Source organism: Moraxella nasicaprae (genome assembly GCF_025643275.1).
Classification (GTDB): Bacteria; Pseudomonadota; Gammaproteobacteria; order Pseudomonadales; family Moraxellaceae; genus Moraxella; species Moraxella nasicaprae.
Genome location: NZ_CP089977.1, coordinates 1,567,844 through 1,798,529 on the forward strand (window position 1 = coordinate 1,567,844; position 230,686 = coordinate 1,798,529).

A 230,686-nucleotide genomic window follows, 5' to 3' on the forward strand; every position below is an offset into this window, starting at 1 on the left:
TTGCCTTTTTCAGCACGTGAAAATCCTTCATAAGGACAAGAAATATAATCAAGTTTATGTTTATTTGGTGGTCGTTTGCAGGTATCGGCGTGGCTATTTTGTGAGAATAAAAAAGGTGGTAACATTGCTAAAAAATAGGAGAGTTTTTTAAGAAATGGAAATTTCATTTTGTTTCCTTGTGAAAAATATGGATTTATTATACCACCTTTCCCACCAAAATAAAATGGCAAAATCCTTGCGTTGATTGGCAATATTGCCTATTTTAGCATAAGGCAAAAACGCTTAAAATACGCACATCTTTGATTGTTTGGAATAAAAATGCTTAAAAAACTAACCCTAACCGCCCTTGCTTTATCAATGAGCGTTTCGGCTTTTGCCATTGACAGCTACTAGCATATCCGTAACGCCACCGCCAAGATTGAATATGCTGGGCAGACCTTTTTGGTTGATCCATTTTTTGCCAAAAAAGGCTCTATGGCAGGCTTTGAAGGCACATTTAACAGCCATTTACGCTCGCCTTTGGTGGAATTGCCAATGCCTGTGAGTGAGATTATCAAAGGCGTGGATGCCGTGATTGTTACCCACACCCACGAAGACCATTGGGACGAAACTGCCCAAAAAGCCATTCCAAAGCATTTGCCGATTTTTACCCAAAATGAAGACGATGCCAAACTGATTCGCTCACAAGGCTTTCAAAATGTACAAGTATTGCACGAAAAATTAACCTTTAATGGCGTAGAACTTCACAAAACAGGCGGCAGCCACGGCACGGAAGCGATGTACGCCAATCCAACCTTTGCCAAAATTTTGGGCGAGGCGATGGGTGTGGTCATCAAAAAAGACGGACACAAAACCGCCTATATCGTGGGCGATACGGTGTGGACGGCAGATGTGAATAAGGCTTTGCACAAATATCAGCCTGAATTTGTGGTAATGAACACAGGCTATGCTCGCATTAACGGCATTGCCGACAGCATTATTATGGGGACGGCAGATGTATTAAAGGCAAGCCAAATCGCCCCAAACGCCAAGCTCATCACCGTGCATATGGACACCACCAATCATAATGGAGTGAGTCGTGAAGATATGCGTAAATTTGTGATTGGCGAGAAACTTACCGATAAAGTCATCATTCCTGCTTACGGTCAAGTGATTGAATTAAAATAACTTTTAACCAAAACGGAGAAGATTATGAAAACCGCTCTTTTAATCATTGATGTACAAAACGAATACTTTACCTCAGCAGACGGCAAATTTGACCAATTTAATGTGGACAAAATCGCCCAAGAGATTGCCGATTATGCCCAAAAAGCAAGCGATAACGGACAGCTTGTCATCGGCGTTCAGCACCTGATGGCAGAGGATTATCCGTTATTTGCCAAAGGCTCGGCAGGGGCAGAGCTTCACTCGTCAATGGCAGGGATTTTGGCGGACAAGCCATTGGTACAAAAAGCCCACGCCGACAGTTTTTTAAACACCAATCTGCTTGAGATTTTAAAACAACACGGCATTGAACAAATTGACATCTGCGGGATTATGACTCAAAACTGCGTAACCCACACCGCACTATCGCCCTTTGCCAAAGATTATAAAATCCGTGTGTTATCCAACCTTTGCACCGCTCCGACTGAGTTAATCCACCAAATCGCCTTAGGGGCATTGGCAGATAGAGAGTGGATTGAGGTGGTCTAAATTTGATAACCATCAGCACCGTTTGTACATTGCAGGCGGTGTTTTTTATTAAAAAACACCTTTCATAAATTCTTAAAAACTCTATCCTTTCTGTATCATCTCTTTTTGCTTTGCCAGCACCTTATTTAACATCAGCAAAAAGGCGTGTTTCTCCTCATCATCAAGCACCGACAACGCCCCCATATTGATGTTTTGGGCGATGTGGGTGGCGGACGCTTGCAAGGCTTTGGCGTGGTCGGTCAAAAAAATCAAACGGCTTCTGGCATCTTTGGGGTTTTCACGCCGTTCAATCAGCCCGTCTCGCTCCATTCGTGCCAAAGTGTTGGCAATGGTGGCTTGGGCGACATCGGCAATCTCCACCAGTTCATTTTGGCTTAAACCGTCCGTTTCCCAAAGGCTTAACAAAATGGGAAATTGGGCAGGGCTAATCCCCAAAGGCTTTAAACCTTCGTGTAGCAAAATGGCAAATTGGCGGGCAATGTGGTTCATCAAATAGCCAGCAGATTGTAAGCGTTTCATAAAATCTCTTTATTTATCAAATGAGTAACAAAAAATTTTATCAACCTTAAAAATATAGCTTGCTATTTAAAAACATAGCGTGCTATACTGTTTTCAGTTTGATAGCTTTCTATCTATTTTAACAAATATCCCCCACAAGGAAAAGATGATGAACCGTGAAATGTTAAGAAAAATCCATTTAATCGCCAGTCGCACCGCTTTTTTGTGCATTTTTGGCTTTTGGACAAGTACGCTGATAAGCGAGCTGTTTTTGTCGCAAATGGCGGTGGTGGCGGTCAAAAATGCCATTAGTTATGGCGTATTTGTGCTGATTATCGCAATGGCACTGACTGGGGCGACTGGCTTTAAAATGGGCGGTAAAGCCAAACACCCAAACATCGTCGCCAAGAAAAAACGAATGCCGTTTATCGCTGTGAATGGTTTGCTGATTTTGCTGCCTTGTGCCTTTTATTTGTGCCACAAGGCGAATTTGGGGCAATTTGATGGCGTGTTTTATGGCATACAGGCGGTGGAACTTGTGGCAGGGTTTGTCAATTTGGTGCTGATGGGCTTGTCTATGAAAGACGGTATGAACATTAGAAAACCAAAACAATCTTAATTTTATTTTTTTAACCAACGGAGTTTTTTATGAAATCTTTAAAAAAATGTGTTGCCGTGATTGGCACTTTGGCAATGGCAGGGGTGCTTAGTGCCTGTCAAATGGCGGGCAAAAGCCCCCAAAATCCGCCCAATAGTGTGGTGCTGATTAACGCTTTTGAAGTGCCAAAAGGCAAAGAAGCCGAAGCGTTGGCATCTTGGCAAAAATCGGCAGATTTTTTGAAAGCCCAAGACGGCTACATCAGCACCCGTTTGCACCAAAACCTTGACCCCAATGGAAAATTTCATTTGGTAAATGTGGCGGTATGGCGTTCGGCAGAGGATTTTCGGCGAGCAACCGCCAAAATGCGTGAAACAATGCCTGACAATCAGGTAGAAGGCGTGAAATTTACGCCCAGCTTGTTTAGAGTGATTAGAAGTGATTGATTTTTAAAGTAAAACACCGCTTGGAGCAATTCAAGCGGTGTTTTTTTGTTGGTGTGATGAATCAAGGTGTTTGAGTGTTATTTTGTCATTGGGGTAGATAGTTTGATAAATCTATCACTTGACTGCAATAAAATTTAACCAAATCATGGTCATGGCTGACGATGAGTAAGGCACAACCATTGGCACGACATTGCTCGACCAATAAATCCATTGTCTGCTGCTGAGTGATGGGGTCGAGTCGTGAAGTGGACTCATCAGCAAATAGGAGCATGGGATTGAGCAGCAAAGCTCGCACGATGGCGAGGCGTTGCAATTCGCCACCAGAGACGCTGTCCGCCTTGCGGTCTAGCAGGTTGGCATCAAGTTTTAGAGCATTCATCAATGGCATCAGGCGACTTTTATCCACTTGGTGGCGATTCATCACATCATCAAACAAGGTGCGAAGTGGCAAATGTGCTGCAAAGGCGGTCGGTGGGTCTTGGTACAGTTTGAGCAGCTGTTCTCGTTTTGGTTGCTGATGCCAGATGATGTCGCCTGCTTTTGGTGTGATGAGTTTGCATAGCACATCGCCAAGCGTGCTTTTGCCAATACCACTTGCCCCAATGATACCAATAATGTCGCCAGCGTTAATTTGCAAGGATAGATTGTCAAATAACACTCTATCGCCATAAGAGACGGTCAGCTGATGAAGACTGACCAAAGGCGTGCTGGGGGTATGGGTTGCTTGGGAGGTGATTTTGGTGTGCCAGCGACTTGGTGCGGCATCAATGAGTGCTTGGGCGTATTCGGAGGCTGGCTTAGCCAGTAGGGTTTTGGCATCGCCTTGTTCTAATAGCTGACCTTTTTTCATGACCATGATGGTTGCGTTGGGCGTGTTGGATAGGGCGGTTGCCACTTCGATGTCATGCGTGATGGTCAGCAAAGTACCACCGTCCAACACAATCTGACGCAACAGATCAATGACGATTTGGCGGTTGTGATTATCCAGACCCTTAGTCGGCTCGTCAGCGATGAATATTTTGGCACCGCCAGCCATCGCCATGGCAAATGCACCACGCTGTGCCATGCCACCTGACAGTTGGTGCAGATAGTGCTGGTCAAAGTTGCTCAGTCCAAGCGTGTGTAGCAGGCGAGTAGTGTTGTCCTTGGCAAGATGTTTGGGTTGGTGAGCAACCAAATAATGGCTTTCAAACACTTGTCCAAACAAGGCCATCGTTGGGTCTAGGCTACGAGTGGGTTCTTGGGCGAGCATTGCCATCGTGCTACCCCATAGCGTTTGTAATTGTTTGGTGCTGGCGATTTTGTCCAAATAAAAAATCTTACCTTGGGCGTGCAGACCCTCTGGTAATGCTCCCATGATGGCTTGGGCAAGTAGGCTTTTACCAGAGCCTGTCTCTCCCAAGATGGTCAGGGCCTCTCCTTGATGTAGGGTTAGGCTGATGGGTTCGACCAGTGTTTGTCCCAAGTGTGTTTGGACGCAAAGCTGGTCTAGGCAGATGATGGGTGTGGTCATTTGGCTTGTCCTGATAATAATTGAAAGCTAAGCACCAATAGGCAAGTGGCAATGATTGGCTGTATAAAAATCAGCGGTGCTTCATAATAATGAGGAAATAGCTCGGTCATCATCAACCCAAGCTCAGCGGTTGGCGGACGAAGTCCTACATTGATAAAACCAAGCGTTGCCAATGCAAGCACTGCATTACCTGCACCATAAGCGGCAAGCGGCAGTAGCATTGGCAGGATTTTTGGTAGGTAGTGGCGTCTGATGCGATAAAGCAATCCAAAGTCCATCAAGTATGATGCTTCGACTTCTTTACTTTGGCTCAGGCTGAGTGAAATGGCTCGTGCCATCTTAAAAAATTCTACCCACATGACCAAAGCAATGCCCAAATACAACGCCCAAAATGAGTTTGGGGCGATGGCGGCAAATAACAAGATGAATAATAAGCCTGGCAATGCCATCACAATATCGCAAATAAGATTAAACACTTTGTCATACACGCCACCAAGGCTGGCAATGATGCCACATAATAATCCAAAAAACAGCGATACACTCACACTCATCAATGCCATGCCAAATGACAAACGAATGGCGGCAGCGATGCGAGAGAGCATATCTCGCCCAAAATGATCTGTGCCAAACCAATGAGTTTGATTGGGATTTTGTAGTAGGTTATTTAGATTTTGGGTGGCATTATCCATTGGATAATACCAAGGTTGCAAATAGGCAAAACCAACCAGAATAATCAAAATCAGCAGTCCAATACATTGAGTGCCAGACAAAGTGCGAAATCCAAGAAGATGTTTCATTGGTATTACCTATGTTCGATGCGTGGGTCAATCAAGGCGTTCATCATATCCACGCACAGATTGAGTAAAACAAACAGCACACCCATCACCAACGCTGTACCCTGAACAATGGGAATGTCTCTGGCGATGATGGCGTGCACTAAGGCATGCCCAGAACCAGGCCAAGCAAAGAGACTTTCGACAATCACCACGCCCTCAATGAGATAGATGAGCTGCACAGAATAATAGGCGATGATGGGAATGGCGACATTACGAAGCCCATGACGCCAAAAGGTCTGCCAGTTGGATAGACCTTTTAGCTTGGCGTACTGATAATACTCGGTATTGGCGATGGCAACCATGGCGTTGCGAGAGACTCTGACCGACACGACAATCAGACCGATTGCTAAGGTTAAGGCAGGCAAGATAAAGTGTTGCCAAGTGCCATAGCCTGCTGCTGGTAGCCATTTTAATTGTACCGAAAATAGCGTGATTAGCCCAATACCAATGATGAACACTGGCAGGCAGCGAATGATGACGCTTAGCAATAAGCTGATACGATCGCAAGCCCCGTTCGGCTTTTGGGCAAGCCATAGCCCTAGCGGTGGGGCGATGATGATGGCAATGGCAAGTGCCACTAAGGCAAGATTTAAAGTGTAGCCAAACTGATGAGAAATCTCAGTCCAGACCGCCTCACCACTGACCAAAGAATTACCTAGATTTAGTTGAAACAAATCAACAAACCAGTCAAGATAAGCCTGCCACCAAGAACCATCTAAGCCAAGCTCATGGCGTACCAGCTCGGCAGCAGCAGCGTTGGTTTGGTCATAGCCGTAGCGACTGGCGGCGATACGATACGCCATGTCGCCAGGTAGGCTGTAAGTCAGCACAAAGGTAAGCGTACCTACCGACCAAATGACCAAACCTAGCTGAATCAGGCGTTTGAGCAACATTTGTCCCATTGGGTATCACCATGATAATTCATTGAGTCGAAAACTACGCTCAAAAGCGTCTAATTGTAAACCGCTTAGTTTGTTATTGGCAGCGGCGTTTTGTTGATAGTACACCACAGGCGTGATGGGTTGTTCATCGTAGATGATTTGGGCGATTTGTTTTTGTAGCTCGCTGGTATTGCTTGCACCATCATTGATTTGATTTAGGGCATCATTAAGCGTTTGGTTGTGCCAATTCATCACACCCCAGTCGCTGCCATTAGGAGCAAAGTCCTCCATCAATGCACCCAACGGGTCGGGAATTAGACCGTAATTGCGAGCATAGAGTGCCATTTGTAGCGTGCCATTTTGGTGCGATGCTGGAATGTCTGAGAAGTTACCAATCGCCACCTCAACATCAATGCCCAGCTTGGCAAATTGAGCTTGTAAGGCGGTGGCAACAATCGGTAATTCTGGACGGTCAGAGAATGTTTTTAGGGTGAATGCGATAGTTTTACCGTCTTTACCAAGCAGTTTGCCGTTGCTATCTTTTTGATAACCTAACTTTGCCAATTCTTGTTGCAAAGCATCATAATCTGGCGTGCTATTTGGTGCATTGATTTGCCAATCAGTAAAAATCGGTGGCAAAATTTGATTTGCCATACCGCCATCGATTTTTAGCACTTGTTCGCTGATGCCTTGACGGTCGATGGCACGACTAAGGATTTGGCGGAACTTGACATCATCAAAAGGCGGCAATTTGGCATTAACCTTATATTGAATGGTGCGAGCGATGGATTTGCTGACAATGTTCAAATTTTGGTCAGCTTGCAGGCGTGACAGACTGGCAGCATCTAGGTTAAACACCAGATAGTCAGGTTTGCTTTGTGCCAGCAATGCACGAGACTCGCTGCGACTATTGGCAAGATAGGTGATGTGTTTGATGCTGGCTTTTTTGCCCCAGTAATTGTCAAACGCCTCTTGCTCAATCTTTTGAGGCGGTTCGATTTTGGTGACTTGATAAGCTCCTGTGCCAATCACTTTGACAACCTCTTCTTTATCATTATACGAGCTGGGTGCCAAGATGATGGCGGTAGCGTGTGCCAAAAATGCAGGAAAAGATAGGTTGGGCTTGGATAGGGTAAATTTGACTTGCTTATCGTCAATTGCTTGAATTTGATGGATATAAGCCTGCTGCAATGCAGAAGGTTTTTTTAGGGCGATGGTAAGGCTTTTGACCACCGCATCAGCCGTCAAGGGACTGCCATCATGAAACAGCACGCCATCACGCAATTTGACCGTCCATTCGGTCATTGTCGGGTTGCTTTGCCATTGGGTTGCCAGTCCTGCCGTCAGTTTGGCATCATCATCTGCATCAACCAATGTTTCAGCGATGTTTAGTCGTTGAAACACAAAACCAGAAGTGCTAGGGTCGTTATTGGTGATTTCCCAAGGGGTAACAATCGTCAATCCCTGCGATGATGTCGGGGTGTCGTTATTGGTCGTGGCAGACGAAGCGTCTGATTTTGGTCGGTTGAGCAATGTTACAAACAGACCGATAATGGCAATGATGACCACCAAAGGGGCAAATTTTTTCATAAAAGACAACCTTTTGTTTGGTAATTTTATAATATTATAACCAATTTTTTGGCAATGATTCATTTATTTTTTTGATATATGATAATATTATTTATTTTTTTAAATATACGAACCATCATTTTTGACATCACATTGTCCATTGTGACTGATGTTATGTTGGACAATGGGCGATGTTGATTGGGAAAATTAAATCCTAGTATTAAGCTAGGAATTGGCTATTTTTGTCAATATTTGCTATAATGCTGGGTAATTTTATCCATTGATTATAGAAGCCAAACTTATGACAAGCCAAATCAAAAAACCCGAACTTTTATGCCCTGCTGGTACCTTTAAAAATATGCAATACGCCTTTGCTTATGGGGCGGATGCTGTTTATGCTGGGCAAGCCAGATATTCTTTGCGTGTACGAAACAACGATTTTGACGAAGAGAATTTACGAAAAGGCATTGAATACGCCCATTCGCTTGGCAAGCAGTTTTATGTCGTGGTGAATATTCAAGCCCACAACGCCAAATTAAAAACCTTTATTGAAGACATTCGTCCTGTCATTGAAATGAAGCCCGATGCCCTGATTATGTCGGACGCTGGCATGATTATGATGGTGCGAGAGCATTTTCCAGAGCAGGTCATTCATTTATCCGTACAGGCGAACGCTGTAAACTGGGCAACGGTGAAATTTTGGAAACAAATGGGCGTGTCTCGTGTCATTGTTAGCCGTGAATTATCCTTAAAAGAAATTGAGCAGATTATTGCCGAAGTGCCTGATATGGAAATTGAAGTGTTTGTCCATGGGGCTTTGTGTATGGCGTATTCGGGGCGTTGTTTGTTATCGGGTTATATTAATAAACGAGACGCCAATCAAGGCACTTGTACCAATGCTTGCCGTTGGTCGTACAACACTTATAAAGCGGTAGAAAATGAAACAGGCGATATTGTCCCTGTAATGCAAAATAATAATCAAAACACAATTTCTAATGCCGAAATTTTTATTCCAAATCAAAATGAAAATAGCATTGCCAATGTTAATTTAAATCAGCCAACTGTCAATTTAAATGGCGATGTGATAATGGGCGATGATTATGTCCAAAAGCCGTCCGATGAAGTGGTGCTGATTGAAGAACAAGGTCGTAAGGGAGAACTTATGGCAATGTATGAAGATGAGCACGGCACTTATATTATGAATTCAAAAGATTTAAGGGCGGTGGAATTAGTCCCAGATTTAACAAAAATGGGCGTGCATTCCTTAAAAATTGAAGGACGCACCAAATCGCATTATTATGTCGCTCGCACCGCCCAAGTCTATCGCCGTGCCATTGATGACGCTTATGACGGCAAGCCATTTGACACAAGCTTGATTACCGCTTTGGACGGTCTTGCCAATCGTGGCTATACCGAAGGCTTTTTAAGACGGCATATTCATTCGGATTATCAAAATTATGAATACGGCTCATCAAAAACCGACCATCAGCAATTTGTGGCGGAAGTGGCGGAAATTAGCGATGACAAATTAACTTTGACCGTCAAAAATAAATTAAGCGTGGGCGATGAAATTGAAATTATGACCCCACAAGGCAATTTGATTTATACCCTTGATAAACTTTGGGACAAAAAAGGCAATGAAATAGAATCGGCACTCGGTTCTGGTTGGATTTGCCAAATTAATAATCCTTTTAAAGAAATGGACAAAGAAGTGTTAAAATTTGCCCTTGTGATGAAAAAGGTAGATGAGCCGATTTTTACTTGATGTATGAATAAAAGAAAAATTGCGGTACTTATTGATATCACTCAGATTGGTCACCGCCACATCCCCAGTATTTTAAAACAGGCTTGCCAATTTGGTGAGCCTATTACCGTTCGTGCCTATGGCGTATGGACGGCTGAAAATATCATTCCTTGGCACAAAGTCGCACAAGAATATGACATCGAACTGATTGATAACAGCATTGCAACCGACAAAGACACAACAGTGTTAACGCTAACCATCGATGCTTTGGAAGATTATTACAACCAAGTTGATGGATTCATTTTATGCATTCATCACCCAAAATACATACCGCTAATTGAATTTTTAAATAAAAAGCAAATTTTTCATCAAGTGGTTTGTGCTGAAAATAATATGGAAGCTCTTTCGGTTGCTACCAAAAATATCAAAAACATAGAAACAGATCTGGATAAAAAACCGATTGTAGATTACAATGTGTTATCACAAGCCATTGAGCAGTCTGCTGATGTATTAGGCTGGGCAGATGTAGACAAAATTATTAAAGTTTTAAAATTATCCATTCCTCATATTCGCCAAAAACAGATTGTAATAAGCTGCCAATCTTGTGCGGATTTTGAAGTGCACAAAACCAAGCAAAATGTTTGGATTCGAAAACAACACTCCCCCAAATCTATTGTTTATGACATTAATGCGATTATCCATATTCTGCAATGCATTAAATTACTTATAAAAATGGGTGAAATGCTATGGCTTGAAAATATAGCCACTCTACTAAGTTACTACCAATGCGTCCATCCACAAAATTATTCTTGCGAAAGCTATTTGGAATTATTATTGGAGTTGCCATTCTTAACGAAGCGAATTTCTGACGGCAAGATTATTTTTGAATACAAGAAATCAGCGAATTACCAGCAAACTTTTTCTGAGCTATTTTTAGCTGGGCAAACGGTACAGGTCTTGGAAATTGTGGATTTAAATAAGTTACCTAAAATCTCAGGTCTTAGAACCTTAGATGGCACCCATGGAAAGTGGCTAAGAGGGTTTGTACGGCAATTTATCATTCCTAGTACACAAAGAGCATCTTACGATATTTTATACCGAGCTTTGACTGAATACCCAGATATTGACAGTGCAGATTTTGGACATAGAAGATGGCTTGGTGTCTTTCAAAGTAGTCATTTATTTGATGTCGTTGAAAAAGAACAAATTTGGATTGGCTTGACAGATGATTAACACAGCCTCACAATACACGCCAAAATATAACAAAATCCATCACAAATCTATCAAATAAGAATAACCCTAAAAACACTTTTTTGTTATACTTGCCAAAAACTTCTTTGAGGATAAACCCATGAATCTTAAAAAATTCTCCACCCTAACGCTATGCATCATTCTAGCCCAAAGCCCTTTGGCTGCTACCGCCTTTACTCATGCACCTGCCCATAGCACCACCTCAGGGCTAAATTACCGCATTATCCAAGACAGTCATGGTAACAAACCCACACTCAATGACGAAGTAGAAATTCGTTTTACTTCTTATAACAGTAAAGGCGAGGTTTTGGAGGGTACATTAAACGGTGTGCCTGTGATTTTGCCCGTCAGCGAAATGTTCACAGGATTAAAAGAAAGCCTGCTTTTAATGCCTGCGGGTGCGACTTATGAATTTGACATTCCTGCTCATTTAGGCTACCAAGAAGAAGGCAAAAGCGGTAGGCAGGCCGCTAAATACCGCATTGAGCTGTTGCGTATCAATCCTTAATAGCCAACAAGCACATTGCGTCATTGTATTGGTTGTATTAATAATGGATACCTTAGAGCAGTTATTCACTCTAGAAAAACAAAACCCCAATGATGATACCTTATTATCACAAATCGCTTTTTATTATCTTTCCAACCCTGATGGCGATAAAGAGTTGGAATATTTTAAAAAGGCTTACCAAATCAATCCAAGCATTAAAAACACTCATAATTATGCCTTTTGGGCGTATTATGAATATGGGGAAGACACATTGGCTTTGAGTTTGTTTCAAGAATTGATAGATAAAAATCCTAAATCGTTTTATCCTTATATGGCGTATGCCAATCTTCTATTTAAGCCATCAGATTATAGCGATACTGCCAATCTGGATAAACTTAGAAATCATTTGGATTTGATAATTGAGCTGTACGAAAAGGCTTTGCAAAAATTTAACCATACCACCAAAAACCATCAATTGGCGTGGATTTATAATAATTTAGCTAATTTTTATTTGGTTAATAATAATTTTGAAAAAGCCAAAAATTATTATCAAATCGCCCTAACAAAACTCAACAATTATCTTAATGATATAAACAATAAACAAATAAAAGAAGCGTGTTGTTTTGTTTTAAAAAATCAATTAAAATTATACATCATTCTTGATGATTTGGAGAATGCCAAAAAGAATTTGGCGTTAATTCAACAATATGAAATTCTTGATAATTTAGACATTGCTTATTTATATACTTTGATAGGCGATTTTAAAACTGCTTACCAAACTCTGAATGGAGAATTTAATTTTCATTTTACTTGGGATTGGCTTTGTTATGCCATTTGGCAAACAGACAAAAAAGTTTGGAAAAATTATCTTAATGCATTGGTTGAAGAAAAGAAATCCATTATCAAAGAATATCAAGATGATTTGGAAAATTGCCAAGATGATGAAAAAGCCGATATTCAAGAAACCATTCAATCTCATCAAGAAGATTTGATTCAAATTAATAACTATTTTGATACACCGCCTACTCCAAAATTATCCGCCAAAGAACAATGTTTGGTAGATTTGCATTATTTCTACAAATGCTGGCTGTTTGGTTGCGAGCATTGTGGCAATTTAGCAGATGACAGTTAATTATGTAATTATGCTATAATAATTGAAATTTCCCCTTTTGGAGTAAAAAATGACCGCCCAAACCCGCATTAACGAAATCCAAGCCGTCTATAAAGAATGGCTTGCCCTCCACGAACGCCTAGAAACCGCCAAACAAGACTTAGCAAAAAGTGCCGAGCTGATGGGCAAATTGGAAGATTTTTATTTTGATGGCGAATGGCGTGAGCTGTACGAGAAGATTGAAAATGGCGAACAGTTTGATTTGACCACCGATGGCGAGTACAGCGTGATGAGCGAAGACACCATCTGGAACGCCATTCATGACCACGACAGTACGCTGTGGGATTTTATGCGGTTTTGCGTCAAGCACTTGGACAAAGCTGGCGAATAATGGCACTAAAAATCACCACCGAATGCATCAACTGCGATATTTGTGAGCCTGAATGTCCCAATGATGCCATTAGCTACGACCAAAAAGGGCAAAAAACCTATGTCATCAACCCAGACCTTTGTACCGAGTGTGTGGGTTTTTATGACGAGCCAACTTGCGATAAGGTTTGCCCCATTGATTGTATCATCAAGGACGAGACACGAATAGAAAGCCCTGATGACTTGCTTGCCAAATATAAGAAAATTTGGAATAAATAAAGCACCATCATTGATTGCCCATACGCTGGCAAGCACACCCCTGATGAGACTCATTGGGGGATTTTTTGTGCGTGAATGGTCCCAAATAGCAATAATTCTTGTTTATTTTTATAAATGCTAGAAATTATCATTTACATGCTTGAAAAATTTTGTTAAAATATTTCTCGTACCTTGCAGAATGTTCCCACTGTAAAGTTTCTTTGAAATTGATGAGGGGTTTATGGCAAGGTTTGTTTGTTATTTGCTAATTTTCCAAAACTGTTCAAAAACAGAGGTAATTATGAAAGGCTGTAAACAACTGCCATTGACTGCGGCTGTGCTTGGTGCATTATTCACCAGTGCTGCATTTGCTCAAACCACCGACACACAGACCGTGGATTTGGGTACGGAAGTGATTAGAATTGACCGTTTGGGTGCTAAGGTTAAGACCAATGTGGTTACGCTACAAGAAAAGGAAGAAAGCACAGCAACAGATTTGCGTGAACTGCTAAAAGATGAGCCAGCCATTGATTTTAGTGGTGGTAATGGCACTTCTCAGTATATCGCCATTCGTGGTATGGGTCAAAACTCAATCGATGTCAAAGTTGATAATGCTTATAGCGATACTCAAATTCTTTACCATCAAGGTCGCCATCAATTAGATCCTGCATTGGTTAAAATTGTCGAAGTGCAAAAAGGTGCTGGCGGTGCATCAGCAGGTATTGGTGCAACCAACGGTGCAATCATTGCTAAGACTGTTGATGCTCACGATCTGCTAAAAGGTTCGGACAAGAATTATGGAGTAAAAGTTGGTGCTGGTTATAGTAGCAACAAAGAAGTTTCAGGCTCTATCAGTGCGTTTGGTAAGACAGATAATTTTGACTTGTTGATTTCTGGCAACTATGTTGACCAAGATAATTATGAGGCAGGCAAAGGTGTTGAGCAAATCACCAGTGCAGCAGATGGTACTCGTGAATACATCAGCCCTGTTGATGGTAGTAAAACTGTACCATACAGTGCTTTGGAAAAAGTGAGCTACCTTGCTAAGGCAGGCGTGAACTTGGGCAACCATCGTTTTGTACTCAGCCACTTTAAGACCAATAACAAAGGTACTCGTAACATTCGTGAAGAGTTTAATGTTTTTGATGGTCAAGACCCACAATATCGTGAATTATCACTAGAAAATACCAATTTGGAATATTCAGCCAAAGATTTGGGCAAATTTGTTAGTGCGATTGATGCTAATGTGTACTTGATGAAAAATACTCGTGAGTCTGCAGATGATGCCAAGAGTGGTTATGCAGGTCGTTTCGCTGGTGATAACAAAACCTCCATTGAGACCAAAGGGGCGAACATCAACTTTGATAGCGAGCCTGTTGATGGCGTACTACTAAAAACTGGTGTCAATTATCGTCATCAAGAAGCATTCCCAAATAAACTAGAAGCAGGCTTGGTTAATCAAGAAAAAACTGACTTGGGTGTCTATGCCGAAGCGATTGGCGAGGTGGGTAATTTCACTTTGACAACTGGTGTCCGTTATGACCACTTCAAAATCACAGCAATGGACGGCAAGGAAGTGTCTGGCAGTTCTGTCAGCCCAAGTGTTGGCGTGATTTGGGAACCTGTTGCTGGTCTAAGCTTTAATGCAGTGCATAACCATGCCACTCGCAGTCCACGCCTATATGATGCCTTGACAGCACATGGTCGCCGTGCGGTAGTGTCTGTGGCGGATAATGCTACGGCTGAGCGTGCCAAGAATACTGAGATTGGCTTTAACTACAACAAAGGCGGTTTCTCGCTAAATGGTAGCTACTTCTGGCAACGCATTGACAATCTACTAAACAGTGCTCCAAATGGCAGACATGCTGAACTAAATGTCAATCAAAACCTAATCGGTAATGTTGGTCATGCTAAAAATAAAGGCTATGAAATCAATGCTGCCTATCGTGCTAATGGTGTAACCGTTCGTGCAGGCGTGGCAGAAAGCAAGCCTGAATATTATAGCGATCGCCCATTTAACAACCGTGAATATGGCAATCGAATCGGTCGCACCTATACCGCAGGTCTTGCCTATCGTTTTGCTCCTGTAAACCTAGAAGTAGGTGCAAACTATCGCCGTGTGGATAAGGTTACAGGCGAAAGTGCTTGGATGGAACATAAAGTCTCAAATCCTCGAGCTCGTGGCGACAACGATTTGAATCTAGTTAAATACGGCTATGATGTGGTTGATTTGTACGCCAACTATAAACCGTTGAACAATGATAAGCTAAACATTAACTTGGCTGTCAATAATGTGGCAGACAAATATTATATCCCACATACCGCTACTTCTGGTTTACCAGCAGCTGGTCGTGAATATCGTGTGGGTGTAAACTTCACTTACTAATCACGATATTAATGTTAAGAAAAACGCTCAGAATGATTCTGGGCGTTTTTTTTTGATTTTATCTTGCATGGATGATTGATTGGGTAGGGCTGACACTCAAAGATGATGCCAGTCAGCCAGCAGCGTGAATAAAAAGCAATGCAGACTCATAAAAAAAGACAGGCATACATACACCTGTCTTATTACTAAGCGAATTTAATCAGTGATTTTGAAACCAGGCGTTGGCACTTTTTTTGGCGGATTCGATTTCGCTAGATGATAGGTTAAGAGCAAGCTGGCTAACTTTGGCTTTGGCACGATGACGCACAGCATCATCAAGCATGCCATCACGAGTTGATAAATCATACCATTTATAAGCATCGACCAGTCGCTGCTGCTGCTCATCAATCATTGCCAATGCGTAGCTGGCACGGTTGTCGCCCAAATTGGCGGCTTTTTCTAGCCATGCACGACCCTGATTCATGTTGGCAGGCACGCCCTCGCCACGCAAGTACATGATGCCCAGATTAAGCTGAGCAGGGGCAATATTGCGTTCGGCAGCACGAGTGTACCAATAGATGGCTTTGTTGGCGTCTTTGGCAACACCTTGTCCTTTTTGTAGGCGTTTTGCTAGGAAAAATTGGGCGTGATGGTCGCCGTTTGATGCCTGATTGGTCAAAGTATTGATGTCCATCATATCAAAGTGAGCACCAGATTGGTGGCTTTGAGCGTGGGCAGTACCGATACCAAGCAAGCTGGTTAATAAAAAATATTTAAAAAATTTCATTTAATTTTTCCATATTAACAAAATTGCCAAACAATCACAAAAGGGTAACATCAGATGCCAAAAAACTCAATGGCAAAACCGTATCGCAAGCGTTACAAAATGTTAGCAAGAGCATCAATCATCTTTGGCGATACGATACACGGCCACATCCGCCAGCAGATTTGGTGAATATTTGACCAATCGTCCCATGAGCGAGCGAGGGTTGGTTGGATTGTCATTATCAAAGATGGCAATGGTGTCCAAAATGCGAATGTTGTTTTCATCGCACAGTCGTTCGAAATCTTTGAAAGTGCATAGATGAATATTTGGGGTGTTGTACCACTGATGAGGCAGGGTTTCACTCATTGGCATGATGCCTTTTAAGCCCAAATAAACACGGTTTTGCCAGTAGGCAAAATTTGGAAAAGTAACAATGCCTTCTTTGGCAACCCTAAGCATATCTAGCAGTAGCGTCTTAGGGTTTTTGACCGCTTGCAAGGCACGAGCCATCACAACAGTATCAAAACTGCCATCTGCAAAACGAGATAAGCCATCGTTTAGGTCTTGTTCGATGATGTTTAAGCCTTTGCCAATGGCTTCGTCAATCTTGCGTTCGTCAATCTCCAAGCCATATCCTGTGATGTTTAGGGTATTTTGTAGATGGGCAAGCAAAGTGCCATCACCACAGCCCAAATCCAGCACACGAGAGTTGGGGGTAATCCATTTTTCGACGAGCTGATGGTCAATATTATTCATAGATGATCCTTATTGGGCAATGGGGCTTGTAAAAAACCTTTGACCGCATTGACATAGCGAGGAATATCAAACAAAAACGAATCATGTCCATGTGGTGCGTCCACATTGACAAAACTGACAGGTTTTTGGTTGGCAATCAAGGCATCAACGATTTCAATGGAGCGTTCGGGACTAAATCGCCAATCGGTCGTGAAAGAGACGATGAGAAATTGGCATTGCGTGCGTTCAAGGGCGATTTTTAGAGCGGTTGCATCATCAAGACCATCATCGGCATAATCTCGTGATGGGTCAAAATAGTCAAGTGCCTTGGTCATCAAAAGATAAGTATTGGCATCAAAATTTTTGCTAAATCGTTCGCCTTGATAGCGTAGATAGCTTTCGACCTGAAATTCAACATCGTAGCCGTACATGAATTTGCCTGATTTTAAGTCTCGTCCAAATTTCTCTTTCATCGCCTCTTCGGTGATGTAGGTGATGTGTCCGACCATGCGAGCCAAAATCAAGCCCCGTCTAGGATAAGTGCCGTGCTGCAAGTACCAACCATCGTGAAAATCTGGGTCGGATAAAATCGATTGACGAGCCACTTCATTAAAAGCGATGTTTTGGGCAGATAATTTGGGTGTGCTGGCGATGATGACGGCTCGTGATAGGCGGTCTGGATAATCTACCGACCATTGCAACGCCTGCATACCGCCCATGGAGCCACCCACGATGGCGTGCCATTTTTTGATGCCCAGACGGTCAGAGAGCATCACTTGGGTATTGACCCAGTCTTTGATGGTGATGAGTGGAAAGTCCGCCCCCCAAATTTTGCCTGTATCAGGATTGATGCTGGTTGGGCCTGTTGAGCCGTGACATGAGCCGATATTATTTAGACAAACCACAAAAAATCGACTGGTGTCAATCGCTTTACCATTGCCAATCAAAGCGTCCCACCAACCTGCTTTGGTGTCGTCTGCTGAGTGATAGCCAGCAGCATGATGAGAGCCAGATAGGGCATGACAAATCAAAATGGCGTTGGATTTGTCTGCATTGAGTGTTCCGTAGGTTTCGATAACCAGCTCAAAAGATGGCAAGACTCGCTCGCATTCTAAGCGTAGTGGTGTCTGAAAATGTAAAGTCTGTGGCGTAACAATGCCCACCGATGATGGGTCTAAATGTGGTGCTGACACAGCATTCCCCTAGTGTGTTATTTTGGCGACCAGTAAAAGTTTGGCTTGGGTTGATTAAAGATGGTCAGGGCTGATGAATTTATCCAAAATTTGCCTGTTTTATCAGATGGATATTGTAGAGCGAAATGCCTTGATTATCAATGGTTTTGGTAATTTTTTTGGCGTCATCTGATGGATGTTCATCAAAGTTTTGGCAAAATGGTGGTGTATTTGCTGGATTTGGGTTGGTTGTTTGATGATATGTTTAGATAAATCAAGAAGTCAGTCAAATTTATCAGATTTTTATACAAAAAAATGCTAAACTAGATGAATTAAAACCATGATGACTGGTTGTCATATCACGAATTAAACAACCAACCGACTAACTGTTTGAAAACATTATGACCAAAAAAACTGCGATTTTATTGATTAATTTAGGCACGCCTGATGCACCCACACCACAAGCGGTCAAAGCCTACCTCAAAGAGTTTTTGAGCGATCAGCGAGTGATTGAAATTCCCAAGCTGATTTGGCAGGTGATTTTACGCTTATTTGTACTAACCACCAGACCCAAGCGAGTGGCTCATGCTTACCAGAGTGTGTGGACAGACGATGGTTCACCGTTGCTGGCGATTTTAAAAGCCCAAGCCCGCTCTTTGCAGGCACATTTGAGCACTCAGGGCGTTGATGTGCCTGTGTATCCTGCCACGACTTATGGCAATCCTTCCATCAAAAATGTCCTGACAGAACTGACCGCTCAGGGCTATGATAATTTTGTTTGCCTGCCACTGTATCCGCAGTATTCAGCGACTTCGACAGCAGCGGCATTTGATAAGATTGCCAAATTTGCGATGGCAAGTCGCAATATGCCGCAGATTCATTTTATCAAAGAGTATCATGACGACCCAATGTACATTGATGCTTTGGCTCAAAGTATTGAGCGTTATTGGCAGGAGCATGGACGAGCAGATAGATTGCTATTTAGCTTTCATGGCATTCCAAAACCATATGCAGATAAAGGCGACCCTTATCCAGAACAATGTCGTACGACAGCGGTGCTGGTGGCGGATAAGCTGGGCTTGATGGCTCATGAATGGGCGATTAGTTTTCAGTCTCGTTTTGGGGCACAAGAATGGCTAAAACCTTACACCGATGAGCTGCTGACCGAATGGGGGCAGGCTGGCGTGTCAGTACAAGTGGCAAGCCCTGCGTTTTCGGCTGATTGCTTGGAGACGCTTGAAGAATTGGCGGTTGAAAACCGAGACAATTTCTTGGAGGCTGGGGGCAAATCTTATGCTTATATTCCTGCATTAAATACCGATGAACTGCATATTGAATTGATGGCAAAACTGATTAAACCGCATTTGTTGTAATATTCACGTCATTCAGACACCGTTTGAGCAGTTTAAACGGTGTTTTTGTTTTTTAAAATGGGAAAAATAATTTTTCAGGTAGCCTGAAAAAACATATTTTCCATTTATAAAAACAAACTTCCAAAAAATCGCTATTCTATTATCAATTTTAAAATTTTATATTACGCTCATCGTCATCCATTCAATGAGCGTAATATGATGAAAACAATCCTAAAATCAACAGCCCTTGCGTTGGCGTTATCTTTATCTTTTGGCAATGTGGCAGCCGCCAAAACGCCCAATCAATCCATCATCAGCCAGCCAGCAAAAGATACCATCAGCCAAATCAAAACCCAAGACGGCTTAAATTTACATTTACAAAAAGACATTCCAAATACCAAGCCCAAAGCGGTGGTGGTGATTTCACACGGTTTGGCAAGCCATTCTGGGGTGTTTGGCGAGTTTGCCAAAACGATGAACCAAAACGACATTGCCGTCTATCGCTTTGACCATCGTGGACACGGCAAATCAGACGGACGAGACAGCATTCACATCAACAGCTATTTTGAAATGGTGGAAGATTTGCGGTTGGTGGTGCAAAAAGCCAAAGCCGAAAATCCCAATACGCCTGTTTTTGTGCTTGGACACAGTATGGGCGGACACATTTCGGCACTCTACGGCACCAAATATCCGCACGATGTGAACGGCTTTATTTTGGCGGCGGCGGTTTTGCGGTATAACCAGATGAATTTTGGGCATTTGCCACGACCTGAAGCCCCAGACAGCTTTGTCAATGGCTTTGAAGTCGCCCACAAAACGCTCAATTTGCCGATTCCTGATATGGGGGCAGGACTGTCGCTCCCGAACGACCCGTTAATGCTGGAAAAATTCTCGGTGTCTTTCCCCAACAGTTTTAAAGACGGCATCAAATATTTAAAAGACAATGACGATAAATTTGTCGCCCCTGTTTTGCTGGTTAGTGGTGATGCGGATTTGTATGTCGTGCCAAAAGATGCCATTGATTTTTATAATGAAACCAATTCGGTGGATAAAAGTTTGCGACTTTATCCCAATATTGGACATATGTTAATGCTGGATAATAATGGCAAAATGATTAGCCAAGATATTGTGAATTGGATTGGCGAGCGAGTGAAATAAATTGGCTAAAAGAAAACACCGTTTAATTTAAAATTAAGCGGTGTTTTTTATTGAAATTTTGCAAAATTAATTTTCAGACAGCCTTAAACATTCCCCCACTTGCCAGCCGATACGCCAAATCCGCCAAGTCATTTTCGCTTTTTGTATCGCTGTTTTCAAAATAACTTTGGGTCAAACGGCACAGTCCAGCACACAAAAATTCTATTGCATACGCTCGCTCGCTCTCACTTAAATGAGCCAAACTCTGACGACAAGACGACAAGCCGTCATACATCAGGCGGTAAAAAATCTGCATTAAACCATTACTCATCAGCATTTTGATTAACTCTTGATTGGCAAACACATATTTGGCATAGCCTGTACAGATTTCACGCAAATCCACCCAATCGTCATCAACAGGCTGATTGGCAAACGGGGCGTTTTGTAGCACATACAAAAGCAGGTTTTCTTTACTTTCAAACAGCTTATAAAAAGTTTGTCGTGATACGCCTGATTGTTCGCAAATCTCACTGATAGAAATATCGGCATAGGCTTTGTTTTTTAACAAAATTTGCATTGTTTCTAGCAGGGTCTGCTTGGATTTTAGGGCGGTGGGGTTGGTGCCTTGATACATTTTTTGTCTCAATTTAAAAAATAAGATTGACATTGTAAATCTTTTTTACAAAAATGGCAAATGGTATTGGGGATTTTTAAAGCAGAAAAGCTAAACACCGTTTAAAGTTGATTTTAAACGGTGTTTTTATCACAAAATCCATTATTTTTGATACGCCAAATACAGCGTTTTATTATCCGCCAAAATGCGATTTTCTTTTAACTTAAATTCAGCAAAATCCAAATTAAAATTCAAATTTTTATTTTCAAAAGCGGTATTTTGTGGACTTAATTCTAAAACAGGGGCGACAATTAAATGAATTTCATCAAGCAAGCCTTGATAGGCAAATGCCCCATTGATTAAACCGCCCCCAGCCAAAACAAGTCTTTGAATATTAAAATATTGGGCTAATTTCTCCAATGCCAAAGTCAAATCCAATTCTTTTTCGCCCACAATCAAATAGGACACGCCAATTTTTCGTAAATGAGCAAGATAGGCTTTGTCCGCTTGTTCGCTGACAAGGCTGATAATATGCCCTTTGGGGCGATTGCCATAGGGCAACACATTGTCTTTCCATAATACTTTGCCAAAGGGGTCAGCACTAATCGCAAAATGCGTGGCGTTGTGATTGGCAATAAAATCGCCTGAAAAATCATCATATTCGCTTGGTAAAACCACATCGCCGTCCGTGCAAGACTGCATTGTTACTCGTCCAGCCAGCCACGCATCTGCATTAAGTGATTGATAAATTTCATCATAATATTGAAAAAGTGTCGCAAAAATAGGGGCATTACCAAACTCGCCCGCAATTTTACCATTTAAAGAAGTGAGCATATGAGCCATTACATAAGGTTTCATTTTTTCGCCTAGTTGATTAGAAAATCTTATTTTATCAAATATTTAGTTTAAGAAATAGTCTTGTATTTTGTCAAAATTTGTGAGTAACAAAAAATCCTTGACATTGTAAATCTTTTCGCCTAAAATAGCAAAACATTGACATTGTCAATTTTTTAATGATTTGGAGCAAATTTATGACAATCAACAAAATTTTAGTACTGGGTGCAACAGGTTTACAAGGCTTTACCGCCACAAAAGAACTTATCAAACAAGGTTTTGCCGTGCGTGGTTTGACTTCATCAGGCAACAACCCCAAAGCTGATGAGCTTGCCAAATTGGGCGTAGAAATGGTGCAGGGCAATTTGTTTGATGCAGACAGCCTGTATCAGGCGATGAATGGCGTGGACGGCGTGCTGTACATTCCTGTCATTCCCAGCATTGATTTAATCCCTGAAATTCAAATCGCCTACAATGTGGTGCAATCTGCCGAGCGTGCTGGTGTGCAATATCTGATTCACACATCAGTGGCACGGGCGGGCAATCACAGTGAATACCACACTTGGGGTAAGGGAATGGACAGCACAATGCGGTCGTATTGGCTTGCCAAAGCAACGGCAAATGAATGGATTAAGGCAAGCGATATTCCCCATTGGACGATTTTAAAACCTGCTTATATGATGGAGGTGTTTTTAGCCCCCAAAGTCGCTGGAATGCACCCCTTATTAAGCGAGGGCAAAATCGTCTCGGCAACCCAAACCGACACCAAGATTGATATGATGAATGTAGAAGACCAAGCCAAACTCATCGCCAAAGCCTTTGCTGACTTTGCTTTGTTTGATAAACAAGAGATTGATTTGGCAGGCGATAGCGTCTCCTTTGGCGAAGTGGCGGATATTTTAAGCGAAATCACAGGCAAAAAAGTAGAAGCCGTTTATCAAACAGGCGATGAACTGCTCGCAAATGAGGTGTACAAAAATGCCTTACAAAAAGCCTTTAGAAACTTTGACCCCGCACTCATCGTCAAAGCCAATTTGGACAGCCAAGAATGGAACAACACCGATGGCTATCAGGTGGATATTGAGCAAGCCAATGCCTTTGGCGTGAAATTGTCGTCATTTCGAGAATGGGCAGAGCGACATAAAGATGAATTTGTGATTGGCTGATTTTTAACACCGTTTGAGCAATTCAAGCGGTGTTTTTGTTTTTAAAATGGGCAAAATAACCTTTTCAGGCAGCCTGAAAACCTATCCCCCAAGCCCCTGTAAAATCGGACATTCTGGCATATCATCGCCACGACAGGCATCACGCCACGCCCCAAGAGCAGTTTTCATTTCTTCCAATTCCTTGATTTTATTTGATAAAAATTCAATGTGCGTATTTGCCAACGCTTTGACTTCACAGCTTTTGCGGTGTGGATTATCTTGCAGTGCCAAAAGCTCGCCAATTTGGGCAAGCGAAAAGCCCACGCCCCTTGCTTTGGCGATGAATTTTAGGCGGATTAGTGTCTCATTATCATAAATGCGATAGCCTGATGATGTGCGTGAAGTGTTTGATAACAAACCCAACTTTTCATAATCACGGATTTGCTTGATGGATAGCCCTGTGGCTTTGGACGCTTGACCGATGTTCATTGTTGCTCCTTGTTTTGGCGTTTGTAAAAAATTGTCAATCCGCAAAAATAATCCTTGACCCTAACGCAAGGTTAGGTTTTATGATACGCTCATCAAAACAAAAAAGCAATGTTTTTAGTGGTTTAAAAACGGTTTTTGTTTTGATAATCAACCTTTAATTTGGAGAATTGTTATGAACGACATCATCAAAAACCCAAACGCCCACTGCGGTTGCCAATCTTGCACAGGGCAAAATTGCAATCCAAAATGCAACTGCCAAAATGGCGAGCTGTGCATTTGTCAAAACTGCACTTGTGGCGATTGTGATTGCAAGTAATTGATTAACTAAAAACATTGGGCGGACTTATGTTTGTCCAATGTTTGCCAAATCCCATTTTGATAATCAACCTTTAATTTGGAGAATTGTTATGAACGACATCATCAAAAACCCAAACGCCCACTGCGGTTGCCAATCTTGCACAGGGCAAAATTGCAATCCAAAATGCAACTGCCAAAATGGCGAGCCGTGCATTTGTCAAAACTGCACTTGTGGCGATTGTGATTGCAAGTAATTGATTAACTAAAAACATTGGGCGGACTTATGTTTGTCCAATGTTTGCCAAATCCCATTTTGACAAGGAGAATCCAATGACATTCATCAAAAACCGTGCCGTACATCTTGTCGCTGCCGCTGTTGTTTTGGCAACTTTAACCGCTTGTGCCGACGGCAAAAACGAAGTACCGACGCACTCGATGGTGGGCGACAATAACTACACCCAAAGCACTCACGACACCACAAACAACCACGCCAATATGAACCACTCTGCTATGGCGATGGACACTCAAAATGCTCCGCCCCATACCCAAGCCTATCTTGCAATGATGAACAAGATGGGCGATGAGATGAGCAAAGCGGGCAATCTTGCCGATGCTGATACCGCTTTTGCCAAAGGTATGATTCCGCACCATATCGGAGCAGTGGAAATGGCAAAAGTACAGCTTGAATATGGTAAAGATGAAACAATGCGAAAGCTTGCCCAAGCGATTATTGATGGACAACAAGCCGAAATTGACTTGATGAATGGCTGGCTGAATGGCAAAGACACGACCACCCAAAACGCCAACGCCCCACACGCCAAAGCCTATGCCTTGGACAATTCACACAGCGAAATGATGACGGCAATTTATGAGACCGACCCTGATGTCGCCTTTGCCAAAGCGATGATTCCCCACCACAAGGGAGCGGTTAATATGGCAAAAGTGCAATTAGAATACGGCAAAGATAAAGCAATGCAGGATTTGGCAAAGCAAATCATCAATGCCCAAGAGCCTGAAATTAAGCTGATGGAAGATTGGCTTAAAGGGCAAGGACGATGAACATTTGACTTAAATACGCCATTACCGCCTTTTTGGTGGTGATGGTGTCAGAAATCGCCAAACGAAGCGATAAATTGGATTCGCTCATCTCATCACTCCCAATAATGACAATGCTGGTTCTATTTTGGTTGTTTGTAGAAAATGCGTCCATTCAAAAAATTGGCAATCACGCTTATTATACTTTTTGGTATGTGCTGGGTAGTTTGCCGTTTTTTGTGATTTTTCCTTACCTTTTGCCCAAACTGGGTTTTGGCTTGGCGATGGGGGTGTCGGTTTTGGCAACGCTTGTGTTTTTTGGCGTGTATGCGTGGGGGCTTGGTAAGGTGGGGATTGTGCTGATTTAACAAAACACCGTTTGAGTTTGTTTTAAAAACAAAACAAGCGGTGTTTTTTATGAGAAATAATTTTCAGGCTGCCTGAAAAATATTCCGCTATTCTTTTTCTTTAATACCTTGAATAATCTGACACTTATCAACCGTTTTATTTTCACAACCCACAAATTGCATTAAAAAAGTTTTAACTTGTTGCAATTGTGTGATTTGTTCGTCCAAATATGCCAAATGTTGCTCGGCAAGTGCATTGACTTCATTGCATTGTTTGGTAGGCGTTTGTTGTAATTGCAACAGTGTTTTGATGTTATTTAAAGAAAAACCGATATTGCGACAGGCTTTGATAAAGCGTAATTGAGCAAGTGTTTGTTCGTCAAATACACGATAGCCATTTTGTTGGTGCGTGGGGCTGATTAAACCTTGTTTTTCATAATAACGAATGGTTTCCAAATGTACGCCTGTTTGTTCACTGGCTTGTTTTATTTTAAAAAATTTTGACATTTTGGCTTGACTCTGTAATGACTACGGAGTTTATAGTATAGCAAATTTCATCTTAAAACAGGAGCAAAAAAATGGCGTGCCAAAATTGTTGTGGTTCAAATCAGCCCATTCATCAATCGCCCAAGTACAAAAAAGCCTTGTGGATTGTCTTGATATTAAATTTATCAATGTTTTTTGTGGAAATTGTGATGGGGGTGAAATCGGGTTCAACTTCGCTGTTGTCGGACAGTTTGGATTTCTTGGGCGACAGTGCCAATTATTTAATAAGTTTGATTGTTTTGCCAATGGCGTTAAGTTACCGAGCCAAAGCATCTATGGTTAAGGGGCTAACGATGGGCGGTTTTGGTTTATTTATTTTAATGACGACCATTTATCGTGTGTTTTATGGGGAAATGCCCAGTTATTCTGAAATGAGCATTGTGGGATTTTTGGCGTTATGGGTCAATGTGTCGGCATTGTTGATATTATTAAAATTTCGTGATGGCGACAGCAATGTCCGCAGTGTGTGGGTGTGTTCCCGAAACGATGCGATTGGTAATGTGGCGGTAATTTTGGCGGGTATGGCAGTTTATTTTTTTCAATCAAAATATCCTGATTTAATTGTGGCGTTTGTTTTGGCATTTTTGGCATTACAAGCCAGTCAAGAAATCATCAAAAGGGCTTGGGCGGAATTAAAAGTCAGCTAATTTAAAACACCGTTTGGATTGATGTTCAAGCGGTGTTTTTATTTTAAAAACTTTCAGACAGCCTGAAAATAACATTTCTTTACAAAAAAAACTTGCATACAGTCTGAAAATTGACTATAATAGTTTCAAGGTCAATTTTCGGACTATTTTTATGACAACTTTTAACCATTCCCCCAATCTGTTGGAACAAATTGGCGATGTTTGCACGCAGGTCAATTTAAGTTATGCAGTTTTTGCCAAAAATCATCAGATGAACGCCAATGAACTTGCCATATTTTATACACTCTGGACGCAAGAACAAGCCACGCAAAAATACATTGCCGACAAATATCATCTTGCCAAACAAACCATTAACAGCTTGTGCAAACGCCTTGAAACGGACGGTTTCATCGCAAGCGATGTCAAAGAAAATAACAAACGAGAAAAAGTCATTTCTTTGACCGATAAAGGCAAAGCGTTTGCCCGCCCGATTATCGCCCCTTTATTAAGGCAGGAAGGGCAAGTGATTGATGAATTTGGCATTGAACGACTTGTATTTTTGCTCAATGAAATGAATGCGTTGCAAAAAATGCTGGCACAGCGTTTGGAAAATTAATTTTTAACTTTTTATTTTGGAGATTTTTATGCATTGGTCTGTTTTTTTGGCGATTGCCATTGTTTGCGAAGTATTTGGCTCTACGATGCTAAAATTATCACAAGGGTTTAGTAAGCCTTTGCCGAGTATTGGTTTTGTGCTGGGTTTTGGCTTGGCGTTTTATTTGCTGTCATTGGCGTTAAAAAGCATTCCTTTGGGAATGGCGTATGCGATTTGGTCTGGCGTGGGCTTGGTTTTGACGGCGATTGTGGGCGTGGTGGTGTTTGGCGAAAAGGTCGATTTTTGGGGAATTGCGAGCATTGGCTTGATTTTGGCAGGTGTGATAATGATGAATACGCTGTCCAAAATGGGTGGGCATTAAAAAAAACACCGCTTGGGGGAAAATTCAAGCGATAAAAATAAAGTCCTATCAACGTTATTAAGAGCGGACAGGACTTTTATGATCTTTATAATTTCTAGTATTAAGGGGTTGAAATAACAGCTTTAGGTGTGTTTTCTTTGGTGAAAATAAGCGGTAATAAGCAACATAGCATAAAGTATTGCCCCCATCAGCCATAACAGACCATCCCAATAAGCGACGCTATAACTATAAATAAAGGCAAATAAAAGGGGACCAATGATCCCGGTAATATTGGTTAGGCTCACCAGAGTACCTTGTAATTTCCCTTGCGCATTATCATCGACAGATTTTGATAAATAACCTTGTAATGCGGGTTGCCCCATACCTCCTGCCGCTAAGCAAATTAATGCTGGTAAGATGACCCAAACGTGGCCTATCCACGCTAATAATAAACAGCCCATCATATCAATAGACATACTGATCATAATGGTGGTTTTTTCGCCCCATTTTTGTGCCAATTTCCCAGCGACAATCGCCTGAAAGAAAATATGTAATACACCCAGAACCGCCAAAGACATACCGATAGAAGTTGTGTTCCAATCAAAACGATATTGTGTAAACAGCACCCAGATGGTGGCAGGAATTTGCCCGATAAGCTGGATAATAAAATAGGTTGCTAACCAAAAGTAGAGGCTTTTCTTAAAAAAAACAGTGACTGTATTTGAGGCAGTTTGGTTTTCAGGTGTCCTATTGGCAACAAGCGCTTCTCTTTTTTGTGTTTCTCGGAAAAAGAGCAAAGAGAGTATTAATAATATCGAGTGTGAAATAGCGGCAAAAATAAATGGCATATGAGCACTGATATCACCTAATAATCCCCCTAGCATTGGGCCGATAATAAGGCCAACACCAAAAGCACCACCTAAGAAACCAAAATAGCGAGTTCGATTTTTAGCGGGAGTCACATCACTCATCGCTGATGCACATACGGCACCTGTTGCGCCTGTGATCCCCGCAATGATGCGCCCAATATAGAGCATCCAAAGTGTGGTTGAGAATGCCATTAAAAGATAGTCGAGTGCCGCGCCTAAAAGGGAAAACAGCAAGATGGGTTTTCTGCCGTATTTATCAGACAGTCGTCCTAGAATAGGAGCAAAAATAACCTGCATGGTAGCATAGAGCGCTAATAGCACACCGTAATGGGTTGCCAGTGAATTTTCACTGACAAATTCATTTAATAGAGTAGGGAGTACTGGCATGATAAGCCCGATACCAATGGCATCTAATACGGTGATCAGCAGTATAATAATAATTGATTTATTCATTGAGATCCTAAAAATCTATCAGTGATAGAGTGGGTGTAATATATCTCTATCAGTGATAGATTGTCAAGGCTATTTTATTTTGAGGTAGGTAATGGCAAAGCTAGATAAAGAACAAGTTATTGATAATGCGTTGATTTTACTTAATGAAGTTGGTATTGAAGGATTAACAACGCGTAAGCTGGCGCAAAAAATAGGTGTGGAACAACCCACATTGTATTGGCATGTAAAAAATAAACGCGCTTTGTTAGATGCATTAGCAGAAACTATTTTGCAAAAGCACCATCATCATGTTTTGCCATTGCCGAATGAAACATGGCAGGACTTTTTGCGAAATAACGCGAAAAGCTTCCGCCAAGCCTTATTAATGTATCGTGATGGTGGCAAAATTCATGCGGGAACACGCCCCTCTGAAAGTCAATTTGAGACATCAGAACAGCAACTACAGTTTTTGTGTGATGCTGGGTTTAGTCTATCTCAAGCCGTGTATGCATTAAGCTCTATTGCGCATTTTACATTAGGCTCCGTACTGGAAACTCAAGAGCATCAAGAAAGCCAAAAAGAGCGTGAAAAAGTAGAGACGGATACTGTTGCCTATCCGCCATTATTAACCCAAGCCGTTGCAATTATGGATAGTGATAATGGTGATGCTGCATTTTTGTTTGTCCTTGATGTGATGATCTCTGGACTTGAAACAGTATTAAAGAGCGCTAAATAAATCTAAATTCGCTGACGCCCTTTTTGGCTAATTAGTTGCCCTTGTATGTCAGCGATACCAATGTGAGCAATACAACCTGCATTAAATTGTAAATAGTCATCTTCGATGCCATCAGAGAAAATTACGCCATTCTCTGGCATCAAAGATCCTAATTGCAGTGGTGAGTCAGGCTCAATAGTGCCAAAAGTCAGTGCAACACCTGTTGTTCTACTTGGAAATGGCTCTCTTACACTAAATTGTAGCTTTCGATCACTCCAGCTAAAGCCTTGTAATAGAGGGTGCGAAGCTTCTCCTGTAATTGCCATCGCACCAGCAAGAATAGATTGAAACCACCCCGTTGATCCCAATCCTGTTGATACAATAATGCCTGATGAAGATTGCACTTCTTCAGCGCCATTCCATTGCAAAATATACTGTGCGGAAGTGTGGCTTTTAGGGCCAATAAATAAGTCATTAACCGCTAATAAGGATTGACCATCATTGGTTGTTGCTTGTGCAAAAGTGACCGTTTTAAATGGCATTTTTTTATTAATGGGTTTAAAAACGGTTTTTGTTTTGATAATCAACCTTTAATTTGGAGAATTGTTATGAACGACATCATCAAAAACCCAAACGCCCACTGCGGTTGCCAATCTTGCACAGGGCAAAATTGCAATCCAAAATGCAACTGCCAAAATGGCGAGCCGTGCATTTGTCAAAACTGCACTTGTGGCGATTGTGATTGCAAGTAATTGATTAGCTAAAAACATTGGGCGGACTTATGTTTGCCCAATGTTTGCCAAATCCCATTTTGATAAGGAAAACTGTAATGAAAATGTTTAAAAACCGTGCCGTACAATTATCTGCCCTTGCCCTTATTTTGGCGACTTTGACCGCTTGTGGTAATGCCAAAAACGATATACCAACGCATTCTAATGCAGGCGATAGCAACTACACCCAAAGCACTCACGACACCACAAACAACCACGCCAATATGAACCACTCTGCTATGGCAATGGACACTCAAAATGCTCCGCCCCATACCCAAGCCTATCTTGCAATGATGAACAAGATGGGCGATGAGATGAGCAAAGCGGGCAATCTTGCCGATGCTGATACCGCTTTTGCCAAAGGTATGATTCCGCACCATATCGGAGCAGTGGAAATGGCAAAAGTACAGCTTGAATATGGTAAAGATGAAACAATGCGAAAGCTTGCCCAAGCGATTATTGATGGACAACAAGCCGAAATTGACTTGATGAATGGCTGGCTGAATGGCAAAGACACGACCACCCAAAACGCCAACGCCCCACACGCCAAAGCCTATGCCTTGGACAATTCACACAGCGAAATGATGACGGCAATTTATGAGACCGACCCTGATGTCGCCTTTGCCAAAGCGATGATTCCCCACCACAAGGGAGCGGTTAATATGGCAAAAGTGCAATTAGAATACGGCAAAGATAAAGCAATGCAGGATTTGGCAAAGCAAATCATCAATGCCCAAGAGCCTGAAATTAAGCTGATGCAAGACTGGCTAAAACAGTAGGGGCAATAAGGCAAAAGCACCGTTTTTAAAATAAAAGCGGTGTTTTTTATTGGCAAAATGATTTTCAGGCTGCCTGAAAAAAATATTCCCCACAAATATATTTTAAACAATTTAATTTTAAGCTAAAATAGTCGCACTTTTTCCAAACGAGTTTGCCCAATGTACGAACAATTACGCCTATCCAACCAAATCTGCTTTCCGCTTTATGCCATTGCCAAAGAAATCGTCCGCAAATATTCGCCCTTTTTGGACGAATTGGATTTGACCTATCCGCAATACTTGGTAATGCTGGTGCTGTGGGAATTTGGCGAGCAAAGCGTGGGCGAGATTGGCGACAAATTGCACCTTGATAGCGGTACTTTAACCCCACTTTTAAAACGCTTACAAAGCAAAGACTTAATCGCCCGAACAAGAAGTCAAACAGATGAACGCACCGTCATCATCACGCTGACCAATCAAGGGCGAGCGTTGGAACATCAGGCGGTCAATATCCCCAATCAAGTGGCGGATTGCTTAAATTTAACGGCTGATGAAGTGGCGGTCTTACAAAAAATTGCCATTCAGTTAAAGTAAAATGGCGTTTCCATTTTTGAAAATCAGCTTTCCAAAAATGAACATTGCACACAATTTAATTTTAAACTATAATAATTTCATCAATCAATCATCAAGCGGAGTAATCCAAAATGTTAGACTTTGAAACCACGGTTCGCACCCGTCAATCCATTCGCAAATTTTTGCCCACGCCAATGACCGAAAGCCAAATTCAAGCCATTTTGGCGGACGCTCAACACGCCCCGTCCGCGTGCAATACCCAGCCTTGGCTGGTACATATTGCGTCTGGCGAAACTTTGGAGCGTTTAAAGGCTCGTTTTCAAAAGACTTTTAACGCAGGTCGCAACGATGCCGATTTTGAGTTTAACCAAGAAAAATACAAGGGCGATTACGAACCGCGTTGGCGTAACCAATACAGCCACGTTTTCACCACTTGCTACGGCATTGCCCGCGAAGACAAAGCGGGTCGCCAAGTGGTCTATGACGACAACATCATCGGCTACGGGGCTCCGCATATGGCGTTTTTGTTTATGCCCGCGATTGACGGACACGATGTCAATATCGCCAGCGATGTCGGTATGTATTCGCAAACTTTTTTGCTGTCCTTGACGGCTCGTGGCTTTGGTGGCATTCCCCAGCTTGCCCTTGCGATGTTTGCCAATGATGTGCGTGAAGAATTGGGCATTTCGGACGATTACAAATTGTTGCACGGCATTGCCTTTGGCTATCCTGACTGGGACGCAATGCAAAACAAACACCATTTGGGGCGTGTGCCTGTGGCGGAGAGTGCCAAGTTACATTGGTAATAAGTGCATTGGTAATTTTATTTTAAAGAGAAAAATATGAACATTCAAAAACCAACCGTGCTTGTGCTGGGTGCGACAGGCACAATCGGCAAACAAGTCGTCAGAGAATTAGAAGCAAACGGAACGGTCAATGTCCGCATTCCTTCCCGCAATTTGGATACAGTCGCCAAACTGAAAAGTGAAGGTAAAGATGCGGTCTATCTGGATTTGGACAAACCGCAGACTTTCGCCCTTGCTTTGGCAGGTGTGGAGCGGGTGTTTCTGTTAACAGGCTATACGGTGGCAATGCTCGCCCAAAGCAAAACTTTGGTAGATGCCGCCAAAAAAGCAGGGGTTAAGCACATCGTCCATATCGGTATTTTTGCCGAATGGGATTGCACCAGCACGCATTTTACTTGGCATCAACTGATTGAAACCTACATTGAAGCCAGTGGCATTGCTTGGACACACATTCACCCCAATATGTTTATGGAAGCCATTACAGGGCTTTATATGCCAAAAAATTTGAGCTACACCACTTATTTTGATGACCGCCGAATTGGACTGGTCGCATCAAGCGATATTGCGGCAGTCAGTGCCAAAGTATTGATTGACGGACAAGACAAGCACGCAGGGCAAAATTATTGGTTAAGTGTAGAAAGTTATAATGGCAAAGAAATTGTGGCAATGATGAATGAAATCACAGGGTTAAATATCACATTGGAACACAAAAACCTTGATGATTTTCGTGCGATGATTGATGTGCCTGATTTTCCGATTGAAAGCCAGTACGCCCGTGCCAATATAGAATTTGTTACGCAAGTGCTGGATAACCGTTTGGGAAGTATCGGGGCAATTCGCAATGACATTCCTTATGTGCTTGGTCGTCCTGCCAAAACCTTGCGTGAACATTTGCTAGAACACAAAGATGCGATTATCCAATCGGCAACACAATCATAATTTTTAAAAGGCTTAACAATGAGCAATTTATTTACCCCTTTGACGCTAAATAATGGCGTAACAATCAAAAACCGCCTTGTGGTTGCCCCGATGACCCATTTGGGTTCCAATCCTGACGGCACGCTGGGCGAGCAAGAACGCACCTTTATTTCAAATCGTGGCGAAAATATGGGAATGTTTATCACGGCGGCGACTTTGGTGGCGGACAGTGGTAAGGCGTTTTTTGGTCAGCCGTCTGCCCTTGATGAGACGCATTTGGCAAGCCTAACAGAGACAGCAAAAATCCTTACAAATCAAGGCACAAAAGCCATTTTGCAAATTCATCACGGTGGCATTCACGCCATTAAAGATTTAAACGGCAAAGACAAAATTTCAGCCAGCCCACACGATGAAAGTGGCACACGAGAAGCAAGCGTAGCAGAAATTCACGAGTTAATTCAAGCATTTGCCAACGCAACCGATTTGGCAATCCGTGCAGGCTTTGACGGGGTAGAAATTCACGGGGCGAACGCCTATCTCATTCAACAATTTTTCTCACGCGAATTTAATCATCGCACCGATGAATGGGGCGGCAACCTTGAAAATCGCTTGCGTTTTCCTTTGGCGATTGTTGATGCGGTGTGTGCGGTGCGTGAAAAACACGGCAAATCCGACTTTATCATTGGCTATCGTTTTTCGCCCGAAGAGGCTGGCGACAAGGGTCTGACAATGGCAGATACCTTTGATTTAATTGATAATTTGGTGGATAAACCGCTCCAATATTTGCACATTTCGCTGTGGGATTTTTATAACAAAGCACGGCGTGGGGCAGATGAAACCAAAACCCGCATTGAGCAAATTCACGCTCGCATTGGCGGAAAATTGCCTTTGATTGGCGTGGGTAATTTGCTGACAGGCGAAGCGATTGAACAGGCGTTTGCCACAGGATTTTGTGAGTTGTTGGCACTTGGCAAGGCGGTAATGTTAAACCCAAACATCGCCACTTTGCTCCAAGAACAACGCTATGGCGACATTGAAAGTGAATTTGACCCTGAGCGCGCCGACCATTACGGCTATCCTGATTTGCTTTGGCAATATAATTGCGATGGCGGAAATTGGTTGCCCCCTGTCAAAGGCAAACCGCATACGCCTTTGAATGTGTGATAAATCATAAAATGCCGTTTGGGTTTTTAATTCAAGCGGTGTTTTTTACTTTTTGCTGCCCGCTATGCTTTTCAGGCAGCTTTGTAAAATCCCTATTATCATTTTTAATAATAAGCACTTATCAAAATAATCCATTTTTTATCATATCATCAATCTGTTACACTATTGGCGTATGAAATGAAGATATTAGGATAAACGATGTCCCACACCATTAAAACCCCCACACTTTCCGCCCTAAACCTTGCCCCAATGCGTCAAGGACAAACCGCCAAAGATGCCATTGACGCTATGGTGCGATTGGCTCAACATTTAGAAATACTTGATTTTAAACGATTTTGGATTGCCGAACACCACAATATGCCCCATTTGGCAAGTTCTGCCACACAAATTCTCATCGCCCACACGCTTTCACAAACACAAAAAATCCGTGTTGGTAGCGGTGGCGTAATGCTCCCCAACCACAGCCCTTTGCAAGTTGCCGAACAGTACGGCACGCTTAAAACCTTGTATGGCGACAGGGTGGATTTGGGGCTTGGGCGAGCCCCTGGCACCGACCCAATGACCGCCCTTGCCCTACGGAGAGGCAGGCGAGATGTGTCTGATGAATTTGCCAGCGACATCAGTGAACTGCAACGCTACTTTGGCGATGACAGCGTACAAGGGCAAGTCAAAGCCTATCCTGCGATGGGTTTAAATATGCCTTTGTATATTTTGGGGTCAAGCGTTGAGAGTGCGTATTTGGCAGGGCGACTTGGCTTGCCTTATGCCTTTGCTGCCCATTTTGCCCCTAGAATGCTGGATATGGCGGTAGAGATTTATCGCCAAGAATTTAAACCGTCTGCTGTGTTAGATGCCCCTTATATGATGGTCTGTGTCAATGCGGTGGTGGCGGATACAGACGATGAAGCCCACTTTTTGCAAACAAGCCTTCAACAGCTCTTTTGGGATTTGGTGCGTGGCACCTCTCGTGGCGTGTGTCCGCCTGTGCCTGATATGGACGCTTTGTGGTCGCCTAGCGAAAAACAGGCGGCAATGGCAATGCTGGCTGGCTCATTTGTGGGCGATAAGGCAAGTGTTAAACAACAACTAACCCATTTTCAAAATAAACTCAATGTTGATGAGCTGATTTTAACCAATTATATTTTTGATGAAGACAAACAGCATTATGCTTATCAGTTGTTTAAAGAAATGGTTGATGAGTTGTAAGTGAAATAAAACACCGCTTGTCAGCATGGATACAATCCAAACCGTCAAATCGGATTCATAAAAAAACCGCCCCAGCGATGGAGCGGTTTTTTGTGGTTTTAAATTAACCTAGTAGGCTTAATACCTGATTTAGTGTGGCACTTGGACGCATTGCTTGACTTGCTTTATCGAAGTCTGGTGCATAGTAACCACCGATGTCAGTTGCTACGCCTTGTGCTTGGTTTAGTTCTTCAACGATGGTGGTCTCGTTGTCGCTCAGAGCTTGTGCCACAGGGGCAAACTTGGCAGCAATCTGGCTGTCTTTGGTTTGCTTGGCAAGTTCTTGAGCCCAGTACAATGCCAAATAGAAATGACTACCACGGTTGTCCAGTTCGCCTACTTTGCGGCGTGGCGATTTGTCTGCCAGTAGTAGTTGCTCGGTGGCAATGTCTAATGTCTCTGCCAGCACTTGTGCTTTGGTGTTGCCTGTGGTTTGGGCAAGGTGTTCAAATGATACTGCCAATGCCAAAAACTCGCCCAAGCTGTCCCAACGCAAGTGGTTTTCTTCGTTGAATTGCTGTACATGTTTAGGTGCAGAACCGCCAGCACCAGTCTCAAACATACCGCCACCATTCATCAATGGTACGATGGATAGCATTTTGGCAGAAGTGCCAAGCTCCAAGATTGGGAATAGGTCGGTCAGATAATCACGCAACACATTGCCTGTAACAGAGATGGTGTTTTCACCAGCTTTTAGGCGTTGTAGCGAGAATTTGGTTGCTTCCACTGGCGATAGTACACGCAAATCCAAACCGCTGATGTCCATCTCGCCCAAGTATTGCTTGACTTTGGCAATCAAACTGGCGTCATGTGGGCGTTTCTCATCTAGCCAGAACACGGCTGGGGTGTTGCTTAGTCTGGCACGATTGACCGCCAATTTGACCCAGTCTTTGATTGGAGCGTCTTTGGTTTGGCACATACGCCAGATGTCGCCAGCTTCGACAGCGTGGCTAGTGATGAGCTGACCTGCTTGGTTGAACACTTCAACTTTACCATCGGCTTTGATTTCAAAAGTCTTGTCGTGCGAACCGTACTCTTCTGCTTTTTGAGCCATCAAGCCGACATTAGGTACGCTACCCATGGTGGTTGGGTCAAATGCACCATGTTCACGACAAAAATCAATCACTGCCTGATAAATGCCAGCGTAGCTACTGTCAGGAATGACCGCTTTGGTGTCTTGGGCATTGCCATTTTTGTCCCACATGCGACCAGAGTTACGAATCATGGCTGGCATAGAAGCATCGACAATCACATCGCTTGGTACATGTAGGTTGGTGATGCCTTTATCGCTATCAACCATCGCCATATCAGGACCGTTGGCATAAGCGTCATTGATGGCTTGCTCAACGCCAGCACGAGTGTCGGCATCAAGTTTGTCAAGATTAGATAGTAGGTTGCCAAAACCGTTATTCACATCAATACCAGCAGCGGCAAGTTTGTCGCCATATTGTTCAAACACAGGAGCAAAGAACGCCTTGACCGCATGACCAAAGATGATAGGGTCAGAGACTTTCATCATCGTGGCTTTCATGTGTAGTGAGAACAACACGCCTTTGTCTTTGGCATCTTGGATTTGTTCTTTTAGGAAAGCAACCAGAGCTTTTTTACTCATGACGGTGGTGTCGATGATTTCGCCTGCTTTTAGGGCAACTGGACTGCGAAGTTCTGACTTGTTGCCTGCTTTGTCTGTAAAGATGATAGAAACAGTGTCTGCATCAGCGGTGGTGTATGACTGCTCATTGTGGAAAAAGTCGCCGTGCGTCATTGTGGCAACATGAGATTTGCTGTCGGCTGTCCATGTACCCATGCTGTGTGGATATTTTTTGGCGAAGTTTTTCACGGCATTAGGGGCACGGCGGTCAGAGTTGCCTTCACGCAATACAGGATTGACCGCTGAACCTTTGATTTTGTCATAGCGACTTTGAATGCTGCGTTCTTCGTCTGTTTGTGGGTTGGTTGGGTAGTCAGGCAGGGCATAGCCTTTGGCTTGCAATTCTTTGATGGCTGCCAAAAGTTGTGGCACAGAAGCACTGATGTTAGGTAGTTTGATGATGTTGGCTTCTGGCTTGGTAACCAGTTGGGCAAGCTGGGCAAGAGCATCAGGAATGCGTTGTTCTTCGTTTAGGTATTCAGGGAATTGAGACAGGATACGACCCGCCAAAGAAATATCGCTGGTAACAAACTCGATGTCAGCAGTCTGACCAAATGCACGAATGATTGGCAACAAAGAATAGGTTGCTAATGCTGGTGCTTCGTCTGTATGGGTATAGACAATGGTAGATTTGCTCATAAAAACTCCTTATTGGTTTGTTTATAACTGTTTATAAATCATGATAAACTTGTGTATTATGCCACATTTTCCGTGTTTTGCCTACTCAATCAAAGGAATTGTCGGATAATTTATCATAAAAAATCATCAAATCATCATAAGAGATAATATTTACTATCCAATCCTTGATTTGTCTTGATGGGTGGTCGTCATCTGATGGGTGTTGAGCGATTGGTTGATTGCCAATTTTCATTGATTTGACCACACCAATCAATGCACTACGCCAAAAATCAAAACTCAAATCATTTATGGCAATGCCTATGGCTTTATCATAAATAGATAAAATACCCAATGAAAAATCAACCATGTCCATCAAAAATCCAAAGAAAATCTGTGTTATAATGCCACAAAAATCAACCCATGATGATAAACACGATGAAAGTATTAGGTTTGGAAACTTCCTGTGATGAGACAGGGCTTGCGATTTATGACAGCACGATGAATGACGGCAAGGGTGGCGTACTTGCCCAAGTGTTGTATAGCCAGATTGAGCTGCATGCCACTTATGGTGGTGTCGTGCCAGAGCTTGCCAGTAGAGATCATATCCGAAAACTTGTCCCACTATTAGATGAGCTGTTTGCCAAAGCACAGATTGATAAATCTGCCATTGATGCTGTTGCTTATACCAAAGGTCCAGGCTTGATTGGGGCATTGATGACGGGAGCGTTATTTGGTCGCACACTTGCCTATGCGTGGGGCGTACCAGCCATTGGTGTACATCACATGGAAGGACATCTGCTGGCTCCGATGATGACAGGCGATGAGGTGGCTTTTCCTTTTGTTTGTTTGCTGGTTTCTGGTGGGCATACGATGCTGGTGCGTGCTGATGGTGTCGGTCGGTACACGGTGCTGGGCGAGTCGATTGATGATGCAGCAGGCGAGTGTTTTGACAAAACTGCCAAGATGCTAGGCTTGCCTTATCCAGGAGGGCCTAATGTCGCCAAACTGGCAATGACGGGCAATCCTAAGGCTTATCAATTACCTCGACCAATGCTGGGCAAGGGATTGGATTTTTCGTTCAGCGGCATGAAGACGGCGGTGCATAATCTCATCAAAGACACGCCAAATGCAGACAATGATGAGAAAGTGCGAGCGGATATTGCAGCAAGTTTTGAGTACGCAATGGTGGATACTTTGGTCAAAAAATGCACCAAAGCCCTCACGCAAACCAACCTAAAACGCCTTGTCATTGCAGGAGGTGTGTCTGCCAATTTGCGTCTAAGAAGCACTCTTGAAACCGCCCTTGCCAAGATGGGGGCGAGTGTCTATTATGCTCCGCCAGAATTATGCACGGATAATGGTGCGATGATTGCTTATGCAGGTTTTTGCCGACTTCATGCAGGGCAGGGCGATGATTTGTCGGTGGCGTGTGTGCCTAGATGGGATATGCAGACATTACCTGTGGCAGAATTTGACTGATTTTTTAAAATCTTGACAGCCTAAAACCTAGTTATTGCAATGCCTGATGTGATATATTGAATTATTTTCAACTCTTTTGAAAAATATATCAATTTTACTCAAACACAATTTATGGTTTAATAAGTCATCTTTTCAAGGCAAGCAAACAAGGTGTTACCATGACCGCAGCATTTCAATGTCAAGTTCATACCCTAGATTTTGATGAAAATTATGAGCCAGCCAAAAGCACTCGTTTGACGACCAACTTTGCTAATTTGGCTCGTGGCGAAAACCGTAAGCAAAATTTGCAAAACACCATCAAAATGATTAACAATCGTTTTAATGATTTGGCGAATTGGGACAATCCAAATGCTGACCGCTATTCGGTCAAATTGGAAATCGTCTCTATTGATATTGATGTGGCGGGCGAGGGCGAATACTTCTCTGGTCTTGAATGGTTAAAAACATATATTATTGATAACAAAACGGGCAAGAAAATTGACGGTATTATCGGTAATAGTTTTTCATCATTTGTCCGTGATTATGATTTTAGTGTTTTGCTACTAGATTATAATAAAGATAAGCCAGAATTTACTGTGCCAAAAGGCTATGGCGATTTGCATGGTAAACTGTATAAATACTTGCTTGATTCACCAGAATATAAAGCTAGGGGTGAAAAACCACCTGTGCTTTGCCTAAGTGTGGCGACCACTCGTACCTATCATCGCACCACAAATATTCACCCAATTTTAGGCGTAGAATATGTACAAAATGACTATTCTTTGACCGATGAATATTTTGCTAAAATGGGCTTAAAAGTGCGTTATTTTATGCCACAAGGTTCGGTTGCTCCATATGCGTTTTATTATGATGAAACCGCAGATTTGCTTAATGATTATACCGCTTTGGAATTGATTGGTACTATTGCTACGATGGAAGCGTTCCAAAAAATTTATCGCCCAGAGATTTATAACGCCAATTCGGTGGCAGGTCAAACTTATAAAGGCAGTTTGACTTATGATGATTATTCACTGACCAAAGTCGATTATGACCGTGTGGAGCGTACAGAGCTTGCCATTAAACAGGGTAAATACACCGAAGAGCATTTTATCAAACCATATAAAGAAATTTTGGAAAATTGGCTTAACAATCAATAACCAGATATTCTTGTAAAATCACAAAATCAGCCGATGATGACGGTCGGCTGATTTAGATTTTTAGTTGTATGTTGATTTTTTATACTAGGACAAAACAATGAGCAAAATTTTACTTCCTACTTCTACTGCTGGTAGTTTACCCAAACCCTCTTGGCTTGCTGAACCTGAAAAATTATGGTCGCCTTGGAAATTTGAGGGCGAAGAGTTGTTGCAAGCAAAACAAGATGCCTTATTGGTATCGCTGGCTGAACAAGTTGCCGCAGGTATTGATATTGTCAGTGATGGCGAACAAACTCGTCAGCATTTTGTCACGACATTTATTGAACATTTAAATGGTGTGGATTTTAACAAAAGAGAAACCGTTCGCATTCGTAACCGTTATGATGCCTCCGTGCCAAGCGTAGTGGGCGATGTCTCTCGTCCCAAGTCTGTTTTTGTGGAAGATGCTAAGTTTTTACGAGCTCACACCGACAAGCTCATCAAATGGGCGTTGCCTGGTCCGATGACCATGATTGATACGTTGTATGATGGTCATTATAAAAGTCGTGAAAAACTGGCGTGGGAATTTGCTAAAATTTTGAATGAAGAAGCCAAAGAATTGGAAGCGGTAGGCGTGGATATTATCCAGTTTGATGAGCCAGCGTTTAATGTGTTTTTTGATGAGTTGAATGATTGGGGCATTGCTGCCTTAGAGCGAGCAGTAGAAGGCTTAAAATGCCAAACCGCAGTACATATCTGCTATGGCTATGGCATTAAGGCAAATACTGATTGGAAACAAACACTTGGCTCTGAATGGAGACAATATGAAGAGAGTTTCCCATTACTGCAAAAATCTAACATTGACATTATTTCATTAGAGTCCCAAAACTCCAAAGTACCGATGGATTTAATTGAGCTACTTCGTGGCAAAAAGGTAATGCTTGGGGCGATTGATGTGGCGACCAATCAAATTGAGACACCTGATGAAGTTGCAGATACCTTGCGTAAAGCTTTACAATTTGTTGAAGCAGAGAATCTATATCCTTGCACCAACTGTGGTATGGCACCATTGTCTCGCACGGTAGCTCGTGGTAAACTAAACGCCCTAAGTCAAGGGGCTGCGATTATTCGTGGTGAGCTTGGCGGTCAATAAGAGATTTATTCCCATGATGCCAATCTATGGTGTGATGGGAATGCCGTTTGACGACTTCATAGGAAGCACAAGCGGTTTTGATATGGTTATTAAAAAGATAAGAAAATAAAAATGGTATCTGTTACAGAGTTTAAAGATGCAATGGCACAGCTTGCCACAGCGGTGCATGTCGTGACCAGTGATGGCGAAAATGGACGATACGGTTTTACTGCCTCTGCGGTGTGTAGTGTTACTGATTCTCCGCCTACACTCCTTGTGTGCATGAATACAAACATTCGCTTTTATGATGAGTTTGTCAAAAATGGTGTGCTGATGGTGAATACCTTGACTGCCCAGCAGTCCGAACTATCTAACGCCTTTGCTTCACCACTCGCCAGTGAAGAACGCTTTGCCAAAGCAGAGTGGACAACTTTGGTGACAGGTTCGCCAATGTTAAAAAATGCTTTAATCAATTTTGATTGTAAAATTAGCGAAATTAAACAAGTGGGTACACATGGTATTTTAATTTGTGAGATTGTTGGTATTCATCAAGGCGATGATGATAAAGCACTTATCTACCATAATCGTGGCTATCATCAAGTCTGATGGCATAAAAAAAACCTGAATTTAGTTCAGGTTTTTTATGCTATTAGCCATCACCAGATTGTGTCATTGAGCAAATTTGCCATAAAACAAAATAAAGCTAGCCACTTAATGAAAACAGATGATGAGATTTTGATGAACAAAAAAATACGCAGCAAGGTGCGTCTTTGTCAAATACGATGATAAATCTTAATGACGAGTGGCTGGCAGGCTGTCTTTGCCCTCGATGCGAACCACTTGACCTTGATTATCAAAATAAATGCTTAGGTATTGAGCTGCATTTTTGATGTTGGCTTTTTTCTGGCGTTTGCCATCTGTGCCAGCGGTGTAGTCGTATAGATAATCCCAGCGATTTGGCGACAATGTATCACGCATGGCAGGACTGCCAAGTAGATACAATACTTGATTGGTGTTCATGCCAATTTGGACTTGATTGGCTTGTTGCACGCTCAGAGGCGTTCCTTGTGGCAAATCAATGGTGTAGACACGAAATAGATTACAGCCGCTTAGCAGTAGAATGCTTGCCAAAGCAGTGCTGGCAAATTTAAGCACGGTAGATGTTTGCATTGTTATTCCTAGGATACTATCGTTTGGTTCATCTTACCGATAAACTGCATAATATGCAAGCATTTTTGATGCTCAGGGTGTGTTTACGACCGATAAATAACCAAAATAAATCATATTGATTTCTTCAATGGTAGTTATTGATGAACTTTATCGTAATGATTTGCAACTATGGGTAGATTTTGGGCGGTAAGATTGTTAAAATGGCGTAATAAATAGAAAAACTGAAATATAGGGGTCGTTATGGCTTTTACTAATAAAGATTTACGCAAAGTTGGCTTAAAAGTTACTTTACCACGCATTAAGATTCTTGAACTATTAGAAAATTCTGAAAATCATCACATGAGTGCCGAAGATGTCTATCGTGCCTTGGCAGAGCAGGGCGAAGATGTTGGCTTGGCGACGGTGTATCGTGTTTTGACGCAGTTTGAGCAAGCAGGTATTGTAGAACGCCATAATTTTGAAAATAATCTTTCGATTTTTGAAATCGTTCAAGATGAGCATCACGACCATTTGGTGTGTGATGTTTGCGGTAAGATTGTCGAGTTTCACAATACCTTGATTGAAGATGAGCAGCGTCGTGTTGCTGAGCAAAATAACTTCAAACTATCTGGTCATTCTTTGGTGTTGTATGGCGTGTGCGACAGTCCAGAGTGCCAAAAAACAGACGAAAAATAAACCAATCCACAAAAAACCCAACTCTTCATCGAGTTGGGTTTTTTATTTTGCTAATACACCAAAAAATCATCTAGTGTAACTGCTCCAACACATCTTTGGCAACCGCTTGGCTGATTTTGCCTTGTGCCAGCAGATGTTTTAGACCATGCTCAAAGCTGCTCATGCCAAATGCCGCTCCCGTGCCAATCATTGATGGGATTTGGTGGGTTTTATGTTCACGAATAAGATTTTTGATGGCTGGCGTGGCAATCATAATCTCATGGATTGCCGTACGCTCTCCTTGTGTGTTTGGCAGTAGTTTTTGGGCGATGACCGCCTGTAAGCACTCAGATAGCATTGTGGCAATCAATGGCTTTTCTTGACTGTCAAATACATCGACCAAGCGGTCAATACTTTTGGCGGCAGAATTGGTGTGTAGCGTTGCCAGCACCAAATGCCCTGTTTCAGCGGCGGTCAGAGCAAGGCGAACGGTCTGAGCATCTCGCAATTCTCCCACCAAAATCACATCAGGGTCTTCTCGTAAAGCGGCTTTGAGTGCTAATTGAAAATCAAGCGTGTCTTTATACACTTCTCGCTGATTGACAAGTGAGCGTTTGGATTGATGAATGAACTCAATAGGGTCTTCAATCGTCAAAATGTGCGATGCTTGATGACGGTTGATGTGGTCAATCATCGCCGCCAGTGTGGTGGATTTGCCCGACCCTGTCGCTCCTGTTACTAAGATAAGCCCTTGTTTTTTCTGACATAATTGAGCAAAAATGGGCGGGGCGTTGAGGGATTCTAGCGTGGGTGGCTGATTGGCAATGCAGCGAAACACCGCTCCAGCCCCCAATCTGTGATGAAAGGCATTAACACGAAATCGTGCCACGCTATCTAGCTCAATAGCAAAGTCTAACTCCATGCGATGACACCATTGGTCATATTGTGCTTGACTCATGATGGATTGTAGCCATGCTCGCACGGTTGCATCGTCAGGCGGTGGTAAGGCAATGGGTGTCATCACGCCATGCAGTCGCATCATCATTGGCTGATGGGCAGATAGGTGCAAATCGGACGCACCTTGTAGGAGGGTTTGGCGAAGCAAATCGGTCAGGCTGGTTGCTGGATTCATCAAATGCGTCCCTGAAAATGGTTTTTATTTGGCGGATTGTGCTAAACTATATCTTGAAAACAGGTTTTTTGTAAAGTGATTTTTTTGGGGGAATGTGATGAATTTTGATGAGCAGATTTTACAGCAAAATTACCAAACTGTCGTCAATCAACTGACAACATACAATGAGCAGTACAACAAAAATACCGCCTTGCTTGCCGTCTCAAAAACCAAGCCTGCCACGATGATTGCCCATCTTGTCGGGTTGGGTCAGCAACATTTTGGCGAAAATTATCTGCAAGAAGCCTTAGAAAAAATGGCGACACTGCAAGAATTACCAATCACTTGGCATTATATTGGTAGCATTCAACGCAATAAAACCAAAGACATCGCCAAGCATTTTGACTGGGTGCATACGCTAGAACGAGAAATCATCGCCACTCGTCTTAATGAACAGCGAGCTGGTCTGCCGCCTTTGAATGTCTTGATTCAGGTGAATATCGATGATGAAGCAAGCAAGTCTGGCTGTCAGCCTGATGAGCTGCCCAAGCTGGTGTCGTATATTTTAACCTGCCCAAATTTGGCGTTACGGGGGCTGATGGTGATTCCCAGCAAAGCTGGTGGTGATGCTTTTGCCAGAACGCAGGCGTTGTTTGAGCAAATCAAACAAAGTCATAATCCACCGCATTGGGATAGTCTAAGCATGGGCATGAGTGGCGATATGCCGCTTGCGGTTGAGCATGGCTCAACGATGGTGCGAGTAGGGACGGCGATTTTTGGTGAGCGACATTATGCTTAATAAGGATTGATTTTCACCTAAGATGGTTGGTCAATGACTTGGAGGGGTAGATTATGATTATCAATATTGACAGACCACAAAAATCCATTCACCCTGTGCTAAATTTGGGGTTTCGTATCTTTTTCTTGGGTTCGGCAATATTTGCCATCATCACGATGCTGCTGTGGCATCTGGTGCTAAATGGTGTGCTAACCTTTCATGGAGCCAACCTAAATCCAGTTTATTGGCATGCTCATGAGATGATTTTTGGCTATGCGTTGGCGGTTATTGCAGGGTTTTTATTGACGGCGGTCAAGGCTTGGACTGGCGTACCGATGCCATCAAACTGGCGATTATTGGCAATTTTTATGCTGTGGGCATTGGCTAGAATCTGTTGGGCATTGTCGCCAGCATTGCCCAGTATGCAGATAGGGGCGATGACTGCTGATGTGCTATTTTGGCTGGCGGTCAGTGCGGTGGTGGTGCGTGCTGTACTCTTGGTTCGACAGACCAGACAGATGGGTATTGTTGCTAAGCTGTTATTACTGCTGGTTTGTCATTGCTTATTTGATGCAGGGGTTTGGCTTGGGCAAAGTCAATGGCAAAGTACAGCATTGTATTTGGCGTTATTCTTGGTCATTGGCGTGGTCTTTACCATTGGGCGAAGAGTGTTGCCATTTTTTATTGAAAAAGGCATTTTTGTCAATCAAGATGGTACGCCAAGCGGTATCGTGGTTAAATTACCCAATTCACTATGGCTAGACCGAGGTTCTTTGCTGGCTTTTTTGGGATTATCGTTGTCAGTTTTGCTACATCTTGATGCGTGGATTGTGAGTATTTTGGCAAGCTTGACTGCCATCATTCATGCCAAGCGATTGATGGGCTGGTATCATCGAGCCATTTGGCAAAAACCGCTACTTTGGTCGCTTTATGTGTCATTTTGGGTGATGGTGTTGTCGTTATTATTGATGGCGATATTGCCATGGCTTGGGCTAAATAGCAGCTTGGGATTGCACGCTTTGGCATTAAGCGGTATTGGCATGACAACCATTGCGATGATGGCTAGGGTGTCGCTTGGACATACAGGGCGTAATATCCATCAACCGCCCAAGCTGTTTGTTTGGCTGTTTGTCTTGATGATATTTTGTCTATTGTTGCGTGTTTTTGTGCCGATGTGGGCAGATGATTATGTGCGTGTGCTTGCCTATTCGCAGGCGTGCTGGGTGATGAGTTTTGCGTTGTTTTTGTGGGCATACACCAAAATGCTCATCAGCCCCAGAATTGATGGTATCATGGGATAGTGCGTCAAGATGATTTTATAGTCAATTCTATTCAAAACCAGACAAAGGTTTTTCGTTCGTGGTGAGCTTGTCGAACCATAACGGAAACCTGCCCCTTCGACAAGCTCAGGGCGAACGGTTTTGCTGTATAGTTTTGATACGAATTAAGTATAAAAATCAATTAACCGCTTGATGATGACAAAATAGGCGTGCAGGATACACACATGACCATAAAAAAGCCGTCAAAATCAGACAGCTTTTTTATTTAATCAACGCTTAGCCTTTAATCGACCAACCATTGACCAATGGATAACGGCGTTCACGACCAAAAGATTTTTTGGTGATTTTTGTGCCAATCGCCCCTTGACGGCGTTTGTATTCTGCCTTATCCACCATGCCTAGCACTTTTTCGACCACCGAAGGTTCAAACCCTACCGCCACAATGGCTTTATAGCCCAAATCTTCTTCGATGTACAAGCGTAAAATATTATCCAGTAGCTCATAATCAGGCAAGCTGTCTTGGTCTTTTTGGTCGGGACGAAGTTCTGCACTTGGTGGACGAGTGATGACTCGCTCTGGAATCACAGGCGTATCTTCTAGGCGATTGCGATAGTTTGCCAAACGGTACACATCAGTTTTGTACACATCTTTAAGAACATCAAAACCGCCAACCATATCGCCATACAGGGTGGCATAGCCAACCGCATTTTCTGATTTATTACCTGTTGAGATGACCATGTGTCCAAACTTGTTGGATAGTGCCATCAAAATCGTGCCTCTGGCTCTGGCTTGTAAATTTTCTTCGGTGACATCAGGCTGGCTATTGGCAAATAACGGAGCCAGTGATGAGCGAAGTCCTGCTACTGCATCATGAATTGGGCAGACAGTGTAAGAGACATTGAGGCGAGCTGCCTGAGCTTCGGCATCTTCTAGACTGATGCTTGAAGTGTATTCATAAGGCATCATCACGGCATAAACACGGTCAGAGCCTAAGGCATCAACGGCAATGCACAAAGACAAGGCACTATCAATACCACCTGATAAGCCTAAAATCACTCCTTTAAAGCCAGAACGATTGACATAATCACGCAACCCAACCACCAACGCTTGATACATTTCTGATTCCTCAGAAAGCATCAATGGTGCTTTGGCTTGACTGCTAAATTGCTTGCTTGGCACATCGTATTGAGCCATCATCAGCTGATTGAGAAATCTTGGGGCTTCATGGGCGATTTGTCCATCAGCCTGAACGATGAGAGAGCCGCCATCAAACACCACATCATCTTGAGCACCCACAGTATTGACATAGACGATGGGCAGCTGATGGGTGCTGGCCTGTTTTTCAAGCAGGGCTTTACGCTGAGCCTGTTTGCCAATTTCAAATGGTGACGCATTGATGACCACCACCAAGTCTGCCCCTTGTTCTTTTAGGGCTTTGATGGGGTGTTCATGCCAGATGTCTTCACAAATAAGCAGACCGATGGTCGCCCCTTTGTAGTCAAACAATACTTGATTGCGACCTTGTTTAAAATAGCGAACTTCATCAAAGATACCATAGTTGGGTAGGCACTGCTTGTGATAAAAGCCTTTTTGAACACCGCCTTGCAAAATGGCGGCTGAGTTAAAAGTACCATGCTGGTCAATGTGCGGATAACCTAAGATGGTAACAATGCCATCAATTTCGGCAAGTTTTGCCATGGCATCTTTGACTCGTTCGCCAAGTGTTGGACGCAATAACAAATCTTCTGGCGGATAACCGACCAAAGATAATTCTGGAAAAACGACAATATCCGCCCCACGATTTTTGGCATCAATGGCTAAGGCGTGCATTTTTTTGACATTGCCTGCAATATCCCCAACCCAAAAGTTGGTCTGAATTAGGGCAAAAGTGATTTTGCCCAAGTGTGTGTCCACGCTGTTTAGTGTGGTTGTGTCGCCTGTTGGCGTTGCTTTGGTTTTTGGCATTGTTGTAATCCTATTATTATACCGATTTAGGTATTATGAGAACATCATGTTCCATACAAAATGATGACACCCAAGTCATTTGTTGGGTGCTGGCAATAAAAATACTATTGACCTTCGATAGTATAGCATAAGCAGGGCGAATTTGTGGTATAGTAATGCCATGTTTCTTAAAAAGGTTGTAAAAAATCCATGTTTGCATTCATCATCAATGTGCTTATCATCTTGGTTGTGATGAAAGTGTTTTTTAAGTTTATGTACCCTAAGCCACCTAAGGCGTTTTTTCCCCAAGAGGGCGACGACACAACACTTCGCACCTGCCATCATTGCGGACATCAACTTGCCACTTATCGAGGCATTTTGGAAAGCGATGCTCAGACTGAGCGGTTTTTTTGTAATGACGAACATCGCTTGGCATATCATGAGCAGCACTCGCCTGACTAAACAAAAAAGACATCTTAATGATTAAGATGTCTTTTTTTTGGATTTAGAGCATGGTGCGAGCATCTCGATTGATTTTTTCAATCAGTGCATGGATTTGGCGTCTTTCTTCGGTCGCTGCCGACATTTGGGCTTGTAATGTTCGCACTTGGTCGTATAATTCTAGGCTGACCAGCACCAAAAACTCTTCATTGCTGGGGTTTTTGTTTTTGATTTCACGGCGTAAATCACGGATTTTTTGGTTAATATAATCTGCACCAGCTTCTAGGTTGGCAACTTCATTGACAGGACAAACCACTCGATGTGGCGTGCCAGCGATGCTGATGTCCACAGGACGATATTCATCGCTAGAACGGCTTGAAGCTGTCGTGGTTTGGGTAGGCTTGTTATTTGAGTGGTTGCGATTGTTTAGGGCATCTTCTAAGTTCATGATATATCCTTGATTAGCAATAAAGAATTATTTTTGATGGTCGATTTGTGACAACCAATCACGAATGATTTCAGCACGAGAAATCGCCAAAGCGTTCTTGTCTTTTAATTCTTGATTTTGTTTCAATAGATTTTGGTTGGCTTCGTATAATTCTTCAACTTGCTTTTGTAGGGCGTTGCGAGACTCTTCAAGCGATTTGTTTTGGATTTGTTGGTTGTGTAGGTCTTGATTGGCTTGATTAAGTTTACTTTGTAGGCCATCAACCAGCTGTGGCGTGGTGTCGTTGGCGATTTTTTGTTTAAGATTGGCAAGCTCTGTTGCGGTAACGGCATATTGTTTTTTCATTGCCAAAATGGTCTGTTCTAGGGCTTGAAGTTGGGCTAACATATACTTTTCCTAATAGATAAGCATTGGTGCGGCATTTGTCTGATGTCATCATGATGAATTTGTCAGCATTGACCGCAAAAGACTATTTAGTACGCTAATCTTATCACGGCTCATCATCTTGTCAAATATTTTTACAAAGTTTTTTGTATCTGTGGTGAATTTATCGCCAAAAAATGCGTGAATGCCCAAATGATTGATGATGTTTTTATCAAAACAAATCCAACTTTTTGTGGTAAAATAGCACGATTTACAATCATGTATCTAACAAGAATGGGTGAGATGTGAGTAGTGATTATTTATCTGGCTGGGACGATTGGCAGTCAGCATTTAGCGATTGGTCAGATGTGTCTATCAGTGAGTTGCACGGTATCATGACGGGTGTGATGACTTTGTGCAACGCCACCGATGTGGACGGCTGGCGAAGTTTGCTTGAAGAACTGAGCTTTGAAGTGCCTAATGATGATGCCCTAGAACTGCTTAGCGAGTATGCCGAAGATGTCAGCTTTGCCCTAAAAGATAAAGATGACGCTTATGGCTACGAACCGCTTGTGCCAGATGATGAGCATGAACTGTATGAACGAGTGCTGGCATTAAAAGACTGGGCTGGTGGATTCATCACAGGCATTGGTGTGTCTGGCATCAGCCTTAGTGCTGACGAGAACGAGCTGATTCGTACCTTGATGGAGATTGCCGCCATTCGATTGGACGATGAAGAGAATCTAGAAGGCGGCGAGGAGCTTTGGCTGGAATTGTTTGAATTTGCTCGCATGGTACCTGTGCATTTGGCGGTCAGAAAACGCAGCAATGTCAAGGAATTACCCATCATCAAAGGTCTATCGCCTGATGCTAAGACCGCCAAAGAATTGGCACAAGAAAAAACTGTGCCAGTCATTGATGCGATGGCAAAAAAACAATAATCACACGCCATGCAAGTCATTTTTTTACAGCCAGATGCTCTGCCTAGCCTGCCAAATCTTGCCTTGACCATTGGTAATTATGATGGTGTGCATCTTGGACATCAGGCGATGCTAGCTAGATTGGTTGATGGTGCTAAAACCCTAAATCTATCATCGGCTGTGATGGTTTTTGAGCCACAGCCACGAGAGTTTTTTTATCCAGATGATGCTCCTGCCAGATTGAGCAGTCTGTCCGAAAAAAGCAAATTGATTGCTAAATTAGGCGTGGATTATTTGTTGGTGGCAAGTTTTGATGAAGTATTTCGCTCATTATCAGCTGACGCATTTGTCCAGATTTTAAAGCAGTTAAATGTCCGCCAGTTGGTTTTGGGCGATGATTTTCGTTTTGGGCAAGGCAGGGTAGGCAATCATCAGTCATTAAGTGAGGCGGGTTTTGCGGTCGAAAATCTGTCCAGCGTCCTTGTCGATGGTTATAGGGTCAGCTCAACTTTGGTGCGTGAAGCATTAGCAAAGGGCGATTTGATGGCTGCCAAGACACTGCTGGGTAGGGATTATGCCATCACAGGACAGGTGGTGCATGGCGATAAAATTGGGCGAACGCTTGATTTTCCAACCGCCAACATCGCCCTAAATCGTCACAAGCCACCATTACACGGTGTGTTTGGGGCGGATATTTTGGCGTTTGATGAACAAGGTACAGCACTTTCTTGGGAAACATTGACAACCAAGCATGGGCAAGGTGTGTCAGGCGTGACGGCTGGCAGTCTGTTTGGGGCGGTCAATATTGGCACTCGTCCTTCGGTCTTGGGAGTTGATTGGCGATTGGAGGTGCACCTGCCACAGTTTGCTGGCGATTTGTACGGAGTGCATTTACAAGTGATTTTCTTGCATTATTTGCATGGCGAACGCCGATATGATGGTCTTAATGCCCTAAAATTGGGCATTCATCAAGATGTACAGCAGCTATTGGATTGGCGAGCCGCCCAATCGACTTGATTGATGAATAAAAAAATCCCATGATATTGGGATTTTTTATTGGCGGATTGCGTGATGAAGTGGTCGTGTTATTGATTTATCTTATCATCAATGATTGTTTAATCATCATGCCAGATGAATGGCGTCATTGCTATGGGACACAGTCATCATTGCATACATTAAACTGACTGGCATTGTTCATGCAGGCGAGCATTAAGCTCATCGACCGTCAGCGACCAAGCGGTGTCTGTGCCACATTCTTCGGTCAAAAAAGCTCGCTGTGCGGTCGTCCAAAATGCTGCCTCTTGTAAAATGGTGCTTGGTGCTAGTTGGTGTTTGGCAATGAATGCCTCAATGGATACTTCGTCATTATCCAGACCCAGCTGAGCAAAGAGTGCTGCCATGCTATAATCTAAATCGTACATCTGTTTTTCCTAAGTCATGCTTATGCCAAGCATATCAAAGTTTGCCCAAATCAGCAATAGTTAGACGATACACTTTGAGGCAAAAAAGTGGCAAGCACCATGCCAAACGCAATCACAAATCGTCAAAATCATGCTTTTGGCGGTTGGTATAAGCCAATCATCGCCTGAGCGATGACCAAGCATACCATCACCAAAAGGTAATGCCACACCCATAAAAATATCCCCAACCATCAGGGCTGGGGATATGTCTGACAAAGTCTGCTTATAGCAAGTGTGCAATCGCATCACGCTCTTCGGTCAGCTCTTTTAGAGTGATGTCGATACGCTCTTGGCTGAATGCATCGATTTCTAGACCCTGAACGATTTTGTATTCGCCATTTTCGGTGGTGACAGGGAAACCAAACACCACACCCTCTGGAATGCCATAAGAACCATCTGATGGTACGCCCATGGTTACCCATTCGCCATTTGAGCCCAATGCCCAATCACGCATGTGGTCGATGGCGGCATTGGCAGCAGAGGCGGCTGATGACAGACCACGAGCCTCAATGATGGCAGCCCCTCGCTTGCCAACGGTTGGTAGGAATACATTGGCATTCCACTCTTGGTCGTTAATCATCTCTTTGACTGATTCGCCATTGATGGTGGCAAAACGATAGTCAGCGTACATGGTTGGGCTGTGGTTGCCCCAAACGGTCAAGTTTTTGATGTCTTTGACGGCTTTGCTAGTTTTCTTAGCCACTTGGGTCAAGGCACGGTTGTGGTCAAGACGAAGCATGGCGGTGAAGTTTTTGGCTGGCAAATCAGGAGCAGACTTCATGGCGATATAAGCGTTGGTGTTGGCTGGGTTGCCTACAACCAAAACTTTCACATCACGGCTTGCCACATCATTTAGGGCTTTGCCTTGAACGGTGAAGATTTTGGCATTTTCTTGAAGTAGGTCAGCACGCTCCATGCCTGGTCCACGAGGACGAGCACCCACCAGTAGGGCGTAGTCAGCGTCTTTGAAAGCGACATTTGGGTCATCTGTGCCAATGACATCAACCAGCAGAGGGAATGCACAGTCATCTAGTTCCATGATGACGCCTTGCAGGGCTTTTTGGGCTGCTTCAACTGGGATTTCCAATAATTGCAAAATGACAGGCTGGTCCTTGCCAAGCATCTCGCCTGATGCGATACGAAATAGTAGGCTGTATCCGATTTGACCTGCGGCACCAGTGACCGCAACACGAACAGGTTGTTTCATCGTCAATCCTTATGTTTTGATAAATAAAAAATGATAAAAAATCTGTTGGATTTTATTTTGGCAAATCTTGTCAAAATCAAAATCGATTCTAGTTTAGCACTTTATATTCACAAAAACAAATGGTTAATGGGCAAAACGCCAAAAAATAAAAATCCAGCGGGTGTGATGCTGGATTTTTTGTGAGATTTAGTAGGGTCTAACAACACCCATACGCTGACTGATGGGGAGGTAATTACCCAGTAATGCCCCATAGATGGTGGCGTTTTCCATCACATGTTTGACATAGGCACGAGTCTCGCCATAGGGAATGGCTTCGACATACTGATCGGCACTGATGTTACCATAAGCAGGTAGCCATTTTTTGGCGGCATTAGGACCGGCATTATAGCCTGCGGTTGCAACGGCAATCTGCCCACCTGCACGATTGGCAAGGTCGTTTAGGAACCAAGTACCATAGCGAATGTTGGTGTCGGCATCGCCCATATTGCCTGTGCTTTCGCCCATACCACGAGCGATTTGGGTAGCAGTACCTGGAATGATTTGCATCAAGCCACTGGCGGCAGCACCCGAGCGAGCGGCTGGCTGAAAGCGACTTTCTTGACGCATGATGCCATACGCCCAGGCAGGGTCAATGCCAACATTGCGACTGTGTCTGATGACGCTGTCGCTGTATGGCATCGGGTGGGATAATGCTCCGTTTCGTAGGTTTGGCGTGTTTTCGATGGCATGAATACTGCGATGATAGTAGCCTTTGTCATGAGCCATCTTGGCGGCGTGTAGCACCAGTTGGGTGTTGCCTGTTTCTTTTGCCATACGCACCGCCCAGTTCCATTCACGATTGATGTGTTCTAGGCTGGCATTATTTTGCATGAGCAAAAATGCACGAGCAAAGTATGGATTTGCCATCACTTGTTGTTCTTGCTGGCTGCTCAGAGCGGGCAGGGTGTTGCCACCAATATCGTTTAAGGTTAGCTTTTGACCCAAGCGGTCTTTGGCAAGCAGACCATAATAGTCAATCTCTTTGGCAAGTGATGTATAAATGGTGCGAGCCTGTCCAGCCTTGCCAGTTTGCTCATAGGCACGAGCCAGCCAGTATTGCCAGATGTTTTCTTGTTGGGTAACAGCACTCATGGTTCCGATGGCGTTAATGACATCTTGCCATTGCCCAAAATGAATGGCGGCTTGGGCATAATCTTCGGATTCTTCGAAGTTAAAGGGTTCGCCTAAGCTGTTTTGGAACCAACTGATTGCATCACGACTAAATCCCTCATCGGTATTGACATTCATTCGCTTGACGGCAATGCTTCGCCATGCATAGCGACGAGCCATGTCAGAAATCAGATGATTTGGGCGGCGATTATCGATGGCGATGTCATGAGTTAGTTGATTGGCAGCCTCCCAATGTGAGCGATGAGCCAGCAAGCTGATGGCATAGACATACAGATATTGGTTGGTTGGGCTAAATGCTTCTGTCTGAAAGCGACTTAAAAACCCCTGAGGATTGTTGCGTACTTCTTGAAGTGTACCATAATTGATGTTTAAGCCCAGCTGATTGGACAAGCTGACAATATCGGCGGTTTTGTCGGTTGCAGGATTTTTGCTGGATAATTGGCGTTTGTCAATTCGCATCATGCGAATGAGCTGCTCGTGCTTATCGGTCTGATTGATGCGTGGGTTGTAGCTCATTTCGCTGGCAAGTTTATCACACAAAGACTGTTTAATCTGCGTATTTAGCCACACATTTGGTTTTTGGTATAAGGCTCTCATGGAATCGGCAGCACTTTGGTTATAGCCCAAAGCGATGGCACAAGCCTCTGAGGCATCGGCATTTTCGATGGAGTTGGCAACAGCTCGGACGCTGGCGTAGTCGCCCTCACGAGCCTTAGTCTCGGCATAGTCAGCAGCCAGTTTTTCGCTCATCACATTGCGTGGATATTGACGCACAAATTCATTGACCGCATCAGGACTTTGGCCAGATAGGTTGTAGTTCATTCGCCAGTAGGTAGGATACATACCAAAGAGTGTGCCTTGCATACTTTGTTCGTATTGACGCATGGTGTTGGGATTGTTTTTTTGGCGTTCGGCTTCCAAAAATTGGTACACGCTGCCATCATTGGCATTGGCAAGCGGCAGGGCGGTTAGGCTGGCAAGAGAGAGTGCCAAAAGGCGATGGGCTGGTTTTAACATCATCAATATACCTTATTTATCAAGAATTCTTGTCATTAGCGGGCGATAGCTTAACAAATTTACTTTACTTGGGTGTATAAAAGTTGTAACTGCTGAATTTTTTAATAATACAATTAAATTGATATTATCAAAATGCGATCAATGTGGTATTATATATCAATCATAATCAGGTTAATATGGATAGGAGAATGATTTGATGAATAAATGGCAATCATACATCTTGGCGATGGCATTGTTGGGTTTTGGTGTCGGTCAATCGCAGGCAGCGATATATTTGGGTCAAGATGCCTCTGGGCATGATTGGACTTTTTTGGAAAAACGCATCGTCAATAAAGGGCTTGGCTACAAGGAGAGTTGGGCATTTATTGAGAGAGGCAATGACAAGCGAAAGGTGCTGTATTCTTTTAATTGCAATCGTGCCAGCGTTGCTCAGCTTGCGGTTGATGACTATAAAGTGGCACGAGGGCGTGCTGACCGCCTGATTCATTCGTGGCGACCTGTCAGACCCAGTTATTATCAGATTGGTCAAGGCACTTTTGAGGCACAGATGTATTATATCGCCTGTTAAGCATCATCAAAACAAACACAAAATCTTGGCTGGGTTTTGTGTTTTTTGATGAGAATTGGTAGGTTGGCTGTGTGAAAATCTCCCATTTGCCAAATTTTATGCTAAAATAGTGCGTTTTAATTTGATTTCTTTGGAATTTGGAAAACCCCGTCATGAAAGTCGCTACGTTTAACCCAAAAGACCATCAAGCCATCAACAAGCCTGTGATGAATGCTGATGACTTGTCTGCCACAAAAACCGTAAAAAAAGTCTATATCGTTACCCAAGGCTGTCAGATGAATGAATATGATTCTGAAAAAATGGGCGATGTGTTGGGGCAATCGCACGGTATGGTCGTTACCAAAGACATCAATGAGGCTGATGTATTGCTGATGAATACTTGTTCCATTCGTGAAAAAGCCCAAGAAAAGGTGTTTAGTGAGCTTGGTCGTTGGCGTAAACTTAAAGAAAAAAACCCAGATTTGATTATTGGCGTAGGAGGTTGTGTTGCCTCCCAAGAGGGCGATAATATCCAAAAACGAGCCCCTTATGTGGACATGGTGTTTGGGCCTCAAACCCTGCACCGCTTGCCTGAGCTGTACGAAAATTCCCAAAAAGCCAAATCGGTCTTTGATGATAAAACCAAAACCAAAAATCGTATTGGCGTGGTTGATGTCTCCTTTCCTAGCATCGAAAAATTTGACTTCTTACCAGAACCAAAGGTAGAGGGCTATAAAGCGTTTGTTTCCATCATGGAAGGCTGTTCCAAATACTGCTCGTTTTGTGTCGTGCCTTATACCCGTGGCGAAGAGCTGTCTCGCCCCTTAGATGATGTGCTTGCTGAGATTGCTTCTTTGGCGGAGCAGGGCGTGCGTGAGATTAACCTTTTGGGACAAAATGTCAATGGCTATCGTGGCGAAAAAGATGATGGTAGTATTTGTCGTTTTAGCGAGCTTTTGCATTATGTTTCACACATTGATGGCATTGAACGCATTCGCTACACCACCAGTCACCCCCTAGAATTTACCGATGACATCATTGAGGCATATAAGACGCTACCAAAATTGGTGTCGCATTTGCACTTGCCTGTACAGTCTGGCTCAAACGCCATCTTGGCGGCAATGAAACGCAATCACACCATTGATGTTTATATCAATCAAATCAATAAGTTAAAGGCGATTCGTCCTGATTTGCATTTATCAAGCGATTTTATCATTGGCTTTCCAGGTGAGAGCGATGCAGACTTTGCTGATACGCTCAATCTTGCCAAAGAACTAGACTTTGACCATTCATACAGTTTTATCTACTCAAAACGCCCTGGTACGCCTGCTTCTGACTTGCCTGATGATGTAAGTTTGGACACCAAAAAAGCCCGTTTGGCAGAATTTCAAGAAGTCATCAAAAAATCCACCTTTGCCAAAACGGAGGCGATGGTCGGTCAGACGGTTAGGGTGCTGGTCGAAGAAAAAGCCGATCGCTATGAGGGGCATTTGCACGGTTCTGCGGACAATACTCGCTCGGTGGTTTTTGCAGGAGGCGAGGAGCTGTTGGGTAAATTTGTTCTGGTCAAGATTACTGCCGCCAAAAGCATGCATTTGGTGCTAGGTGAGCTGGTGTCGGTGCTTGATTGATTATTTTTATTCAAAAAAACTTTTAGTAAAACCGATGGTCAAACTGTCGGTTTTGCTATTTTTGGGATTTGGTGGTAGTATAACAATCATCATCAGCACCCAGATATTCATTTGTGTTTTGATGTCTTGATTTGATGATGTTTTATGTTTGATGATGTGATGTTTTAATGATGTTCAAAGGAATGAGACTGCCTTACTTGTTTCGCCAATCGTCTTTGCAGATTGGCATACATCTGACCAACACCGCTGCTTATGCGGTGGTGTTGGATAATGAGCAAGGCCATCCTTGTGTGCTGGATTATTGTTTGGTTGGGCGAGATAGTGAGCAGTCCGCCATAGCACAGCTGGCACGATTTTTTGACAAATATCAACAAGATAAACCAAGTGTCAATGTTTGTATTTTGCCAGAGGTAGTAGCAAGCAAAGAAATTCGATTACCAATATTAGCCAACGAAGATGAAATTTTGGCTCACATTTTGCTTGACGCTGAACAGTATATCGACATCCCCCTTCATGAGGCGGCGTTTGATTTTTTGGTATTGCCCAATCAGACTGATGGCAATGACCGACATCTAAACATCAAATTATTTACCGCTTACCAATCTGCCGTCGATCAGGCGGTGGCATTTTGTGCCAGTCTTGGGTTTGAGCCAATGACGGTCGAGCCTCAGATACAAAGCCTGCAACGAGCATTGGCATCAATGCTTGAACCACAAAAGCATTTTTTGGTGGTGGACATTGATGAAATGCAATCTTTGATTTATTTTGCTCATCAGCATCATCTTAACCATATCCAAACCTGCCCAATGGGTGCAGGAGTGATGTCATTGTTGAATCATCAAACTGACGATTTGGATAAAGCAGATGAGCGGGTCGGTCACAAAGTGTTTATCGAGCAGTCTTGGCAAGAGCCATCATCGCCGTCATTTGGCATTACTCGGATTGAGTTTGGCGAGCAATATGATGATGTGCAAGCACCTTTCACGCACCAATCTCCTCTTGTGCAGAATTTCAATGGACAGACCGATGAGGCGGTACTGGCACAGCAGCTGACACAAACCATCAAGCGGCTGCAAATCAATCAGGCTGATATGGCTGGTGTGATATTAACAGGGCTAAATGGTAATTTGCCTAATCTTGCCTCAATACTTACCCAAATGCTTGATATGCCAGTTGAATGGGCGACATCAAAGATACAGACAGCCAAAGCCACTGATGGCATGATGCCAGCATTGATGGTGGCGTATGGGCTGGCCTTAAAAAGTGATGATACTGCCATCAATTTTTTGCCTTGGCGAGAAAACAGACGATATCGCCAGCAACGCCAATTCGTGCGGTTGTTATGGTCGGTGGCGATATTTAGTCTGTTGTTGGTGCTGGCGGGCTGGGCGTTCTTATGGTTGCAGATTAGCCATCAGCAGAGTATCAATGATGTCATCAAACATCAGATTGATGAACAGGCACAAAAAATCAGCCAAATCGAACAAATCAAATCGTCATTGGGGCAGATTGATGAACAGCTTGGTGCGGTCAATGCCTTGCAAGACGCTAACATCGCTTTGCTTGATGAATGGCAGGAGTTGCCCACCTTATTGGGCGATGGGGTGTATTTGGTGTCGATTGATGGGGCAAAAACGGTGCAGATTGCTGGCGTGGCAAAACAGCTTACTTTGGTCGCAGATTTTGCTAGAAATTTGGAAAATACAGGACGCTATCAATCCGTGATGATTACACAAGTGGCAAATAATGAGCAAGGATTGGTGGATTTTGTCATCAGTGCAGATAGGGCGAATGCCGATGGAGCTAAGCTTGATGACTCAAAATAATCACTCGTCTTTTAGGAGCTTTTGGCAAGAACTTCATACGCTAGATAAGGACAATCTGGGACAGGCGTCGCCCATGGCTAAGGGGCTTGTTGTGCTGATGATGGTCATCATCATTGCGATGATTGCTCATCTTGTTATCATTAATCCTAGTAGGCAAAAACTGATGGCGTTGCAATCAACACAGCAGAGCCTGCTGACAGAGTACCAAGAAAAATATCTGATTGCTCGTAATTTGCCTGCATATCAAGAAAGACAGTTGCAACAAAACAACCGCTTGCAAGGTCAGATTTTGGCATTGCCACGCACCGCTCAGATGAGTTTGTTTGTGGAGCGTATCAATCAAGCGGCACAGGCTCATCAAGTGACGGTGCTAACCACCAGCATTCGCCCGATGCTGCAGCAGACTTATTATACCCAAAGACCTGTGCAAGTAACCACACAAGGCAGTTATCATCAGCTGGGTCGTTGGCTGCATGAATTGATGACAACCATACAGCCGCTTGGTATTGATGACCTTAAATTGACCGCCCAAGATGGTCGTCTAGTCAATATCAGCATCTTACTAAGCACTTATCAAGCACCCAAAGAGATTTCTTTGCCAACCAGTGATGAGGGTCAATAATGAAAATATGGCGATGTGGTTGGCTGTTGGCATTGTGTCTGGTGGCGTGTCAGGACGATGTTAATGATGTGGTCAAAGAGAAGCTAGACCCTATTCATGATTTGCCCAGCGAGCCTGACAGTTTGCCAATCCCAAAAAATCCGCCTGTATTGACAGGGTATCGACAGATGGGTAAAGACCCATTCGTCAATCCCTATCATCACGCAGTAACAACCAACACGCCAGCCCATCAAAACCAGTCATCTGACAAGTCGTCCGATGAAGTGGCGGTGCAGCACCCATCGGCTGATACAATTCGTTTGGAGGCAGATGTCAAACCTTGGGAGAATGTACCAAAAACAGCAGAATCATTGCCAAAATCAGACACCAAATCAAGCCAGTCGCCAGTCATCAAACAACCCAAGCCAGCACCTGCACGCAACAAAGAACCGCTGGAATATCAGTCATTAAGTCAGTTAAGCTATCGTGGCAGAGTGTTGGTCGATGGGCGTTGGGTAGCACTTGTATTCGACCAACATGGCTTGATGTATGAGCTTGTCATTGGTGGATATCTTGGACAAAATCAAGGTAAGCTCATCGCTATTGATGAACAAAAATTGAGCATTTTAGAGCGTGTTGATGGGCAAGAACGCACGGTTTATCTGCCTTTGGCACCTTAGATTTATAATAAGGATAAAGTGATGAAAAAATGGAACAATGGTCTTAGATTGGCTTTGTGCATAGGGCTGATGAGTTCATCATTGGCGGTACGGGCAAATGATTTGTCAGAACAACAGATGCCACAGATGACTTATCAAGGCAAGCCCATCACTTTGGAATTTCAAGAGATTCCTGTGCGAGCCGCCCTTGATGTGCTGGCAAGATTTAGCGGTCAAAATATCGTGGTTGATGACTCAGTATCGGGCAATATTACGCTACGCTTGACGAATGTGCCGTGGGATCAGGTGCTGGACATGATTGCCCAAAGTCAATCGCTTAGTATCATCAATCAAGATGGTATCATGTTCATCAGCTCAAAGACACTCCAATCGACAGGTGCGTTACAAACTCGTCATATCCGCCTAAAATATGCGATGGCAGAAGAGGTGCAGCGTCTGATTGCTGGCGAAAAAACTTATCATAGCCAGCATAAAAAGAACGATGTCGTCAGGGCTTATAATCGCCTTGTGCCAATCAGTAGCAATGTTGAAGACAAAACCATCATTGAAAGTGAGCGATTGGGACTGCTTTCTGAGCAAGGCACAGTCACGGTTGATAAGCGAACCAACACACTCATCATTCAAGATAACAGCAAACGACTTGATGGCATTGTTCAGCTTATCGAACAAATCGATATTCCAATGAAGCAGGTCATGATTGAGGCAAGAATCGTCTCTGCCCACGAGAATTTTGGTCGCCAGCTTGGGGTGAATTTTGGTGTGTCAGGGCAACATGGCAAGTGGCAATACGCCAGCTCAAATCGCTCTTTGTGGGCGATGCAAGGACAGCTTAATCCACAAGAATTAAGCGACCAAGACCGACTTAATGTCAATCTTGGCGTGACAAATGGCGTGGGAAAAATCGCCTTTGGCTTTTTAAACTTACCCAATGCGATATTGGATTTGGAATTGTCAGCCATGCAGGCAAATCAGCACGGAGAAATCATCTCAACCCCTAAGGTCTTGACCGCAGATAAGCAAACCGCACGCATTTCCTCAGGCGTACAGATTCCTTATCAGGAGGCGAGTGCCTCGGGAGCAACCAGCACTAGTTTTAAAGAGGCTTCTTTGGTGCTAGAAGCAACGCCAAACATCACCCCAGATGGTAAAATCGCCTTAAAATTAAACATTAAAAACGGTACACCCATCACCAACTTGGGTAATGTCGCCATTCAAGAAGATGCCATCGAAACCAATGTGCTGGTGTCTGATGGTCAGACTTTGGTGTTGGGCGGTATCTATCGACAAAATCGCAGCAATGGCGTGAATAAAGTGCCATTTTTGGGCGATGTGCCTGTGCTTGGTCGGTTGTTTCGTTCGGACAGTCGCAGTGATGATAAATCCGAACTGCTGATTTTTATCACGCCAACTTTGGTTGATGATGGCATTGATGCTCAAAAAAACTAGCAAGATGAGCCAAAAACTTGTATGATAGGGCAATTTTTAGTATTGAGGCGATGACATGCTTGAAGAAAATTCAGCACTAATCGAAAATGTATTGGTAGAAAAAAACGCCAGTATGCCAGCCAAAAATCTACCCGCCATCTATCTAGTTGGACCGATGGGTGCTGGCAAAACCACGATTGGCAAACTGCTTGCCAAGCATTTGGGGCGTGAGTTCGTTGATTGTGATTGGTATATTGCCAAGCAGACAGGGGCGGATATTCCGTGGATTTTTGAAAAAGAGGGCGAGGCAGGTTTTCGTGAACGAGAAACCAAAGCCATTAGTGAATTGACCGTGTTGCCAAACATCATCATGGCGACAGGTGGTGGTGCGGTGGGTAATGCCCAAAACCGCCAAATGCTCAAACAAGGTCTGGTGATTTATCTGGACGCCAGCGTAGAAACCCAGTTACTTCGCACCAAAAAAGACAAAAATCGCCCCTTGCTCCAATCAGGCAATCCACGCAAAGTGCTAGAAGAGCTGTATCAGATTCGAGACCCTTTGTATCGAGAAGTGGCAGACATCATCATACCTACAGGACGAGCTTATCCTAAGCAGATGATTGGCGATATTTTGGATATTTTAAATGATTATGCCAAAAAATCCTATTTTAGCCAAGAATAGCATGGATACGATGTCTAAGACGAGTTTATCAAACCAAGTAACCATCATATTAAGCGGAGTGTAGTCATGACCGCCAAGCCAGCTTTAATGGTCAAAACCCAAAGCCACGATTATCCGATTTTTATTCAGGCAAGCCCAACAAAAGCCGATTTGGTTAGCCAGATTGTGCCATACATTCGTGGTCATCAGGTGCTGATTGTCAGTAATGACACCATCGCTCCTTTGTATCTGGCAGACATGCAAGCAGGACTGATACAGGCAAATTTTGTCGTACAAACTTGTATTTTGCCAGATGGCGAGGCTTATAAGAACCAACAAAGCATCGACCATATTTATGATGTGCTGTTAGAGCATCATTTTGCCAGAGACTGCACCTTGATTGCTTTGGGGGGCGGTGTGATTGGCGACATGGTGGGTTTTGCAGCAGCCAGCTATATGCGTGGGGTGGATTTTATCCAAGTGCCAACCACCTTGTTGTCGCAGGTGGATTCTAGCGTTGGTGGCAAAACAGGCATCAATCATCGTCGTGGCAAAAATATGATTGGGGCATTTTGGCAGCCCAGATGTGTCTTGGCAGACATGACGACTTTTGCCACTTTGCCTAAGCGAGAATTTGCCGCAGGCATGGCAGAAGTCATCAAATACGCCTTGATTATGGATGCATCGTTTTTGGACTGGCTAGAAGAAAATCATGTTGCCATCAATGCCCAAGATGGCGAAATTTTGGCACAGATGGTACGCCAAAGTTGCCAGTTTAAGGCTCAAATTGTTGCCGAAGATGAGCGAGAGTCGGGCAGACGAGCTTTACTGAATTTTGGACACACTTTTGGTCATGTGATTGAGACGCATCAAGGCTATGGTGTGTGGCTGCATGGTGAAGCGGTGGCGGCTGGCATGGTGCAGGCAGCCATGATGTCACAGCAGTTGGGCTATATTGATGAAGATGATGTGGCTCGCATCAAAAAAGTGCTGGCATTGTTTCATTTGCCCACCCAGCCACCAGCCATCTTGCCTGATGAGGCGTTGGATTTGATGGGGCATGACAAAAAGGTTAAACAAGGACAAATTCGCTTGATTTTGCTCAAAAAAATCGGTCAAGCATTTGTTACCTCAGATTTTCAGATGAATGACTTACAAAAAGTATTATCAGCTTTTACCAATTCAATGGTATAATTTGGCTGAGTAAAAAATCAAAAAGGTTAATTATTATGTCGCAAAGTTTAGCGATGAGTGCTCAATATTTTCGCAGACAAGCCAAATATTGGTTCTTGGCTGCCATCATTATTGCCATCGTTTGGCTGGTTGTGTGGCTGACTTCTGCTGCACCCAGTTTGACAAACAAGGCAGGCGAAGAAGAGCAAGTGGCGGCGGCATTGCCAACTCGCATTGAACATTTTGTGGATTTGGCAAAAGAAGTGCGTCCGATTGATTTTTCGACAATCGTGCGTGATATGCGTAGCTATCCTGCCGAATTTAAGGATAAGCTGTATTATGAAAATATGGGCAATCGTTATACCATTGAATTGATGGATGTGCTTGAAAATGAAGTCATTGTTGATTATTTGGAAGGAGTGGTAGACCGTCAGCAATACGCTTATTTTCGCTATTTAGACAAAGAAAAAAGACCGCACTATGTATTGACCTATGGTAAGTTCCAAACGGTAGAAGAGGCACAACAAAACATCACGACAAATAATTTTGGTCTGCCACAAAGCCTAAAACCAAAGGTGGTCAAAGCGGCTGATTACCTAAAAATCATCGATAACTACATGCGTGCCGAAGGGATTGCCGATTTGGCAACCAATCAGCCACGCCGTATCATTCTTAATGCCACCAACAAAGAGATTCCTGTACAGGCAGCGACTCGTGCTGATGAGGATTTGGTGCGTCGTAGTTATGAAAGTCAGGCAAAAGTGCGTTCACAGCTTGCCAGACAACAAGAATACGCCAAGTATAATGAATTTGGTGGCTATGCCAGTCAGCCAGCTGAAAAGCAGATGGCAGCACCGGCACACTCTACACCAACACCAGCACCTAGTGAGCAAAGCACGCCGCTGACAGAAGCACCAGCGATGGCACCGACAGCCAAGCCAACTTCTGCACCTGTGCAGGATAATACACCAAAGCCTACTAATTTTGCCCCAACGCCAAAACCTGATGCCATGGCACCGACAGCCAAGCCAACGGCAGAGGCACAGAGCGTACCAGCGGAGGCAGGCGAGCAATAATCAGCTATGGCAAATTTGGATGCAAAACAGGTATTAGAAATGTTAAAGGTTGGCAATGAGCGATACATTGCCAACCTAAGTAGCACCAAGCCACTCATGATACCACCGCCAACTTTGGTGCGTGAGCAAAAACCTAATGCCATCATTTTGGGGTGCTCTGATGCTCGTGCGCCTGTGGAGTTGATTTTTGATCAGGGTTTGGGCGATTTATTTGTCATCAGGGTGGCGGGCAATGTGGTTGCTCCTAGTCAGATTGGCTCGGTAGAATTTGCTGCCGAAAAATTTGGCACTCGTTTGGTGGTGGTGCTTGGGCATTCGCATTGTGGTGCAGTGACAGCGTGCATAGAAGCATTGGTTAATCCTGATGCTTATTATTCGCCAAACTTACAATCCATCGTGGATCGCATTCGCCCAAGTGTGCTAAATTTACATGAAATCACCACCGCTGCTGGCGATGATGTGGATATGGACGAGTTGATTGACCGTTCCATTCGTGCCAATGTTAGTATGTCAGTCAGTCAGCTAAAACACGGCTCTCGCATCTTAGAGGACATGGTCAAATCAGGCGATTTGCTCATCATTGGTGCAGAGTATGATGTAGCGACTGGCAAAGTGGATTTTTTTGATTGATTTTTTAAAGAGTTTATGATGAGTATTAAACAACCAGCCAACGCCATTAGTGTTGAGGGCGTCAAAGACATTCCTGTACAATCTGAGGGTTTTGTATATAATCACACGATGTTACGCATCAAAGACCCTGTTAAGTCACTAGAATTTTATACTGGTGTGCTTGGCATGACTTTGTTGAAGCATCGTAGCTTTCCAGAAGCAAAATTTGATTTGTATTTTTTGGCACGCTTGACCGAAGAGGAGCGAAATGCACTACCAGCAGGCGATGAGCTAAAAGATTTTGTGTCTCGTCAGCGTAGTATTTTGGAATTGACACACAATCACGGCACAGAAAATGACGATGATTTTGCGTATCATAATGGCAATAGCGAACCAAGAGGGTTTGGGCATATTTGTTTTGCTGTACCTGATTTACAGCAGGCGGTGGCGTGGTTTGATGCCAATGGTGTGGTGTTTCAAAAACGCCCAGAAGAAGGCAGCATGAAAGACATCGCCTTTATTAAAGACCCTGATGGCTACTGGATTGAGATTATCGAACTAAACAATAATCGCTGAACAAAAAAGCACCAATTTGGTGCTTTTTTAAAAAATGGTGTACCTGACGGGAGTCGAACCCGTGGCCTTCAGCTTCGGAGGCTGACACTCTATCCAACTGAGCTACAGGTACAAAATCAATGATGGGGTAAAATTCTTGCAAATTTTATCAAGTTTTTGATAAAAAAACCACCACCAAAGTAAAAATAATCACTTTTTGTGAAAAACATTGCTAAAATTTTACACAAATGCGTATAAAGGCATGGCATTTTACCCCCTTTTTCCCTTATAATAGTAAGGTAAATAATTTCATCAGTCTAACCCATCAAAGCCTTGCTTGATTGGTTTGGATTTGATTTCCCCAGAGCGATTTGCTCAAGGTTATAAAACGAGATGATGACAATGAAAAAAGTTGCAATGTTATCCGCCAGCTTGTTGGCAATGTTTGCCATGGCGACCAGCCAAGCCCAAGAAGGTGCTAAACCTGCTGAACAAACCGAAGCGACTGCGACAGCTGAACAAGCAACCACAGATGCCAAACCTGCTGATAATGCAGAACAAGCAGAACAAGCCACCGAAGACGGTGAGGCTGCCCAAGCAGCACCAGCACCAAAAAAAGCAGAAGAGCCAATCCCGCAAGACTCTCCGCAAGTTGCTAAATTGGTGGCGATGTATCCAAAACTCATCGCTCGTATCGCCCCCTATGGCAAAGTATGTTTTGATGGCGAAGAGTGCGACATCAATATTACCGTCCTAGCTCCTGCGGTCGAAGGTCAGGCTCGTGATGGTGAAAGCCTGTACAAGGCGATTTGTTCAACTTGCCATGATGCAGGCTTGGTGGGTGCTCCTAAGTTTGGCGACAAAGGTGCTTGGGCACCACGCATTGCCAAAGGTAAAGCTACATTGTACAACAGTGCAACCAATGGCTTTAATGCGATGCCAGCTCGTGGTGGTGCGGACATTTCTGATGAAGAAGTTCAAAATGCTGTGAACTACATCATCGAAAAATCAAGCTAAGTTGATTTAATCGATTGAAACCAAACATACCCAAATCATCGTGTGTGATGGTTTGGGTGTTTTTGTTTTTTTTGTGCCTGACTTGAAATTTGGGTGCTAATCCACATTAAGAAAAGCAACCACACACCTTTTCATTACATCAAAAAATAAAAAAAGAGTAATATAATGACAGACAATGTGCCAGCCCTAAAAATCAGCGGCTTAACCAAAACTTATCACAATGGTTTTACTGCCTTAAAAGGGGTGGATTTAAGCGTGCCACAAGGTGGATTTTTTGCCTTGCTTGGTCCTAATGGTGCAGGCAAATCCACCACGATTGGCATCATCAGTTCTCTGTTTCGCCCCAGCTCTGGTACAGTTCAGATTTTTGGGGTGGATTTGTTTAAAGAGCCAGCCAAAGCCAAGACTTTTTTGGGTGTTGTTCCCCAAGAGTTTAATTTCATGCAGTTTGAAAATGTGCAGGATATTTTGGTAAATCAGGCGGGTTATTTTGGTATCAAAGCAAGCGATGCCAAGCCACGAGCTGAGAAATTGCTTAAAGCATTGGGTTTGTGGGACAAAAAAGATACTAAGGCTCGCATGCTTTCTGGCGGTATGAAACGCCGCTTGATGATTGCTCGTGCCTTGATGCACAAGCCTAAACTGCTGATTTTGGACGAGCCAACCGCAGGTGTGGATATTGAACTTCGCCGTTCGATGTGGGATTTTATGCAGACCATCAACCAAGAAGAAGGCACAACCATTATTTTGACCACACACTATCTAGAAGAGGCGGAGCAACTTTGCAAAAATATCGCCATTTTGGATAAAGGCGAGATTCGCATCAATACCGACATGAAGACCTTGCTGGCTAGCCTTGATGTGGAGAGTTTTGTGCTGGATTTATCCAAGCCCTTAGACAAACCTGTTGTGCTGGATAATGTGCTTAAATACAGTCAGCCAGATGAGCTAAGCCTTGAAATTACGCTCAAAAAAGGCGATAGTCTAAACGATGTCTTTGTTCAGCTGTCCAAACAAGGCGTGCAAATCGCCAGTATGCGAAATAAGACCAATCGCCTAGAAGAGCTGTTCATGAATTTGGTTGAGAATAATTTAAGCGATAAATTATCTGCTTAATCAAGTCATCAATCATCATGATTGCCTGAATAAAAAACTTGTTCATCATACAATAATAATCGATAGAATTTTATGACAAATCTTAGTAAACAGTGGGTTGCTTTTTGCACCATTTTGTTCAAAGAAATCAAACGCATTTTACGCATTTGGCCACAGACTTTATTACCACCTGTCATCACGATGACCTTGTATTTTGTGATTTTTGGTCAGATGATTGGTAGTCGAGTGGGGCAGATGGGCGGTGTGTCCTACATGCAGTTTATCGTGCCAGGTCTGATTATGATGGCGGTCATCACAAACAGCTATTCGAATGTGGTGTCGAGCTTTTTTAGCATGAAATTTCAAGGCAGTATTGAGGAGCTACTGGTATCGCCAGCGTCCAAGCACACCATTTTGCTTGGCTATGTGGCAGGCGGTGTGTTTCGTGGCTTGATGATTGCCTTGATTGTGTCTGTGGTGGCGTTGTTTTTTACCAAGTTGGGCGTGGCACATGTTGCTGTGATGTTATTGACCATTTTGGGGACTTCGGTGTTGTTTTCATTGGGTGGTTTTATCAATGCGATCTTTGCTCGTTCCTTTGATGACATCTCCATCATTCCAAGTTTTGTGCTGACACCGCTGACCTATCTGGGCGGGGTGTTTTATTCGATGGAAAATTTGTCAGGATTTTGGCAGACGCTATCGTTGCTCAACCCCATTGTCTATATGGTGAATGCGTTTCGCTATGGCATTTTGGGCTATTCTGATGTGAATGTTTGGTGGTCTTTGGCAGCGATTTTGGCGTTTTGTGTGATTTTTTATGGCATTTGCCATCGTTTATTGACCGATGGTTCAAAACTTCGTATCTAAATTTGGTGGATTATTAAGGATAACATTATGAGTATTCACGGTGTATTGGGCGAGACAACCAGCTATCCACAGCAGTATGACCCAAGTGTTTTGTTCGCCATCAGTCGCACTTTGGGGCGTGAAGCGGTGTATCAAGAGACGAATATTGATACCGAAGCATTGGCGGTCGGCGTGGATATTTGGCAAGCCTTTGAATTGTCTTGGTTAAATCCCAACGGCATTTCTCAGGTGGCGGTAGCCAGAATTTTGATACCAGCCAATTCGCCTAATATCGTTGAGTCAAAATCACTCAAACTGTACCTAAACAGCCTTAATTTTAGCACCTTTGCCCATCTGGACGAAGTGGCAAGCGTCATTCAAAAAGACCTATCAGACTGCATTGGGGCGATTGTCTCGGTGCAGATTGAGCCACTAAACTCATCAAGATTTGCCATCACAACGGCAATGGGCGAGTGCATTGATTTGGTGCTCAATGATTGTCAGGGTGTAACAATCAGTGATGATATTGACGCATCAATGCTGGCAGATGCCAAAACTGGCGTGAGTAAGACTTATCAATTTCATACCAATCTGCTAAGAAGCAACTGCCCTGTGACCAATCAGCCAGATTGGGGAACTTTGTCAGTATCCATCACGACAGACAAGCTGCTTGATTATGAGAAAATTTTGGCTTATGTGCTGACTTTTCGCAAACACAACGGCTTTCATGAGCAATGTGTAGAGCGGATTTTTGCCGATTTTTTGGTGCATTTTCAGCCTAGCCAAATGGCAGTCTGGGCAAATTATACCAGACGAGGTGGTATCGACATCAACCCAATTCGAGTACTCAACCAGACTTTGCCTGATTTTGGGCGTTTGGTTCGCCAGTAGTCATGCTGTCAAGAATAACAAAAACCCAAAGGCATTTAATGTTTTTGGGTTTTATTGTTTTTGGCGATAAATAAGAGATTACTCATTGATGGGTAGATGGCTGTAATGGGTTGATTTTTGGGCGATTTGGCAAAAAATCCTAAGATTTGATGAAATGATATGGATAAAAAAGATTTGCTTTTTTGAAAAATATGCTAAGATGGTAGTGATTTTATGTCATTAAATTGATTTGACCAGTCAGCTTGTCGTTATGGATAAGTTGTGTCTGGTTTGTTTTTTGTCTGCTTGGCGAATGGTTTGACCGTTGGCAGACTGATTTAGGTTTTAAGGATAATATCATGCAAAATAAAAAGTTCTTTGGACACCCAAGGCAACTTGGCAATCTGTTCCACATTGAGCTATGGGAACGCTTCTCGTATTATGGCATGCAGGCGATTTTGATGTTTTATATGTACTATGCCATCACTGATGGTGGCTTGGGCATGGATAAAGCAGTTGCTGGTGGTGTGATGGGGGCGTATAGCGGTAGTATTTATTTGGCAACCTTAGGTGGTGGCTGGGTGGCTGACCGTGTCTTAGGTCCAGAGCGGACGCTGTTTTATTCAGGCATCATCATCATGATTGGACATATTTTGTTGGCGATTGTACCAGGATTGCAAGGTCTGATTTTGGGTCTTGTTTTTGTTGCTATCGGTAGTGGCGGGGTAAAAGCACCTGTGAGTGCCATGGTGGGTTCTTTGTATGAAAATGATGAAAACAAGCATTTGCGTGATGCTGGCTTTTCGATTTTTTATGTGGCGATTAATATTGGTGCATTCTTTGGCCCGCTATTAACAGGTATTTTGCAAAGTCGTGTTGGCTTTCACTATGGTTTTGCGGCAGCAGCGGTGGGCATGGCGGTTGGTCTGACTCAGTACAGTTTTGGACGCAAAAGTCTGGGGCATAATACCGCACCAAACCCATTGACCGCCAGCGAAAAAAGTAAGGCCATCATGATTGGTCTGGCTGGCATTGCAGTCGTGGCTGGCATCATCAGTGCAGGTTTGGTGACGCTAGAAAACTTCAAAACGGTATTATTTTATACAGTCATTGCGATAGCGGCCATTTATTTTGTTCGTCTGCTAAGTGATAAGCGTATCGACAACACCAAACGTTCTCATATCGTGGCTTATATACCATTATTTGTGTGTATTTGCGTGTTTTGGTCGCTGTTTTTCCAAAACTACACCCTGCTTATTGTGTACTTTGAGTCCACAGTAGACCGTATGCTTGGTTCGTTTGAGTTTCCAGCAGCGTGGCAACCCTCAATGCAGAGCTTTTGGGTGATTGCATTGGCGGGCGTGATGTCGGCATTATGGGCAAAATTGGGCAAAAATGCACCATCAGCCCCTGTTAAATTTGCTTTATCACTCATCATTGCAGGCTTGGCATTCGTCTTTTTTGTGCCTTATGTCACATCTGGTAATCCGATGCCAATCTTGGTGTATATGCTGTCGCTTGGTGTTTTGACGGTGGCAGAATTGATGATTTCTCCGATTTCATTGTCTTTTGCAACCAAGATTGCACCTGATTTTTTTAGAACCCAAATGGTGGCATTAAACTTCTTGGGTCTGTCGATTGGCTTGACTTTGGGCGGTATCTTATTTGGTAATTTCTTTAACGAACAAAATACGCTGGATTATTATTATCTGATGATTAAGATGGGTATCGGTGCAGGTGTGCTGTTTTTAATCATCTCGCCAGTATTGAAAAAAATGCTACAAGGTGCAGAATAATCATCAGCCCAATCAACAAACCGACTGGTTCATCAGTCGGTTTTTTATCATTGGCAGCATCAGATTTATGGAAGGTATTGTTACTAATCTTGTTCGAGTGATGTAATGATGGGGCAATGATGCAAGCCATCGCCCAAACAACTGTCGTGCCAGACTTGCAGGGTGTTTTTCATGGTTTGCAGTTCGTTGATTTTGTCGGTCAATTCAGCGATGTGCAGGGCGGTAAGAGCCTTGACTTCGCAGTTTGTTCGATTGGGATTGCTTTGCAAATCAAGCAATGTACGAATCTGTGCCAGCGAAAACCCAACCGCCCGAGCATGAGCGATGAATTTAAGTCGCTTGATGTCGCCATCATCATAGCAGCGGTAGCCTGAGGCACTGCGAGCTGGGTGGTTGAGCAGTCCGATTTTTTCGTAATCTCGAATCTGTTTGCTGGACAGTCGAGTTAGTTTGGCGGCTTGACTGATGTTCATTGTGGGTTTGTTAAATGACATTAAAATTGCTTGACCTTGACATAAGGTTATGGTTTAGAATACTAAAAAAATAACCCATTGGCAAATTTTTTGCCATTTTTTAAGGAGAGTGTGATGTCAAATCAAACTGAAACAACCAGCCAATCTTGCACTTGTACTTGCAGCTGCTGCCAAGACCATAGCAAATGCGATCCAAATTGCAAATGCTCACAAGGCGAGCCGTGCATTTGTGGCAAATAAGCCTAAGAGAATTTAGAACCACTCAATCTAGGTTGGGTGGTTTTTTGTTGCGATATTGACTGGGCGTGATTTGATAGTAGCTTTTAAAGGCTTTACCAAAATGCGTCTCGGATAAAAAACCAGTGGATAGTGCGATGCTTAGAACAGAATCATTGCTTTGGGCAAGTAGCATTGCTGCTTTTTGCAGGCGGATTTTATGCACAAAAGCGTGTGGTGTCGCCTGCAAATGCTGATGAAACAGCCGAATCAACTGCGAGCGAGACAGATGAGCAAAGTCGCTCATTTGTTCAATTCGCCAATCTTGCTCAGGGTGTTGCATGATGGCGTTGATGAGCGGCTGCAATCTGGGTTCTTGATAGCCTTTGAGCGTGCCAAGCACTTGGGCATTTTTATCGGTCAGATATTGGCGTAGCATCATTGTCAAAAAGACAATGGATAAAGCATTGACGACCGATACGCTGGCAAGTGATGGCTGATTGGCTTCATGTTTTAGCAGGTCGATGAGCGTGCTAAGCGGGCTTTGTTCAATGTGTAAAATCAGCATTTCTGGCAAGCTGTACATCAACTCAGCGTGCCTATCATAATGGAAATGCAAACAAAATAATTCACAATCATGGTCGCTATCGCCGATTTGATTGATGACAAAACCGCCTTGATTGCTAAATTTTTGGGTGTTTGTTGATGGCGGTTGTTCGGTATGGCTATACAGACAATGCGTTGGCGTGCGTGGGAATAGGGCAATATCGCCTTCATTAAGCAGCCAAGTTTCATCGCCGTGCGTCAATTTTGCCATGCCTTTGGTAACGATATGGGCGACAGCTTGGGCATCTTGGGCGGTGTTGTCTAATTGCCAGTTGCCATGTAATTGGCATTTGATGTTTACGCCACCGGTGATTTGGGCGAAATTGAGTAATTTATCTAGAATGTCCATCGTGATTGCATCGTCAGGGATTTGAGATAATTGTACTGTAATTTGGAACGATTTGATAGGATTTACCCAAAAAAATACGCTATTATACTCATATCCTTTTTACTTTTTAGGAGTTTATTATGTCATTTGCAGATTGGAAACACATCAGTCGCCACACCAAACAATCTTTTGGTAAGCTTGGCAAAACTCATCCAAAAATGCTAGAAGCCTATGCCACGCTTGACCAAGCGGCAGCAGCAGAAAGCCTAGATGCCAAAACTCGTGAGCTGATTGCCATCGCAGTTTCTATCACCACTCGCTGTGAAAGCTGTATCGCTGTGCATACCGAAAAAGCATTGGCAGCTGGTGCAACCGAGAGTGAAATCGCTGGTGCGTTGGCAACAGCCATCTCTTTGAATGCAGGTGCAGCTTATGCGTATGCTTTGCGTGCCTTAGAATCTGTGGAAGCTCATCAAGGCTAAGAAGGGGGTAGATGATGAAAAAATCTGTTCTTGCAATAACGGGATTGATTTTGCCAGTTGCGGTGTTGGCGTGCAGTCAGCCAAAATCTGAGGTCACAGCACAAACTTCGGCAGATACCCAAGTGCAACCTGCTACTGCTGAGCACGCCAAGGGTCTTTGGATTGATGTGCGAAGTGCTGAGGAGTATAGCGAAGGTCATCTAAGCAATGCCATCAACATTGCTCATACGCAAATTGGCGAACAAATCGCCTCAGTCGCCCCTAATAAAGACGAGCCGATTCATCTGTATTGCCGTTCTGGTCGTCGTGCCGAAGCTGCTTTGCAGACGCTAAAATCAATGGGTTATACCAATGTTACCAATCATGGTGCTTATGATGATTTGGTGAAGCAAGGTCTAAAATAACCTTTTATGCCTCATTCATCCAAAAAAATCCCAATACAGTTGATGGTATTGGGATTTTTTGTGTCGGTTTAATTAAAACTCATAAGTCAGCGACAAGGCATAGTTACGACCAGGAGCGGTATAACGAGCAAAGCCGTATCCATCTGCATCAACCATGTTATTGACATTGGCGTTGCTAAACATTCTTAGGCTTTCCCAAGGAATGTATTTGACATTGGTCAGATTATAAACACCTGCATTGAGGGTTAATTGTTTATCTTTGCCAAATTTACGGCTGCCATACACATCAACCAAGATGGCGTTTTTGCTACGATTGGCGTGTTTGTAGGTATCGACATATTCAGCATAACCTGTGCGAGTGCGTTCGGTTTTTGTCCAAGCACCGCTTTCATCTTGGGTGTAGCCATCATATGAACAATAATACTCATAACCCACATAAGGGCAATTAACAGTCTTAATGTCATAAGTTGGGGCAACTTCCAGCGTTTTGGTGTCTTTGGCTTTTTTACGCATCAGACCACGCACACGAGTGTGCAACTGCCAATCTTGATTTGGCGACACATAATCTGCCCCTAGGATAAAGCTGCTTGGTGTGGCCGCCAGCGTATTGATTTTAAAAGTGCCATCATGGTCGCTTTCAACAGTCGCACTGTCTTTGGCGATATGATAATCAGCCGTCAGATTGAGCTTGCCATCAAGATTTAGCTTATCAGAAATATCGCTTTTGATGCCCAGTTTAAAGCCATACACTTTGGCTTTGTCCAAATTGGTGGACTGTAAGCAGGTGGCACGACCATTACAACCGCCCGTTTCTCCTTCCCAAAACTTGGTGTGAATGAAGTTCTTGTAATTGGATAGATAGCCAGATGCGGTCAGCGAAGTGTTGGCGGCAGGCTTAAATTCAAATTCAAGTTCTTGGTTGAGCGAGGTTTCTGGTTTTAGGGCGTAATTTGGCACTTCAAGCACGCCTAAACCCTGAAAATTGCGATAAATCTGTGTGCCAGTCGGGGCAAGAAAACCTGTGCCAATCTTATAACGAGTGGTTAGCTTTTCGGGAATGAGCTGATAATTTAGCATACCACTCCAACTGGTGTGGCTAAATTTTGTTTTGTTTAGATGGTCGCCTGCTCGATAAGCATCACAAAATCCACCTAAGGCATTGTTGGTTACGCAGGTCTGATGGATACGAGCATTTTCGTCAGCACCAAAGACATCGTTTTGAAAGTATGGTGTGTATTTAAAGTTATCATAACGAATACCCAGCAAGGCTTGCAAGCGATTACCAAAAGAGATTTGGTCGCTGATGGCAATGTGATGGCTGTTCTTTTTGACATCGACGAACGGGTGGTTTAGATAGTTGAGTGAACCATCTTCTTTTAGGACGCTGGCTGATGTGGTGCGATCAGCCTTGATTGCAGATGCAGTTAAAGACAGACGGTGTTCGCCAGCACGACTCAATTCAAAAGGCGAGCTTTGTAGATTAAGTTGGTATTGGTTGGTTTCGGTTTTGGTAGGGCGATATTCACGATAATCAAAAGTGACCTCATCACCACTCCAAGAGCGGTCATAAATCCAAGTGTCCGCCAAGCCTGTCACATCACTTCTGGTGTAGCCCAAAGTTGCTTCGTGCAGCCAAGCGTTGTCTGGTTGATAGCGGTAATTGATGCCGTAGCTTTCAAGCTCCTCTTTGTCTTTGGCACGGCGTGGATCGACACTGGTGCGACTACCGAAGCTGGCGTTAATATCGGTATTCATGTGCGTGCGTTGTCTTTGATACAGCCCGTGCAATCCCAAGCGATGACGCTCATTAACATGATAATAAAACTTACCAAGCAGGGCATCACGATTAAAAGACATTGGGTTTGGGTACAGCAGTGATTTTAGTCGTCCTGGCATGTCTTCGGCAGAAAAAGTATAACCAACGGACAGTTGGTCGCCATCAAAGCGACGCATGGCGTGGTTTTTGGTTTCATTGCCTTCTTTGTGAGTGTAGGTGAGCAAGGCTTCTACTTGCTCGTTGGCAAAAGCAAGACCTGCACTGATGGATTTTTCACTGTTTTTGCTGGCATAGCCAGTTTTGACATAGCCACCAAAGTTCTCGTGATGATTGATGAGGTCTCTTGGTTCTTTGGTTTGATAAGAGATAGAACCGCCAACTGCACCAGAGCCTGTCAATACGCTATCAGCACCAGCAGCGATACGCACGCCACGCATCATGTCAAGGTCTGGATTAAAACGCCCTTCATACATATAACCATAAGGCGAAAAAATCTCGTTAATCTCAACTTCGGGCAATCCCACGCCATCGATGTTCATCGCCACACGGTTGCCGTCCACACCACGAATGGCAAAGCCTTTATTGCCATAACGACCCACTTCCGCCACATCAACTTCGGTGTGATAACGCACCAAATCGTGAGCGTCTTGGGCATTTTGTTCTGATAATTGTTCTGCGGTTAAGGTGCTTTCGCCAACTTTTTTGTTTAAAGTTTTATTGATGATGATTTTTTGTGTGCCTAAATCGGTTTCTTGAACGCTGGCTGTATCATCAGCGTGAGCATGCAGTGCCATCAATATTGATAGAGTTAGCATTGAATATTTAGCTAAATGTGTGGATTGTGCCATAACGATTCCTTGATAAGTCATCTTTGGTATATTGCTAAAAAGTTACAAAATAGTAAGAATCTTGTTAGATGAGCGGATTATATTATAAAAAATTTTTTATGTAAATAATAATTGCTATCATTTTTGTTTGTTTTCTTATGAGTGTTAGTTTCTTGGTAAAATTGTGATACAATGCCAAATCATTTTTCCAAAATCATCAATCAAGACCAACGCATAATGAACATACAGACACTGTGGCGACATACACCCATCACTTTGATTTTATTGATAATTTTTGTATTATCGGCAGTCATTCAATGGATTTTTGGGGTCAGTATTGACAATCCAAGCAATCGGGATTTGGTGCGTTTTGGGGCAAATTTTTTACCGCTTTCTTTGACCTATGAACCATGGCGACTCATCAGCAGTGGCTTTTTGCACATTGGTATCATTCATCTGTTGTTCAATAGTTTTGCGATGTATTATTTTGGGCAAGCAGGCGAGCTGATTTTTGGTCGATGGCAATTTTTGCTGATATTTTTATGGTCAGTGATTGGTGGTAGTTGTTTGACATTATTGGTGACTTGGTGGCAAATACAGGCAGGCGGGCAAGCGATTGTGAGTGCAGGAGCGTCTGGTGGCATCATGGGGCTTGGTATGGCGATATTGATGGCGGCTTGGCTAAAAACTTGGCAAGCAAGATACATCAGCATCAAACATCTGGCGATGGTGATGGGGCTAAACCTAGTGATGGGATTTGCGGTTGATGGTGTGGATAATGCAGGACATATAGGCGGTCTTTTGGTCGGCGGCTTGCTTGGTGTGGCGTTTGCATTACAACATAAAAAGCACAATGAGCAGCGTGGATTGCCATATTTTTGGGCAGTATCATTGGTGCTGTTGATGGTGTTTACAGGATTTTGGTGGGTGTTGCAAGGCGAGATGATGGTATTGCTATCTTAGTTTATCCATGCAGGTGCTGTGGCTATTGCATTTTTTAATGGGGGTATTAAAAAATTTCAATAACGCTTGGCGTCTTTTTAAAAATAACTTCTGCTATAATGCCTGTCAAGATTTGTCAATCTTTGGATAAAATCTGAACAGATTTATCACATGATTTAGGGCAAGTCATCAGTAATATATTAGCATAACTGCGTCATCAGGGACTAAGAGCCTTTGGCTTGGGATTTCTGGTGGCGTTTTTTATTGGCTTTCTGTGCATAGGGGGTCTTGGTGTGATTACAGAATATTTGGTCGATATTTCTCGGTTGCAGTTTGCTGTTACGGCATTGTTTCATTTTTTATTTGTGCCTTTGACGCTTGGCATGACTTGGCTGTTGGTCATCATGGAGGCGGTTTATCTGACCACAGGTAAGCAGATTTGGAAAGATATGACCCGTTTTTGGGGTAAGTTATTTGGCATCAACTTTGTACTTGGTGTCACAACAGGCATCACGATGGAGTTTCAGTTTGGGACAAACTGGGCGTATTATTCACATTATGTGGGCGATATTTTTGGTGCACCGCTTGCCATTGAGGGATTGATGGCGTTCTTTTTGGAATCAACGATGGTGGGGCTGTTTTTCTTTGGCTGGGATAAGATGTCTCGCTTGCAGCATTTTGTTACGACTGTCTTGATGGCGTTGGGTACAAGTTTGTCAGCCTTGTGGATTTTGGTGGCAAATGGCTGGATGCAAAACCCTGTGGGAGCGGAGTTCAACTACCAAACCATGCGTATGGAGATGGTGAGTTTTGCACAGATTTTCTTTAATCCTGATGCTCAAAATAAATTCGTCCACACAGTATCAGCAGGCTATGTGACAGGTGCATCATTTGTGCTTGGCGTGTCAGCATGGTATCTGCTAAAAAATCGTGATGTGGCGTTTGCCAAACGCAGTTTTCATGTGGCGGCGGCGTTTGGATTTGCAGCGATTTGTAGCACGATTGTTTTGGGTGATGAGTCGGGTTACTCTATCGGACACGCCCAGCAGACCAAATTGGCAGCCATTGAGGCGATGTGGGAAACAGAGCCTGCCCCAGCCAGTTTTAACATTATTGCTGGTATTAACGAACAAGAGCAAAAAAACGACTGGGTGGTGCATATCCCTTATGCGATGGGTATTATCGGTACTCGCTCGCTGGATAAGGAAATTTTGGGCATTCATGACATCAAAAAAATCAATGAAGCTCGTATCAAAAATGGTATGACTGCCGTCAGTCTGCTGGATAAAATGCGTGCAGATAAGGCAGCAGGTATTGAGCCATCAACACAGACGATTGCCCAATTTGAACAAGTCAAAGAGGACTTGGGTTTTGGTTTGTTGCTAAAAAAATACACAGACGATATGAGTCAGGTAACACCGCAAATGATTGCTCAGGCGGTTGATGATAGCATTCCTGGTGTTACGCCAATGTTTTGGACATTTCGTGTGATGGTGGGCATGGGAATGTTGATGCTGACCTTATATGCTTTATGTTTATTCTTTGTGCTAAAAGGCAATTTTGCTCATAAAAAATGGCTTTTAAGATTTGCTCTCATGATGATTCCCGCTCCATGGATTGCCATTGAGGCAGGGTGGTTTGTGGCTGAATATGGTCGTCAGCCATGGACGGTTTATGGGGTGTTACCAACCCATCTGTCGGTATCCAATATTGATGTAAATCAAGTGTTATGGTCTCTGGCGGGTTTTGTGGCATTTTATACGATTTTGTTCATCATTGAGATGACGCTGATGATTAAATATGTGCGTCTAGGCCCAGCCAGTCTTGGCACAGGCAGATATGATGGCGAACAAAAAACCGCACTCATCAATGCAGATGTGAGCAACTAAGGGGCGTTAGATGTTATTTGATTATGAAGTTTTAAAGCTGATTTGGTGGGCTTTGGTCGGAATTTTGTTGGTGGGTTTTGCCATCATGGGTGGGCAGGATATGGGCATTTGCTCGCTGTTGCCATTTGTGGGCAAAGATGACACCGAAAGACGAGTCATCATCAATACCATTGGGGCACATTGGGAAGGTAATCAGGTTTGGTTCATTACCGCAGGTGGGGCGATTTTTGCCGCTTTTCCTTTGATTTATGCCACAGCATTTAGCGGATTTTATTGGGCATTGATGGCGGCATTGTGGGCGATGTTCTTTAAGCCTGTGGGTTTTAAATATCGCAGCATGATAAAAAATGACGCTTGGCGAAATGCGTGGGATTGGCTGCTATTTGTCGGTTCTGTCGTGCCTGCCGTGATTTTTGGTGTGGCATTTGGCAACTTACTGCTTGGTGTGCCGTTTGGGTTTGATGAGTATTTGGTTTCTCGCTATACAGGCAGTTTTTGGGAATTATTAAGTCCGTTTGCTTTATTGTGCGGTTTGGTCAGTTTTTGTATGATTGCCGTGCAGGGCGGTACATTCTTGGCACATCGCACTTTGGACGATATTCAACACAGAGCCATCAAACTAAGTCAGTTGTTTGCCGTATTGTTTGTGGCATTGTTTGTGCTGGCTGGGTTTTGGATAGTCAATCTGGACGGTTATCGTTTGCTGACGGCATTGGACGGTAATGCGATTTTGACACCGCTGGATAAGCAGGTCATGCTGGCAAAGGGTGCTTGGCTGGATAATTATCATGCCACACCACTGTTGTGGATTTTGCCAGTTTTGGGCGTGACTGGGGCGATTTTGACCATGATTTTATTGCAATATCGTCAGACGCTGTTGGCTTTTTTGGCATCAAGTTTGGCGATTTTGGGTACGGTGACGACCGCAGGCGTGGCAATGTTTCCTTTTATGATGCCATCATCTAGCCACCCAAATATGAGTTTGACGCTGTATGATAGTGTATCATCGCACTTAACTTTGATGATTATGTTGTTTGTGGTGGTATTTTTATTGCCTATGGTGGTGACTTATACCAGCTGGGGCTATGCGGTAATGCGTGGTAAAGTGACCAAAGCATACATTCAAGAAAATGAGAAATCACTGTACTAATCATCAAGACATTGGAGAATATGATGTGGTATTTTGCGTGGATATTAGGCTTGGGATTTGCCGTGCTTTTGGCGATTTTGAGTGCGGTTTGGGCGGAGTTTGAAGACGATCGCAATCGTGCTTTTGGTCAAGATGAGCAATCTTAATCATCAATCCTAGAATTGATAAAAACACCCAGACTGATGAGTTTGGGTGTTTTTTTGTAAGAATTGGGCAAGAAAAATAACCAAAAATAATCATTGTTTGGACGATTGTTTTTGATAAAATATGCCATTTGGATAATCAATTAAGAATAATCATCATGAAAAAAACAGCATTGGCTATACTGACCGCCTTAACCATGGCGGGTGGTGTTTATGGTGTGCCAGCACAGGCAACCAGCTTGTCGTCTTTATTTGGACAAAATCCTGCCCAAAAATTTCTGCCTGTCCATCAGGCATTTGGAGTGACTTTGGAGCAGTCTGGCGATGTACTGACTGCACGATTTAAAGTGACGCCAGAGCATTATATTTATAAAGATAAATTATCTCTAAAATTACCTGAGGGCGTATCCGCAGGCGAGTGGCAATTTGACCAAAATGCCAGCTGGGTTGAAGACCCAAGTTTTGGGCGTGTGGCGGTTTTTGAGAAAGATTTTACTGCCAGCATTCGCCTAAATAGCAAACAAAATATCAGCGAGCAGGCATCACTTCGTTGGCAAGGCTGTGCCAAGGCGGGACTGTGTTATCCGCCAGAAAACACCACCGTTGGGCTAAATCTGACCGCTCAATCTGCCAATGCTGCAAGCGACAAAGCCAAAACGGACAAAAAAGCCGTTCAGACAGACAAAGCGGAGAAAGGCACAAAGGCTGATAAAGGTACATCAAGCGATAAAGCAGAAAGCACTGCCACAACCAACCAAGCCAATCAAACCGCTGCACAGGCATCTGGCAAGCAATCATCAAAAGCGGTTGATTTTATCCCTGCCAAGCAAGATGAGCAAGCCGAGCAATCTGCCTCCAAGACAGACAATCAATCAGCCAGCGATGACAAACAGCAGTCATCTGCGGTAGATGCGTCTGAAAATACAAATGCTGATGACGCTTCTACCACCAATCCAAGCGATATAACCAAGCAAACATCAGATGGCACGCCTGTTGCCAATGCGGTTGATATGAATGCGACTGGTGGCTATCCGCTCAATCATGCGTTGCCAGCAATGGAGAGCCATCAGACCAATCCAATCTTGATGGTGGGGTTGTTATTTTTGGCTGGTTTGTTGCTTGCATTCACACCGTGTATCTATCCAATGGTGCCGATTGTTGCCAATATTGTTGCACAAGGCGATAAACAGCAAAGTGCTAAGCGTGGTTTTGCACTATCAGCCGCTTATGGCGTGGGTGTTGCGACCGCTTACGGGGTGCTGGGTGCAGCGATTGCGTGGTTTGGTCAGGCATTGGGTATTGCTGGTTGGTTCCAAAGACCTGCTGTATTGATTGGTGCAGCAGCATTATTTGTGCTATTTGCCCTGATGATGGCAGGCTGGGTGGAGATTCGTTTGCCTGCCAAGATTAGCCACGCCTTGCAGTCAAAATCTCAGGCGGCTGATGATAAGCTGGGCAGTTTGTCGGGCAGTTTTTTAGCAGGTGCTTTATCTGCTTTGGTGGTATCGCCTTGCGTATCAGCACCGATGGCAGGTGCATTGACCGCAGTATCAGTCAGCGGTAATGTGATTTTTGGTTTCTTGGCGTTATTTGCACTAGGGCTTGGCATGTCTGTACCTTTGATGATGATGGGGGCAGCACAGGGCAGATTTATGCCCAAAGCAGGTGCTTGGATGGTCAAGGTTCGAGAATTTGGTGCGTTACTATTGCTGGGTGTGGCACTGCTTTTGGTGGAGCGAGTTTTGCTATCGCCTGCAATGCTTGTGCTGTGGGCGGTATGGTTTGCGGTTGTGGCGATTTGGCTATACAAAATTGGCAAACCGATGTTCAAGCTACTGGCGATTTTGCCAGCAATTTGGGCAGGTTGTTTGCTTTATGGGGCAAGTCAAGGGTCTAGCAATGCATGGCAGCCACTCAAATCTACTGAAAAAACCCAACATCAACAAGCCTATCCTGACATTCATGCTACTTCATTAGCACAGCTTGATGTGGTGCTGGCAAGCCGAGAAAAAGCGCTGGTCGATGTGACCGCTGAGTGGTGTGTCGAATGTCGTATCATGGAGCGAACTTTATTCACCAACCGTCCTGCGGCATTGGCAGACTATCAGGTGGTCAAGCTGGACATCACTGAGACAACAGAAGACAGTCGTGCCATCTTGGCTCGCTATCAGTTGTTTGGACCACCTGCATTGCTGATTTATCAACAAGGCACATTAAAGCAAGTCTTGCTTGGCGAAACCAAACGAGAGGATTTTGAGCAAGCACTTAGCCAGCCTTGATGACCAACAAAAAACCACGCAATATTGGCGTGGTTTTTTTCATGTTGATGATGTGTTTTTGATTCAAAATCAAATGGCTGTATTTTTAAGCAGGGCTGGGAGTGTGTTTTTTTGTGCGTACCTGATGTTAATTTGGGTTGATTGAAATTAATACCCTCATCTTTTTTGGGTGCAAAAGACTGACAATGTTTATCCATCTTAGCATCATTGCCACGAACTGATGATTTTTGTTTTGGTCGGACTGGTTAATAAGCGAAGCGATAAAATATCCCAAGACAGACTTACCATCAAACCAAACCGCCAAAACAATCAATTTTCAATCAGATGAATCTTATCATCATGATTTGTCAGAAGATGATATCCGCCAAAAGATAAGTCAATATATCTGACTTGTATAACAGCCAAAAAATAAACCCCAATGATAGGGGTTTATTGTTGGTGTAACGCCATTATTTTTGGTTGTTGATTTTTTCTTCCCAGAAAGTGGCGTTTTTGATGCCCAGTTTGACGGGGTCAAAAGTATAATTTTTGATGCCAGCTTTTTGTTGGGCTTCGTAGTCTCTTAGGGCGATGATGGCAGGTTTTGCCATAAAGAAAATCACCAAGATACCCACGATATTTAGCCAAGCTGTCAAGCCAACCCCCACATCGCCCATATTCCAGATATAGCCTGCACTATTGACCGCACCATAAGAGACGGCAAACATGAGGATGAGTTTGATGACAAAGCCTGCCAATTTTGAACCTTTGGTCAGGTATGCCATATTTACCTCGGCTATGTAGTAATAAGCCATAATGGTTGTGAATGAGAAGAAGAACACCGCAACCGCCACAAAGATATTACCAAAATTACCAAATAGGCTAGACACTGCCATCTGGGTAAAGGCTGGTGTACTAATGGCAGTGGCAGCATCAACATTTTGGACGATGAATTGACCATCTGGCAGTGTGCCTTGAATGTTGTACATGCCAGTCATCAAAATCATAAAGGCGGTTGCCGAGCAAACAAAGAGTGTATCAATATACACCGAAAAAGCCTGTACGATGCCTTGCTGAGCAGGGTGAGCAACCTCTGCGGCAGCAGCGTGATGAGGACCTGTACCTTGACCTGCTTCATTAGAATAGACACCACGCTTGACACCCCAGCCGATGGCAGCACCCAAACCTGCTTGGGCGGTAAACGCATCGCCAACGATAAGACCGATGACTTCTGGCAGTTTGGTGATGTTAAACAAAATGATGAGTAACGCCATCAAAATATAGCCTAACGCCATGAATGGCACGATAAATTCTGCCACACGAGCGATACGCTTAACACCGCCAAAGATGATGAGACCCAAAATCAAGACAATGGCAAGCGTCATCATCAGGGTGTTCATGCCAACATGACCAAATGAAGTGGCAACCATATTGCCTTCGCCAATCACGCCCGTCACTGCTTTGACCACGCCATTGGCTTGTACACCGGGCAAAAATAGACCGCAAGAAATGACGAACGAAATGGCAACGATAAAGCCATAAAACTTACCAAAAGCACCGCCAAAAAAGCGTTCAAAGTAGTAGGCAGGACCGCCACGATATTGACCATTGTCATTGATTTTGTAGATTTGGGCAAGGGTTGATTCGATGTAAGCGGTCGATGCACCTAAAAATGCCACAACCCACATCCAAAATACCGCACCTGGACCACCAAATCCGATGGCAGCGGCAACACCAGCAATATTACCCATACCAACACGACCTGACACCGAGATGGCAAGTGCTTGAAATGAGCTGATGCCTTCTGGCGAATCATTACGGTCAAACAGCAGACGAATCATTTCCTTAAAATGACGCACCTGCATTAAACGAGTGAGGATTGAATAAAATAAACCAGCAGCCAAGCACAGATAAATCAGTGCAGGGCTCCAAATAATTCCATTAAGTGTATCGATGATACTTTCCATTTGGGTATCTCCGTGATAAGTGTGATAATAACGATAAAATCCATTGTCCGCCACACAAGCGGTATTTCCATGATTGCTGTTGCCCAACCATTGAATAATGATAGACACAAGTTTTTATTCTTGCAATTTGCCACAAAACTGCAACAAAAGCCAGCAAAAATTACAATTTTTTGTAAAAAGTTACAATTTATAGATAATGTTTATTATTTTTTGAATTTGTTCATCGGTTTTTGTATTTTACCCATGCAATGACCGCTTGCCATAAAATGCTTTTTGTCATATTTTGTAATTGATGATTGAAAAAAGAGTATAAATTGAGTATTGTTAAGCGATGGACAATCCTAGTGATTGTGCGTCATGATAAAGTGAAGAATGTGGGAATTAAGATGAAAAAATCAGCATTATTTTTGACATTGTTGGTGGGTAGCTTGACCTTGTCTGGTTGTGGCTATAATACCTTGCAAGCCCAAGACGAACAAACCAACGCTGCATGGTCGGAGGTGGTAAACCAATACCAACGCCGTGCTGACCTTGTACCAAACCTTGTGGCGACGGTTGAGCGATATGCCAAGCATGAGCAGGCGGTATTTACCGAAGTGGCAGACGCTCGCTCCAAAGTGGGCAGTGTGCAAATCACACCTGAGACACTCAACGACCCAAATGCCATGGCTCAGTATCAAGCCGCTCAAAGCCAGATGACCTCAGCGTTATCTCGTTTGATGATGGTGTCAGAACGCTATCCAGAGCTAAAAGCAGATGGCATGTTCCAAGAGTTGCAAGCTCAGCTTGAAGGCACTGAAAACCGTATTACTGTTGCTCGCAATCGCTACATCGAAGATGTCAAAACTTATAATGTGACTGTGCGTCAGTTCCCTACCAACCTAACAGCGATGGTGTTTGGGCTAAGCACTAAGCCAAATTTTAGTGTTGAGAACGAAAAGGCAATCTCAACAGCACCAGCGGTTAATTTTGGCAATCAAGCCTCGCCAGATAGCAAGCCTACCACTCAATCTGGTCAATGATTGACGGATTGTAGATTAAGGCTGTCAAAATGAGACAAGCATTTACTCGATTTGCCAGATACGCCAAAGTGATGCTAGGGTCGGTCGCCCTATCGCTTGTGATGAATGCACAGGCGAGCGGTGTGGCGACTACCGACAATAAGGCTGTTGCCATTGCTCAGCAAAGCGTGTCAGATGGACAAGTTGTGCCACTATCACAAATGATGAGTGAAATGCACGATGATGAAAGAGGCAATCAACAAAAACAGTCCACAGCTCCACCCGCATCACAAGCACCAGCTGTCAGTCATGATAAGCTGATTTTAAATGAGCCTGTGGTTGATGCCGCTAGGATTCTGACCACTCCTCAAAAGCAATATCTTGCCAGTCAGCTACGCACAATTTATGATGATAAATTGGCACAGGCAGCATTGGTCATCATACCCAGCACGAATGGCATGCCAATTTTTGATTATGCCATGCAAATTGCCAATCGCTGGCAGTTGGGTAATGCCGACACCGACAATGGACTATTGATTGTGGTGGCAGTCAATGACCGCAAGGTGCATATCTTGACTGGCTATGGCTTGGAAGGTGTCTTGCCTGATGCGATTGTCAAGCGAATTATTCGTGAACAAATCACGCCATCATTTCGTCAGGGCGATTACGCTCAGGGTCTGTCAGCAGCGATTGCCAGTGTGGACGAACGCCTCAGAGCCGACCCTGTCATTTTACAGCAAGCTGACGCCGCTCAGATGAATGATGCCCAAGACACCAATCAAGATGAGATGGGCGTGGTGGAATTATTCATCATTTCATTGGTTGTTGGCGGTTTGTTGCGAGTGTTTTTTGGTCGCTTGATTGGTTCTGGGGCGGGTGTTTTGGTCTTTGTGGGTAATGCCTTATCTCTAGGTCTTGGCTTGTTTGTCATCATACCTGTTGCTGTTATTTTGTTTTTCCTAATCGCTGCTGGTAGCATGATTGGCATGATGCCAAGCGGTGGCGGGTTTAGCACTGGCGGTGGTGGGTTTGGCGGTGGTCGCTCAGGAGGCGGATTTGGTTCTGGCGGTTTTGGCGGCGGTGGCGGTAGTTTTGGCGGTGGTGGTGCAGGAGGTTCTTGGTAATGCAAACAATCGTATCACAACCAAGTGTGGCAAGATGGTTTCGCCAATGGTGTTTTGTACCAATATTACATCATCGCTGGCTAACCAAAGCCGTCAAAGCTCATCTGACCCAAAAAGTCAGCCAAGCTGAACAGGGGCATCGTGGCGAGATTTGTGTCATCATCGAAAATCATTTGCCCATGACAACCGCCTATCGCCAAGACTGCCGAGAACGGGCGTTGGCATTGTTCGCCAGTCAGCGGGTGTGGGACACTGCTGACAACACAGGCGTGCTGATTTATATGAATTTATGCGAACATGATTTGCAAATCATCGCCGATCGTGGCATCAACCAAAAAATTCAACCAGAACATTGGCAGGCATTGTGCCATCATGCCATTGCTCAGATTCAGGCAAAAAGACCGCAACAAGCCATTGAATACTTGATTGATGAGATTGGTCATTTGTTGCGAGAACATTATCCTGATGATGACTTGCATGGTAATGAACTGCCTGATTCATTGGTGCATTTGCGATGATTTTGGCAAATAAATTCTTGCAAGTATATAGATATTTTGGTAGAATATCGACCTATTTTGTATCCTTGTCGTGTTCGTTATCAAGTGCTATCAAGGGATAGCCACGACACACAGGTCTATTGGAGAACTGAACAATGTACGCAGTTATTAAAAGTGGTGGCAAACAACACCGTGTTAGCGTTGGCGAAACTTTGAAAGTTGAGCTACTAAAAGCTGAAAAAGGTGAAACCCTAAAAATCGAAGAAGTATTGATGGTTGTCAATGGTTCTGACATTAAAATCGGTGAGCCGCTGGTTGCTGGTGCAAGTGTAGAAGCCGAAGTTGTTGAGCATGGTCGTGGCAAAAAGGTGCGTATCGTTAAGCATCGTCGCCGTAAGCACTACCACAAAGAGCAAGGTCATCGTCAATGGTACACCGAGCTTAAAATCAAAGCCATCAACGCTTAATTTTTCTACATTTATTTTTAATGCGATGGCAATAGCCCAGAGCATTCACAGGAGATATTCTCATGGCACACAAAAAAGCCGCAGGTTCTACTCGTAACGGTCGTGATTCAAACCCAAAAATGCTTGGCGTAAAAGTATTTGGCGGTCAAGATGTTGTTGCTGGTAACATCATCGTTCGTCAGCGTGGCACAGAGTTTCACGCTGGTGAAGGCGTAGGCATGGGTCGCGACCACACGCTATTTGCCTTGACCGAAGGCGTGGTTAAATTTGAGACCAAAGGTCAATTTAACCGTCGCTATGTATCAGTTTTGGCGAAATAATCTCGCTGACTGATTGATACAGTCTTAGACCTATTATGGAATATCCATGATGGGTCTTTTTTATTTTTAAGCGTGATGTGCGGTTTGTAATATTTTTTGATGGCAGATTGCAGGTTTATTTGTTTGGCATGGCATTCATCTACGGATAAACCATAAAATTAGGCCAAGACATTGGATAATGTTTCTATTGCGTTTGCAATCACTTTGGCGACAGGGCTTGCAACCGTTTTGGGTAGTGCATTGGTTTTTTCAAAAAACGCCCCTACGCACTTTGTCGTTCGGTTTGGCATTTGTGGTGGGGTGATGGTTTTTGTGTCTTTGACAAAGATTTTCAATAAATCGATTGAAAATTTTTGGCAAAGTCAGTTCATTTGGCTTGGCGTGGGTAGTGATTGCTTTTTTGGTGGGATTGGTGGGTGGTTGTGTTGGATTGATTGATTCCCAATCCGTACGAAACCTTAGATGTTCAAGACCCAAGATTTCACGACCAAAAGCAAAGTTACCTAAAACGCATTAGGCTAATGTCAGTTTTTGCAATTACGGCACATAATTTTCCTAAGGGTTTGGCGACCTTTTTTGCGACAGTCGAAAACCCAACCATTGGATTGCCATTGGTATTGGCAATCGCTGTATATAATATTCCAGAGGGTATCTTGATTGCAGCACCGATTTATTTTGCCACCCAAAATAAGAAATTGACGGTATTTGCTTGTTTGATTTCAGGATTGGCAGAACCGTTGAGGGCATTGATTGGCTATTTTTTGCTTAAATCATTGTTATCACCTGAAACTTTTGGCTGGGTGTTTGGTATTATCGCAGGCATCATGGTGTTTTGGCGTTGGACGAATTATTACCAGCAGCCAAACGCTATGCTGATGGGCATGAGACGGTTTATGGTTTGGTAGGTGGTATGGCGGTGATGGCATCAGTTTGGTGTTAGTTACTGCATAGATTTGCTGTATTCGTACATTAACCATCAGCCGTAGCCAGTCCTTGCAAACCTTACAAAAACTGCCAGTAACGGCATAGTTATCCACCCTATGTTCATCAGTTAAAAACCAACTACTATCTTTGGGAGTGAGGGTATGGGTATTTTGATGAATGATATTTTGCATTGGTTTTAAATTGGGGCGATACAGGCACACTAAAAGCCAATGGTAAAACCAAAGGGGTAATGGGCATCAGTCATATCATTGAAGCCAGAATGCGTAAAGATGGTATGAGCTATGATGGGGTGGTGTCTATGCTGACAGATAAGATTGTGCCTGCGATTGCACAGGGACGTGTTTTTGATATACAGGTATCACATAATGGTAATGAAACCAGCAAGCTGACTTATGATGGTCATTTTGTAGTATTAAGAAAAGCCAAAGGTAGTAATGCTTGGATTATCACAGCGTATGATTTGTTTGAAGGTGGTCGTGGTAAGGTAGATGGCAAAACCACGCCTACTGAACATCAGTCCTATTCCTCTCGTGCTGATGCAGGAGCTCCAAACAAATCTAGTGTACCATCTACTGACACTAACAGCAACCAAAAATACGCCACAAGGAGCATGAAGTAAACTTAATCAAGCGTCAGGGAAATAATAGCTGGGTCATTACAGCGTATGAGCCGTATCAAGGGTCAGATGATGGCAGTAGTGTAGGTGGATATACATCTACCCCTACGCATACCAACCCTACAATTACTCGTGATGATATGGGAGCATCTGACGAAACCAGTGTACCATCTGCCGACACTCAGGACAACCAAAAAATACGCTACTCTGTACGGCATACGGTAGAACAGGAGCTGGATAGACCACTAACGAAGTGTTTGATTCTTTGATTGATGAGCGTATTGATGAGGCTTACGCCAAATAAAAACCCTGCCAAGCGACAGGGTTTTTATTTGGGTTATTTTTGCACCCATTGACGAATTTTTTCTCGTTCTTCTTCTGAGGCATTGAGCCAAAGTTGCATAAATCCATCAAGGCTATTTGATTTGACCTGAGCTGGCACGCTGGCAGAGGTTTGAGCAGGAATTGCCGCTGGAATTGTGGTAGAGGTTTGGCTGATACCAGCAAGGGCTTGCTGATTGGCGATGACTGCTTTGTTATTTCGACCAAAAATACCGCCCAAAGTCTGACCAAGACCTGCCAATAATCCTGCTCTGTTTTCGGTGCTGTTTTCCTGAGCGATGATTTTGCCGTTTTGTACGACAGCAAGGCTTGGCGATTTGATGTATTCCTGAGCGGCTACATAGTTATTTGGTTGATTTGGCATCACAAGCTGATAGGTTTGATTATCCGCCAAATCAACGGTCAGGGTAATACTGTCTGATTTTAGGTAGTCGTGTTCTTGGTTTCGCAAGTCAAACAAGCGGTCATAGCGTGCCGTGATGACATGGCGACCAGCATCAAGAGTAAACTGTTTTTGTAGCGGTTGCAGTAAGCCTTGTTTGATTTCTTTGCCATTGATGGCGATGACTTTGATGTGATTATCCACATCAAGTTGCACCTGAGCAAAGGCGTGATGGCTCAGCAGGGCTGCTGCTGCGATGGCGATGATTTTTTTCATGATAATCCTTAAAATCGGTGGAGATTGCCTAGCAAAATAGCACTTTTTGGCAGGCTTGGCAAGAATTTTTTGATGATGCCATCAAGATTTTATCAGGGATTTTTATTTCATTGGGGTTTTGTTGTGATGTTGGATTGTTGGTGTATCACAAAGCCATACTAAAAATCAAACAACTAAGCAGAGTAAATTTTGGCGATGATTGAAAAAAGTATGCCATAAAGATAACTTGCTTGCGACAAAAACTTGGGGTAAGCGAATAACTTGACTTGGCATACTTTTTCAAGCATTGCCAGTTAGTTTTGGTCTGGTTGCAACTTTGTCAATTTTGTCAATCACTTACATCACTTAAAATGATGGGCTGTGCATACCATCTGTTTGACCGTGATTGGTCAATTCTAATAAAAAGGTCTGCTTATCAATCAGCTCTTTGGTTTCGTTGATGGTTTTTTTGGGAATTTGTTTTTTGAGCAAGGTTAATTTTGGTACGATGGCTGTGATGACGGCGATGATGTCGCCTGCATTGCGTGGACCTTTGAGTAATAGATGTTGATAAATCTCATCTGGCAGGCGTAGATTTTTGTGCTTTAAGATGGTGCTAAGCAGTTTGTCTCTGTCTTGCTCATGGTCAAACACAGGGATTTCTAGCAGTGGACTTAGTGACAGACGGGTTATCAAATCAGGCAGTCCGATAGCCAGTTCTTGGGCGGGATTGTCTGCTAAGAATAGCATTTGTTTTTGTTGTTCACGCACTTTATTGATTAAATCAAACAGTCCTGTTTGCCATTCATAGCTATGGCGTATGTATTGCAAATCATCAATGATGACCAAATCAAACATATCCAGCCCAACCAAAGCATCAGCATTGGGGTCTTGATGAATGAGGTCTTTTAGGGATAGACTGATGGCGGTTTGGCGTGTCTGCTGGGTATAGCTGTGATAAATGGCTGTCGCCAGATGAGTCTTGCCAGCACCATAGTCACCCACGATGAACAACTCTTTGAGTTCGCCAGCCATCAGTTTGGCAACCGCTTCGTTGATGGCAGAAAAACCATCAAAACGAAAATCAGCCAAGCTAATTTCGTGGCGGATATGAATGTCTAGCAAATCTTGATATGCAGTCATTGTATGGTTTTTCTCATCTAATCAACTATCGATTATATATATCATAGTCTGTGTTTATCATCAAGCAAAAATCATCAAAGTTGCCATTTGTTTTGATAATAACTGCTATTTTGGTAGGCGTGGTAAGCATGCTCAAACAAAACTTTCAGCACAGCCGAGACGGGTAAAGCAATGAGCATACCAACAAAGCCGAACAAAGACGCACCTGCCAGCACTGAGAAAATGACCCAAAGTGGCGACAGACCGATTTTATTGCCCAATAAAAATGGTTGTAAGACATAAGATTCAATCACTTGCCCAACCATGAACGCCCCAAAGATAAGCCCTAGATACACCCAATCTAAGCCAAATTGGAATACGCCAGCCAGCAAAGCAGCGATGATGCCCAGTCCAAACCCCAAGTATGGCACAAAGCTGGCAATGCCTGCACTGATGCCAATGATAAGCCCAAGTTTTAATCCAATCAATTCAAGCTGAATGGCGTAAATCGCTCCAAGTAGCAACATCACCAATAGCTGACCTTTGGCAAAACTCATCAATGCCTCATCACAATCTTTGGCGATTTGGCAGACTGTATGGGTGTAGGCTTGTGGCACGGCATTTTTCCAAGTATCTAAGCGTGCTTGCCAGCCAATCAAAAAATAAAAAATCAAAATCGGCACCATCACCACCAAACCAAAACCGTTGGCAAAGCTCATGCCAGAGGCTAGGGCAGTTTTTAAAAAACCTTGTGCGTCAGCAAATTGATAATTTTCTTGCAGATAGTTGATGATGGTGTTAGACAAGATGTCTGTGTCTAGGGCAAAAAGCTCACTGCCTGTGTACTTGGACAGCCAAGGGCTTGCAACATTATTATACCAAGCAACCCCAGCAGGTAATGATTGCCATAATAGCAACATCTGCTCCCATAATTTTGGTGCCAGCCAGACAAATAAAGCAATGATGAATAATAGACTACTAATATAGACAGTCAAAATCGCTCCAATGCGTGGCATCAGCTTGCTGAGACGAACGACTAAGGGGTTTAAAAAATAAGCCAAAATAAATGATGCAGCGAACGGTGCAATCACTGATTTCATCAAAAATAATGTGTATAGAAATAAACAGAGTGCTACTAATATCAACAATCTGCGAAAAAATGGGTCGATGGTGACTCTGGGCATTGTCTTGATTTCAATAAAAATAAGATAAATAGAGTTATTTTAATTATTTTGAGTGCTTTTTTCAATGAAAAATGATGAAATTTTATTACAAGAAATGATGAAATTGATTAATTTTTTAAAAACACTTTGGGTAAAAATTTGTTATAATTAGGTTTGTCATTTGTTTCTAGGATTGGTTACCAAAAAGGGTGTTATATGAGCGGTCAAATTTCTTTAAGTTATAAAGATGCAGGCGTAGATATTGATGCTGGCGAAGCGTTGGTGTCTCGTATTAAATCGGTGGCAAAAGCAACCAGTCGTCCAGAGGTGTTGGGCGGTTTGGGTGGATTTGGTGCATTGTGCCGTATTCCACAGGGTTATAAATCGCCATTGTTGGTTTCAGGCACAGATGGTGTTGGCACAAAGCTAAAACTTGCCCTACAACTAAATCGTCACGAGACCATTGGTCAGGATTTGGTGGCGATGTGTGTGAATGACTTGTTGGTGTGTGGTGCAGAGCCATTGTTTTTCTTGGATTATTATGCCACAGGCAAACTTGATGTCGATACGGCAGCAACAGTGATTGCAGGGATTGGCGAGGGCTGTCAGCTTGCTAATTGTGCATTGATTGGTGGCGAGACTGCTGAGATGCCTGGTATGTATCAGGACGAAGATTACGACTTGGCAGGTTTTTGTGTGGGCGTGGTTGAAGAAGATGAGGTCATCACAGGGGCTAATGTTCAAGAAGGCGATGTGTTGATTGCTTTGGCATCTAGTGGCGTGCATTCAAACGGCTATTCTTTGGTCAGAAAAGTCCTTGAAGTGACGGGTGTTGATGTGAATGCACATATGCTGGCAAATCAGTCCCTTGCTGATGCCTTGATGACACCGACACGCATCTATGTTAAGTCAGTCAATGCACTACAAAAAAGTCTTGGCAATGCCAATATTCACGCAATGGCACACATCACAGGTGGTGGTCTGACCGAAAATCTACCACGAGTATTGCCTAAGCAGCTGGCAGCACAGATTGACACACAAAGCTGGCAGTTGCCAGAGCTATTTCAATGGCTGCAACAGGGCGGCAATATCCAAACCATGGAAATGTATCGCACCTTTAACTGTGGCGTAGGGTTTGTACTGGTTGTGCCACAAGATAAGGCAGAGCAAGCAATGAGTGAGCTGAGTGCTCATGGCGAGACAGTCTGGCAGATTGGGCGGATTGTTCAGCGTACAGCGGGTGCGGTCGAGTATGTCTAATCCGCTAAAAATCGCTGTTCTGGTCTCAGGCAGTGGTTCAAATCTACAAGTGATGATTGATGGCATGCAAGCTGGTCGATTACCGATTCAGATTGTAGGTGTGATTAGTAATAACGCTGATGCTTATGCCAACACTCGCACAATGCAGGCTGGGATTGAGCTGGCGTTATTGTCGCACACCCAAAGTGGCAAGCGTATGAGCATTGCCACTTTCGAAAAACACGCTTTGGCACAGATTCAAGATTGGTCGCCTGATTTGGTGGTGTTGGCTGGTTTTATGCGGGTATTATCTGCTGATTTTATCGCATCTGTACCATGTCCTATCATCAATCTGCACCCATCACTACTGCCACATTATAAAGGATTAAACACACACGCCCGAGTACTGGCATCTGGCGAGCGGTATCATGGATGTAGCGTGCATTTGGTTACTGCCCAATTGGACGCAGGCAAGGTATTGACCCAAGCCAATCTTGCCACTCATGCAGGCGAGACGGCTGACCGGCTTGCCAAACGAGTGCAAAGATTGGAGCATCAGCTGGTACCATTGACACTGACCATGATGGCATCAGGATTGATTGATGCGGCTAATACATCAAATAGCCAGATTGATTTACCATTAAGACTGTGGTTTGACTAAAAATAAAAAAGCTGTCTAAATTAAGACAGCTTTTTTATTTTTTTGGAAAATTAGTGATTTTCTTTGGCGTGGTTTAGGGTGTATTTGGGAATTTCCACAACCAAATCTTCGCCAGCCACGATGCACTGACATGATAGGCGAGAGTCTGGCTCCAAGCCCCATGCACGGTCAAGCAAATCGCCTTCGATGTCGTCCATCTCTTCTAGGCTATCAAAGCCTTGACGAATGATGACATGGCAAGTGGTGCAGGCTTTTGACATATCGCAGGCATGCTCAATTTTGATGCCATGCTGATGCAGACCTTCTAGCAGGTTATCGCCTTCTTTTAGCTCAACGGTTGCTCCTTCGGGGCAAATTTCGTGATGGGGTAATACAGTTACGGTTGTCATAATGTGTTCTCTTTATTTTGGCTGTTAGCTAGTTTTGCCAATCGCTGGTGCGTGTGCCAGCAAGGGCATTTTTGACATTATTATCCATGATGATGCTGGCAAACTCATCGCTGGCGGGCTTTAATTCCACCAAAGCAGCATCAATGTGGGCTTTATCGTTTTGGGTTAAGGTTGTCTTGACAGCATCCATTTTGGCAATCAGGTTGCTTTTTTGGTCGTCACTAAGTAAAGCAGCAAACTCATTGAGGGCGGATTCTAAGGCGATAAGTTCTCGCTCTGCTTCTACCTTGGTTTCAATCAGCATACGAGCCAGTTTGTCTTCTTGGGCGTGAGCAAAGCCTGCCATCAACAGTTGTTCTTGCTGCTCAGGACTAAGACCATAGCTTGGACTGACTTCAATTTGACTGCTGACACCTGTGGTGGTTTCTTTGGCGGATACGGTCAGTTGCCCGTTGGCATCGATACTAAATGTTACCTCAATGCGTGCCAAACCTGCTTTCATGGCGGGAATACCATACAGCTCAAAGCGTCCAAGACTGCGACAATCTGCCACCGTGTCTCGCTCGCCTTGTACGATATGCACCACCATGCCCGTTTGACCATCTTGGTGTGTGGTAAAAGTTTGGCGACGAGCCACAGGAATGGGCGTGTTGCGAGGTATGATGACTTCAACCAAGCCGCCCATGGTTTCAAGACCCAAAGATAAAGGTGTGACATCAAGCAGAAGCAAGCCGTCATCTTTTTTATTGACCAGTTGGTCGGCAGCAATGCTTGCCCCTAAGGCAACGACTTCATCAGGATTGATATTGCAAAGCGGTTCTTTGGCAAAATGTTTGGCAACCGCTTCACGAATCACAGGCATGCGAGTTGAACCACCCACCAAAATGATGTCATTTAGATTGGATTTGTCCAGCTTAGCATCAAGCAGCACTTGTTCACAACTTTGCAGGGTTCTGCGAATGACAGGCTCAATGATTTGGGCAAGAGTATCATGATTAAGCGTGATATTTAGTGTTTGATTAGCGATGCTTAGCTCAACATCTACGGATGTTACTTTGCTTAGTTGCTGCTTATATTGTTTGGCAAGTTTGGCAAGTTTGGCTTTTTGAGTATTATCAATATCAGCAGGGTTGAGCTTGGCGGATTTGATGAACCAATTGGCAATCAAACGGTCAATATCATCACCCCCTAGGGCACTGTTACCGCCAGTGCTAAGCACCTCAAACACACCATCGGTCAGACGCAGTAGTGATACATCAAAAGTACCACCGCCTAAATCATAAATCAAATAAGTACCATGTGTGGTCGCTTTATCCAAGCCATAAGCAATGGCGGCGGCGGTCGGCTCATTAAGCAGACGAAGTACATGAAGACCTGCGGCACGAGCAGCGTCTTTGGTGGCAGTGCGTTGAGCCTCATCAAAATAGGCAGGCACGGTAATGACCGCCCCTTGAATGCTGTCTGCTGGTAGAGCGGCTTCGGCATGGCGTTTTAGGCGTGCCAAGATGTGTGCAGAAGTTTCTACTGGGGACTTTTCGCCTTGCGAGGTGATGAATGCAGGCATGGTTTGTTCATCGCCAGCCAAGTCATAAGGGTGTGAAAATTTGATGTCTGATTTGGCACGACCCATGAAGCGTTTGGCAGAAATGATGGTGTTCTTGTTGTCGTCAGCAAATGCCAATGCCTCATAACCAACCAAGGCAGTATCGCTTTGATTGCCGTAATAAACCACCGATGGTAATAAAGCACCATCTTTAAATGGCAAAATATCAGCACGACCTGAACGCACCACACCAACCAAGGAATGTGTCGTTCCTAAGTCGATACCGAGTGCGTAGCGATGCTCGTGGGGGTTTTTACTTTGATTGGGTTCGCTGATTTGTAATAAAGACATAATTTTTCTGACCAAATTGGCAATTAAAAATCAAAATTATAGCACAAAAATGATTGGGTATTGCCCAAAATTAGACATACAAATCGTCATCGCCATCATTGCTGGCAAGACTTTGGCTATTTTTGGCGTGAATGTCTTGCTGTAATTTGCTCAAAAATTGCAGTTTTTTGGCGTCATCTTTGGTAGCTTGCCAATGTTGCTGAGCGTAATGATTGGCAAACATCTTAGCTTGTTCATCGATTCGTTGTTGCACATCATTGATTAAGGCATTTAGGGCTGATGATTCTTGCAGTTCGTCAAGCGAAATCCGCAATTCCATCATCTCGTCCAAAAAGTCCCAATCGCTGATGGATTGGTTTAAGTCCAAAGCCTGACCTGATAATTCTAGCAAATAAGCCGCCCGAGTATCATCTTGATACAATGTATCGTAAGCGTGGTTAATCAGCTCTGCTTGCTTTTGGGCATGGGCACTAACATCATCTTGGCGATCTGGATGGTGCTGTTTTTGTAATTCTAATAATCTGTCTTTTAGAATTTTTTTATCAATTTCAAATTGAACTGGTAAACCAAATAAGGCAAAAAAATGATTATCCATCATACCACCATCATACTGTAAAAGATTCGCCACAACCGCATTCGCCTGTTTGGTTTGGGTTGGTGAATTTAAATCCAGAGTTTAGACCTTCGGTCACATAGTCCATTTGCAGACCATTGAGATATACAAGGCTTTTTGGGTCCACAAAGACCGCCACATCATGACTGACAAATTTTTCGTCAATGTCGTTAATTTCATCAACAAATTCAAGAACATAAGCCAATCCAGAGCAGCCAGCCGTTCGTACACCCACTCGGATTCCTTCGCCATTGCCACGATTTTCTAAAAAGGCTTTTACATGCTCGGCAGCACGAGGGGTAAGGCTAATCATACAAACTCCTGATGATTGATGGTGATAATGGTGGGTTAGTCAAGCTAAGACTGCCTGACTAACCAGAGCTGGACTTAGGCTTGTGCCTTAGATTGATAATCTTCGATGGCAGCCTTGATGGCGTCCTCAGCAAGTACAGAGCAGTGTACTTTGACAGGTGGTAGAGCAAGCTCTTCGGCGATGTCTTTGTTTTTGATGGCGGCGGCTTGGTCTAGGGTTTTGCCTTTTAGCCATTCGGTCACCAGCGAGCTTGATGCAATCGCAGAACCACAACCATAGGTTTTAAACTTCGCATCTTCGATGATGCCATCATCGCTAACTTGGATTTGCAAACGCATTACATCACCACAAGCAGGTGCACCCACCATACCTGTACCGACATTTTTGGCGTTTTTGTCTAGGTTGCCCACATTGCGTGGATTTTCATAATGGTCAATAACTTTATCTGAATATGCCATAATAATATCTCTTATTTAATGCACCAAATACACTTGCGATGGCTGGTATTTGGTGGTTTGGGAAAAATTTAATAAAAATTAGTGTTCTTGCCATTCAACAGTAGATAGGTCAATACCTTCTTTGAACATGTCCCATAGTGGCGATAGTTCACGCAGTTTATTGACCGCATCATGAATTTGAGACAATACATGGTCAATGTCTGCTTCGGTGGTGTAGCGACCGATACTAAAACGAATCGATGAATGAGCCAGCTCATCAGGACGACCGATGGCACGCAGTACATACGATGGTTCTAGGGTTGCTGAGGTGCATGCAGAACCTGAGGAAACCGCTAGGTCTTTTAGGCTCATCATCAGGCTTTCGCCTTCTACAAAGTTAAAGCTGACATTGAGCACATTAGGAATGCCGTGTTCTAGGCTGCCGTTTAGATAAACTTCCTCAATGTCTTGCAGACCAGCCCACAGCTTATCACGCAGGGCTTTTACATGAGCATGGTCTTCCTCAAAACGCTGTGCCGATAGAGCGAATGCTTCGCCCATGCCAACGATTTGGTGTGTTGCCAAAGTACCAGAACGCATGCCACGCTCGTGACCACCGCCGTGTTGTTCTGCTTTTAGACGGACACGAGGCTTGCGACTGACATACAAGGCACCGATGCCTTTTGGGCCATAGATTTTGTGAGCAGAAAAACTCATCAAATCTACTTTTAGGTCGCTTAGGTTGATTTTGATTTTACCAACTGCTTGGGCAGCGTCCACATGGAACAGCACGCCTTTGGCACGAGTAATCTCGCCAATGGCTTTAATGTCAGTGATTGTACCAAGCTCGTTGTTTACCGCCATTAGACTGACCAAGATGGTGTCTTCACGCAATGCAGCTTCTACTTGGGCTGGGGTGATGAGACCTGTACCAGCTTCTGGTTCTAGATAAGTGATTTCAAAGCCTTCTTGTTCTAGCTGACGACAAGTATCCAAAATCGCTTTATGCTCAATCTGAGAAGTGATGATGTGCTTGCCACGACCTTCGTAGAAGTGTGCCACGCCTTTTAGGGCTAGGTTGTCTGATTCGGTTGCACCACTGGTGAAGACGATTTCTCGTGGGTCAGCACCGACAGTTTCGGCGATTTGGATACGAGCAGTTTCGACAGCTTCTTCTGCTTGCCAGCCAAAACCGTGCGAGCGAGAAGCTGGGTTACCAAAAGTGCCATCAAAGGTTAGATATTGTACCATTTTGTCAGCCACTTCTTTGGCGACAGGTGTGGTAGCAGCGTAGTCAAGATAGATTAAAGATGTTTGGCTCATGCTAAATTTCCAACTAGGTTGATTGTTGTGATGTGTGAATTGTCTTTTTTGTGTTCAAAAGCCTTGCGTTCCTGTTGGTCGGCAATGGTTTGAGTGTGCTTGGTTTGTAATAATTGGGCAAGCGTCACATTTTTCAAGTAGGCTTCGATATGCACAGACAGATTGTGCCACAGGTCGTGTGTCAGACACATTGAACCATCTTGGCAATCGCCTTTGCCTCCGCATTGCATGGCATTGACGCTCTCATCAACGGCTGTAATAATGCTCATGATATCAATCTCATCGAGCGGTTTGGCAAGATGATAACCACCAGACGCCCCCCGTGTGCTATTGACCAAGCCTTTTTTGCGAAGTTTGGAGAATAGCTGTTCTAAATAGGAAATGGAGATGGATTGGCGTTTTGCAATATCAGATAAAGATACAGCCCCTTGATGGCGATTTTCTTGAACTGCCAAGTCCAGCAGTGCGGTAACGGCGTACCGTCCACGAGTTGTTAAACGCATGCGATTATTTTCCAAAAAAATTGCCTAGTTTTTTGTCAAAACTTGGGTAATGTAATAAAAACCATGATGGCTTATGATGACGATTATTATAATAAAATCCGAGTAAATAAGTCAAGATTAAATCCCTGATAAAACCATCAATAAAATCAATCTTTGCGATTGTATTTTTTAACAAATCATTCGGTGGCGATAAGAAGAAAAAAACTCCCTGCATTGGCTAGACAAATCAGGGAGTGTGGATAATGAAGATTAAGAAAATTTAGGCAACAAAATGCCAAATAATCGAAATGATGGCAATCAAAGTGCTGACAATAAAACCACCCAAAAAAGTCTTTTGCTTGCTTTGTAGTTCTGCCATCTGGGTGTTTAGACGGCGATTATCAGCGACTAATTGGTCGATTTTTTTGGTTTGTTCGCTGATTTTGGCTTTGTATTCAGACAGTTTTTCGCTTTTTTGTTCGGGTGTGGGGGCAGGTTTTGGACTGCCTTTGAGCTTGTGAATGATGTTTTGGATAGCCCCACCAATGCCCACACGCACCAAAAATGCCTTGACTTGCTCGACATCGTCTTGCTGACCACGAATTTGCAGGGCGTTGATGGTTGCCTCACTGTGATTTATCAAGGCATTGATGAGTTGAAAGCTGTATGCGTTAATCATCACATCAGGATTTTGTTTGTTGGCAGGTAGGGTATCGTCCAATAAAATCCCACGATAACTAAAAGTGGCATAAATTTTGGTATGAGGCAGATAGGTGCGAATGCAGACCACTTTGCCTGTCTCGGCAAGTGGATAGGCGAGCTGACGCAATTTGGGGTCAAATCGCAACATCAGCGTGATGGCAGATTCTAAAAATACAAGTAAGACATTAAGCACGCCACGAGAAATGACACCGCCTTCATCGGCTGGTGTTGGGGTTGTTTGGCGGTCTTGTGTCATGGTCATCATTCCTTAAAACAGCAAAATCTGATTGATTTATTGATAAAATCACCATCATACTGCAAAGAGCAACAGAAAAACAGGGGCAATGATAAAATTTTACATAAAAAAACAAATTCTTGGACAAGGTCGCCAGCAAGACCGACACGCAAGCATCAAAAAAGCAATCAGTGGGCGTTTGTTGGGTTATTTTTGGAGTTTTGGTGGTAAAAAACCAAAATTTGTATCAAAAAGCGTAATTTTTTGCATTTTTATGCAGAAAATTTGATTTTTTTGCTTGTAAAAGATTGTTTATCATCTTACAATGCACTCAGCAGAGTTTGCAAACTCTAAGTTTTCATTTTAGCAACGATTATTGTGAGGAATTTTTTATGAATAAGGCAGAATTGATTGACAGCATTGCTCAAAAATCAGGTCTAACCAAAGAGCAAGCTGGCAAAGCACTAAACGGCTTCGTTGAAAGCGTACAAGAAGCATTGCAAAGAAATGACAGCGTTGTGTTGGTTGGTTTTGGTACTTTCTCAGTTAAAGAGCGTGCTGCTCGTACAGGTCGCAACCCAAAAACTCTTGAAGAGATTCAAATTCCTGCCAGCCGTGCCGCAGGCTTTAAAGCTGGTAAAGCTCTAAAAGACGCATTGAACTAATTTGTCTTTTGATGAATGAATGCCCGACCCTATGGTTGGGTATTTTTTTTGGGTAAATTTTGCTAAATTGGGCGATTTTTGTATAAAAATTACCAATAAGTATAAAAAGAGTTTTGAGTATTGGGTAAAATTAGCGTATCATAGTAAGGTTTTAATCATCATTGATTGCATTTGCTGTGCAAGATGAGTTTTATTTGAGCAAATAGATAGATAAGAAGTTTTTTCTATGGAAAAGATGCGTAATTTTTTGCAAAGTTGGGTTGGTAAAGCCTTGCTGGTCGGCACTTTGATTCCGATGGCTTTTTTGGGTGTGCAAAGCACCTTTGGTGGAGCAAGAATCCAGCCTGATGAGCTGATTAAGATTGGCGATAGAACGGTGGAGCTAAATGCGTTTCAGGCGGAGGTCAATGCCGAACGCAACGCCTTGCTTGAACAGGGTGTTGATGCCAGCTTGATTAACGAAAAAGCATTGTCTGATGCGGTGCTAAAACGCATGACCGATCGTGCCTTGCTTGAAAATCAAGCGTCTGTTTTGGGCATGACGGTCTCTGATGCGATGATTACTCAGATGCTTCAAGGTTATGAAGTGTTTCAAGAGGACGGTCAGTTTTCTAATGATAAATTCGCCGCTTATCTACAACAAAATGGCATGGGTAAAGATGCCTTGTTTGCCATGGAGCGACTGCGTCTTAGCCTAAGACAGCTTATCAATGGCATTGCGGGCACAGCCATTTATCCAAATTCACAAGTGTCTCATTTGCTTGATTTGCAGCTAGAAGCTCGTGAGGTGTGGGTACATCGTTATCGTTGGCAGGATTATGTGGCACAGGTGCAGATTTCTGATGATGCCATCAAGACCTATTTTGAAGCAAACAAGGACAAGATGGTCAAGCCTGCAACGGTTGATTTAAGCTATATTGAGCTAAGTGAAGCTACCATCAAAACTGACTTGCCAACCGATGAAGAAGTGCGAGCACAATACACCTCTTATCTAAAAGAAAAAGGTCTCAATGATGGGCGAGAGTTGGCTCACATTTTGCTGACAGGCGATGATGCCGCTGCCAAAGCTGCTGATATTAAGAAAAAGCTGGATTTGGGTGCGTCATTTGAACAGCTTGCCAAAGAGTATTCCCAAGACCCAAGCAAGGAGTCTGGCGGTGTGATTGGGGCGTTCAATCCAGCCGTGTATGGCGATAAGGCTGCCGATGTTGAAAAGGCATTGCTTGGTTTGACAACAGGGCAAATTAGCCAGCCTGTACAGTCGAATTTTGGCTATCATATTTTTAAGGTTACCAAAACCGATGCCAATGCACCATCTTTTGATGATTTAAAAGATGAACTAATCAATCGTGCTGCAACACACAAACGCCTATCTGCTTTGAGTGAATTGACCGCCAAAGTCAATGATATGGCGACAGACAGCATGGGTGTGGCGGATATTGCCAAAGAGATTGGGGTTGAGGTGATGGAAATCAAAGATTATCCACAGACCCAAAACCAAACCGCATTGGCACAGCCAGCCGTGATTGCTGCTGCCTTTGATGAATTTACCATTCAAGACCAAGCGGTCAGCCCAAATTTGACTTTGGGCGATAAGACAGTTTGGGTTCAGCCAAAAAATCATCAACCAGCTCGTCCTTTAACTTTTGAAGAGGCAAAAGAACAGATTCGCCAGACGCTTGCCAAAGAAGAGGCGGTCAAACTTGCCCTAAAAGCTGCCCAAGAGGCGGTGGCGTTGGCAAAAACACAAGGCGTCAGCAAACTATTGACACCAGCAACCAACATGGGCATGAGTACTCGTGCTAATCCAAAATTAAGCAGTCAAGAATCATCAAGTTTGTTCTTGACTCAGTCTGGCGAAGAGTATGATGTCTGGGCGGTGCAAAGCGATGAAGGTGCAAGTTTGATGGTGGGTGGCAAAGTGGATAAAGCCACCGAAAGCCAGCTTGATGCTGCCAGCAGATTGCGTGCGGCGTCTGTATTGCGTGAAAATGTGGGTTCTGATCAGCTTGAAGACTATCTACAATACCTGCGTGATACTAATGAAATCATCACCAATGAAGATGCTCTAAAAGCACAATCCCACTAAGCATTCGCCAACAAAAAACCGCCAGTCTTGATTGGCGGTTTTTTTGATGATTGATACAAATCAATGTATTTAGTGTCTAAAATGACGCATGCCAGTAAATACCATGGCGATGCCGTGTTCATCAGCAGCAGCGATGACTTCTTCGTCACGCATTGAGCCACCTGGTTGAATAATGCACTTAATGCCAGCAGCGGCAGCGTTGTCAATACCATCACGAAATGGAAAGAAAGCGTCCGATGCCATGACCGCACCTTCAACCACCAGTCCTGCATGCTCTGCCTTGATGGCGGCAATGCGGGCTGAATTAACACGACTCATCTGACCTGCACCAATGCCGATGGTTTGGCGATTTTTGGCATAGACGATGGCGTTGGATTTGACATATTTTGCCACTTTCCAAGCAAAAATCAAATCGTCAAGCTCTTGCTCGCTTGGTGCAAGTTTGGTCACAACTTTTAGGTCGGATTTGTCAATCATGCCCAAATCTTGGTCTTGTACCAAAAGACCGCCATTGACTCGCTTGTAGTCAAATTGAGTGGCTCTTTCATTGATTGCAGGTAATTCGCCACAGACCAATACTCGCACATTTTTCTTGGCGGCAGTGATGTCTAGCACGCCATCAGCGATGCTTGGTGCGATGATGACTTCCACAAATTGACGGTCAATGATGGTTTGGGCGGTTTTACAATCTAGCTCACGGTTAAAGGCGATGATACCCCCAAAGGCAGACTCTGGGTCGGTCTGATAAGCCAATTCATAAGCGTCCAAAATACCGTCCAGCGAGACCGCCACACCACAAGGATTGGCGTGTTTGACGATGACGCAAGCAGGCTTGGCAAAGGATTTGACGCATTCCAAAGCGGCATCAGTGTCAGCAATGTTATTATAAGACAGTTCTTTGCCTTGTAGCTGAGTTGCGGTTGCAACTGAGGCTTCTTTGGCGTTTTTTTCGACATAAAAGGCGGCTGTTTGATGAGGGTTTTCGCCATAACGAAGCTCTTGTGCCTTGTCAAACTGCACATTAAAGGTGCGTGCAAAAGCGGTTTTAGCAGTAGCGTCATCGCTGATGTTTTCGCCAGTTTGCAGCAGTCTTGCCCCCAAGAAATTGGCAATCATGCCATCATAGGCGGCGGTATGTTCAAAGGCTTTAACCGCCAAGTCAAAGCGAGTAGCATCAGTAAGTTTGCCATGTTGCTGCAATTCATGAAGCACTCGTTCGTAGTCGCTAGGATTGGTGATGATACCAACATGGGCATGGTTTTTGGCGGCAGAACGCACCATAGCAGGGCCGCCAATGTCGATATTTTCGATGGCGTCGCTCATGATGACATTGGGATTGGCAACGGTTTGGGCGAATGGATATAGATTGACCGCCACAATATCAATGCGGTCGATGCCGTGTTCATTCATGATGGCGTCATCAATGCCACGACGACCCAAGATACCGCCGTGAATTTTGGGGTGTAGGGTCTTGACACGACCGTCCATCATCTCGCTAAACCCAGTATGTGCCGATACTTCAATGGCATCAACCCCAGCTTCGGTCAGTAGTTTAAAAGTACCGCCTGTGGACAAAATGCGAAATCCTTGTTGCGTTAAGCCCTGAGCAAACTGAACAATCCCTGTCTTGTCAGACACAGAAAGCAAGGCGAAATTTTGTGAACTCATGGTATCATTCCAATATGAAAATTCAAAAACAAAGTGATTGCAAGTTCATTGATGACTGTTTTGCTTTAATAAAAAGCATTGCAATCCGTCAATCAACTGCACAAAAGATGATACCAGTTATTCGATATTTTATAAAGTAAAAATGATGATTTTTTCTCCAAATTTTTATCAAGAGATTTGTTGGTGCTTGATTGATGGTTGGTGAAGATGATGTTAAATGGATTGGTACTTTTGATGATGAATGAAAGGTTTGGGTTTGCTCATCATTAGATAAAAGATAATTGATGGCTTGGTGCTGACTTGGGGAAAATCAATGCGGCGATATAGGTGGACGGGTGTATTTAACAAAAAAGTATCATGGGGAAATAAAAAAACCGCCCAATCAAATGAAGCGGTTTGATGATATTATAGTAAGCCATAGGTTTTTAGCTTGGTACGCAGTGTGCCACGATTTAGCCCAAGCAGTTGGGCGGTTTTGGACTGATTGCCACGAGTGTGTTTGAGTGTTGCAATCAATAAAGGTCGCTCCATCTCCGCCAAAAAGATGTCGTACATATTGTTGATTTCTTCGCCATCTAAGGCCTCAAAATAGCGATGAACCGCATGTTCAACATGAGTGTGTAGCGGAGTAGGTTCGTTAAGCGTTGTTTGATTTACAGTATTCATCGGGTTTTATCTTATCAAAGGCAACATTTTGCTGTGCTTGGGTGATGGTTTGTCAATTTTGAAATAATCTGATGATTGTTCTTGGTTTATCTCAAAATCCATACCAATCCACCTAATGACAGCTCCCAAAAATTGTGCAAATGGTATCAAAGATGACCAAGTCTTGCTATGGCGTTTGTGTTATGGTGTGTAGCTTGTTTGTAAAAAAAGCAACCATCTTGGTTGGATGATTGCTTGGTATGGTGGATTGGCGGGTTTATTTTTTGTGTCCACTGAGACGATGCCAATGACTATCTTCGGCATTGTCATAGGCAAAAGCAGGGTCTAACTCAAAATGTGGCTCATAAGCCTGAACCACTTCATCGGTCTGAGAGCGAATCAATCCAGCCAGTACGATAGAGCCATTTGGTTTGAGCAGCTCAGCAAAGTAAGGAGCAAAACCAATCAAAGGCTTGGCAAGAATATTGGCGGTGATGGTGTCGGCAAGTTGTGGATTGTCTTTGCGATGGGCGATGAATTCATCAGGCAAAAAGACTTTGAGGCGGTCGCTTACTTGGTTGAGTTTGGCGTTTTGGGTGGTGGCAAGGATTGCCTGTGGGTCGATGTCCACCGCCAGCACTTCTTTTGCTCCCAATAGCAGGGCAGCAACCGCCAAGATGCCAGAACCGCAGCCGTAGTCAATCACCAACTTATCGGTCAAATCCTGCTGTGATAGCCAGTCTAAGCACAGGCGTGTGGTGGCATGATAGCCTGTACCAAAGGCAAGACCAGGGTCTAGGATAAGATTGATGGCGTCAGGTTCTGGTGCGTCTAGCCACTCTGGCACAATCCATAGATTGCCAGCACATTTGATGGGTTTATAATGACTCATCCATTCACGAGTCCAGTCTTTGTCTTCAAGACTGCTTAGCCAAAAACGACTGGCATTAACTTCGCTGGCGATGTCGCTAATCAGATTTTCAAAATTGGTGTGAGCAAAAGTATCATCGCTGTTGGTGTCAAAAATCGCCGTCATCACCACTTCTGACCACAAAGGTTCTTCGCCTGGCATGGGCTCAAACAAGGGTTCATCGCCAGCATCTTCTAATAAAATTGATACCGCACCCACTTCATAAAATAGGGCTTCGGCAAGTTCGACAGCAGATTGTGGACATTGTAGGTGTAGCTGTTGCCAAGACATAAACATTCCTTAAAAATTAATTTGGTTGATGAAGTATCTTTGCATTAAGATGGGCATTGATTCATCGTCATCACGGTGCATTATAGCAAATTATCCACTCATCGCCTATGAATATTTGGACTAATAGGTGCTTTGAGTGTCTTCTTGCCATTGAATGATTGGTGGTTCGGCTTGCACATCGGGCATTGATGGCTCATCATCTAAGGTTGGGTATTGCTCCTCGTCCAGAGATTGTGTCTCATGCCATCTGTCATCATTGCCCCATTCATCTGTTGGTTCTGCTGGCAGATATAGAGTGTTTTGCTGGATAATCATACTGGCACATTCATCAATACCTAATTGGTCTGCTTCGCCCATGATGGGTAGCCAGCTGGCATTAGGGCAGTCTTGATGAGAAAGCTGTCCAGAGTAGCGATTGACCCATTGCCAAGTGATGCCTTGTGGTATGGGTAGATTGACAGGGCTTAGGCTAAGTCGTCTCATGTAGTCCGCCCAGATGGGTAATGCACCTGTACCGCCAGTCAGACCAATGGGTTTGTTATCATCTCGTCCAATCCAAACAATGCTGACATAATTATCACTATACCCCGCAAACCAAGCATCTTTATAATCATTGGTTGTGCCTGTTTTGCCCGCCAGACCAAGCGTACCGTCAAATCCTGCACCTTTGGCAGTGCCTGACAGCATTACTTCTTGCAGGGCACGATTGAGTAGATAGACCGCTTGTGGTGATGCACGAAATCCTTGTGGATTTTGGTTTCTTTGAGCGATGTTGCCTTGTTCATCAATCACTCGGGTGACGCTATGAATGGGGGCGTATGCACCACCATTGGCAAAAATTTGATACATACCCAGCATTTGTAAGGGCGACAGATTGACTGCTCCTAGCATGGTGGCTGGATATTGGGGGATTTGGCTGGTGATGCCTAAGGTACCAAGCTGATTGATGAATGCTTCCATGCCAAATTCAAGACCAACATTGACCGCTGCTTGATTATAAGAATTTGCCAACGCATCGATGAGTGGTACATTGCCATGCGAACGACCACCGTAGTTTTGAGGTGTCCAAGTATTTTGCCCAATTTGATAAGTGATGGATTCGTCACTGACGGTGCTGGTCAGCTGATAGCGACCTGATTGTAGGGCGGTCAGATAGATGGCAGGTTTTAGTAATGAACCAACTTGTCTTTTGGCATCGATGGCTCGGTTAAAACCTGTAAAGTCATCTCCACCGCCAATTAAGGCAAGCAGTTCGCCTGTTTTTGGATTGGCACTAATCAAGGCGGCTTGTAATGGCTTGGTGGCGGCATTTTGCTGACGCAGGGCGGTCAGCTGCTTTTTGATGGATTGTTCGGCGGCTCGCTGGGCGATAGGGTCAAGCGTTGAAATGATTCGCAGACCACGAGTTTGTAAATCTTCGTCCTTGTAATACAGTTTTAGCTCTCGTTGTACCATGTCCAAAAAATCAGGAAAAGGAAATTTGGCAATCGATGGCACTTTGACCACCGAAAGCGGTTTGGCGATGGCGGCATCATAGGCGGCTTGGCTAATCTTGCCTGTGATGAGCATATTATGCAAAACGGTGTTGCGTCTTTGTAATGCTCGCTCTGGGTGCTTGCGAGGATTGTAGTAACTTGGGCCTTTGGCGATACCAACCAGCAAAGCGTGCTGTTCTAGGCTTAGTTCGTTTAGGGGTTTGTTAAAATAAAATTGGGCAGCAATACCAAAGCCATTAACTGAGCGATTGCCATTTTGCCCCAGATTGATTTCGTTCAGATAAGCCAGCAGAATCTCTTCTTTGGTGTAGTGCATTTCTAGCAGTAGTGCCATCATGACTTCATTGGCTTTACGGCTAAATGTGCGTTCAGAATTTAGATAGAAATTTTTGATGAGCTGCTGTGTGATGGTTGAGCCACCCTGCATGGATTTGCCACTGATATTGGCAAGCAAGGCACGACCGATGCCACGCAACGAAACGCCATGATGCTCATAAAAGGCACGGTCTTCGGTGGCGATGAGTGCGTCCGTCAGCTGCTGGGGAATCTGCGTCTTGTCAATCAGTTGGCGGTCTTCGTTATTGGCAGGGTAGATACCGCCAATATTGATGGGTTCAAGGCGTAGCATACCTTGCCCATTGGGTTTGGTGGTGCGAAGACTTGTGATTTTACCATCGGCAAAGCTGATTTGTATGACTTGATTGTCGTCTTTTTCGCCATTGCCATAATCAAAGCCGCGAGTATGAATGGTGTAACTTTGATTGTTTTTTTGGTAAGTGCCTGTTTGATGAAGATTACCTTTTTGATAGCCTAGTAGGCGTAACCATTCATCAAGTTGGGCAGGCGAGAGTGGACTGTCTGGCGTAATGGTCAAAGGCTTAGAATACAGTGTTGCTGGAATGTCCCATTTGCGATTCTCAAACTTATTGACAATGATGCTATTGAGCGTCATGGCATATATCGCTAAGGCAATCATGGCAACGATGAATGCGATGAGCAAAATTAGACTGATGATAAAACCTTGCTGAGAACTGGGACGCTGATTCATAAAAAAACCTACAAACAAAATCCTCATTACTATGAATGAAATTCACTCATTTTGCAAGGGGTAAAATTGTGAAAAAACCTTGCTTGATGATGAATGAATATTGGGCAATGCTTACTGAATTTTCCCAAAAAAATCATCGTAGGCTTGTGTTATAATAAGTCAAATTCATCATAATAACAAAACCATGAACCAAGCCAATTCTCCTGATTTTGACCAAATTGAACAAAGTTTGGTATTACCCCCAGAAGGCAGCTGTTTTCACTGTGGTGAGATTTTACCAAAACAGCCGTTTTTTACGATGATTTTTGACAAACCCAGAGCCATGTGCTGTCTAGGTTGCCAGCTTGCCGCCCAAAGCATCGTGGAGGCTGGATTATCTCAGTATTATTTAGACCGCCGTGAAATCAGTCCAACCGCCAGCTTGCCTGACGCCATCAATTTTACCGCTTATGACCATGATGACATTAAGGCACAGTTTGTCTATGCCGAAAGTGGTGGTAGTACCGCAGAATTATCGGTATTAAATCTAAAATGTGCTGCTTGTACTTGGCTGATTGAAAGTAGATTGCGTGCCTTGTCAGGTGTCAAGTCTTGTCAGGTCAATCTAACTCAACAACGAATGCGAGTTAATTGGGACGAAAGCGTCTTGCCCATCAGTGAAATCTTAAAAGCGGTGCATTCGGTCGGTTATGATGCCAAGCCGTATCGTCAAGATACCCATGAGGCAATGCTCAAACGCCAAAACAAACAAATGCTCATTCGTTTAGGCATTGCTGCACTTGGTGCCATGCAAGCGATGATGTTCTCCATTGGTATGTACTTTGGGGCGTACAGCGGTATGCTGACTGAGCATCGGGACTTTTTGCGATATGTGTCATTATTTGTGAGTATTCCTGTATTTTTTTATTCAGGTGTGCCATTTTTTATGTCGGCATATCATGCCATTCGTGCCAAGCAGGTCAATATGGATGTGCCTGTGTCCATTGCTTTGGTCACGACTTTTGTGGCAAGTCTATACGCCACACTGCTTGGGGCTGGCGAGACTTATTTTGATTCGGTGGCGATGTTCATTTTTTTCTTGCTGGCGGGACGATACATTGAACAAAATGCTCGCCTAAAAGCATCTAATATGGCAACCGATTTGGTGGTGATTGAGCCAATTTTGGTCAAAAAAATCACGCACGCCCATGAGCTGATTGACAGCATTGAACAAAATACACTAGATACCACACAATTACAGCAATTTTGGCAACGCTGGCAACAAACACATCAATCCGATGGCGATGAGCTCAAACTGACCAATCATCGACTTGATGATACTGACAAAATCCTTGCCCAAAGTGTCAAAGTGGGCGATGTGGTGTTCATTGAGGCAGGCTCTCAGATTGTTGCTGATGGCGTGCTACTCTCAAAAACCGCCACCGTCTCCCAAAGTCTATTGACAGGCGAAAGCGATTTGATTGTCAAATCGTTTGGCGATACGATGGTCGGTGGTTCACAAAATGACAGTCAGCCCTTCATCATGCTCATCACCAAAGAAGTGGACGACAGCCAAATCGCCTTGATTGACCGCTTGATGAATCGTGCCATGAGTGAAAAACCCAAAATCGCCCAAGATGCCGACAAAATGGCCAGATGGTTTGTGGCAAGAGTGCTTGTGTTGTCGCTTTTGGTGTTTGCGGTGTGGTTTTTTGTGGATAAAAGCCAAGCACTTTGGGCGACGGTGGCGGTATTGGTGGCAACCTGTCCTTGTGCATTGTCGCTTGCCACGCCAATTGCATTGACGGTGGCAACCAATCGCTTGGCAAGTTTTGGCTTTTTAAGCACTCGTGGACATACCATTCAGACATTATCCGAGGTTGGCTATGTGGCTTTTGATAAGACAGGTACGCTGACGATGGGGCAGGCAAATTTGCTTGCCACAATAACCAATCACATTGATGAAAAACAAGCATTAAGCATCGCTGCTGCTTTGGAGATTGGGAGCAAGCACCCTGTGGCACGGGCGATTTTGACCGCAGCTCATGGTCTTCATCTGCCAGCCAGCAGTGAAATTTTGCATCATGTTGCAGGCGGGATTGAGGGCTTGATTGATGGTGTTTGGTATCGCATTGGGCATGATAAATTTGTCTTAGATGGCAAAGAGAATCAAACGCTGGTGGAGGATTTGGCGACATATCAAGCCAATATGTCGGTGGTGCTGTCTGCCAGCATAGATGGTGTTTGGCAGGTGTTGGCACGATTTTATTTTAATGACCCTGTGCGTTCAGATGCCAAAATGATGATTGATGCACTAAAACAACAAAACATCACGCCCATCATGCTGACAGGCGACCCTAATCCCAACGCCTTGCAGGTTGCCAAGAACTTGGGTATTGATGAAGTGCATTATAGGCTTAGTCCAGAGGATAAAGTCAATCACATCAAACGCTTGCAGCAAGATGGTCATACCGTCATGATGGTGGGCGATGGCATCAATGACGCTCCTGTCTTGGCGGCTGCTAATGTATCCACCTCCATTGCAGGTGCGGCGGATTTGGCTCAGGTATCTAGTGATAGTATCTTGCTTGGCGGTCAGTTGTTGCCCATTAAGCAGGCTTTGCATGTTGCCAGCATTACCCAAAAAATCATTCGCCAAAATTTAAGATGGGCATTGATTTATAATACTGCGGTGTTGATTCCAGCGGCATTTGGCTATGTGCCACCTTGGCTGGCAGCGATTGGTATGTCGCTATCTAGTTTGCTTGTGGTGCTCAATGCCATGCGAATCAAGAGAAGCTAGTTTTTGCTTTACTATGAATGATGAGTTGTGTATAATACGCCAAAGTTTCTTTTCGGGCTCATAGCTCAGTGGTTAGAGCAGGGGACTCATAATCCCTTGGTCGCAGGTTCAAGTCCTGCTGGGCCTACCATATACCAATTTAAGGGCGTTCGTGCTGGTTCACGAACGCCCTTAATCGTTAGGAATTGTAAGGGGTTGTGTGTTTATGGCGGTTCGTATTAAACCGTACAAAACCGCTTGATTTGGGGGTATATTTGGGGATATATTAGTGAGCAATAAAAATATAACCCTAAAAAGGCTTGAAACTATGGCATTATCTGACTTAGCACTAAAACGCTTGAAAGCTGACCCAAACCAACCAATGAACAAAATTAAAAGGGTTAGCGATGGAAACGGCTTACAAGCGTGGGTAAGGCATACAGGAACTATATCATGGGGCGTGGTTTATCGCTGGAACGGACAAAAGCAAGAGATGACCATAGGTAAATACCCCTATATGAGCCTATCAATGGCAAGAGCTGAAAATATCCGCATTAGAGAACTTTTAGCACAAGGGATAAACCCAAAAGACGAAAGAAAACAAGCCAAAGACAAGCAAAAACAACGCACTAGCTTTGATTATTTTGCTAATCTATGGCTTGACAGTCAAAAAAACCAACTACAACCCAAAACATTTTTAAGAGAGCAAAACCAGTATTTGTATCATATTAAGCCCATCATAGGGGACATGGACATTCAACAGATAACCATTGGCGATATTATGCAAATTAGCGACAAATTGACGCTACAAGGCAAATTAGACACCGCCAAGCGGTGCGTTAGGCGTATTGGGGCAATTTATGATTTTAATATCGTCAAGGGCAACACACCGCCAAATATTACAAATCCAGTACCTCGTGGCATTGGTGCATTTGTAGGCAAGCACACCAAAGAAAAACGACCACGCATTAAAATTACAGAATTACCCAAACTGCTTGCCGATATTGACGCTGACAGCATGGAAACAATGACCCATCACGCCTTTTATGTGATGTGTTATACCTTTGTACGAACCGCAGAACTGTTTAAAATGCGATGGGCTGAAATTGATTTTATTAACAATCTTTGGCACATTCCAGCCGAAAGAATGAAAATGAAACGCCCTCATATTGTACCGCTTGCCCCACAAGTGGTAGAAATTTTACAAACCATCAAAAGCTATGGATTTGGTACAGAATATGTGTTTTATAGCCGTCATACAAAAACTGGCACACTATCAGAAAACGCACTAACGCAAGTCTTGCACCGAATGGGCTATAAAGGGCGTATGACAGGACACGGATTTAGAGGCTTGGCAAGTACCGCACTCAACCAAATGCAATACCCCCATAAAGCGATTGAGTTACAACTTGCCCACGCTGACGGTAACGAAGTGGAAAAAGCCTACAATGAAGCTGACCAGTTGCCCATACGCATTGAAATGATGAATGATTGGGCGAATATTGTTGATGAAATCAAGCAAGGCAACTTTGACACCTACAATAGACGCACGACAACCGACCTAAGCACCGCAGGAATTGAAAAACTGTTTAAATCACTAGGTAAGACAAACAGCGAAATCACAACAGAACTAAGCATTAAACGCCTACAATAATCAACAAAACAAAATAAGCCCTAATAAAGGGCTTTTTTAATATTTGATAATTATATATATAATAATTTATATATATTTATTATTATATATATAATTATTATTATTTATTTTTATTTACTATTTTTTATTGTTTGGTACTTTCCAGAGCCATTTTTTGAGAATAATAATCATTCTCATTTTTTAAATTTTTTTTGACCCCTCCCAGAAAATCGACCAAATTATGAAAAAAATGCCAAAAAATACCCCTGTAATATAGTGTTTTCAATGACTGCAAAACTTGGTCATTGACGACCAAATGAAAAATTGAAAATCATAATCTAAGCCAGTATTTTCAATGCCTGCAAAACTTGGTCGCCAAAAACCAAATTAACCAAATTATGAATTAAAAACGGCTATTTTTGGTTGTTTTTTATACAAATAATAGATTTTATTATTATTTTTACTGATTTTGATTAAGTTTTTAAATATATGAAAAATGAAATAATGGGAAAAATCTTAGTAAAATTTGGTTTTACTATAAAAATTATCAATTTTAATTGTTTAGAAATAAATAATAATCAGACTACACCAACAAAGACACCTACACCAGCACCCCAAGCGGTACAATCACACCAGCCAAGCCCACAAGCACCGCCAAACGCCCACAGAACGCCAAATAACAGCGATTGATGGGCAATGGACAGCAAGGCAAGCCATCAGAGTAGGACAAGCCCAAACACACCAGCCCAAACACCATTAAACGCCCCAAAACCACCCAAAAAACCACGCCAGCACCAATTCAATGCTTAATTTAGTTAGCATTAGATTTGTATTGTCTAATTAGTTTATGGTAATCTAATACAAGCTACAACAACCCACCATAGGAAAAATATGCAGGACATTTGGCACTACCCACGCACTACCCTAGCTGAGCAGGTTTTGGGACTGTTTAATAGCGGACTATCCCACGCCTTAACTTTTTTTGCTCCACGCAGAAAGGGTAAAACCGAATTTTTATTAAAAGACATTACCCCACTTGCCAAAGAGCAAGATTATCAAGTGTTTTATTTTAGCTTTTTGGATAATGCCAACGCCCAAAAGCGTTTTATTTATGAGTTAAACGCTTTTGCAAAGGGCAAGATAGCCAAAACCCTAAGCCATCTATCTAGCATAGAGATACAAGGCATTAAGGTAGAAATGGCACAAATGGGCAATGATGATTTATTGCACGCCCTAAGCACACTAGCCAATCAAAATAAACCAACCTTGCTACTGCTTGACGAAATACAAGCATTAGCAGGGGCAAGCCATTACCCTATCATAGCCAGCCTTAGAACCGCCCTAGACACAAACAAAGATAAAATCAAAGTGATTTTTACAGGTTCAAGCCGTGAAAACTTACGGCTAATGTTTTCATCAAGTACCGCCCCATTTTTTCATTATGGACAAAATTTAACTTTCCCTGATTTGGATAAAGCATTTACCGACCATTTGGCAGGGGTGTTTTATCACACCACCAAAAGAGATTTGAACAATGATGAGTTATGGCAAGCCTTTAATGATATGAACAAAAGCCCACAGATGGCAAGGGCTTTAATTGAAAAAATGGCGTTAAATCCATTGCTTACCCTAGCCACCGCCAAACAAGAATTATTATCCGACACAGGGGCAAATGATGTTTATTTGTCAAGCTATCAATCCCTAACCGCCTTACAACAGCACCTATTAACGCACATTGCCACAGGGCAAAGCGAACCATACAGCACCACCACCAAAGAGCAGTTAAGCGAACTATTGGGGCTAAGTATTACCACGCCAGCCATTCAATCGGCTATCCGCTCCCTATCTAATAAGGGATTGTTATTTAGGCTGGATAATGGTGTGTATGAAATTGATGACCCCTTTTTTAAAGATTGGCTATTAAATCAATAAAACCCCTTGCCATAGGGTTGTTACCATTGACACCTAAGCCCCATTACTACCTATGTTTTGGGGTTTTGCTTTTATGTAGATAAATAAGCAAGCCAAATCACACACCAACACCAGCCCAAACACCATTAAACGCCCCAAAACCAGCCCATAAGCCACGCCAGCATAGCGAAAAGTAGGCTTATTTTTTAATGATGGTGCTAAAAAACGATTTTTTTTTTAAAAAATTTCAAAGTTTTTTGCAACCAGCAAATCTAAATATCTAGGTATGAATAAACATTTGATTTTAAATACTTTTTTTATTTTTTCCCTTGCTTATGATGAAACATGGGTATAAAAAACCCACCAAAAACCCTCTTTTTTTCGACTTCCTACCCACAAAAATAACGCTACCACCCACCATAGGGCTTTTGGTTATCATACACGACAACAAAAGTAAGCCGTATTTATTCACACCAAGACGGCATACTAAAAAACTTTGGATTAAAACCTGAGGAATGCAAACGATGACAAAACCACAAGAACACGCATTGTAAGGGGTTGCGTGTTTATGGTGGTTTGTATTAAACCGTATAAAACCGCTTGATTGGGAATTGTATCGAAGATTATATTCGTAAGAGACAAAATACAATTTCGCAAGAAAATAAATTTCTACATCCATCAAGCTTAGTGGTATCAGAGATTTTATTTGTTTGTGGGTGCTTGTGCAGAAATATACGAGTGGCTTGCTGAGGTGTATGGATTTGTTTAGAGATTAAACAATGTTATGATACAACAAAAAAGCCAATCAAATCAATGACTGGCTTCTTGTGAAATATGGGGTGAATGACGGGACTTGAACCCGCGACAACTGGAATCACAATCCAGGGCTCTACCAACTGAGCTACATCCACCATAATAAAATATAAGCAGGCAAATGGCGCGCCTGGCAGGATTCGAACCTGCGACCACCTGCTTAGAAGGCAGATGCTCTATCCAACTGAGCTACAGGCGCTCTAGTGGTACTGTTAGGTTGGTACTAACAAAAAAAGCCTAAAAGGCTCTTTTAAAAAATTGGTCGGAGTGGAGGGATTCGAACCCCCGACCCTCTGGTCCCAAACCAGATGCGCTACCAAGCTGCGCTACACTCCGATTTTTTCAATCAACGCTGTTTTTTTATTGCTTAACTGCGTCGTTGTGGTGCGTATGATACAGTCAGACGGTCAGTATGTCAACATCTATTTTTGAAAAAAATAAATAAAGTTTATAAGTTATTGATTTATATATATTTTTTATGAAAATTTTTTTTGCAGGGTTATGCGTCAAACCAAGTGAGCGTTTGGCATAACCCAGCTTATCCATCATCAAATAGATGTTGTTGGCAATGTCATTCACCAGTTTCACTGATGATGTTCATGCCACAAGCGATGGCACCACGAGTTCCGCCTGTCAAATGAATGATGTTGCGACTTGGGTCAAGTGATTCGAGTAGTTGCACCGCCTTTTCGGCTTTGGTACCACCACCGCACAGCACATAAATGTCGCCTTCGGTATTATCCAGCAGTTCTTTGCTTAGACCATTTAGGGGTTGGTTCTGGGCATATTCAATATGACCTGCTTGATAATTTTCTAAATCTCTGACATCCCAAATGGTGTGAGTGTCATTTGGTTGAAAATTTTCAATGGCAAGCTGTTTAATCATAAAAAACTCCAATGACTAAGTGGTTGAAAAAATAAATAACGGATTTATTGTGGCACAAACCCAATCGGCATGACAAGATGGCTGATGGATGTTTTTTTGTTAATGACAAACCAAGAATGATGAATGCGGTGTGATGTGCATGGATATTTGATATATATTTTTATAAAAATAATCATAAAAATCAAATGGTTACATAAAAATTTATCAAAAAATCAAAAAATTGCTTGCCAAAAATAAATATTAGGCTATAATAGCGTCCATCAAATGCAATGATGCTTTGAACCAAACATTTGGGGTCGTGGCGAAATTGGTAGACGCACTGGATTTAGGTTCCAGCGGGGCGACCCGTGAGAGTTCGAGTCTCTCCGACCCCACCATTATTAGAAAAAACCAGCTTTTGTAGGCTGGTTTTTTTTGTGCTAAAATTTTCTATTTTCCCTCCTTAACACTCTTCATTTGGCGATATTTAAACAAGGTTAGGCGTTTTTTTAACGACTTTCATTGGCATCGTTCTATTTTTATAAAAATAATGACTGCTGGGTCATTTTATTTGCCTTGTACATCGTGGATAATTGGCTTATTTTATTCATCATCGGCTTGTTTGATGATTGATTGGTAATATTGTTTAACCCATTGATTTATAAGGAAATAAATATGTCTCTCATTTATACTGCACCCCTTGATGAAATGCGTTTTACGCTAAAAGAAGTGTTTCATGCTGCACAATTTTGGGCAACAACACCCAAACTTGACCATATGGACATGGATACGGTGGAAATGATTTTGGAGGAAATGGCTCATTTTGCCACAAAGGTGTTACTGCCACTCAATCAGTCAGGCGATGCACAAGGGGCAAGATATTTGGGCGATGGTCAGGTGGCTGTGCCTGATGGTTTTCAAGAGGCGTTTCGGCAGTATGCACAGGCGGGTTGGATTGGGCTTGGTGGCGATGTTGCCTATGGCGGTCAGGGCATGCCAAAGATGGTAACGATGCTGACCGAAGAGATGCTTTTTACCACCAATCAGTCCTTTGCCTTATATCCAAACTTAACCATTGGTGCAAGCATTTGCTTGCTTGCCGCTGCCAGCGATGAGCAAAAACAGCGATATTTACATAAGCTGTATGCAGGCGAATGGACAGGAACAATGTGCTTGACAGAGGCTCATGCAGGGACGGATTTGGGCATGATTAAGACCAAAGCCACACCCAATGATGATGGTAGCTACACTATTACAGGCACTAAGATTTTTATCACAGGCGGTGAGCATGATTTGAGTGAGAATATCATTCATCTGGTGCTTGCCAAAACACCCAATGCACCTGCTGGTTCTAAGGGGATTTCATTGTTTATTGTGCCAAAATTTTTGGTGAACGATGATGGTTCTTTGGGCAGACGAAATGGCGTGCAGGCAGGCTCTATTGAACACAAGATGGGGATTAAGGCATCAGCCACTTGCGTGATGAATTTTGATGGGGCGATAGGTTTTTTGGTGGGTGAAGAAAATGCAGGACTTGCTGCCATGTTTGTGATGATGAATTATGAGCGAGTGACCATGGGCTTGCAGGGGCTTGGAGCAAGTGTCTTGGCTTATCAAAATGCCACCGCCTACGCCCAAGACCGCCTACAAGGACGCCATGACACTGGTGTAGCCAATCCTCAAAAAAATGCCGACCCTATTGTTGGTTTTGCTGATGTTCGCAGAATGCTGCTTAATGCCAAAGCCAATAGTGTAGCGGCTCGCACTTTTGCGATGTATGTGGCAAAGCATTTAGACATTGCTAAGTTTGGTCAGCAAATAGAGGAGCGGCAGCGTGCATCAGCAAAGGTGGCATTATTAACCCCTGTTTGTAAGGCTTTTTTGACAGATAAGGCTTTTGAGGCGGTGGTGGAGTGTCAGCAGGTATTTGGCGGGCATGGATATGTGACCGAATGGGGTATGGAGCAGATTGTTCGTGATACTCGTATTGCTCAGATTTATGAGGGGACAAATGGCATTCAGGCATTGGATTTGCTTGGACGAAAAGTGGTCAAAGATGGTGGGGTGTCGATGATGGCATTTTTGGACGAAATCCAAGAGGATTGTCAGCGTGCCAAACACCAGCATGGCATCGTAACAGCCTTAATGAAAGCGGTACAAGAGGTGCGTGCATTGACGCAGCATTTGTGTGATGTGGTCAAGCAAGATAAACACGCCATCAATGCCAGTGCGGTCAATTATCTGCATACGGTGGGCTATTTATGCTATGCCTATATGTATTTATTGGTGGTTGATGCCAGTCATCATAAAGAAGGCGAGTTTTATGACAGCAGACGAGCGTTGGCAGATTATTTTGTGGCACAGCAATTACCCAGATTATTTTGCCATGCACAGATGGCACGGGTAGATTCTGCCACCATGATGACATTTGATTCGTCATTTTTTGTTTGATAAAACATCACACCCAAAAGCATTGTTTAGAGGGTCTAAATGTGATGATTTTTTGATACAAAATTACTTTCAAATTTACCAACAATTATTTGGCAAATGAGCATATCTGTGTTAAATTGTCTGCCATATTTGCAAATGGTGTATTGATTGCTGATGGATTTTTTGGACAAAAAGCGGTTTGATTAACCACAAACAGCGACTTGACCAACTTGGCAAATCAATACACCTTTTTGTTTTTTTATATTTGGTGGAGTGCAAGCGTGTCTTTTCAAACAGCAGAATTGCAACATATTTTACAACACATTGTGATGCTCAAAGAGCTACCAGAGCCTGAATCGCTCAAACGGTTGGTTGATTTTTTGCGTGTCGATGTAGAAGATGTCGAGGGTGCGAACGAACGCATTGATGTGTTGATTAACATGCTAAAAAATAATCCTGACTACGGAGAGGGTTTGGCGGCATTTATTTTGCGTCTTATCTTTCAATACCGCCAAATTCCGCTATACACAGATACAGGTATTGCCTCAGATGAGACCTTTTCAAACAGCGTCTTTCGTTTGATTGGGCATCGATTTTTGCCATTATTGCCAAATGAAGAATTGGTGGTAGAGCTTGCCAATTTTATTTTTAGCAAAAAAAGCGATTGGCGTTGGCTTGCCAATATCCAAGAGGAAAAATGGGACGAGCTGGTCAATCTGGTGCAGGTCAATCCTTGTGATTTGGGCTTGGTTGCTCCCATCAAAAACAACATTCTAAATGCGATTGTGATTCTATCTTATCGTATCAGTGGCATGGGATTGCATGCTGAGTTGATGGAGTTTTATCCAGAGCTGCTTAACCATTCAGCGTCATTTGTCGCCCAAAATCAAGAAGCGATTTTGTTTGTCAATCAGTATCGTGCCTTGCATCAGTTGGACGATTTGACCGATACAATGCCTGAGCAAGACATTGACCCAGCACCGCTACTGGTGATGCTTGAACAATGTGAAGAGATTGTGATTAGTGTGCGAAAGCGAGTGTACAAAACAGGCATTTCGATTCGCATGACCAATCTGCTGGTGCGTTTGGAGCAAAGCATTCATCGAATGCAGATTTTGATTGAACTGATTACCGACAAGGACCAAAATCGAGATAAGGCGGTGGTTGAATTGATGACCCAAGTGGTCAAAGCTGCTAAGACTCGCTATACTTTTGCTTCTTTGATTGAGAATAATACCAAGCTACTTTCTCGCAAAATCACCGAAAATTCTGGGCGTGTGGGTGAGCATTATATCGGCACGGATAGGGCAGCGTATTGGCGTATGTATCGCAAGGCGGCGATTGGCGGACTGTTTATTGGTTTTATGGCAACGCTCAAAACGCTGGCATATCATCTGGCATTAGCACCGATTGGCAGGGCTTTTGTGAACAGTATGATTTATGGTTTGGGCTTTGTGTTTATCCATATCGCCAAAGGAACGGTGGCAACCAAGCAGCCTGCGATGACGGCAGCGGCGATTGCCTCGACCATTTCTGATGGTTCTGGCAAAAAAGCCAAACAGCTATCTAAACTTGCTGAATTGATTGTGGATATTTTTCGTACCCAATTCATTGCCATTTTGGGCAATATTTCGGTGGCGATGCCTGTGGCATTCTTGATTGCCTATACTTGGGGCTATCTACATGATACGCCAATGATTGATGGCAAGATGGCGGCACATTTGTTGCATGATTTACACCCATTGGCTTCTTTGTCTTTGCCACACGCAGCGATTGCTGGGGTATTTTTGTTTTTTTCAGGGTTGATTGCTGGCTATTATGACAACTTAGCGGCCTACAATCATATTGGCGAACGCATTCGCAGACATGCTTTGCTTGCCAAGATTTTGCCGACTCGTTGGCAGGAGCGACTGGGCGGTTTTGTCGAAGCAAATCTGGGGGCAATCATGGGCAACTTTATTTTTGGTTGTTTTTTGGGTAGTACCGCCACACTGGGTTATATGCTGGGTCTGCCTTTGGACATTCGCCATATTGCCTTTGCGTCGGCAAACTTTGTACATGGTGTCTATTATCTATCGCCCAGCGATTTGGATTGGCAAGTCATCAGTATCTCATTCATCGGTGTAATTTTGATTGGCTTGGTCAATTTATTGGTGAGTTTTTCGCTGGCATTGATGGTGGCATTACGCTCCAAAGAGGTCAAAATTTTTGAATGGAAAAAACTAAACAGCATGGTGTTTGGTCATTTTTTGACTCGCCCTTGGGACTTTTTTTGGCCACGCAAAGAATCGGTCAGTTATGCCAAAATCACCACCGATGGTGAGATGATTTTTGAGGAGCAGTCAGAAACCAAAGAGACCAGATTCTTTTCTGATGCCATCATTCGTCGATTGGGCTTTAAGCCAAAAGTAGAGCCAGAACCTACCGAGCCAGTGGTTGAGGATAAAGGGGAGTTTTCTGATATTCAGGTGGAAGAGCCGCAAAATGTCAATCCCTTGCCTAAGCCTGCCAACCCACCAAAACTGCCAAAATAAGACCACATGGTCAGATGATAAAAAAACCGTCAAAGATTGACGGTTTTTTTTGTTGATTGGGTAGGGTGGCTGATGACATCTGTATGATGTGACTGATGAGCCTGTCAATCGGCATGAGTAAAGATAAAAAAACACCGCCAATATGGACGGTGTTTTTTTGGTCATTACCAACGCACAGGACTGATGTGTGGGTCAGCCACTTTTAGGTTTTCATAAGTGCCTTTGACAAAGATGTCAGGATTGACGGTATTGATGTTGGTGTGACCGCAGAATGCCATGGTGATGTCGCATTCTTTATAGATGATTTCTAAGGCACGACGCACGCCATCTTCGCCATACGCACCCAAGCCATACAAGAATGAACGACCAATCATCGTGCCTTTTGCACCCAAAGCGATGGCTTTTAGGACATCTTGACCTGAGCGAATACCGCTATCTAGCCAGATTTCACAGTTTGAGTTTTCTGCTTGTACTGCTTGTACGCAGTCAGATAGAGCAGCGATAGAGCTTGGTGCACCATCAAGCTGACGACCACCATGATTGGAGATGACCATCGCATCTGCCCCTGATTTGGCTGCCAAAATCGCATCTTCTGGCTCCATGATGCCTTTGATGATGAGTGGACCGCCCCATAGGTCTTTAATGCGAGCCACATCGTCCCAGTTTAGGCTTGGGTCAAACTGTTCTGATGTCCATGATGATAGGCTTGACAAATCACCCACGCCCTCAGCATGTCCGACAATATTGCGGAAAGTGTGGCGTTTTGTGCCAAGCATATTAAAGCACCATTCTGGCTTGGTCATCAGGTTTAGGATATTTTTTAGGGTTGGCTTTGGTGGTGCAGACAGACCGTTTTTGATGTCTTTATGGCGTTGTCCTAAGACCTGCAAATCTGCCGTCAAAATCAATGCTGAACAGTTGGCATCTTTGGCACGGCGGATTAGATTTTCCATGAACTTTTTGTCTTTCATGACATACAGCTGGAACCAAAAGGGCTTGCTGGTATTCTCAGCCACATCTTCGATGGAGCAGATGCTCATCGTTGATAAAGAAAAGGGAATGCCAAATTTTTCGGCAGCACGAGCAGCGTGAATCTCGCCATCTGCCCACATCATGCCTGTAAAACCTGTTGGAGCGATTGCCACAGGCATATGCACATCTTGACCAATCATCTTAGTGGCAAGCGAGCGACCTTCCATATCAACCAGTACACGCTGGCGTAGCTTGATGCGGTCAAAGTCGGTTTCGTTATTACGATAAGTGGTCTGTGTCCAAGAACCGCTATCTACATAGTCATAAAACATGCGAGGAACTTTACGCTCAGCAATGCGGCGTAAGTCTTCAATCTCGGTAATTTTGCTTAGGTCAGCCATAGAGTATCTCTTTTGTTGTTGTGAGTTTTTGTTTGATAAAAATCAATGCAAACTGGTATATTTTACAACTTTTTTACCCAAAACAGAATAGCGATGAGGCTTGTTTTTTGTGGTTTTTTGGATTATTTTGCCTATTTGTCAAGGCGTTGATGGTTTTTTGTTCAGGCTAATGGAGTGGGTAAATAAAAAATAGGCTTGGATTGACCAAGCCTATTTTGGGTGTGTTAGAGCTATTAGGCTTTTGCACCTGTTTTGCTCATCACGGTTAGGAAGAGAATTGGCCAGATGACTGCACCAACCCACCATACTGGGTTAAAGATGATTGCCATGCCAATCAGACCTGCTTGGATTGCGTAATAGGTCATGGCAATGATGGTCTTACGAATAATCAGACCCTCTTTATTGACCATACCAACCACCGCACAGGCAGCCACGACATTATGCACGCTAATCATGTTACCTGCTGCACCACCAACGGCTTGCAAGGCAACCACATAGGCAGCCAAATGATTGTCAAGACCAATTTGCAGAGCAGTACTCCATTGGAAGTTGGCAAACATCATGTTTGATACAGTGTTCGAACCTGCGATGAATGCACCTAACGCACCAATCCAAGCGGCAAATAGTGGCCAAGCACTTTCAAATAAATCGGCAGCACTGTGTGCCAATACCTGTGGCATTGCCAATAGCTGTGTGGCAGCTTCTGGGGCAGATGCTGAGTTGATGAATACTTGCACCATTGGCACAGAAAACAGTAGGGCGGGAGCAGCAGCCAACATGGTTTTGCCAGAGGCTTTCCAGCTTTCTTTGACGCTATCGCCTTTCATGGCAAAGATGAAGATGCACACGATAGATACCAATAGTAGTACCGTGCCTGGCGAATACAGTAGCTGAGTTTTGCTGGTGATTTTAGTACCGAACAAATCGCTAAATACAATGACGGCATGATTATTTAGCCAGTCTTTTAGCGGAGCGATGGTACGAGTGGCAACCAAAATAGCAATCACTAATAGATAAGGCGAGAATGCTTTTAGCAATGAGAAATTTGCTTTGGTTTCACTGTTGGCATCTGGTGGTGGTAAAGTGCCCAACCAGTCCTGCTCCCACTTGTCTCGTGCAGCAAAATCAAAGGTTTCTTTTGGTGTCAAAAAGCCTGCTTTGGCAGCTGGCACGACAATCGCCAGACCAACAACCGCACCTAAGAGCGATGGCAGCTCTGGACCGACCAATTTGGCAGTCAGTGCATACGGAATGGTAAAAGCAAGACCTGCAAAGATGGCAAATGGTGCTGCTTTTAGACCTTCGGTAAATGAGCGTTTTTCGCCAAAGAATCGAGTTAGGAAACCGCACAAAATTAGTGGAATCAAAGTACCGATGATGGCGTGAATCACACCAACATTACCGCCGATTTGGATTAGGTAGTCAGACAGTTGCATTGGTGCAATGGCAGAATGAACGGTTTCGTTATCCAAGCCTGTTTTGACACCCAGTAGAATCGGAGTGCCGACCGCACCATAAGAAACTGGCGTAGATTGGATAACAAGCATTGCCATGACCGATGCCATCGCAGGAAAGCCCAGTGCCAGTAGCAAAGGTGCACCAACGGCTGATGGTGTACCCCAACCTGTCGAACCTTCGATAAGGCAGCCAAACAGCCATGCCACAATAATCATCTGCACACGACGGTCAGGCGAAATGTCCATAAAGCCTTGACGAATGACATTGATAGCACCGCTTGCTTTTAGGGTATTTAGTAGTAGTACAGCAGTAAAAACAATGAACAAAACATTGATGGCGGTCAGTACGCCATTGGTGGTGGCAGCAGCAATTTGGTTAAATGGGGCTTGCCAAACAAACAGTGCCAATAAGGCGGTAACGACATACGCCACGCTCATGGCGATTTTTGCAGGTAGTCGCATCACGACCAATAATGCGAATACGACTATGATTGGCATCAATGCCAAAAAAGTATGCATAAACGCTCCTTAGAATATATTTGTATAAGAAAAGACAGTTTGCTTATCAATAATTATTGTTAAAATTATTTGCCAGTCAAAACAGCCTAAAAAATAAAAAAACACAACAAAATCTCATCTGCCTTTGGCAAGATGAGTGTTGTGTCCGTCCTGATTGTTAAAATCATCACAATTTTACAACCTTGATTGACAAAAAGAAATACTTTTTAATTATGATAATATTTGATATATTGTGGTTATTTATCGGATTTAACGATATAATCATCAAAATTTAACCAAAAATCCCATCTTGGTATGTGATTTAGTTTCTTTTGACTAAAAATCATACAAATTTTATGATGGCTTGTGAGTTGATAAAAGTTTGATGATGTCCAGCACTCCAAAAGGATAGCAAAGTAGTTGCATGGGCGTAACCAAGATGGGAATAAGCGTCCCAAGTGTGTCAATCAGTCTTGGGTCGTGACTGTCTGCTAAGTCTAGTTTGATGATGGTGGGTGGGTGTGGTGCGGTGTGGCTGGCGGTGTGTATCGTGTGCCAAGCGGTGTCGCAAAGATGACAGCCGTCTGTACCGATGAGTAGCCAGTCTGATGATGAGTGCGGTGCTGATAAAGCGTGCATCAAATATTGACGAACATCATCAAAACCCTGATGTTGTCGAGTCAGAGCGAAACGGTCTTGGGAGAGTTTGGCAAGTTGGGTAAGGGGCGATGGCGTTTGAGTGGGCATATCAAAAATAAAACTATACAAAAATCATGGGATTGGGTATGATACTTGGGGTTATCAATTGGAGTTATTGTAGCGTGTTTCGGTTGATTTTTAAATGGGTGCTTGCACCGTTTTTGGTGCTGTTCTTGGGTTTTCATGTATTGGTGGCGGTACTGCTGGCGGTGTGGAGTGTCATGCCTGTGCAGCAGACGGCATTTATGCTAAGCCATCGCTTACACGGTGGTAGCATCAGCCATCAATGGGTGGATTATCAGCACATTGCCAAATCAGCCAAACAAGCAAGCATTGCCAGCGAAGATGCCAAATTTGCCAGCCATCATGGTTTTGATTTTCAAAGCATTCAAGCCGCCAAGCAAGCCAATGAAGCAGCAGGGGCGGTGTCGGTGGGTGGCTCGACCATCAGTCAGCAGCTTGCCAAAAATCTATTTTTGACCTCGCATCGCTCCTACATTCGTAAGGGCGAAGAGGCCATTATTACGGTGATGATGGAGCAGTTTTGGTCAAAAAAACGCATTTTGGAGGTGTATCTAAATGTCGTGGAATTTGGCGAGGGCATTTATGGCATTGAGATGGCGGCTCAGCATTATTTTGGTAAATCTGCCGCCAAACTTAGTCGTGAAGAATCGGCACTACTCATCAGTCTGCTGCCCAATCCCAAATACTATGGCAAAAATCTACACGCAAAACGCCTAAGAAATAAACAAAAAATCATTTTAAGGCGTATGAACACGGCTGTTTTGCCAGCCAATCCATCATAATTTAAGTTGCAGTACAACAAAAAGGATAGCTCATGACCACACAGATTGTCGCCCTAAACCAGCATCACCAAGCCAACCATCAAGCAATGATTGAGCTTGAAGAATTGTTTGACGAAACAGGGGCTTATACGCCAAACTGCTACATCAATCGAGATTTGTCCAGTCTAAGATTTCAGCTACGAGTGCTTGCTCAGGCGACCAATCCTAGATTTCCCTTATTAGAAAGAATGTTTTTTTTGACGATTTTTTCGTCAAATCTGGACGAATTTTTTGAGATTCGAGTGGCAGGTCTCATCAAAAAATTCAAACAGCAAAACGATGCCGCCACAGGCATTGATGGCAGACGACCCAGCGATGTTTTGCAACGCATCAGCACCATTGCTCATCGTGCTGTTGATGAGCAATATCGTATCTTAAATGAAGACATCTTGCCAGAGCTTGCCAAGCATGACATTCGTTATTTGCGGCGTGGCGAGCTAAGCGATGCTCAAAGAGCGTGGATGAAAGAGTATTTTTTCACCCAAGTCATGCCTGTATTAACCCCCATCAGCATTGACCCCGCTCACCCATTTCCACGACTGGTCAATAAGTCGCTAAATTTTATTGTCAGTCTTGAAGGCAAAGACGCTTTTGGGCGAGACATTAACCTTGCCATCGTACCAGCCCCTCGCTCATTACCAAGAATCATTCGTTTACCAGATGAATTGACGGATGGCAAGGAACATCATGTGATGCTTTCTGCGGTGATTCACGAACATGTGGGCGAGCTGTTTTTGGGCATGCAGGTAAAAGGCTGCTATCAGTTTCGCCTGACTCGTAATGCTGATTTGACGGTGGCGGACGATGTGGATGACATTGCCAAAGCCTTGGTGGGCGAGCTGGATAATCGCCGCTTTGGTCATGAGGTCAGATTGGAAGTGACGACCAATTGCCCAGAGGAAATCAGCGAATTTTTGCTCAAACAGTTTGATTTGGATAAAAATCAGCTATATCGTGTCAATGGTCCTGTTAATTTGACCAGATTTTTGACCGACTTTGACCGTGAAGGATTGCACTTTGCTCCCTTTACGCCCAACATACCTAAGGCATTTCGCCATGCAGAAAATGATGATGAGTCAATGTTTTCGGTCATTGGTAAACAAGATGTGTTGATTCATCACCCGTTTCATTCATTTGCCCCTGTGGTGAATCTGCTTAGACAAGCCGCCAAAGACCCCAATGTGCTTGCCATCAAGCAAACCTTATATCGTTCTGGTACAAATTCAGAAATTGTCAAAGCTCTTGCCGAAGCTGCTCGTAATGGCAAAGAAGTGACGGCTGTCATTGAGCTTAGAGCCAGATTTGATGAGGCATCAAACATTGCGGTGGCAAATTTATTACAAGAAGCTGGTGCGGTGGTGGTGTATGGAATTGTGGGTTATAAGACTCATGCTAAGATGATGCTCATCGTCCGCCGTGAGATGGGTCAGATTCGCCGTTATGTACATCTTGGCACGGGTAATTATCATGCTGGCAATGCTAAGGCGTACACCGATTATGGACTGTTTACCGCCAATCAAGAACTGTGCGAAGACATTGCAGGGGTGTTCCAGCAATTAACAGGCATGGGCAGACCATTGCCGTCCAAGCATATTTTGCACGCACCATTTACGCTACATCAGCAGCTCATGCGGTATATTGATGATGAGATTGCTCATGCCAAAGCGGGCAAAAAAGGCAGGATTATCCTAAAATTTAATGCCTTAACCGAACGCAAAATCATCAATAAGCTGTATGAAGCAAGCAGTGCTGGCGTGCAGATTGATTTGATTATTCGCTCGATTTGTTGTCTGCGTCCACAGGTTAAGGGCTTATCCGAGAACATTCGGGTGCGTTCGGTGGTTGGGCGTTTTTTGGAGCATACCCGTGTGTATTATTTTGGCAATGATGTTGAAAATGGCGGTCAAGAAAGACTGTATTGTGCCAGTGCGGATTTGATGGATAGAAATTTGCTACACCGTGTGGAGGTGGCGTTTCCGATTTTGGATAAAAAATTATTCAAAAAAATCTATGAAGATGGATTGATGAATTATCTAAGCGATGATTTGCAGGCGTGGACATTGGACGGTGAGGGCAGATGGCATCCTGTGGCACAAGATTTGACATCAGGACATGATGCGCAGGCATATCTGTTGGAGAAGATTTGCCCATGATTTGCCCTTGTTCTGATACAAACATGCCGACAACTTACCAAATGTGCTGCCAGCCCTACCATGAGGGTAAGCCTACACATACCGCTGAGGCATTGATGCGTTCAAGATATAGTGCTTTTGTGTTAAAAGACATTGAATATATCATCAAGACCACCGTGCCAGCACAGGCGGTTTTGTTGGATAGACAAGCCTTGCAAGCATGGGCTGAGCAAATGGACTGGCAATCCTTATCCATCAAAAGCCACACACCAAAGATTGGCAAACGCCACGCCCAAGTGCATTTTTTGGCGTATTATCGTCAAGATGATGGTGTGTTGGGTTGCCATGATGAACGCTCAGCATTTGTGCAGGTGGCAGATGAAACGGGTGTATTGCGGTGGTATTTTTTAGACCCAACTGTACCAATCGCCATGAGCAATAAAGAGCCTTGTTTGTGCGGTTCTGGCGATAAGTTTAAAGCGTGCTGTGGCAAGTTTTTGTATTGATGTTTGTTGAGATTGGATTTATGTGACCATCTTAGACGATGTGTTGATTTGCTTTAATTTTGCCAACAAATGCGGTAAAATGGTATGTTTTTTCGTTTAAACTGTGTGGACTTATGAAATTTATTGTCAAGTTGTTTCCTGAAATTATGATGAAAAGCCAGTCGGTTCGTAAGCGTTTCATCAAGGTTTTAACAGGGAATATCCATCTGATTTTGACACGCATTGATGAATCGGTCAAAGTGATTCGTCATTGGGATTTTATTGAAGTTCGCACCAAAGATGAAAGCAAAGTGCAGGCGATTTGCGAGCAGCTTGGGCGGATTTCTGGCATTCATCATTTTTTGGAAGTTGAAGAAAGCGATTATACCGACATACACGACATTTTTGAGCAGACGCTAGCACGATACCGTGATGAGCTGATTGACAAGACTTTTTGTGTGCGTGTCAAGCGTCGTGGCAAGCATGATTTTAGTTCGCTAGATGTGATGCAATATGTGGGCGGTGGACTTAATCAGCACATCGAGAGTGCCAAAGTAAAACTAACTGACCCTGATGTCACGGTACGCATTGAGATTGACCAAGATAAGATGCTGCTCATCAAGGCAAGACATGAGGGGATTGGCGGTTTTCCGATGAGCACCCAAGAAGATGTGCTTTCCTTGATTTCTGGCGGTTTTGATTCGAGCGTGTCTAGCTATTTGTTCATGCGTCGTGGCAGTCGTGTGCATTATTGTTTTTTTAATCTGGGTGGTCAAGAACATGAGTTGGGCGTGAAGCAGATGGCTTATCATCTGTGGCAACGCTACGGCTCATCGCATAAAGTGCGTTTTGTCAAGGTAGATTTTGAGCCTGTGGTGGCTGAGATTTTGACCAAGATTGACGATGGGCAAATGGGCGTGGTGCTAAAACGAATGATGGTGCGAGCTGCCAGCCAGATTGCCTCTCGCATGAATGTTGAGGCGATTGTGACGGGCGAGGCGTTGGGTCAGGTATCTAGTCAGACCTTAACCAACCTTCATATCATTGATAAAGCGTCATCATGCTTGGTATTAAGACCTCTTATCACGCACGATAAGGAGCAAATCGTCAATCTCACCAGACAAATTGGCACCATGCAAATCGCCCAATCCATGCCTGAGTTTTGTGGCGTGATTTCAAAATCGCCCACAGTCAAGGCGGTTGAAAGTAAGATTTTGGCAACCGAAGAGCATTTTGATTTTGCGATATTGCAGCACGCCATTGATACAGCTGTGGTTGAAGACATTCGCAAGATGACAATGCCAGAGCAAATCGTGATGCCTGACATTGTTCATCATATTGGCGATGATGATGTGGTGTTGGATATTCGTTCGCCGATGGAGGTGGACGAGTCTCCGCTATCCATCGCTGGCGTGCTTGAATTGCCATTTTATCAACTTGCTAAGCGATTTGGTGAGCTTGACCAAAATAAAACCTATCTTTTGTATTGCCAGCAGGGTGTGATGAGTCGTATGCAAGCAGCACAGCTCATTGCTCAGGGGTTTGACAATGTTAAGGTATTGCAATTGGACAAGACTGTCTAATCATTTAGCTAATTTTATTATTTTTTATTTAATAAAGAGTCATCAATGAATCAACTTGAACTCATCAAAAATTCTATCAAATCTATTCCTAACTGCCCGAAAGTAGGGGTAACATTTCGTGATATTACCTCACTTTTGGAAAATCCAGCAGCATTTCAAGCAACCGTTGATGCCATTGTTGCTCAATACCAAGATAAAGGCATTACCAAGATTGTCGGTACAGAGTCTCGTGGCTTTATCTTTGGAGCTCCTGTGGCATTGGCATTGGGTGTGCCATTTGTGCTGGTGCGTAAACCAAACAAACTGCCCCGAGCCACCATCGCCCAGTCTTATTCCCTAGAATATGGCGAAGATACACTAGAAATCCATACCGATGCCATCGGTGCTGATGATAATGTACTCATCATTGATGATTTGCTTGCCACAGGTGGTACGGTAGATGCGACAGTCAAGCTCATTCGCCGTCTGGGCGGGCAGGTGTCGCACGCTGCTTTTGTGATTTGGCTTGATGGCTTGGGTGGCGATGAGCGACTAAAAGCAGTAGGAGTGGAGCCATGCTCTTTGGTTGTTTTTAAAGAGTAATAAAACAACCAAGTGTTTATCCATCAACACCTTGTCTATTGATAAGGTGTTGATTTTTTAAATATATACTAATAAAATTTAAAATATATAGTCAATTCTATTCAAAACCAGACAAAGGTTTTTCGTTCATGGTGAGCTTGTCGAACCATAACGGAAACCCGCCCTTCGATAATTCGACAAGCTCATTACTAGGGCGAACGGTTTTGCTGTATAGTTTTGATATGAATTAAGTATATATCATGCCATCTTGGTGTGGTTGCTGATTTATCAGCCTTTAAATCCTGCTTATGTTGGTGCTTATCAACAAAGAGCAAGCGTGTGTTACTGATATACTATCATATGCCAAAAATCTTTCAAAACTGACACAGGCTCAAACAAATCAATATTTTAAAAATAAAGTAAAATTCTAGCTGGGTACTTACTTTATTGCTAATCATAATATGAAGTTTGGCTTTTCCATCCTCAAAAAAAGGACAATCTAATGAAATTAAACAGTATGTTTTTATGTTGGTGTGTGATGGTTGGTGTTGCATCGCAAGTTAGCCATGCCAAGCCCACAGACGATGAGATATATGCCTACACGGCGGTTTACGGATATCTTAAAGAAGTTGCTACATCAGATGAGCTAAAAAATTATCCAGAGGCGGTAAGCCAAGCCGTTGCCGATGCCATAGCAGGTAAACCAAGCCGTTATTCTGATAAACAAATACTCATTGCGATGGCAAATATTGAACAACAAAGACAACAAAAACAGCTTGAAAAAATCAATCAGAACCGTATCAAAGGCAAACAATTTTTAACCCAAAATGCCCAACAAGCAGGCGTTATCACCACAAAATCAGGCTTGCAATATAAAATCATCAAACAAGGCAACGGTAAAAAACCTAAGGCAAATTCGGTGGTAACATTTCATTATGAAGGCAGAACAATAGACGGCGAAATGTTTGATAGTTCTTATGTTCGTTCTCCAATGCAAGCACAGCTTGGCAAAGACTTAATTCAAGGACTTAGCGAGGGTCTGCAATATATTCGGGCAGGCGGAGAAATAGAGTTGTATATTCCTGATGATTTGGCATATGCCCAAATGGCTACCCCACTGTTTGATGGTGGTGAAACCTTGATTTTCAAAGTAAAATTACTGGAAGTTAAGTAAGGCAACGGTAAATCATTTTGCCCTAATATGCTTGGTTTTGATATTTGGGGCGTGGTTTTATGTTATGATGTGGATTATCAAAAGCAAATTTGAGTTAAGGAGTGCTAATGAAACTTACACGCATTTTATCCACCATCGCTTTGGCGTGCAGTTTAGCCATTTCTGCCCCTGCACTGGCAGACGATTTTGATACAGCCGTGCAATATGCCAACCAACAAAATTATACCCAAGCCTTCCCTATCTTTAAACGCTTGGCAGAGCAGGGTGATGCAAAGGCTCAAAATAACTTGGGTGCGATGTATCGCAATGGATATGGCGTAGAACAAGACTACGCCCAAGCGGTGAGCTGGTATCGTAAGTCGGCTGAACAAGGATTTGCGATTGCTCAATATAATTTGGGTGTCATGTATGAGCAGGGACAAGGCGTTGAGCGAGACTACGCCCAAGCGGTGAGCTGGTTTCGCAGGTCGGCTGAACAAGGATATGCAATGGCTCAATATAATTTGGGTGTGATGTATGAAAGAGGATATGGCGTAAAACAAGACTACGCCCAAGCGGTGAGCTGGTATCGTAAGTCAGCTGAACAAGGGGATGCAAAGGCTCAAAATAACTTGGGTGCGATGTATCGCAATGGATATGGCGTAGAACAAGACTACGCCCAAGCGGTGAGCTGGTATCGTAAAGCGACTGAACAAGGGGATGTAGATGCTCAATACAATTTGGGTGTGATGTATCGCAATGGATATGGCGTAAAACAAGACTACGCCCAAGCGGTGAGCTGGTATCGTAAAGCAGCTGAGCAGGGTCTTGCAGATGCTCAAAATAATTTGGGCTATATGTATAGTAATGGATATGGCGTTCGCCAAAGCCATAGCGAGGCGATGGTATGGTATAAAAAAGCCTATGCACAAGGTGGGGCAAAAGCCGCCTATAACATTGCTGTGCGGTATGCTAATGGTGAGGGCGTGCGTCAAAATAAAAAAGAAGCCAAAGAATGGTATGGCAAAGCCTGCGATTTGGGTGATCAAGCAGGCTGTGATGAGTATAGAGAGCTGAATCAGCAGGGCTACTGATGTGGCGTGTCTTGATGAGATAAGTTTTACAAAAGGCGGTCTATACCGCCTTTGCTTTGATAAATAAGATGATTGATGGTGTATACTAAACGAACCTAAAAACTGGTACAAAAACCGTTCGCCCCAAGCTTGCCTGTGGGTGAGTTTCCGTTATGGTTCGACAAACTCACCACAAACGAAAAACCATAACAATTTTGAAGTTTGGCTAGTATAGATGATTAAAAGCAAATTTGAGTTAAGGAGTGCTAATGAAACTTACACGAATTTTATCCACCGTCGCTTTGGTGTGCAGTCTAGTCATTTCTGCCCCTGCGATGGCAGATGATTTTGATACAGCCGTGCAATATTTTAAACAGCAAAATTATCCCCAAGCCTTCCCTATCTTTAAACGCTTGGCAGAGCAGGGCAATGCAAAGGCTCAATACAATTTGGGTGTGATGTATCGCAATGGATATGGCGTAAAACAAGACTACGCCCAAGCGGTGAGCTGGTATCGTAAAGCAGCTGAGCAGGGTCTTGCAGATGCTCAAAATAATTTGGGCTATATGTATAGTAATGGATATGGCGTTCGCCAAAGCCATAGCGAGGCGATGGTATGGTATAAAAAAGCCTATGCACAAGGTGGGGCAAAAGCCGCCTATAACATTGCTGTGCGGTATGCTAATGGTGAGGGCGTGCGTCAAAATAAAAAAGAAGCCAAAGAATGGTATGGCAAAGCCTGCGATTTGGGTGATCAAGCAGGCTGTGATGAGTATAGAGAGCTGAATCAGCAGGGCTACTGATGTGGCGTGTCTTGATGAGATAAGTTTTACAAAAGGCGGTCTATACCGCCTTTGCTTTGATAAATAAGATGATTGATGGTGTAGATTAAGCAATCGCATAATCAATAATCACAGGTGCATGGTCGGAAAACCACTCATCTTTATACACCCACGCCCCCACTGTTCTATCTTTCCAATCGGGCGAACAGGCATGATAGTCAATCCGCCAACCCACATTCTTGGCACGGGCTTGTCCACGATTTGACCACCAAGAATACACATCGGCTTCCTTACGCACCACACGAAAGGTATCCACATAGCCTAATTCATCATAAATATGGTCGAGCCATGCTCGCTCATGTGGCAAACAGCCAGAGGCTTTTTGGTTGCCAGACCAGTTTTTGATGTCGATTTTTTTATGTACGATATTGTAGTCGCCACACACGATGACGGATTTATTGTCATCTCGCCAGCGTTTTAAAATCGCTTTATATTCTTCTAAAAATAAATCCTTGCGTGCTTGTGCGTCTTCACCAGATGAACCAGATGGTAAATATAGTGATGAAATAAAAGCAGGTTCGCTAACGCCAAATTCGGTTAAATCAAATTCAGCCGTGATAAATCGCCCTTGTGTATCAGCCAGCTCAAAGCCCAAGCCTGTCGTGATATTTTTAATGGGTAATCGGCTATAAATCGCTGTGCCTGCATAGCCTGCCTTTTGAGCAGGGAATAAATGGGCATACCAGCCTTCGGGTTTAAATTTGTCCGTCCATTGCTCGTGAGTCAGACGGGTTTCTTGCATACAGACCACATCTGCTTCGGTTGTCGCCAGCCAATTAAAAAAACCTTTCTTCTCGGCAGCACGCAAGCCATTCACATTGATAGAAATCACTCGTAGAATATGTCTGTCGCCATGTACCGATTTGGCTGGAATGATGTCGTTGGTGATGGCGATGAGCTTGGTGTTATCTGCCTTTGGAGCGTTGCCGATGGCGGTTTTGGCGATGGTTTTTGGTTTGATGGGTTTGGCTTGGTCGTCATGAGTATCCATGATAGGCATAGCGATTGGTTTTTTGTTTAAGATGGATTTTGGTTTGTTGATTTTGGTATTCATAATGATAAGATTGATGATAAAAATGGTTCAACTGTGTACAATAAAAAATCAATGATTGACAATCAAGCCAATAAAATCAGTCACTCATCTTGCATGAGCCAAAGGCTTGAAAGTAGCGTTTGGTTTGTTTTTTGTTGTAAATGGTTTGTTAGCATACTGCCATGAGTGCCTAAAATCATCATAATCATGACGATGCTTACAAAGATGGCTTGATATTTTGACGACTGGTGGGCGACTATGATGGTGGTGTTTGCCATACAATCATTCGCCCAAAATCATGACAAAAAAATCTTTGCCATCAATCAGTTGGCAATATGTTCATCCAGTAGCGTCTCTTCGCTTGATTTCCAGTTATACGCTCCGTATAGTAGCATTTGCATTTGGCGAGTGCAACGATGAATCATTTCTTTTTTGCGTTGTTCTAGTTCGCTTTTGCTCATTTTGGGTTCATCGTCATCAAAATTTGGTGTATAAGTCAAATCCAACCAATCAATAATCCATGAAAATGATAGATTGACGCTGGTTTCGGCAAGCAAATAGCGGTCGTAGGCATTGATGTGTTCAAAGGCAGGCTGCAATGCCAAATCTTCACTCATGACTTTGGCAAAGGTGGTGATTTGCTCTTTGATGGCGTGGCGGACAGCTTCTGAGCCACCAAAGCGTTCGCTGGCGATGAACTGCCAGTAATGAGGCTGGGCGTTAACCGCCTTAAAAAATAATTGCACGCTCTTGGCAATTTGGCGGTCAAAGCTGCGTTTATGCCCAAGCTGGATATGCTCTCGCAATACTGCTAATGCACTACCCAATTCATCTTCTACCAATGCCTTGCCCAGACTTTCCATGTCATCAAAATGACGATAAAAAGCCGTTGGTACTACACCCACTTCACGAGTCACTTGTCGTAAACTGATGGAGCTATAACCCTGTCCGCTCATGCACAAATCAAGCACGGCATTAAAAAAGGCTTGGCGAGTTTGGCGTTTTTTTTGTTCTCGATTGGTGGATTTGGCATCAATGCTCATGATAATACTCAAAAAGTTAGTGAATGGTTGTATATTATCTATAAAAAGAAAATCTCTTGCAAGTCAAAAGCAAAAGTTTTTTTGTGGTTTTGCTTTTTCATTGTTGGCTAATGAGAGCTGGCAAAAAAAATCCACCTGCTAATGACAGGTGGATTGTATGGATTATTGTTTGACACAGTCAAGCAGGGTGCTTTGATCGGCTGCCAATACTTTGACCTTATTGCCATCGATACTTAGACTCATTGGTTTGTTATCGCCTTGAATACCATTATTGGTGGTGTATAGATTGGCATTGTTTGGGTCTTGGTTTAGGTCGTACTGAATGTCATCATGGGTTAGATGGGCTTCCATTTCGCCTTCGTGATTATGAATGGCAATGCGGATAGTTTTGTCAGCACATTGGTAAGCATCGCCATCGTCATGATGATGGTCATGACCGTGATGTTCGTGGTCGTGTCCATGCTCGTGCTTATGTTCGTCATCATGCTCATGGTCGTGATGCTCGTCTTTGTCATCATGATGCTCATTTTTATCATCATGGTTATGGTCATGATGTTCATGTTTGTCAGCGTCCGCAGTTTTGGCGACACTGCTTGATGTCGTACCTCCATCTTGGGCAGGTTTATCGCAAGCAGTCAGGGTAAAACTTGCCAATAGGGCGGCAATCAGTAGCTTGGTATTTAGTTTCATGTTGGTTCCTTATTTTGGATAATAAGAAATATTGTAACAACATTCCCCAAAAATCGCAACTAGCGACCGCCATTGGTTTGATAAAATGCGTCCACTTCCATCTTTTGACCGTTTGGTAATTCGCAAATATTGACTTGCCTGCCGTTTACGGTAGTAGGATTGACAAAGCCTTTTTGTTTTAAACAAAATTCGGTGGCAGGGGTGGAGATGCCCACCATTTGTACGCTTTGCGGTTCAAAGTGGACGGAGCAAGCGGATAGGGCAAAGGCTGTCAAGATAATCAGTGAATTTTTCATAAATACCTGTTGGAATGATTTGGATAAACCAATCACATTAGATTGGTTCATATCTTACTGTTTGATATTACATAAAAATTCTTAAAAAAACAGGGGTAAAAACTTACCCCTATTGATTGTGTTTATACATTAAATCTAAAATGCATCACATCGCCATCTTGGACGATGTAGGTTTTGCCCTCCAAGCGGTTTTTGCCAGCTGCCGCCGCCCCTTTTTCTCCGCCATATTCTATAAAATCATCAAAGGCAATCACTTCGGCACGGATAAAGCCTCGTTCAAAGTCGGTATGAATGACCCCTGCCGCCTCTGGGGCGGTCGCTCCGACTGGCACTGTCCACGCACGCACTTCTTTGACCCCTGCGGTAAAATAGGTTTGCATTTTTAGAAGTTCATAACCTGCCCGAATCACACGGTCAAGCCCTGCCTCGCTCATTCCCATACCCTCCAAAAATTCTGCCTTTTCGTCCTCGTCCAGCTGAGCAATCTCGGCTTCTATTTGGTTACAAAGGGGGACGACAATGGCGTTGTCCGATTTGGCAAATTCACGCACCGCATCCAAATGAGGGTTATTTTCAAAGCCATCTTCTGCCACATTGGCGATATACATCACAGGTTTTAGGGTGATTAGCCCATAGGATTTGATGAGCTTTTTCTCATCGTCATCAAGATTTGCCATACGGGCAGGCTTGCCGTCTGCCAAAAACGGCTCAATTTTTTGAAAGACATCAAGCATTGCTTTGGCGTCTTTGTCGCCACCTTTGGCTTTTTTGCTGTTATTGGTAATGGCACGAGTAACCGCCTCTAAGTCCGCCAAGGCAAGCTCGGTATTGATGGTCTCAATGTCGGACAAGGGATTGACTCGTCCGTCCACATGAATGACATTGTCATCATCAAAGCAGCGTACCACATGAGCGATGGCGTCCGTCTCACGGATATTGGCAAGAAATTGGTTGCCCATACCCTCGCCTTTGCTTGCCCCAGCGACAAGCCCTGCAATATCGACAAATTCCATACTGGTGGGAATCACTCGCTCAGGCTTTACGATGTCGGCAAGTTGCTTTAATCTTGGGTCTGGCACAGGGACAATGCCCGTGTTAGGGTCTTTGGTACAAAAGGGGAAGTTTTCGGCGGCGATGCCTGCTTTGGTCAAAGCATTAAATAGGGTGGATTTGCCCACATTGGGAAGTCCAACAATGCCACAATTAAAGCCCATAATCGTATCTCTTTTTGATAAAAATTTGCCGTATTTTAACAAATTTTAGCCAAAAAAGCCAATGTTAATAAGCCTTGATTTGTCTTTGATAAATTCCTTGATATAAAATAATACTCACCATACACAATAGACTGGTTAATATAAAATAAGCCATATCATTATAATAACTAAGCATAAATCCACCCAACATTGGACCTGCTGAATGTCCAAGCTGACTTAAACTCCCTGCACCAAAATAACTGCCCCTAAGTTCTGGTTTTGCCAATTGGTCAATGTTAATATTGATGGTTGGAAATAAAATGGTTTCGCCAACACTTAATATAAAAAAGACAATGCCCCACGCCCATAAATTTTGCCTATCAATCATCATAAAAAGAAATTGGGGAATTAGCATTAGAAAAATGCCAATTTGAGCCCGTCTGCCAATGGCAAAGTTTTCTAATAATTTTAATAAAGGAAATTGCAAAATAACGACCGTTGCACAATTAACCACACCCAATAACACAATCAATTGTACGGCTTTATCGGCAAGCGATAGGGTCATTATTTGTGGTAGTGTGCTATTAAACTGCGAATAGACAATCAATAATAAAAAATTGGCAAGCAATAAATACAAAAACAGCGTATCATTTTTTATAATAGTAATCACATTGGATAAGTCTGGCAATTGTCCTGTTTGTGTATTGTTTGGTGGCGATACCAATTTAAAAATCCAAAGCAGATAAAAGACATAAGCCAAACAAGTGGCAATAAAAAGCCCATTGGGATTTTTTAGTCCAAGCCATAACCCCATCAAGGCTCCAATCGCCCCTGCAACATTGATTAAAAAGTAGCGAATATTTAAGGCAAATTCACGCACCTTTTTATCACTAAGACTATCACTAATGGTTGCTTTGGTACTAACTTCTAAGGCTGGCGAACCAATACCCATCAACGCCATCACAATAAAAAAATGCCAAAAATTATTGGCAAAAATTAAGATTAAAAAACTACTTGCCAATATGAAACAGCCAATCAGCATTAGCAATTTTCTGCCAAATTTATCGGATAAATACCCAACATACAATCCCAAAAAAGAGGATAATCCTGCCGATACACCCAAAATAATACCAACATCAATGGGCGAAATGCCAGCCTTGCCATTTAAAATCGCAATCAAAAACGGCCACGACATAAAGTAGGTGGTTTTTACCAAAAAAGTACCAATGAGCATTGCCCAGATGGTTTGATTAAAATGAGTGAGGACGGATTGGTTCATGAGTGAGATTTTTGCTTGGGGGCTGGCGATTTTTCATTCTATTACATGAATGCTTGAAAATCAATCAAATGATATGATGATTCTTTTGCTCTAAAATTCATCAAAAAAATTCAAAAAAATGCATGACAAGCCATGAAATTTTGGTTAAGATGGTATGCACTGTTATTTTCTAATCAAAACAAGGAGTGTTGTATGAAATTATCCTTTTTGTCAGGTGCGATGGCACTATCATTGGCTGGTGTATTGATGAGTGGTTTGGTGTTTGCCAAAGACAGTCAGACTGATAAGCCTGAACATTCGTCCGCCAAACTTTTAAAGCAAACCAGCACCGAAGAAATCCTAAAAAATGCCCCACAAGATGCTTGGCAGAGCATTCCTCAATCAAAGTTGGTTTATATCACGCTTAGCGATGGTAAGCAGATTATTTTTGAGCTGGCAGATGAGTTTGCTCCTGCTCACGCCCAAAGAATTCGCACCCTTGCCAAGCAAAATTTTTGGGACAATGCGTCTGTTTATCGAGTGCAGGACAATTATGTGGCACAATTTGGCTGGTTTGATTTTGCCAATGATAAAGACGGCAAAGAACTGCCTGACAATGCCAAAGACAAGTTGCCCGTAGAAATCAGTCGTCCTGTGAATCAGGTGAAGTTTGTGGCATTGCCAGACATTGACCCTTATGCAGATAAGACAGGTTTTGTGGGCAATTTTGCTGCCAGCGTCAAAGACGGTCAGGCGTTTGCTTTGCATTGCTATGGGGCGATTGGTGTATCTCGTAATGTGGGCGTGGATAGTGGCACGACTGCTGATTTGTATGCGGTCATCGGTCAGCCTGCTCGTCATCTTGACCGTCAAATTGTGGTGGTGGGCAAGGTGCTACAAGGTATCGAGCATCTAAGCAGCTTAAAGCGTGGCGATGGCGTGATGGGTTTTTATACCGACCCTGCCAAAGATGGTACAGCCATCAAGCACATTCGCACAGGCGATATGCTCCCAAGCAATGAGCAGGTAGATTTTGAGGTGTTACGTTCTGATTCAAGCACTTTTATGCAGCTTATCGAGGCTCGCCGTCATCGCACCAATGAATGGTTTGTTGCACCACTGCCTACTCATATTGACCCTTGCTATTTGTCGCCACAGATGAAAGTTCACAAAAAAGACGAATCAAACTCCTAGTCATCAGATATAAGAAGAACACCAGATGGATTGGCAATGAAATAATTTGCCATTTCGTCTGTGAAAAAAGATGCAAAAATAAATAGCACTTGTTATAATACTGGGGTGTTTTACATCAAATTGTAAAAGCATCATTTTTATTCACTTAGCATATTTTTTAAGGAAAATATCATGGCTATCGAACGCACTTTATCTATCATCAAGCCAGACGCAGTTGGCAAAAACCACATCGGCGACATCATCGCTCGCTTTGAAAAAGCTGGTCTAAAACCAGTTGCTATGAAATACAAGCACCTAACCCAAGCAGAAGCAGAAGGCTTTTATGCAGAGCATAAAGAGCGTGGCTTCTTTGCTGACCTAGTGGCATTCATGACCTCAGGCCCTGTGGTGGTGTCAGTTCTAGAAGGCGAAAATGCTGTATTGGCACATCGTGACATCTTGGGTGCTACCAACCCACAAGAAGCAGCTGCTGGTACGATTCGCGCCGACTTTGCAGTAAGCATCGATGAGAACGCTGCTCACGGCTCTGACAGCACCACTTCTGCTGAGCGTGAAATCGCTTACTTCTTTGGTGCAGATGAGATTTTCCCACGCACTCGTTAATTGGTGCTGGCAAAATTGATTTTTGCATTAAAAAAGCGACTACTGCTCGGTAGTCGCTTTTGTTTTTTTTAACACCATCATAAGGAAGTGTATGATGATTTATCCTGCCAAACTCAAACAAGGCGACCACATTCGTGTGCTTAGCCCATCATCGTCTATCGATAGTATTGGTGGATTTGATGCTAATTTGACTGCCAAAGATAGGCTTGAAAAATTAGGCTTTATGGTGTCTTTTTCAAGCAACTATCATGCTCATGATTTGTTTAATTCTGCCAGCATTGAAGACAGGGTGGCGGATTTGCATGAGGCATTTGCCGACAGCTCAGTCAAGGCGATATTGGCAACCATTGGCGGTTTTAATTGCAATGAGCTGCTGCCCTATCTGGACTATGAGCTTATCAGGCAAAATCCAAAAATCATCTGTGGTTACTCAGACACCACCGCATTGTTGCATGCCATCACGACTAAGGCAGGGGTGGCGACTTATATGGGGGCAAGCTATTCGTCATTTAAAATGAATGAATTACAAGAATATCAGACGATGGCATGGCTTAATGCAATGACTCAAAATCGCTACCAACTGACACCATCGACACAGTGGTCGAGCGATGCGTGGTTTTTGCCCAATGTAGAGCGTCAATTTTACCCAACCAACTGACGTGTATATACAGCAGGGCGTGCGTCTGGGCGAGTGATTGGTGGCAATTTGTGTACTTTTGGGCTACTTAACGGCACACCTTTTGCTCCCAAAGTGGATGAGATGGCTGGCGGTTATGTGCTATTTTTGGAGGCGGCAGAAGGCCATGATAGATACGACATCTTGCGTCAGATGACTGCCGTCTTGCAAAATTATCCAAATCCTAAGGCACTGCTACTGGGTAGATTTCCAAAAGAATGCCAAATCGATGATGAGACCTTGTATTTTATCTTGGATAAATATCCGATATTAAAGCAAATTCCTGTGATGACTGACCTTGATTTTGCTCATACCCAGCCTTTGTTTACGCTAACCATTGGGGCGATGGCACACATTGATACCGATACGATGAGTATTTGGATTGATGAATGTTAGTTTTTTATGACTTTCATACAAAAATTTAGTATAATAAGCCATTTTATTGCTATTTTTGATAATTTGTATGACCAGCGTCCAAAAAATCCCTGTTATCGCCGCTTCTTGCCCAACCGATGATGGCAAGCAAGACCAATTTGCCAATAAAATCAACCTATTAGGAATGTCCAAAGGGCAGTTGGAAACCTTTTTTGAGTCTTTGGGTGAAAAAAAGTTTCGTGCCGTGCAGGTGATGAAATGGATTTATCAGTTTGGCGTAACCGACTTTTATCAGATGAGTAATTTATCCAAAAAATTGCAAGCCATCTTAGATGATAAGGCGTGCGTTGTGCCACCTAAGGTTAAGTTTAAGCAGTTTAGTGAAGATGGCACACGAAAATGGGTCTTTGAAGTCGCTGGTGGTTCGCTGGTTGAAACGGTGCTAATTCCTGCCGAAGATAGCAAAGAATTTGGACGAAAAACCTTGTGTATCAGTTCGCAAGTGGGCTGTGCCTTGGACTGTTCATTTTGTAGTACAGGTAAACAAGGCTTTGAACGAGACTTAACACCTGCTGAGATTATCGGTCAGCTGTGGGTTGCCAATGCTTCCTATAATGAAGGGGTGTCGCCTAATGATTATAAAAATATGGTCACCAATGTGGTGATGATGGGCATGGGCGAGCCACTGTTAAATTATGAGCCTGTCGTTGCCAGTATGAGCCTAATGCTTGATGACAATGCTTATGGACTATCCAAACGCCGTGTTACGCTTTCTACTTCGGGTATTGTGCCAAAAATGTATGATTTGGCAAAAGACATTGATGTGGCGCTTGCCATTAGTCTGCACGCCCCCAATGACGAGCTTCGCAATGAGCTTGTGCCGATTAACAAAAAATATCCATTGGCGGATTTGATAAGAGCTGCCAAGGCCTATGTGTATGATGAAAATCCACGCCACAAAAAGCATATTACCATTGAATATGTCATGCTAAATGGGGTCAATGATACGGACGAACACGCTTATCAATTGGTTCATTTATTAAAAGATTTGCCAAGCAAGATTAACCTAATCCCCTTTAACCCTTTTCCGCACGCTCCTTACCAGCGGTCTAGCAACAATCGTATTCACGCCTTTTCTAATATTTTAAACAATGCAGGCTTTGTTTGTACCGTACGCCAAACAAGAGGCGATGACATTGATGCTGCTTGTGGGCAACTGGTGGGGCAGGTGGCAGATAGAACCAGACGAGCGGCTAAATGGCAACAGAGCGTGGCAAAACGCCAACAAAATCAGCCGTCTTGATTTGCCAAAGTGTGTAAAGGTTGCTAGAATGAGATGGTCTTTTGTTGGTAAAAAAATACTCAGCATCACTCCGGGATTACTGGCGATGAGCTTGATGTGTGCTTGTCAGTCCACATCAAACCAACCCAGACACATCATGACTGATAATCACAGCAATCTGGCTGAAACCTACACCAAGCTGGCTTGGGAATATTTACAAATCGGTCGAATCGATGATGCCAAAAGACAGCTTGATTTAGCAATCAAGGTAAATGCTCGCCACGCACCCGCTCATCGCATTTTGGCACAGGTATATCAGGCAACAGGCGAGCCTAAGCATGCACAGCTTGCCAAAAGCCATTATCAACAAGCACTGTCTTTGGATAATAAGGACATGCAGACACATTATGATTATGGTGTGTATTTGACAGCTTGGCAGGACTATGTGTCGGCACTCACGCATTTTGAGCAGGCGGCAGGCGAGATTGGTTTTGATGGGCGACTGGCAGCGATTGAGAATATTGCCTATATCCGCAATATTTTGTGGGAGCGGCAGCCAACTAAGGCAAATCTGGATTTGGCAGTGCTGGCATTTGACCGAGCGATTAAGGCAGGTAGCTTAAATGCAGACTTATTAAGTCAGGCTTTGTATTTAAATATACAAAAAGATAAATACACTCAAAATAACCCAAATGAATAGCGGCAATAAAAGTAAGATTTGCCATATTGTAATATTGATTGTTGGAAAATAATATGTCCCATCACACCCCCATTACTCGCCGTCCCACTCGTAAAATTATGGTGGGCAATGTCGCCATTGGTGGCGATGCTCCCATTAGCGTGCAGTCAATGACCAATACCGACACTTGCGATGTGGCGGCAACGGTCGCCCAAATACAACGCTGTGTGGACGCAGGGGCGGATTTGATGCGTGTTTCTACCCCCACGATGGACAGTGTACAGGCGTTTGGGCAAATTCGTAAACAGGTCAATATTCCGCTCATTGCTGATATTCATTTTGATTATAAAATCGCTTTGGCGGTGGCAGAGGTTGGGGCGGACTGCTTGCGTATCAATCCAGGCAATATCGGCAATGAGCAAAAAGTCAAAGAGGTCATCGCCTGTGCTAAACATCACGGCTTGCCGATTCGTATTGGGGTCAATGCAGGCTCACTAGAAAAAGATTTACAAAAAAAATATGGCGAGCCGACAGGCGAGGCGATGTTAGAATCCGCCATGCGTCATATTGATATCTTAGACCGCCACGACTTTCACGATTATAAAATTTCGGTCAAGGCATCTAATGTCTTTTTGACAATGGACGCTTATCGGCTCATTTCAGCACAGGTGGATTGCCCACTTCATCTAGGCGTTACCGAAGCTGGCGTGTATCGTACTGGTACGGTAAAAAGTGCGATTGCACTTGGTGGGCTTTTGCTTGAAGGCATTGGCGATACAATGCGGATTTCGCTGGCGGCCCAGCCAGAAGAAGAGATTAAAATTGGCTTTGATATTTTAAAGTCGCTTGGTATTCGCTCTAATGGCGTGAATTTTATTGCTTGCCCGTCTTGTAGCCGTCAAGAGTTTAATGTCATTAAGGTGATGACTGAATTAGAGGCACGATTAGAGGACATTCGTGAGCCGATGGATGTGTCGGTGATTGGCTGTAAAGTCAATGGACCGGGCGAGGCAAAGGAGGCGGATATTGGTGTGGTGGGGGCAAGCCCTAATTCACTGGTGTATAAAAATGGCGATAAAAGTCATCTGATTGACACCAATAAATTGGTGGACGAAATTGAGGCAATGGTACGAGAAAAAGCCAAAGCATTGGCAGAGAAAAGGGCGAATGAGATTTTAAGGGTATCGCAATAAGGGTGGATTTTGTGGAAAATCCATCAAGATGAAGAGCGACAAACACCCATAAGGATAGCGATGTAATGAAATTTACAAAAATGATTGCAATGACCACGATTGCTGGCTTAATGCTACAAGGCTGTGCGACCAGTTATCTAAACAGTAAAACGAGAGGTTCGGTCGAATCAGTTGAGCGTGATAATGTGCGTTATATGCTCAGTTATGTGTCGGCAAACGGTGTGCAAGATTCAAACTATATGGTCATTTTGGGCGATAAATATACTTATGAACTCGATGACAGAAATGCTGGCGGTAGAAAATTACAAGATCTCAATAAAATCGGTCAAGTGCTGGATTTAAAGGCGTTTAAACCCAAACCAATTCGTTTTAAATTGGAAGATTCGTTTGGTGGAAGGATTGTGCCAGTCCATTATGTGTTCTTTGAATTCTCTTATGACAAACAGGGTCAACCATTAAACGCAGGCGAAAAAGAATTTTTGAACCGTTATTGCTACACACATTTGCCCAATCCGTACGGCAATTGCGAAATGAAATTTGAAATGAAAATGTACGCAAAAAGTACGATTCCCAATGCCAAATTACAGCCAGTCAAAGGCAATTATCCAATTGAAATCGTGAGTTATCACGATAATAAAGTTGCACGAACCGCATTAAAACCATTTGCTTTCGTCGCTGATGTGATTACCGCACCGATTCAGCTTGCGGCTGGGGCGTTGTTTATGGGCAGTATTGCAGTTGGTTGTGGTACAGGAGATGGTTGCCAATAATTTGATTTTGGTCTGACCCTTTTGGAATTGTGATGATGAATATGCAAAAAATTGTCTTAGCCTTAGGAATGGTAACGGCTCTGTATGGCTGTTCATCAAACACGCAAAATAGTCCATCAACCCAAGATATGCCAAAAGACGATGTGAATACACAAGCCATTATTAAACAGCGAAATCCTTATTTTTCTTGGGATTTAAAAGCTGGTGGTGCTGAAGATGCACCAGCCTTTTTAGGGCGTGTGGTGATGGAAAATCGCTGTTTATTGATTAAACATGATGATGGTCGATATTCAATTCCTGTATTTCCTGATAGTATCACGAGTTGGAATGAGCAAAAGCAAATTTTAACGGTATATGATGATGAATATCGTCTAGGCGATTATATTTTTAGCAATTATCTGCGTCATGAACCTTATTCAACGCAAAAACAACATCAATTTATCAAACAAGCCGATGCACAATGTTTACAAGAAGGGAGAAATATTGTCTATTTAGGGACGATGTTTAGTAAAAAGCTCGCTGTACCACAAGGCAATTATTTTGCTTATCCATTTGAAGATAAAGGGTTGCCAGAAATTCAACCTGCGAGTATGACTAAATTGGAAAATAAAAACGGCTGTTTGGGATTAAATGATGAGTATTTAATCGTTTTTCCAAGTGGTGTTACGCATTGGGACGATAACAAACAAGCGTTAATCATTCGTGGATATGAATTTAAGGTGGGAGATGTTATTTTTTCAAATGGGTTTGATGAAGTGGTCTATGATGAAAATCAGCCTTTTGAATTTGCACAAATTGCTCAACCTTATTGTCTAAAAGATGGTATGACTTTGCGTGTATTAAGAACGCAAATTAAAAAATTAAGTACCGATGAAATGAAACGCTTTGCTCCATATTTATTGGGTAAATAGTTTGATATACTAAAATGAATGTAATATAGGATTTAAAAATGAGTAAACTTACCGCCATTCGTGGCTTTAATGATATTTTGCCCACCGAAACCGCCAAGTGGCGTGCGGTGGAAACGATTTTAACCCAAGTGCTTGATGGCTACGGATATAGTCAGATTCGCCTACCTCTGGTGGAGGAGACTGAGCTGTTTGCTCGTGGCGTGGGCGAGGCGACCGACATTGTCGAAAAAGAGATGTTTGGCGTGGTGCATGGCAATCAAAATACAGGCAAGGACGAGAGTGAAAAGTCGTTCACACTACGCCCAGAGGGGACAGCAGGGTGCGTGCGTGCGGTCATCGAGCATAATTTGACACGAGGCGATACGCCAAAATTGTGGTATATCGGTCCGATGTTCCGCTACGAACGCCCACAAAAAGGTCGTTATCGTCAGTTCACCCAGCTTGGGGTGGAAAGTTTTGGTAGTGCCTTGCCTGATGCTGATGCCGAGCTGATTGCGATGACAGCTCGTATGTGGCAAGCATTGGGCATTGACCATGAGGTTAAATTGCAACTAAATACTTTGGGTGAGGCACATGAACGCTTGGCATATCGTCAGGCTTTGGTGTCATATCTGATTGCACACAAAGACCAGCTAGATGCCGATAGCCAGCGAAGACTGGATACCAATCCGCTACGAATTTTGGATTCCAAAGATGTCAAGACCCAAGAAATCTTGGCAAATGCACCAAAACTAAATGAATTTTTGGGCGAAGAGACTTTGACGCATTTTCAAACCGTGCAGGATTATTTGACGGCATTGGGCATTTCATTTGAAATCAATGATAAGCTGGTGCGTGGTCTTGATTATTACAATAAAACCGTCTTTGAATGGGTGACTGATAAACTTGGCTCGCAAGCAACCGTGTGTGGCGGTGGTCGTTATGACGGTTTGGTGGGTATTTTAAAGGGCGATGCTGATAAATCCGAACCTGCGGTGGGCTTTGCCATGGGTCTAGAACGCCTCATGTTGTTGATTGAAGCGGTCAATCCAATGCAGGCACAGGCTGAATGCGATGTGTTTGTGGTTGCTCACCCAGAATGCTATTTGCACGGTTTGCAATATGCTGATAAACTGCGTCAGCACCGCCCAACTTTGAGAGTAAAAATGGCATCAGCAGCCAGCCTAAAAGCTCAAATGAAAAAGGCGGATAAATCAGGTGCATCGCATACCATCATCATCGCTCATGATGAGGTGGCAAATCGTGTAGTTACACTAAAAACAATGGCAACAGGCGAGCAGGCAACCGTGCCAGCCGATGATTTTGATAAGATTAGCTAATTATTTGGATAAGATAATGACAACTCAAACCGATAATCAAAACGCAGATAAACAGTCAATGATGGCATTAAAAAAACATGGTAATACCATCTTGACGATTGTATTGGTGGTGCTGGCGGCTTATTTTGGCTGGCAATACTATCAAAATCATTATGCCAAAATTGATACCGTGGCGGCTGATGCTTATACAAACATCAGTAATACCAATGAGCAGTTGATAATGACTGCCCAAAATTCACAGCTGGACGAAGCTGCCAAAAAGAAACTTGTCGATGAAGAAAACAAGCTGTTTGCCCAAATCGATGATTTGGTGGCAAAGCATGGCGATACTACCTATGCGTGGCAAGGGTTGATGATGAAAGCTCGTCATCAGGTGGATAATAATGACCTAAAAGGAGCGATTGCTTCACTTCAAGAAGCCAGCAAGATTGAGCTTGATGATGGCTTGACGGCAATGACTAAGATTCGTCTGGCTCGTGTGATGCTGGCTGATGGCGATACAGAGAGTGCATTTGCAACCGCCAATGAAGCATTGCCACAGGCGTTCGAGGCATCTCGTCAAGAGCTTTTGGGCGATATTTATCTTGCCAAAAACGAAGTGGATAACGCCAAAAAAGCCTATACATCAGCTTGGGAAGCCTTGCGAGCTCGTCAAGAAAACCGTGCAGTGCTTAGCCTAAAATTACAATCTTTGGGCGTGGTCGTTCAGCCGATTGAACCACCTGCTGCTGTGGTGGCGACTGTCAATACTGCCACAACTGATGCAGCACAAGCCACAGATGAGGCAACTAAGCAGCCTGCTGATGGTCAAGCAGATACAAAAACCCCACAAACAAGCAATCAATAATCAGACATTTGCCATTACAATGATGATGTATCATCAACATAAAAAGGATATCGTATGAATAAGCGTTTTGCAATGACCGCATTAGCAGGTGTGCTTGGTGCAATGATGTTGGCAGGTTGTGGCACAAAAGCCATCAAGCCAGATGATAGAAAACCAGCCAAATTGATTCCGATTTCAGCACCGATGACAGTGCTAACCCCTGTGTTTAGCACCAAGTTGGAGCAGGGTGGTTCAATCATTAAGCGTGGTAAGCATCACGGTAAAGATGTGGTGGATTTGCAAATTGCCCCAACTGCTGACGGATTGATTGCAGCCAGTCGTGGCGGTTCGGTTACTCGTTTTGTGGGTAATTCGCCTGCTTGGTCGGTCAATCTAAAACAGCCCATCACCAGTGCTGCCGCTATCGGTGGCGATGAATTGGTGGTTGTGGGTGCTCGTTCAGGCAATATCATTGCTTTGAATGCCAAGACAGGCGAGACGCTTTGGCAAACCGCTTTGCCATCAGCCAGTCTTGCTCCTGCATTGATTACTGGCAATCGAGTGATTGTCTCAACCAACAGCAATGTGGTTTATGGACTTGATGCCAGCAATGGTGCGATTGCTTGGCAGTATTCAATCCAAGCCCCAACAGTCACGGTGCGTGGCATGGCAAAACCTTGGCAATTAGATGCTCGCACGGCATTGGTTGGTGGTGCTGATGGTCGTGTTCACGCTTTGGATATTGCAAGTGGCACCCCTGTTTGGATGGGGCGTGTTGGTCTAGCGTCAGGCACTGGCGATGTGGCAAAACTGCGTGATGTCGATGGCGTACCAACCATGGCAGGCGATATTCTGTATGTAGCAAGCTATGGCGGTCAGTTGATGGGTTTTGACATGAGACAGGGTCAGCCGATTTTTGCCAGCAAACTTGCCAGTACAGGTTCAGTGGCAGCATTGGGTTCTTTGGTGATTGGGGCTAATATTGATGGCGAGGTCATTGGTTTTAACCGTTTGACAGGCGAGCAAGTTTGGCAAAATGACGAACTAAAATTTCGTGGTCTGACCAATGCAGTCACAGTCGGTCAATATGTGGCGATTGGCGATAAAGATGGTGTGATTCATCTGTTTGATGAAACGGGCAAAATCGTTAGTCGCTTGAACACTAAGCAGCCTTTGACCAGTTTGCAAGTGCATCAAAATCGCCTATACGCCCAAAGTACCAATGGCGTGGCGAATGTTTGGCAATTTTAATCAGCCAACCTGACAAAAAATTCCTTTGTCGTTCAATGAATGGCAAAGGATTTGCTGTTTTTTTATTGATTATCCATCTGCCCCAAAAATTTTGAGAGTATTATCATGAGTGTAAAGCCTGTCGTTGCCTTGATTGGTCGTCCCAATGTTGGCAAATCCACTTTATTTAACCAGCTGACCAAGTCCCGACAAGCATTGGTGGCGGATTTGGCTGGTTTGACACGAGATCGTCAATATGGCGATGCTACTTACGAAAATAAGTCTTTCATCGTGGTTGATACAGGTGGTATTGGCGAGATGGACGATGGGCGTGGCAATATTGATGATTATATGGCGACGCAGTCTTATACTGCCATTCATGAAGCGGACATCATTGTTTTTGTGGTTGATGCTCGTGTGGGTATGATTGGGGCGGATAGTGAAATCGCCAAATTTTTGCACACTTTGGGTAAGCCTGTCTATCTGGTGGCAAACAAAATGGACGGTGTGCATGAGGCGGCGTCGGCAGAATTTTTTGCGTTGGGATTTGGCGAACCATTTCCGATGGCAGCAAGTCATGGCAAGGGTGTGAATAATTTACTGGAAGTTTTGACCGACAAGATGTCAGAAGATGACAGCGAGGAGCTGGATAATGATGCCCTAAAACTTGCCATCATTGGCAGACCTAATGTGGGCAAATCAACTTTGGTCAATCGCTTGCTTGGCGAAGAGCGTGTGGTGGTGTTTGATATGCCTGGCACGACAAGGGATAGTATCTACATTCCTTTTGAGCGAGAGGAGCGTCAGTATGTGCTGATTGACACCGCAGGCGTGCGTCGTCGTGGCCGCATTGATGAAAAAGTAGAAAAGTTCTCTGTTGTCAAAACTTTGCAAGCCATCAAAGATGCGAATGTGGTCGTGGTGGTGATTGATGCCAAAGAGGGTATTGTCGATCAGGATTTGCACATGCTTGGCTATGCACTGGACGCAGGTCGTGCCATTGTGGTGGCGATTAACAAATGGGACGGTCTAACCCAAGAACAAAAAGACATTGTCAAGATTGAGATTGACCGTCGTTTTAATTTTGTGCCATGGGTAAAGATTCATCTGATTTCTGCCTTGTATGGCAATGGCGTGGGCAACTTATACCCTTCTATTCATAAGGCGTATGATGCGTCAATGTTTAAAGTTTCTACCAGTCGCCTGACTAGAATCTTAGAAGATGCGGTGGTCAATCACCCACCGCCCATGGTTGGTGGTCGCCGAATCAAACTAAGATATGCTCATCTAGGTGGGCATAATCCACCTGTGATTGTCATCCATGGTAATCAGACGCAAGCACTGCCCAAAAGCTATCAAAGATATTTGGAAAACATTTATCGTGATGTGTTTAAACTTGAAGGTACGCCTTTGCATGTCGAGTTTAAGCAAAATGCCAACCCTTATGAAGGTAAAAAGAATCCAAAAGTCAAAAATAAAGCCAAAGCAATGCGAGATAAAAAACGCATTGCTCAGTTCAAAAAACGAGAGAAAAAGCGTTAAAAGTGGCTTGATGGCTTTTTGGTGATTTTAAGCAAAGCGGCATTTACCATGTCATGGTTGATGTCGTTTTTATTTTGATGAGAAAAAATAATGAGTCTAAAAAATTTATTAAAACAAGCCAAACAATCCCCATCATCACCAAGCGGACGCAATTTGGTTGCATTAAATCCATTGCTAAAAAAGGGCGGTGTGCATGATGCAGATGATACCAAAGCCCGTCATAAAAAATCTCGACAAGCATCAAAATTAACCCTAAAACGCCAAGATTGGGCGTGATGTTGACAGATTTAAATTTTGCATTAAGGTTGGTGTAGCAGGCGTGATGACCGCATTATGGCTGAACGCCTGCTGATGGATTTTGTCGCACCAAACTACGAATGGGCTCAAAACTTCGACGATGTTCTGGCAGAACGCCGTGCGTCAATATCGCCTCCTTGTGCTTGGCAGTGCCATATCCTTTATGGCTGTGCAGTCCATAATCTGGATATTGGTGAGCATAATGCTCCATTTGTCTGTCTCGATGTACCTTTGCCAAAATACTGGCACAAGCAACACTGCTATGTATGGCATCGCCCTTAATGAGTGTGCGAATGTCAAATTGAGCAAATGGTGCCAACAGTGTTGGGCTGGCATCGCCATCAACAAAAATTTTGGTATCAGTCATGCTGGGCTGATGATGAACAAGTAGGGTACTGATGGCAAGACTCATGCCAAGCAAAGTTGCTTGACGAATATTGATGGCGTCAATCACGCTGACAGGCACATCGACCAGTACGGCTGAATGACAATCAGACAAGATGGCATCGTACAGCTTTTCTCGGCGTTTGGCGGTGAGTTTTTTACTGTCATTTAATAAGGCAAACAAACCATCGGATAAGTTAATCTCGTCAAAATACCCTGTCAGTTCATCGGGCATGATGACCGCCCCAATGCTCACATGCCCAAATAATGAGCCACGCCCAACTTCATCAACACCAATGCAAATGGTGCCACTTGGTGGGGTGTTGTGCGTTTGGTGTATGGTGCATTGATTTTGATGATGAGTTAAATCCATCATGAGTGATGACCTGTCATGTTTTGTTGAAAAAATTGCAACACGGTTGCCGCAGGATTATGATGACTGTCTTGACGCAATTTTTGGCAAGTGCTGGCAAGTTTGTCGGTTTGTTTTGTTGGGTTATCCAAAATTGTGTTGATGTGCCAAGCAATATTGTCACCATTGGCTTGCTGTTGAATCAGTTCTGGCACAATCGGCTCGCCAATTTGTTCGTTGGATAGGATATTTGGCAAGCTGACATAAGGGATTTTAATCAATTTTTTGGCAAGCACATAGCTAAGCGTGTTTAGTTTATACACCACCACCATTGGGCGTTCCAGTAGCAGCGTTTCAAGCGTTGCCGTGCCTGACGCTAAGACCACAGCGTCTGATGCGTTCATCGCCTGCTGACTGATTGACAATGTATCAGCACTGCCGTAGATGATGTGGATTTTTGGCAATAGAGTGGGACTTTGTTCATCAATCATCGTTTGTACAAGCTGGGCGTGTTCTTGGCTGACGACAGGCAACACAAAATCAGTCTGCCCATCGTCCAGCTGCTGCATCGCCTGTATTAAAATGGGTAAAATGGCGGTAATTTCAGAGCGACGAGACCCTGCCATCATGCACAACAGCTTGTCTTGAATCTGTGCCAATGTTGGAAAATTATCACGATGTTTACTGATAAATTCTTGACGAATGTGTGGTAAATCCCTACTGTCTTTATGTAGTTTTTCTAATAAATGATGACCGACACACACGGCAGGGTGCTGATGTTTTTGATAGACACTCAATTCAAAAGGAAACAGACAAAGCACCAAATCGCAGGACATCTTGATGTTATGAATGCGGTTTTCTCGCCATGCCCACACTGACGGGCTGACATATTGCACACGAAAGATTCCTTGATTTTGCAAGGCTTTACCAAGTCTAAGATTAAAATCTGGGGCGTCAATACCCACAAAGATATCGATTTTTTGGCGGGCAAATTGTGCTAAAATCTCTTTTTTTGCCCCAAATAAATCAGGCAAATGCTTAATGACTTCCACCAGTCCCATCACTGATAAGCGATTCATGTCAATGATAGAGTGCAGTCCTGCCTGCATCATCTGTGTGCCACCCACGCCCACCCATCGGATATTTGGGTATAGAGCGTTCATTTTGTGCATAAAGTCAGCACCCAAAGCATCGCCTGATACCTCGCCTGCCACAATGCCAATCGTTAGTTGTTTTGCCATGTTATTGACCAAGTTGTTATTTGTTGTCATTGTAAGGTTTTTGACACTAGCTTGCAAATGGCTTTTGTATATTTGGTGCAATCATGATGAAATTGACCCATCAACATGATTGAATAAACATGGGCTGGATTTGGGGCGTGATTTAATCAAGCAAGTTGGTATTTTGACGAGCTGATGGACTGGAATGCACTCGCCATCGAGCGAAACAGTCCAGACTAGCCAATAAAAAGTCCCGCCAGATGGTGGGGTTTTTTATTAAAAGAGACCAAGAATACTGACAATGAGAGCAAAACCGCCAAACACCAAGATGGCAAGTACAACAAGCGTAAAAAAGATGATGACCAGATTGCCAAAAAGTCCAAGAGAACGGTTTTGGCGTGGTTGGTTATTGCATTTTTGTAATTTTCTCATCTCGTCTGCTTCAAACTGTTTGCGAAAAATTTCAGTTTCTTGCATTCGTTTTTGATGTTCTATTCTGTCGGCGTCTAGTTGTCTTTGTAATTTTTCGGTATTTTTTCGAATTTCAGGAAGTTTAGAGATATACGAGTCAATGCTTTCATCAGCTTCGATTGACTGCCAATATTCTTGGCGTTCTCTAACTGTTTTACAATCCGAGAATAATTTTAAATTTGACGACATTTTACGCTCCGGTGAATGTGTTTTTATTTTAAAGGATAGGTATTTAAAATGTCAAATCTTTCATTAAATGTCAGCTTAAAATTAAGTGATGAATTAACTGCCAAGTTAGAAAAAGCCGTACAACCAGCAAAAGAACTGGCTGATAAGTTTTCCGATTTAAAGGAGCAAGCAGAGCAACTTAAAGTACCAAATTTAAATACAAACTCGCTGGATAAATTTCAACATGAAGTTCAGAGTGTGATTGAAAAAACACAAGATTTACATAAAAAAATACACCAATTAGGCACAGTTAAAGAAAAACTTGGCAAGATGAATGATTTGCTGACAAAAAACGGTACGGGAGGGGCAAAACTGTCCGAAGCTCAGAAAAAATCAGTGCCGACATCAAAAAAACCGAAGTCGCTATCGTCGCCCAACAAAGCACACCATCTAGGCATCAATCATGTCCATTGTTTCCACTTACTTTTTGCTGAATTTACGGGATAAAATGTTGTATAGTTGAATGTTTTTTATTTGATTCTGCCATAAAAAAACCGCCCTATTAAGGCGGTATCAAGATTGAAATTAAGACAATAAAAAAGCCAAATATTTTACGCAAAAAAGCATAAAATACTTGGCTTTTATTATACACTAGTGTATAATATACACAACTTGGCAAGAATGGCAGTTCTTGACTAAGGAAGCCCCCAACAAGATGTTGGGATTTTATCAACCAACAAGGAGAACGACAATGCGTAACATTGTGAAAATCGCCATTATCGTTTTGCTTTGCCTGCTTTTAAAATCAAGCGGCAACTAATAAGCAAACAAGCTGGTTCAAGGAAGAGCCAGCCCCTTGTTACCTGATACTTTAACCCATTTTTCAAGGAAAATCAAGATGCCATCAATGACGCAAGCTCAACATAAAGCAAAAAGCTCATACCGTGCCAAATCACTTAAAAACATGAGTTTGCAATTTAGCCAGCACGACAAAGAAGCCTATGAGGCATTATGCCAGCTTGAAGCGGTGTACGGCTCGGCAAGTGGGGCAATTAAACAGGCATTGATTGCACACGCCAAACAGTTGCAAAACTAAACAAGCCCTGCCGCCACAAATCCGCCAAAACGACCCTCATTGTTTCTAAGCCGACAATGGGCAAATAGCCCTGAGCATTTGTCCTGTGTGGGGTCGGTGGTGGGTTTGCCATCTTGTGTATAGCGTTTTGTGCCTGTATAGCCGCATTCTTCGCCACGATAACGCCCACACACCGCCCAATGGCAGTAAGCAGTGATGTTTCGCACAGGGATTTTTAAGCTCTCAAAGTCGGTGGGGTTGGATAGCTCAAACTGTACAATGCCTTGTGGGTCATCGGCTGTTTTTTGCTCGATGTACCAGATTTGCTCTTTAAAATTCTGGGCATCATTACTGGTTAGGTACTGAGCCAGCGTCTGCGTTACGGTCAGTTTCGCTCCTGCAAAGTCATCAAATCGTTGGCATAGGGCGGATATTGCCCCTTGTATGCCGTGCCTGCTATGCTGGTTATCCATTTGATAGATGAACGATTGTAGCCGGTGGCTTTGTGGATGTTGTGGCTAAAATGCACCGTATCAGCACCCAGAACAATATTGATGCGTAAAGACATTACTGACTCCAATAAAAAAGCACTCTAATGAGTGCTTTTAATCTAAATTACTTTTGGCGATGGTGTGTTAATAAGGTGCTTTTTTTAGCATGGTTTTTGCAAACTTGACACTTGATTCTATCACCACCCACCTGCCGTCATCAAAAAGTAGCACCAGCGGTACTCGGCGTTTGCTTCTGGCAAATAAGGATAAACCGCTTAGCAATAAAGTTGCCAAGCCATTACCTGATGCAAAAGCAATGACTGTGGATAAGCCTGAAACAGTATGCACGGCATTAAGTTCACTATTAAGACTGTCGTACTGTGTATCTGTTAATACATTTGCCGCAACCAGCCTATCGTCAGCGATGACCTCCGTTTTTTTAGCCCCCAGCGGCAAAAGAACAAACCGCCCAAAGCTATAATGCAAGTCCTTACTGCTATCAAAATGCTCTGAATGTAAAATTTTTGCTTGCATATTAAAAATCCTTACTAAGAACTGCATCGAATGTTGCTGCCAAACAGACTGTTTGCAAAACCAAAAATCAAGAAAGTCTCTCGTGACAGGCTAAGCCAAACTTGGTCAAGTGATGATGGTATATAACAATATTAGCACATCACATCCTCAGTAGATAAAAAGTCATCAGATGCCATGATACATCAGCCATGAGAAAGTGTCAAAACATCACTTAAATAGCGGTTTGGGATTATCTTTTCATTCGGCTTTCTGTCTGGCTATCCAAGTCTATACTGTCTTTTTGTGCTAAAATTAGCAGATTCTTGGTAGGGCGGAAAACCTTGCTTACCGATACGAATTTCGGCATAATTAGCGACTGATACCGTCTTTATTTTTGCGTGTGCGAATGCCACCCATTTTGATGACCTTTGATGATAATTTTACGCAAATTTTCCGTAAAAACTACAAAAATAATCAAAAACCCGCTAAAATCATCCAAAGTAATTTAAAATCGAAACCTTATAAAAGGCTTATATATCAATGCTTTCCCTACAAAATCATTTAAAATCAAATACTAAAAGAATATCCATTACCCCCATGATTGATTGGATATTTGATTTATAAAATATTTTATAAATCAATAACTTATTTTATTTTAAAATAAAATTTCCGCAAATTTTCCACAAAAAATAACCCCAACTAAGCATTTTGCCTAGTTGGGGTTAATGGTGTTATGCCAATTTAGGCATTTTCATACGCCCGAGCGAGCTTATTATGATAATCAAACTTGGCATAAGCCACGCCATTATACACTTTGGCAATCGCTTGCCAGTCTTTGCGTTTCATCGCACCGCCAAGCCCTGCCGACTTTAAAAAGCCAATCGTTGCTTGCAATTGGGCTTTTTCGCTGTCATACATGGCATTGATAAAGCCTTGTAAGTTGTCAAATCCTGCCAGCTTGTGATTAAAGACCATAATCTGCCCCAGTCCCCACGAACACGCCTTTAACGCACATTCACGCACTTTGGCTTGCAAATTTTCGTCCGCATCTGGTCGCACCTTTAACAATAAATCTTGGGCATTTTGCAATCTTTGATGTTGAATGTTCTCGCCCCCTCGTTGACTGGCAGCACCTGTGTTGGGAATTTCAGGTTTTGGCATCAAAAATGCCACGGCAAGCGACACGTCCACAGAGATAGCCACCACCGCCAAAAGCGGTAAGGCGGCAGATGGATAGGTCACCAAATAAAACCGCCCAGTTAGGCGGTTTAGATGGTCAATATCAGCATCAGACTTGGGCGTAACATCGCACGCACTGTCCCACTTGTCATGATACAGATAGGTGTTAAGCGGTAAGCCTTTAGGGTAGATTCTTTGGACGATTTCAAAAAGATTATCGCCAACAAAATCTGTCTGCTTGTCAGGCTCAAAGGCGTTATTGATGACGGTTACAATCAAGCTCATAATAGATAATCCTACCGTGTTGTAATTGGGCGATGTGGGGCGGTGTGGCGTGTTGTCCGCTCTCGGTTAAGTGGTGTATCAAGCCATCTTGGTAGATGCCAATATGCACCTGTGCTCCGTGCATGACCGCCCATGTGCCATCGGTGGGCGTATCGGTGGGGTAAAAGGCGGATAGGGCGGAGGGATTGACACGCCTATTCGCCTTATCTGTCAAAAGCTCGCCAACCAATAAGCGTGGGTTGCTACCTGTCAATCTTTCATAAAAATCACAGGCGAAGTGTAGGCAGTTGTAGGTTTTGTCGTTGTATGTCATATTTTATCCAATAAAAAACCCACCAACAAGGGTGGGTTTATTTTGTTAATATTAACTGCAGGGTTTAATCACCCTAAAGATGGCGATGGGTGTAATGCCATAACTGCTAGAAGCTCGACCCATCATTTCTTTTAAAGAGGCTGCCATCGCAAATAATGAATTACGCCACTCACTATCAGTAGGGATGGTTTCATCGTCATTAGGGATGGCGTCAAGTACACCTAAAACATAGTACTTACCATGCATCAAACTTCCATGTTTTAGGTTAATATCATGTGGATTACCAACCATCTCATCACGATTTAATGTCATCCATACAGAGCAGCCATCAACAAATAATGTTGCTTCTAGTGCATAAGGTATGGCTTTAATCAAATCAATTAAATTCTTGTTCTCGTTATTGGCTTGCTGGATTTTCTTGCTTCTGCCTTTAAGAGGTAGCCGATGATCAATTTGGCTGAGAGACTCCTGAATCAAAACAGGCCCTATCATATCTTTTATGGTGTTAACATCAGTAATGCTGAGCTTGCCTTGTATTAATACTAACTTTCCTGCCGAATGCTCGGATAGTTCTCTTTCAATAAACCCCAATTCATCAAGTTTATCAATCATCTCTCGAGGCATGGTAGGGATGGCATCATATAGCTTTTCATTAGCCCTCAGCTCAGATGAGCCATAAGCGTGCTTGCCATTAAAAGTAGAGGGGATGCCTAAGCTTCCCTCAGTATGCCTAGTATGATTGCTGTTATTATTCTCTTTGATGCTGGTCAAAGAACCAAATCCAGTTAATTGAGCATAAAAAGATTTGATTTTCGTATTATCCAAATACAAAAAGTCAAAGATTGATTCTATGTTTTGTGATTCTTGCACCATTATTTAAATTCTCTTGCACTTTCTTTCTTTCTTCATTGTATCTTTTGGCTTCTTGATGCATCAATCTACCCAATGTATCAAAAGCGGACTCAATCCTTTTTGCGGCATTTTGAGTTGATGGTGTATGATATGCTGTGTGATTATGCATAACTCTACCCCTCCTTTTGGGTCAATAAAAGCCAAGCAAAACGACAAATTTCACTTGACTTGTTGTAGAATATTGATGTTCACGGTAGTGCATGAACCAGCATAAAAATGAAAGAATTTCAAGCTAAAACTGACTTGTTAAGGTATATTAGCATATCCACATTCTATTTTAAACCCCATGTTGAACAAATAATACGCACGGTTACAAAATTATTCTGTCAGCTCAATAGCAAAAAAGCCAAATAATCACAACAATTTTATACAAAATTGCAATAATTACTTGACTTTTAGTGTAGTATTTACTATAATATGCTTATCAAGACAAGGTGCTGCAACACCAAGTCTTGATAGGTTACCCGCCACCGACCTGCTTGAGTGGTGGCGACCTTAGGAGATAAGACAATGAAAGCAGTCGTAAAGCTAATCATCATTGTTATCCTGCTACTACTAAGCAACAACGCTTACTAACGGCAGGTAGCCTGTAAAGGCTGGGGCGGTGGGCAAGCACACCGCTTCACTCCTAAAACTTGTGATTATCTTACCAAGAATGTAAGGATTTGTCAAATGCCTAAGATTGTCAAAACGCCCAAAACCAAAGCTCAAATCCAAGCCGATTCTGATGCCAAGCGTGGCGTCAAGGTGGCAAGTTATAAATTTCCTGTAGAGTTTATTGACGAGCTTGCCAGCTTGTCCGAGCAGACAGGGCTTTCACGCTCTGCTATTATTATGGCAGCGGTACAGCTTTGGGCAAACTCACAAAAATCCCCTTAAAGTCGGATAATCCGCCAAAGTGTATTTAATGCCCGTAGAAGTCTTATTGACCTCTTTGGCTTTGCAAGTAAATACCGCTCCTTGTCTTTGAGGGGTGTTGTCGGTGATTTCCAGCCCCAATGCAGACACGATGGGCGAGGATAAATCACTGCTTAGATACACCCGATAATTGACCGTGGGGCGTGTGGTGGCGTGTTTACCATTTCTTAGTCGGTCAATCTCATAAGGCATGACATCGCCTACATCGCCAATGCCGATGGTAAATGACTGCTCCAAGCTATCCGTTGATGATGACGGCTTGATGGTCAAGGGCAGATACTCATAATTGTAGTAAGTGCCGTTTTCGTGCCTTACACGCACGCCATCGGTATGATTTCGCACAAAGCGATACGCACGGCTAAAGCTGGGGTGCGTAATCTCAATACACTCCAAGCGAACATCATCATGCCGACCAACGAGCCAGTAGTATTTTTCTGCATCTGTTGCCATTAAGTTCTCCGAATTTTGGGCAAGTCTGCATTCACGAGCTTTTCAAGCTGATTAAAATACGCATCTTGTTCTTCTCTTTTCATCGAATAAAGCAGGGCGATGAGTTCGTCTTGACCGACATTGACAGGGCGTGGCTTGACAACAAGCGTTAATTTGGCAGTAAAAATCTGGTTGCCCAGCGTGCTGACATTGATTTGTTCATCTGTGTAACGGCACTCATACCAGTGGTGGTCAATGTCATCTAAGAGCAGATACGCCATAAACGCACGCCCAGCGTTGGCACGCAAAAAAGAGAGCATATACTGCCACATTGGCCGAGTGCATTTATAGGTTACTGACAGATGATGTACCACGCCTACCTGTGAGCGTCTTTGGCGTGGCATTCCTGCCTGTGTTTGAGTGCTGACCACGCCAGTACTTAGGGCAAAGCCATAGCCAGAGCGATGCGGCTTTAACATGAACTTAGGCAAATCACTCATAGCTTACGCTCCAAATTGTAGTTGTTTTTTAGTGCTTTGTTAAAGCCACTGTAAGGGTCATTGACCTGCTGAGGCAGTTGGCGTGCCAGCTCTTGACCGACAATGATGCGAATGTCGCCATTACTGTCGGTGGTCTGCTGTACTTTCTCGCCCGTGTGATTGTGGATAATCACATTGATAGCTTTGCCATTACCCATACTTGCCAATTTATCATCTAAGGCTTTGGCGGTGTGCTTAGGTAGCACTCGTTCGCCTTTTTCTAAGTTCCAAGTGCCTGATTTTGGCACGGACATGATACCGTCATGGGCTTGACCGACAACAGGATTTTTGACCGCTCGAATATTGCTGATGATACTGGCTGTTTGTGCTGCAACACTTGCCATTGCTCCAATGTTCATCGGGAATGGGTTGGCAGCGGCAAAGGCAATCGCTTGCTGGATTGCCATGATTGAGCGGGCGATTGCGACACCTTTTTCGACGGCAAACATCGCACGATAGACTTTGGACTGCTCACCAAACATGGACTTGGTCGCACCAGCCAGACCACTTGCGATGCCTTCTGCTGAGCTTAATGTTAGCTCACGCTTGGCGGCTTCATGGGCGGCTTTTAGGTCGTATTCCTGTTTGTCGTAGTCAGCATTGATGTCTAGCTGAGCTTGACGAGCTTGGCGGATAATGTCTAGCTGTTCTTGATACTGTTTATCAAGACTTGCCATGCCCGAGATGCCACTTGCCAACGCATTACCAGCACCTTCCAACCCTGTACCGCTAAATGTTGGCAAAGTGAACGCTTTGCCTGCCTTAAGTCCTTCTTGCAGCTTACCAAACTTATCAGCAATCATGCCTTGATTTTCGATATCTAGCAGGGCTTGCTGTTGCTCTGGACTCATGCCTGACTGTGATAACTGCCATTTCTTCTCAGCAAGTGGGTCGCTTGCATTTTTAAGCATATACAGCTTTTTGGCAAGCTCAAGCTGAGCTTCGGCTTGCTTGGTTTCAAATAGCTTAAGCTGGGCTTGCTCCACCAAGCCGTCTTTGAGTGTTTGCGTGATGTGCAGATACTCTTTTTCGGTGGCGAGCTTGTGCTTGAGTAGGTCAATCTCATTCTTGCCGATTGCTGACCGCTCGTTAATGACCTTTTTAATATCATTTTCGACAAATTGGCGATTGGCAAGGGCGATATTGGCGTTCTTATAAGTGTCAAACACTTCACGGGTAATGGCAAGATACTTATCCGTGTTTTCGTACTCCCACTCCATAATCTCAATGTTTGACTTGCCGACTAGGGCGATATCTTGCTTGAGTTTACGCAAGTTGTCGATCATGCTGAGTATGCCACCCAGTCGTTGCTCTTCTTCTTTGAGTGCCAGTAATTGAGCGGTGTCCTGACCTTGATACTTGCCAAAGGCGATATCAGTGGTCAGCTCGGCAAAGGGATTGCCCGCAATTTTTTGCTGAGTAATAAAGATTGAGCGTGACAGTGACTCCATCTCAGATTCGACAGCTTTTTTGGTGTTTTCGGCCATCTTTTTGGCTTCATCAGCTGCCATTGGTGCTTTGTAGGCGATGCCAATCGCCATACCTTCCGACACCCATTCACCAATCTGTTTCATGACTCGAGAAGGGGAGTTGATGTCGAAAAAGCTCGTCACGGCATTCTTCATGCGACTTGCCATCTCACGCACTTTTGCCACAGCACCTTCGATTTTGCTGCTGATACCGTTAATCAAACCTTGCACGATTTCAGTGCCCGCTTGACGCAGTCGTCCGCCAATGCTAGTGATGGCACTGACCATCTGACCCATGGCGTTGCGAGCGATACCGCCAAGCTGTGACAGACCGCTTTGGATAGCGGTTTTGACGCCGTTAATATCGCCACGCACCAATGCCTTGATGGCGTTAAATATAGTCGATACAACGGTTTTTACGGCGTTAAAGCCTGCATTAAAGATAATCGCAAAGCCTGTCACACCGGCTGTCAATACTGCCTTGGCACCATTGATACCTGCTGATACGGCTGCTTTTACACCGTTCCAGACACTTTGAGCCACACTTACCAAGCCATTCCAAGCACTTGAAAAAAAGCTTGCAACGCTTGTGATAATTGGCTTAATGGCATTGATGGCAGACGCTACAGCAGATTTGACGCTGTTCCAGACGCTTGTTGCGACTGACACAATGCCTTGCCAAGCTGACGATACCGCTGATGACAAGCCTTGCCATACCGCCACCACAGCACTAAATGCCGTCTTGGCAACAGCGGTGATGCCAGCCCATGCAGTACTTGCAATGGTTGCAATACCACTAAAGATACTGCCAATGTTCGCCACCATCTCTTGCACGGGTGCTGGCATACCGCTAAGCCAACCAAAGAATGCTTGCTTAACGCCATCAATGGCGGTACTGACAGCGGACTTTACACTTTCCCAAATACCGCCAAACCACTCACCAATACCACTCCACACGCCTTGAATCCATTGCCATGCTTGGCTTGCATACTCAGGAATGGCATTCCACACTTCTATCGCTTTGGCTTTGACCATATCCCAGTTGTTATACAGCCAAACGCCTGCCACAACAAGGGCAGCAATCGCCGCAACCACCGCCACAACAGGCAAACTAATCGCACCGATGGCCGTGCCCACAAGTCCTGCAATGGCAGTCAAACCACCGAGTGCCGTTGTGACAAGCGGCACAGCCAAGCCAATTGCACCCAGTGCCGTGCCAAGCACAAGCACACCACCGACAATGCCTGTGATGGCAGTGACCATCGTCGGATTTTCTTGGGCGAATTGCTTGATGCCATTGATGACTGGCAATAATGCTTCTGCCAATGCACCAAGTGCAGGCAAAAACGCATCGCCGATGGCGGCTTTGGCGTTTTGCGTAGCGTTCTTAAACATCTCCATTTTGGCAGCAGATGTATCGTTGATATTTGCCGCTTCTTGGCTCATTGAGCCTGCGTATTTTGACGCATCGCCCATCGCCTGCAAATGCTTACCGAGTGTATCAGTGCCGTTAATCAGCTGTGAGATGACAGCGATAGACTCACTGCCAAAGATATCGTTAATTGTAGCGGCTTGTGCTTCTTCGGGTAGCTTTTTGATGGCTTCAAAGACTTTGTTAATCGTGCCAATGCTGTCTGTCTGCATACCTTTGGCAATCTCGGTATAAGACAAGCCAAGGTCGTCAAATGCGGCTTTGGCAGATTTTGACAGACTTTCGCCCTTGACCAATTGCAGCATCATGTTTTTTAGACCAGTGGCTGCCACATCTGGCTCAACTGATGTCAAGCTTGCCGCCATTGCTGCGATTTGGTCAGCTGATACGCCGGCAATCTCACCAAGCGGACCGATACGCTGTACCACTTCCATGATTTTGGCGGCAGCGTTGGGTGAGTTGTTGCCAAGATAGTTAATTTTGTCCGCCAGTGTTTCAACTTCTGCCTGCGACATTTTAAAAGCAGTACGCATTTCTGCCATTGCCTGCCCCGCTTCTTCGGCAGTAATGTCAAATGCCGTGCCCATTTTTGCAGCAGCTTCGGTGAATTTGACGATTTCGTTAGCGGCAATGCCTGACTGACCAGCTGCAGCAGCGATTTTGGCAAGTCCATCAAAGGCAATAGGCACTCGAGTGGATAACTCTTCGAGCTCAGCACGCATCTGTTTGATGCCGTCTGGTGACTCAAAATTAACCACTTTTTTGACCTCAGCCATTGCTGATTCAAATTTCATTGCTTCATCGGTGGTCGCCTTAATACCTGCACCGATTGCCACCAAACCGACAGCAGACGCTGCACCGATGGCTTGCATGGCATCAAATGCACCTTGATGGCGTTTTTGAAAACTCTCCATTTTGGCGTGGATTTTGTCCGTTTGCTTGGCAAAGGCATTGAGTCCATCTTGAGCTTTTCGCAAGCCACGATCAAATGCCGTCGTGGTCGCTTCAAGCACAATTTGTAATTTTGATACGGTTGACATTCTGACAGCTCATAAAAAAGCCCCTGCGATTGCAAGGGCTTGTGTTTGGGGTGGGTTATTTGGCAGGGAAGGGGTAGTTGCGATACACCGTCAATCTGCCTTGTGGTTTATTGATTTCGATGGCGGCGGTCGACAGCTTCATAGCACCTTTGCCAGCTTTGGCATAAATGAAAAAATGTTCGGCGGTTTTGAGTTCATCATAATCATAAACAGTCAAATCATGTACAATTGGCTTTAATTCGCCATTAGCGACACGATAAGCAATCACGGTACCAGTATTGACACTCATTTCAGATAGCTTTTCACCTGCTTTTAGCGGTGGCGTGTAATTAAATGGGCCATAAAATTCCATACTCTCAAGATTAAAGCTGACACTATAAGAATAAGGATCCATTTTAAGATTTGGATACATATAGCCACTTTGATTTAGCAAAGGGATTTCAGGATTTTTGCCGTTTAAATGTTCAAGAATCTTGTCAAAATCGTTCGCTTTGATTTCGATACGGTCTTTGGTGCTGTTAATGCTGACACCGTCTTGGCTGTATTTATAGATCGTGCTATCAAATGTGCCACTTTGGGCAGGTTTGGGAAATTCGGCTGTCTTTTTCCAATTTGTGTACAATACCAAATGATCATTATATGCATCAAACTGATAGTTTAAATCTAATAATGGCTTGGACCAGTCAGTGCGAGATGGTCCATTACCATATGGCGATTTTAATGATGAAATCAAACTATTGATACTGTCATCTATATCGGTCGTGATGGCGGTAACGGTGCTGCCGGCATAGGCTGACGCTGTCAATGATGCCAGTAATGCAAAAATAACTTGTCGTTTCACAATAGGACTCCTTTTTTAAGGTAGCCCTATTGTATCCAATCAATCGTTGTGTCGCAATGATTTTGAGTTGAACATCGCGATCATCGCCGCTACTTCAGCTTTTGCTTCAGCTTTGGCTTTTTCGGCTTGAATACGCTCACGCTCTTCATTGGTCATTGGATTTGGGTCAAACAAGATAAAATCATCAATTGATTTATCTTTATCGCCAGCTTGCAGGTAGGCAAGCATGGCAAAATTGGCATCGGTGCGATAACCGCCAATCGGGTCAATGGCATCATACGCTTGCCATTCGGTCAGCTCCTCCACCGTAAGCACTCGTTCAAGCTCGCCCACCGTCTTACCCAGATGGGCGGCAAGTTTAAACAAAAAACGGCGGTCAGCATCGGCAATTAGTTTTTTTTGGCATCTTCCACATTAAAGCCGTTCGCCTCACTGATGGCACTCGCTAGTTTGGCAAGCTGATCGGCACTCATTTTGCCAAGCTCGCTCACTTCTTTATCGCTAAATAGGCGTTTGCCATCTTCATCACACAGCGAAAATGCGACCATGTGCAAAGTGGCATTCACACCATCATCTTGTAGCTTGGCAAGCTCTGATTGTTCTTTGACGGTCAGTTTTTTAATCAAAACTTCACCAAAGCCATCAATGGTGGTGTTGGTTGGTTTTTCGCCACCGATGATGGCAAGCAGGTCTTGTTTGGTTAATGCGGTCATAATTTTTCCTTTTTTTTAAAACAAAAGCCCATCAATAGGATGGGCTTGGGTAGTAAGTTGATTTAGACGGTCAATTCTTTTTTGACATCGCCTGTGATGGTGATTTTGCCTTTTTTGCGAAGTTTCTTTTTGGTGTCTTCGCCGTCGGTGGTTAGCTCAGCAATCATGCCTTTAAACTCACGACTCTCTGCGGGTGCTTCCACGAATTTATACTGAAAATACAGCTCTTTACCAGTATCAAAGCCTGTCTGTAACAGCTGATGTGTCTCGTCATCAGGCAGTAGTACATATTCAAACTCAATCTCGGACTCTTCTTTAAAATCTACGGCCGCTTTGACTGTACGGCGGTCATCGGTGGCGGTGATGTCGTCTAGCACTTTGGCTTCGTTGGGCGGTGCTGCCTTGGTTAGACGGTTCACTTTTTTAAAAGTGCCTGATTCGCCCGTTTCAGACACCCACAGCTGATAAAAGCTGTCTTTGGTATTTTCTGCTGACATTTTTTGCTCCTGTCAGTTGGTTGTGATAAAATGGTGGATAAGTCTAACGACTGTCTTTAAATTTCTACTATTGTAGATTGCTGACATATTATCCTCCTGTCAGTTGGTTAGTAGTAAAAAAATTAAGCTGGCAAAGTCTGCCAAAATTCATATTCAATCAGCCCACGCCACAGCCCATCATCGTGGTGGTAAGTCGTTCCGCCATAGATGGACGGAGTAATACTATCCAATCGTTTGACCACATCAGCAGATAAGCTGATGGTATCATCATAATTTTTGGTATAAACATCAATCTGTACACGCACCCACTCATGACCTGTGATGCCATCTAGGGTATTGTCTGGCAGGTTTGAGATGATACTGTACACAAGATAGGGTGGGGGCGATTTTTCAGTTTCGGGGACAAAGAGCGGATAGCACCGCCCACCCACCAAATCAGATAAAAGGCTGTAAATGCGTTCACTGGCGGTCATGACTTAATGCTCCCATCTTAAAGGCTGATTGACAAAATATAACCTAAAACTTATAATAAATAAAAAACAACGAGATCGCCCATGTGGAATGTTATCTATAGCCCCAATTTTAGTAGTTGGCTACAAAGCCTTGATGACGACGAGCAAGACAGTGTCTATCATGGCATTGACTTGCTAGAGCAATTAGGTCCGCACTTAGGCAGACCTAATGCCGACACCATCAAAGGTAGCCAGCTTAGTAATCTAAAAGAGCTACGCATTCAGCATGATGGCAAGCCATACCGTGCTTTTTATGTCTTTGACCCCATCCGTCAAGCCGTCATGCTGTGCGGTGGCGATAAGACAGGCGATAAGCGTTTTTATAAAAAGATGATACCGCTTGCCGAGTCCATCTATGCTGACTATTTACAGGAGAATGACCTATGAAAAAGTACACCACACACCGTGAGATGATGGCAAGCCTTGACCCTGCTCGCCGTGCCCGTATCGAAGAGCGTACCAAAAACGCCTTGATTGCTATTCGCCTAGCCGAGCTTCGTAAAGACGCCAACCTGTCTCAAAAAGAGCTGGCGGATAAAATCGGTGTCTCACAATCTGCCATCTCGCAGCTAGAAAACAGCGACAATGTCATCCAACTTGACACGCTGACCAAATATGTCAATGCCCTAGGTGGCAAGCTGCATCTGTCGGTAGAGCTGCCAAGCGGGCAGGCGGTACAGTTGAGCTGAGTTTTTTGATTGGGAAATAAAAAACCGCCCATCGTCAGATAAGCGGTTACATAGTTTTGGATTATGGGAAAATGATAGCGAGAACTATCCTATTTTGTCAAGGGTCAGTTGATTAGCCTTATAGCCCCAAAATTCGTGCTTTTTGAGCAACAAATTCATCATCGGTCAAAATACCTTTTTCTTTTAGTATTGCCAAGCATTCCAACTGCACAATAATTTCATCATCTTTTGCCGAGGCTTGCCTTGTTTCTTGCGGTGTCTCGCTCGGTTTTTCTTGTTTGGCGTCACCTGAAATTTTGGAGCGTACATATTCGGCAAAAATACGCACAAAATTTTTGTCCACATTGCCAATCTCTGCACGGTTGCCCGATGCAAAAATTGTCAATTTACCAAGCAGTATCCCAGTTTCGTATTGGATAGATGAAATGCTTTTAAGTGGAAAATCCTCCACTTTTAAGCTAATCAAGCCTTTATGAACAAAAATTAGACGAGAATTGGTACAAACTAGAATTCCATTACCGTTTTTGTAAAGCCCTTGTATTGCCATTTCGGGCAATTCGTTTTCCCAAAGGATATTTGGTAATTCTTTAATTTCTTTTTTGCCTAAAAATTAATACCCAAATCTTTGTTCTCTAAGGCTTTCTCAACTTCTTCTAGTGATGGCATTTTAAATACTCCTACAAAAAAAGTAACCATCATCATACACAATCAGCAACAAAATAGCAATGATTAGCCCATAATTTTATCAATCCGCTCCCCCAATTTCTGGGCAAAGCGGCTTTCGGCATTACTTACATTGCCATCAAAAGCAGGGCGAATAAAGGGGATTGGCGGTCGCCCCCTTGCTCCATACTCTTCATGAAAGATGTAATAATAAGCATTTTGGCGGCTTTTGCGGCTGCCTTGAATTGCAACATAGATGGCGATTGCCGCACCGTCAATATTGGCAGAGTCGCCCTTTGTTAGTCTGCGACGCTTGATATTGGTTTTGATTACACCCGTTAAAAAAGGGGCGTTGTTCTTAGCCTGTTGCCACATCGGTGTACTGGCGAACATCAAGGACGAATACAGCACACCGCCTGCGTCTTTGTTGCCGATTTCGTCTCGTAAGCGGTGTAGTTTGGCGTTCAGCTCGCTAAGTCCTTCAATTTTCATTGCTGACTGCCTTTAACATTAAGGTCAAATATTCCTTGCCACTCCCATTATCCGCCATCGGCTCGCCCACGATTTCATACATTCGCCCACCATATTGCACTCGCATTGTGCCATCAATATCATTACGATAACGGATTTTTGCCCGTGCCGTGATTTGGCTGTCTTGGGTTTGTCCTGCAATAATATCTTTGACCGATAAGGGCGTAAACTGCCCCCAAAGCGTCAAAATATGTAGCCAATGCCCTGTTTGTACCGCTCCTGTGGCGGTGCGTTTGGTAACGGGCTGGTAGAGTTTTAGGCGGTGGCGAAGTGGCGTGGCTTTCATGACTGTCTCTTAGTTTCTAAAAAGTGGGGGTGCGATAAGGGCTTAGTAATTGACGAACGGGGGCGGGTAAAAAGTTGCCAAATTCTGCCCCATTCTCGCTGTTTCTATTGTCATCAAGATAGCCTACCATGAGTAAGGTGGCGGTTTTTAGGCTTGGTAACATCTCATCGTTAATCTCGTCTGTGATGTAGTTTTTAACGGCATTTTCAGCAGTTTGCAGATAAATTGCCAAGATTGTGTCGTTACTGTCATCGTCATAACGCAGATGGTGTTTGACTTCATCAAGCGTGGCAAACTCTGTCATTTTTTATCCCCTTTATCCAAAACTGCTCGTATTCTAAGGCGTGGCTTGACCGTCTTTTGTGGTTCAGTTTTTGGTGCATTGCCAAAAGGATTGTCGCTGTTATCTCGTTTTGCCAACGCTGATAGGCTATAATTTTGCTGCTGCATCAGCGGAGACTCGCCACCGACCACAGGCGGTAGTCCAAGCATGGCACGGGCTTCATTGGGGCTAAAAATACCGCTTAGTGTGCCTTCTTTTAAGTACATAATTTGGCTGGTGCTATCCATACGGATAAGGGGGGATAAATCCGCCTCACATTCCACGCCTTCTTCAAGGTCAAGATGCTCATCAAGCAGGTTCTCAATCGCCTCGATGTAGTGTTGCAAACAGTCCGAATAATAAATCTCGTTCAAATCGGAAACTTTTTGACCTGCCTTTGCCTCACCCATACCGACTTTAAACGCTGGCACATGAAACACCGAGCAGACCGTTTCACTACTCATTTTTAGCTGTTCGATGGCTTGGGTGTCTGACGCACTCATGGCAATCGGCTCATATTTTGCCCCAGAGCCAAGCACGGCAATGCCACCACGATTGACACCGCTATAATTAGCTTGCCAATTTGCTTTGACTTCATCGGCTTTGCTTTGACTGATGTCGGTGGGGACGGATAAAATCCCAGATGGGCGAGAATTGTTACCAAACAGCGTGCGAGATTGGTTTTGGATTGACAGTCCAAGCCCCACGCTCAAATGACACGCCGTCAATGGCGAAAGACCCACAAGTGGGTGGTAAAAACAGTTAAAGCGGTCGTGAATGATTTCGCTCGCTGGCACGGTGGTTTCGGTCAGTCCAAAAAGTTTATCCGTGCTAATCTGATAAAAAACTTCGCCATCGTTGGACACAAGCACCTTAACACGGTCAGGATTTAGCACCCATAGCTGATAGACATCGCTGAAAATGTCTCGTTGTTTCAAGATATACGCATTGCCACGCAGTAATTTACTGCTTACCCAATTTTCAATAAACTGTTGCCAAGTTTGGTGCTTGTTCGGACGGTGCAGGATTGCTTGGCTACGAGATTTGGCAGGCAAAAGCACGCCATCTTGTACCGACTTTGTGCGAATGCGGAGCTTGCCAATGTCGGTGCTAATCAAGCTCACACAGGCAAAAACAGCGTGAAAATGTGTCAAATCCGTGCGTTTGAGTTCGTCATTTTTTTGCCACGCCCCCATATAAGGTTCGCCCACAATGGGTAGCCAACCATTACCGCCATTTGAAATTGGGGTCAGCGATTTTTTCTTGAATAAATCAAACAGTTTCATGCAAACCTGCCATCAGCTTAATTCCAATTCTGCCGTTTTGTTAGTTTTTGCTTTGGACGGCTTAGGCTTTTTGTCCGCCACCGCTTCGGCAATGCCAAGCGTAATCAACACCTTTGCTTGGTCATCTGGCACTTCATGAATTTCGCCCATCGCTCCAAGCGGTGCGTCTTTTAGGTATTTGATTTGCATTTTTAACCCCTTAATTAGCTATTTTTGTTGTGAATAAGCTCTTTATCCACAACAAAAACAGCCCATTTTTGGACTGTTTTTTAAGTTTGGTTTAGGACTTAGTCTGTGTATTTGATGAAGCCGACCGCCTTGGCATGGCGTTTTTTCCAGCGGATAAAGCGTTCGGCACGGATTGCCGTTAGGTTGTTTTGGAACAGATTGACCAGATTTGGCGTGCGTTCATCACCTAAGTTGATGGTTGCTTCGTTCGACACCGAGAAATCCACACCGCCATCGTCGGCAAGCAGGATTTGGCTTGGGACAATCAGTACGATTTTATCGCCTAAGCTGCCAGAAGTATGCACAGGCAAGCCCTTAAATGAACGATTGCCCGTCAAGCTCATGCCTTCAAAATAGGTGCGACCAAGTGCATCACGCATACCGCTAATTTGCATCGCACGAGTTTCGCTCATGCCCCATACCGCCCCTTCTAGGCTAATGCCAGCGTCCACCAGCTCCTTGATAAGTGCATTGGTATCCGCATCAATCTTGTCAGCGGTCGCCCCTGTGGCGTTGATAGCCACCACACCGTTTAGCACCGATGCTGGTGATTCTGCGGCTTCTGCCTTGTCAGGGTCAAAAAATTGCTCATCAATGAACTGGGCAACAGTTGCCACCAAGTCATCACGCACCATCTGGTCAGCTTTTGGATTACTAAAACGAATCAGCTCATCAGACAGCAGTACAATGCCTGCGATTTTGGCGTGTCCTAGCGTCATTGAGCCAAATTGTGGGTTGCCAACTGGCTTCATTTTGCCTTCGCCCACCCAGCCAACCGAGCCACTGGCGGTCTGCATGGGGATTTTCACATTAAATGGCACTTGTCGCATTTGAGCGGCGATTTTATCCACCACGGTTTTTTGACGCACAAGGTCAATAAATTCGCCTGTCAAATTGGTATAATCAATGAGTTCTTTGCCAAAATTGGCATCGGTGGTCGTACCAGCCACCGCCTTTTGTGTCGCAGCATTGATGACGTTTTCTGGGGCGTTCCAGCCTTGCAGCACTTCACGGGTGGTAATGCCGCCTTTGGATTTGGTGGCAATGGCAGAGGCTTTGACCAGTAGGGCAAATCCTGTGCCTTTGGGCAGGTTGGATTCTACTTGCACGCTTTTGGTCTCTTTGGGGATAGTTTCGCCTTCGGCACTTGCTTTGGCTTGTTCTGGGTTTTCGCCACCAATTTCGGTAGGATTTGGGGCGGTTTCTACTGATTTAATGAGCTTTTGTAAGCGTTCAGCATTTTTTTCAAGGCGTGCGATGTCGTCTTCTAACGCCTTAATTTGGGTCTCTTCATCATCATTGGGTGTGCGACCGCTTTTGACAGCTTTTGTCAAAATCTCGCCCATTTCTTTGCGTTTGGCTTCAATGGTGGCTTTGATTTGAGCCAGTTGTTGTGCATAAGTCATAATAACGATACTCCGCTTTTATTAGGTAAAATTAAAGCAACCGAGCCATCTGACTGGTTGCTTTTTTGAGTTTGGGTGGGTGGTGGCTGGATTGGGTTAATCGGTGGATTTGGGGTTGGTTGCAGCGGCAGATTAAATGCGTCTTTGATTTGCTTGACGCTAGTAATAACCGCATCGGCATTAGCTGGGACGGTTACGACCGACAGCTCATACCATTCCCATTCCTTGATGTGTAAGCCCCACGAGCTTTCCAAATAATTGTATTCTTTGATTTTAAAGCCAACGGATAGGCATTTGACAAGCCCGCTTTTGATAGATTGCCACGCCTCATCGATACGGTCTTTTAATTTACCATCATCAGCGATTTTGGCAATCTTGGCGACAATCTCAATACCTTTGTCTGTTACCGTTGCCGAAATCACTTCGCCAATCGGTTGATTATGATTGTGCTGCCACAGTAGCGGAATGGGTAGGGCAAATTTTGCCCCCAACGGCTCTAAAATGTCATCGTCCCTATCGGTACTGGGTGTGGTGGCAATGCCTGTAATAAGGCGTTCATCGTCCGTGTCGGTTACGGATTTGATTTGTAGGGTTGAGTAGGCTTTGGTCATAATTTTTTCCAATAAAAAACCGCCCTATGTAGGCGGTTGGTTTTTGGTCTTTTTGGTTATTTTTGCTTTCGTTTGGTATGGTAAGTTGTCCGCAGTCCATCAATATGCTCAAACAAATCATCAGAAATCGGCTGGTGCATCGCATCTAGGATAAAGTCCACACCTTCACGCCGTGCCAGTTTGGCGGCAGGGACAAAATCGGCATCACCTGCAATCAGTACAATGCGATTGGCTTGCATTTTTAGGGCAACAGTCGCAATATCCACACCAATCCGCATATCTACGCCTTTTTGCATAATGTCAATGGTAAAATCATCATCCGTTAAATCACCCCATGCTTTCTTGTCTTTTAGGAGTTCGGATAGTACACGGGGTTTTAGTCGCCAGCCATTGCTATAATCAGATAATCTACCCAATCTCAGAGCAAATTTACGCTTTTGAATCAGCTCTTTATGCAGTTCTCTGCGAAACACCGCTTCGTCTGATTTTGATAAATCCAGGGCTGTACGAGTCTTGGGGCGGTGCATTTTCTTTTCAAGAGGAGGGCAATCATAAAAGAAAACACGGTACAAATCGTCTGTTTGTGTGCTTTGATTGCGTAGTTTTAGATGTTCTAATGCCATACCCATTGCGACATCTGCCATCTTTTTGGCATTATAATGGTCGGTCTCTGGCAAATAATGGCGTAAGCGTTTGACAAAAAATGCTCCATCAATAAAAACAGCAGTTGTCATACAATTTCCTTTAATTAACAAAAAAGCCCAAAGGATCGGCTCTTTGAATATGTACATCAAAGGCGTACTGCTAGGGGCTAGATGTGTGTAATTATATTTACAACAACACCTTTTGTCAAGCCAATATCAAAAATAAATCCCCAGATCATCAGCCGACTTTGGCGGAGCGGGGTTTTGGCTCATCAAGGCAACAGCGTTTAGCATTGCAATGACGGGGTCAATCTTGCCATTGCCACTTTCTGATTTGCTCATCATCACGCCAGAACCTGACAGCTTGACCCTTGCATTGCCCACGCACCACGCCATTAACGGCTGGCTTGCGTGGGTTAGGTCACCGCTTGCGATTTTGCGTTCGCACACTTTTTGGTATCCGCCAAGGCGGTAGCCTTGCGACACACCTGTGATTTTACCTTCTTTGGGAATGCCAATGCTTTCAAGGGCGATGACAATATCGTCCGCCCCAGCAGGGTCAAGTCCAATGCGGTCAAGTTTACCGCTGTCATAGATACGCTTGGCAATATCGGCAAACTCCGCCACATCATCGCCCACATTTTCCACGATGACAAGGTCGCCATCTTTTTCAAAATCACGATAACGAGGCTCGTCTTGTTTGCGTCGCTCTAAGGCAATCGGGTGGCACCACGCTTTGACCCAGACCCACCATTGCTTAACCTCGTGGCGGATATTATTGTCATCTGTGTAGATGTATTTTGGCGTAGGCAATCGCCCCACGACAGCACAGCCCAAAAGGTCATCAAGACCGCCACCATCTCCGCCCATTGTGATGACCTCACTTTTTTCAATCAGCTCATCAAGCGTAAACGCTCGTCCTGCCTTTTCCCAAAACTCTGCTCCTGCCCAGCGATTTGCTCGTAGGCTAATGCCAATGGGAATGTTGAGATGCTTGGCTAGGGCGGTTTGTAGCGTGTTTTTGTCGTGCGATTCTTTTGCTTTTCGCAAAATATCGGCAAGCTCATCAACGCCAACGCTCGCCCCAAGATTGGGGTTGGTAATGTACCAATTTTCAGGCTTGATATACTCGCCAGACTCGATGTAGCTTTGGGGAAACTCGAACAGTACAGGCAAAAATCTTGGGTCGTCAATCTTGCCATCTCGCACCGCTCGGGCGTAGTCCAGTTTTTCTTTAAACACCCCTGCGGGTGGCTCATCTGACATGGTGGTTAGCCAAATCACAAAGCCCTCATGAATGAAAGTTCCCAATTTTTTGACTTTGTATATCGGTTTTATTATTTGCTTTACTTGTGGTATATGGGGTTGGCAAGCAACAAATGGGTGGATTAGTTACTTCTTGATGGGCAACGCCATAGCTCTGTTTGCGATTCATTTAATCATGGCGATTTATTATATTGGAGCGAATAAATGAAACCACTTACCCCCAAAATCTCCACCCAAGACTATCTATTTTTGCAGTTTGGGAAATTGGTGGTAGAACTTCGTGAAGTATGCCAAATTTATTATCCGCATTTAAGTCATACTGCGATGAACCGCACGGCAAGCGAACAAGGCTTTGCTTTTCCTTGCTTTCGCCTTGCCGATAGCCAAAAATCGCCGTATTTTGTCCATTTGTCCGACTTGGCGACCGCCCTTGACAAAGCAAAGAATGCGGTCAAGTCTAACCATTCAAAACTTCACGCATAACCTCATCAAAAGTGGGCGTGTTTGCCCGCTTATGTACCGACACATACTTTTGTAAACTCCCCCAACTTCTGTGCAGACTGACCGACTGGATTTGGGGGATTGTCATTCCAGTTTCGGCAAGTCGTGTACAGGCTTCGTGCCGTAAGTCGTGAAAATGCAAATCATCAATGCCAAGTAAATGACAGGCTTCTGTGAATAATTTACTTATTATCTTATGGCTTTCTGCCACCAAATAAGTGTCATTGGCGGTATGCTGTTTTAAAAGCTCAATGATTTGCCTTGCTTCTGGCAATACTGTAAATTTTTGATGGTTGCCAGCACTTCCTTTGGGGTTTTTGACATCTCGCACCACAAACACATCGCCCAAATCGTCCGCCAGTTCTAGGCGGGTAATTTCGGCTTGCCGTCTGCCCGACAATAAGGCAAACCACATAATCAGGTGCATTGCCACACCGCCATTTTGCCATTTTTGATCAAAATGGGCAGTTAATTTAATCAACTCATCACTCGTTGGCAAGCGGTCTCGTTTATTGCTTGGTGCGACATTGCGAGTCTTTTTAAGCTGTTTTAAAGCTCGTTTTAGGGCGTTCATATCCAATTCCACCCCCCCACATAATTTCTGCGTGGTCTAGCACGCCAAAAAGGTAAGTAAATTCCGCCCCAAGCGTGGCAGGGGTGGTGGGGTCAAGGGCAAGCGACTTTACGCCAGTTTTACGCAGATTGGCGTGGTCGGTGATGTCAAGGGGACTAATGGCGGTCAAAGGCAACTTGCTAATGGGAAATTTTTGCAAAAGCCTTAGGGCGTGCATTTTTGAGCGCCCAAAGCCTGCCCCAAGCTCGCTAATATAACGGTCAATTGCATCGCTAACCGTCAAATCATCGCTGATGCCTTTTGCCCCAAACAAGAGTTTTGGATTGTCTTTTAATTCTTGTTCTCGCTTGGCTATCCACGCCTGAGCGAGTTTTTTTGTGCCAAAATTGGCAGATTCTCGGTAGGGCGGAAAACCTTGCTTACCGATACGAATTTCGGCATAATAACGACTGATACCGTCTTTATTTTTGCGTGTGCGAATGCTACCCATTTTGATGACCTTTGATGATAATTTTACGCAAATTTTCCGTAAAAACTACAAAAATAATCAAAAACCCGCTAAAATCATCCAAAGTAATTTAAAATCGAAACCTTATAAAAGGCTTATATATCAATGCTTTCCCTACAAAATCATTTAAAATCAAATACTAAAAGAATATCGGTTGCTCCGATGATTGACTGGACAAGCAGTCATTATCGTACCTTTGCACGGCTGTTTAATCCTAACATTTATCTTTATACCGAGATGATTAGCACGGGGGCGATTTTAAAGGGAGATACCGCTCATCATTTGCGTTTTTTTGATAATGAACCGCCTCTTGTGCTACAACTTGGCGGAAGTAATCCTACCGAGCTTGCTCAATGTGCCAAACTTGGGCAAGACTACGGTTATACTGAAATTAACCTAAATGTCGGTTGCCCCTCCGACCGTGTCCAGTTTAATAAAATTGGGGCGTGCTTGATGGCAGAAGCTTCCCTTGTGGCGGACTGTGTCAAGGCGATGAAAGATAATTGCGATTTGCCTGTTACCGTCAAGCACAGGATTGGCATTGATAATTTTGACAGTTATGAATTTATGCGTGATTTTGTGGGGACGGTGGCAGAGACTGGTTGTACGCATTTTATTGTTCACGCTAGGATTGCGATTTTAAACGGCTTATCGCCCAAAGAAAACCGTGAAATTCCGCCCCTGCGTTATGATGATGTTTATCGTTTAAAACAAGAATTTCCAGAGCTTTTTATAGAAATCAATGGTGGCATTAAAACCCTTGATGAAATCAAAACGCACCTAAATTTCGTAGACGGCGTGATGATTGGGCGAGAGTTTTATCACAATCCAATGCTGTTGGGGCAATGCAATGAACTTTGGGGTAGGCAAGCACCCACCCATCAAGAAATTTTTGATAAACTTTTGATTTTATTAGAAAATTTTGAAAAAACGGGCGTGCCATTGACACTTGTGATGAGGCACTATTTGGGGCTATTTCAAGGTTTGGCAGGCTCTCGCAAATGGCGACAGGCATTAAGTGGGCAAAAATCTTTAAGCCTATCACAAATTGAGCAAGCAGGGCGAGCGGTACTTGCTCAAAATGCAGGCTGATGCTTTTTGTATTGTCTGATTAAGTATATGTCCACAGCACCCATGCCAGCACCCAAGTGTTATTGATGGCGTGCAAAATGATGGGCAAAATGAGTGAATTGGCATAATGGCGAGCTGCACCAAATACCCATGATAACATCAGCACCAACCCCATTTCGATGGGCTGGTATTGCAGATGAATGATGGCAAACAAAAAGCCGTTGAAGAGTATCATCAACCAAGGGCGATATCCCAACAGGCGTTCGCCGATTTGCCATAACAATCCACGAAAAATCAGCTCCTCATAAATGGGTACAGCCACGCCAACCGCCAGCCATAAAAGCCAGCTTGGCGTATTAAATAAAAATGGCAATATAAAATCGTGCGATGTCAAAGAAAAATACTGCCCAATCATCTGGCTAATGACCCCAACCATCAGCAGTAGTGCCAAAAATACCATCAAAAGTTTTGGCGAAAATTTTTGTAATGCCAAATATTGTTTGGTGTTACGACCTGTTTGATTAAGCCAGAACAAAGTGAGTGCCAGCAGACTACCTGCCGTACCCATCAGCGTTAGGCACAGCAGTACGCCACCACTAAATAAGCCTTGGGTAAGATGTTGTAATCCGATTGCCCAAATACTCTGCACAAACAACATGAATATGGGTAGCATGATGAGTGCAACATAGTATTTGGCACGCATTGATGATGTCGTCATGGTGTTATCTGACTGGCGATGGCTTGTAAAATCTGTGTGGCACAGGCATCAGGATATTCTAAGGGAAACAGATGTGAACCTGCCACAGTTTGAATATGTAGCCCATCTTTGGTCAGTGTGCGATATGAACCCATCTGACTAAAATGACTGTCTGCACCAACAATCATCTGCACAGGGCGAGCGGGACGAATGGATTTTAGCCAGTATAATGATGGAATGGTGCGAAAAATGGCCACTTCTGTCATTTTTGGTATGGTTAAAGTTGCCGTGCCGTCTGCTTGTGTTGTCAAACCGTATTTAATATAATTGGCAAAACATCGTTCATCAAATTTGGCGAATAATGGTTTTGATTTAAGGGCTTGATAAGCAATCTCTTTGCTGGCAAAATGCTCTTTGCGGTATTTGGATTTTTTGGCAGGCGAAAGTTTATCAATCAGATGGTGTGGTTTATCCAGCCAGCGAGCCATTGGTTTGTCCAGCCACTTGGCAAGCTCATAAATCAAGCTGTTTTTATCGGTTAAGATTGAAGGGTCGAGTAGCACTGCCTGACTAATGGGCTTGGGATTGGCAATCAAAGACTGCAAAGAAGTTACCGCACCAACCGAATGACCAACCACAACCACTGTTGGTACTTGATGTTTATCGCAAGCGTCCAAAATGCCATCTGCAACCTGACGAGTCAAACTTTGCCAATGATTATCCACAGGATAATTGGGGTGCGTACCCAGATAAGAGAGTGTCTCGATGGTAAAATGATGAGCAAGCGTATCTAAGATTGGCTGATAACATTCATTGACAAAGCCATTGGCATGAGCAAAATGCAGCACAGGTTTGCCTGTCATGGCGGATTTTGGCAACTTGGCAAAAACTTGGTAATGATTCATAATAAGCACCTATTAAGTAGTGTTTTAGCATAACCAATTTTGGTGATTTTTACCAGCGGTATTGTCAGATGCTTGCATCGGTTTTATTCAAATAATGTGCGAAATTTGTACGAAGTTTTACGCTTGGTAACACAATAACAACAAAGGATTGTGCTATAATTTGGTGATGAATTTGACTGTTTAGTCGTTGATTTATAAGGAAAATTTTTATGAGTTATTTTGGTACTGATGGCATTCGTGGGCAGTTTGGCACTTTTCCTATTACTCCTGATTTTTTATTGCGTCTTGGTTTTGGTGCAGGGCGTGTTTTGGTGGCAAACAACACTCACAAAAAACGCCCAAGCGTCTTGATTGGTAAGGACACTCGTCTATCAGGCTATGTGATTGAGGCGGCATTGCAAGCAGGGTTTAATGCTGCTGGTGTTGATGTGTATATGCTTGGACCATTGCCAACACCTGCGATTGCTCATTTGGTTAAGAGCTTTCATGCGGACATGGGCGTGGTTATCTCAGCATCGCATAATCCTTATCAGGATAATGGCGTGAAGTTTTTCTCACACGAAGGCAAAAAAATCTCCGATGAGCTACAAGACGCCATCAATGTTGAGCTAGATGCATTGGTGGGCGATACCGATGCCAGACTGTCCCGATTGCAAGGCATTAAGGCTGATTCTATTGGTAAAAATCATCGTGTTGCCGATGCCAAAGGTCGTTACATTGAATATTGCAAAGGCAGTTTCCCATACCATTATGATTTATCCGACCTAAAAATCGTGGTTGATTGTGCCAACGGTGCAGGATATAGCGTTGCTCCACGAGTGCTAAGAGAGCTGGGTGCAGAAGTCATTGCCATTCACAATACCCCAGATGGCATCAACATCAATGATAACTGTGGCTCAACACACCCAGAAGTCTTACAAGCTGCCGTCAAAGAACATGGTGCAACGGTGGGTCTTGCCCTAGATGGCGATGGCGACCGCATCATCATGTGCGATGAGTATGGCAATATTGTCGATGGCGATGGTATTTTGTATGTGCTTGCCAAACATCTACGACCTGCTGGCGTGGTAGGGACTTTGATGAGTAATGTGGCATTGGAGCTGGCATTGGCAGAGCAGGGCATTGGTTTTCATCGTGCCAAAGTGGGCGACCGCTATGTGATGCAAGACCTTGAAGCACATGGCTGGACGATTGGTGGTGAACCGTCAGGGCATATTTTGTGCCTAGATAAGAGTCGCACAGGCGATGCAATTGTGGCGGCATTACAGGTATTGTCTTGCATGGCAGAAACTGGCAAAAAACTTAGCGAGCTGACCGCAGGCTATACACCATTTCCACAGACGCTCATCAATGTGCGTCTTGGTCAGATGAGCGACCCTTATGCCAATGATGAGCTGACTGCCTTGTTTGATAAAGCTGAACAAGAGTTGTCTGGTCAGGGTAGATTGCTGATTCGCAAATCAGGTACAGAGCCTGTCATTCGTGTGATGATTGAGCATCAAGATGCCGATACTGCCAAGCGTATCGCCAGCGAACTTGCCTCTCATATTGAGCGAGTATTGGGCTAAGTCCAGTTAGTCCGACCCGACAAAAAATCCAGATGAATGCTAAGGCAACGCTGGATTTTTTTGTGCTAAGTACATCATTGAGCGAGGAATCATTGCTGGCAAATGGTTTGGTCATCATGATGGCATTGGATTGATTTTGCTGGATAATTCGCCCATCTTATCTACCCCAAGATGAGCTGATAAACAGTAAGAAAAGCGGTTTGATTGCCATCATTGGTCATGTTTGCTGACACTGTGCTTTTTTAATCCATTGCTAAAAATTCATCATATTTTGCTTGATTTTGATGTATAATTAGCCAGCAATGATTTTTTTTGATGACATTGACAATCAGAGGTGTAAGATGGATTTGACAGACGCACGACTTTCTTATGAAAAGCATGTTTTGCCTGATGAGGGCTTACCAGCCACGCCATTTGACCTATTTCGTACTTGGTTTGATGAAGCGATGGTACAGCAGTTACCAGAGCCGTACACAATGAGTCTTGCTACCTGTGGGGCGGATAATCGTCCAAGTGTTCGTATTGTCTTGATGCGTGAATTGACCGCTCAGGGCGTGGTGTTTTATACCAATTATGACAGTGCCAAAGGACAGGCGATTGATGAAAATCCTTATGGCGAAGCATTGTTTTTTTGGCAAGGATTGGAGCGACAAGTACGACTAAGCGGTCGCATTGTCAAGATTGACGCTCAAAAATCTGCTGATTATTTTGCCAAACGCCCCATTGAAAGTCAGCTTGGTGCGTGGGTCAGTCAGCCCCAAAGTGGCGTGATTGCCAATCGTGCCGTGATGGAGCAACGCTATGATGAGCTTGCCAAGCAGTTTGGTCAGAGTGTGCCTTATCCAGAGTTTTGGGGTGGGTATGAACTAATCATCGATAAGGCGGAGTTTTGGCAAGGGCGGGCGGGGCGAATGCATGACCGCATCGTGTATCAGGCTGACAATCACGGCTGGCAGATTAGTCGATTGCTACCTTGATGTCTTGATGGCGGTGTTGTTGTCTGTTTTGTCATTATTTGTTACAATTTTGGCAAATATTACCCAAAAAATCGCCAAGACCTAGATTTAGCAACAAATCTGTGTGATGATTTGCATTTATCCTATGGATTGCAACATAAAAAACTGGCACAATACGCTCATATCCCACGCAGATATTGAAAATTTGACCAAGCATTACTTTCATTATCCGCTTTTTTAATGATGCAATCATCGTGGAGAAATTATGAAAAATACAACAATCCGTGCATTGGCGTTCAATGCTATTACCGCCATCACTGCTGTGGCAGCAATCAGTACACCATCTTTGATGGCAGTCGCTGCTCAATCGATGACTGCCGCCAGTCAAGATGACGCTGCCAAAAACCTAAATCGACTATTGACCAACACCAAATCCATGTCAGCAAGTTTTAGCCAAACAACCAAAGCTGGCAAAAAGACCACCAATTTTTCTGGTGTGATGAGTGTGCAACGCCAAAATCAATTTCGCTGGGAAACCAAACAGCCAGCCGAGCAGTTGATTGTTGCCAATGGTAGTACGCTATGGGTCTATGACAAAGATTTGCAACAAGTGACCAAGCAGTCAGTCAGCAACCAAGTGGGCGATACCCCAGCCTTGCTACTGTCTGGTAATCCTGCTCAAATCAGCCAAAACTTTAATATCAGTCAGCCTAATGCTGCCAAAAATTACTATGTCCTGACGCCAAAATCAGCCAATGCAAATTTTAAGAGCTTGACGCTAAGTTTCAATGGCGGTCGCCCTGTGATGATGGTGCTAAATGACAACATCGGTCAAGAAACAGTGATTCGTTTTAGCAATATCACGATGAATAAACGCATTGCCGCCAGTCAATTTGACTTTAAGCCACCTGCGGGCGTAGACATCATCAACCAATAAGACAAACTGTGGCTTGATAACCAAAATCCCATCATGATTTGATGGGATTTTTTTGTGAGGTGTTTTTTTGTAAACTGATGCGTTCAAAAATAATTTGTAAAAAATATCTTACCGAGTGCTGTGTTTTTGTAAATTGTGTTATAATAGTAGGGTTTTATAAAAGATAACAATCACAAGAGGTGATTATGTTAGCCAATTGGTCAGCGATTGCATTTTTGCTAGCCGCCGCAGGGCTTGTGGTATTTATGTTGGTTGTGCCACGCTTATTAGGCGGGCGTTCGTCAGGTTCTCAAAAGCAGGAAACTTTTGAGGCTGGTGTCGTATCCGCAGGTTCGGCACGCATTAGATTGTCTGCCAAGTTTTATCTGGTGGCGATTTTTTTTGTTATTTTTGATTTAGAAGCCTTATTCTTATATGCGTATTCGGTCAGTGTTCGTGAGGTGAGCTGGGTTGGATTTGCTGCCGCTGCCACCTTTATTGCCATCTTGTTTGTCGGTCTGGTCTATGAGATGAGATTGGGAGCGATGAATTGGGCACCTGCTGATAAACGCAAGAAAAAACCACGCATTTACACCAAACCAGAGGGATTTGATTTAGCCAGCATTACCGCCTTTAATGGTATTGATGAACTTCATTCTGACCCCACAGGCAAGGTTCCCGCTCAATCATCAGGTCGCATCAATGTCTCTAATGACATTGAAAAAAACAAAGCACACATGGCAAATATTGACCACATCAATAGCACAGGTCGTGTTACCACCCAAGATTTTAACCAAAAAACCTAAAAAAAGCGTTGCAGCTTGCCTGTGGCGTTTTTTCATTTTTATAAAAAAATCAAAAAGTGTAATTTAATAGCCAGATTTATCGAGCGATTTTGACAAACATCGGTTCTGTATTATGAAATATACCCTAACCAAAGCCAATCCAGAAGCAAATCAATACCCTAAGCAATCCAAAGAGTTGATTGATGACATTACCCAAGCTGAGATTGATAAGAATGTCTTTATGGGTAAATTGTCCGATTTGACGCATGGTCTTGCCAACTGGGGACGCAAAAACTCATTGTGGCCGTTCAACTTTGGCACATCGTGCTGCTATGTGGAATATGCCACAACTTTGACAGGCGTTCACGACTTGTCAAGATTTGGGGCAGAGGTCATTCGTGCCAGCCCTCGCCAAGCTGATGTGATGATTGTCGCTGGTACTTGTTTTGTCAAGATGGCACCTGTGATTTTGCGTCTATATGAGCAAATGCTAGAACCCAAATGGGTCATCTCGATGGGGGCGTGTGCCAACTCTGGCGGTATGTACGACATTTATTCGGTGGTGCAGGGTGTGGATAAAATCCTACCTGTTGATGTCTATATTCCAGGCTGTCCACCTCGCCCTGAGGCGGTCATTCAGGCATTGATGTTGCTACAAAATTCCATCACGCACGAACGCCGTCCTTTGGGCATTCATCTAAATGAGCAGGGCATCATTCAGCCTGTGATGACGCCAGAACGAGACCGAAAAAATGCCGACCGTATCGCTACTGTTAATTTGCGTAGCCAAGATGATGCGTTTTAGGTATTAAATGTGTTTTTAGGATAACATTGTAGATTTGCAACAACAGATAGGCAATCAGACAATCAGCTGCCAGTGAATATATAAAACAAGTTGTCATTATGAGTATTAACCACATTCACGATTTTGAGATTTTAAACGAGCTTAATGCTCATTTTACAAATTTGACCGTCCAAGAGACGGCGGACGGCATTCCCACTGTTTGGGTGGATAAAGGGCAGGTGCTTGACGTTTTGCTGTATTTACGCAAATTGCCTAAGCCCTTTGTAATGCTGGTAGATTTATCCGCCATTGATGAGCGTTTGCGTCAGCATCGTTATGGTTTGCCAAAAAGTGATTTTACCGTATTTTATCACTTAATGAGCTTGGAGCGAAATTCTGACATTCGTATCAAGGTTGCGTTGGCAGAAGGCGAAAGCATTCCATCAGCGACCAAGATTTATCCAAATGCCAACTGGTACGAAAGGGAAGTGTGGGATATGTTCGGTGTGGTGTTTGACGGACACCCGCATTTGACACGCATTTTATTGCCCAAATATTGGGAGGGACACCCACTTCGTAAAGAATACCACGCACGAGCGACTGAGTTTACCCCTTATTTTCTTAATACCGCCAAACAGCAGTTTGAACAAGAAAATCTGCGTTTTGTGCCAGAAGAATGGGGCATGAAACGAAGTGGGCGAGATGAGGACTTTATGTTCCTAAACATCGGGCCTAACCACCCATCTGCTCATGGGGCGTTTCGCTTGGTGTTGCAGCTTGATGGCGAGGAGATTGTCGATTGTATTCCTGACATTGGCTACCATCATCGTGGGGCGGAGAAGATGGCAGAACGCCAAACTTGGCACTCGTTCATTCCTTATACTGACCGCATTGACTATCTGGGCGGAGTGATGAATGAATTGCCCTATATTATGGCGGTTGAAAAACTGGCTGGCATCACAGTACCACCACGAGCCCAAACGATTCGTGTGATGATGAGTGAATTTTTCCGCATTACCAACAACCTTTTGTATTGGGGAACATTCATTCAAGACGCTGGCGGTATGACCCCTGTGTTTTATATGTTTGCCGACCGTCAAAAGGCGTATGATGTCATCGAGGCGGTGACAGGCTATCGTATGCACCCAGCATGGTTTAGGATTGGTGGTACAGCTCATGATTTGCCAAATGGCTGGCAAAAACTGGTCAGAGATTTCTTGGATTGGATGCCAAAACGCCTTGATGAATACTTTAAGGCAAGTATGACCAACAGCGTGCTAAAAGGACGCACCCAAAATGTCGCCCAATACGATGCCAAACAAGCGTTGGCTTGGGGGGTGACTGGTGCAGGTCTGCGTGCTACTGGTGTTGAGTTTGACTTGCGTAAAGCTCGTCCTTATATGGGCTACGAAAACTTTGACTTTGAAGTGCCTGTGTTCTATAACGGCGATGCTTATGACAGATGCTTGGTGAAGATTGAAGAAATTCGCCAATCTCTGCGTATCATTGAGCAATGTTTAAACAATATGCCATCAGGAGCCTATAAAGCCGAACATCCACTGGCTGTACCACCACCCAAAGATCGCACTTTGCAAGACATTGAGACTTTGATTAACCACTTTGTTTCTGTGTCTTGGGGTCCTGTCATGCCAGCTGGCGAGAGTGCCTGTATGGTCGAGGGCGTAAAAGGATTGAACAGCTATTATGTCACTTCTGACAATTCAACCATGAGTTATCGCACCCGTATTCGCACGCCAACCTTTGCTCATTTGCAGCAGATGCCGTCCGTGATTAACGGCTCTTTGGTGCCTGATGCGATTATTTATCTTGCCAGCATTGATATTGTGATGGCGGATTGTGATAGATAATCAAGGATAACAATATGCATAAACCCATCTCACCGCAAATGTTTTATTATGGCTTTCCTGTGATTTTATTAACAAGCATTGATGAAAATAATAAAACAAACATCACACCGATTTCTTCCAGTTGGTGTTTGGGTGATAATGTGGTGATTGGGATTAGTATGCAAGGAAAGGCTTTTGAAAACATCAGGACTTGTGGGGAAGTGGTATTAAATTTACCTGATGAAACACTTTGGGAAAAAATAGAAAAGATTGCCCCGACAACTGGTAAAAATCCCGTGCCTGATTATAAGAAGTCGGATTATCAATTTTGTGCTGATAAGTTTGAACAGGGCGGATTTACAGCCCAAAGCTCCACAAAGATAAAACCGTCTCGCATTAAAGAATGCCCATTGCAAGCCGAAACCAAAGTGGTCAATGTGAGCGAAAGGGACGGTTATGCCATTATTGAATTAAAAATTGTACAGGTTCACGCCTGCAAGAATTTGATAATGGACAATGATAAAATCGACCCAACCAAATGGCAACCACTCATTTATAATTTTCGTCATTATCAAGGGCTTGGTGACTTGTTGGGCAAAAACTTTCGTGCATCAAAATAAGCACCAAAACACCCATCGGAACTTGCTGGGCTGATGATGTTAAAAGAGTGTGTATTTAGGATAAAATCATTGTAAGAATTTTGTAAAAATATTAAATGTAAAAAAGCCAGTCTGTGGTTAAGGACTAGCAAAAAAGGTAATGTTATGAAAATCGTAACTGACAAAACTCCCAAAGTCGCTATTGAGACGATTTTAACGCCTGATGAGATTGCAGGCATTGATGAATACATTCATCACTATCCACAAGCTCGTGCAGCGGTGCTCGACGCTCTTAAACTTGTCCAAAAAAGAAATGGTTGGGTCAATGACGCTCAGGTTGCCGCCATCGCCAATATGCTTGATATTGCAGTGAGTGATGTGGAGGGTGTGGCAACTTTCTTTAATCGCATTTATCGTTCGCCTGTGGGTCGCCATGTGATTTTGATTTGCGATAGTATTGCTTGCTATCTCAATGGCTACGAGGAGCTTGCCAATGCCTTTAAGCGTGAGCTTGGCATTGAGTATGGACAGACCACGCCTGATGGTCGTTTTACACTTTTGCCGATTTGCTGTTTGGGCAACTGTGATAAGGGGGCAAGTGTATTGATTGATGAGGACACTTATGGTCCTGTACTGCCAAGTGAAGTTGCTTATTTATTGGAGCAATATCAATGATTTATAATGAAATGACCAACAAGGCGGACTTAAAAAGCCAAATTCAAGCACGCCAAAATGGACTTGCTCCAAGCCAGCTAAACCGCCAAAAAACACCGATTTGGGGCGTGGGGCTAGCAGATGGACAAGCTCCCACCAGTCTAACACACCCGCTCACTTGGCGACTATATCATCAAGATGCGGTGCTAAAATTGGCAGATTATTTGGCACTAAAAGGGTTTGATGGATTTAAGATTGCCTTAACAAAAAGCCCAAAAGAAGTGGGCGAGATGATAAAACTTGCCAATGTGCGTGGACGAGGCGGTGCTGGCTTTAACGCAGGATTAAAATGGACCTTTATGACACCCCCAGATGGCGGTGTACGGTATCTGATTTGTAATGCCGATGAGATGGAACCGGGGACTTTTAAAGACCGCCTTTTGATGGAGCGTTTGCCGTTTCAGCTGATTGAGGGAATGCTGATTACCGCTTATGCCATTGGGGCGAGTGTCGGTTATATCTTTATTCGTGGCGAGTATATTTTGGCGGCACAGCGATTGGAAGCTGCCATTGCCGAGCTGCATGAACATGGTTTGATGGGCGATGATATTTTAGGCAGTGGCTTTAATTTTGATTTACATGTGCATACAGGAGCAGGACGATATATTTGTGGCGAAGAGACGGCACTCATTAACTGTCTAGAAGGCAGACGAGCCAATCCACGCACCAAACCGCCATTTCCCCAAGTATCAGGAGCATGGGGTCGCCCAACGGTGGTTAATAATGTAGAAACGCTTAATAATATGTCTGCCATTTTGTTAAATGGGGTACAGTGGTATCTTGACCTTGCCAAGATTAAGGGCAAAAGCGAGACCCCTGGTACTAAAATTATGGGGTGTAGCGGTCGTGTCAAGGACGCAGGTCTTTGGGAATTGCCTTTTGGTTATACCGCACGAGAGATTATTGAATTGGCTGGCGGTATGCAAGACGGCTTGAAATTAAAAGCGTGGCTCCCCGGTGGGGCAAGTACCGACTTTTTGACCGCCAGCGATGAACACCTTGACCTTGTGATGGACTTTGACCCCATTATGAAAGCAGGCTCACGGCTTGGTACTTGTTTGATGATGGTGGTGGACGAAACCCAAGACATGGTTTCTTTGTCTAAGAATTTGCAACAATTTTTCCAAAGAGAGTCTTGTGGCTGGTGTACGCCGTGCCGAGATGGTTTGCCATGGGGGGTAAAAATCCTTGATGCCATTGACAATGGGCAGGGCAAAAGTGAAGACATTGATAAATTGTCCGAATTGACTCGTGATTTGTGGATTGGTAAGACTTTTTGTGCTCATGCTCCTGGTGCGATGGAGCCTTTGATGAGTGCGTTAAAATATTTCCGCCATGAATTTGAACAAAAAATTCCCAACCAAGCAGAGCAAGGAGAGGTGTGATGGCAGTCATTCATATTGATGGTAAAACCGTTGAGGTTGATGGTGCTGACAATCTGCTTTCAGCGTGCCTGTCGTTAGGGATTGATATTCCGTATTTTTGTTATCACCCAGCTTTGGGGTCGGTGGGGTCGTGCCGTCAATGTGCGGTCAAGCAGTTTAATAACGAAGAAGATATGAAAGCTGGGCGTGGTCGCCTTGTGATGAGCTGTATGGTCGCCCCTACCAATGACATGTACATCTCGGTGGACGATGCCGAAGCCAAAGAATTTCGCAAGCGTATCGTGGAATATCTAATGACCAATCACCCCCACGATTGCCCGACTTGTGAAGAGGGTGGTCATTGTCATTTGCAAGACATGACCTATATGTCGGGACATCGCCAAAGACGCTACCGCTTTACCAAACGCACCCACCACAACCAAGACTTAGGGGCGTTCATCAATCACGAGATGAATCGCTGTATCGCCTGTTATCGCTGTGTACGCTTTTATAAGGATTATGCAGGTGGTGCGGATTTTGGCGTGTATGCCAGCAATAATCGTGTCTATTTTGGGCGAGAAGAAAGCGGTCAATTTGAAAGCGAATTTAGCGGCAACTTAACCGAAGTTTGCCCAACAGGGGTCTTTACCGACAAAACCCACTCTGACCGCTACAACCGTAAATGGGACATGCAGTATGCCCCAAGCATTTGTCACGGCTGCTCTTCTGGTTGTAATATTTCGGCAGGGGAACGCTATGGCGAACTACGCCGTATCGAAAATCGTTACAATCACGATGTGAATGGTTATTTTTTGTGTGACCGTGGGCGTTTTGGTTATGGCTATGTCAATCGTGCTGATAGACCAGTTGTTCCTTATGCCAACGAGCTGGGAGCTAAGCGAACCATGACTGCTGATGAGGCATTAGATAGGGCGTGTGAGCTGATTAAACACAAAAAAACCATTGGTATTGGTTCGCCAGCGACCAGTCTTGAAAATAACTACGCTCTAAAAAAATTGGTTGGCGATGGTCGTTATAGTACAGGTCAAAGCCTATCTGAGCAAATTTTGACCGATAAAGCAGTACAAGTGCTTCGCCATCAAGATGTCTATAATGTGTCTTTAAGTCAAATTGAGCAAGCGGATGCGGTATTTGTCTTGGGTGAGGATATTACGCAAACAGCTGCTCGTGTGGCGTTGTCAGTGCGTCAAGCCGCCAAAAATCTTGCCAAAACGATGGCGACAGCATTACGCACCGAGCATTGGCTGGCTGAGCCTGTCAAGCGTATCGGTCAAACGGCATACAGCCCAATTTATGTGGTTGATGTGGTGGACACCAAGCTGTCTGACATTGCCAAAGTTTCCGCGGTGGCAAATATTGAAGAGATTGCTCGTCTTGGTTTCTTGGTTGGCGAGGTCATCGACAGTTTTGGGGTGGATTTGAATCATTTGACCAAACCGATGCTTGATGCAGATGGCGAGATGCTTGATTTGGCGTATCAGATTGCGATGGATTTGGTGCTGGCTAATCGTCCATTATTGGTGTCTGGTGCTTCACTGTCTTCGCCAAAAATCATCGAGGCGGTTGGTTTTATCGCTCAAACTTTGAGCAAAAAACGCACTGCCATCAAAGCTGCCAATGAACAAGCAATGCAAGATTATCAGACGAGCATTGACCAGTTGGCAGGTAGCGACACGCCAACACATGATGCACAGCTGATGGCAAAACCTGAACATGAGCATACCAACACTGATAAGCATGAACAAGCAAAACTGCCCAGATTGCCCAAGCCAAAAGAGCTGTCAAAAGATTTTGTCACTTTGACAGGGGTATATCTTGGCTTGCCTTATGCCAATAGTGCAGGATTGAGCTTGCTTGGTGGTCAATCGGTGGAAGAGATTTTGGCGACAGATTTTGAGGCGGTCATTATTTTGGAAAATGACATCAGCCAGCTGGTTAGCACCAATCTGTTGCAGCTTTTGCAAGGTAAGACGCTCATCGTACTAGACCATCAGCATTATGCTTGGCATCAGATGGCTGATTTGGTTTTGTCGTCAGCCAGCTTTGCTGAGAGCGATGGTACTTTGGTGTCAGCAGAGGGTCGGGCCCAAAGATTCTTTCAGGCTTATGATAAAAAATATTATGAGCCAGATACTCAGGTTAAGGAGGCTTGGCGTTGGTTATCAGCCATCAAGCAGACGCTGGACGGTGCACAAGATGACATTCATCTTGATGAGATTATTGAGGCGATGGTATTTGATTATTCGGCATTGTCAGGGGTGGAGCTTGCTGCACCGACTGCCGACTATCGTATTCGTGGTCTAAAAATCGCTCGTGAGCCACGCCGTTATTCTGGTCGTACCGCCATGCGAGCTCCGCTATCTATCCACGAGCCAATGCAGCCCAAAGACATCGATACAGCATTGACTTTCTCAATGGAAGGCTATGTGGGCAATCAAACCAATCCTGCCAGTATTCCTTTTGCATGGGCGGCAGGCTGGAACTCGCCCCAAGCGTGGAATAAATATCAAGATAAAGTGGGCGGTAAGCTTAAAGGCGGTGATGTGGGCGTGCGTCTGTTTGACCGTTTGCCACGCCTTGATGAAGTGTATCAATCATCTCGTACTACGATTACTGACACTCAGCCAACCAGTGTGTTTAATGGCATTGCCAAGCTGATTCCAATCAATCATCTGTTTGGCAGTAGTGTGATGGCAAGTCGCAGCCCTGTGGTGGCAAGTCAGCTAAAACCTGCCATGTGGTACATCAACCAACAAGATGCAGATACTTGGCAGGTCTTGTCAGGAGATTTACTTGCCATCGGCAGTGTGGCTGGGGAGATTATTTTGCCTGTATGTATCGTGGATTATTTGCCCGATGGCTGTATCGGCTATCCTGCTGGACAAGTACCATTGTCGCCACATTTACCAACAACCGTCAAGCGAGTGGGCAAGGACATGCCAATTTATCAACCTGCTTATCAGCTAAGTATGCAAGATTTAACAACAAATCATTGCAACCCTTTGTTTAAAGCCAGTCTGGTATCAGGCATGGCAAGCACCAATCAAACAGCGGAGGTGGTCTGATGGCAATTCGTCTTATTCCACCCATGCCTGAATTTTTGACAGGCGTGCTAAGCACTCAATTATGGTCGGTGCTGTTTTTGGTATTGCAAGCACTCATCATTTTTTTGGGTGTAGTCATTACCGCAGCATTGATGATTGTCTATGAACGCAGAATGTTGGCGTTATGGCAAGACCGCTATGGACCAAACCGTGTCGGTTGGCAGGGCAGTTTGCAGCTGGTTGCTGATATGTTAAAGATTTTCTTCAAAGAAGATTGGACGCCAAATTTTGCTGACAAAAAAATATTCACATTAGCACCTGCCATCGCAATGTTCACCGCTTTGGCAAGTTTTGCCATCATTCCGTTATCGCCAACTTTTGGTGTGGCAGATTGGAACATTGGGTTGCTATTTTTCTTTGCCATGGCAGGGCTTGCGGTGTACGCTGTGATGTTTGGTGGCTGGGCATCTGCCAACAAATTCTCGCTATTGGGCGGACTTCGCTCATCGGCACAGACCATCAGCTATGAAGTGTTCTTGGGTTTATCCTTGATGGGTGTGGTGGCGATGGCAGGCTCGTTTAACTTGCGAGACATTGTTGAAGCCCAAACCACAGTCTGGAATGTGGTGCCACAGTTTTTTGGCTTTTTGACTTTTGTGGTGGCAGGGGTTGCTGTCACGCACAGACACCCATTTGACCAACCAGAAGCTGAGCAGGAGCTGGCTGAGGGCTATCATGTGGAATATTCTGGCATGAAATTTGGTATGTTTTTTATTGGCGAATATGTCAATGTGGTGCTGATTTCTGCTTTGATGACGACTTTGTTTTTTGGTGGCTGGTTGCCTCCATTTGGACTAGATATTCCATTCATTGCCCCTGTGGTGTGGTTCATGGTCAAGACCTTGTTTTTTATGACAATGTTTGTGTTGGCTCGTGGCTCGCTAATGCGTCCTAGATACGACCAAGTGATGAATTTTGGTTGGAAAGTTTGCCTGCCTGTAACTTTGCTTAATTTGTTGGTTACGGCATTGGTTATCCTATTAACGCAATAATTGGTGATTTTTTATGCTTTCAACTCTTAAAGAGACCGCAGTTGGTATTGCAAGCATTGTCCGCTCCATGTGGATGGTCAATAGCCATGCCTTGCGTAAACGAGATACGATTTTATATCCAGAACAACCTGTGCCAGTACCACCTCGTTTTCGTGGGCGGATTGTCCTAACACGAGACCCAGATGGCGATGAACGCTGTGTGGCGTGCAATCTATGTGCGGTTGCTTGCCCTGTTGGTTGTATCAGCCTTCAAAAAGCGGAGCGAGAAGATGGTCGCTGGTATCCTGAATTTTTCCGCATCAATTTTAGTCGCTGTGTCTTTTGTGGCATGTGTGAAGAGGCTTGCCCAACCACTGCCATTCAACTGACCCCCGATTTTGAAATTGGCGAGTACAATCGTCAAAATCTGGTGTATGAAAAAGAACATCTGCTCATCTCAGGTCCAGGTAAATATCCAGAGTATAACTACTACCGAGTAACAGGCATGGCAACCCAAAACCAACCAAAAGGTTCGCACCAAAATGAAGCGGCACCGATTGATGTACGGAGTTTATTGCCATGATGAATACATTGATGGAATTTTTGAGCAATGCTGACCGTGTGGGATTTTATGCGTTGGCATTGGTGGCGATTTTTGCCAGTTTTCGAGTGGTGACGCATGCCAATCCTGTGCATGCCATCTTATCAATGATTGTGTCGTTGTTATCGGTGGCAGGTATTTTCTTCATTGTCGGTGCATCTTTTGCTGGCGTACTAGAAATCATCGTGTACGCAGGAGCGATTTTGGTATTGTTTGTCTTTGTGATTATGATGCTCAATCTTGGCACTGATGTGCGTGAAGAAAAATCTTGGCTGACAGCCAACGCATGGGCAACGCCTGTGTGTTTGACGATGATTATTGCTGCTGTATTGGCAGGTCTGATTTTCCAATCGCCTGATTCGGCTCAGTCATTGAGCACGCAAAGCATTGACGCTAAACAAGTGGGCATCAGCCTATTTACTAAGTATGTGTTATTGGTAGAAGTGGCGGCATTTTTATTATTGGGTGCTTTGGTGGCGGCTTATCATTTGGGCAAAAAAGCACTGGACGATGAGAACATCAGTCATTATCAGGATAGCAAGGCAGGAGAAAATGCTGCCAACCATCAACCTGACATGCCTGTATTTAGTAATCATCATAAGGAGGGCGTGCGATGAGTGGTGTTCAGGCGGTCAATCAGCTGACCGCACAAGCAGGGCAGACGCTGACAAATCTGGGTATTCCTGTGGCTCATGCTTTGATTTTGTGTGCGATTTTATTCGTCATTGGTTTGGTGGGTGTGATGGCTCGCCGCAATGTGCTTTTTATGTTGATGAGTCTTGAAATCATGATGAATGCTACTGCGTTAGCGTTCGTGATTGGTGGCAATGTCTGGGGTAGTGCTGATGGTCAGGTGATGTTTATTTTTGTACTAACTTTGGCAGCAGCAGAGGCAGCGATTGGATTGGCGATTTTGTTGCAGTTTTATCATAGATTTCGCAATCTTGATGTGAATCAAGCCAGTCATTTAAGAGGGTAAGAATATGAGTATGTTAGCTTGGACTTTTATTTGCCCATTGATTGGTTTTTTGCTTTTGGCAAGTTTGCGAGACCGATTGTCACAAATGATGGCAGCCATCATTGGCGTGGGTAGCATGGCTTTTTCTGCCATCTTTGCTGCCATTGCCTCGTTGGATTATCTACAAAATTATGCAGGAGAGAGTCTTAACATTCCCTTGTGGACTTGGTTAAAAGTGGGTGACTTTGCCCCTGCGTTTGGTTTGCATTTTGATGGTTTGACCCTGACAATGACCGCCATCATCACAGGCGTTGGTTTTTTGATTCATCTGTTTGCTTCATGGTACATGAATGGCGAGCAGGGGTTTGTTAGATTTTTTAGCTATCTTAATCTGTTTGTGACCAGCATGTTGTTGTTGGTGCAGGCGGATAATTTATTACTGTTATATCTTGGCTGGGAAGGCGTTGGGATTTGCTCTTATCTGCTGATTGGTTTTTATTTTCATGAACGAGCCAATGGGCGAGCGGCAATCAAGGCATTCACCGTTACTCGTGTGGGTGATGTATTTTTAGCGATTGGACTATTTTTATTATTCCGTGAATTTGGCACGCTAAATATCCAAGAAATCATCACCAAAGCACCAACCGTGTTTAGTATGGATAATCCTGTGATGATACTAACCACAATGATGTTGGTTGGCGGTGCTTGGGGTAAATCGGCTCAGATTCCGTTGCACACTTGGTTGGCTGATGCAATGGCAGGTCCAACACCAGTGTCGGCACTCATTCACGCAGCAACGATGGTGACGGCAGGCGTGTATCTGATTGCCAGAATGCACCCCTTATTCATCTTAACACCTGATGTGCTACTGTATTGGGTTGGTGGTGTTGGTGCAATTTCCATGCTGGTGGCAGGTCTGTGTGCATTGGCGCAGACTGACATTAAGCGAATTTTGGCGTACTCAACGATGAGTCAGCTTGGCTATATGTTCATTGCCTTGGGAGTGGGTGCGTGGCAGGCAGCGATTTTTCACTTGATGACGCACGCATTTTTTAAGGCATTGCTGTTTTTGGCATCGGGTGCGGTCATTGTTTCGGTTCATCACGAACAAAATATCTTTAAGATGGGCGGTCTTGCCAAAAAGATTCCATTGGTCTTTGCCTGTTTTGTGGTTGGCGGTGGTGCGTTGGTGGCTCTGCCTTGGATTACGGTGGGCTTTTATTCCAAAGAGGCAATTCTTTGGGAAGCGTATGCCGCAGGTCATCAGACATTATTTTGGGCAGGCGTGGTTGGAGCGTTCATCACTTCCATCTACACCCTAAGAATGATTTGGATTGCTTTTTTTGGCGAAGAAAAAACACACGCAGAAAAATTGTCTGGCATTTCTTATTGGTTGCCATTGAGTGTTTTGTTGGTATTATCAACAGGGATTGGTGCGTTGATTGCACCGCCTTTGATGGAAGTATTGCCCTTAGGTCAAGGTCAGCTATTGGAGCAGGCGGGTAACGCTCACGCCAAACATACTGCTGAATATATTGCAATGGCATTCATGGCGGCAGGCTTGTTGGTGGCGGTGTTCTTGTATGTCATTAACAAGGGTCGTTTGCTTGATGGCTTTAAAAAGACAGCGATTGGTGCAGCAATATATCATTGGTGCTATCACGGTTTGGGTTTTGATGCGTTGTACGATGTGGTATTTGTTAAGCCGTTTTTGGCGATGGCTCGTCTGCTTAAATCTGACCCTGTGGATAAAGTCATTAACATCTTGCCTGCATTGGCATCGGTGGGTAATAAAGCAATCGCTAAGACGCAAACAGGGCTTTTGCGTAGTCATGCCATCAGCTTTGGGTTTGGTCTGGTGATTGTGTTAATTTTGGCAATGGTCATGGTGGTGTAAAATGATGGAACAAAACTGGATATTGCCAGCCTTGATTGCAATTCCTTTTATTGCAGGATTTTTGTGCTGGTTGATTGAAAAGGTCAATGACCGTTTGCCACGCTGGATTGCTTTATTGAGTATGCTGGCGACATTTGGCTTGACCATCTTATTGTGGCAGCAGGGTAATTTTACCAGCTTGCTGGCAACTGACGGAGCGACACATCAGGGCAATCTGCCTTGGGCGGCACAGTTTGTTCTGCCTTGGATTCCCACCTTTGGCATCAAATTTCATCTGGCGATGGACGGATTATCCTTGCTGATGATTGCCTTGACGGCATTTTTGGGCATCATGGCGGTGGGCTGTTCTTGGGGTGAGATTCAACGCCGAGTGGGTTTTTTCCACCTTAATCTGCTATGGAGCTTAGGTGGTGTTATTGGTGTATTTTTGGCGATTGATTTATTCTTATTCTTTTTCTTTTGGGAATTGATGCTATTGCCAATTTACTTTTTGATTGCTCTTTGGGGGCATAATGCCACAGGCGGACGCACCAAAGAATATGCAGCGACTAAGTTTTTTATTTATACCCAAGCATCTGGCTTAATCATGCTGATTGGCATTATCTTGATGGTCATCGTGCATTTTGCCCAAACTGGGGTGCTAAGTTTTGATTATCATGATTTGCTCGGCTTGGACATGGGCGGATTTGAATACATCATCATGCTGTGTTTCTTTATTGGCTTTGCTGTCAAATTGCCCATCTTCCCCTTGCATGGTTGGCTTCCTGATGCTCATGCTCAGGCTCCGACAGCAGGTTCGGTGGACTTGGCTGGTATTTTGATTAAGACAGCTGCATTTGGTTTGCTAAGATTTGTACTGCCATTATTTCCAGAATCGTCAGCTCAGTTTGCTCCGATAGCGATTGTGCTTGGTATGATTGGGGTGTTTTATGGTGCATTCTTAGCCTTTGCTCAGACGGACATTAAGCGTCTGTTGGCTTATACCAGTATTTCACACATGGGTTTTGTTGTGCTGGCGATTTATGCAGGCAATTTGGTGTCTTTACAAGGCTTAATGGTGCAGATGGTGGCTCATGGTCTATCAAGTGCGGCATTATTTATCATGTCAGGTCAGTTGTACGAGCGACTACATACCCGTGATTTGAGCGTGATGGGTGGCATGTGGGGTCAATTTAGATATTTTGCACCATTACTGATGTTCTTTGCCGCAGCGTTGCTTGGCATTCCTGGTGCGGGCAACTTTATTGGTGAAATTCTGATTTTACTTGGTTCATTTGCTAAGCACCCAATCGCCACGATTTTGGCGACAGTTAGTCTGGTGTTGGCAGGTCTGTATGCACTGATTTTGATTTATCAGGCATTGTTTGGTAAAAACACCGCCACAACGCTTGCCGTACAAAATGGTGGTCGCCTAAAAGATTTGGGAAAAAGAGAGCTGGTGATGCTGACAACTTTGGTGGCAGGCTTGCTATGGCTTGGTCTGTACCCTCAGCCTGTCTTGGATAAATCTTACAGTTCGATGCAGTGGATTGGTGCAGCATACGCACAGGGCGTGCAGGCGAGTAAGCCTCAGCATGGTGTGCGTTTGATTGAAGGCAACATGGGCGATTATATGAATCAGCATAAGTTCGACCTGCAAGATGGACATCATCATGACCATCATCACCATCATCATGACCACTAAGGAGAAATTATGGAACAGTTGATTTTATCCATCGTGTCATTATTGCCTGTGGTTGTGGTTGCTTTGACGGCATTGCTGGTGATGATGACCATCGCCATCAAGCGTTCACATTTTGGGGTGGCAACCATCAGCGTCATTGGTCTTAATCTGGCGTTGATGACCGTGATTGCTCAGGCGGTGGGCGTGATAGACGCACCTCAGGTATCAGGCGACCTATTCATGTTTGATGGTTTTGCCAGATTTAATACAGGAGCAATCTTAATCGCTGCGTTGGCGTGTTGTACTTTGTCTTATGGTTACTTTGAAACCCTCAAAGACAATAAGGACGAGCTGTATTTATTGATGTTGATTGCCACGATGGGCGCAATGTTAATGACAGCAGCACAGCATTTGGCGGCATTTTTCATGAGCCTTGAACTGCTGTCTGTACCGATGTATGGCATGCTTGCTTATACTTTTTTAAGAGCTCGCTCATTAGAGTCGGGTCTTAAATATCTGGTCTTGTCAGCAGCGGCATCAGCGACTTTGTTGATGGGCATGGCATTTGTGTACATTGACACAGGTACTTTGTTATTCAAAGAGTTGTCATTGGCATTATTTACCAATCAAGCCTCAACGCTGTTTGTATTGGGCTGTGTGATGATGCTTGCGGCCATCGCCTTTAAACTATCAGCAGCACCATTTCATGCTTGGGTGGCTGATGTGTATGAAGGAGCTCCTGCACCGATTGCCGCATTCTTGGCAAGTGTCAGTAAGGTAGCGATGATGGCATTGGCGGTTCGATTTCTTGCTGATGCGATGCCAATTGCGACAGTGGCGGTTGATGGTGTGCTAAGTGCAATCATTATTTTATCCATCGTGCTGGGCAACCTATTGGCAATCCGTCAAGACAACCTAAAACGCCTGCTTGCTTATTCGTCCATCGCACACATGGGCTACGCATTGATTGCATTATTGGCGGTGGGTGCTGGTGCAGCTGGCTTGGTTAGTATGTACATGGCGGTTTATGCGTTGACTTCCATTGGTGCATTTGGCGTTATCACATTGATGTCTAGTCCATATCGTGAGCGAGGACACACTTCGATTACAGGCGAGGCGGACGAATTAAGATTTTATCAAGGTTTGTTTTGGCGTCGTCCTGTTTTGACAGCGGTTTTGACTGTCATGCTCTTATCGTTGGCAGGCATTCCTTTGACAGCTGGCTTTATGACCAAATTCATGATGTTTTTTGCAGCAGTGCAAGGCACTAAATTTTGGGCGGCAATCTTCATTGTGCTAGGCAGTGCCATCGGCTTGTATTACTACCTAAAAGTGTTGGTGCATTTGTATCAAAAACCCAAAGTTCAATTAGAGTTTGATGCCCATACGCATTGGGGTATCAAGGCTGGGGGCATCATGGTGTTGATTGTTACGGCACTGGTGCTTATCTTTGGTATTTTGCCAGATGCATTGATGCAACTTGCAGGATTTGCGGTCATTCGCTGATGATTGATTTATCTGATGGCGATTTTAAAAAACAAGCATCATTTTGGTGCTTGTTTTGTTTTTTAGGCTTTGGTATAGTGAAAGCCATATTTTTGATGTATGGATAATGTATGAGTGATGAAAAAGCGGTTGCCTTGACCGTGTTATCAAAAACCGTCTGGTCGGATAATTTATTTAGCTTTACCACCACCAGACCTGATGGATTTCGTTTTGAGGCAGGACAGTTTGCCAGACTTGGCATGAATCCCAGTCAGCTAGTTGCCAATCAAGGCAAGGCAATCTGCGATGAGCGAATTTTTCGGGCTTATTCTATTGCATCATCGCCTTATGATGAGCATTTGGAATTTTTTTCAGTCGTTGTTCCTGATGGGGCGTTCACTTCTCAGTTGCAACATCTGCAAGTGGGAGACCCTCTTTACCTAAACCCAGAACCGTTTGGATTTTTGACGCTATCTCGTTATCAAGAGCCCAGCCCCAATGATTTGTGGCTTTTGGCTACTGGCACAGGGCTTGCTCCGTTTTTATCAATGCTGGGCGATTTGGACACTTGGCAAAACTATACAGATATTGTGCTTGCATATAGTGCCAGAACAGAAACTGAGCTGGCTTATGTGGATAAAATCAAAGCACTACACGAACAGTTTGCCAATCTGATTGACAATCCTGCTCGTCTGCATTTTGTGCCAATCATCACTCGTCAGGCGGTGGAAGGCTGTCTTCATCATCGCATTCCTGCCTTAATAGACAGCAATCAACTCCAAACTCATATTGGACTAACCCTAAATCCCGCCACTTCTCATGTAATGCTGTGTGGCAATCCGCAGATGGTTGATGACACCAAAGAAACCCTAAAAAATCAAGGTCTGACCATGAATCGTCGTGGTGTGGGTAATATTGCCGTGGAGAATTATTGGTAAGCGTATGACAATCATCAACCAATCATCGACCGCATTAATTGTGGTTGATGTGCAAAATGACTTTATCACAGGGTCTTTGGCGGTGGCAAGTGCCAAGAGTATCATTGCTCCCATCAATGAGCTTGCCAAGCACTTTGAGCAGGTCATCATCACCCAAGACTATCACCCAAATGGGCATATTTCTTTTGCCAGTACGCACCAGCAAGAGGCATTGACTCAGATTGATGTGGATTATGGCAAACAAATGCTGTGGGCAAATCATTGTGTACAAGGCGAATTTGGGGCTAATCTTGATGATGCACTTGATGTCACGCACGCCAGGCTCATCATTCGTAAAGGCTGTCGTCAGACGGTAGATAGTTATTCAGCATTCATTGAGGCGGACGGTTTACCCACAGGGCTTGATGGCTATTTGCGTCAATTAGGCATTGATACGGTGTATGTGGTGGGCATTGCGACAGATTATTGCGTGGCTTGGACAGCCATCGATGCAGCCAAGTTGGGCTATGATTGCGTGGTTGTTTTAGATGCAACGGTGGCAATAGACCATCATGATTCTTTGGCAAATGCCATGATGGCGATGAAACAGGCGGGCGTGTCTTTTGTGAATTGCGGTCAATTATTGGACTGACCGACCCAGCACCAAAAATCGCAAGCCATCTGTTTGTTGGTATTGTTTTGTCAAGATTGACTGCATTAGAAGTGGTATTTTGTGTGCCAAATACATCATTGGCAATAAAAAAACCAGCTCATAAAAGCTGGTTTTTTCTAATAATGGTGGGGTCGGAGAGACTCGAACTCTCACGGGTCGCCCCGCTGGAACCTAAATCCAGTGCGTCTACCAATTTCGCCACGACCCCAAATGTTTGGTTCAAAGCATCATTGCTGTTGATGGGTGCTATTATAGCGAATTTTTGGCATTTGGCAAGTCTTTTTTGACAAAAAAATCAAAAAAATTACCAAATTTAGCCAAAAACATCAAGGCACAATGGTGAATGTTTGGCTAGGCAAGGCAAAACCTGCAACTTCAACATCTAATTTATAACTGCCCGTTGGGTCACTGCTGTCAAACTGCCAGCAACGCTCCACAAGGGTTTGATCAATAACCTCAGCCACAGATGTAATGATGTGATGTGTGCCGTCAGGTGAGCTTTGTATATCTGAATTATCATGATGGAATTGACCGCCTGTCGGTGAATAAAAAATTTCCTTACTGTTTAGAGTTTTGTCAGTAATTGGTGTATCAAGAAGTAGTGACCAGCACATATAATGGTTTGGATTACTAATACTAAGTTTTTTGTCCGCTATCGATATGGTGCGATTTAAATCATCTATGGAATAAACACCAAGTGTGTAACGAGCTTGAATGGGCTGCTGTGCATGGGCATTTAACATACCGACGGTCAAGGCTGCGACAATGAGTAAGGGTTTGTACATGATTGCTCCTATTAAATCTATCCGTTTATCTTAGTGTAGTGATTTTTATGTATTTTGGCAAGTGATGCCATTGATTGTTTGCTTCATAAGAAATTGCCCTGCCAAGCATATTGATGGAGTCAATATTCTGGCATTAAATTATCGAATATTTATTGCAAGTATTTTCATAAATTTAGTATAATACGCCCAATGATTTTACCGTCAATTTGGGCTGCATCAGATGTGGTTTTGATTGACGGTTTTGTTTTAGCAAAAGATTTTTGGTGTTGATTTATCCAAAAATCCACAGCAAATTTAGTAGGCATTATGCGACATTTTTTATTTGACATTATTTTTACCATCGCTTGTTTTATCATCGCAGGCTGGTGGGGTTATCATCAAGGCGGTGCATCCGCAATGTTGATGGCGATTGGCATTACAGCGATTTTGGCAGTGATGGAAGTGTCATTATCATTTGATAATGCGGTGGTGAACGCTTCTATCCTAAAAGGTTGGAATGAATTTTGGAAAAAAATCTTTTTGACTGTCGGTATGTTAATCGCTGTTTTTGGTATGCGTTTGGTTTTTCCGATTGTCATCGTGGCGGTTACAGCAGATTTGGGTATGCTGCAAGTGGTTGATTTGGCGTTAAATGATTCTGCCAAATATTCAGAATATTTAAATGCTCATCACGCTGAAATTTCTGCTTTTGGTGGTATGTTTTTATTGTTGGTGTTTTTAAAATTCATGTTTGGCGATAAAGACATTCATTGGTTTGTTTGGCTAGAAAGTCGCTTGGTCAAATTTGCCAAAGTTGATGCGATGAGCGTCTTTGTGGCATTGGCTGTGTTAATGCTATCAATGACTTGGGTTGATGAAGCCAAGCAGGGTGTGGTGCTGGTTGCTGGCATTTGGGGTATTTTGGTTTATTTGGGTGTGAGCGTGTTTTCGGCATTGCTTGAAGGGGAAACTGACCCCAATGAAGTGGTTTATGACAGCAAAGGCGAACCAATTACCAACACATCAGGTGTGTCGCCAACAATCCTCAAAGGTGGCGTGGCAGGCTTTATGTACCTAGAAGTGCTAGATGCCTCATTTAGTTTTGACGGTGTGATTGGGGCGTTTGCCATCACCAATGATGTCATTATCATCATGCTGGGTCTTGCCATTGGTGCGATGTTCGTGCGTTCGATGACGATTTATTTGGTTGAAAAAGGCACGCTGAGCGAATTTGTCTATTTGGAGCACGGGGCTCACTATGCCATCGGTGCATTGGCGGTCATCATGCTGCTATCAACCAAATTCCACATTCCTGAGATTGTGACAGGTTTGATTGGCGTGGCATTCATTGCTTGGTCGGTCATCAATTCGGTGCAATACAATAAAAAGCACGGCTAATACTAGCCGATGAACAATCATCAAACAATGTTTTGATGACATGAGCTTGGGTAAGCTACCCAAAAAGTGTACTGATTAGATGTTTTGGGGTTTGAGCCAAATTGGTTTTTTGGGCAAACCCCCTTTATTTATCACGATTTATCATGCTGATGATGAGTGATTTTCTGATGGGTATATTTTTTGAACAAAAAAATTAAAATTTGCACTAGATTTTTGATAATAAATTTTATATAATGTTCAAAATCTATATAAGGGCGAGCGATATGAAAGACAATAACTTTACTTTTGCTATTTTTGCAAAGTTAAGTTATTGTCTTTTTTTATTGCTCGCTTTTTTGTGGGCATTTTTTTTATCAAAATTAAGTGACGAGCAGAAATTTTTTGGAGTGTGAAATGGCGGTAACGACTCAGACGGCGGCGATTTTGGCATTGGCAGACGGGACAATTTTTCGTGGTGTGGCGATTGGTGCAACAGGGCATACGGTTGGCGAAGTGGTCTTTAATACAGCGATGACAGGTTATCAGGAGATTTTGACCGACCCAAGCTATGCAGGACAGATGGTCACACTCACTTATCCGCACATTGGCAATACAGGTTGCAATGATGAAGATGGCGAGTCTGGACGCATTCACAAGGTGTGGGCAACAGGGTTGATTATTCGTGATTTGCCATTATTACACAGCAATTTTCGTGCCACAGTTTCGTTGGGCGACTACCTAAAAAAACATAATGTGGTGGCGATTGGCGATATTGACACTCGCCGATTGACAACCTTATTACGCCAAACAGGGGCTCAAAATGGCTGCATCATGACGGCTGATGCCGATGGTCATCTTGATGAACAACGGGCGATTGAGCTTGCCAAATCTGCACCGTCAATGAAAGGTCAAGATTTGGCAAAAGTATGCTGCGACCAAGAAGGCTATATTTGGACGCAAGGTTCTTGGGAGCTTGCCCATGATGGCAAGAATGACAAGAGCACGCAGACAGGCGGTCGTTTTCGTGAACTTGGTGTGGACATCGCCCAAAAATTTCGCATTGTGGCTTATGACTTTGGTATTAAGACCAACATTCTTCGAATGCTGACCGACAGAGGTTGTCATGTTACCGTTGTGCCTGCCACCACGCCAGCCAGTGAAGTGCTAAAACACAATCCAGATGGTATTTTCTTATCCAACGGTCCTGGCGACCCTGAGCCGTGTACTTATGCCATTGACGCCATTCGTCACATCATCACACAGACTAACATTCCTGTGTTTGGCATTTGCTTGGGTCATCAGTTGCTTGCATTGGCAAGTGGTGCTAAAACCATCAAAATGAAATTTGGACATCATGGTGCTAACCACCCAGTACAAAATATTCTTGATGGCACAGTGATGATTACCAGTCAAAATCATGGCTTTGCTGTTGATGAGAGTAGCTTGCCTGACCATGTACGAGTGACACATCGTTCTTTGTTTGATGGCAGTAATCAGGGCATTGAACTAACCAATCACCCAGCGTTTAGTTTCCAAGGACACCCAGAAGCCAGTCCCGGCCCGCATGATTGCTCGGTGTTGTTTGATAGATTTGTGAGGGAGATTGAGAAGTTTAGGGCGTAAAAATTGGCAAAGTACAAGTAATTCGTACTTTGCATTTCTTTGTTTTTGAGAATTGAGATTATGAACATTTGGACACAAAAAAGCATTGAACTTGCTAACCAACCCAATTATTTGGATTTACTTTATAAAGTTTATCCAATGTCAGTTAATTTGCGTAGAGAATTATCCATTGATGTTCAAAAAAGTATTCAAACTTATTTAGTAAATAAAGATGGCAAAAACTTATTAAAATTGTTATTGTCCCAAGAAATTTTCCCAATTAAAGATAGTTATGTTGCCTATTTAAAACGAGATAAAACAGCGATTGACAGAAATCCTAATACGGTCAATCGTTTGGCAGGAATGCTTATAGAAATGGGTTTTGATGAAATTTTGGATAAAACCACAGCACCAAAAGAAACTAATCGTCAAATCGGTCCACTATTTAAAAATTGGATAAACAGTGGGGCTTTGGGCGTGCCAATCACCCAAAATATCAGCGAATTTTTAAATCATCAAGGCAATATTGTTTTTAATGGCAGTGATAAACTAATGCAAGATTTTGCGACCGATTATTTGGGCTATACGCATAGTAAAGGTTTGGATTTTATTGCCAAATTTAACAATCAAATCATCATTGCCGAAGCAAAGTTTTTAACCGATTTTGGCGGTCATCAAAATGCTCAATTTAATGATGCTATTTTTACAATGAAAGCTCCATTAAATAAATTGGACTTTCCAGTAAAAGCGATTGCGATTTTGGACGGTGTGTTGTATATCAAAGGTCGTAATAAAATGTTTGAAAACTTGCACCATTATACAGATGATGAAGTGGTGATTTCCGCAGTTTTATTAAGAGATTATTTGTATGCTCTTTAAAGTGGTGTTGGAATGCAATTAACTTATCCAAATAAAAAAAGTGCCGAAGAGATTTTGACATTGGCAGAAAATTATACTTTGCCAATAAATGATTGTAAGTTGCCCGTATTGTTTTTTGGTGATAATTTTAGGGTATTGTCTTATTTGCTTAATAATGGCTTTAAAAATAAAATTGATTTAATTTATATTGACCCACCTTATAATACCGAACAAGATTTTACCTTATCTTTTGATAGAGTAAGTACCATTAGCCGTTCAAAAACAGATATTGTGGCATATCGTGATAATTGGACAATCAATGAATATTTGGAATTTATGCGAGAGCGTTTGATTTTAATGCGAGAATTATTGTCTGAACAAGGGTCTATTTATGTACATATTGACGGCAAAATGGGGCATTATTTAAAAATTATTATGGACGAAGTTTTTGGTATTGAAAATTTTAAAAACGACATTGCTCGTATCAAATCCAATCCAAAAAACTTTTCTCGTAAGGCTTTTGGCAATGAAAAAGATATGATTTTATTTTATGCCAAAAATGCTAAAAAGAATATTTTTAATCAAATTACCGCACCATTAACTGACGATGAAAAACAAACAATGTTTGAAAAAATAGATGAAAATGGTCGGCGTTACAATACTGTACCAGTTCACGCCCCTGGTGAAACACTGCGTGGTGAAACTGGCGGACTTTGGCGAGATATGCTACCACCAAAGGGTCGGCATTGGCGTTGTTCGCCTAGTGAATTAGATGAATTGGATAGAAAAGGTTTGATTGAATGGTCAAAAAATGGCGTGCCACGCATTAAAAAATTTGCCGATGAACATAAAGGTAAAAAGATACAAGATATTTGGCGATACAAAGATCCAATGTACCCTGATTATCCAACCCAAAAAAATAGTGAAATGTTAGAAATGATTATTGCTCAATCATCAAATCCTCATTCTATTGTAATGGATTGTTTTGCTGGTAGTGGCTCATTTTTAAAGGCAAGTAGCAAATTGGGGAGACAATGGATAGGTGTTGATGCATCAGATGTTGCCATACAAATTATACAAACGCAATTAGAGCATTTAGCTTATCAATTTATAGATGTTAATCAACAAAAAAGTCAAGTTAAAGAGCCAAATATAAAACAGCCAAATGAGCAACTTACAATGGCTTTTTAACTCATCGAATGTTAAATTTAGGAAAAAGAGAGAGACCCTTATGCCAAAGCGTACAGACATAAAATCCATTTTGATTATCGGTGCAGGTCCGATTGTTATCGGTCAGGCGTGTGAATTTGACTATTCTGGTGCCCAAGCGTGTAAAGCCCTAAAAGAAGAGGGCTGCCGTGTGATTTTGGTCAACTCCAATCCAGCCACCATCATGACCGACCCGTCAATGGCAGATGCCACCTACATTGAGCCAATTACTTGGCAGACTGTTGAGGGCATCATTGCCAAAGAACGCCCTGACGCTATCTTGCCAACAATGGGTGGTCAGACAGCACTCAACTGTGCGTTAGATTTGGATAAGCATGGTGTGCTTGCCAAATACGGCTGTGAGCTGATTGGTGCAACCAAAGAAGCCATTGAAAAAGCCGAAGACAGAGAGCTGTTTGACAAGGTGATGAAAAAAATTGGACTAGAATGTCCACGAGCTGATGTCGCCAGTACGATGGAAGAGGCTCTTGAAATCCAAAGCCGTTTTGGCTTTCCAGTCATTATCCGCCCGTCATTTACCATGGGTGGTTCTGGCGGCGGTATCGCTTATAACCGTGACGAATTTGTTGAAATTTGTGAGCGTGGATTTGATTTATCGCCAACGCACCAGCTTTTGATTGATGAATCGTTAATCGGCTGGAAAGAGTACGAAATGGAAGTGGTGCGAGATAAAAATGATAACTGTATCATCGTCTGCTCCATTGAAAACTTTGACCCAATGGGTGTGCATACAGGCGACAGTATTACCGTTGCCCCTGCTCAGACCTTGACCGACAAAGAATATCAGCTCATGCGTAATGCCTCCATTGCTGTTTTGCGTGAAATTGGCGTGGAAACAGGGGGTTCTAATGTACAGTTTGGTATCAATCCAAACAATGGTCGTATGGTTGTGATTGAGATGAACCCTCGTGTCAGTCGTTCATCAGCATTGGCAAGTAAAGCAACTGGCTTTCCGATTGCCAAAATTGCGGCAAAATTGGCAGTAGGCTACACGCTAGATGAGCTAAAAAATGACATCACAGGCGGCAAGACGCCAGCGTCCTTTGAACCGTCTATTGACTATGTCGTTACCAAGATTCCTCGTTTTAACTTTGAAAAATTCCCACAAGCAGATAATACTTTGACCACACAAATGAAGTCGGTGGGCGAGGTGATGGCGATTGGTCGCAATTTCCAAGAATCGATGCAAAAAGCCTTGCGAGGCTTGGAAACTGGGGCGACTGGCTTTGATGAAGTGGCGGATTTGACGGGCGAGGCAAGCGACATCATCGCCAAGATTCGTAATAAGTTAAGCATTCCAACGCCAGAGCGTATTTTTTATTTGGCACAGGCATTTCGTGCAGGACTTAGTCTTGATGAGGTGTTTGAATTGACCAAGATTGACCCGTGGTTTTTGGTGCAGATTGAGGATATTGTTCGTACCGAACAACAAATCAAAGAACTGACGATTGATGATTTAAACAAGCAAATCTTGTATCAATTTAAACGCAAGGGCATGAGTGATTTGCGTATTGCGAAGTTGATGGGCGTTGACCAGCATCAAGTCAGACAAAAACGCTGGGATTTGGGCGTGTATCCTGTGTATAAACGAGTGGATACTTGTGCAGCAGAGTTTGAGACTTCAACTGCTTATATGTATTCCACCTATGATGAAGAATGTGAAGCACGCCCAACCAATAAAGATAAAATCATGGTCATCGGTGGTGGCCCAAACCGTATCGGACAAGGCATTGAATTTGACTACTGCTGTGTCCACGCTGCTCTTGCCATGCGTGAAGATGGCTTTGAAACCATCATGGTAAACTGTAACCCAGAGACGGTATCGACTGATTATGATACTTCTGATCGTTTGTATTTTGAGCCTGTCACACTTGAAGATGTGCTTGAAATCGTCCGTACTGAGCAGCCAAAAGGCGTGATTGTGCAATATGGCGGTCAAACACCACTCAAACTTGCTAGAAGTTTAGAAAAAGCAGGCGTGCCAATCATTGGTACAAGTCCTGATGCCATTGACCGTGCCGAAGACCGTGAACGCTTCCAGCAAATGTTGCATCAGCTTGCTTTAAATCAACCGCCTAATGCACTAGCAACCAGCACCGAAGATGGTTTGAGCAAGGCACAGGCGGTTGGCTATCCTTTGGTGGTGCGTCCATCTTATGTGCTGGGTGGTCGTGCGATGGAGATTGTTTATAACGAAGATGAGCTAAAACGCTACCTGCAAGAGGCAGTGCAAGCCTCCAATGATTCGCCTGTACTTCTTGACCGATTCCTTGATGATGCCATTGAAGTGGATGTGGACTGTGTGTCTGACGGGCAAATGGTGGTGATTGGTGGTATCATGCAACACATCGAGCAAGCAGGCGTGCATTCTGGCGATTCTGCGTGTTCGTTGCCACCATATTCGCTCAGCGATGAGATTCAAGACCAGATCCGTACCCAAACGATTGCCATGGCAAAAGAGCTTGGGGTGGTGGGCTTGATGAATGTGCAATATGCAGTCAAGGATAACACGGTGTATATCTTGGAAGTCAATCCACGAGCTTCTCGTACTGTGCCATTTGTCTCCAAGTGCATCGGTGTGTCATTGGCGAAAGTTGCCGCTCGCTGTATGGCTGGTAAAACACTATCAGAGCAGGGCTTTACTAAGGAGATTATCCCAAGCCATTATTCGGTCAAAGAGGCGGTATTCCCATTTGCTAAGTTCCCAGGTGTTGACCCAATTCTTAGCCCAGAGATGAAATCCACAGGCGAGGTCATGGGTGTGGGCAAATCCTTTGGCGAGGCGTATTATAAAGCGGTGATTGGCTCAAACGATCGTCTGCCAGGCTTGCCTGTGGCTGGTGAGATTAAACGAGCGTTCTTGTCTGTGCGAGATAGTGATAAGAAGCATTTGCCAGCACTTGCCAAGCAGCTGATTGATTATGGCTTTAAGCTGGTGGCGACAGGCGGCACTCAAAAAGTCTTGGCGGACTCTGGTATTGAGTGCGAACACATCAACAAAGTGTATGAGGGTCGTCCACACATCGTCGATGCCCTAAAAAATGGCGAAATTCATCTGGTCATCAACACCACCGAAGGCAAGCAGGCACAAGAAGATTCGTTCTTGATTCGCCGTAGTGCATTGCAAGGAAAGGTGTTTTATGTGACCACCATGAGTGCAGCTCAGGCAGTATGTATGGCATATCAGGTGCGTTTGCCATTTGATGTGTATAAGCTGCAAGATTTGCACGCCTAAATTAAGCCATTATACAAGATGGCGTCTTTGGCATCATCTTGTGCATGATGGTTGGTGCAAGCGTTTGGGTTTGGTATAATTCACACCCAAATGCTTGCATTTTTTAAAAAAGCCAGTAAAATTAGCAAAGATTTTTTAATTTGTCTTGCCAAAAAATTTTGGCAGGCTTTTTTATTTTCAAAGTATTGCAAAAAAGTAGGAATGTCATATGCAACGCTATCCCATGACCCCAGAAGGTCATCAAGCCCTAGAAGAAGAGCTAAAACAGCTTAAAACCATTGAACGCCCACGCATCACCACAGCGATTGCTGAGGCTCGTGAACATGGCGATTTAAAAGAAAATGCAGAATATCACGCCGCTCGTGAACAGCAAGGACTGTGCGAGGCTCGTATTCGTGACATCGAAGCCAAACTTGGCGGTGCTCAGGTAATTGACCCTGCTAAGTTGCCACAAGATGGGCGAGTGGTGTTCGGTGTTACTGTGGTGTTAGAAAATGCCGATAGTGGCGAAGAATGCCAATATAAAATCGTGGGCGATGATGAGGCGGATTTTAAAGTGGGTAAAATTTCAGTCAATTCGCCCATTGCTCGTGGCTTGATTGGCAAATCAGAGGGTGATGAAGCCCAAATTCAGACACCAAGCGGATTGGTGGTGTTTGAGATTTTGGAAGTGATTTATCAATAAGGTAAGCCTTCATTATGAAACATTTACATCTACTGATGGTGGCGATTACTTTATTGCTATTCATCGTTCAGGCTGTGCCTATTTTTGCAGGCAAAACCTTTCATCGCTCAAAGGTGTTCACAGGCATCAGTCATGCCGCTTATACTTTGTTGGTTTTGTCAGGTTTGTATTTATTTTGGCAGTTGTATCAGGCGGCAGGCTTGCAGCATTGGGCATTGGCAAAATTGGTGCTACTCATCGTGGCGGTTTCTGCAAACATCAAGGCATTACGCCGCCAAGCGGTCAGTCTATCTCAGAGTAGAGCTGGCATGATGATTGCTGGCGTGGCGTATGCAGGCATTGTGATTTTGGCAATTACCAAGCCAATGCTATGATGTCTTTTGCCCTAAAAAAGACAAACCTATTGATGGGTTTGTCTTTTTTTACATCAATGTTTGGCATTGTTTATCGTGATGATTGAAAAAATTGTGCGTCTTGTTTACAAAATTGCACTCATATTTTGTTGCCAAATTATGATAGAATTTGGCGTTTATTTATAAAATTCTTGCCAGATGAATGGCAACTTTACAAGGGGTGTTTATGCTCACTTTGACAACCGCAGATGTGCGTATGAATGCACAAGCCAGCGACAAGCAACAAGCGTTGCAAGTTTTGGCACAGATTTTACAAGACGATGGTTTGGCGACGGCTGACTATTTGCACGGATTGATGGCTCGAGAGTCGCAAGCCGCCACTTATTTGGGACAGGGTATCGCCATTCCGCATGGCACGCCAGAGTCTCGTGAGGCAATCATTCAGACGGGTGTGCGATTGGTGCATTTTGCTGATGGCGTGGCGTGGAATGATGCTGGCGACAAGGTATATTTGGCGGTGGTGATTGCTGCAAAATCAGATGAGCATTTGCAAATTTTGCAAAAATTGACACACGCTCTACAAGGTGATGTGGCAGACGGTATCGCCAAAGCCACCAATGCTGATGAAATCATGGCGGCACTTGGTGGTACAAGCTCATTACTGATTCAAGAAAGTTTGATTGACACCCAAGTTGGTAGCGAGCAGTATGATGAAGTGTTTTTGCAGTCTTTATCTCGTCTAAAAGCTCATCACGCCATCAGTTCACGAGCCATTACCGCACCTAAGCCAACCGTGCTCAGTCAGGCGGTTTCTTGTGTGATTTTGGAAAATCAGCCACAGATTCTCACTTCGGCTTTTGCTTTATCGGTCAATCCAAACAGCAAACAGGCGTTAGCGGTCATTACAGCTGACAAAAAAATCAATACCGATAAGTTATCATGGCTATATGATGTGCTGATGAGTGACGCATTCGCCCAAGCGGTACAATCAGGCGAAAAAGAGGCGATATTGTCACAGCTTGGTATTCAAAGTCAGTCAGATTGGCAGTCACTAAGCGTGGTTTTACCAAATGAACATGGCTTGCACGCCAGACCTGCAACCGCTTTATCGGAACTTGCCAAATCGTTTGATGGCGATATTCGAGTGCAGGTTGATGGTGGAGCGTTTGTTTCTGCCAAAAGCCTAACTCGTTTGTTGTCGCTTGGTGCGGTCAAAGGACAGACGCTGACCTTCATTGCTCAGCCAGATACCGATGCTCAAAATGCGTTACCAAAATTGGTTGAGGCGGTGCAAGCAGGCTTGGGCGAATCAGTCTCTGCCACTTCTGCAATACCAGTTGCTAAAAAACAAACCGACCAGTCGGATAATAATCAAGTTGCCCTAGTAGATGGGGAAAAGATTCGTGCTGTTGCTGCTTCAACTGGCTTGGCGGTGGGCGAGTCTTATGTATCCAAAGCGGTCAAATATAACTATCCAATGACTGCCCAAAATCCAGCAGAACAGATGACACAGTTGCAAACTGCCATCAATGCAGTCAAAGACGACCTAAGACAGCTGGTTGCATCTGCCAAGAATGCAGACATTGCCCAAATTTTCACAGCACACATTGCTTTATTAGAAGATGAAGAAGTGATGTTTGGGGCAAAAGATGGGATTGATGATGGCTTGTCTGCACCAGCAGCTTGGCATGCATTCATCGAAGAATTGGCAGCAGCTCAGGCTTCTTTGGGCAATCATCTACTTGCCGAGCGTGCTGCTGATTTACGAGATGTTGGGCATAAGGTATTGCTAAAATTGATTGGCAAAACCGAACAAACAGCACCCCAAAATCCATATGTGCTGATTAAAGAGGACTTATTGCCAAGCGATGTGGCAAATCTTGACCCAACCAAAGTGGCGGGCATCATCACAGCGGTGGGTGGTTCTAGTTCGCACAGTGCGATTGTTGCTCGTGCGTTGGGCATTCCTGCGTTGGTGGGTGCAGGTCAGCAGGTGTTGTCATTGGAGAATGGCACACAGATTTTGCTTGATGGTGGCGAAGGCTGGTTTGTTGTTAATCCTGAGCAGTCGTTGATTGAGGAGTGTCAGCAAGCCCAAAGTTTACGCCGTGAACAAAAACGCCAAGCCATGCAACACGCTCACGAGCCAGCCATCACTTTGGACGGTCATCGTGTTGAAGTGGCGGTGAATTTGGGTAATGTGGCGGATACGGCGACAGCGGTGGCAAATGGTGCAGAAGGCGTGGGTTTGCTTCGCACAGAGCTTGTATTTATGTCGCATCATCAAGTGCCTGACATTGACCAGCAAATTGCTGACTATGAGCAGGTCTTTGATGCGTTAGATGGTCGTCCATTAGTGGTGCGTGTGCTTGATATTGGTGGCGATAAAGCCCTGCCTTATTTGCCAATGGCGGCGGAAGAAAATCCATTCTTGGGTCTGCGTGGCATTCGTTTGTTGTTGTCTCGCCCAGAACTGCTCCGTAGCCAATTAACCGCTTTGATTAAAGCGTCAAAAAGGCGTGATTTACGCATCATGTTCCCAATGATTGGTCGCCTTGAAGAATGGCGAGCGGCTCGTGCGATTTTGGACGAGGTTTTGGCGGGGCATCCACATGACAATCTACAAGTTGGTATCATGCTAGAAGTGCCAAGTGCTGCGGTCATGGCTCCGATTTTTGCCAAAGAAGTGGACTTTTTTAGCGTTGGTACGAACGATTTGACCCAGTATGTGCTTGCCATCGATCGTGGACACCCATTATTATCCAAAGATGCTGATGGTCTGCACCCAAGTATTTTGACCTTGATTGCTCAGACCGTTGAGGCTGCCCATGCACATGGAAAATGGGTAGGGGTGTGTGGCGAGCTGGCATCTGACCCTGCGGCAGTGCCGATTTTGGTGGGTTTGGGTGTTGATGAACTTAGTATGTCTAGTTCCAGCATTGCCTTGACCAAAGCTAAGATTCGTGCCTTGACGCTGACTGACGCTCAATCGCTTGCCAAGCAAGCCTTACAGTGCGACAGTGCGATGGCGGTACGAGAGCTGTCATTGACGGTGGCACGATGAAACAAGTTTTGTGTATCACGCTCAATCCTGCGATTGACATGACAATTTTTGTGCATCAATTACAGGTGGGCGAAGTCAATCGAGCCACAAAAAGCCAAGTTGATGCGGCTGGCAAAGGGCTAAATGTCGCTCAGATTTTATCGGATTTGGGTATGCAGACGCTGGCATCTGGTTTTTTGGGTAATCAAAATGCACAAATTTTTGAGCAATTATTTGCCCAAAAGCACGGACAGCTGCTGGATAAATTTGTCAAAATCTCTGGCGAAACTCGCACCAATATTAAACTGGTCGATGATGGTGTTACGACTGATGTCAATGGAGCGGGGTTTGTGGTTGGTGCATCAGATAAGCAAGCATTATTTGATGAAGTTATCAGACTTGCCAACCAATCTGATGCGGTCTTGATTGCAGGCAGTTTGCCCAAAGGTTATGAGCTTGATGATTTTGAGCAGTTGCTGTCTGCTTTAACCAAGACTGATGCCAAAATTGCAGCCGATGTCAGTGGTCAGGCATTAACCGTGGCAATGAAGTATCCTTTATGGCTCATCAAACCTAACAGCGATGAATTGACCGAAAGTTTTGGTGTGGCATGCAACACTTGGCAAGCACAGCAGTCTTTATTGGAGACGCTTAATACACCCATTGATAATATTGTTATTTCGATGGGTGCTGATGGCGTGCATTGGTTTGCCAAAGATGGCGTATGGCTGGCAACACCACCGACCGTGAATGTGGTTAGCACGGTGGGTGCGGGCGATACTTTGGTGGCTGGCATGATTGCTGGTCTGCTTGATGGGTTGCCACACGAGCAACTGCTCAAACGAGCGGTTGCCTTATCAGCTCATGCTGTCACCATCATTGGTTTTGCGGCAGCATCACAAGATAGATTAGATGAGTTGATGGCACAGGTTGATGTGTCAAAATTATCTGAATGTTTATAAATTTATACTTAAAAAATAGGTAAATCCTATGCAAAAATTTACTTCGCTTTCATCGTTGCAAGCAGCAACCATCAGTCTTGGCGAACAATCAGCACAGGCGTTATTGATTGCCAAAAAATTACAAGCAACCCTACAAAAATCAGGCGTTGCCACTCGCATTGATGGCCAATTTGACGGTCAGGGCAAGCACATTGTGGTGGGTCAAGGGGCTGGTACGCAAGATGCCATCATTTTGGATATAAAAACTTTGCAGACCGAGCAGCTTGATAATGAGGATTATCTGCTTGGATTGTTCAGCAAAGATACCGCCAGTACCAGCCAAGATAAACCGTTGCATTTTGTGGCGATTACCGCTTGTCCCACAGGCGTGGCACATACTTTTATGGCGGCAGATGCCCTAAAAATCGGTGCAGAAAAGCTGGGCTACACCATCGATGTTGAAACACAAGGCTCAGTGGGGGCAAAAAATATTTTGTCCCAAGAAAGTATTGAGCGTGCCGATTATGTCATTTTGGCGACAGATATTGAAGTCAATAGCGACCGTTTTGTTGGCAAAAAAGTCTATCGCTGTGGTACAGGATTTGCCCTAAAACAAACCGATAAAGCCTTTGATGAGGCAATCAATACCGCCAGCGTTCAAAATAGCACCAAGACAGTTGCCAATACCGAACAGCCTACCCAAAAAGCTGGCGTTTATAAACATCTGCTGACAGGCGTGTCTTATATGTTGCCGATGGTGGTGGCAGGCGGTCTGCTGATTGCCTTGTCCTTTGTCTTTGGTATCAAGGCGTTTGAGGTTGAAGGCTCTTTGGCAGCTGCCTTGATGGGCACAGGTAAGGCAGCGTTTGGTCTGATGGTGCCAATGTTGGCAGGCTATATCGCTTATTCCATCGCTGACCGACCTGGTTTAACAGCAGGCTTGATTGGTGGTGCATTGGCTGGCACTTTGGGTGCAGGCTTTTTGGGCGGTATTGTGGCAGGATTTTTGGCAGGCTATGTATCGCTATTTTTGGCACAAAAGCTAAGATTGCCTGTAACTTTGGAGGCTTTAAAGCCAATCCTTATCATTCCTTTGGTCAGCTCACTGGTGGTGGGTTTGTCGATGTATTATGTCATCGGTACACCTGTGGCTTATCTTTTGTCACAAATGGAGGATTTCCTTGCCAATATGGGTACTGCCAATGCCGTGATTTTGGGCATGATTTTGGCGGGTATGATGTGTGTGGATTTGGGCGGTCCAATTAACAAGGCTGCTTATGCGTTTTCGGTGGGCTTATTGACCTCTGAAAGCTATTTTCCGATGGCGGCAGCAATGGCTGGCGGTATGGTGCCAGCGATTGGTATTGGATTAGCAACCATCTTTGCATCAGGCAAATTTAGCGACAATGAACGCAATGCAGGTAAGGCAGCTGTTGTTTTGGGTGCGTGTTTCATTTCCGAAGGGGCTATCCCGTTTGCCGCCAAAGACCCAATGCGTGTCATTCCATGCTGTATTGCTGGCGGTGTCTTAACAGGGGCATTGGTGGCATTATTCCAAATCACTTTGGTTGCTCCACATGGCGGTGTATTTGTACTGTTGATTCCTGGTGCGGTTAATCATGCCTTGATGTATCTGGTGGCGATTTTGGCTGGCAGTTTATTGACAGGTTTGGCTTATGCTTTCATTAAGCCCAAAGAATTAGCAACCGCTTAATCATCACACATGATGTGATTGACAAAAAAACACAAAACCTTAGCACGATGGGTTTTGTGTTTTTTTATGAGCGTGTTACAATAGGGGAGTATTTGTGTTAAAGATTGAGAGTGCTTTTGATGAATAATCAACCAAAAACTACCTTATGGAAAGTATGGATTCAGCCAGCCTTGGCAATGGGTGCTGCGGCAGTGATGTTGGTGGGCTGTGCCAGTAAGCCAACTTACAACAGCACAGCAAATAAAAATGGTGTGACTACCAGACAAATCATCACCAATAACAAAGGTGTGCCAAATTGGTATCAAGTCAAACAAGGCGACACGGTTGCCAAAATCGCTCAGCGATACGGTCTGGACTGGCGAGAGATTGGTCGCCTAAACAATCTAAATAGCAACTATACCATCTATACAGGTCAATGGCTGTCTTTGTGGAAGGGTAATGCTCAAAATGCTCAACCAGCCAAGTCTTCGACCGCTGTTCAAGCACCAGTACAACAGAGTAAAAATACCCAGCCAGCCCCAACCCAAAAATCTGGCAACACAGCACCAGTACACAACAGCAGTCAAAGCACGCCATTTACTACAGGCAGTGCTGGTGTGATGCAGTTTAAATATCCTGTTGGTAAGTCCAATCCTGTGGTGCGTCGTTTTGGTACAGCCAATGTACAAGGCTCTACCGTTACCAGTAATGGTATGTGGTTCTCAGGACGAGATGGCGACCCGATTTTGGCAAGCCGAGCAGGTACAGTCATCAATGCTGATGGGAATGCGGTCAATGATGCTACCATCACAATCCAACACACCGATGGCTTTATATCCAGCTATATCTACATCAAAGATGCTAAGGTACGGGCGGGAGACAGCGTGCAAGCGGGTCAGCAAATCGCCAGCATGAAAAAACAAACCAGCAACTCAGCATTATTTGAGTTTCGTATTGCTCGCAACAATGTCTATATCGACCCATTATCTGTGGTCAAATGATGCCCAAAACAAAAAAACCACCATCAAAGATAGGTGGTTTTTTTATGATGATGGATTGTCTGGTTGAAGATGATTCATAATGCACATCAAGACCGATGAAATACAAACCAATCATGCTAAGCCATCTGATTGGCATTCACCACAAAAAAGGCTTGTGATGTTCACAAGCCTTGATGACATTACTCATAAATCTTGATATATGCACTAGAACGCAATTCTTGCAACCAGTCTTCTTCGGCTTGTGGTGCTTGACGGGCAAACAAATACTCACGAGCGGCATTTTGACGGTATTGGGTTGTGATGTCTCTTTGGCGAGTGTTATCCACTTTTAGGATATGCCAGCCAAACTGTGAGCGAAATGGTGTTGAAAAATCTCCCGAAGAAGTCTTTTTCATCATGGCTTCAAACTCCGGCACCATTTGACCCTCGTTTACCCAGCCTAAGCTGCCATATTGTGATGCAGAACCTGGATCGTCAGAATAGGTTGCTGCCAAAGAGGCAAAATTCGCTCCTTTTTGTAGTTCAGCATACAGAGCATTGATTTTTTGCTCTGCCATGGCTGCACTTTGGGTATCGTCCACACGAGCCAAGATGTGGCTGGTTTGCCATTCTGGAATCAACACTTGTTCTTGGCTGATGATTTGCTTGGCTTCTGGTGAATTTAAGAATGAAGCGATTTCTTGATTACTGATGTGGATGCGGTTGGAAATTTGATTTTGCCACATCGCAGACAGGGCGGCATTTTCGATGATGCTTTGACGCAAGGCGGCATAGCTGCCCGCTTTTTCTCCATCTAGCTTGGCTTGAAATTCGCTCAGTGTGTTGATGCCTTGAGCCCGAGCAATTTGTAATATTTGCTCATTGATGATGTTGTCATTGGCGACCATGCCAGCACGATTGACCAATGCTAATTGTAGTTTGCGGGCAATCAGTTCATCAAGGGCTTTTTGAGTGATTTGTGCTTGGCTTGCTTGAATGCCTTTTTCTGAGGCTTGTGCAGCGATGATGGCACGAGCGGTTTCTAGTTCGCTTTTTAGAATGATTTCATCATTGACCACAGCGACAATCCCATCGGTGCTAGAACCGCTGATGGAGGCTTGTGCGGTCAATGCACTACCTGCCAGTGCAAGAGCAAGCAAGGTTTGTTTGAATGTTGTTTTCATAATAATCCTTAAAAAATGGCGATATTGCCAACAAATTTGGCATCAGATGTGTTCAAGTTTAGCACTTGACCAAGCAATCGTCAAATTTGTTGGCTTAGGTATTTGATGATTTTTTGTTAATAGGCTTTTTGCCACGCATTTTGGACACTATCATAACCCATGACTTTGTCGCTTAATAGGCGATTGAGACGACCACCGTTGCTGATGCCATTGAGGCGAAGTTCTGCCATGATGGCGGTATCGGCATTGGTGTGTGGATTTAGACCATCACGATAGCGGCGTGCATAGACCGACAAGCCATAGCAACAATCTTCATAATTAACCCCAATCAAAGAGTCCAGCAGGCGTTCGTGTTTGTGGTCGTATTGAGCCTGTCCGACCAATCGCCAGCGACTACTGATGGGTAGGATTGCTGATGCGGTATAGGCGGATAGGGCTTGTTGATTGGTTGCTTTATTTTCTTTGCGTTCAATCACGCCAATATTAAACAGACGCTGCTCATCTGGCTGATAGCGAATCTGTGCAGTGATGGCACTGATGTCATAATTGGTGGTCAAAGCCCCAGCGGTATCAATCCACAAAGATTCTTTGGGCTGAATGCTGGCTTGCCAAGCTGTGCCAGAGCTTCTACCGCTAAATGATTCGCTATGATTGATGCCTACACGCAACTCATCAAGCAAAATCTGCTCAGCAATACTGCCATCAAAGCGAGTGCGACCTTGCTCGTCAATATAGCGATAATTGATGGCTGGTGTGATGGCGTGTAAATCCTGAATGCGGTCATAGCCCAAAAACCACGAATCGGACAACAGCTGGTCATAGCTGATGTTAGAGACGATGGTTTCAAAGTTTGGTAGGCGACTTTGGTCTTTGTAAGGGGTGTAAGTATATTTTAGGCGTGGGCTTAGTACCTGATAACCGCCTGATTGCTTACCCTTCAAAGGAGAGCCTGCTTTTTCAAAAAACAGTCCAGCGTCCACACTAAACTGTGGTGCAAAGATTGAATAACTGCCATCTTTTTTGTTCAGATTTTGGTCATTAAGACTGTCTTCATCGTAGCTTGCGTAGAGATGTGTCAGGCTAAGTTTTGGGGTAATGTAGCCCCACGGACGCAGCATTGGATAGCTGGCTGACAGCTGGTTGTACATACGACCGCCACTTTTTTCTGGCTCGGAGGCGTCTTTGATGGATTTTTTGAAATAGGCTGAATTATGCACGCCTGTGATTTGTAGTTTGCTATTTAGCCCAAGCCAAGATTTTGGCAGACGATAGTTGATGGATAATTGTGGCAGTCTGGCGTAGGGACGGTCTTTGTCCGTGATGAGCGAGCCATCTGATTTTGTGCCATCAAGACGCTGGAAAGTCTCAAAACGAAAATCTGCGGCAACATGGTCATTGTGATAGTTTAGCCCAATGCGTCTGGGCAGATTTAGTGAGCGGTTTTCAAGACCTAAGCTGTCAAAATCCCCCAAATAGTCAGCGTCAGAGACATATTGATACTGAGCATAGCCTGTTAGGTTTTTGATGTTTTTGGCTTGCCATTGGTGTTCGTAGCGTAAGCGACTGCGGTCTTGATTGTTATATTTACGGTCGCTGGGTAGGTATGAGCCCGATAGACTACCCGCCCCAAAATTTTTGGTCAAATAGCGAAACTCGCCTGAAATCATCGGATTACGATTGGTAAAAATCGTCGGCGTGATGGTGGCATCATAATTAGGAGCAAGATTGAAGTAATAAGGCGTGCTGACCTCTAAGCCATCTGATGACCCAAAACCAACGCTTGGCAACAAAAATCCGCTAGAACGGCGACTATCAATGGGGAAATTAAAATAAGGCAAATACAATACAGGCACATCTTTGATACGAAGAGTGCTGTTTTTGGCGATGGCACGCCCTGTCTGACTGTCAATATCGATACGCTGAGCGTCCAAATGCCACTTGCGTTCGGTAGGCGGACAGGTCGTGAACATCACCTCGTCCATCTGATAGTGAGTGTCGCTGACTTTTTGCATCGAGCCAGCGTAGCCGTGAGCATTGATGGCGGTGCTGGCAAAAGCCACATCTTGTGCGGTGGCTAAGCCGTTTTGATTACCATAACTGATGCTTTGGGCGACACCAATCAAGCCAATGCCATTTTCGCCTGCATTCATGCCATCGCTAAATTGTACTTCGCCTTGTACCATCGCTTCGCCTGTGCGAGTGTTAAAGGTGGCCTTATCTGCCATCACCGTTTGCCCATTTTGCTCAATGATGACATTGCCAGCCAGCTCAGCATATTCATGAGCGTCCCAGTAGCCGTAGTCTGCTTCGGCTTTGATACCAGCAAAACTTTGGGCATTGTTACCGATTTGGTTGGCGTTTTTGGGCTGCGTCCATACACCCTGACAGCGAGCGTGTACATTGGGCTTGATTTGATAGTTTTGGGCAAGCTTGGCAAGGCTTTGTTGTTTGGCAGTTTGTTTGTCTGTGGCGACGGCAGGCTTGGTTAGTGCTTGTCGTGTTTGTTTTGCTGGGTCGTCATCGGGTGTGTGTTTGGCATTGATGACTGATGGTGTATCTGTGGATAAATCATCTGATGTAGTGATGTTGCTCATTGAGTCATCAGTGAGCAAGGCTTGTGTTTCTAAGGAGGCGGCTGTGTCGATGGTGTCGGTTTTTGTGGCATCAATCGCAGTGGTTTTACTCATCTCATCAGATTCGGATAGGGCTGTGTACTGAGTATCCATGATGAGTTCGGCATTGGCAAGAGGCGATGTCAAGGGCAATAGCATCACCCCAAATAACACATGGCGAACTGCCACGCTTAGATAGGTTGGCGTGGTATTGATGAAGTTAAGCTTAGAATGTGCGTGATTCACAAGCGTACACCTTTTTTAAGAAACGAACAATGGCTGTGGTCAAATCATGATGTCATACAAACAAGACTACTGATGGCATAAAAAAGTGAAATCATCACCTTTTTTAGACCCCAAGTCCATCTTGGCGTGTGTGATGAAATCTTACTTGATATGCTGTATCAAGCCATCGTCCAAAAGAGTTCATAGAAAAATAAAAATTTATTGGATAAACGGTTTATTCTACACCATTTTTGTCAAAAAGTGTTGATGATTTGGCGAAAGCAAAATGTATTTTTGATGTAACGCAGGCTAGTTAATTGGCATAAAATCAGCTAAACTAGATGGGTTTAACCAAATTTATCCAACAAGGAAATATTTATGAATGTCCGCCATGATGAAATGATGCAATTTTTGAATGCCAATTTGGCAGCAGGTTTTACCGTAGAGAGTTTGCCAGGCGATGCCAGTTTTCGCCGTTATCATCGTATTTATATGCCTGTGGTGTCTGAGGTTGGTCAGGCACAGATGAGCTATCTATTGATGGATGCCCCACCCGAAAAAGAACGAGTGGACGAGTTTGTGGCGGTTGCTCAGATTATGAGCGAGGCGGTCAATGTGCCTGACATCATCGCCAAAGATATGGATAGAGGTTTTTTATTATTGCAAGATTTTGGCACAACTGAGTTTGCTCATCTGATTGCTCAGGACAAGGCGAACAAAGATGGCTATTATACCAAAGCATTGCACACATTGGCACAACTGCAAACCATCTCAACTGGCGTTGAGCTACCAGCTTATACTGATGAAAAATTGGCAACAGAGATGGCGTTATTCACCGAATGGTTCTTGCCGTATGTGGGTGTGGAACTTGATGAGCAAGCAAGCACTCTTTGGCAAACGCTTAATCAAGTGCTGCTCAAAGAAATCGCCAAACAACCCAAAGTCATCGTGCATCGTGACTATCACAGCCGCAACCTGATGGCGGATAAGGGTAGTGATGAGCTGGGCGTGATTGATTTTCAAGATGCCGTGATTGGGGCTTATACTTATGATTTGGTGAGCTTGGTCAGAGATGCTTATATCGATGAAAATGAAACTTGGGTGAATGCCAAAATTCAAGAATTTTATCAGTTGATTCAGCCTGATACTGATTTGGGCAGTTTTATCGCTCAAACCAATGTGATGGGTGTGCAACGCCATCTAAAAGTGCTGGGTATCTTCATTCGTCTTTCTCAACGAGATGGTAAAAATCGTTATTTGGCAGACATTCCAAAAGTCATGAAAGACTTGCTTGCTGAGCTTGCTTGGCTTGATGAACACACCCAAGAGACAATTTATGGCGAATTTTTGGCGTGGCTTAATCAGGTGGTCTTGCCTGCTTATCAGGTCAAATTTAAGGGGTAATCCATGATTCGACAAGCGATGATTTTGGCGGCTGGCAAAGGGACTCGAATGCGTCCTTTGACCCTAACCACGCCAAAACCTTTGGTGCCTGTGGCGGATAAGCCTTTGATTGTTTGGCACATCGAGCGATTGGCACAGGCAGGGATTAAGCATATCACACTCAATGCAGGCTATCTGTCTGATGTACTCATCGCAGGGCTTGATGAGCTTGATTTGCCCAGCAGACTTGGCATCACGCTGAATGTTTCGGTGGAGACCGGCGAACCTTTGGAAACGGCTGGCGGCATCAAATACGCACTAAGCCAGCAGCTGCTTGCTGATGAACCCTTTATTTTGGTTAATGGCGATGTATGGACGGAGTTTGACTTCGCTCATCTAACTAAATACCGACCAGACGGTTTGTCACATTTATTGATGATTGACAACCCATCGCATAACCCATCGGGCGATTTTGTGCTGAGTGATGGCCGATTGTCTGCCAAAACCGATGATGCACACGCCTTGACTTTTGCAGGCATCAGTGTGATGTCGCCAGCATTGGTGGCGAGTGTGCCAGCAGGGCAGGTAGCGGCACTTGCCCCTTTATTAAAAGAGGCGATGGCACTAGGACTGGTCTCTGGCGAGAAAATCACGGATAAGTGGGTTGATGTTGGTACGATGGAGCGACTTGCCGAAGTTGATGCCTACGCCAGAAAAAAACTATCAATGTGAATGGTTCATCAATCAAAAACCCATCAGTCTTGATGGGTTTTTTGGTATCCGTTGGTCAAAAGCCCAATCATTGATTGCAAATTTATCAATAAAAAATATCAACAAAATCAACATCTTAAAAACTTTTTATCAAAAACCCCCAATTTTCTTTCAAAAAACATTTGACACTCAATCAAAATCCTATATAATACGCACCACAACGAACGAACACGAACAAGGTGACATAAAGTGTTCAAATTGATAATCAATCAATAAAAAGTTCGTTACTAAGATTTACTATCTTAGGGTGGTTAGCTCAGTTGGTAGAGCATCTGCCTTACAAGCAGAGGGTCAGCGGTTCGATCCCGTTACCACCCACCATTTTAGCAGCGGTAGTTCAGTTGGTTAGAATACCGGCCTGTCACGCCGGGGGTCGCGGGTTCGAGCCCCGTCCGCTGCGCCACTTTTAGTGTAGCTTTTTTAAAGCTTTTCACTTTCACCCCAAGTCTCCCCTGGCTTGGGGATTTTTTTGTTTTCAAAAAAAATCGGAGCTTGTGATGATTGTTCGTGATAAATCAAACAGTTGGTCGATATTTTTTGCGTGGCAAGGGACGATTTTGCCCAAGATTTTACCCAGTGTGCTGGCGATGATGTTGTTGTCGGTGTTGGCTTGGTTGATGGTGTATCATCAAGTGTATGCGGTTACCAGCGTTCCTATGACAGCTTTTACGATTTTTGGGGTGTTGATTTCCATCACATTGGGATTTTATCATCATGCCAGTTATGATAGATGGTGGGAGGGGAGAAAGCTGTGGGGTGCGTTGGTTGCCAACACTCGCCATCTAAGCCGTGATAGTTATTTTTTGAGTCCAGATGAGCGTGAAAAACTGCTTGGGTCGATGCTGCTTTTTGTGGTGGCATTAAGAGATAGATTACGACAGCAACCTGTCAATGCCTCTGATGATTTGTACTTTGGCAAGTGTGCTGACAAAATATCTTGGTTAGACACTCAGCTAAATGCACCTCAAAGAGTGCTAGAAGAGATGCAAAAGCAACTGATTGCTTTGGTTCGTCAAGGTCAGATGAGTGACATCATTTATCTATCAATCCAAAAGCACATCGTTGAGATGGGTGGTATTCAGGCGGGGTGTGACCGCATTGCTGGCACGCCATTGCCATTTGCTTATTCAGCACTATTATCGCATGCGATTGTGGGGTTTTGTTGGTTGTTACCATTTGGGGCTGGGGCAGTCATGGGTGGCTGGACGCCGTTGTTTGTGGGCTTAGTGGCGTATTTTTTGCTTGGATTGTACGAACTGGCTCGTCAAATGGAGATGCCATTTGGTATAGAGGATAATGATTTGTCGCTTGATACGCTGGTGCATATGATTCAAAGTGAAACTTTGATGCTGCTTGAAAAACCATTACCACAAAAAAGAGAAGTGACTGGCTTTTGTTTGAAATAAAAAAATCCCCCATCTTGGGGGATTTTATTTTTATTGCATAGGGCAGTCACTGATACCAGTGATGTATTCTAATAAATCCACTTCTGCCAATGCTGTGCTACCTTTTACGCCTTGATTGAGTAATAACTGCTGTGTCTGTGGGTGATTGACTTGGGCATAATATTGTTTGGCGGTTGGAATGTGTGACCAGTGCCAAGCTTCGTCATTATAGCCGTGACTGCGACCTTTGCCATAAGTCTGGCAAAAACCAAATGATGCAGCATTGGCTTGTAGCCATTCGTAGGTTTTTAGACCTGTTCCGTGCGTCCAATAATCAGTATCTACGCTATTAAAATCAACATCAGTACCCCAGTGATGACGGCTGGTACCAGGAAATGATGACCAGTTTAGAATTTCTAACGCTTTATTCACATCATCATCAGGAGTATCGCCCCATTTTCTCTCCCAAATTTGCTTTTGGCGGTCGTAGGAGCGATATGCTGATACTACGGTCAGATTGATACCATCTTTTTTGGCGGCGTGTATCATGTTCAGCAAAGGCTCATACACATCATGATGGATTTGCTCATCTTTGGTGGTGTATTCGCTTGGAATAGGGCGTAATATCTCCTCGCTGTTTTTGCCATGCATGACACCCAGCTTAGTTGGTGCGGGTACTTCTTGCTCAACAGGGGTTTGCTCAACCTGCTCAGTCACTGGCTGTTCTGTGGTTTGTTCAAGTGGCAGATGGTTATTGGTATTGCTTGCCAAGTTGTCATTTTGCTCTTTTTTGAACAATGATTTGCCAAAATAACCAAATAGCAGTATGCCAATAATCAAAATGATGATACCGCTGATGATATTTTTATTATTCTTTGTACTCATGATGTTCTCTTGATGATTGTGTGATTAGTAGTCTAGGTATCCACCAAAGCTATAACCTGTTAAGCCAACCGAATCACGAACCCTAACCCAGCAGTTGTGAATGCCTTGAATGGTTTCGCATTTATTGGTCTGTGCAATCACCCAAATATCCTCTGATGTATATAAATAGCCTAATTGACGACCACGACGAGATGGGGAATTTCGAACGATGACATTGCCACCATATCGAGTGATGACGGTTGCAGGCAGGTTGACAGGATACTCCTCGTATTGTACGGCTGTTTGTCTGACGGGTTTGGCGGTTTGGCGTGGTACAGGTTGGGCGGTTTGCATCGGTTGAGTGGCAGGGGCAACGCCCACAGGCTGCGGTGATGGTGCGGCTGATACAGGGGCAGCTTGTTCAGGTTGCTGCACCACAGGCTGGACAGGCTGTACTGGTTGTAGTTGAACAGTTTGTTCTTGACCGTTTACAGGTTGTAAAACTTGCTGTGTTGGCTGTTGGGTCGTGGTTTGTTCTGGTTTGTTTAGTTCATCTTTTAGAACTTCACGAGCGACACTTTTAGCAATATCGCCAT

The 230,686-nt window shown here is 43.8% G+C and carries 230 protein-coding genes, 9 tRNA genes and 3 pseudogenes (2 of these 242 cut by a window edge); 145 read left to right on the forward strand and 97 right to left on the reverse strand.

Annotation, left to right across the window (positions count from 1 at the left end; translation table 11 throughout):
* Positions 1-251, reverse strand: the beginning of a protein-coding gene (locus tag LU297_RS07295) for a WG repeat-containing protein (protein WP_263075877.1). Its footprint begins 637 nt before the window's first position; the window shows 251 of its 888 coding nt (coding positions 1-251); the start codon lies at positions 249-251; the stop codon falls past the left edge of the window.
* Positions 252-417: 166 nt separating this feature from the next.
* On the opposite strand from LU297_RS07295, the gene LU297_RS07300 reads away from it, so the two are divergent.
* Both LU297_RS07300 and LU297_RS07305 read left to right on the forward strand, forming a co-directional pair.
* On the forward strand, positions 418-1,167 hold the full coding sequence (locus LU297_RS07300; RefSeq protein WP_263077362.1) for an MBL fold metallo-hydrolase: 750 nt from the start codon (positions 418-420) through the stop codon (positions 1,165-1,167).
* A 24-nt stretch (positions 1,168-1,191) separates the two neighbouring features.
* Positions 1,192-1,692 carry an isochorismatase family protein gene (locus tag LU297_RS07305; protein ID WP_263075878.1) on the forward strand — a complete coding sequence of 167 codons (501 nt, stop codon included), beginning with the start codon at positions 1,192-1,194 and terminating at the stop codon, positions 1,690-1,692.
* Between the two features lie 81 nt (positions 1,693-1,773).
* On the opposite strand, the gene LU297_RS07310 is transcribed toward LU297_RS07305, so the two are convergent.
* Entirely contained in the window at positions 1,774-2,211 is a 438-nt protein-coding gene (locus tag LU297_RS07310) for a MarR family winged helix-turn-helix transcriptional regulator (RefSeq protein ID WP_263075879.1), read from the reverse strand.
* A 148-nt stretch (positions 2,212-2,359) separates the two neighbouring features.
* Between LU297_RS07310 and LU297_RS07315 the strand changes: the two genes are divergently transcribed.
* Positions 2,360-2,809 (forward strand): hypothetical protein, encoded by a 450-nt coding sequence (locus LU297_RS07315; RefSeq protein WP_263075880.1) that lies wholly within the window; start codon positions 2,360-2,362, stop codon positions 2,807-2,809.
* Between the two features lie 29 nt (positions 2,810-2,838).
* The gene (locus LU297_RS07320; protein WP_263075881.1) at positions 2,839-3,234 is read left to right on the forward strand and encodes an antibiotic biosynthesis monooxygenase family protein; all 396 of its coding nucleotides are present in this window, start codon (positions 2,839-2,841) and stop codon (positions 3,232-3,234) included.
* An 85-nt stretch (positions 3,235-3,319) separates the two neighbouring features.
* On the opposite strand, the gene LU297_RS07325 is transcribed toward LU297_RS07320, so the two are convergent.
* Genes LU297_RS07325 through LU297_RS07340 form a run of 4 tightly spaced genes read right to left on the reverse strand, consistent with a single transcriptional unit; the run spans position 3,320 to position 8,054 of the window.
* Positions 3,320-4,747: an ABC transporter ATP-binding protein gene (locus tag LU297_RS07325; RefSeq protein WP_263075882.1), complete on the reverse strand. Its 1,428-nt coding sequence runs from the start codon at positions 4,745-4,747 to the stop codon at positions 3,320-3,322.
* Positions 4,744-5,544, reverse strand: coding sequence for an ABC transporter permease (locus LU297_RS07330; RefSeq protein ID WP_263075883.1), 801 nt, complete (start codon positions 5,542-5,544; stop codon positions 4,744-4,746). Before LU297_RS07330 ends, LU297_RS07325 begins: the two co-directional genes overlap by 4 nt.
* Before the next feature lie 5 nt (positions 5,545-5,549).
* On the reverse strand, positions 5,550-6,485 hold the full coding sequence (locus LU297_RS07335) for an ABC transporter permease (RefSeq protein WP_263075884.1): 936 nt from the start codon (positions 6,483-6,485) through the stop codon (positions 5,550-5,552).
* Between the two features lie 6 nt (positions 6,486-6,491).
* Complete coding sequence (locus tag LU297_RS07340) at positions 6,492-8,054, reverse strand: ABC transporter substrate-binding protein (protein ID WP_263075885.1); 1,563 nt, start codon at positions 8,052-8,054, stop codon at positions 6,492-6,494.
* Positions 8,055-8,334: 280 nt separating this feature from the next.
* Between LU297_RS07340 and trhP the strand changes: the two genes are divergently transcribed.
* From trhP to LU297_RS07375, 7 genes are all read left to right on the forward strand, one after another.
* Positions 8,335-9,798 carry a prephenate-dependent tRNA uridine(34) hydroxylase TrhP gene (gene trhP / locus LU297_RS07345; RefSeq protein ID WP_263075886.1) on the forward strand — a complete coding sequence of 488 codons (1,464 nt, stop codon included), beginning with the start codon at positions 8,335-8,337 and terminating at the stop codon, positions 9,796-9,798.
* Between the two features lie 3 nt (positions 9,799-9,801).
* Positions 9,802-11,010 (forward strand): NYN domain-containing protein, encoded by a 1,209-nt coding sequence (locus LU297_RS07350; RefSeq protein WP_263075887.1) that lies wholly within the window; start codon positions 9,802-9,804, stop codon positions 11,008-11,010.
* Between the two features lie 118 nt (positions 11,011-11,128).
* A complete protein-coding gene (locus LU297_RS07355) occupies positions 11,129-11,536 on the forward strand; it encodes an FKBP-type peptidyl-prolyl cis-trans isomerase (protein WP_263075888.1) in 408 nt (135 codons plus the stop codon).
* A 43-nt stretch (positions 11,537-11,579) separates the two neighbouring features.
* Positions 11,580-12,647, forward strand: coding sequence for a tetratricopeptide repeat protein (locus LU297_RS07360; protein WP_263075889.1), 1,068 nt, complete (start codon positions 11,580-11,582; stop codon positions 12,645-12,647).
* A gap of 49 nt (positions 12,648-12,696) precedes the next feature.
* Positions 12,697-13,017 carry a DUF4298 domain-containing protein gene (locus LU297_RS07365; RefSeq protein ID WP_263075890.1) on the forward strand — a complete coding sequence of 107 codons (321 nt, stop codon included), beginning with the start codon at positions 12,697-12,699 and terminating at the stop codon, positions 13,015-13,017.
* Positions 13,017-13,274: a YfhL family 4Fe-4S dicluster ferredoxin gene (locus LU297_RS07370; RefSeq protein WP_263075891.1), complete on the forward strand. Its 258-nt coding sequence runs from the start codon at positions 13,017-13,019 to the stop codon at positions 13,272-13,274. The genes LU297_RS07365 and LU297_RS07370 overlap by 1 nt, the downstream gene beginning before the upstream one ends.
* A gap of 280 nt (positions 13,275-13,554) precedes the next feature.
* Entirely contained in the window at positions 13,555-15,639 is a 2,085-nt protein-coding gene (locus LU297_RS07375; protein WP_263075892.1) for a TonB-dependent receptor domain-containing protein, read from the forward strand.
* A 199-nt stretch (positions 15,640-15,838) separates the two neighbouring features.
* Here LU297_RS07375 and LU297_RS07380 read toward each other — a convergent pair whose 3' ends face one another.
* From LU297_RS07380 to metX, 3 genes are all read right to left on the reverse strand, one after another.
* Positions 15,839-16,405, reverse strand: a complete 567-nt coding sequence (locus LU297_RS07380; protein WP_263075893.1) for a tetratricopeptide repeat protein — start codon at positions 16,403-16,405, stop codon at positions 15,839-15,841.
* 114 nt (positions 16,406-16,519) lie between these two features.
* Positions 16,520-17,140, reverse strand: a complete 621-nt coding sequence (metW, locus tag LU297_RS07385) for a methionine biosynthesis protein MetW (RefSeq protein WP_263075894.1) — start codon at positions 17,138-17,140, stop codon at positions 16,520-16,522.
* Complete coding sequence (gene metX / locus LU297_RS07390) at positions 17,137-18,312, reverse strand: homoserine O-succinyltransferase MetX (RefSeq protein ID WP_263075895.1); 1,176 nt, start codon at positions 18,310-18,312, stop codon at positions 17,137-17,139. Before metX ends, metW begins: the two co-directional genes overlap by 4 nt.
* A gap of 380 nt (positions 18,313-18,692) precedes the next feature.
* Here metX and hemH point away from each other — a divergent pair, with 380 nt between their 5' ends.
* Positions 18,693-19,664 carry a ferrochelatase gene (gene hemH, locus LU297_RS07395; RefSeq protein WP_263075896.1) on the forward strand — a complete coding sequence of 324 codons (972 nt, stop codon included), beginning with the start codon at positions 18,693-18,695 and terminating at the stop codon, positions 19,662-19,664.
* Between the two features lie 195 nt (positions 19,665-19,859).
* A complete protein-coding gene (locus LU297_RS07400) occupies positions 19,860-20,801 on the forward strand; it encodes an alpha/beta hydrolase (RefSeq protein ID WP_263075897.1) in 942 nt (313 codons plus the stop codon).
* Between the two features lie 73 nt (positions 20,802-20,874).
* Here the strand turns inward: LU297_RS07400 and LU297_RS07405 are convergent, their stop codons facing one another.
* Both LU297_RS07405 and LU297_RS07410 read right to left on the reverse strand, forming a co-directional pair.
* Positions 20,875-21,414, reverse strand: a complete 540-nt coding sequence (locus tag LU297_RS07405; RefSeq protein ID WP_263075898.1) for a TetR/AcrR family transcriptional regulator — start codon at positions 21,412-21,414, stop codon at positions 20,875-20,877.
* 141 nt (positions 21,415-21,555) lie between these two features.
* The gene (locus LU297_RS07410) at positions 21,556-22,251 is read right to left on the reverse strand and encodes a dihydrofolate reductase family protein (RefSeq protein ID WP_263075899.1); all 696 of its coding nucleotides are present in this window, start codon (positions 22,249-22,251) and stop codon (positions 21,556-21,558) included.
* A 173-nt stretch (positions 22,252-22,424) separates the two neighbouring features.
* Between LU297_RS07410 and LU297_RS07415 the strand changes: the two genes are divergently transcribed.
* Positions 22,425-23,393 carry an NmrA family NAD(P)-binding protein gene (locus LU297_RS07415; protein ID WP_263075900.1) on the forward strand — a complete coding sequence of 323 codons (969 nt, stop codon included), beginning with the start codon at positions 22,425-22,427 and terminating at the stop codon, positions 23,391-23,393.
* A gap of 81 nt (positions 23,394-23,474) precedes the next feature.
* Here the strand turns inward: LU297_RS07415 and LU297_RS07420 are convergent, their stop codons facing one another.
* Positions 23,475-23,861: a Cu(I)-responsive transcriptional regulator gene (locus LU297_RS07420; RefSeq protein ID WP_034295614.1), complete on the reverse strand. Its 387-nt coding sequence runs from the start codon at positions 23,859-23,861 to the stop codon at positions 23,475-23,477.
* A gap of 172 nt (positions 23,862-24,033) precedes the next feature.
* Between LU297_RS07420 and LU297_RS07425 the strand changes: the two genes are divergently transcribed.
* From LU297_RS07425 to LU297_RS07440, 4 genes are all read left to right on the forward strand, one after another.
* On the forward strand, positions 24,034-24,177 hold the full coding sequence (locus LU297_RS07425; RefSeq protein ID WP_263075901.1) for a hypothetical protein: 144 nt from the start codon (positions 24,034-24,036) through the stop codon (positions 24,175-24,177).
* Positions 24,178-24,268: 91 nt separating this feature from the next.
* On the forward strand, positions 24,269-24,412 hold the full coding sequence (locus LU297_RS07430) for a hypothetical protein (protein WP_174521842.1): 144 nt from the start codon (positions 24,269-24,271) through the stop codon (positions 24,410-24,412).
* Between the two features lie 76 nt (positions 24,413-24,488).
* On the forward strand, positions 24,489-25,217 hold the full coding sequence (copM, locus tag LU297_RS07435; RefSeq protein ID WP_263075902.1) for a CopM family metallochaperone: 729 nt from the start codon (positions 24,489-24,491) through the stop codon (positions 25,215-25,217).
* A 41-nt stretch (positions 25,218-25,258) separates the two neighbouring features.
* Positions 25,259-25,561, forward strand: coding sequence for a DUF3147 family protein (locus tag LU297_RS07440; RefSeq protein WP_490713627.1), 303 nt, complete (start codon positions 25,259-25,261; stop codon positions 25,559-25,561).
* 87 nt (positions 25,562-25,648) lie between these two features.
* Here the strand turns inward: LU297_RS07440 and LU297_RS07445 are convergent, their stop codons facing one another.
* The gene (locus tag LU297_RS07445) at positions 25,649-26,047 is read right to left on the reverse strand and encodes a Cd(II)/Pb(II)-responsive transcriptional regulator (protein WP_263075904.1); all 399 of its coding nucleotides are present in this window, start codon (positions 26,045-26,047) and stop codon (positions 25,649-25,651) included.
* 71 nt (positions 26,048-26,118) lie between these two features.
* Between LU297_RS07445 and LU297_RS07450 the strand changes: the two genes are divergently transcribed.
* The 3 genes from LU297_RS07450 to LU297_RS07460 all read left to right on the forward strand — a co-directional run bounded on the left by LU297_RS07450 (position 26,119) and on the right by LU297_RS07460 (position 27,689).
* Entirely contained in the window at positions 26,119-26,733 is a 615-nt protein-coding gene (locus LU297_RS07450) for a cation diffusion facilitator family transporter (RefSeq protein ID WP_263075905.1), read from the forward strand.
* Between the two features lie 151 nt (positions 26,734-26,884).
* The gene (locus tag LU297_RS07455) at positions 26,885-27,328 is read left to right on the forward strand and encodes a MarR family transcriptional regulator (protein WP_176812284.1); all 444 of its coding nucleotides are present in this window, start codon (positions 26,885-26,887) and stop codon (positions 27,326-27,328) included.
* A gap of 28 nt (positions 27,329-27,356) precedes the next feature.
* Positions 27,357-27,689, forward strand: coding sequence for a DMT family transporter (locus LU297_RS07460; RefSeq protein WP_176812283.1), 333 nt, complete (start codon positions 27,357-27,359; stop codon positions 27,687-27,689).
* A gap of 100 nt (positions 27,690-27,789) precedes the next feature.
* On the opposite strand, the pseudogene tet(H) reads toward LU297_RS07460, so the two are convergent.
* Positions 27,790-28,990, reverse strand: a pseudogene (gene tet(H) / locus LU297_RS07465) (tetracycline efflux MFS transporter Tet(H)).
* A 91-nt stretch (positions 28,991-29,081) separates the two neighbouring features.
* Between tet(H) and tetR(H) the strand changes: the two are divergent.
* Positions 29,082-29,705: a tetracycline resistance transcriptional repressor TetR(H) gene (gene tetR(H) / locus LU297_RS07470; RefSeq protein ID WP_006248868.1), complete on the forward strand. Its 624-nt coding sequence runs from the start codon at positions 29,082-29,084 to the stop codon at positions 29,703-29,705.
* 2 nt (positions 29,706-29,707) lie between these two features.
* On the opposite strand, the gene LU297_RS07475 is transcribed toward tetR(H), so the two are convergent.
* On the reverse strand, positions 29,708-30,271 hold the full coding sequence (locus LU297_RS07475) for a diacylglycerol kinase catalytic domain-containing protein (RefSeq protein ID WP_015431532.1): 564 nt from the start codon (positions 30,269-30,271) through the stop codon (positions 29,708-29,710).
* A 21-nt stretch (positions 30,272-30,292) separates the two neighbouring features.
* On the opposite strand from LU297_RS07475, the gene LU297_RS07480 reads away from it, so the two are divergent.
* From LU297_RS07480 to LU297_RS07510, 7 genes are all read left to right on the forward strand, one after another.
* Complete coding sequence (locus LU297_RS07480; RefSeq protein WP_174521842.1) at positions 30,293-30,436, forward strand: hypothetical protein; 144 nt, start codon at positions 30,293-30,295, stop codon at positions 30,434-30,436.
* A 77-nt stretch (positions 30,437-30,513) separates the two neighbouring features.
* Entirely contained in the window at positions 30,514-31,233 is a 720-nt protein-coding gene (gene copM / locus LU297_RS07485) for a CopM family metallochaperone (protein ID WP_263075908.1), read from the forward strand.
* Between the two features lie 159 nt (positions 31,234-31,392).
* Positions 31,393-31,806, forward strand: a complete 414-nt coding sequence (locus LU297_RS07490) for a MarR family winged helix-turn-helix transcriptional regulator (RefSeq protein ID WP_263075909.1) — start codon at positions 31,393-31,395, stop codon at positions 31,804-31,806.
* A 110-nt stretch (positions 31,807-31,916) separates the two neighbouring features.
* Positions 31,917-32,591, forward strand: coding sequence for a nitroreductase (locus tag LU297_RS07495; protein WP_263075910.1), 675 nt, complete (start codon positions 31,917-31,919; stop codon positions 32,589-32,591).
* A gap of 36 nt (positions 32,592-32,627) precedes the next feature.
* Complete coding sequence (locus LU297_RS07500) at positions 32,628-33,530, forward strand: SDR family oxidoreductase (protein ID WP_263075911.1); 903 nt, start codon at positions 32,628-32,630, stop codon at positions 33,528-33,530.
* A gap of 18 nt (positions 33,531-33,548) precedes the next feature.
* A complete protein-coding gene (locus LU297_RS07505; RefSeq protein WP_263075912.1) occupies positions 33,549-34,673 on the forward strand; it encodes an NADH-dependent flavin oxidoreductase in 1,125 nt (374 codons plus the stop codon).
* A 198-nt stretch (positions 34,674-34,871) separates the two neighbouring features.
* Positions 34,872-35,879, forward strand: coding sequence for an LLM class flavin-dependent oxidoreductase (locus LU297_RS07510; protein ID WP_263075913.1), 1,008 nt, complete (start codon positions 34,872-34,874; stop codon positions 35,877-35,879).
* A gap of 103 nt (positions 35,880-35,982) precedes the next feature.
* Here LU297_RS07510 and LU297_RS07515 read toward each other — a convergent pair whose 3' ends face one another.
* Both LU297_RS07515 and LU297_RS07520 read right to left on the reverse strand, forming a co-directional pair.
* Positions 35,983-38,208 carry an NADP-dependent isocitrate dehydrogenase gene (locus LU297_RS07515; RefSeq protein ID WP_263075914.1) on the reverse strand — a complete coding sequence of 742 codons (2,226 nt, stop codon included), beginning with the start codon at positions 38,206-38,208 and terminating at the stop codon, positions 35,983-35,985.
* A gap of 85 nt (positions 38,209-38,293) precedes the next feature.
* A complete protein-coding gene (locus LU297_RS07520) occupies positions 38,294-38,560 on the reverse strand; it encodes a hypothetical protein (RefSeq protein WP_263075915.1) in 267 nt (88 codons plus the stop codon).
* 62 nt (positions 38,561-38,622) lie between these two features.
* On the opposite strand from LU297_RS07520, the gene tsaD reads away from it, so the two are divergent.
* The 4 genes from tsaD to LU297_RS07540 all read left to right on the forward strand — a co-directional run bounded on the left by tsaD (position 38,623) and on the right by LU297_RS07540 (position 42,519).
* Complete coding sequence (gene tsaD, locus LU297_RS07525; protein ID WP_263075916.1) at positions 38,623-39,666, forward strand: tRNA (adenosine(37)-N6)-threonylcarbamoyltransferase complex transferase subunit TsaD; 1,044 nt, start codon at positions 38,623-38,625, stop codon at positions 39,664-39,666.
* A gap of 158 nt (positions 39,667-39,824) precedes the next feature.
* Complete coding sequence (locus LU297_RS07530; protein WP_263075917.1) at positions 39,825-40,802, forward strand: putative oxygenase MesX; 978 nt, start codon at positions 39,825-39,827, stop codon at positions 40,800-40,802.
* A gap of 97 nt (positions 40,803-40,899) precedes the next feature.
* The gene (locus LU297_RS07535; RefSeq protein ID WP_263075918.1) at positions 40,900-41,934 is read left to right on the forward strand and encodes a methionine synthase; all 1,035 of its coding nucleotides are present in this window, start codon (positions 40,900-40,902) and stop codon (positions 41,932-41,934) included.
* 111 nt (positions 41,935-42,045) lie between these two features.
* Entirely contained in the window at positions 42,046-42,519 is a 474-nt protein-coding gene (locus tag LU297_RS07540; protein WP_263075919.1) for a flavin reductase, read from the forward strand.
* Between the two features lie 186 nt (positions 42,520-42,705).
* On the opposite strand, the gene LU297_RS07545 is transcribed toward LU297_RS07540, so the two are convergent.
* Positions 42,706-43,083, reverse strand: coding sequence for an outer membrane protein assembly factor BamE (locus tag LU297_RS07545; protein ID WP_263075920.1), 378 nt, complete (start codon positions 43,081-43,083; stop codon positions 42,706-42,708).
* A gap of 240 nt (positions 43,084-43,323) precedes the next feature.
* On the opposite strand from LU297_RS07545, the gene fur reads away from it, so the two are divergent.
* Positions 43,324-43,758, forward strand: a complete 435-nt coding sequence (gene fur, locus LU297_RS07550; RefSeq protein ID WP_263075921.1) for a ferric iron uptake transcriptional regulator — start codon at positions 43,324-43,326, stop codon at positions 43,756-43,758.
* 70 nt (positions 43,759-43,828) lie between these two features.
* On the opposite strand, the gene LU297_RS07555 is transcribed toward fur, so the two are convergent.
* Entirely contained in the window at positions 43,829-44,869 is a 1,041-nt protein-coding gene (locus LU297_RS07555) for a type IV pilus twitching motility protein PilT (protein ID WP_263075922.1), read from the reverse strand.
* A 97-nt stretch (positions 44,870-44,966) separates the two neighbouring features.
* On the opposite strand from LU297_RS07555, the gene LU297_RS07560 reads away from it, so the two are divergent.
* Together LU297_RS07560 and LU297_RS07565 are read left to right on the forward strand one after the other, a co-directional pair.
* Complete coding sequence (locus tag LU297_RS07560) at positions 44,967-45,647, forward strand: YggS family pyridoxal phosphate-dependent enzyme (RefSeq protein ID WP_263075923.1); 681 nt, start codon at positions 44,967-44,969, stop codon at positions 45,645-45,647.
* Between the two features lie 53 nt (positions 45,648-45,700).
* On the forward strand, positions 45,701-46,927 hold the full coding sequence (locus LU297_RS07565; RefSeq protein ID WP_263075925.1) for an NnrS family protein: 1,227 nt from the start codon (positions 45,701-45,703) through the stop codon (positions 46,925-46,927).
* Between the two features lie 255 nt (positions 46,928-47,182).
* Here LU297_RS07565 and LU297_RS07570 read toward each other — a convergent pair whose 3' ends face one another.
* Positions 47,183-48,871: an NAD+ synthase gene (locus tag LU297_RS07570; protein ID WP_263075926.1), complete on the reverse strand. Its 1,689-nt coding sequence runs from the start codon at positions 48,869-48,871 to the stop codon at positions 47,183-47,185.
* Between the two features lie 189 nt (positions 48,872-49,060).
* Here LU297_RS07570 and LU297_RS07575 point away from each other — a divergent pair, with 189 nt between their 5' ends.
* Entirely contained in the window at positions 49,061-49,312 is a 252-nt protein-coding gene (locus tag LU297_RS07575; RefSeq protein WP_263075927.1) for a hypothetical protein, read from the forward strand.
* A 43-nt stretch (positions 49,313-49,355) separates the two neighbouring features.
* Here the strand turns inward: LU297_RS07575 and LU297_RS07580 are convergent, their stop codons facing one another.
* On the reverse strand, positions 49,356-49,739 hold the full coding sequence (locus LU297_RS07580; RefSeq protein WP_263075928.1) for a cell division protein ZapA: 384 nt from the start codon (positions 49,737-49,739) through the stop codon (positions 49,356-49,358).
* 27 nt (positions 49,740-49,766) lie between these two features.
* Positions 49,767-50,126 carry a hypothetical protein gene (locus LU297_RS07585; RefSeq protein ID WP_263075929.1) on the reverse strand — a complete coding sequence of 120 codons (360 nt, stop codon included), beginning with the start codon at positions 50,124-50,126 and terminating at the stop codon, positions 49,767-49,769.
* A 281-nt stretch (positions 50,127-50,407) separates the two neighbouring features.
* Between LU297_RS07585 and LU297_RS07590 the strand changes: the two genes are divergently transcribed.
* Together LU297_RS07590 and ribF are read left to right on the forward strand one after the other, a co-directional pair.
* Positions 50,408-51,043 carry a UPF0149 family protein gene (locus tag LU297_RS07590; protein WP_263075930.1) on the forward strand — a complete coding sequence of 212 codons (636 nt, stop codon included), beginning with the start codon at positions 50,408-50,410 and terminating at the stop codon, positions 51,041-51,043.
* Positions 51,044-51,052: 9 nt separating this feature from the next.
* Complete coding sequence (gene ribF / locus LU297_RS07595) at positions 51,053-52,039, forward strand: bifunctional riboflavin kinase/FAD synthetase (RefSeq protein WP_263075931.1); 987 nt, start codon at positions 51,053-51,055, stop codon at positions 52,037-52,039.
* Positions 52,040-52,197: 158 nt separating this feature from the next.
* Here the strand turns inward: ribF and LU297_RS07600 are convergent, their stop codons facing one another.
* The 4 genes from LU297_RS07600 to LU297_RS07615 all read right to left on the reverse strand — a co-directional run bounded on the left by LU297_RS07600 (position 52,198) and on the right by LU297_RS07615 (position 55,879).
* Positions 52,198-52,443: a DUF2789 domain-containing protein gene (locus LU297_RS07600; RefSeq protein WP_263075932.1), complete on the reverse strand. Its 246-nt coding sequence runs from the start codon at positions 52,441-52,443 to the stop codon at positions 52,198-52,200.
* A 60-nt stretch (positions 52,444-52,503) separates the two neighbouring features.
* On the reverse strand, positions 52,504-52,656 hold the full coding sequence (locus tag LU297_RS07605; protein ID WP_263075933.1) for a hypothetical protein: 153 nt from the start codon (positions 52,654-52,656) through the stop codon (positions 52,504-52,506).
* Positions 52,657-52,705: 49 nt separating this feature from the next.
* The gene (locus LU297_RS07610) at positions 52,706-53,689 is read right to left on the reverse strand and encodes a malate dehydrogenase (RefSeq protein ID WP_263075934.1); all 984 of its coding nucleotides are present in this window, start codon (positions 53,687-53,689) and stop codon (positions 52,706-52,708) included.
* Positions 53,690-53,875: 186 nt separating this feature from the next.
* Positions 53,876-55,879, reverse strand: coding sequence for a lytic transglycosylase domain-containing protein (locus LU297_RS07615; protein ID WP_263075935.1), 2,004 nt, complete (start codon positions 55,877-55,879; stop codon positions 53,876-53,878).
* Positions 55,880-56,072: 193 nt separating this feature from the next.
* Between LU297_RS07615 and LU297_RS07620 the strand changes: the two genes are divergently transcribed.
* From LU297_RS07620 to gloA, 11 genes are all read left to right on the forward strand, one after another.
* On the forward strand, positions 56,073-56,444 hold the full coding sequence (locus LU297_RS07620; RefSeq protein ID WP_263075936.1) for a hypothetical protein: 372 nt from the start codon (positions 56,073-56,075) through the stop codon (positions 56,442-56,444).
* 152 nt (positions 56,445-56,596) lie between these two features.
* Positions 56,597-58,054, forward strand: a complete 1,458-nt coding sequence (gene miaB, locus LU297_RS07625) for a tRNA (N6-isopentenyl adenosine(37)-C2)-methylthiotransferase MiaB (protein WP_432806250.1) — start codon at positions 56,597-56,599, stop codon at positions 58,052-58,054.
* Between the two features lie 167 nt (positions 58,055-58,221).
* Positions 58,222-59,880, forward strand: a complete 1,659-nt coding sequence (pilM, locus tag LU297_RS07630) for a pilus assembly protein PilM (RefSeq protein WP_263075937.1) — start codon at positions 58,222-58,224, stop codon at positions 59,878-59,880.
* Complete coding sequence (locus LU297_RS07635; RefSeq protein WP_263075938.1) at positions 59,867-60,502, forward strand: type IV pilus inner membrane component PilO; 636 nt, start codon at positions 59,867-59,869, stop codon at positions 60,500-60,502. The genes pilM and LU297_RS07635 overlap by 14 nt, the downstream gene beginning before the upstream one ends.
* On the forward strand, positions 60,502-61,161 hold the full coding sequence (locus LU297_RS07640; protein WP_263075939.1) for a pilus assembly protein PilP: 660 nt from the start codon (positions 60,502-60,504) through the stop codon (positions 61,159-61,161). The genes LU297_RS07635 and LU297_RS07640 overlap by 1 nt, the downstream gene beginning before the upstream one ends.
* Before the next feature lie 21 nt (positions 61,162-61,182).
* A complete protein-coding gene (locus LU297_RS07645) occupies positions 61,183-62,607 on the forward strand; it encodes a type IV pilus secretin PilQ (protein ID WP_263075940.1) in 1,425 nt (474 codons plus the stop codon).
* A 112-nt stretch (positions 62,608-62,719) separates the two neighbouring features.
* The gene (locus LU297_RS07650) at positions 62,720-63,268 is read left to right on the forward strand and encodes a shikimate kinase (RefSeq protein ID WP_263077364.1); all 549 of its coding nucleotides are present in this window, start codon (positions 62,720-62,722) and stop codon (positions 63,266-63,268) included.
* A 66-nt stretch (positions 63,269-63,334) separates the two neighbouring features.
* Complete coding sequence (aroB, locus tag LU297_RS07655) at positions 63,335-64,441, forward strand: 3-dehydroquinate synthase (RefSeq protein WP_263075941.1); 1,107 nt, start codon at positions 63,335-63,337, stop codon at positions 64,439-64,441.
* 35 nt (positions 64,442-64,476) lie between these two features.
* The gene (locus LU297_RS07660; protein WP_263075942.1) at positions 64,477-65,496 is read left to right on the forward strand and encodes a hypothetical protein; all 1,020 of its coding nucleotides are present in this window, start codon (positions 64,477-64,479) and stop codon (positions 65,494-65,496) included.
* Between the two features lie 6 nt (positions 65,497-65,502).
* Positions 65,503-66,126, forward strand: coding sequence for a carbonic anhydrase (locus tag LU297_RS07665; RefSeq protein ID WP_263075943.1), 624 nt, complete (start codon positions 65,503-65,505; stop codon positions 66,124-66,126).
* A gap of 18 nt (positions 66,127-66,144) precedes the next feature.
* Positions 66,145-66,681, forward strand: a complete 537-nt coding sequence (gloA, locus tag LU297_RS07670) for a lactoylglutathione lyase (protein ID WP_263075944.1) — start codon at positions 66,145-66,147, stop codon at positions 66,679-66,681.
* Positions 66,682-66,716: 35 nt separating this feature from the next.
* Here gloA and LU297_RS07675 read toward each other — a convergent pair.
* A tRNA-Arg gene (locus LU297_RS07675) sits at positions 66,717-66,793 on the reverse strand.
* 260 nt (positions 66,794-67,053) lie between these two features.
* Here LU297_RS07675 and LU297_RS07680 point away from each other — a divergent pair.
* From LU297_RS07680 to LU297_RS07700, 5 genes are all read left to right on the forward strand, one after another.
* On the forward strand, positions 67,054-67,677 hold the full coding sequence (locus tag LU297_RS07680; RefSeq protein ID WP_263075945.1) for a c-type cytochrome: 624 nt from the start codon (positions 67,054-67,056) through the stop codon (positions 67,675-67,677).
* Between the two features lie 165 nt (positions 67,678-67,842).
* Entirely contained in the window at positions 67,843-68,793 is a 951-nt protein-coding gene (locus LU297_RS07685; protein ID WP_263075946.1) for an ABC transporter ATP-binding protein, read from the forward strand.
* 72 nt (positions 68,794-68,865) lie between these two features.
* A complete protein-coding gene (locus LU297_RS07690) occupies positions 68,866-69,642 on the forward strand; it encodes an ABC transporter permease (protein ID WP_263075947.1) in 777 nt (258 codons plus the stop codon).
* 27 nt (positions 69,643-69,669) lie between these two features.
* On the forward strand, positions 69,670-70,512 hold the full coding sequence (gene queF / locus LU297_RS07695; protein ID WP_263075948.1) for an NADPH-dependent 7-cyano-7-deazaguanine reductase QueF: 843 nt from the start codon (positions 69,670-69,672) through the stop codon (positions 70,510-70,512).
* A 338-nt stretch (positions 70,513-70,850) separates the two neighbouring features.
* The gene (locus LU297_RS07700; protein ID WP_263075949.1) at positions 70,851-72,287 is read left to right on the forward strand and encodes a peptide MFS transporter; all 1,437 of its coding nucleotides are present in this window, start codon (positions 70,851-70,853) and stop codon (positions 72,285-72,287) included.
* 83 nt (positions 72,288-72,370) lie between these two features.
* Here LU297_RS07700 and cueR read toward each other — a convergent pair whose 3' ends face one another.
* Positions 72,371-72,760: a Cu(I)-responsive transcriptional regulator gene (cueR, locus tag LU297_RS07705; RefSeq protein ID WP_263077365.1), complete on the reverse strand. Its 390-nt coding sequence runs from the start codon at positions 72,758-72,760 to the stop codon at positions 72,371-72,373.
* A 262-nt stretch (positions 72,761-73,022) separates the two neighbouring features.
* On the reverse strand, positions 73,023-73,931 hold the full coding sequence (locus LU297_RS07710) for an AraC family transcriptional regulator (RefSeq protein WP_263075950.1): 909 nt from the start codon (positions 73,929-73,931) through the stop codon (positions 73,023-73,025).
* Between the two features lie 119 nt (positions 73,932-74,050).
* Here LU297_RS07710 and LU297_RS07715 point away from each other — a divergent pair, with 119 nt between their 5' ends.
* Both LU297_RS07715 and LU297_RS07720 read left to right on the forward strand, forming a co-directional pair.
* Positions 74,051-74,392, forward strand: a complete 342-nt coding sequence (locus LU297_RS07715; protein WP_263075951.1) for a carboxymuconolactone decarboxylase family protein — start codon at positions 74,051-74,053, stop codon at positions 74,390-74,392.
* Between the two features lie 14 nt (positions 74,393-74,406).
* On the forward strand, positions 74,407-74,796 hold the full coding sequence (locus LU297_RS07720) for a rhodanese-like domain-containing protein (RefSeq protein WP_263075952.1): 390 nt from the start codon (positions 74,407-74,409) through the stop codon (positions 74,794-74,796).
* Between the two features lie 72 nt (positions 74,797-74,868).
* Here the strand turns inward: LU297_RS07720 and LU297_RS07725 are convergent, their stop codons facing one another.
* A complete protein-coding gene (locus LU297_RS07725; protein WP_263075953.1) occupies positions 74,869-77,421 on the reverse strand; it encodes a TonB-dependent hemoglobin/transferrin/lactoferrin family receptor in 2,553 nt (850 codons plus the stop codon).
* Between the two features lie 171 nt (positions 77,422-77,592).
* On the opposite strand from LU297_RS07725, the gene LU297_RS07730 reads away from it, so the two are divergent.
* From LU297_RS07730 to LU297_RS07750, 5 genes are all read left to right on the forward strand, one after another.
* Positions 77,593-78,363 carry a rhomboid family intramembrane serine protease gene (locus tag LU297_RS07730; RefSeq protein WP_263075954.1) on the forward strand — a complete coding sequence of 257 codons (771 nt, stop codon included), beginning with the start codon at positions 77,593-77,595 and terminating at the stop codon, positions 78,361-78,363.
* 272 nt (positions 78,364-78,635) lie between these two features.
* Positions 78,636-80,231: a cytochrome ubiquinol oxidase subunit I gene (locus tag LU297_RS07735; protein WP_263075955.1), complete on the forward strand. Its 1,596-nt coding sequence runs from the start codon at positions 78,636-78,638 to the stop codon at positions 80,229-80,231.
* Positions 80,232-80,241: 10 nt separating this feature from the next.
* The gene (gene cydB, locus LU297_RS07740) at positions 80,242-81,381 is read left to right on the forward strand and encodes a cytochrome d ubiquinol oxidase subunit II (protein WP_263075956.1); all 1,140 of its coding nucleotides are present in this window, start codon (positions 80,242-80,244) and stop codon (positions 81,379-81,381) included.
* Positions 81,382-81,401: 20 nt separating this feature from the next.
* A complete protein-coding gene (gene cydX / locus LU297_RS07745; protein WP_432806251.1) occupies positions 81,402-81,527 on the forward strand; it encodes a cytochrome bd-I oxidase subunit CydX in 126 nt (41 codons plus the stop codon).
* A 155-nt stretch (positions 81,528-81,682) separates the two neighbouring features.
* Positions 81,683-83,803: a cytochrome c biogenesis protein CcdA gene (locus LU297_RS07750; RefSeq protein ID WP_263075957.1), complete on the forward strand. Its 2,121-nt coding sequence runs from the start codon at positions 81,683-81,685 to the stop codon at positions 83,801-83,803.
* A 449-nt stretch (positions 83,804-84,252) separates the two neighbouring features.
* On the opposite strand, the gene LU297_RS07755 is transcribed toward LU297_RS07750, so the two are convergent.
* Positions 84,253-85,749 carry an alanine/glycine:cation symporter family protein gene (locus LU297_RS07755; RefSeq protein ID WP_263077367.1) on the reverse strand — a complete coding sequence of 499 codons (1,497 nt, stop codon included), beginning with the start codon at positions 85,747-85,749 and terminating at the stop codon, positions 84,253-84,255.
* A 386-nt stretch (positions 85,750-86,135) separates the two neighbouring features.
* Between LU297_RS07755 and LU297_RS07760 the strand changes: the two genes are divergently transcribed.
* The 8 genes and pseudogenes from LU297_RS07760 (at position 86,136) to LU297_RS07795 (ending at position 90,988) form a co-directional block, all read left to right on the forward strand.
* Positions 86,136-86,771 carry a LemA family protein gene (locus LU297_RS07760; protein ID WP_263077368.1) on the forward strand — a complete coding sequence of 212 codons (636 nt, stop codon included), beginning with the start codon at positions 86,136-86,138 and terminating at the stop codon, positions 86,769-86,771.
* Between the two features lie 29 nt (positions 86,772-86,800).
* Positions 86,801-87,874, forward strand: a complete 1,074-nt coding sequence (locus tag LU297_RS07765; RefSeq protein ID WP_263075958.1) for a TPM domain-containing protein — start codon at positions 86,801-86,803, stop codon at positions 87,872-87,874.
* Entirely contained in the window at positions 87,874-88,392 is a 519-nt protein-coding gene (locus LU297_RS07770) for a TPM domain-containing protein (RefSeq protein WP_263075959.1), read from the forward strand. Before LU297_RS07765 ends, LU297_RS07770 begins: the two co-directional genes overlap by 1 nt.
* Positions 88,393-88,526: 134 nt before the next feature.
* On the forward strand, positions 88,527-88,838 hold the full coding sequence (gene rplU / locus LU297_RS07775) for a 50S ribosomal protein L21 (RefSeq protein WP_263075960.1): 312 nt from the start codon (positions 88,527-88,529) through the stop codon (positions 88,836-88,838).
* A 62-nt stretch (positions 88,839-88,900) separates the two neighbouring features.
* Positions 88,901-89,158: a 50S ribosomal protein L27 gene (rpmA, locus tag LU297_RS07780; RefSeq protein WP_003659274.1), complete on the forward strand. Its 258-nt coding sequence runs from the start codon at positions 88,901-88,903 to the stop codon at positions 89,156-89,158.
* A gap of 171 nt (positions 89,159-89,329) precedes the next feature.
* A pseudogene (gene zupT, locus LU297_RS07785) lies at positions 89,330-90,098 on the forward strand (zinc transporter ZupT).
* Positions 90,099-90,272: 174 nt separating this feature from the next.
* On the forward strand, positions 90,273-90,722 hold the full coding sequence (locus LU297_RS07790) for a putative barnase/colicin E5 family endoribonuclease (protein WP_263075962.1): 450 nt from the start codon (positions 90,273-90,275) through the stop codon (positions 90,720-90,722).
* Between the two features lie 137 nt (positions 90,723-90,859).
* Entirely contained in the window at positions 90,860-90,988 is a 129-nt protein-coding gene (locus LU297_RS07795; RefSeq protein ID WP_263075964.1) for a hypothetical protein, read from the forward strand.
* Positions 90,989-91,056: 68 nt separating this feature from the next.
* Here LU297_RS07795 and LU297_RS07800 read toward each other — a convergent pair whose 3' ends face one another.
* The 3 genes from LU297_RS07800 to LU297_RS07810 all read right to left on the reverse strand — a co-directional run bounded on the left by LU297_RS07800 (position 91,057) and on the right by LU297_RS07810 (position 94,004).
* Complete coding sequence (locus LU297_RS07800; RefSeq protein WP_263075965.1) at positions 91,057-91,719, reverse strand: DUF2057 domain-containing protein; 663 nt, start codon at positions 91,717-91,719, stop codon at positions 91,057-91,059.
* A gap of 345 nt (positions 91,720-92,064) precedes the next feature.
* Positions 92,065-92,841 (reverse strand): DnaA ATPase domain-containing protein, encoded by a 777-nt coding sequence (locus tag LU297_RS07805; RefSeq protein WP_263075966.1) that lies wholly within the window; start codon positions 92,839-92,841, stop codon positions 92,065-92,067.
* 74 nt (positions 92,842-92,915) lie between these two features.
* A complete protein-coding gene (locus tag LU297_RS07810) occupies positions 92,916-94,004 on the reverse strand; it encodes an AI-2E family transporter (RefSeq protein ID WP_263075967.1) in 1,089 nt (362 codons plus the stop codon).
* Positions 94,005-94,199: 195 nt separating this feature from the next.
* Between LU297_RS07810 and purM the strand changes: the two genes are divergently transcribed.
* Positions 94,200-95,243: a phosphoribosylformylglycinamidine cyclo-ligase gene (purM, locus tag LU297_RS07815; RefSeq protein ID WP_263075968.1), complete on the forward strand. Its 1,044-nt coding sequence runs from the start codon at positions 94,200-94,202 to the stop codon at positions 95,241-95,243.
* A complete protein-coding gene (purN, locus tag LU297_RS07820; RefSeq protein WP_263075969.1) occupies positions 95,236-95,883 on the forward strand; it encodes a phosphoribosylglycinamide formyltransferase in 648 nt (215 codons plus the stop codon). The genes purM and purN overlap by 8 nt, the downstream gene beginning before the upstream one ends.
* A 50-nt stretch (positions 95,884-95,933) precedes the next feature.
* Here purN and fdx read toward each other — a convergent pair whose 3' ends face one another.
* The 8 genes from fdx to LU297_RS07860 all read right to left on the reverse strand — a co-directional run bounded on the left by fdx (position 95,934) and on the right by LU297_RS07860 (position 102,292).
* Entirely contained in the window at positions 95,934-96,272 is a 339-nt protein-coding gene (gene fdx / locus LU297_RS07825; RefSeq protein ID WP_263075970.1) for an ISC system 2Fe-2S type ferredoxin, read from the reverse strand.
* Positions 96,273-96,300: 28 nt separating this feature from the next.
* Positions 96,301-98,166 carry a Fe-S protein assembly chaperone HscA gene (gene hscA / locus LU297_RS07830; protein ID WP_263075971.1) on the reverse strand — a complete coding sequence of 622 codons (1,866 nt, stop codon included), beginning with the start codon at positions 98,164-98,166 and terminating at the stop codon, positions 96,301-96,303.
* Positions 98,167-98,236: 70 nt separating this feature from the next.
* Positions 98,237-98,761, reverse strand: coding sequence for a Fe-S protein assembly co-chaperone HscB (gene hscB / locus LU297_RS07835; RefSeq protein ID WP_263075972.1), 525 nt, complete (start codon positions 98,759-98,761; stop codon positions 98,237-98,239).
* 10 nt (positions 98,762-98,771) lie between these two features.
* Entirely contained in the window at positions 98,772-99,092 is a 321-nt protein-coding gene (gene iscA / locus LU297_RS07840; RefSeq protein ID WP_263075973.1) for an iron-sulfur cluster assembly protein IscA, read from the reverse strand.
* 74 nt (positions 99,093-99,166) lie between these two features.
* A complete protein-coding gene (gene iscU / locus LU297_RS07845) occupies positions 99,167-99,550 on the reverse strand; it encodes a Fe-S cluster assembly scaffold IscU (RefSeq protein ID WP_263075974.1) in 384 nt (127 codons plus the stop codon).
* A 78-nt stretch (positions 99,551-99,628) separates the two neighbouring features.
* Positions 99,629-100,852, reverse strand: coding sequence for an IscS subfamily cysteine desulfurase (locus LU297_RS07850; RefSeq protein ID WP_263075975.1), 1,224 nt, complete (start codon positions 100,850-100,852; stop codon positions 99,629-99,631).
* A complete protein-coding gene (locus LU297_RS07855) occupies positions 100,849-101,355 on the reverse strand; it encodes an Rrf2 family transcriptional regulator (protein WP_263075976.1) in 507 nt (168 codons plus the stop codon). Before LU297_RS07855 ends, LU297_RS07850 begins: the two co-directional genes overlap by 4 nt.
* A 259-nt stretch (positions 101,356-101,614) precedes the next feature.
* Complete coding sequence (locus LU297_RS07860; protein WP_263075977.1) at positions 101,615-102,292, reverse strand: hypothetical protein; 678 nt, start codon at positions 102,290-102,292, stop codon at positions 101,615-101,617.
* A gap of 371 nt (positions 102,293-102,663) precedes the next feature.
* Between LU297_RS07860 and LU297_RS07865 the strand changes: the two genes are divergently transcribed.
* Positions 102,664-102,936: an HU family DNA-binding protein gene (locus LU297_RS07865; RefSeq protein WP_263075978.1), complete on the forward strand. Its 273-nt coding sequence runs from the start codon at positions 102,664-102,666 to the stop codon at positions 102,934-102,936.
* Between the two features lie 235 nt (positions 102,937-103,171).
* Positions 103,172-105,025 carry a SurA N-terminal domain-containing protein gene (locus LU297_RS07870; RefSeq protein WP_263075979.1) on the forward strand — a complete coding sequence of 618 codons (1,854 nt, stop codon included), beginning with the start codon at positions 103,172-103,174 and terminating at the stop codon, positions 105,023-105,025.
* 69 nt (positions 105,026-105,094) lie between these two features.
* Here the strand turns inward: LU297_RS07870 and purH are convergent, their stop codons facing one another.
* The 4 genes from purH to mrcB form a co-directional block, all read right to left on the reverse strand.
* Positions 105,095-106,693 carry a bifunctional phosphoribosylaminoimidazolecarboxamide formyltransferase/IMP cyclohydrolase gene (gene purH / locus LU297_RS07875; RefSeq protein WP_263075980.1) on the reverse strand — a complete coding sequence of 533 codons (1,599 nt, stop codon included), beginning with the start codon at positions 106,691-106,693 and terminating at the stop codon, positions 105,095-105,097.
* A 405-nt stretch (positions 106,694-107,098) separates the two neighbouring features.
* Positions 107,099-107,359: a DNA-binding transcriptional regulator Fis gene (gene fis, locus LU297_RS07880; RefSeq protein ID WP_263075981.1), complete on the reverse strand. Its 261-nt coding sequence runs from the start codon at positions 107,357-107,359 to the stop codon at positions 107,099-107,101.
* A gap of 256 nt (positions 107,360-107,615) precedes the next feature.
* Complete coding sequence (prmA, locus tag LU297_RS07885; RefSeq protein ID WP_263075982.1) at positions 107,616-108,539, reverse strand: 50S ribosomal protein L11 methyltransferase; 924 nt, start codon at positions 108,537-108,539, stop codon at positions 107,616-107,618.
* Between the two features lie 120 nt (positions 108,540-108,659).
* Positions 108,660-111,083 (reverse strand): penicillin-binding protein 1B, encoded by a 2,424-nt coding sequence (gene mrcB / locus LU297_RS07890; protein WP_263075983.1) that lies wholly within the window; start codon positions 111,081-111,083, stop codon positions 108,660-108,662.
* A gap of 184 nt (positions 111,084-111,267) precedes the next feature.
* Here mrcB and LU297_RS07895 point away from each other — a divergent pair, with 184 nt between their 5' ends.
* From LU297_RS07895 to LU297_RS07905, 3 genes are all read left to right on the forward strand, one after another.
* Entirely contained in the window at positions 111,268-113,865 is a 2,598-nt protein-coding gene (locus LU297_RS07895; protein ID WP_263075984.1) for a heavy metal translocating P-type ATPase, read from the forward strand.
* Between the two features lie 54 nt (positions 113,866-113,919).
* Positions 113,920-113,995 (forward strand) — tRNA-Ile (locus LU297_RS07900).
* 177 nt (positions 113,996-114,172) lie between these two features.
* Positions 114,173-115,498 carry a tyrosine-type recombinase/integrase gene (locus LU297_RS07905; RefSeq protein ID WP_263075985.1) on the forward strand — a complete coding sequence of 442 codons (1,326 nt, stop codon included), beginning with the start codon at positions 114,173-114,175 and terminating at the stop codon, positions 115,496-115,498.
* Between the two features lie 580 nt (positions 115,499-116,078).
* Here LU297_RS07905 and LU297_RS07910 read toward each other — a convergent pair.
* Complete coding sequence (locus LU297_RS07910) at positions 116,079-116,264, reverse strand: hypothetical protein (RefSeq protein ID WP_263075986.1); 186 nt, start codon at positions 116,262-116,264, stop codon at positions 116,079-116,081.
* A gap of 104 nt (positions 116,265-116,368) precedes the next feature.
* Between LU297_RS07910 and LU297_RS07915 the strand changes: the two genes are divergently transcribed.
* Entirely contained in the window at positions 116,369-117,409 is a 1,041-nt protein-coding gene (locus LU297_RS07915) for an ATP-binding protein (RefSeq protein ID WP_263075987.1), read from the forward strand.
* Between the two features lie 814 nt (positions 117,410-118,223).
* Here LU297_RS07915 and LU297_RS07920 read toward each other — a convergent pair.
* From LU297_RS07920 to LU297_RS07935, 4 genes are all read right to left on the reverse strand, one after another.
* Positions 118,224-118,299: transfer RNA gene (locus LU297_RS07920), tRNA-His, on the reverse strand.
* A 24-nt stretch (positions 118,300-118,323) separates the two neighbouring features.
* Positions 118,324-118,400, reverse strand: a tRNA-Arg gene (locus LU297_RS07925).
* A gap of 60 nt (positions 118,401-118,460) precedes the next feature.
* A tRNA-Pro gene (locus tag LU297_RS07930) sits at positions 118,461-118,537 on the reverse strand.
* A 235-nt stretch (positions 118,538-118,772) separates the two neighbouring features.
* Positions 118,773-119,087: a rhodanese-like domain-containing protein gene (locus tag LU297_RS07935; protein ID WP_263075988.1), complete on the reverse strand. Its 315-nt coding sequence runs from the start codon at positions 119,085-119,087 to the stop codon at positions 118,773-118,775.
* A 292-nt stretch (positions 119,088-119,379) separates the two neighbouring features.
* On the opposite strand from LU297_RS07935, the gene LU297_RS07940 reads away from it, so the two are divergent.
* From LU297_RS07940 to LU297_RS07950, 3 genes are all read left to right on the forward strand, one after another.
* Positions 119,380-119,464: transfer RNA gene (locus LU297_RS07940), tRNA-Leu, on the forward strand.
* Between the two features lie 277 nt (positions 119,465-119,741).
* The gene (locus LU297_RS07945; RefSeq protein ID WP_263075989.1) at positions 119,742-121,517 is read left to right on the forward strand and encodes an acyl-CoA dehydrogenase C-terminal domain-containing protein; all 1,776 of its coding nucleotides are present in this window, start codon (positions 119,742-119,744) and stop codon (positions 121,515-121,517) included.
* Positions 121,518-121,825: 308 nt separating this feature from the next.
* Positions 121,826-124,030, forward strand: a complete 2,205-nt coding sequence (locus LU297_RS07950) for a site-specific recombinase (protein ID WP_263077369.1) — start codon at positions 121,826-121,828, stop codon at positions 124,028-124,030.
* Positions 124,031-124,194: 164 nt separating this feature from the next.
* On the opposite strand, the gene LU297_RS07955 is transcribed toward LU297_RS07950, so the two are convergent.
* The 3 genes from LU297_RS07955 to LU297_RS07965 all read right to left on the reverse strand — a co-directional run bounded on the left by LU297_RS07955 (position 124,195) and on the right by LU297_RS07965 (position 128,105).
* The gene (locus LU297_RS07955) at positions 124,195-125,403 is read right to left on the reverse strand and encodes an alpha-hydroxy acid oxidase (protein ID WP_263075990.1); all 1,209 of its coding nucleotides are present in this window, start codon (positions 125,401-125,403) and stop codon (positions 124,195-124,197) included.
* A 233-nt stretch (positions 125,404-125,636) separates the two neighbouring features.
* Positions 125,637-127,379 (reverse strand): L-lactate permease, encoded by a 1,743-nt coding sequence (locus tag LU297_RS07960; RefSeq protein WP_263075991.1) that lies wholly within the window; start codon positions 127,377-127,379, stop codon positions 125,637-125,639.
* Positions 127,380-127,712: 333 nt separating this feature from the next.
* Positions 127,713-128,105 carry a hypothetical protein gene (locus LU297_RS07965; RefSeq protein ID WP_263075992.1) on the reverse strand — a complete coding sequence of 131 codons (393 nt, stop codon included), beginning with the start codon at positions 128,103-128,105 and terminating at the stop codon, positions 127,713-127,715.
* A 74-nt stretch (positions 128,106-128,179) separates the two neighbouring features.
* Between LU297_RS07965 and mtgA the strand changes: the two genes are divergently transcribed.
* From mtgA to LU297_RS08005, 8 genes are all read left to right on the forward strand, one after another.
* The gene (gene mtgA / locus LU297_RS07970; protein WP_263075993.1) at positions 128,180-128,863 is read left to right on the forward strand and encodes a monofunctional biosynthetic peptidoglycan transglycosylase; all 684 of its coding nucleotides are present in this window, start codon (positions 128,180-128,182) and stop codon (positions 128,861-128,863) included.
* A 32-nt stretch (positions 128,864-128,895) separates the two neighbouring features.
* Positions 128,896-131,055, forward strand: coding sequence for a polyphosphate kinase 1 (ppk1, locus tag LU297_RS07975; RefSeq protein WP_263075994.1), 2,160 nt, complete (start codon positions 128,896-128,898; stop codon positions 131,053-131,055).
* Positions 131,056-131,078: 23 nt separating this feature from the next.
* Positions 131,079-131,540 (forward strand): YchJ family protein, encoded by a 462-nt coding sequence (locus tag LU297_RS07980; RefSeq protein WP_263075995.1) that lies wholly within the window; start codon positions 131,079-131,081, stop codon positions 131,538-131,540.
* A gap of 113 nt (positions 131,541-131,653) precedes the next feature.
* A complete protein-coding gene (thiI, locus tag LU297_RS07985; RefSeq protein WP_263075996.1) occupies positions 131,654-133,102 on the forward strand; it encodes a tRNA uracil 4-sulfurtransferase ThiI in 1,449 nt (482 codons plus the stop codon).
* Positions 133,103-133,147: 45 nt separating this feature from the next.
* Positions 133,148-133,684, forward strand: coding sequence for an adenine phosphoribosyltransferase (apt, locus tag LU297_RS07990; RefSeq protein ID WP_263075997.1), 537 nt, complete (start codon positions 133,148-133,150; stop codon positions 133,682-133,684).
* A gap of 481 nt (positions 133,685-134,165) precedes the next feature.
* Positions 134,166-134,837 (forward strand): FKBP-type peptidyl-prolyl cis-trans isomerase, encoded by a 672-nt coding sequence (locus LU297_RS07995; RefSeq protein WP_263075999.1) that lies wholly within the window; start codon positions 134,166-134,168, stop codon positions 134,835-134,837.
* 107 nt (positions 134,838-134,944) lie between these two features.
* Positions 134,945-135,910, forward strand: a complete 966-nt coding sequence (locus LU297_RS08000; protein ID WP_263076000.1) for a tetratricopeptide repeat protein — start codon at positions 134,945-134,947, stop codon at positions 135,908-135,910.
* Positions 135,911-136,158: 248 nt separating this feature from the next.
* A complete protein-coding gene (locus tag LU297_RS08005) occupies positions 136,159-136,692 on the forward strand; it encodes a sel1 repeat family protein (RefSeq protein ID WP_263076001.1) in 534 nt (177 codons plus the stop codon).
* A gap of 85 nt (positions 136,693-136,777) precedes the next feature.
* Here the strand turns inward: LU297_RS08005 and LU297_RS08010 are convergent, their stop codons facing one another.
* The 7 genes from LU297_RS08010 to LU297_RS08040 all read right to left on the reverse strand — a co-directional run bounded on the left by LU297_RS08010 (position 136,778) and on the right by LU297_RS08040 (position 142,265).
* Complete coding sequence (locus tag LU297_RS08010; RefSeq protein WP_263076002.1) at positions 136,778-137,785, reverse strand: exodeoxyribonuclease III; 1,008 nt, start codon at positions 137,783-137,785, stop codon at positions 136,778-136,780.
* 80 nt (positions 137,786-137,865) lie between these two features.
* Entirely contained in the window at positions 137,866-138,042 is a 177-nt protein-coding gene (locus LU297_RS08015) for a hypothetical protein (protein WP_263076003.1), read from the reverse strand.
* Positions 138,043-138,087: 45 nt separating this feature from the next.
* Positions 138,088-138,807, reverse strand: a complete 720-nt coding sequence (locus LU297_RS08020) for a TetR family transcriptional regulator (protein ID WP_263076004.1) — start codon at positions 138,805-138,807, stop codon at positions 138,088-138,090.
* Positions 138,808-138,969: 162 nt separating this feature from the next.
* Positions 138,970-139,497 (reverse strand): hypothetical protein, encoded by a 528-nt coding sequence (locus tag LU297_RS08025; protein WP_263076005.1) that lies wholly within the window; start codon positions 139,495-139,497, stop codon positions 138,970-138,972.
* A gap of 59 nt (positions 139,498-139,556) precedes the next feature.
* Entirely contained in the window at positions 139,557-139,844 is a 288-nt protein-coding gene (locus LU297_RS08030) for a DUF333 domain-containing protein (protein WP_263076006.1), read from the reverse strand.
* Between the two features lie 71 nt (positions 139,845-139,915).
* On the reverse strand, positions 139,916-141,007 hold the full coding sequence (gene ychF / locus LU297_RS08035; protein WP_263076007.1) for a redox-regulated ATPase YchF: 1,092 nt from the start codon (positions 141,005-141,007) through the stop codon (positions 139,916-139,918).
* 64 nt (positions 141,008-141,071) lie between these two features.
* Positions 141,072-142,265, reverse strand: a complete 1,194-nt coding sequence (locus LU297_RS08040; protein ID WP_263076008.1) for an MDR family MFS transporter — start codon at positions 142,263-142,265, stop codon at positions 141,072-141,074.
* Positions 142,266-142,457: 192 nt separating this feature from the next.
* Here LU297_RS08040 and LU297_RS08045 point away from each other — a divergent pair, with 192 nt between their 5' ends.
* The 14 genes from LU297_RS08045 to LU297_RS08110 all read left to right on the forward strand — a co-directional run bounded on the left by LU297_RS08045 (position 142,458) and on the right by LU297_RS08110 (position 155,120).
* Complete coding sequence (locus LU297_RS08045; protein ID WP_263076009.1) at positions 142,458-143,438, forward strand: peptidylprolyl isomerase; 981 nt, start codon at positions 142,458-142,460, stop codon at positions 143,436-143,438.
* 171 nt (positions 143,439-143,609) lie between these two features.
* On the forward strand, positions 143,610-144,041 hold the full coding sequence (gene ndk, locus LU297_RS08050; protein ID WP_263076010.1) for a nucleoside-diphosphate kinase: 432 nt from the start codon (positions 143,610-143,612) through the stop codon (positions 144,039-144,041).
* 91 nt (positions 144,042-144,132) lie between these two features.
* A complete protein-coding gene (locus LU297_RS08055) occupies positions 144,133-144,699 on the forward strand; it encodes an LD-carboxypeptidase (protein ID WP_263076011.1) in 567 nt (188 codons plus the stop codon).
* Between the two features lie 33 nt (positions 144,700-144,732).
* Positions 144,733-145,113 carry a S66 peptidase family protein gene (locus LU297_RS08060; RefSeq protein WP_263076012.1) on the forward strand — a complete coding sequence of 127 codons (381 nt, stop codon included), beginning with the start codon at positions 144,733-144,735 and terminating at the stop codon, positions 145,111-145,113.
* A gap of 67 nt (positions 145,114-145,180) precedes the next feature.
* Positions 145,181-146,395, forward strand: a complete 1,215-nt coding sequence (rlmN, locus tag LU297_RS08065; protein WP_263076013.1) for a dual-specificity RNA methyltransferase RlmN — start codon at positions 145,181-145,183, stop codon at positions 146,393-146,395.
* 28 nt (positions 146,396-146,423) lie between these two features.
* Positions 146,424-147,074, forward strand: coding sequence for a hypothetical protein (locus LU297_RS08070; RefSeq protein ID WP_263076014.1), 651 nt, complete (start codon positions 146,424-146,426; stop codon positions 147,072-147,074).
* A gap of 53 nt (positions 147,075-147,127) precedes the next feature.
* Positions 147,128-148,246 carry a flavodoxin-dependent (E)-4-hydroxy-3-methylbut-2-enyl-diphosphate synthase gene (gene ispG / locus LU297_RS08075; protein ID WP_263076015.1) on the forward strand — a complete coding sequence of 373 codons (1,119 nt, stop codon included), beginning with the start codon at positions 147,128-147,130 and terminating at the stop codon, positions 148,244-148,246.
* Between the two features lie 65 nt (positions 148,247-148,311).
* A complete protein-coding gene (locus LU297_RS08080; RefSeq protein WP_263076016.1) occupies positions 148,312-149,016 on the forward strand; it encodes a hypothetical protein in 705 nt (234 codons plus the stop codon).
* 32 nt (positions 149,017-149,048) lie between these two features.
* Positions 149,049-149,927, forward strand: a complete 879-nt coding sequence (locus LU297_RS08085) for a hypothetical protein (RefSeq protein WP_263076017.1) — start codon at positions 149,049-149,051, stop codon at positions 149,925-149,927.
* Between the two features lie 38 nt (positions 149,928-149,965).
* Positions 149,966-151,246 carry a histidine--tRNA ligase gene (gene hisS, locus LU297_RS08090; RefSeq protein WP_263076018.1) on the forward strand — a complete coding sequence of 427 codons (1,281 nt, stop codon included), beginning with the start codon at positions 149,966-149,968 and terminating at the stop codon, positions 151,244-151,246.
* Between the two features lie 16 nt (positions 151,247-151,262).
* On the forward strand, positions 151,263-152,093 hold the full coding sequence (locus tag LU297_RS08095; RefSeq protein WP_263076019.1) for a YfgM family protein: 831 nt from the start codon (positions 151,263-151,265) through the stop codon (positions 152,091-152,093).
* Positions 152,094-152,147: 54 nt separating this feature from the next.
* A complete protein-coding gene (locus LU297_RS08100; RefSeq protein ID WP_263076020.1) occupies positions 152,148-153,323 on the forward strand; it encodes an outer membrane protein assembly factor BamB in 1,176 nt (391 codons plus the stop codon).
* A gap of 105 nt (positions 153,324-153,428) precedes the next feature.
* Positions 153,429-154,844: a ribosome biogenesis GTPase Der gene (gene der / locus LU297_RS08105; protein ID WP_263076021.1), complete on the forward strand. Its 1,416-nt coding sequence runs from the start codon at positions 153,429-153,431 to the stop codon at positions 154,842-154,844.
* 90 nt (positions 154,845-154,934) lie between these two features.
* Positions 154,935-155,120: a hypothetical protein gene (locus LU297_RS08110; RefSeq protein ID WP_263076022.1), complete on the forward strand. Its 186-nt coding sequence runs from the start codon at positions 154,935-154,937 to the stop codon at positions 155,118-155,120.
* 55 nt (positions 155,121-155,175) lie between these two features.
* Here the strand turns inward: LU297_RS08110 and rnhB are convergent, their stop codons facing one another.
* From rnhB to LU297_RS08125, 3 genes are all read right to left on the reverse strand, one after another.
* Positions 155,176-155,901, reverse strand: a complete 726-nt coding sequence (rnhB, locus tag LU297_RS08115; protein ID WP_263076023.1) for a ribonuclease HII — start codon at positions 155,899-155,901, stop codon at positions 155,176-155,178.
* Positions 155,898-157,118 carry a lipid-A-disaccharide synthase gene (gene lpxB / locus LU297_RS08120; RefSeq protein WP_263076024.1) on the reverse strand — a complete coding sequence of 407 codons (1,221 nt, stop codon included), beginning with the start codon at positions 157,116-157,118 and terminating at the stop codon, positions 155,898-155,900. The genes rnhB and lpxB overlap by 4 nt, the downstream gene beginning before the upstream one ends.
* A gap of 255 nt (positions 157,119-157,373) precedes the next feature.
* A complete protein-coding gene (locus tag LU297_RS08125) occupies positions 157,374-157,757 on the reverse strand; it encodes a hypothetical protein (protein ID WP_263076025.1) in 384 nt (127 codons plus the stop codon).
* 48 nt (positions 157,758-157,805) lie between these two features.
* Between LU297_RS08125 and LU297_RS08130 the strand changes: the two genes are divergently transcribed.
* Positions 157,806-158,243, forward strand: coding sequence for a hypothetical protein (locus LU297_RS08130; RefSeq protein ID WP_263076026.1), 438 nt, complete (start codon positions 157,806-157,808; stop codon positions 158,241-158,243).
* 391 nt (positions 158,244-158,634) lie between these two features.
* Entirely contained in the window at positions 158,635-158,832 is a 198-nt protein-coding gene (locus tag LU297_RS08135; protein WP_263076027.1) for a hypothetical protein, read from the forward strand.
* Here LU297_RS08135 and LU297_RS08140 read toward each other — a convergent pair.
* The 5 genes and pseudogenes from LU297_RS08140 to LU297_RS08160 form a co-directional block, all read right to left on the reverse strand.
* A pseudogene (locus LU297_RS08140) lies at positions 158,829-159,263 on the reverse strand (phage minor tail protein L); the annotation flags it as partial. The gene LU297_RS08135 and the pseudogene LU297_RS08140 overlap by 4 nt on opposite strands.
* Before the next feature lie 183 nt (positions 159,264-159,446).
* Positions 159,447-159,836, reverse strand: coding sequence for a hypothetical protein (locus LU297_RS08145; protein ID WP_263076028.1), 390 nt, complete (start codon positions 159,834-159,836; stop codon positions 159,447-159,449).
* Positions 159,837-160,556: 720 nt separating this feature from the next.
* Positions 160,557-161,279, reverse strand: a complete 723-nt coding sequence (locus LU297_RS08150; RefSeq protein ID WP_263076029.1) for an N-acetylmuramidase family protein — start codon at positions 161,277-161,279, stop codon at positions 160,557-160,559.
* The gene (locus LU297_RS08155; protein WP_263076030.1) at positions 161,251-161,592 is read right to left on the reverse strand and encodes a hypothetical protein; all 342 of its coding nucleotides are present in this window, start codon (positions 161,590-161,592) and stop codon (positions 161,251-161,253) included. Before LU297_RS08155 ends, LU297_RS08150 begins: the two co-directional genes overlap by 29 nt.
* A 51-nt stretch (positions 161,593-161,643) precedes the next feature.
* Positions 161,644-162,465, reverse strand: a complete 822-nt coding sequence (locus LU297_RS08160) for a DUF6414 family protein (RefSeq protein ID WP_263076031.1) — start codon at positions 162,463-162,465, stop codon at positions 161,644-161,646.
* Positions 162,466-163,176: 711 nt separating this feature from the next.
* Here LU297_RS08160 and LU297_RS08165 point away from each other — a divergent pair.
* Entirely contained in the window at positions 163,177-163,383 is a 207-nt protein-coding gene (locus LU297_RS08165) for a hypothetical protein (RefSeq protein ID WP_263076032.1), read from the forward strand.
* Here the strand turns inward: LU297_RS08165 and LU297_RS08170 are convergent.
* The 8 genes from LU297_RS08170 to gp17 all read right to left on the reverse strand — a co-directional run bounded on the left by LU297_RS08170 (position 163,366) and on the right by gp17 (position 170,855).
* Complete coding sequence (locus LU297_RS08170) at positions 163,366-163,872, reverse strand: DUF1833 domain-containing protein (protein ID WP_263076033.1); 507 nt, start codon at positions 163,870-163,872, stop codon at positions 163,366-163,368. The two genes, LU297_RS08165 and LU297_RS08170, sit on opposite strands and share 18 nt — an antisense overlap.
* Positions 163,872-164,351, reverse strand: coding sequence for a hypothetical protein (locus LU297_RS08175; RefSeq protein WP_263076035.1), 480 nt, complete (start codon positions 164,349-164,351; stop codon positions 163,872-163,874). Before LU297_RS08175 ends, LU297_RS08170 begins: the two co-directional genes overlap by 1 nt.
* The gene (locus LU297_RS08180; protein WP_263076036.1) at positions 164,348-168,331 is read right to left on the reverse strand and encodes a phage tail tape measure protein; all 3,984 of its coding nucleotides are present in this window, start codon (positions 168,329-168,331) and stop codon (positions 164,348-164,350) included. Before LU297_RS08180 ends, LU297_RS08175 begins: the two co-directional genes overlap by 4 nt.
* Positions 168,332-168,386: 55 nt before the next feature.
* Positions 168,387-169,172, reverse strand: a complete 786-nt coding sequence (locus tag LU297_RS08185; RefSeq protein WP_263076037.1) for a hypothetical protein — start codon at positions 169,170-169,172, stop codon at positions 168,387-168,389.
* A 39-nt stretch (positions 169,173-169,211) separates the two neighbouring features.
* Positions 169,212-169,538, reverse strand: coding sequence for a phage tail assembly protein T (locus LU297_RS08190; RefSeq protein WP_263076038.1), 327 nt, complete (start codon positions 169,536-169,538; stop codon positions 169,212-169,214).
* A 23-nt stretch (positions 169,539-169,561) separates the two neighbouring features.
* The gene (locus LU297_RS08195) at positions 169,562-169,885 is read right to left on the reverse strand and encodes a phage tail assembly chaperone family protein, TAC (protein WP_263076039.1); all 324 of its coding nucleotides are present in this window, start codon (positions 169,883-169,885) and stop codon (positions 169,562-169,564) included.
* Positions 169,886-169,947: 62 nt separating this feature from the next.
* Complete coding sequence (locus tag LU297_RS08200) at positions 169,948-170,382, reverse strand: hypothetical protein (protein WP_263076040.1); 435 nt, start codon at positions 170,380-170,382, stop codon at positions 169,948-169,950.
* Between the two features lie 122 nt (positions 170,383-170,504).
* On the reverse strand, positions 170,505-170,855 hold the full coding sequence (gene gp17 / locus LU297_RS08205; RefSeq protein ID WP_263076041.1) for a DUF3168 domain-containing protein: 351 nt from the start codon (positions 170,853-170,855) through the stop codon (positions 170,505-170,507).
* An 81-nt stretch (positions 170,856-170,936) separates the two neighbouring features.
* Here gp17 and LU297_RS08210 point away from each other — a divergent pair, with 81 nt between their 5' ends.
* On the forward strand, positions 170,937-171,281 hold the full coding sequence (locus LU297_RS08210; protein WP_263076042.1) for a type II toxin-antitoxin system RelE/ParE family toxin: 345 nt from the start codon (positions 170,937-170,939) through the stop codon (positions 171,279-171,281).
* Positions 171,278-171,583, forward strand: coding sequence for a helix-turn-helix domain-containing protein (locus tag LU297_RS08215; RefSeq protein WP_263076043.1), 306 nt, complete (start codon positions 171,278-171,280; stop codon positions 171,581-171,583). The genes LU297_RS08210 and LU297_RS08215 overlap by 4 nt, the downstream gene beginning before the upstream one ends.
* Positions 171,584-171,701: 118 nt before the next feature.
* On the opposite strand, the gene LU297_RS08220 is transcribed toward LU297_RS08215, so the two are convergent.
* The 10 genes from LU297_RS08220 to LU297_RS08265 form a co-directional block, all read right to left on the reverse strand.
* Complete coding sequence (locus tag LU297_RS08220) at positions 171,702-172,139, reverse strand: PH domain-containing protein (RefSeq protein ID WP_349773715.1); 438 nt, start codon at positions 172,137-172,139, stop codon at positions 171,702-171,704.
* 173 nt (positions 172,140-172,312) lie between these two features.
* Entirely contained in the window at positions 172,313-172,738 is a 426-nt protein-coding gene (locus LU297_RS08225) for an HK97-gp10 family putative phage morphogenesis protein (protein WP_263076044.1), read from the reverse strand.
* Positions 172,728-173,063 (reverse strand): phage head closure protein, encoded by a 336-nt coding sequence (locus LU297_RS08230; RefSeq protein ID WP_263076045.1) that lies wholly within the window; start codon positions 173,061-173,063, stop codon positions 172,728-172,730. Before LU297_RS08230 ends, LU297_RS08225 begins: the two co-directional genes overlap by 11 nt.
* 16 nt (positions 173,064-173,079) lie before the next feature.
* Positions 173,080-173,367: a head-tail connector protein gene (locus tag LU297_RS08235; protein WP_263076046.1), complete on the reverse strand. Its 288-nt coding sequence runs from the start codon at positions 173,365-173,367 to the stop codon at positions 173,080-173,082.
* The gene (locus tag LU297_RS08240) at positions 173,364-174,671 is read right to left on the reverse strand and encodes a phage portal protein (RefSeq protein ID WP_263076047.1); all 1,308 of its coding nucleotides are present in this window, start codon (positions 174,669-174,671) and stop codon (positions 173,364-173,366) included. The genes LU297_RS08235 and LU297_RS08240 overlap by 4 nt, the downstream gene beginning before the upstream one ends.
* A gap of 12 nt (positions 174,672-174,683) precedes the next feature.
* On the reverse strand, positions 174,684-174,860 hold the full coding sequence (locus LU297_RS08245; RefSeq protein WP_263076048.1) for a hypothetical protein: 177 nt from the start codon (positions 174,858-174,860) through the stop codon (positions 174,684-174,686).
* Between the two features lie 98 nt (positions 174,861-174,958).
* Positions 174,959-176,305 (reverse strand): phage major capsid protein, encoded by a 1,347-nt coding sequence (locus tag LU297_RS08250; RefSeq protein WP_263076049.1) that lies wholly within the window; start codon positions 176,303-176,305, stop codon positions 174,959-174,961.
* On the reverse strand, positions 176,302-176,916 hold the full coding sequence (locus LU297_RS08255; protein ID WP_263076050.1) for an HK97 family phage prohead protease: 615 nt from the start codon (positions 176,914-176,916) through the stop codon (positions 176,302-176,304). Before LU297_RS08255 ends, LU297_RS08250 begins: the two co-directional genes overlap by 4 nt.
* 56 nt (positions 176,917-176,972) lie before the next feature.
* Complete coding sequence (locus LU297_RS08260) at positions 176,973-177,650, reverse strand: NYN domain-containing protein (protein ID WP_263076051.1); 678 nt, start codon at positions 177,648-177,650, stop codon at positions 176,973-176,975.
* A gap of 126 nt (positions 177,651-177,776) precedes the next feature.
* Positions 177,777-178,844: a terminase TerL endonuclease subunit gene (locus LU297_RS08265; RefSeq protein WP_263076052.1), complete on the reverse strand. Its 1,068-nt coding sequence runs from the start codon at positions 178,842-178,844 to the stop codon at positions 177,777-177,779.
* A gap of 186 nt (positions 178,845-179,030) precedes the next feature.
* Between LU297_RS08265 and LU297_RS08270 the strand changes: the two genes are divergently transcribed.
* On the forward strand, positions 179,031-179,309 hold the full coding sequence (locus tag LU297_RS08270; protein WP_263076053.1) for a pyocin activator PrtN family protein: 279 nt from the start codon (positions 179,031-179,033) through the stop codon (positions 179,307-179,309).
* Here the strand turns inward: LU297_RS08270 and LU297_RS10080 are convergent.
* Complete coding sequence (locus LU297_RS10080; protein ID WP_349773716.1) at positions 179,284-179,901, reverse strand: tyrosine-type recombinase/integrase; 618 nt, start codon at positions 179,899-179,901, stop codon at positions 179,284-179,286. The genes LU297_RS08270 and LU297_RS10080 overlap by 26 nt on opposite strands.
* Positions 179,867-180,391 carry a hypothetical protein gene (locus tag LU297_RS10085; protein WP_349773717.1) on the reverse strand — a complete coding sequence of 175 codons (525 nt, stop codon included), beginning with the start codon at positions 180,389-180,391 and terminating at the stop codon, positions 179,867-179,869. Before LU297_RS10085 ends, LU297_RS10080 begins: the two co-directional genes overlap by 35 nt.
* Before the next feature lie 123 nt (positions 180,392-180,514).
* Between LU297_RS10085 and dusA the strand changes: the two genes are divergently transcribed.
* On the forward strand, positions 180,515-181,501 hold the full coding sequence (gene dusA, locus LU297_RS08280) for a tRNA dihydrouridine(20/20a) synthase DusA (RefSeq protein ID WP_263076054.1): 987 nt from the start codon (positions 180,515-180,517) through the stop codon (positions 181,499-181,501).
* A 19-nt stretch (positions 181,502-181,520) separates the two neighbouring features.
* Here dusA and LU297_RS08285 read toward each other — a convergent pair whose 3' ends face one another.
* Together LU297_RS08285 and LU297_RS08290 are read right to left on the reverse strand one after the other, a co-directional pair.
* Positions 181,521-182,198, reverse strand: a complete 678-nt coding sequence (locus tag LU297_RS08285; RefSeq protein WP_263076055.1) for a CPBP family intramembrane glutamic endopeptidase — start codon at positions 182,196-182,198, stop codon at positions 181,521-181,523.
* The gene (locus tag LU297_RS08290) at positions 182,195-183,082 is read right to left on the reverse strand and encodes an alpha/beta hydrolase (RefSeq protein ID WP_263076056.1); all 888 of its coding nucleotides are present in this window, start codon (positions 183,080-183,082) and stop codon (positions 182,195-182,197) included. Before LU297_RS08290 ends, LU297_RS08285 begins: the two co-directional genes overlap by 4 nt.
* A 209-nt stretch (positions 183,083-183,291) precedes the next feature.
* On the opposite strand from LU297_RS08290, the gene glmM reads away from it, so the two are divergent.
* The 19 genes from glmM (at position 183,292) to LU297_RS08385 (ending at position 204,884) form a co-directional block, all read left to right on the forward strand.
* Complete coding sequence (gene glmM, locus LU297_RS08295; protein WP_263076057.1) at positions 183,292-184,650, forward strand: phosphoglucosamine mutase; 1,359 nt, start codon at positions 183,292-183,294, stop codon at positions 184,648-184,650.
* Between the two features lie 341 nt (positions 184,651-184,991).
* Complete coding sequence (gene pdxH, locus LU297_RS08300; RefSeq protein WP_263076058.1) at positions 184,992-185,627, forward strand: pyridoxamine 5'-phosphate oxidase; 636 nt, start codon at positions 184,992-184,994, stop codon at positions 185,625-185,627.
* A 244-nt stretch (positions 185,628-185,871) separates the two neighbouring features.
* Complete coding sequence (gene lolA, locus LU297_RS08305; protein WP_263076059.1) at positions 185,872-186,543, forward strand: outer membrane lipoprotein periplasmic chaperone LolA; 672 nt, start codon at positions 185,872-185,874, stop codon at positions 186,541-186,543.
* Between the two features lie 185 nt (positions 186,544-186,728).
* The gene (gene ndhC, locus LU297_RS08310) at positions 186,729-187,328 is read left to right on the forward strand and encodes an NADH-quinone oxidoreductase subunit A (RefSeq protein ID WP_263076061.1); all 600 of its coding nucleotides are present in this window, start codon (positions 186,729-186,731) and stop codon (positions 187,326-187,328) included.
* 112 nt (positions 187,329-187,440) lie between these two features.
* Positions 187,441-188,112 carry a NuoB/complex I 20 kDa subunit family protein gene (locus LU297_RS08315; protein ID WP_263076062.1) on the forward strand — a complete coding sequence of 224 codons (672 nt, stop codon included), beginning with the start codon at positions 187,441-187,443 and terminating at the stop codon, positions 188,110-188,112.
* A gap of 98 nt (positions 188,113-188,210) precedes the next feature.
* Positions 188,211-189,959 (forward strand): NADH-quinone oxidoreductase subunit C/D, encoded by a 1,749-nt coding sequence (gene nuoC, locus LU297_RS08320; protein WP_263076063.1) that lies wholly within the window; start codon positions 188,211-188,213, stop codon positions 189,957-189,959.
* A gap of 14 nt (positions 189,960-189,973) precedes the next feature.
* Positions 189,974-190,558, forward strand: a complete 585-nt coding sequence (locus LU297_RS08325) for a flavin reductase family protein (protein WP_263076064.1) — start codon at positions 189,974-189,976, stop codon at positions 190,556-190,558.
* A 144-nt stretch (positions 190,559-190,702) separates the two neighbouring features.
* Positions 190,703-191,212, forward strand: a complete 510-nt coding sequence (nuoE, locus tag LU297_RS08330; RefSeq protein ID WP_263076065.1) for an NADH-quinone oxidoreductase subunit NuoE — start codon at positions 190,703-190,705, stop codon at positions 191,210-191,212.
* Positions 191,209-192,636, forward strand: a complete 1,428-nt coding sequence (gene nuoF, locus LU297_RS08335; RefSeq protein ID WP_432806252.1) for an NADH-quinone oxidoreductase subunit NuoF — start codon at positions 191,209-191,211, stop codon at positions 192,634-192,636. The genes nuoE and nuoF overlap by 4 nt, the downstream gene beginning before the upstream one ends.
* Positions 192,636-195,701 (forward strand): NADH-quinone oxidoreductase subunit NuoG, encoded by a 3,066-nt coding sequence (gene nuoG, locus LU297_RS08340; protein ID WP_263076066.1) that lies wholly within the window; start codon positions 192,636-192,638, stop codon positions 195,699-195,701. Before nuoF ends, nuoG begins: the two co-directional genes overlap by 1 nt.
* Positions 195,702-195,724: 23 nt before the next feature.
* Positions 195,725-196,732 (forward strand): NADH-quinone oxidoreductase subunit NuoH, encoded by a 1,008-nt coding sequence (gene nuoH, locus LU297_RS08345; RefSeq protein ID WP_263077372.1) that lies wholly within the window; start codon positions 195,725-195,727, stop codon positions 196,730-196,732.
* Positions 196,733-196,745: 13 nt separating this feature from the next.
* Positions 196,746-197,294 carry an NADH-quinone oxidoreductase subunit NuoI gene (gene nuoI / locus LU297_RS08350; RefSeq protein WP_263076067.1) on the forward strand — a complete coding sequence of 183 codons (549 nt, stop codon included), beginning with the start codon at positions 196,746-196,748 and terminating at the stop codon, positions 197,292-197,294.
* Positions 197,291-197,929: an NADH-quinone oxidoreductase subunit J gene (gene nuoJ / locus LU297_RS08355; RefSeq protein ID WP_263076068.1), complete on the forward strand. Its 639-nt coding sequence runs from the start codon at positions 197,291-197,293 to the stop codon at positions 197,927-197,929. Before nuoI ends, nuoJ begins: the two co-directional genes overlap by 4 nt.
* Positions 197,926-198,291: an NADH-quinone oxidoreductase subunit NuoK gene (gene nuoK, locus LU297_RS08360; RefSeq protein ID WP_432806253.1), complete on the forward strand. Its 366-nt coding sequence runs from the start codon at positions 197,926-197,928 to the stop codon at positions 198,289-198,291. Before nuoJ ends, nuoK begins: the two co-directional genes overlap by 4 nt.
* A gap of 4 nt (positions 198,292-198,295) precedes the next feature.
* The gene (gene nuoL, locus LU297_RS08365) at positions 198,296-200,167 is read left to right on the forward strand and encodes an NADH-quinone oxidoreductase subunit L (RefSeq protein ID WP_263076069.1); all 1,872 of its coding nucleotides are present in this window, start codon (positions 198,296-198,298) and stop codon (positions 200,165-200,167) included.
* 4 nt (positions 200,168-200,171) lie between these two features.
* Positions 200,172-201,851, forward strand: a complete 1,680-nt coding sequence (gene nuoM, locus LU297_RS08370) for an NADH-quinone oxidoreductase subunit M (RefSeq protein ID WP_263077374.1) — start codon at positions 200,172-200,174, stop codon at positions 201,849-201,851.
* Positions 201,852-201,860: 9 nt separating this feature from the next.
* Positions 201,861-203,336 carry an NADH-quinone oxidoreductase subunit N gene (locus LU297_RS08375; RefSeq protein WP_263076070.1) on the forward strand — a complete coding sequence of 492 codons (1,476 nt, stop codon included), beginning with the start codon at positions 201,861-201,863 and terminating at the stop codon, positions 203,334-203,336.
* A 110-nt stretch (positions 203,337-203,446) separates the two neighbouring features.
* Entirely contained in the window at positions 203,447-204,253 is an 807-nt protein-coding gene (locus LU297_RS08380; protein ID WP_263076071.1) for a ferredoxin--NADP reductase, read from the forward strand.
* A 4-nt stretch (positions 204,254-204,257) separates the two neighbouring features.
* Positions 204,258-204,884 (forward strand): nicotinamidase, encoded by a 627-nt coding sequence (locus LU297_RS08385; protein WP_263076072.1) that lies wholly within the window; start codon positions 204,258-204,260, stop codon positions 204,882-204,884.
* Positions 204,885-205,028: 144 nt separating this feature from the next.
* Here the strand turns inward: LU297_RS08385 and LU297_RS08390 are convergent.
* Positions 205,029-205,113 (reverse strand) — tRNA-Leu (locus tag LU297_RS08390).
* 118 nt (positions 205,114-205,231) lie between these two features.
* Entirely contained in the window at positions 205,232-205,690 is a 459-nt protein-coding gene (locus LU297_RS08395; protein WP_263076073.1) for a hypothetical protein, read from the reverse strand.
* 306 nt (positions 205,691-205,996) lie between these two features.
* Between LU297_RS08395 and LU297_RS08400 the strand changes: the two genes are divergently transcribed.
* From LU297_RS08400 to LU297_RS08450, 11 genes are all read left to right on the forward strand, one after another.
* The gene (locus LU297_RS08400) at positions 205,997-207,067 is read left to right on the forward strand and encodes a DUF475 domain-containing protein (protein ID WP_263076074.1); all 1,071 of its coding nucleotides are present in this window, start codon (positions 205,997-205,999) and stop codon (positions 207,065-207,067) included.
* A 393-nt stretch (positions 207,068-207,460) separates the two neighbouring features.
* A complete protein-coding gene (gene carA / locus LU297_RS08405; RefSeq protein WP_263076075.1) occupies positions 207,461-208,669 on the forward strand; it encodes a glutamine-hydrolyzing carbamoyl-phosphate synthase small subunit in 1,209 nt (402 codons plus the stop codon).
* 60 nt (positions 208,670-208,729) lie between these two features.
* Positions 208,730-209,527, forward strand: coding sequence for a hypothetical protein (locus tag LU297_RS08410; protein ID WP_263076076.1), 798 nt, complete (start codon positions 208,730-208,732; stop codon positions 209,525-209,527).
* A gap of 12 nt (positions 209,528-209,539) precedes the next feature.
* Entirely contained in the window at positions 209,540-210,697 is a 1,158-nt protein-coding gene (locus LU297_RS08415; RefSeq protein ID WP_263076077.1) for a site-specific DNA-methyltransferase, read from the forward strand.
* 40 nt (positions 210,698-210,737) lie between these two features.
* Complete coding sequence (gene carB, locus LU297_RS08420; RefSeq protein ID WP_263076078.1) at positions 210,738-213,971, forward strand: carbamoyl-phosphate synthase large subunit; 3,234 nt, start codon at positions 210,738-210,740, stop codon at positions 213,969-213,971.
* Between the two features lie 208 nt (positions 213,972-214,179).
* Positions 214,180-214,656 carry a transcription elongation factor GreA gene (gene greA / locus LU297_RS08425; RefSeq protein ID WP_263076079.1) on the forward strand — a complete coding sequence of 159 codons (477 nt, stop codon included), beginning with the start codon at positions 214,180-214,182 and terminating at the stop codon, positions 214,654-214,656.
* 14 nt (positions 214,657-214,670) lie between these two features.
* A complete protein-coding gene (locus tag LU297_RS08430) occupies positions 214,671-215,030 on the forward strand; it encodes a SirB2 family protein (protein WP_263076080.1) in 360 nt (119 codons plus the stop codon).
* A 205-nt stretch (positions 215,031-215,235) separates the two neighbouring features.
* Positions 215,236-218,073: a phosphoenolpyruvate--protein phosphotransferase gene (gene ptsP, locus LU297_RS08435; protein WP_263076081.1), complete on the forward strand. Its 2,838-nt coding sequence runs from the start codon at positions 215,236-215,238 to the stop codon at positions 218,071-218,073.
* Positions 218,070-219,014 (forward strand): 1-phosphofructokinase, encoded by a 945-nt coding sequence (gene pfkB / locus LU297_RS08440; protein ID WP_263076082.1) that lies wholly within the window; start codon positions 218,070-218,072, stop codon positions 219,012-219,014. The genes ptsP and pfkB overlap by 4 nt, the downstream gene beginning before the upstream one ends.
* Before the next feature lie 28 nt (positions 219,015-219,042).
* On the forward strand, positions 219,043-220,707 hold the full coding sequence (locus tag LU297_RS08445) for a fructose-specific PTS transporter subunit EIIC (RefSeq protein ID WP_263076083.1): 1,665 nt from the start codon (positions 219,043-219,045) through the stop codon (positions 220,705-220,707).
* 119 nt (positions 220,708-220,826) lie between these two features.
* Positions 220,827-221,687 (forward strand): M23 family metallopeptidase, encoded by an 861-nt coding sequence (locus LU297_RS08450; RefSeq protein ID WP_263076084.1) that lies wholly within the window; start codon positions 220,827-220,829, stop codon positions 221,685-221,687.
* A 179-nt stretch (positions 221,688-221,866) separates the two neighbouring features.
* On the opposite strand, the gene LU297_RS08455 is transcribed toward LU297_RS08450, so the two are convergent.
* The gene (locus LU297_RS08455; RefSeq protein ID WP_263076085.1) at positions 221,867-222,850 is read right to left on the reverse strand and encodes a peptidylprolyl isomerase; all 984 of its coding nucleotides are present in this window, start codon (positions 222,848-222,850) and stop codon (positions 221,867-221,869) included.
* A gap of 116 nt (positions 222,851-222,966) precedes the next feature.
* Entirely contained in the window at positions 222,967-225,708 is a 2,742-nt protein-coding gene (locus LU297_RS08460; protein WP_263076086.1) for an LPS-assembly protein LptD, read from the reverse strand.
* A gap of 357 nt (positions 225,709-226,065) precedes the next feature.
* Between LU297_RS08460 and LU297_RS08465 the strand changes: the two genes are divergently transcribed.
* The 5 genes from LU297_RS08465 (at position 226,066) to LU297_RS08485 (ending at position 229,247) form a co-directional block, all read left to right on the forward strand.
* Positions 226,066-227,091: an aminoglycoside phosphotransferase family protein gene (locus LU297_RS08465; protein WP_263076087.1), complete on the forward strand. Its 1,026-nt coding sequence runs from the start codon at positions 226,066-226,068 to the stop codon at positions 227,089-227,091.
* Positions 227,092-227,094: 3 nt separating this feature from the next.
* Positions 227,095-227,802, forward strand: a complete 708-nt coding sequence (murU, locus tag LU297_RS08470; RefSeq protein WP_263076088.1) for an N-acetylmuramate alpha-1-phosphate uridylyltransferase MurU — start codon at positions 227,095-227,097, stop codon at positions 227,800-227,802.
* Between the two features lie 284 nt (positions 227,803-228,086).
* Positions 228,087-228,162, forward strand: a tRNA-Val gene (locus tag LU297_RS08475).
* 5 nt (positions 228,163-228,167) lie between these two features.
* Positions 228,168-228,244, forward strand: a tRNA-Asp gene (locus LU297_RS08480).
* Between the two features lie 94 nt (positions 228,245-228,338).
* The gene (locus LU297_RS08485; protein WP_263076089.1) at positions 228,339-229,247 is read left to right on the forward strand and encodes a bestrophin family protein; all 909 of its coding nucleotides are present in this window, start codon (positions 228,339-228,341) and stop codon (positions 229,245-229,247) included.
* Between the two features lie 30 nt (positions 229,248-229,277).
* On the opposite strand, the gene LU297_RS08490 is transcribed toward LU297_RS08485, so the two are convergent.
* Together LU297_RS08490 and LU297_RS08495 are read right to left on the reverse strand one after the other, a co-directional pair.
* Positions 229,278-230,111, reverse strand: coding sequence for a M15 family metallopeptidase (locus tag LU297_RS08490; protein ID WP_263076090.1), 834 nt, complete (start codon positions 230,109-230,111; stop codon positions 229,278-229,280).
* Between the two features lie 24 nt (positions 230,112-230,135).
* On the reverse strand, positions 230,136-230,686 hold the 3' portion of the coding sequence (locus LU297_RS08495) for an SH3 domain-containing protein (RefSeq protein WP_263076091.1). It continues 58 nt past the right edge of the window; the window shows 551 of its 609 coding nt (coding positions 59-609); the start codon falls outside the window, past its right edge; the stop codon is at positions 230,136-230,138.

Excerpts from the sequence above, each read along its gene's own strand:
- LU297_RS07340 (WP_263075885.1), bottom strand. The coding sequence starts at position 8,054 with ATGAAAAAATTTGCCCCTTTGGTGGTCATCATTGCCATTATCGGTCTG.
- pilM (WP_263075937.1), top strand. The coding sequence starts at position 58,222 with ATGATGTTCAAAGGAATGAGACTGCCTTACTTGTTTCGCCAATCGTCT.
- LU297_RS08145 (WP_263076028.1), bottom strand. The coding sequence starts at position 159,836 with ATGCAAGCAAAAATTTTACATTCAGAGCATTTTGATAGCAGTAAGGAC.
- apt (WP_263075997.1), top strand. The coding sequence starts at position 133,148 with ATGAATCAACTTGAACTCATCAAAAATTCTATCAAATCTATTCCTAAC.
- LU297_RS08315 (WP_263076062.1), top strand. The coding sequence starts at position 187,441 with ATGAAATATACCCTAACCAAAGCCAATCCAGAAGCAAATCAATACCCT.
- LU297_RS10080 (WP_349773716.1), bottom strand. The coding sequence starts at position 179,901 with ATGAACGCCCTAAAACGAGCTTTAAAACAGCTTAAAAAGACTCGCAAT.
- tsaD (WP_263075916.1), top strand. The coding sequence starts at position 38,623 with ATGAAAGTATTAGGTTTGGAAACTTCCTGTGATGAGACAGGGCTTGCG.
- LU297_RS07440 (WP_490713627.1), top strand. The coding sequence starts at position 25,259 with ATGGTGTCAGAAATCGCCAAACGAAGCGATAAATTGGATTCGCTCATC.
- LU297_RS08415 (WP_263076077.1), top strand. The coding sequence starts at position 209,540 with ATGCAATTAACTTATCCAAATAAAAAAAGTGCCGAAGAGATTTTGACA.
- LU297_RS07360 (WP_263075889.1), top strand. The coding sequence starts at position 11,580 with ATGGATACCTTAGAGCAGTTATTCACTCTAGAAAAACAAAACCCCAAT.
- LU297_RS07765 (WP_263075958.1), top strand. The coding sequence starts at position 86,801 with ATGAGACAAGCATTTACTCGATTTGCCAGATACGCCAAAGTGATGCTA.
- LU297_RS08375 (WP_263076070.1), top strand. The coding sequence starts at position 201,861 with ATGGAACAGTTGATTTTATCCATCGTGTCATTATTGCCTGTGGTTGTG.
- LU297_RS07585 (WP_263075929.1), bottom strand. The coding sequence starts at position 50,126 with ATGTTAGCCCAACTTCAAGCCCTAGAACAGACCATTTTGGCAATGAAA.
- LU297_RS07980 (WP_263075995.1), top strand. The coding sequence starts at position 131,079 with ATGCCGACAACTTACCAAATGTGCTGCCAGCCCTACCATGAGGGTAAG.
- LU297_RS07410 (WP_263075899.1), bottom strand. The coding sequence starts at position 22,251 with ATGAAACCTTATGTAATGGCTCATATGCTCACTTCTTTAAATGGTAAA.
- nuoI (WP_263076067.1), top strand. The coding sequence starts at position 196,746 with ATGCTTTCAACTCTTAAAGAGACCGCAGTTGGTATTGCAAGCATTGTC.
- queF (WP_263075948.1), top strand. The coding sequence starts at position 69,670 with ATGAGTATTCACGGTGTATTGGGCGAGACAACCAGCTATCCACAGCAG.
- LU297_RS08015 (WP_263076003.1), bottom strand. The coding sequence starts at position 138,042 with ATGGCAAACACCACCATCATAGTCGCCCACCAGTCGTCAAAATATCAA.
- thiI (WP_263075996.1), top strand. The coding sequence starts at position 131,654 with ATGAAATTTATTGTCAAGTTGTTTCCTGAAATTATGATGAAAAGCCAG.
- trhP (WP_263075886.1), top strand. The coding sequence starts at position 8,335 with ATGACAAGCCAAATCAAAAAACCCGAACTTTTATGCCCTGCTGGTACC.
- LU297_RS07375 (WP_263075892.1), top strand. The coding sequence starts at position 13,555 with ATGAAAGGCTGTAAACAACTGCCATTGACTGCGGCTGTGCTTGGTGCA.
- LU297_RS07405 (WP_263075898.1), bottom strand. The coding sequence starts at position 21,414 with ATGTATCAAGGCACCAACCCCACCGCCCTAAAATCCAAGCAGACCCTG.
- LU297_RS07565 (WP_263075925.1), top strand. The coding sequence starts at position 45,701 with ATGATTATCAATATTGACAGACCACAAAAATCCATTCACCCTGTGCTA.
- LU297_RS07545 (WP_263075920.1), bottom strand. The coding sequence starts at position 43,083 with ATGCAAACATCTACCGTGCTTAAATTTGCCAGCACTGCTTTGGCAAGC.
- cydB (WP_263075956.1), top strand. The coding sequence starts at position 80,242 with ATGTTATTTGATTATGAAGTTTTAAAGCTGATTTGGTGGGCTTTGGTC.
- LU297_RS07310 (WP_263075879.1), bottom strand. The coding sequence starts at position 2,211 with ATGAAACGCTTACAATCTGCTGGCTATTTGATGAACCACATTGCCCGC.
- LU297_RS08180 (WP_263076036.1), bottom strand. The coding sequence starts at position 168,331 with ATGTCAACCGTATCAAAATTACAAATTGTGCTTGAAGCGACCACGACG.
- rnhB (WP_263076023.1), bottom strand. The coding sequence starts at position 155,901 with ATGATGGATTTAACTCATCATCAAAATCAATGCACCATACACCAAACG.
- LU297_RS08010 (WP_263076002.1), bottom strand. The coding sequence starts at position 137,785 with ATGAATACCAAAATCAACAAACCAAAATCCATCTTAAACAAAAAACCA.
- LU297_RS08085 (WP_263076017.1), top strand. The coding sequence starts at position 149,049 with ATGATGAATATGCAAAAAATTGTCTTAGCCTTAGGAATGGTAACGGCT.
- carB (WP_263076078.1), top strand. The coding sequence starts at position 210,738 with ATGCCAAAGCGTACAGACATAAAATCCATTTTGATTATCGGTGCAGGT.
- LU297_RS07610 (WP_263075934.1), bottom strand. The coding sequence starts at position 53,689 with ATGAAACAACCTGTTCGTGTTGCGGTCACTGGTGCCGCAGGTCAAATC.
- LU297_RS08395 (WP_263076073.1), bottom strand. The coding sequence starts at position 205,690 with ATGTACAAACCCTTACTCATTGTCGCAGCCTTGACCGTCGGTATGTTA.
- LU297_RS08410 (WP_263076076.1), top strand. The coding sequence starts at position 208,730 with ATGAACATTTGGACACAAAAAAGCATTGAACTTGCTAACCAACCCAAT.
- LU297_RS08445 (WP_263076083.1), top strand. The coding sequence starts at position 219,043 with ATGCAAAAATTTACTTCGCTTTCATCGTTGCAAGCAGCAACCATCAGT.
- LU297_RS07510 (WP_263075913.1), top strand. The coding sequence starts at position 34,872 with ATGTCCCACACCATTAAAACCCCCACACTTTCCGCCCTAAACCTTGCC.
- copM (WP_263075908.1), top strand. The coding sequence starts at position 30,514 with ATGAAAATGTTTAAAAACCGTGCCGTACAATTATCTGCCCTTGCCCTT.
- LU297_RS07330 (WP_263075883.1), bottom strand. The coding sequence starts at position 5,544 with ATGAAACATCTTCTTGGATTTCGCACTTTGTCTGGCACTCAATGTATT.
- LU297_RS07445 (WP_263075904.1), bottom strand. The coding sequence starts at position 26,047 with ATGTCAAAATTTTTTAAAATAAAACAAGCCAGTGAACAAACAGGCGTA.
- rpmA (WP_003659274.1), top strand. The coding sequence starts at position 88,901 with ATGGCACACAAAAAAGCCGCAGGTTCTACTCGTAACGGTCGTGATTCA.
- LU297_RS07760 (WP_263077368.1), top strand. The coding sequence starts at position 86,136 with ATGAAAAAATCAGCATTATTTTTGACATTGTTGGTGGGTAGCTTGACC.
- fis (WP_263075981.1), bottom strand. The coding sequence starts at position 107,359 with ATGAATACTGTAAATCAAACAACGCTTAACGAACCTACTCCGCTACAC.
- iscU (WP_263075974.1), bottom strand. The coding sequence starts at position 99,550 with ATGGCATATTCAGATAAAGTTATTGACCATTATGAAAATCCACGCAAT.
- LU297_RS07720 (WP_263075952.1), top strand. The coding sequence starts at position 74,407 with ATGAAAAAATCTGTTCTTGCAATAACGGGATTGATTTTGCCAGTTGCG.
- greA (WP_263076079.1), top strand. The coding sequence starts at position 214,180 with ATGCAACGCTATCCCATGACCCCAGAAGGTCATCAAGCCCTAGAAGAA.
- nuoK (WP_432806253.1), top strand. The coding sequence starts at position 197,926 with ATGAGTGGTGTTCAGGCGGTCAATCAGCTGACCGCACAAGCAGGGCAG.
- LU297_RS07430 (WP_174521842.1), top strand. The coding sequence starts at position 24,269 with ATGAACGACATCATCAAAAACCCAAACGCCCACTGCGGTTGCCAATCT.
- LU297_RS07520 (WP_263075915.1), bottom strand. The coding sequence starts at position 38,560 with ATGGACATGGTTGATTTTTCATTGGGTATTTTATCTATTTATGATAAA.
- LU297_RS07665 (WP_263075943.1), top strand. The coding sequence starts at position 65,503 with ATGGCAAATTTGGATGCAAAACAGGTATTAGAAATGTTAAAGGTTGGC.
- glmM (WP_263076057.1), top strand. The coding sequence starts at position 183,292 with ATGAGTTATTTTGGTACTGATGGCATTCGTGGGCAGTTTGGCACTTTT.
- LU297_RS07305 (WP_263075878.1), top strand. The coding sequence starts at position 1,192 with ATGAAAACCGCTCTTTTAATCATTGATGTACAAAACGAATACTTTACC.
- rplU (WP_263075960.1), top strand. The coding sequence starts at position 88,527 with ATGTACGCAGTTATTAAAAGTGGTGGCAAACAACACCGTGTTAGCGTT.
- LU297_RS08400 (WP_263076074.1), top strand. The coding sequence starts at position 205,997 with ATGCGACATTTTTTATTTGACATTATTTTTACCATCGCTTGTTTTATC.
- LU297_RS07365 (WP_263075890.1), top strand. The coding sequence starts at position 12,697 with ATGACCGCCCAAACCCGCATTAACGAAATCCAAGCCGTCTATAAAGAA.
- LU297_RS08160 (WP_263076031.1), bottom strand. The coding sequence starts at position 162,465 with ATGGTGCAAGAATCACAAAACATAGAATCAATCTTTGACTTTTTGTAT.
- LU297_RS08155 (WP_263076030.1), bottom strand. The coding sequence starts at position 161,592 with ATGACATACAACGACAAAACCTACAACTGCCTACACTTCGCCTGTGAT.
- ppk1 (WP_263075994.1), top strand. The coding sequence starts at position 128,896 with ATGACCACACAGATTGTCGCCCTAAACCAGCATCACCAAGCCAACCAT.
- LU297_RS08000 (WP_263076000.1), top strand. The coding sequence starts at position 134,945 with ATGAAACTTACACGCATTTTATCCACCATCGCTTTGGCGTGCAGTTTA.
- LU297_RS07425 (WP_263075901.1), top strand. The coding sequence starts at position 24,034 with ATGAACGACATCATCAAAAACCCAAACGCCCACTGCGGTTGCCAATCT.
- nuoF (WP_432806252.1), top strand. The coding sequence starts at position 191,209 with ATGATTTATAATGAAATGACCAACAAGGCGGACTTAAAAAGCCAAATT.
- LU297_RS07660 (WP_263075942.1), top strand. The coding sequence starts at position 64,477 with ATGTCGCAAAGTTTAGCGATGAGTGCTCAATATTTTCGCAGACAAGCC.
- LU297_RS08130 (WP_263076026.1), top strand. The coding sequence starts at position 157,806 with ATGTCAAATCTTTCATTAAATGTCAGCTTAAAATTAAGTGATGAATTA.
- prmA (WP_263075982.1), bottom strand. The coding sequence starts at position 108,539 with ATGTCTTGGCAACAGCTACACCTACAATGTCCACAATCTGCTGTCGAA.
- LU297_RS07355 (WP_263075888.1), top strand. The coding sequence starts at position 11,129 with ATGAATCTTAAAAAATTCTCCACCCTAACGCTATGCATCATTCTAGCC.
- LU297_RS07935 (WP_263075988.1), bottom strand. The coding sequence starts at position 119,087 with ATGATTAAACAGCTTGCCATTGAAAATTTTCAACCAAATGACACTCAC.
- LU297_RS07700 (WP_263075949.1), top strand. The coding sequence starts at position 70,851 with ATGCAAAATAAAAAGTTCTTTGGACACCCAAGGCAACTTGGCAATCTG.
- LU297_RS08150 (WP_263076029.1), bottom strand. The coding sequence starts at position 161,279 with ATGAGCTTGATTGTAACCGTCATCAATAACGCCTTTGAGCCTGACAAG.
- murU (WP_263076088.1), top strand. The coding sequence starts at position 227,095 with ATGATTCGACAAGCGATGATTTTGGCGGCTGGCAAAGGGACTCGAATG.
- lpxB (WP_263076024.1), bottom strand. The coding sequence starts at position 157,118 with ATGGCAAAACAACTAACGATTGGCATTGTGGCAGGCGAGGTATCAGGC.
- LU297_RS08450 (WP_263076084.1), top strand. The coding sequence starts at position 220,827 with ATGAATAATCAACCAAAAACTACCTTATGGAAAGTATGGATTCAGCCA.
- LU297_RS07325 (WP_263075882.1), bottom strand. The coding sequence starts at position 4,747 with ATGACCACACCCATCATCTGCCTAGACCAGCTTTGCGTCCAAACACAC.
- LU297_RS07570 (WP_263075926.1), bottom strand. The coding sequence starts at position 48,871 with ATGCCAAAAACCAAAGCAACGCCAACAGGCGACACAACCACACTAAAC.
- LU297_RS10085 (WP_349773717.1), bottom strand. The coding sequence starts at position 180,391 with ATGGGTAGCATTCGCACACGCAAAAATAAAGACGGTATCAGTCGTTAT.
- gloA (WP_263075944.1), top strand. The coding sequence starts at position 66,145 with ATGAGTATTAAACAACCAGCCAACGCCATTAGTGTTGAGGGCGTCAAA.
- LU297_RS08455 (WP_263076085.1), bottom strand. The coding sequence starts at position 222,850 with ATGAAAACAACATTCAAACAAACCTTGCTTGCTCTTGCACTGGCAGGT.
- LU297_RS08240 (WP_263076047.1), bottom strand. The coding sequence starts at position 174,671 with ATGAAACTGTTTGATTTATTCAAGAAAAAATCGCTGACCCCAATTTCA.
- LU297_RS07680 (WP_263075945.1), top strand. The coding sequence starts at position 67,054 with ATGATGACAATGAAAAAAGTTGCAATGTTATCCGCCAGCTTGTTGGCA.
- LU297_RS07540 (WP_263075919.1), top strand. The coding sequence starts at position 42,046 with ATGGTATCTGTTACAGAGTTTAAAGATGCAATGGCACAGCTTGCCACA.
- LU297_RS08110 (WP_263076022.1), top strand. The coding sequence starts at position 154,935 with ATGAGTCTAAAAAATTTATTAAAACAAGCCAAACAATCCCCATCATCA.
- LU297_RS08250 (WP_263076049.1), bottom strand. The coding sequence starts at position 176,305 with ATGACTTATGCACAACAACTGGCTCAAATCAAAGCCACCATTGAAGCC.
- carA (WP_263076075.1), top strand. The coding sequence starts at position 207,461 with ATGGCGGTAACGACTCAGACGGCGGCGATTTTGGCATTGGCAGACGGG.
- LU297_RS07320 (WP_263075881.1), top strand. The coding sequence starts at position 2,839 with ATGAAATCTTTAAAAAAATGTGTTGCCGTGATTGGCACTTTGGCAATG.
- LU297_RS07515 (WP_263075914.1), bottom strand. The coding sequence starts at position 38,208 with ATGAGCAAATCTACCATTGTCTATACCCATACAGACGAAGCACCAGCA.
- hisS (WP_263076018.1), top strand. The coding sequence starts at position 149,966 with ATGAGTAAACTTACCGCCATTCGTGGCTTTAATGATATTTTGCCCACC.
- LU297_RS08225 (WP_263076044.1), bottom strand. The coding sequence starts at position 172,738 with ATGAAAATTGAAGGACTTAGCGAGCTGAACGCCAAACTACACCGCTTA.
- LU297_RS07535 (WP_263075918.1), top strand. The coding sequence starts at position 40,900 with ATGAGCAAAATTTTACTTCCTACTTCTACTGCTGGTAGTTTACCCAAA.
- pdxH (WP_263076058.1), top strand. The coding sequence starts at position 184,992 with ATGGATTTGACAGACGCACGACTTTCTTATGAAAAGCATGTTTTGCCT.
- LU297_RS08430 (WP_263076080.1), top strand. The coding sequence starts at position 214,671 with ATGAAACATTTACATCTACTGATGGTGGCGATTACTTTATTGCTATTC.
- LU297_RS07870 (WP_263075979.1), top strand. The coding sequence starts at position 103,172 with ATGCGTAATTTTTTGCAAAGTTGGGTTGGTAAAGCCTTGCTGGTCGGC.
- LU297_RS07350 (WP_263075887.1), top strand. The coding sequence starts at position 9,802 with ATGAATAAAAGAAAAATTGCGGTACTTATTGATATCACTCAGATTGGT.
- LU297_RS07795 (WP_263075964.1), top strand. The coding sequence starts at position 90,860 with ATGGGAGCATCTGACGAAACCAGTGTACCATCTGCCGACACTCAGGAC.
- LU297_RS08045 (WP_263076009.1), top strand. The coding sequence starts at position 142,458 with ATGAAATTATCCTTTTTGTCAGGTGCGATGGCACTATCATTGGCTGGT.
- LU297_RS08125 (WP_263076025.1), bottom strand. The coding sequence starts at position 157,757 with ATGTCGTCAAATTTAAAATTATTCTCGGATTGTAAAACAGTTAGAGAA.
- LU297_RS08235 (WP_263076046.1), bottom strand. The coding sequence starts at position 173,367 with ATGACAGAGTTTGCCACGCTTGATGAAGTCAAACACCATCTGCGTTAT.
- LU297_RS07995 (WP_263075999.1), top strand. The coding sequence starts at position 134,166 with ATGAAATTAAACAGTATGTTTTTATGTTGGTGTGTGATGGTTGGTGTT.
- nuoC (WP_263076063.1), top strand. The coding sequence starts at position 188,211 with ATGAGTATTAACCACATTCACGATTTTGAGATTTTAAACGAGCTTAAT.
- ispG (WP_263076015.1), top strand. The coding sequence starts at position 147,128 with ATGTCCCATCACACCCCCATTACTCGCCGTCCCACTCGTAAAATTATG.
- gp17 (WP_263076041.1), bottom strand. The coding sequence starts at position 170,855 with ATGACCGCCAGTGAACGCATTTACAGCCTTTTATCTGATTTGGTGGGT.
- LU297_RS07335 (WP_263075884.1), bottom strand. The coding sequence starts at position 6,485 with ATGGGACAAATGTTGCTCAAACGCCTGATTCAGCTAGGTTTGGTCATT.
- LU297_RS07505 (WP_263075912.1), top strand. The coding sequence starts at position 33,549 with ATGAGCAATTTATTTACCCCTTTGACGCTAAATAATGGCGTAACAATC.
- LU297_RS07915 (WP_263075987.1), top strand. The coding sequence starts at position 116,369 with ATGCAGGACATTTGGCACTACCCACGCACTACCCTAGCTGAGCAGGTT.
- nuoJ (WP_263076068.1), top strand. The coding sequence starts at position 197,291 with ATGATGAATACATTGATGGAATTTTTGAGCAATGCTGACCGTGTGGGA.
- LU297_RS07850 (WP_263075975.1), bottom strand. The coding sequence starts at position 100,852 with ATGAGCCAAACATCTTTAATCTATCTTGACTACGCTGCTACCACACCT.
- fur (WP_263075921.1), top strand. The coding sequence starts at position 43,324 with ATGGCTTTTACTAATAAAGATTTACGCAAAGTTGGCTTAAAAGTTACT.
- LU297_RS07770 (WP_263075959.1), top strand. The coding sequence starts at position 87,874 with ATGCAAACAATCGTATCACAACCAAGTGTGGCAAGATGGTTTCGCCAA.
- nuoH (WP_263077372.1), top strand. The coding sequence starts at position 195,725 with ATGCCTGAATTTTTGACAGGCGTGCTAAGCACTCAATTATGGTCGGTG.
- LU297_RS08165 (WP_263076032.1), top strand. The coding sequence starts at position 163,177 with ATGCCTAAGATTGTCAAAACGCCCAAAACCAAAGCTCAAATCCAAGCC.
- lolA (WP_263076059.1), top strand. The coding sequence starts at position 185,872 with ATGAAAAATACAACAATCCGTGCATTGGCGTTCAATGCTATTACCGCC.
- LU297_RS07950 (WP_263077369.1), top strand. The coding sequence starts at position 121,826 with ATGCTCAAAGAGCTACCAGAGCCTGAATCGCTCAAACGGTTGGTTGAT.
- nuoG (WP_263076066.1), top strand. The coding sequence starts at position 192,636 with ATGGCAGTCATTCATATTGATGGTAAAACCGTTGAGGTTGATGGTGCT.
- purM (WP_263075968.1), top strand. The coding sequence starts at position 94,200 with ATGAGCGGTCAAATTTCTTTAAGTTATAAAGATGCAGGCGTAGATATT.
- LU297_RS07620 (WP_263075936.1), top strand. The coding sequence starts at position 56,073 with ATGAATAAATGGCAATCATACATCTTGGCGATGGCATTGTTGGGTTTT.
- LU297_RS08030 (WP_263076006.1), bottom strand. The coding sequence starts at position 139,844 with ATGAACCAATCTAATGTGATTGGTTTATCCAAATCATTCCAACAGGTA.
- LU297_RS07555 (WP_263075922.1), bottom strand. The coding sequence starts at position 44,869 with ATGAATCCAGCAACCAGCCTGACCGATTTGCTTCGCCAAACCCTCCTA.
- LU297_RS08215 (WP_263076043.1), top strand. The coding sequence starts at position 171,278 with ATGAAAAAGTACACCACACACCGTGAGATGATGGCAAGCCTTGACCCT.
- LU297_RS07420 (WP_034295614.1), bottom strand. The coding sequence starts at position 23,861 with ATGAACATCGGTCAAGCGTCCAAAGCCACAGGGCTATCCATCAAGCAA.
- LU297_RS08025 (WP_263076005.1), bottom strand. The coding sequence starts at position 139,497 with ATGAAACTAAATACCAAGCTACTGATTGCCGCCCTATTGGCAAGTTTT.
- LU297_RS08070 (WP_263076014.1), top strand. The coding sequence starts at position 146,424 with ATGAGATGGTCTTTTGTTGGTAAAAAAATACTCAGCATCACTCCGGGA.
- LU297_RS07560 (WP_263075923.1), top strand. The coding sequence starts at position 44,967 with ATGAATTTTGATGAGCAGATTTTACAGCAAAATTACCAAACTGTCGTC.
- rlmN (WP_263076013.1), top strand. The coding sequence starts at position 145,181 with ATGACCAGCGTCCAAAAAATCCCTGTTATCGCCGCTTCTTGCCCAACC.
- LU297_RS07490 (WP_263075909.1), top strand. The coding sequence starts at position 31,393 with ATGTACGAACAATTACGCCTATCCAACCAAATCTGCTTTCCGCTTTAT.
- LU297_RS07955 (WP_263075990.1), bottom strand. The coding sequence starts at position 125,403 with ATGGCTGACCTAAGCAAAATTACCGAGATTGAAGACTTACGCCGCATT.
- purN (WP_263075969.1), top strand. The coding sequence starts at position 95,236 with ATGTCTAATCCGCTAAAAATCGCTGTTCTGGTCTCAGGCAGTGGTTCA.
- LU297_RS08200 (WP_263076040.1), bottom strand. The coding sequence starts at position 170,382 with ATGTCAGCAGAAAATACCAAAGACAGCTTTTATCAGCTGTGGGTGTCT.
- LU297_RS08100 (WP_263076020.1), top strand. The coding sequence starts at position 152,148 with ATGAATAAGCGTTTTGCAATGACCGCATTAGCAGGTGTGCTTGGTGCA.
- copM (WP_263075902.1), top strand. The coding sequence starts at position 24,489 with ATGACATTCATCAAAAACCGTGCCGTACATCTTGTCGCTGCCGCTGTT.
- LU297_RS08210 (WP_263076042.1), top strand. The coding sequence starts at position 170,937 with ATGTGGAATGTTATCTATAGCCCCAATTTTAGTAGTTGGCTACAAAGC.
- LU297_RS08255 (WP_263076050.1), bottom strand. The coding sequence starts at position 176,916 with ATGACCAAAGCCTACTCAACCCTACAAATCAAATCCGTAACCGACACG.
- LU297_RS08245 (WP_263076048.1), bottom strand. The coding sequence starts at position 174,860 with ATGCAAATCAAATACCTAAAAGACGCACCGCTTGGAGCGATGGGCGAA.
- dusA (WP_263076054.1), top strand. The coding sequence starts at position 180,515 with ATGCTTTCCCTACAAAATCATTTAAAATCAAATACTAAAAGAATATCG.
- aroB (WP_263075941.1), top strand. The coding sequence starts at position 63,335 with ATGACCGCCAAGCCAGCTTTAATGGTCAAAACCCAAAGCCACGATTAT.
- LU297_RS07710 (WP_263075950.1), bottom strand. The coding sequence starts at position 73,931 with ATGGACATTCTAGATAAATTACTCAATTTCGCCCAAATCACCGGTGGC.
- LU297_RS07415 (WP_263075900.1), top strand. The coding sequence starts at position 22,425 with ATGACAATCAACAAAATTTTAGTACTGGGTGCAACAGGTTTACAAGGC.
- ndk (WP_263076010.1), top strand. The coding sequence starts at position 143,610 with ATGGCTATCGAACGCACTTTATCTATCATCAAGCCAGACGCAGTTGGC.
- der (WP_263076021.1), top strand. The coding sequence starts at position 153,429 with ATGAGTGTAAAGCCTGTCGTTGCCTTGATTGGTCGTCCCAATGTTGGC.
- LU297_RS07860 (WP_263075977.1), bottom strand. The coding sequence starts at position 102,292 with ATGACACAAGACCGCCAAACAACCCCAACACCAGCCGATGAAGGCGGT.
- LU297_RS07450 (WP_263075905.1), top strand. The coding sequence starts at position 26,119 with ATGGCGTGCCAAAATTGTTGTGGTTCAAATCAGCCCATTCATCAATCG.
- LU297_RS08490 (WP_263076090.1), bottom strand. The coding sequence starts at position 230,111 with ATGAGTACAAAGAATAATAAAAATATCATCAGCGGTATCATCATTTTG.
- hemH (WP_263075896.1), top strand. The coding sequence starts at position 18,693 with ATGACCAAAAAAACTGCGATTTTATTGATTAATTTAGGCACGCCTGAT.
- LU297_RS08260 (WP_263076051.1), bottom strand. The coding sequence starts at position 177,650 with ATGACAACTGCTGTTTTTATTGATGGAGCATTTTTTGTCAAACGCTTA.
- LU297_RS07605 (WP_263075933.1), bottom strand. The coding sequence starts at position 52,656 with ATGGGTGTGGCATTACCTTTTGGTGATGGTATGCTTGGTCATCGCTCA.
- LU297_RS08485 (WP_263076089.1), top strand. The coding sequence starts at position 228,339 with ATGATTGTTCGTGATAAATCAAACAGTTGGTCGATATTTTTTGCGTGG.
- LU297_RS07725 (WP_263075953.1), bottom strand. The coding sequence starts at position 77,421 with ATGGCACAATCCACACATTTAGCTAAATATTCAATGCTAACTCTATCA.
- LU297_RS07645 (WP_263075940.1), top strand. The coding sequence starts at position 61,183 with ATGAAAAAATGGAACAATGGTCTTAGATTGGCTTTGTGCATAGGGCTG.
- LU297_RS07635 (WP_263075938.1), top strand. The coding sequence starts at position 59,867 with ATGACTCAAAATAATCACTCGTCTTTTAGGAGCTTTTGGCAAGAACTT.
- LU297_RS07810 (WP_263075967.1), bottom strand. The coding sequence starts at position 94,004 with ATGCCCAGAGTCACCATCGACCCATTTTTTCGCAGATTGTTGATATTA.
- LU297_RS07895 (WP_263075984.1), top strand. The coding sequence starts at position 111,268 with ATGAACCAAGCCAATTCTCCTGATTTTGACCAAATTGAACAAAGTTTG.
- LU297_RS07495 (WP_263075910.1), top strand. The coding sequence starts at position 31,917 with ATGTTAGACTTTGAAACCACGGTTCGCACCCGTCAATCCATTCGCAAA.
- LU297_RS08170 (WP_263076033.1), bottom strand. The coding sequence starts at position 163,872 with ATGGCAACAGATGCAGAAAAATACTACTGGCTCGTTGGTCGGCATGAT.
- hscB (WP_263075972.1), bottom strand. The coding sequence starts at position 98,761 with ATGGATAATCATTTTTTTGCCTTATTTGGTTTACCAGTTCAATTTGAA.
- cydX (WP_432806251.1), top strand. The coding sequence starts at position 81,402 with ATGATGTGGTATTTTGCGTGGATATTAGGCTTGGGATTTGCCGTGCTT.
- LU297_RS08020 (WP_263076004.1), bottom strand. The coding sequence starts at position 138,807 with ATGAGCATTGATGCCAAATCCACCAATCGAGAACAAAAAAAACGCCAA.
- LU297_RS07965 (WP_263075992.1), bottom strand. The coding sequence starts at position 128,105 with ATGCCCACTCAAACGCCATCGCCCCTTACCCAACTTGCCAAACTCTCC.
- ribF (WP_263075931.1), top strand. The coding sequence starts at position 51,053 with ATGCAAGTCATTTTTTTACAGCCAGATGCTCTGCCTAGCCTGCCAAAT.
- ndhC (WP_263076061.1), top strand. The coding sequence starts at position 186,729 with ATGTTAGCCAATTGGTCAGCGATTGCATTTTTGCTAGCCGCCGCAGGG.
- LU297_RS07685 (WP_263075946.1), top strand. The coding sequence starts at position 67,843 with ATGACAGACAATGTGCCAGCCCTAAAAATCAGCGGCTTAACCAAAACT.
- metW (WP_263075894.1), bottom strand. The coding sequence starts at position 17,140 with ATGAATAATATTGACCATCAGCTCGTCGAAAAATGGATTACCCCCAAC.
- nuoM (WP_263077374.1), top strand. The coding sequence starts at position 200,172 with ATGGAACAAAACTGGATATTGCCAGCCTTGATTGCAATTCCTTTTATT.
- pfkB (WP_263076082.1), top strand. The coding sequence starts at position 218,070 with ATGAAACAAGTTTTGTGTATCACGCTCAATCCTGCGATTGACATGACA.
- LU297_RS08285 (WP_263076055.1), bottom strand. The coding sequence starts at position 182,198 with ATGACGACATCATCAATGCGTGCCAAATACTATGTTGCACTCATCATG.
- LU297_RS07640 (WP_263075939.1), top strand. The coding sequence starts at position 60,502 with ATGAAAATATGGCGATGTGGTTGGCTGTTGGCATTGTGTCTGGTGGCG.
- LU297_RS07380 (WP_263075893.1), bottom strand. The coding sequence starts at position 16,405 with ATGAAATTTTTTAAATATTTTTTATTAACCAGCTTGCTTGGTATCGGT.
- LU297_RS07960 (WP_263075991.1), bottom strand. The coding sequence starts at position 127,379 with ATGCATACTTTTTTGGCATTGATGCCAATCATAGTCGTATTCGCATTA.
- LU297_RS07575 (WP_263075927.1), top strand. The coding sequence starts at position 49,061 with ATGTTTGCATTCATCATCAATGTGCTTATCATCTTGGTTGTGATGAAA.
- LU297_RS07750 (WP_263075957.1), top strand. The coding sequence starts at position 81,683 with ATGAAAAAAACAGCATTGGCTATACTGACCGCCTTAACCATGGCGGGT.
- LU297_RS07600 (WP_263075932.1), bottom strand. The coding sequence starts at position 52,443 with ATGTACGATTTAGATTATAGCATGGCAGCACTCTTTGCTCAGCTGGGT.
- LU297_RS07865 (WP_263075978.1), top strand. The coding sequence starts at position 102,664 with ATGAATAAGGCAGAATTGATTGACAGCATTGCTCAAAAATCAGGTCTA.
- LU297_RS08040 (WP_263076008.1), bottom strand. The coding sequence starts at position 142,265 with ATGAACCAATCCGTCCTCACTCATTTTAATCAAACCATCTGGGCAATG.
- LU297_RS07855 (WP_263075976.1), bottom strand. The coding sequence starts at position 101,355 with ATGCGTTTAACAACTCGTGGACGGTACGCCGTTACCGCACTGCTGGAC.
- LU297_RS08465 (WP_263076087.1), top strand. The coding sequence starts at position 226,066 with ATGAATGTCCGCCATGATGAAATGATGCAATTTTTGAATGCCAATTTG.
- LU297_RS08175 (WP_263076035.1), bottom strand. The coding sequence starts at position 164,351 with ATGAGTGATTTGCCTAAGTTCATGTTAAAGCCGCATCGCTCTGGCTAT.
- hscA (WP_263075971.1), bottom strand. The coding sequence starts at position 98,166 with ATGTCTTTATTACAAATCAGCGAACCCAATCAAAGTAAAAACCCCCAC.
- LU297_RS08385 (WP_263076072.1), top strand. The coding sequence starts at position 204,258 with ATGACAATCATCAACCAATCATCGACCGCATTAATTGTGGTTGATGTG.
- LU297_RS08290 (WP_263076056.1), bottom strand. The coding sequence starts at position 183,082 with ATGAATCATTACCAAGTTTTTGCCAAGTTGCCAAAATCCGCCATGACA.
- LU297_RS08135 (WP_263076027.1), top strand. The coding sequence starts at position 158,635 with ATGCCATCAATGACGCAAGCTCAACATAAAGCAAAAAGCTCATACCGT.
- LU297_RS08095 (WP_263076019.1), top strand. The coding sequence starts at position 151,263 with ATGACAACTCAAACCGATAATCAAAACGCAGATAAACAGTCAATGATG.
- LU297_RS07315 (WP_263075880.1), top strand. The coding sequence starts at position 2,360 with ATGAACCGTGAAATGTTAAGAAAAATCCATTTAATCGCCAGTCGCACC.
- purH (WP_263075980.1), bottom strand. The coding sequence starts at position 106,693 with ATGAGTTCACAAAATTTCGCCTTGCTTTCTGTGTCTGACAAGACAGGG.
- LU297_RS08380 (WP_263076071.1), top strand. The coding sequence starts at position 203,447 with ATGAGTGATGAAAAAGCGGTTGCCTTGACCGTGTTATCAAAAACCGTC.
- LU297_RS08230 (WP_263076045.1), bottom strand. The coding sequence starts at position 173,063 with ATGAAAGCCACGCCACTTCGCCACCGCCTAAAACTCTACCAGCCCGTT.
- LU297_RS08005 (WP_263076001.1), top strand. The coding sequence starts at position 136,159 with ATGAAACTTACACGAATTTTATCCACCGTCGCTTTGGTGTGCAGTCTA.
- LU297_RS07500 (WP_263075911.1), top strand. The coding sequence starts at position 32,628 with ATGAACATTCAAAAACCAACCGTGCTTGTGCTGGGTGCGACAGGCACA.
- fdx (WP_263075970.1), bottom strand. The coding sequence starts at position 96,272 with ATGACAACCGTAACTGTATTACCCCATCACGAAATTTGCCCCGAAGGA.
- nuoE (WP_263076065.1), top strand. The coding sequence starts at position 190,703 with ATGAAAATCGTAACTGACAAAACTCCCAAAGTCGCTATTGAGACGATT.
- LU297_RS07755 (WP_263077367.1), bottom strand. The coding sequence starts at position 85,749 with ATGGAAAGTATCATCGATACACTTAATGGAATTATTTGGAGCCCTGCA.
- LU297_RS07370 (WP_263075891.1), top strand. The coding sequence starts at position 13,017 with ATGGCACTAAAAATCACCACCGAATGCATCAACTGCGATATTTGTGAG.
- iscA (WP_263075973.1), bottom strand. The coding sequence starts at position 99,092 with ATGATTAGCCTTACCCCTCGTGCTGCCGAGCATGTAAAAGCCTTTTTA.
- LU297_RS08195 (WP_263076039.1), bottom strand. The coding sequence starts at position 169,885 with ATGACCGCATTAACCAAACAAGACCTGCTTGCCATCATCGGTGGCGAA.
- LU297_RS07690 (WP_263075947.1), top strand. The coding sequence starts at position 68,866 with ATGACAAATCTTAGTAAACAGTGGGTTGCTTTTTGCACCATTTTGTTC.
- LU297_RS08080 (WP_263076016.1), top strand. The coding sequence starts at position 148,312 with ATGAAATTTACAAAAATGATTGCAATGACCACGATTGCTGGCTTAATG.
- LU297_RS07805 (WP_263075966.1), bottom strand. The coding sequence starts at position 92,841 with ATGACTGCATATCAAGATTTGCTAGACATTCATATCCGCCACGAAATT.
- ychF (WP_263076007.1), bottom strand. The coding sequence starts at position 141,007 with ATGGGCTTTAATTGTGGCATTGTTGGACTTCCCAATGTGGGCAAATCC.
- LU297_RS08325 (WP_263076064.1), top strand. The coding sequence starts at position 189,974 with ATGCATAAACCCATCTCACCGCAAATGTTTTATTATGGCTTTCCTGTG.
- LU297_RS07615 (WP_263075935.1), bottom strand. The coding sequence starts at position 55,879 with ATGATGTTAAAACCAGCCCATCGCCTTTTGGCACTCTCTCTTGCCAGC.
- LU297_RS07460 (WP_176812283.1), top strand. The coding sequence starts at position 27,357 with ATGCATTGGTCTGTTTTTTTGGCGATTGCCATTGTTTGCGAAGTATTT.
- LU297_RS07480 (WP_174521842.1), top strand. The coding sequence starts at position 30,293 with ATGAACGACATCATCAAAAACCCAAACGCCCACTGCGGTTGCCAATCT.
- miaB (WP_432806250.1), top strand. The coding sequence starts at position 56,597 with ATGAAAGTCGCTACGTTTAACCCAAAAGACCATCAAGCCATCAACAAG.
- LU297_RS07400 (WP_263075897.1), top strand. The coding sequence starts at position 19,860 with ATGATGAAAACAATCCTAAAATCAACAGCCCTTGCGTTGGCGTTATCT.
- LU297_RS07580 (WP_263075928.1), bottom strand. The coding sequence starts at position 49,739 with ATGAACTTAGAAGATGCCCTAAACAATCGCAACCACTCAAATAACAAG.
- nuoL (WP_263076069.1), top strand. The coding sequence starts at position 198,296 with ATGAGTATGTTAGCTTGGACTTTTATTTGCCCATTGATTGGTTTTTTG.
- LU297_RS07530 (WP_263075917.1), top strand. The coding sequence starts at position 39,825 with ATGACCGCAGCATTTCAATGTCAAGTTCATACCCTAGATTTTGATGAA.
- LU297_RS08270 (WP_263076053.1), top strand. The coding sequence starts at position 179,031 with ATGAAACCACTTACCCCCAAAATCTCCACCCAAGACTATCTATTTTTG.
- ptsP (WP_263076081.1), top strand. The coding sequence starts at position 215,236 with ATGCTCACTTTGACAACCGCAGATGTGCGTATGAATGCACAAGCCAGC.
- LU297_RS08055 (WP_263076011.1), top strand. The coding sequence starts at position 144,133 with ATGATGATTTATCCTGCCAAACTCAAACAAGGCGACCACATTCGTGTG.
- LU297_RS07945 (WP_263075989.1), top strand. The coding sequence starts at position 119,742 with ATGTCTCTCATTTATACTGCACCCCTTGATGAAATGCGTTTTACGCTA.
- LU297_RS07905 (WP_263075985.1), top strand. The coding sequence starts at position 114,173 with ATGGCATTATCTGACTTAGCACTAAAACGCTTGAAAGCTGACCCAAAC.
- LU297_RS07455 (WP_176812284.1), top strand. The coding sequence starts at position 26,885 with ATGACAACTTTTAACCATTCCCCCAATCTGTTGGAACAAATTGGCGAT.
- cueR (WP_263077365.1), bottom strand. The coding sequence starts at position 72,760 with ATGAACATCAGTCAAGCCGCCAAACTAACTCGACTGTCCAGCAAACAG.
- LU297_RS07715 (WP_263075951.1), top strand. The coding sequence starts at position 74,051 with ATGTCATTTGCAGATTGGAAACACATCAGTCGCCACACCAAACAATCT.
- LU297_RS07730 (WP_263075954.1), top strand. The coding sequence starts at position 77,593 with ATGCCAAATCATTTTTCCAAAATCATCAATCAAGACCAACGCATAATG.
- LU297_RS07800 (WP_263075965.1), bottom strand. The coding sequence starts at position 91,719 with ATGAAAAAAATCATCGCCATCGCAGCAGCAGCCCTGCTGAGCCATCAC.
- LU297_RS07650 (WP_263077364.1), top strand. The coding sequence starts at position 62,720 with ATGCCAGCCAAAAATCTACCCGCCATCTATCTAGTTGGACCGATGGGT.
- mrcB (WP_263075983.1), bottom strand. The coding sequence starts at position 111,083 with ATGAATCAGCGTCCCAGTTCTCAGCAAGGTTTTATCATCAGTCTAATT.